General features: G+C 62.0%; 191 protein-coding genes, 1 tRNA gene and 3 pseudogenes. 101 read left to right on the top strand and 94 right to left on the bottom strand.

The genetic code is table 11. The features are described from left to right. Positions 1–47 precede the first annotated feature (47 nt). A tRNA-Gly gene (locus tag ACFQ6H_RS09800) sits at positions 48–121 on the bottom strand. A gap of 415 nt (positions 122–536) precedes the next feature. After that, positions 537–748 (bottom strand): annotated as a pseudogene (locus ACFQ6H_RS09795) (IS21 family transposase); the annotation flags it as partial. Positions 749–776: 28 nt separating this feature from the next. Here ACFQ6H_RS09795 and ACFQ6H_RS09790 point away from each other — a divergent pair. Further along, positions 777–1,061: a hypothetical protein gene (locus ACFQ6H_RS09790; protein ID WP_251011529.1), complete on the top strand. Its 285-nt coding sequence runs from the start codon at positions 777–779 to the stop codon at positions 1,059–1,061. A 272-nt stretch (positions 1,062–1,333) separates the two neighbouring features. On the opposite strand, the gene ACFQ6H_RS09785 is transcribed toward ACFQ6H_RS09790, so the two are convergent. Further along, the gene (locus ACFQ6H_RS09785; protein WP_378645798.1) at positions 1,334–1,846 is read right to left on the bottom strand and encodes a MarR family winged helix-turn-helix transcriptional regulator; all 513 of its coding nucleotides are present in this window, start codon (positions 1,844–1,846) and stop codon (positions 1,334–1,336) included. 142 nt (positions 1,847–1,988) lie between these two features. Between ACFQ6H_RS09785 and ACFQ6H_RS09780 the strand changes: the two genes are divergently transcribed. Continuing rightward, positions 1,989–3,242 carry an amidohydrolase family protein gene (locus ACFQ6H_RS09780; RefSeq protein WP_378645795.1) on the top strand — a complete coding sequence of 418 codons (1,254 nt, stop codon included), beginning with the start codon at positions 1,989–1,991 and terminating at the stop codon, positions 3,240–3,242. 534 nt (positions 3,243–3,776) lie between these two features. Then, positions 3,777–4,610, top strand: a pseudogene (locus tag ACFQ6H_RS09775) (DDE-type integrase/transposase/recombinase). Here ACFQ6H_RS09775 and guaB read toward each other — a convergent pair. The 4 genes from guaB to ACFQ6H_RS09755 form a co-directional block, all read right to left on the bottom strand. Continuing rightward, positions 4,598–6,109 carry an IMP dehydrogenase gene (gene guaB / locus ACFQ6H_RS09770; protein ID WP_378645792.1) on the bottom strand — a complete coding sequence of 504 codons (1,512 nt, stop codon included), beginning with the start codon at positions 6,107–6,109 and terminating at the stop codon, positions 4,598–4,600. The pseudogene ACFQ6H_RS09775 and the gene guaB sit on opposite strands and share 13 nt — an antisense overlap. 136 nt (positions 6,110–6,245) lie before the next feature. Further along, positions 6,246–7,397 carry a M20 family metallopeptidase gene (locus ACFQ6H_RS09765; RefSeq protein WP_378645789.1) on the bottom strand — a complete coding sequence of 384 codons (1,152 nt, stop codon included), beginning with the start codon at positions 7,395–7,397 and terminating at the stop codon, positions 6,246–6,248. Continuing rightward, a complete protein-coding gene (locus ACFQ6H_RS09760) occupies positions 7,394–8,827 on the bottom strand; it encodes an aldehyde dehydrogenase family protein (protein ID WP_378645786.1) in 1,434 nt (477 codons plus the stop codon). Before ACFQ6H_RS09760 ends, ACFQ6H_RS09765 begins: the two co-directional genes overlap by 4 nt. A 33-nt stretch (positions 8,828–8,860) precedes the next feature. Next, a complete protein-coding gene (locus ACFQ6H_RS09755; protein ID WP_378645783.1) occupies positions 8,861–10,423 on the bottom strand; it encodes a GMC family oxidoreductase in 1,563 nt (520 codons plus the stop codon). 131 nt (positions 10,424–10,554) lie between these two features. On the opposite strand from ACFQ6H_RS09755, the gene ACFQ6H_RS09750 reads away from it, so the two are divergent. Further along, entirely contained in the window at positions 10,555–11,088 is a 534-nt protein-coding gene (locus ACFQ6H_RS09750) for a GbsR/MarR family transcriptional regulator (protein ID WP_378645780.1), read from the top strand. On the opposite strand, the pseudogene ACFQ6H_RS09745 reads toward ACFQ6H_RS09750, so the two are convergent. The 4 genes and pseudogenes from ACFQ6H_RS09745 to ACFQ6H_RS09730 form a co-directional block, all read right to left on the bottom strand. Further along, positions 11,038–11,598, bottom strand: a pseudogene (locus tag ACFQ6H_RS09745) (integrase core domain-containing protein); the annotation flags it as partial. The gene ACFQ6H_RS09750 and the pseudogene ACFQ6H_RS09745 overlap by 51 nt on opposite strands. Positions 11,599–11,727: 129 nt before the next feature. Next, positions 11,728–11,883, bottom strand: a complete 156-nt coding sequence (locus ACFQ6H_RS09740) for a hypothetical protein (RefSeq protein ID WP_378645778.1) — start codon at positions 11,881–11,883, stop codon at positions 11,728–11,730. 662 nt (positions 11,884–12,545) lie between these two features. Next, positions 12,546–13,310 carry a hypothetical protein gene (locus ACFQ6H_RS09735; RefSeq protein WP_214881718.1) on the bottom strand — a complete coding sequence of 255 codons (765 nt, stop codon included), beginning with the start codon at positions 13,308–13,310 and terminating at the stop codon, positions 12,546–12,548. After that, positions 13,307–13,924, bottom strand: a complete 618-nt coding sequence (locus tag ACFQ6H_RS09730; protein ID WP_214881721.1) for a hypothetical protein — start codon at positions 13,922–13,924, stop codon at positions 13,307–13,309. The genes ACFQ6H_RS09735 and ACFQ6H_RS09730 overlap by 4 nt, the downstream gene beginning before the upstream one ends. 659 nt (positions 13,925–14,583) lie before the next feature. Here ACFQ6H_RS09730 and dcd point away from each other — a divergent pair. From dcd to ACFQ6H_RS09710, 4 genes are all read left to right on the top strand, one after another. Next, entirely contained in the window at positions 14,584–15,153 is a 570-nt protein-coding gene (dcd, locus tag ACFQ6H_RS09725; RefSeq protein ID WP_378645773.1) for a dCTP deaminase, read from the top strand. Between the two features lie 25 nt (positions 15,154–15,178). Next, positions 15,179–15,463 (top strand): hypothetical protein, encoded by a 285-nt coding sequence (locus ACFQ6H_RS09720; protein WP_378645770.1) that lies wholly within the window; start codon positions 15,179–15,181, stop codon positions 15,461–15,463. Between the two features lie 91 nt (positions 15,464–15,554). Then, complete coding sequence (locus ACFQ6H_RS09715) at positions 15,555–15,761, top strand: hypothetical protein (RefSeq protein ID WP_007726530.1); 207 nt, start codon at positions 15,555–15,557, stop codon at positions 15,759–15,761. Positions 15,762–15,791: 30 nt separating this feature from the next. Continuing rightward, the gene (locus tag ACFQ6H_RS09710; RefSeq protein ID WP_378645767.1) at positions 15,792–17,315 is read left to right on the top strand and encodes a hypothetical protein; all 1,524 of its coding nucleotides are present in this window, start codon (positions 15,792–15,794) and stop codon (positions 17,313–17,315) included. Between the two features lie 2 nt (positions 17,316–17,317). Here the strand turns inward: ACFQ6H_RS09710 and ACFQ6H_RS09705 are convergent, their stop codons facing one another. Both ACFQ6H_RS09705 and ACFQ6H_RS09700 read right to left on the bottom strand, forming a co-directional pair. After that, positions 17,318–18,070, bottom strand: coding sequence for an IclR family transcriptional regulator (locus ACFQ6H_RS09705; RefSeq protein ID WP_378548266.1), 753 nt, complete (start codon positions 18,068–18,070; stop codon positions 17,318–17,320). Continuing rightward, positions 18,070–19,581, bottom strand: a complete 1,512-nt coding sequence (locus ACFQ6H_RS09700; protein WP_378645765.1) for an APC family permease — start codon at positions 19,579–19,581, stop codon at positions 18,070–18,072. Before ACFQ6H_RS09700 ends, ACFQ6H_RS09705 begins: the two co-directional genes overlap by 1 nt. Before the next feature lie 238 nt (positions 19,582–19,819). Here ACFQ6H_RS09700 and ACFQ6H_RS09695 point away from each other — a divergent pair, with 238 nt between their 5' ends. From ACFQ6H_RS09695 to ACFQ6H_RS09680, 4 genes are all read left to right on the top strand, one after another. Then, on the top strand, positions 19,820–21,400 hold the full coding sequence (locus ACFQ6H_RS09695; RefSeq protein WP_378535861.1) for a flavin monoamine oxidase family protein: 1,581 nt from the start codon (positions 19,820–19,822) through the stop codon (positions 21,398–21,400). A 39-nt stretch (positions 21,401–21,439) separates the two neighbouring features. Beyond that, positions 21,440–22,111 carry a Rid family hydrolase gene (locus tag ACFQ6H_RS09690; protein WP_378635355.1) on the top strand — a complete coding sequence of 224 codons (672 nt, stop codon included), beginning with the start codon at positions 21,440–21,442 and terminating at the stop codon, positions 22,109–22,111. After that, positions 22,111–22,287 carry a Sec-independent protein translocase subunit TatA gene (tatA, locus tag ACFQ6H_RS09685; RefSeq protein WP_019747480.1) on the top strand — a complete coding sequence of 59 codons (177 nt, stop codon included), beginning with the start codon at positions 22,111–22,113 and terminating at the stop codon, positions 22,285–22,287. The genes ACFQ6H_RS09690 and tatA overlap by 1 nt, the downstream gene beginning before the upstream one ends. A 74-nt stretch (positions 22,288–22,361) precedes the next feature. Next, positions 22,362–23,246, top strand: coding sequence for a DMT family transporter (locus ACFQ6H_RS09680; protein ID WP_378635359.1), 885 nt, complete (start codon positions 22,362–22,364; stop codon positions 23,244–23,246). Here the strand turns inward: ACFQ6H_RS09680 and ACFQ6H_RS09675 are convergent. The 5 genes from ACFQ6H_RS09675 to ACFQ6H_RS09655 all read right to left on the bottom strand — a co-directional run bounded on the left by ACFQ6H_RS09675 (position 23,243) and on the right by ACFQ6H_RS09655 (position 27,280). After that, positions 23,243–23,857 carry a class I SAM-dependent DNA methyltransferase gene (locus ACFQ6H_RS09675; protein WP_378535868.1) on the bottom strand — a complete coding sequence of 205 codons (615 nt, stop codon included), beginning with the start codon at positions 23,855–23,857 and terminating at the stop codon, positions 23,243–23,245. The genes ACFQ6H_RS09680 and ACFQ6H_RS09675 overlap by 4 nt on opposite strands. Continuing rightward, positions 23,854–24,612: a PIG-L deacetylase family protein gene (locus ACFQ6H_RS09670; protein WP_378645762.1), complete on the bottom strand. Its 759-nt coding sequence runs from the start codon at positions 24,610–24,612 to the stop codon at positions 23,854–23,856. The genes ACFQ6H_RS09675 and ACFQ6H_RS09670 overlap by 4 nt, the downstream gene beginning before the upstream one ends. Continuing rightward, the gene (locus tag ACFQ6H_RS09665; protein WP_378535872.1) at positions 24,606–25,544 is read right to left on the bottom strand and encodes an acyl-CoA dehydrogenase; all 939 of its coding nucleotides are present in this window, start codon (positions 25,542–25,544) and stop codon (positions 24,606–24,608) included. Before ACFQ6H_RS09665 ends, ACFQ6H_RS09670 begins: the two co-directional genes overlap by 7 nt. After that, the gene (locus tag ACFQ6H_RS09660) at positions 25,541–26,245 is read right to left on the bottom strand and encodes a glycosyltransferase (RefSeq protein WP_378535874.1); all 705 of its coding nucleotides are present in this window, start codon (positions 26,243–26,245) and stop codon (positions 25,541–25,543) included. Before ACFQ6H_RS09660 ends, ACFQ6H_RS09665 begins: the two co-directional genes overlap by 4 nt. A gap of 267 nt (positions 26,246–26,512) precedes the next feature. After that, positions 26,513–27,280 carry an ANTAR domain-containing protein gene (locus tag ACFQ6H_RS09655; RefSeq protein ID WP_378645759.1) on the bottom strand — a complete coding sequence of 256 codons (768 nt, stop codon included), beginning with the start codon at positions 27,278–27,280 and terminating at the stop codon, positions 26,513–26,515. 109 nt (positions 27,281–27,389) lie between these two features. Between ACFQ6H_RS09655 and ACFQ6H_RS09650 the strand changes: the two genes are divergently transcribed. Beyond that, the gene (locus ACFQ6H_RS09650) at positions 27,390–28,088 is read left to right on the top strand and encodes a HemK2/MTQ2 family protein methyltransferase (RefSeq protein WP_378645757.1); all 699 of its coding nucleotides are present in this window, start codon (positions 27,390–27,392) and stop codon (positions 28,086–28,088) included. On the opposite strand, the gene ACFQ6H_RS09645 is transcribed toward ACFQ6H_RS09650, so the two are convergent. Next, positions 28,045–29,094 carry an iron-containing redox enzyme family protein gene (locus tag ACFQ6H_RS09645; RefSeq protein ID WP_378645755.1) on the bottom strand — a complete coding sequence of 350 codons (1,050 nt, stop codon included), beginning with the start codon at positions 29,092–29,094 and terminating at the stop codon, positions 28,045–28,047. The two genes, ACFQ6H_RS09650 and ACFQ6H_RS09645, sit on opposite strands and share 44 nt — an antisense overlap. Here ACFQ6H_RS09645 and ACFQ6H_RS09640 point away from each other — a divergent pair, their 5' ends adjacent. After that, on the top strand, positions 29,095–29,334 hold the full coding sequence (locus ACFQ6H_RS09640; RefSeq protein ID WP_378535882.1) for a CDGSH iron-sulfur domain-containing protein: 240 nt from the start codon (positions 29,095–29,097) through the stop codon (positions 29,332–29,334). Positions 29,335–29,480: 146 nt separating this feature from the next. Here the strand turns inward: ACFQ6H_RS09640 and ACFQ6H_RS09635 are convergent, their stop codons facing one another. The 3 genes from ACFQ6H_RS09635 to ACFQ6H_RS09625 form a co-directional block, all read right to left on the bottom strand. Continuing rightward, positions 29,481–29,684, bottom strand: coding sequence for a cold-shock protein (locus ACFQ6H_RS09635; protein ID WP_003943666.1), 204 nt, complete (start codon positions 29,682–29,684; stop codon positions 29,481–29,483). A gap of 316 nt (positions 29,685–30,000) precedes the next feature. Continuing rightward, a complete protein-coding gene (locus ACFQ6H_RS09630; RefSeq protein WP_378535884.1) occupies positions 30,001–30,978 on the bottom strand; it encodes a YihY/virulence factor BrkB family protein in 978 nt (325 codons plus the stop codon). A 94-nt stretch (positions 30,979–31,072) separates the two neighbouring features. After that, positions 31,073–31,510, bottom strand: coding sequence for an STAS domain-containing protein (locus ACFQ6H_RS09625; RefSeq protein WP_378645753.1), 438 nt, complete (start codon positions 31,508–31,510; stop codon positions 31,073–31,075). A 330-nt stretch (positions 31,511–31,840) separates the two neighbouring features. Between ACFQ6H_RS09625 and ACFQ6H_RS09620 the strand changes: the two genes are divergently transcribed. Beyond that, complete coding sequence (locus ACFQ6H_RS09620; RefSeq protein ID WP_030535920.1) at positions 31,841–32,089, top strand: hypothetical protein; 249 nt, start codon at positions 31,841–31,843, stop codon at positions 32,087–32,089. A 16-nt stretch (positions 32,090–32,105) separates the two neighbouring features. Here the strand turns inward: ACFQ6H_RS09620 and ACFQ6H_RS09615 are convergent, their stop codons facing one another. Further along, on the bottom strand, positions 32,106–32,888 hold the full coding sequence (locus tag ACFQ6H_RS09615; RefSeq protein ID WP_378535889.1) for a SigB/SigF/SigG family RNA polymerase sigma factor: 783 nt from the start codon (positions 32,886–32,888) through the stop codon (positions 32,106–32,108). Further along, on the bottom strand, positions 32,885–33,319 hold the full coding sequence (locus ACFQ6H_RS09610; protein WP_378548297.1) for an ATP-binding protein: 435 nt from the start codon (positions 33,317–33,319) through the stop codon (positions 32,885–32,887). The genes ACFQ6H_RS09615 and ACFQ6H_RS09610 overlap by 4 nt, the downstream gene beginning before the upstream one ends. Positions 33,320–33,555: 236 nt before the next feature. Between ACFQ6H_RS09610 and ACFQ6H_RS09605 the strand changes: the two genes are divergently transcribed. Next, positions 33,556–33,993, top strand: coding sequence for a hypothetical protein (locus ACFQ6H_RS09605; RefSeq protein ID WP_378535893.1), 438 nt, complete (start codon positions 33,556–33,558; stop codon positions 33,991–33,993). A gap of 30 nt (positions 33,994–34,023) precedes the next feature. On the opposite strand, the gene ACFQ6H_RS09600 is transcribed toward ACFQ6H_RS09605, so the two are convergent. From ACFQ6H_RS09600 to ACFQ6H_RS09580, 5 genes are all read right to left on the bottom strand, one after another. Then, positions 34,024–34,344 carry a WhiB family transcriptional regulator gene (locus ACFQ6H_RS09600; protein ID WP_378535895.1) on the bottom strand — a complete coding sequence of 107 codons (321 nt, stop codon included), beginning with the start codon at positions 34,342–34,344 and terminating at the stop codon, positions 34,024–34,026. Between the two features lie 185 nt (positions 34,345–34,529). Further along, positions 34,530–35,234, bottom strand: a complete 705-nt coding sequence (locus ACFQ6H_RS09595; RefSeq protein ID WP_378645751.1) for an ANTAR domain-containing protein — start codon at positions 35,232–35,234, stop codon at positions 34,530–34,532. Positions 35,235–35,282: 48 nt separating this feature from the next. Further along, positions 35,283–35,417 (bottom strand): hypothetical protein, encoded by a 135-nt coding sequence (locus ACFQ6H_RS09590; RefSeq protein ID WP_020968725.1) that lies wholly within the window; start codon positions 35,415–35,417, stop codon positions 35,283–35,285. Positions 35,418–35,490: 73 nt separating this feature from the next. Next, positions 35,491–36,036 carry a Dps family protein gene (locus tag ACFQ6H_RS09585; RefSeq protein WP_378535899.1) on the bottom strand — a complete coding sequence of 182 codons (546 nt, stop codon included), beginning with the start codon at positions 36,034–36,036 and terminating at the stop codon, positions 35,491–35,493. An 84-nt stretch (positions 36,037–36,120) separates the two neighbouring features. After that, on the bottom strand, positions 36,121–36,279 hold the full coding sequence (locus tag ACFQ6H_RS09580; RefSeq protein WP_378645749.1) for a hypothetical protein: 159 nt from the start codon (positions 36,277–36,279) through the stop codon (positions 36,121–36,123). Positions 36,280–36,637: 358 nt separating this feature from the next. On the opposite strand from ACFQ6H_RS09580, the gene ACFQ6H_RS09575 reads away from it, so the two are divergent. Continuing rightward, on the top strand, positions 36,638–36,940 hold the full coding sequence (locus ACFQ6H_RS09575; protein ID WP_378448631.1) for a MerR family transcriptional regulator: 303 nt from the start codon (positions 36,638–36,640) through the stop codon (positions 36,938–36,940). Here the strand turns inward: ACFQ6H_RS09575 and ACFQ6H_RS09570 are convergent. The 4 genes from ACFQ6H_RS09570 to ACFQ6H_RS09555 form a co-directional block, all read right to left on the bottom strand. Further along, positions 36,937–37,320 carry a hypothetical protein gene (locus ACFQ6H_RS09570; protein WP_378645747.1) on the bottom strand — a complete coding sequence of 128 codons (384 nt, stop codon included), beginning with the start codon at positions 37,318–37,320 and terminating at the stop codon, positions 36,937–36,939. The two genes, ACFQ6H_RS09575 and ACFQ6H_RS09570, sit on opposite strands and share 4 nt — an antisense overlap. A 137-nt stretch (positions 37,321–37,457) precedes the next feature. Then, the gene (locus tag ACFQ6H_RS09565; RefSeq protein ID WP_378535905.1) at positions 37,458–38,960 is read right to left on the bottom strand and encodes a trehalose-6-phosphate synthase; all 1,503 of its coding nucleotides are present in this window, start codon (positions 38,958–38,960) and stop codon (positions 37,458–37,460) included. Then, a complete protein-coding gene (locus ACFQ6H_RS09560; RefSeq protein ID WP_378645746.1) occupies positions 38,957–39,376 on the bottom strand; it encodes an STAS domain-containing protein in 420 nt (139 codons plus the stop codon). Before ACFQ6H_RS09560 ends, ACFQ6H_RS09565 begins: the two co-directional genes overlap by 4 nt. A 275-nt stretch (positions 39,377–39,651) precedes the next feature. After that, positions 39,652–39,822 (bottom strand): PI-type proteinase, encoded by a 171-nt coding sequence (locus ACFQ6H_RS09555; protein ID WP_378635397.1) that lies wholly within the window; start codon positions 39,820–39,822, stop codon positions 39,652–39,654. A gap of 152 nt (positions 39,823–39,974) precedes the next feature. Between ACFQ6H_RS09555 and ACFQ6H_RS09550 the strand changes: the two genes are divergently transcribed. Then, a complete protein-coding gene (locus ACFQ6H_RS09550) occupies positions 39,975–40,223 on the top strand; it encodes a hypothetical protein (protein ID WP_007726566.1) in 249 nt (82 codons plus the stop codon). 18 nt (positions 40,224–40,241) lie between these two features. Here the strand turns inward: ACFQ6H_RS09550 and ACFQ6H_RS09545 are convergent, their stop codons facing one another. From ACFQ6H_RS09545 to ACFQ6H_RS09535, 3 genes are read right to left on the bottom strand one after another with little or no spacing between them, the layout of a single operon-like run. Next, complete coding sequence (locus tag ACFQ6H_RS09545) at positions 40,242–40,391, bottom strand: hypothetical protein (RefSeq protein WP_378645745.1); 150 nt, start codon at positions 40,389–40,391, stop codon at positions 40,242–40,244. A gap of 36 nt (positions 40,392–40,427) precedes the next feature. Further along, positions 40,428–40,919 carry a hypothetical protein gene (locus ACFQ6H_RS09540; protein ID WP_378645740.1) on the bottom strand — a complete coding sequence of 164 codons (492 nt, stop codon included), beginning with the start codon at positions 40,917–40,919 and terminating at the stop codon, positions 40,428–40,430. Then, positions 40,916–41,494 (bottom strand): RNA polymerase sigma factor, encoded by a 579-nt coding sequence (locus tag ACFQ6H_RS09535; protein ID WP_378645738.1) that lies wholly within the window; start codon positions 41,492–41,494, stop codon positions 40,916–40,918. Before ACFQ6H_RS09535 ends, ACFQ6H_RS09540 begins: the two co-directional genes overlap by 4 nt. Positions 41,495–41,679: 185 nt before the next feature. Between ACFQ6H_RS09535 and ACFQ6H_RS09530 the strand changes: the two genes are divergently transcribed. The 9 genes from ACFQ6H_RS09530 (at position 41,680) to ACFQ6H_RS09490 (ending at position 45,379) form a co-directional block, all read left to right on the top strand. After that, positions 41,680–42,144 (top strand): Asp23/Gls24 family envelope stress response protein, encoded by a 465-nt coding sequence (locus tag ACFQ6H_RS09530; RefSeq protein WP_378635405.1) that lies wholly within the window; start codon positions 41,680–41,682, stop codon positions 42,142–42,144. After that, positions 42,141–42,425: a hypothetical protein gene (locus ACFQ6H_RS09525; RefSeq protein WP_378448622.1), complete on the top strand. Its 285-nt coding sequence runs from the start codon at positions 42,141–42,143 to the stop codon at positions 42,423–42,425. The genes ACFQ6H_RS09530 and ACFQ6H_RS09525 overlap by 4 nt, the downstream gene beginning before the upstream one ends. Beyond that, positions 42,418–42,684 (top strand): hypothetical protein, encoded by a 267-nt coding sequence (locus ACFQ6H_RS09520; RefSeq protein WP_378645736.1) that lies wholly within the window; start codon positions 42,418–42,420, stop codon positions 42,682–42,684. The genes ACFQ6H_RS09525 and ACFQ6H_RS09520 overlap by 8 nt, the downstream gene beginning before the upstream one ends. A 38-nt stretch (positions 42,685–42,722) precedes the next feature. Next, positions 42,723–42,902 carry a hypothetical protein gene (locus ACFQ6H_RS09515; protein ID WP_230816399.1) on the top strand — a complete coding sequence of 60 codons (180 nt, stop codon included), beginning with the start codon at positions 42,723–42,725 and terminating at the stop codon, positions 42,900–42,902. Then, positions 42,895–43,284: an Asp23/Gls24 family envelope stress response protein gene (locus tag ACFQ6H_RS09510; RefSeq protein WP_378645734.1), complete on the top strand. Its 390-nt coding sequence runs from the start codon at positions 42,895–42,897 to the stop codon at positions 43,282–43,284. The genes ACFQ6H_RS09515 and ACFQ6H_RS09510 overlap by 8 nt, the downstream gene beginning before the upstream one ends. Then, positions 43,281–43,850 carry a DUF6286 domain-containing protein gene (locus tag ACFQ6H_RS09505; RefSeq protein ID WP_378645732.1) on the top strand — a complete coding sequence of 190 codons (570 nt, stop codon included), beginning with the start codon at positions 43,281–43,283 and terminating at the stop codon, positions 43,848–43,850. The genes ACFQ6H_RS09510 and ACFQ6H_RS09505 overlap by 4 nt, the downstream gene beginning before the upstream one ends. Further along, entirely contained in the window at positions 43,847–44,431 is a 585-nt protein-coding gene (locus tag ACFQ6H_RS09500; protein ID WP_378645730.1) for a hypothetical protein, read from the top strand. Before ACFQ6H_RS09505 ends, ACFQ6H_RS09500 begins: the two co-directional genes overlap by 4 nt. 406 nt (positions 44,432–44,837) lie before the next feature. Next, a complete protein-coding gene (locus tag ACFQ6H_RS09495; RefSeq protein WP_378448617.1) occupies positions 44,838–45,101 on the top strand; it encodes a GlsB/YeaQ/YmgE family stress response membrane protein in 264 nt (87 codons plus the stop codon). An 80-nt stretch (positions 45,102–45,181) separates the two neighbouring features. Next, a complete protein-coding gene (locus tag ACFQ6H_RS09490) occupies positions 45,182–45,379 on the top strand; it encodes a CsbD family protein (RefSeq protein ID WP_378448616.1) in 198 nt (65 codons plus the stop codon). Between the two features lie 34 nt (positions 45,380–45,413). Here the strand turns inward: ACFQ6H_RS09490 and ACFQ6H_RS09485 are convergent, their stop codons facing one another. Beyond that, positions 45,414–46,136 (bottom strand): hypothetical protein, encoded by a 723-nt coding sequence (locus tag ACFQ6H_RS09485; protein ID WP_378645728.1) that lies wholly within the window; start codon positions 46,134–46,136, stop codon positions 45,414–45,416. Positions 46,137–46,441: 305 nt separating this feature from the next. Here ACFQ6H_RS09485 and ACFQ6H_RS09480 point away from each other — a divergent pair, with 305 nt between their 5' ends. From ACFQ6H_RS09480 to ACFQ6H_RS09465, 4 genes are all read left to right on the top strand, one after another. Then, the gene (locus tag ACFQ6H_RS09480) at positions 46,442–48,403 is read left to right on the top strand and encodes a hypothetical protein (protein WP_378645726.1); all 1,962 of its coding nucleotides are present in this window, start codon (positions 46,442–46,444) and stop codon (positions 48,401–48,403) included. Continuing rightward, positions 48,400–50,133, top strand: coding sequence for an ArnT family glycosyltransferase (locus ACFQ6H_RS09475; protein WP_378645724.1), 1,734 nt, complete (start codon positions 48,400–48,402; stop codon positions 50,131–50,133). Before ACFQ6H_RS09480 ends, ACFQ6H_RS09475 begins: the two co-directional genes overlap by 4 nt. A 46-nt stretch (positions 50,134–50,179) precedes the next feature. After that, positions 50,180–51,328, top strand: a complete 1,149-nt coding sequence (locus tag ACFQ6H_RS09470) for a beta-mannosidase (RefSeq protein ID WP_378645722.1) — start codon at positions 50,180–50,182, stop codon at positions 51,326–51,328. 572 nt (positions 51,329–51,900) lie between these two features. Further along, the gene (locus tag ACFQ6H_RS09465; RefSeq protein WP_378645721.1) at positions 51,901–52,824 is read left to right on the top strand and encodes a UTP--glucose-1-phosphate uridylyltransferase; all 924 of its coding nucleotides are present in this window, start codon (positions 51,901–51,903) and stop codon (positions 52,822–52,824) included. On the opposite strand, the gene ACFQ6H_RS09460 is transcribed toward ACFQ6H_RS09465, so the two are convergent. The 3 genes from ACFQ6H_RS09460 to ACFQ6H_RS09450 form a co-directional block, all read right to left on the bottom strand. After that, a complete protein-coding gene (locus tag ACFQ6H_RS09460) occupies positions 52,818–53,144 on the bottom strand; it encodes a helix-turn-helix domain-containing protein (RefSeq protein WP_378645719.1) in 327 nt (108 codons plus the stop codon). The two genes, ACFQ6H_RS09465 and ACFQ6H_RS09460, sit on opposite strands and share 7 nt — an antisense overlap. 261 nt (positions 53,145–53,405) lie before the next feature. Next, a complete protein-coding gene (locus tag ACFQ6H_RS09455; protein ID WP_378645808.1) occupies positions 53,406–54,842 on the bottom strand; it encodes a glycosyltransferase in 1,437 nt (478 codons plus the stop codon). Positions 54,843–54,871: 29 nt separating this feature from the next. Then, positions 54,872–56,341, bottom strand: a complete 1,470-nt coding sequence (locus ACFQ6H_RS09450) for a hypothetical protein (RefSeq protein WP_378645717.1) — start codon at positions 56,339–56,341, stop codon at positions 54,872–54,874. Positions 56,342–57,213: 872 nt separating this feature from the next. Here ACFQ6H_RS09450 and ACFQ6H_RS09445 point away from each other — a divergent pair. From ACFQ6H_RS09445 to ACFQ6H_RS09350, 20 genes are all read left to right on the top strand, one after another. After that, a complete protein-coding gene (locus ACFQ6H_RS09445; RefSeq protein WP_378645715.1) occupies positions 57,214–58,734 on the top strand; it encodes a sugar transferase in 1,521 nt (506 codons plus the stop codon). Positions 58,735–58,825: 91 nt separating this feature from the next. Continuing rightward, positions 58,826–60,118 carry an O-antigen ligase family protein gene (locus ACFQ6H_RS09440; RefSeq protein WP_378645713.1) on the top strand — a complete coding sequence of 431 codons (1,293 nt, stop codon included), beginning with the start codon at positions 58,826–58,828 and terminating at the stop codon, positions 60,116–60,118. Further along, entirely contained in the window at positions 60,119–60,874 is a 756-nt protein-coding gene (locus ACFQ6H_RS09435) for a WecB/TagA/CpsF family glycosyltransferase (protein ID WP_378635433.1), read from the top strand. Then, entirely contained in the window at positions 60,871–61,767 is an 897-nt protein-coding gene (locus ACFQ6H_RS09430; RefSeq protein ID WP_378635436.1) for a glycosyltransferase family 2 protein, read from the top strand. Before ACFQ6H_RS09435 ends, ACFQ6H_RS09430 begins: the two co-directional genes overlap by 4 nt. Next, positions 61,764–62,855, top strand: coding sequence for a hypothetical protein (locus ACFQ6H_RS09425; RefSeq protein ID WP_378645711.1), 1,092 nt, complete (start codon positions 61,764–61,766; stop codon positions 62,853–62,855). The genes ACFQ6H_RS09430 and ACFQ6H_RS09425 overlap by 4 nt, the downstream gene beginning before the upstream one ends. Before the next feature lie 124 nt (positions 62,856–62,979). Further along, on the top strand, positions 62,980–63,639 hold the full coding sequence (locus ACFQ6H_RS09420; RefSeq protein ID WP_378645709.1) for a polysaccharide pyruvyl transferase family protein: 660 nt from the start codon (positions 62,980–62,982) through the stop codon (positions 63,637–63,639). Between the two features lie 9 nt (positions 63,640–63,648). After that, positions 63,649–65,091 (top strand): lipopolysaccharide biosynthesis protein, encoded by a 1,443-nt coding sequence (locus ACFQ6H_RS09415; RefSeq protein WP_378645706.1) that lies wholly within the window; start codon positions 63,649–63,651, stop codon positions 65,089–65,091. Between the two features lie 99 nt (positions 65,092–65,190). Continuing rightward, a complete protein-coding gene (locus ACFQ6H_RS09410; RefSeq protein ID WP_378645703.1) occupies positions 65,191–66,543 on the top strand; it encodes a UDP-glucose dehydrogenase family protein in 1,353 nt (450 codons plus the stop codon). 711 nt (positions 66,544–67,254) lie between these two features. After that, a complete protein-coding gene (locus ACFQ6H_RS09405) occupies positions 67,255–68,700 on the top strand; it encodes a polysaccharide biosynthesis tyrosine autokinase (RefSeq protein WP_378645700.1) in 1,446 nt (481 codons plus the stop codon). Between the two features lie 1,194 nt (positions 68,701–69,894). Beyond that, positions 69,895–71,418 carry a sugar transferase gene (locus ACFQ6H_RS09400; protein ID WP_378645697.1) on the top strand — a complete coding sequence of 508 codons (1,524 nt, stop codon included), beginning with the start codon at positions 69,895–69,897 and terminating at the stop codon, positions 71,416–71,418. Beyond that, positions 71,405–72,754, top strand: a complete 1,350-nt coding sequence (locus ACFQ6H_RS09395; RefSeq protein ID WP_378645694.1) for an O-antigen ligase family protein — start codon at positions 71,405–71,407, stop codon at positions 72,752–72,754. The genes ACFQ6H_RS09400 and ACFQ6H_RS09395 overlap by 14 nt, the downstream gene beginning before the upstream one ends. Then, the gene (locus ACFQ6H_RS09390; protein WP_378645692.1) at positions 72,733–73,944 is read left to right on the top strand and encodes a glycosyltransferase family 4 protein; all 1,212 of its coding nucleotides are present in this window, start codon (positions 72,733–72,735) and stop codon (positions 73,942–73,944) included. Before ACFQ6H_RS09395 ends, ACFQ6H_RS09390 begins: the two co-directional genes overlap by 22 nt. Continuing rightward, entirely contained in the window at positions 73,941–75,152 is a 1,212-nt protein-coding gene (locus ACFQ6H_RS09385) for a hypothetical protein (protein WP_378645689.1), read from the top strand. The genes ACFQ6H_RS09390 and ACFQ6H_RS09385 overlap by 4 nt, the downstream gene beginning before the upstream one ends. Further along, positions 75,149–76,045: a glycosyltransferase family 2 protein gene (locus ACFQ6H_RS09380; protein ID WP_378645686.1), complete on the top strand. Its 897-nt coding sequence runs from the start codon at positions 75,149–75,151 to the stop codon at positions 76,043–76,045. Before ACFQ6H_RS09385 ends, ACFQ6H_RS09380 begins: the two co-directional genes overlap by 4 nt. Next, the gene (locus ACFQ6H_RS09375; RefSeq protein WP_378645683.1) at positions 76,042–77,208 is read left to right on the top strand and encodes a glycosyltransferase family 4 protein; all 1,167 of its coding nucleotides are present in this window, start codon (positions 76,042–76,044) and stop codon (positions 77,206–77,208) included. The genes ACFQ6H_RS09380 and ACFQ6H_RS09375 overlap by 4 nt, the downstream gene beginning before the upstream one ends. A 5-nt stretch (positions 77,209–77,213) precedes the next feature. Next, complete coding sequence (locus ACFQ6H_RS09370) at positions 77,214–78,014, top strand: WecB/TagA/CpsF family glycosyltransferase (RefSeq protein ID WP_378645680.1); 801 nt, start codon at positions 77,214–77,216, stop codon at positions 78,012–78,014. A 97-nt stretch (positions 78,015–78,111) separates the two neighbouring features. After that, positions 78,112–79,143: a GDP-mannose 4,6-dehydratase gene (gene gmd, locus ACFQ6H_RS09365; protein ID WP_378535973.1), complete on the top strand. Its 1,032-nt coding sequence runs from the start codon at positions 78,112–78,114 to the stop codon at positions 79,141–79,143. Beyond that, on the top strand, positions 79,140–80,108 hold the full coding sequence (locus ACFQ6H_RS09360; protein ID WP_378645676.1) for a GDP-L-fucose synthase family protein: 969 nt from the start codon (positions 79,140–79,142) through the stop codon (positions 80,106–80,108). The genes gmd and ACFQ6H_RS09360 overlap by 4 nt, the downstream gene beginning before the upstream one ends. Positions 80,109–80,163: 55 nt before the next feature. Next, positions 80,164–81,489, top strand: coding sequence for a UDP-glucose dehydrogenase family protein (locus tag ACFQ6H_RS09355; protein ID WP_378645674.1), 1,326 nt, complete (start codon positions 80,164–80,166; stop codon positions 81,487–81,489). Between the two features lie 130 nt (positions 81,490–81,619). Continuing rightward, complete coding sequence (locus ACFQ6H_RS09350; RefSeq protein WP_378645672.1) at positions 81,620–83,044, top strand: polysaccharide biosynthesis tyrosine autokinase; 1,425 nt, start codon at positions 81,620–81,622, stop codon at positions 83,042–83,044. On the opposite strand, the gene ACFQ6H_RS09345 is transcribed toward ACFQ6H_RS09350, so the two are convergent. After that, positions 83,016–83,540: a low molecular weight phosphatase family protein gene (locus tag ACFQ6H_RS09345; protein ID WP_378635490.1), complete on the bottom strand. Its 525-nt coding sequence runs from the start codon at positions 83,538–83,540 to the stop codon at positions 83,016–83,018. The genes ACFQ6H_RS09350 and ACFQ6H_RS09345 overlap by 29 nt on opposite strands. Positions 83,541–83,648: 108 nt before the next feature. Here ACFQ6H_RS09345 and ACFQ6H_RS09340 point away from each other — a divergent pair, with 108 nt between their 5' ends. After that, positions 83,649–84,968: a UDP-glucose dehydrogenase family protein gene (locus ACFQ6H_RS09340; protein WP_378645670.1), complete on the top strand. Its 1,320-nt coding sequence runs from the start codon at positions 83,649–83,651 to the stop codon at positions 84,966–84,968. 149 nt (positions 84,969–85,117) lie between these two features. Beyond that, on the top strand, positions 85,118–86,797 hold the full coding sequence (locus tag ACFQ6H_RS09335; protein ID WP_378645667.1) for an Hsp70 family protein: 1,680 nt from the start codon (positions 85,118–85,120) through the stop codon (positions 86,795–86,797). A gap of 10 nt (positions 86,798–86,807) precedes the next feature. Here the strand turns inward: ACFQ6H_RS09335 and ACFQ6H_RS09330 are convergent, their stop codons facing one another. Then, on the bottom strand, positions 86,808–88,070 hold the full coding sequence (locus ACFQ6H_RS09330; protein ID WP_378535987.1) for a YibE/F family protein: 1,263 nt from the start codon (positions 88,068–88,070) through the stop codon (positions 86,808–86,810). Positions 88,071–88,585: 515 nt separating this feature from the next. Beyond that, complete coding sequence (locus tag ACFQ6H_RS09325; RefSeq protein ID WP_378645665.1) at positions 88,586–89,839, bottom strand: pyridoxal phosphate-dependent aminotransferase; 1,254 nt, start codon at positions 89,837–89,839, stop codon at positions 88,586–88,588. Positions 89,840–89,915: 76 nt separating this feature from the next. On the opposite strand from ACFQ6H_RS09325, the gene ACFQ6H_RS09320 reads away from it, so the two are divergent. After that, complete coding sequence (locus ACFQ6H_RS09320; RefSeq protein WP_378645662.1) at positions 89,916–91,853, top strand: prolyl oligopeptidase family serine peptidase; 1,938 nt, start codon at positions 89,916–89,918, stop codon at positions 91,851–91,853. Here ACFQ6H_RS09320 and ACFQ6H_RS09315 read toward each other — a convergent pair. After that, positions 91,801–92,769 carry a hypothetical protein gene (locus ACFQ6H_RS09315; RefSeq protein ID WP_378645659.1) on the bottom strand — a complete coding sequence of 323 codons (969 nt, stop codon included), beginning with the start codon at positions 92,767–92,769 and terminating at the stop codon, positions 91,801–91,803. The two genes, ACFQ6H_RS09320 and ACFQ6H_RS09315, sit on opposite strands and share 53 nt — an antisense overlap. Before the next feature lie 244 nt (positions 92,770–93,013). On the opposite strand from ACFQ6H_RS09315, the gene ACFQ6H_RS09310 reads away from it, so the two are divergent. Continuing rightward, a complete protein-coding gene (locus tag ACFQ6H_RS09310; RefSeq protein WP_378645657.1) occupies positions 93,014–94,192 on the top strand; it encodes a DUF6745 domain-containing protein in 1,179 nt (392 codons plus the stop codon). Positions 94,193–94,232: 40 nt separating this feature from the next. Further along, a complete protein-coding gene (locus ACFQ6H_RS09305; RefSeq protein ID WP_378645654.1) occupies positions 94,233–94,688 on the top strand; it encodes a hypothetical protein in 456 nt (151 codons plus the stop codon). Between the two features lie 174 nt (positions 94,689–94,862). On the opposite strand, the gene ACFQ6H_RS09300 is transcribed toward ACFQ6H_RS09305, so the two are convergent. Next, positions 94,863–98,057 (bottom strand): (Fe-S)-binding protein, encoded by a 3,195-nt coding sequence (locus ACFQ6H_RS09300; protein ID WP_378645651.1) that lies wholly within the window; start codon positions 98,055–98,057, stop codon positions 94,863–94,865. A gap of 359 nt (positions 98,058–98,416) precedes the next feature. On the opposite strand from ACFQ6H_RS09300, the gene ACFQ6H_RS09295 reads away from it, so the two are divergent. After that, the gene (locus ACFQ6H_RS09295; protein WP_050655717.1) at positions 98,417–99,067 is read left to right on the top strand and encodes a glycine zipper family protein; all 651 of its coding nucleotides are present in this window, start codon (positions 98,417–98,419) and stop codon (positions 99,065–99,067) included. 79 nt (positions 99,068–99,146) lie between these two features. Here ACFQ6H_RS09295 and ACFQ6H_RS09290 read toward each other — a convergent pair whose 3' ends face one another. From ACFQ6H_RS09290 to ACFQ6H_RS09270, 5 genes are all read right to left on the bottom strand, one after another. After that, complete coding sequence (locus ACFQ6H_RS09290; RefSeq protein WP_158170301.1) at positions 99,147–100,457, bottom strand: S1 family peptidase; 1,311 nt, start codon at positions 100,455–100,457, stop codon at positions 99,147–99,149. 225 nt (positions 100,458–100,682) lie between these two features. Further along, the gene (locus ACFQ6H_RS09285; RefSeq protein WP_378635518.1) at positions 100,683–102,023 is read right to left on the bottom strand and encodes a S1 family peptidase; all 1,341 of its coding nucleotides are present in this window, start codon (positions 102,021–102,023) and stop codon (positions 100,683–100,685) included. Between the two features lie 109 nt (positions 102,024–102,132). Continuing rightward, positions 102,133–103,380 (bottom strand): hypothetical protein, encoded by a 1,248-nt coding sequence (locus ACFQ6H_RS09280; protein WP_378645648.1) that lies wholly within the window; start codon positions 103,378–103,380, stop codon positions 102,133–102,135. Positions 103,381–103,491: 111 nt separating this feature from the next. Then, positions 103,492–105,927, bottom strand: a complete 2,436-nt coding sequence (locus ACFQ6H_RS09275) for a LuxR C-terminal-related transcriptional regulator (protein WP_378645645.1) — start codon at positions 105,925–105,927, stop codon at positions 103,492–103,494. A gap of 14 nt (positions 105,928–105,941) precedes the next feature. Further along, positions 105,942–107,663 (bottom strand): Hsp70 family protein, encoded by a 1,722-nt coding sequence (locus tag ACFQ6H_RS09270; protein ID WP_378645642.1) that lies wholly within the window; start codon positions 107,661–107,663, stop codon positions 105,942–105,944. Between the two features lie 348 nt (positions 107,664–108,011). On the opposite strand from ACFQ6H_RS09270, the gene ACFQ6H_RS09265 reads away from it, so the two are divergent. The 5 genes from ACFQ6H_RS09265 to ACFQ6H_RS09245 all read left to right on the top strand — a co-directional run bounded on the left by ACFQ6H_RS09265 (position 108,012) and on the right by ACFQ6H_RS09245 (position 116,132). Next, positions 108,012–110,303 (top strand): IniB N-terminal domain-containing protein, encoded by a 2,292-nt coding sequence (locus tag ACFQ6H_RS09265; protein WP_378645639.1) that lies wholly within the window; start codon positions 108,012–108,014, stop codon positions 110,301–110,303. A gap of 123 nt (positions 110,304–110,426) precedes the next feature. After that, entirely contained in the window at positions 110,427–112,295 is a 1,869-nt protein-coding gene (locus tag ACFQ6H_RS09260) for a dynamin family protein (RefSeq protein ID WP_378645636.1), read from the top strand. Next, a complete protein-coding gene (locus ACFQ6H_RS09255) occupies positions 112,292–113,776 on the top strand; it encodes a dynamin family protein (RefSeq protein WP_378536013.1) in 1,485 nt (494 codons plus the stop codon). Before ACFQ6H_RS09260 ends, ACFQ6H_RS09255 begins: the two co-directional genes overlap by 4 nt. A gap of 104 nt (positions 113,777–113,880) precedes the next feature. Next, positions 113,881–115,464, top strand: a complete 1,584-nt coding sequence (locus ACFQ6H_RS09250; protein WP_378645633.1) for an MFS transporter — start codon at positions 113,881–113,883, stop codon at positions 115,462–115,464. Positions 115,465–115,487: 23 nt separating this feature from the next. After that, a complete protein-coding gene (locus ACFQ6H_RS09245) occupies positions 115,488–116,132 on the top strand; it encodes an FMN-dependent NADH-azoreductase (protein ID WP_378645631.1) in 645 nt (214 codons plus the stop codon). A 31-nt stretch (positions 116,133–116,163) separates the two neighbouring features. On the opposite strand, the gene ACFQ6H_RS09240 is transcribed toward ACFQ6H_RS09245, so the two are convergent. Continuing rightward, the gene (locus tag ACFQ6H_RS09240) at positions 116,164–117,168 is read right to left on the bottom strand and encodes a TIGR03617 family F420-dependent LLM class oxidoreductase (RefSeq protein WP_378645628.1); all 1,005 of its coding nucleotides are present in this window, start codon (positions 117,166–117,168) and stop codon (positions 116,164–116,166) included. Next, complete coding sequence (locus ACFQ6H_RS09235) at positions 117,165–117,740, bottom strand: hypothetical protein (protein ID WP_378536021.1); 576 nt, start codon at positions 117,738–117,740, stop codon at positions 117,165–117,167. The genes ACFQ6H_RS09240 and ACFQ6H_RS09235 overlap by 4 nt, the downstream gene beginning before the upstream one ends. 262 nt (positions 117,741–118,002) lie before the next feature. Between ACFQ6H_RS09235 and dnaK the strand changes: the two genes are divergently transcribed. The 9 genes from dnaK to ACFQ6H_RS09190 all read left to right on the top strand — a co-directional run bounded on the left by dnaK (position 118,003) and on the right by ACFQ6H_RS09190 (position 128,333). Continuing rightward, positions 118,003–119,856, top strand: coding sequence for a molecular chaperone DnaK (gene dnaK / locus ACFQ6H_RS09230; protein WP_019749384.1), 1,854 nt, complete (start codon positions 118,003–118,005; stop codon positions 119,854–119,856). After that, positions 119,853–120,449 carry a nucleotide exchange factor GrpE gene (gene grpE, locus ACFQ6H_RS09225; RefSeq protein WP_249037189.1) on the top strand — a complete coding sequence of 199 codons (597 nt, stop codon included), beginning with the start codon at positions 119,853–119,855 and terminating at the stop codon, positions 120,447–120,449. Before dnaK ends, grpE begins: the two co-directional genes overlap by 4 nt. 22 nt (positions 120,450–120,471) lie before the next feature. Next, positions 120,472–121,647, top strand: a complete 1,176-nt coding sequence (dnaJ, locus tag ACFQ6H_RS09220) for a molecular chaperone DnaJ (protein ID WP_378448564.1) — start codon at positions 120,472–120,474, stop codon at positions 121,645–121,647. Continuing rightward, a complete protein-coding gene (locus ACFQ6H_RS09215; RefSeq protein ID WP_003944355.1) occupies positions 121,644–122,054 on the top strand; it encodes a heat shock protein transcriptional repressor HspR in 411 nt (136 codons plus the stop codon). The genes dnaJ and ACFQ6H_RS09215 overlap by 4 nt, the downstream gene beginning before the upstream one ends. A gap of 330 nt (positions 122,055–122,384) precedes the next feature. After that, entirely contained in the window at positions 122,385–123,599 is a 1,215-nt protein-coding gene (locus ACFQ6H_RS09210) for an ABC transporter substrate-binding protein (RefSeq protein WP_378536028.1), read from the top strand. Then, positions 123,596–124,453 (top strand): branched-chain amino acid ABC transporter permease, encoded by an 858-nt coding sequence (locus ACFQ6H_RS09205; RefSeq protein ID WP_378536030.1) that lies wholly within the window; start codon positions 123,596–123,598, stop codon positions 124,451–124,453. The genes ACFQ6H_RS09210 and ACFQ6H_RS09205 overlap by 4 nt, the downstream gene beginning before the upstream one ends. Before the next feature lies 1 nt (position 124,454). Beyond that, positions 124,455–126,305, top strand: coding sequence for an ATP-binding cassette domain-containing protein (locus tag ACFQ6H_RS09200; RefSeq protein WP_378548443.1), 1,851 nt, complete (start codon positions 124,455–124,457; stop codon positions 126,303–126,305). After that, complete coding sequence (locus ACFQ6H_RS09195; RefSeq protein WP_138870008.1) at positions 126,305–127,024, top strand: ABC transporter ATP-binding protein; 720 nt, start codon at positions 126,305–126,307, stop codon at positions 127,022–127,024. The genes ACFQ6H_RS09200 and ACFQ6H_RS09195 overlap by 1 nt, the downstream gene beginning before the upstream one ends. A gap of 133 nt (positions 127,025–127,157) precedes the next feature. Beyond that, entirely contained in the window at positions 127,158–128,333 is a 1,176-nt protein-coding gene (locus ACFQ6H_RS09190) for an NADH:flavin oxidoreductase (RefSeq protein WP_378536035.1), read from the top strand. A gap of 89 nt (positions 128,334–128,422) precedes the next feature. Here the strand turns inward: ACFQ6H_RS09190 and ACFQ6H_RS09185 are convergent, their stop codons facing one another. Next, on the bottom strand, positions 128,423–128,884 hold the full coding sequence (locus tag ACFQ6H_RS09185; protein WP_283305945.1) for a hypothetical protein: 462 nt from the start codon (positions 128,882–128,884) through the stop codon (positions 128,423–128,425). Between the two features lie 176 nt (positions 128,885–129,060). On the opposite strand from ACFQ6H_RS09185, the gene ACFQ6H_RS09180 reads away from it, so the two are divergent. Beyond that, positions 129,061–129,720, top strand: coding sequence for a response regulator (locus tag ACFQ6H_RS09180; RefSeq protein ID WP_378645625.1), 660 nt, complete (start codon positions 129,061–129,063; stop codon positions 129,718–129,720). A 7-nt stretch (positions 129,721–129,727) separates the two neighbouring features. Here the strand turns inward: ACFQ6H_RS09180 and ACFQ6H_RS09175 are convergent, their stop codons facing one another. After that, positions 129,728–130,168 carry a hypothetical protein gene (locus tag ACFQ6H_RS09175; protein ID WP_378548446.1) on the bottom strand — a complete coding sequence of 147 codons (441 nt, stop codon included), beginning with the start codon at positions 130,166–130,168 and terminating at the stop codon, positions 129,728–129,730. 339 nt (positions 130,169–130,507) lie between these two features. Between ACFQ6H_RS09175 and ACFQ6H_RS09170 the strand changes: the two genes are divergently transcribed. The 5 genes from ACFQ6H_RS09170 (at position 130,508) to ACFQ6H_RS09150 (ending at position 134,413) form a co-directional block, all read left to right on the top strand. Next, entirely contained in the window at positions 130,508–132,133 is a 1,626-nt protein-coding gene (locus ACFQ6H_RS09170) for a flavin-containing monooxygenase (protein ID WP_378645622.1), read from the top strand. Beyond that, on the top strand, positions 132,130–132,927 hold the full coding sequence (locus ACFQ6H_RS09165) for a mycofactocin-coupled SDR family oxidoreductase (protein ID WP_378645619.1): 798 nt from the start codon (positions 132,130–132,132) through the stop codon (positions 132,925–132,927). Before ACFQ6H_RS09170 ends, ACFQ6H_RS09165 begins: the two co-directional genes overlap by 4 nt. 4 nt (positions 132,928–132,931) lie before the next feature. Further along, a complete protein-coding gene (locus ACFQ6H_RS09160) occupies positions 132,932–133,762 on the top strand; it encodes a mycofactocin-coupled SDR family oxidoreductase (RefSeq protein ID WP_378635568.1) in 831 nt (276 codons plus the stop codon). Positions 133,763–133,829: 67 nt separating this feature from the next. Further along, on the top strand, positions 133,830–134,132 hold the full coding sequence (locus tag ACFQ6H_RS09155; RefSeq protein WP_378645616.1) for a hypothetical protein: 303 nt from the start codon (positions 133,830–133,832) through the stop codon (positions 134,130–134,132). Then, positions 134,129–134,413 (top strand): hypothetical protein, encoded by a 285-nt coding sequence (locus tag ACFQ6H_RS09150; protein WP_378645613.1) that lies wholly within the window; start codon positions 134,129–134,131, stop codon positions 134,411–134,413. The genes ACFQ6H_RS09155 and ACFQ6H_RS09150 overlap by 4 nt, the downstream gene beginning before the upstream one ends. On the opposite strand, the gene ACFQ6H_RS09145 is transcribed toward ACFQ6H_RS09150, so the two are convergent. Next, positions 134,393–135,649 (bottom strand): hypothetical protein, encoded by a 1,257-nt coding sequence (locus tag ACFQ6H_RS09145; protein WP_378645610.1) that lies wholly within the window; start codon positions 135,647–135,649, stop codon positions 134,393–134,395. The two genes, ACFQ6H_RS09150 and ACFQ6H_RS09145, sit on opposite strands and share 21 nt — an antisense overlap. A gap of 439 nt (positions 135,650–136,088) precedes the next feature. Between ACFQ6H_RS09145 and ACFQ6H_RS09140 the strand changes: the two genes are divergently transcribed. Next, entirely contained in the window at positions 136,089–136,814 is a 726-nt protein-coding gene (locus ACFQ6H_RS09140; RefSeq protein WP_378645607.1) for an anti-sigma factor domain-containing protein, read from the top strand. After that, the gene (locus ACFQ6H_RS09135; protein ID WP_378645605.1) at positions 136,802–137,287 is read left to right on the top strand and encodes a GtrA family protein; all 486 of its coding nucleotides are present in this window, start codon (positions 136,802–136,804) and stop codon (positions 137,285–137,287) included. Before ACFQ6H_RS09140 ends, ACFQ6H_RS09135 begins: the two co-directional genes overlap by 13 nt. Before the next feature lie 3 nt (positions 137,288–137,290). Here ACFQ6H_RS09135 and ACFQ6H_RS09130 read toward each other — a convergent pair whose 3' ends face one another. The 13 genes from ACFQ6H_RS09130 to glsA form a co-directional block, all read right to left on the bottom strand. Beyond that, on the bottom strand, positions 137,291–137,803 hold the full coding sequence (locus tag ACFQ6H_RS09130; protein WP_378645602.1) for an SRPBCC family protein: 513 nt from the start codon (positions 137,801–137,803) through the stop codon (positions 137,291–137,293). Positions 137,804–137,827: 24 nt separating this feature from the next. Then, positions 137,828–138,526: a DUF2064 domain-containing protein gene (locus tag ACFQ6H_RS09125; RefSeq protein ID WP_378645599.1), complete on the bottom strand. Its 699-nt coding sequence runs from the start codon at positions 138,524–138,526 to the stop codon at positions 137,828–137,830. Next, the gene (locus tag ACFQ6H_RS09120; protein WP_378645596.1) at positions 138,523–139,194 is read right to left on the bottom strand and encodes a glycosyltransferase family 2 protein; all 672 of its coding nucleotides are present in this window, start codon (positions 139,192–139,194) and stop codon (positions 138,523–138,525) included. Before ACFQ6H_RS09120 ends, ACFQ6H_RS09125 begins: the two co-directional genes overlap by 4 nt. Continuing rightward, entirely contained in the window at positions 139,187–140,245 is a 1,059-nt protein-coding gene (locus ACFQ6H_RS09115) for an NAD-dependent epimerase/dehydratase family protein (protein ID WP_378645593.1), read from the bottom strand. Before ACFQ6H_RS09115 ends, ACFQ6H_RS09120 begins: the two co-directional genes overlap by 8 nt. Further along, a complete protein-coding gene (locus ACFQ6H_RS09110) occupies positions 140,242–141,054 on the bottom strand; it encodes an S-methyl-5'-thioadenosine phosphorylase (RefSeq protein WP_378645590.1) in 813 nt (270 codons plus the stop codon). The genes ACFQ6H_RS09115 and ACFQ6H_RS09110 overlap by 4 nt, the downstream gene beginning before the upstream one ends. A gap of 50 nt (positions 141,055–141,104) precedes the next feature. Then, positions 141,105–142,403 carry a hypothetical protein gene (locus ACFQ6H_RS09105; RefSeq protein ID WP_378645805.1) on the bottom strand — a complete coding sequence of 433 codons (1,299 nt, stop codon included), beginning with the start codon at positions 142,401–142,403 and terminating at the stop codon, positions 141,105–141,107. Between the two features lie 62 nt (positions 142,404–142,465). After that, positions 142,466–143,071 (bottom strand): methyltransferase domain-containing protein, encoded by a 606-nt coding sequence (locus ACFQ6H_RS09100; RefSeq protein WP_378645588.1) that lies wholly within the window; start codon positions 143,069–143,071, stop codon positions 142,466–142,468. 80 nt (positions 143,072–143,151) lie between these two features. Then, positions 143,152–143,664 (bottom strand): hypothetical protein, encoded by a 513-nt coding sequence (locus ACFQ6H_RS09095; protein ID WP_378645585.1) that lies wholly within the window; start codon positions 143,662–143,664, stop codon positions 143,152–143,154. Position 143,665: 1 nt separating this feature from the next. Further along, positions 143,666–144,952 (bottom strand): molybdopterin-dependent oxidoreductase, encoded by a 1,287-nt coding sequence (locus tag ACFQ6H_RS09090; RefSeq protein ID WP_378645582.1) that lies wholly within the window; start codon positions 144,950–144,952, stop codon positions 143,666–143,668. 4 nt (positions 144,953–144,956) lie between these two features. Beyond that, the gene (locus tag ACFQ6H_RS09085; protein WP_378645579.1) at positions 144,957–145,634 is read right to left on the bottom strand and encodes a hypothetical protein; all 678 of its coding nucleotides are present in this window, start codon (positions 145,632–145,634) and stop codon (positions 144,957–144,959) included. A gap of 725 nt (positions 145,635–146,359) precedes the next feature. Beyond that, a complete protein-coding gene (locus ACFQ6H_RS09080) occupies positions 146,360–147,793 on the bottom strand; it encodes an FAD-dependent oxidoreductase (protein ID WP_378645576.1) in 1,434 nt (477 codons plus the stop codon). Between the two features lie 95 nt (positions 147,794–147,888). Further along, the gene (locus tag ACFQ6H_RS09075) at positions 147,889–149,535 is read right to left on the bottom strand and encodes an MFS transporter (protein WP_378645573.1); all 1,647 of its coding nucleotides are present in this window, start codon (positions 149,533–149,535) and stop codon (positions 147,889–147,891) included. After that, positions 149,525–150,559 carry a glutaminase A gene (gene glsA / locus ACFQ6H_RS09070; protein WP_378645570.1) on the bottom strand — a complete coding sequence of 345 codons (1,035 nt, stop codon included), beginning with the start codon at positions 150,557–150,559 and terminating at the stop codon, positions 149,525–149,527. Before glsA ends, ACFQ6H_RS09075 begins: the two co-directional genes overlap by 11 nt. A gap of 269 nt (positions 150,560–150,828) precedes the next feature. Between glsA and ACFQ6H_RS09065 the strand changes: the two genes are divergently transcribed. Beyond that, the gene (locus ACFQ6H_RS09065; RefSeq protein ID WP_378645567.1) at positions 150,829–151,815 is read left to right on the top strand and encodes a tellurite resistance/C4-dicarboxylate transporter family protein; all 987 of its coding nucleotides are present in this window, start codon (positions 150,829–150,831) and stop codon (positions 151,813–151,815) included. On the opposite strand, the gene narI is transcribed toward ACFQ6H_RS09065, so the two are convergent. The 6 genes from narI to ACFQ6H_RS09035 all read right to left on the bottom strand — a co-directional run bounded on the left by narI (position 151,789) and on the right by ACFQ6H_RS09035 (position 159,737). Then, positions 151,789–152,520 (bottom strand): respiratory nitrate reductase subunit gamma, encoded by a 732-nt coding sequence (narI, locus tag ACFQ6H_RS09060; RefSeq protein ID WP_378645564.1) that lies wholly within the window; start codon positions 152,518–152,520, stop codon positions 151,789–151,791. The genes ACFQ6H_RS09065 and narI overlap by 27 nt on opposite strands. A gap of 1 nt (position 152,521) precedes the next feature. Next, positions 152,522–153,193, bottom strand: coding sequence for a nitrate reductase molybdenum cofactor assembly chaperone (gene narJ, locus ACFQ6H_RS09055; protein WP_378645561.1), 672 nt, complete (start codon positions 153,191–153,193; stop codon positions 152,522–152,524). After that, entirely contained in the window at positions 153,193–154,848 is a 1,656-nt protein-coding gene (gene narH, locus ACFQ6H_RS09050; protein ID WP_378645558.1) for a nitrate reductase subunit beta, read from the bottom strand. The genes narJ and narH overlap by 1 nt, the downstream gene beginning before the upstream one ends. Beyond that, a complete protein-coding gene (locus ACFQ6H_RS09045; protein WP_378645556.1) occupies positions 154,848–158,525 on the bottom strand; it encodes a nitrate reductase subunit alpha in 3,678 nt (1,225 codons plus the stop codon). The genes narH and ACFQ6H_RS09045 overlap by 1 nt, the downstream gene beginning before the upstream one ends. Before the next feature lie 169 nt (positions 158,526–158,694). Beyond that, positions 158,695–159,306: a uridine kinase gene (locus tag ACFQ6H_RS09040; protein WP_378645553.1), complete on the bottom strand. Its 612-nt coding sequence runs from the start codon at positions 159,304–159,306 to the stop codon at positions 158,695–158,697. Then, on the bottom strand, positions 159,303–159,737 hold the full coding sequence (locus ACFQ6H_RS09035; protein ID WP_378645550.1) for a nucleotidyltransferase domain-containing protein: 435 nt from the start codon (positions 159,735–159,737) through the stop codon (positions 159,303–159,305). Before ACFQ6H_RS09035 ends, ACFQ6H_RS09040 begins: the two co-directional genes overlap by 4 nt. Before the next feature lie 119 nt (positions 159,738–159,856). Here ACFQ6H_RS09035 and ACFQ6H_RS09030 point away from each other — a divergent pair, with 119 nt between their 5' ends. Further along, positions 159,857–160,342: a flavodoxin family protein gene (locus ACFQ6H_RS09030; protein ID WP_378645547.1), complete on the top strand. Its 486-nt coding sequence runs from the start codon at positions 159,857–159,859 to the stop codon at positions 160,340–160,342. On the opposite strand, the gene ACFQ6H_RS09025 is transcribed toward ACFQ6H_RS09030, so the two are convergent. From ACFQ6H_RS09025 to ACFQ6H_RS09015, 3 genes are all read right to left on the bottom strand, one after another. After that, positions 160,315–160,560 carry a hypothetical protein gene (locus ACFQ6H_RS09025; RefSeq protein WP_317552662.1) on the bottom strand — a complete coding sequence of 82 codons (246 nt, stop codon included), beginning with the start codon at positions 160,558–160,560 and terminating at the stop codon, positions 160,315–160,317. The two genes, ACFQ6H_RS09030 and ACFQ6H_RS09025, sit on opposite strands and share 28 nt — an antisense overlap. Beyond that, positions 160,560–160,946: a nuclear transport factor 2 family protein gene (locus ACFQ6H_RS09020; protein WP_378645544.1), complete on the bottom strand. Its 387-nt coding sequence runs from the start codon at positions 160,944–160,946 to the stop codon at positions 160,560–160,562. The genes ACFQ6H_RS09025 and ACFQ6H_RS09020 overlap by 1 nt, the downstream gene beginning before the upstream one ends. A gap of 114 nt (positions 160,947–161,060) precedes the next feature. Next, positions 161,061–161,561, bottom strand: a complete 501-nt coding sequence (locus ACFQ6H_RS09015; protein WP_283305931.1) for a flavin reductase family protein — start codon at positions 161,559–161,561, stop codon at positions 161,061–161,063. A gap of 225 nt (positions 161,562–161,786) precedes the next feature. Between ACFQ6H_RS09015 and ACFQ6H_RS09010 the strand changes: the two genes are divergently transcribed. Further along, complete coding sequence (locus ACFQ6H_RS09010; RefSeq protein ID WP_378448547.1) at positions 161,787–162,488, top strand: PadR family transcriptional regulator; 702 nt, start codon at positions 161,787–161,789, stop codon at positions 162,486–162,488. 1 nt (position 162,489) lies between these two features. Here ACFQ6H_RS09010 and ACFQ6H_RS09005 read toward each other — a convergent pair whose 3' ends face one another. The 5 genes from ACFQ6H_RS09005 to ACFQ6H_RS08985 all read right to left on the bottom strand — a co-directional run bounded on the left by ACFQ6H_RS09005 (position 162,490) and on the right by ACFQ6H_RS08985 (position 167,558). Beyond that, complete coding sequence (locus ACFQ6H_RS09005) at positions 162,490–163,272, bottom strand: IclR family transcriptional regulator (protein ID WP_020968790.1); 783 nt, start codon at positions 163,270–163,272, stop codon at positions 162,490–162,492. 209 nt (positions 163,273–163,481) lie between these two features. Then, complete coding sequence (bphC, locus tag ACFQ6H_RS09000; protein ID WP_378448546.1) at positions 163,482–164,393, bottom strand: biphenyl-2,3-diol 1,2-dioxygenase; 912 nt, start codon at positions 164,391–164,393, stop codon at positions 163,482–163,484. A 39-nt stretch (positions 164,394–164,432) separates the two neighbouring features. After that, the gene (locus tag ACFQ6H_RS08995) at positions 164,433–165,614 is read right to left on the bottom strand and encodes an acyl-CoA dehydrogenase family protein (protein WP_378645540.1); all 1,182 of its coding nucleotides are present in this window, start codon (positions 165,612–165,614) and stop codon (positions 164,433–164,435) included. 51 nt (positions 165,615–165,665) lie between these two features. After that, positions 165,666–166,862, bottom strand: a complete 1,197-nt coding sequence (locus ACFQ6H_RS08990; RefSeq protein WP_378645537.1) for a Rieske 2Fe-2S domain-containing protein — start codon at positions 166,860–166,862, stop codon at positions 165,666–165,668. A gap of 126 nt (positions 166,863–166,988) precedes the next feature. Then, on the bottom strand, positions 166,989–167,558 hold the full coding sequence (locus ACFQ6H_RS08985) for a hypothetical protein (RefSeq protein ID WP_378645534.1): 570 nt from the start codon (positions 167,556–167,558) through the stop codon (positions 166,989–166,991). Positions 167,559–167,780: 222 nt separating this feature from the next. Between ACFQ6H_RS08985 and ACFQ6H_RS08980 the strand changes: the two genes are divergently transcribed. Then, positions 167,781–169,355: an AMP-binding protein gene (locus ACFQ6H_RS08980; RefSeq protein WP_042453457.1), complete on the top strand. Its 1,575-nt coding sequence runs from the start codon at positions 167,781–167,783 to the stop codon at positions 169,353–169,355. A 24-nt stretch (positions 169,356–169,379) separates the two neighbouring features. On the opposite strand, the gene ACFQ6H_RS08975 is transcribed toward ACFQ6H_RS08980, so the two are convergent. Beyond that, on the bottom strand, positions 169,380–170,063 hold the full coding sequence (locus ACFQ6H_RS08975) for a response regulator (RefSeq protein ID WP_317552657.1): 684 nt from the start codon (positions 170,061–170,063) through the stop codon (positions 169,380–169,382). Then, positions 170,060–171,712 carry an ATP-binding protein gene (locus ACFQ6H_RS08970; protein ID WP_378645532.1) on the bottom strand — a complete coding sequence of 551 codons (1,653 nt, stop codon included), beginning with the start codon at positions 171,710–171,712 and terminating at the stop codon, positions 170,060–170,062. The genes ACFQ6H_RS08975 and ACFQ6H_RS08970 overlap by 4 nt, the downstream gene beginning before the upstream one ends. Before the next feature lie 112 nt (positions 171,713–171,824). Between ACFQ6H_RS08970 and ACFQ6H_RS08965 the strand changes: the two genes are divergently transcribed. Then, positions 171,825–172,877 (top strand): Bug family tripartite tricarboxylate transporter substrate binding protein, encoded by a 1,053-nt coding sequence (locus tag ACFQ6H_RS08965; RefSeq protein ID WP_378645529.1) that lies wholly within the window; start codon positions 171,825–171,827, stop codon positions 172,875–172,877. Between the two features lie 93 nt (positions 172,878–172,970). Then, on the top strand, positions 172,971–174,356 hold the full coding sequence (locus tag ACFQ6H_RS08960; RefSeq protein ID WP_378645526.1) for a CitMHS family transporter: 1,386 nt from the start codon (positions 172,971–172,973) through the stop codon (positions 174,354–174,356). A gap of 6 nt (positions 174,357–174,362) precedes the next feature. Here the strand turns inward: ACFQ6H_RS08960 and ACFQ6H_RS08955 are convergent, their stop codons facing one another. Continuing rightward, on the bottom strand, positions 174,363–175,547 hold the full coding sequence (locus ACFQ6H_RS08955; protein WP_378645523.1) for a nitric oxide synthase oxygenase: 1,185 nt from the start codon (positions 175,545–175,547) through the stop codon (positions 174,363–174,365). 235 nt (positions 175,548–175,782) lie between these two features. Here ACFQ6H_RS08955 and ACFQ6H_RS08950 point away from each other — a divergent pair, with 235 nt between their 5' ends. After that, positions 175,783–176,943 carry a globin domain-containing protein gene (locus tag ACFQ6H_RS08950; protein ID WP_378448539.1) on the top strand — a complete coding sequence of 387 codons (1,161 nt, stop codon included), beginning with the start codon at positions 175,783–175,785 and terminating at the stop codon, positions 176,941–176,943. Between the two features lie 3 nt (positions 176,944–176,946). On the opposite strand, the gene ACFQ6H_RS08945 is transcribed toward ACFQ6H_RS08950, so the two are convergent. Together ACFQ6H_RS08945 and ACFQ6H_RS08940 are read right to left on the bottom strand one after the other, a co-directional pair. Next, a complete protein-coding gene (locus ACFQ6H_RS08945) occupies positions 176,947–177,693 on the bottom strand; it encodes an FAD-binding oxidoreductase (RefSeq protein WP_050656278.1) in 747 nt (248 codons plus the stop codon). A 16-nt stretch (positions 177,694–177,709) separates the two neighbouring features. Continuing rightward, positions 177,710–178,888 (bottom strand): FAD-binding oxidoreductase, encoded by a 1,179-nt coding sequence (locus tag ACFQ6H_RS08940; protein ID WP_378645517.1) that lies wholly within the window; start codon positions 178,886–178,888, stop codon positions 177,710–177,712. A gap of 200 nt (positions 178,889–179,088) precedes the next feature. Between ACFQ6H_RS08940 and clpB the strand changes: the two genes are divergently transcribed. The 5 genes from clpB to pyrE all read left to right on the top strand — a co-directional run bounded on the left by clpB (position 179,089) and on the right by pyrE (position 185,248). Beyond that, a complete protein-coding gene (gene clpB, locus ACFQ6H_RS08935; RefSeq protein WP_230816327.1) occupies positions 179,089–181,641 on the top strand; it encodes an ATP-dependent chaperone ClpB in 2,553 nt (850 codons plus the stop codon). Positions 181,642–181,814: 173 nt separating this feature from the next. Next, a complete protein-coding gene (locus ACFQ6H_RS08930) occupies positions 181,815–182,771 on the top strand; it encodes a hypothetical protein (protein WP_378536087.1) in 957 nt (318 codons plus the stop codon). Positions 182,772–182,857: 86 nt separating this feature from the next. Next, positions 182,858–183,745 carry a hypothetical protein gene (locus ACFQ6H_RS08925; RefSeq protein WP_378645802.1) on the top strand — a complete coding sequence of 296 codons (888 nt, stop codon included), beginning with the start codon at positions 182,858–182,860 and terminating at the stop codon, positions 183,743–183,745. A 46-nt stretch (positions 183,746–183,791) separates the two neighbouring features. Further along, positions 183,792–184,592, top strand: coding sequence for an SDR family NAD(P)-dependent oxidoreductase (locus tag ACFQ6H_RS08920; RefSeq protein WP_378645515.1), 801 nt, complete (start codon positions 183,792–183,794; stop codon positions 184,590–184,592). Positions 184,593–184,714: 122 nt separating this feature from the next. Further along, entirely contained in the window at positions 184,715–185,248 is a 534-nt protein-coding gene (pyrE, locus tag ACFQ6H_RS08915) for an orotate phosphoribosyltransferase (RefSeq protein ID WP_003944385.1), read from the top strand. A 51-nt stretch (positions 185,249–185,299) separates the two neighbouring features. Here pyrE and ACFQ6H_RS08910 read toward each other — a convergent pair whose 3' ends face one another. From ACFQ6H_RS08910 to ACFQ6H_RS08900, 3 genes are read right to left on the bottom strand one after another with little or no spacing between them, the layout of a single operon-like run. Beyond that, complete coding sequence (locus ACFQ6H_RS08910; protein ID WP_378536091.1) at positions 185,300–186,556, bottom strand: MFS transporter; 1,257 nt, start codon at positions 186,554–186,556, stop codon at positions 185,300–185,302. Positions 186,557–186,579: 23 nt separating this feature from the next. Next, positions 186,580–187,023, bottom strand: coding sequence for a MarR family winged helix-turn-helix transcriptional regulator (locus tag ACFQ6H_RS08905; protein WP_378536093.1), 444 nt, complete (start codon positions 187,021–187,023; stop codon positions 186,580–186,582). 33 nt (positions 187,024–187,056) lie between these two features. Then, positions 187,057–187,620, bottom strand: a complete 564-nt coding sequence (locus ACFQ6H_RS08900) for a TetR/AcrR family transcriptional regulator (protein ID WP_378548545.1) — start codon at positions 187,618–187,620, stop codon at positions 187,057–187,059. 88 nt (positions 187,621–187,708) lie between these two features. Between ACFQ6H_RS08900 and ACFQ6H_RS08895 the strand changes: the two genes are divergently transcribed. Beyond that, a complete protein-coding gene (locus ACFQ6H_RS08895) occupies positions 187,709–188,389 on the top strand; it encodes a lysophospholipid acyltransferase family protein (protein WP_378448531.1) in 681 nt (226 codons plus the stop codon). A 49-nt stretch (positions 188,390–188,438) separates the two neighbouring features. Then, positions 188,439–189,152 carry a lysoplasmalogenase gene (locus ACFQ6H_RS08890; protein ID WP_378645511.1) on the top strand — a complete coding sequence of 238 codons (714 nt, stop codon included), beginning with the start codon at positions 188,439–188,441 and terminating at the stop codon, positions 189,150–189,152. 4 nt (positions 189,153–189,156) lie between these two features. Here the strand turns inward: ACFQ6H_RS08890 and ACFQ6H_RS08885 are convergent, their stop codons facing one another. Then, a complete protein-coding gene (locus ACFQ6H_RS08885) occupies positions 189,157–189,600 on the bottom strand; it encodes a hypothetical protein (RefSeq protein ID WP_378448530.1) in 444 nt (147 codons plus the stop codon). A 34-nt stretch (positions 189,601–189,634) separates the two neighbouring features. Between ACFQ6H_RS08885 and ACFQ6H_RS08880 the strand changes: the two genes are divergently transcribed. From ACFQ6H_RS08880 to ACFQ6H_RS08860, 5 genes are all read left to right on the top strand, one after another. Further along, the gene (locus tag ACFQ6H_RS08880; protein ID WP_378645508.1) at positions 189,635–190,417 is read left to right on the top strand and encodes an SDR family oxidoreductase; all 783 of its coding nucleotides are present in this window, start codon (positions 189,635–189,637) and stop codon (positions 190,415–190,417) included. Between the two features lie 67 nt (positions 190,418–190,484). Then, a complete protein-coding gene (locus tag ACFQ6H_RS08875) occupies positions 190,485–191,084 on the top strand; it encodes a DUF6636 domain-containing protein (protein WP_378536105.1) in 600 nt (199 codons plus the stop codon). Next, positions 191,084–191,776, top strand: coding sequence for a TrmH family RNA methyltransferase (locus tag ACFQ6H_RS08870; protein WP_378645505.1), 693 nt, complete (start codon positions 191,084–191,086; stop codon positions 191,774–191,776). Before ACFQ6H_RS08875 ends, ACFQ6H_RS08870 begins: the two co-directional genes overlap by 1 nt. A gap of 57 nt (positions 191,777–191,833) precedes the next feature. Further along, entirely contained in the window at positions 191,834–192,955 is a 1,122-nt protein-coding gene (locus ACFQ6H_RS08865; RefSeq protein ID WP_003944321.1) for a glycoside hydrolase family 76 protein, read from the top strand. Between the two features lie 11 nt (positions 192,956–192,966). Beyond that, entirely contained in the window at positions 192,967–193,710 is a 744-nt protein-coding gene (locus tag ACFQ6H_RS08860) for an alpha/beta fold hydrolase (RefSeq protein WP_378645502.1), read from the top strand. Here the strand turns inward: ACFQ6H_RS08860 and ACFQ6H_RS08855 are convergent. Continuing rightward, the gene (locus ACFQ6H_RS08855; RefSeq protein WP_378645500.1) at positions 193,637–194,704 is read right to left on the bottom strand and encodes a GNAT family N-acetyltransferase; all 1,068 of its coding nucleotides are present in this window, start codon (positions 194,702–194,704) and stop codon (positions 193,637–193,639) included. The genes ACFQ6H_RS08860 and ACFQ6H_RS08855 overlap by 74 nt on opposite strands. Positions 194,705–194,710: 6 nt before the next feature. On the opposite strand from ACFQ6H_RS08855, the gene ACFQ6H_RS08850 reads away from it, so the two are divergent. Continuing rightward, positions 194,711–196,063: an LLM class flavin-dependent oxidoreductase gene (locus tag ACFQ6H_RS08850; RefSeq protein ID WP_378548566.1), complete on the top strand. Its 1,353-nt coding sequence runs from the start codon at positions 194,711–194,713 to the stop codon at positions 196,061–196,063. A gap of 44 nt (positions 196,064–196,107) precedes the next feature. Then, a complete protein-coding gene (locus ACFQ6H_RS08845) occupies positions 196,108–197,235 on the top strand; it encodes a GTP-binding protein (RefSeq protein ID WP_003944416.1) in 1,128 nt (375 codons plus the stop codon). An 11-nt stretch (positions 197,236–197,246) separates the two neighbouring features. Here the strand turns inward: ACFQ6H_RS08845 and ACFQ6H_RS08840 are convergent, their stop codons facing one another. Next, entirely contained in the window at positions 197,247–197,909 is a 663-nt protein-coding gene (locus tag ACFQ6H_RS08840; RefSeq protein ID WP_003944306.1) for a DedA family protein, read from the bottom strand. A 29-nt stretch (positions 197,910–197,938) separates the two neighbouring features. Then, positions 197,939–198,682 (bottom strand): VTT domain-containing protein, encoded by a 744-nt coding sequence (locus tag ACFQ6H_RS08835; protein WP_378536116.1) that lies wholly within the window; start codon positions 198,680–198,682, stop codon positions 197,939–197,941. Positions 198,683–198,885: 203 nt separating this feature from the next. Here ACFQ6H_RS08835 and fbaA point away from each other — a divergent pair, with 203 nt between their 5' ends. Next, complete coding sequence (gene fbaA, locus ACFQ6H_RS08830) at positions 198,886–199,923, top strand: class II fructose-bisphosphate aldolase (protein ID WP_378645497.1); 1,038 nt, start codon at positions 198,886–198,888, stop codon at positions 199,921–199,923. Positions 199,924–199,979 lie beyond the last annotated feature (56 nt).

Genomic DNA, 199,979 nt, shown 5'->3' with positions numbered 1-199,979 from the left:
CGAAACCCCCGGCGACTGTTGCCAGTTCATCGGGGGTTTCTGAGTGGTGGAGCCGATGACGGGAATCGAACCCGCGTATTCAGCTTGGGAAGCTGATGTTCTACCATTGAACTACATCGGCGTTAGGGCTCTGACCTGCGATGATTGCCCACCTCAACCTGCGTGTTCGTTTACGTGTCACGCTCGTTGTGACATGTAGTCAACAGCTGAAGCTGCACGCCGCAGAGCGTCGTCCCGGGGATGAGCATACAGCCGCATGGTTATTGAGGTGTCAGCGCGTCCTATCGATGTGGCGATCACCGATGCGAAGAACGTCGCCGGGATGGGGGTGGCACGTACCTTTCGGCACCGCTCCGACGACGACCAGGTAAGGGCGTTGAAACTCTACAGCTACGACGATCACGGGTTCAGCGAGATCGGCGAGGTGCTCGTGCAGGTGTTAGTCGCCGCGGTCGAGGGCGCGGTATGGAATGCGCGCCGTGCGGAGCAGTGGCGAGTCGAGGTCGAGGGACTGCGTGCGGGAGGCGATGAAGACGCGGCATCCGAGGAAACTCCGACAACAGAGCCCGCACCTGCGGCTCGACCGCATCAGCGAGGGTGCGTTGCAGTTTTCGTTGATACTTCGGAGGACGATCCGATGCCAACGCCGAGTGCGCGGTATTGCAAGTCACCCCAACCGCCGCGCGATCTCACTGATCGACAGGCTCTCAGCCCGATGCAAACGGCGGATCTCCGCCCAATCCTCCACTGAAATCATCCCACAACACTCACGCAAGGTGGTTAATTTTCGTCCGACGACATCCGTTCAGTTTTCACCCGTCGTCGACAGAACGCATTTCACCCTTCTCTACGACGGTGCTGCGCAGCGCACGGCGGAGTGCCCGACTTTGGAGGAAGCCATCCGGAGTATCGAAGTGGGTCAGATCGATCGCACGCTCTGGAGCATTCAATACATGGATCGTGAGGGCGGAACTTTGGTCTACCGGTTCCCGCGGACTGCGGAGACGGTGACGAAAGATGAACGCGCGGAACTGAGTACAACGACCCGGATCGTGGCGTAACGCTGATCTGTGCGTGGCGCCCCTTCAGGCGGTGTGGGAAGCAGGCTCGTTGCCAGTGGGAATGGGAGCTCTTCAACTGTTGGCCGGCTGCCACGAGAGGGTGAGCCTCGGCGTGTCGGGCTGTGTCAGGTGACGGCACTATAGTCTGGACCGCCGCCAGGTGGAGAAGTCTCGCGTGTGATGACGTATGGCGTGCCGCCCACGACGGAGCCTGGGCGGCTGACGCAGTGGCCTGCTGACGCGGGCATAGCAGGCCCGGTCGAACGGTGACCTTACGCGACTGGCGGTACTGGGGGTCTGTTGGCGGTGCCTGGTGCGGGCAGCTGGGCGGTGGAGTCCGTGTACTTGAGGAGAAGTCGTGCGAATTCGAGACGCTCGGCTTCGGGCCAGCCGCGGGTGATGTATTCGAATGCCTGCCGCTGCTGGTGGCGGAAGCGGCTGAGGAGGGCGCTGCCTTCTTCGGTGAGGTGGAGCACGGTGCGGCGGCCGTCCTGCTGCGACGCCGCGCGAATCAGGTAGCCGTGGGAGATGCAGTCGCTCACCATGCGGCTGGCCACCGACGGGTCCACCAGGAGGTGGTCGGCAAGCCCGCCGACCGTCATCTCCGTGTCCACCTCGGTCGCCTCGTCGACGATGTTGAGGACCAGGTTGCGCTTGAGGTCCTTGGGCCCCACAGGGGGGTCGACCGGCGCTTGCATGGTGCGCCGCCTCAGCCGCGCGAAGGCCGTACCGACGGCATCCAGGAGGTCCTCGCCTTGCGGCATGGAGGCATCCGTTTTGATCACCCTCGAAGCTTAACGCATGTAACTACCAATTGCAGATGCATGCGATTATGCATGGAATTGCAATTTGCATTAGTGTGGTCATCGCGGTGGGGAGAACTCGGCATTCAGCGGAGCGACAGGCCTGCCCGGAGAAGAGAGCGACATGATCACAGCCATCATCAACGGCCGTCTGTTCGACGGTGAACGCGTACTGGAGGACACCACCGTGGTGCTGAACGGCACGCGGATTGCCGCGGTCGGAGGTGAACCGCCCGCAGGGGCGGGCATCGTCGACGCCAGGGGCGGAACACTGCTGCCCGGTCTGTTCGACGCCCATGTACACACCTCCGAAGAGACACTCGCGCTGGCACTGCGGTTTGGGATCACCACCGAACTGGAGATGCAGGGCATGAATACCAAGGCCAGTCGCGCACACATCACGGAGAATGATTCCCTCGCCGATGTCCGCTCTGCGGGGTTCGGCATCACTCCTCCCGGGGGTCACCCCAGCGAACTCATGCCCAAAGATTTCAAACCGGAAGGCCACAGCGGCCCAGACGACCGCGGCGATCGGCCTGGCCCGCACGAGATGCCACTGATGCCGTTCTCCACCACTCCGGAAGAAGCGGTCGCTTTCGTCCCCCAGCTCGTCGCGGCGGGCTCGGATTACATCAAGTTCATGGTCGACGACGGTACCGTCGAGGGCCACCCCGGTCTGCCCATGCTCGATCAGGCAACCCTGAGTGCCGGTGTCGCCGAGGCTCACCGGCACGGGATGCTCGCCATCGCCCACACCTTGACCGTGGATGCGACACGGATGGCGATCGAGGCCGGCATCGATGGCTTCGCCCACCTGTTCATGGACCAGCCGCACAGCGACGAAATCATCGACCTCATCGCCGCCTCCGGCGCGTTCGTCGTCCCCTGTGTCGTCCTGAACGCCTCCATGATGGGCGTCACCGGCACATCCCTCACCGAGGACCCGCGTGTCAGTTCACGCCTGAACGAGGCATGGACGAACACTCTCAACAGCAGCTACAACCGCTACCCGCAAGGCAAACTGGAGGACGTCCTGGCCTCGGTCAAGGCCCTGCACGACGTAGGCGTCGACCTGATGGTGGGCACCGACGCAGCCCCCCTGCCACTGCCGTTCCTGGGCGGTGTGGTCCACGGCGCCAGCGTCCACCAGGAGCTCCAGTACCTCGTCCGCGCCGGCCTCACCCCGATCCAGGCCCTGCGCGCGGCGACCCTCACCCCGGCACGTCGCTTCGGCCTGGAGGACCGTGGCCGCATCGCCGAGGGCCTGCGGGCCGACCTGCTGCTCGTGGACGGCGACCCCACCACCACGATCAGCGACACTCTCAACTTGCGTGACGTATGGCGCCGCGGCATCCGCACCACTCTCTCGGCCTCATAGAAACTCGCGACCGGCAAGCGACCGCTGCCCGTCACGTCCTCCGGGGCGGGCGGCTGCCTTGCGCCACTCACCCGCGCTGACCGCGATCAACGGCCTGCAGCTGCTGGTCTGTCTGCGGGACAGTCTTCGCCGAAGATTTGGTTCACCAGTTCAGTGACAGGTATCGGCTTTGCGATCTCGCCGAACCGGTTTACCAGGATCACCCTGAATGGGTAGCCGTTCTGTTCCTTCTGTTCCCAGTCGAGGTCGACTACTTCACCCACAGTCAAAGCCCGGTATCGGGCCCCATCGATATGCTGAAGTGCGCCTGGCACTCGATTCGGACTGTAACCCGAGACCACTGCAGAAGTGTGCACCGACAAGACCATGCTCCACAGGGGTCCCGAATGGACGTGGGTAACAGTTCCAGCGAGTGATAGCGGCATCTAGCTGTAATGACCAGGGAGGTTGTGGACGGCGTGGCAGCGACAGACAGGTGAGGACCTCCGGTATCGGTGTGGTTACCACAACTGCACCGACAACCGAGAGGCCCTCGTGTCACACGCTAATGCCTTGCTCACACCGAAGGGGCGATTGAAACTCGCGACTTCGATCGTCGACGACGGATGGTCGATCCGCCGCGCCGCCGAACGATTCCAGGTGTCACCGACCACCGCCAAGAAGTGGGCCGACCGATACCGCACTGGTGGCCCGGCGGCGATGGCCGACCGCTCGAGCCGACCGCGCCGCAGCCCCGGCAGGACACCGACCCGCACCGAACGTCGAATCATCAACCTGCGCTTCCTCCGTCGCTGGGGCCCACACCGCATCGTTTCCTCTGCCCGCGACCTCGACATCAAGAAGCTCGGCCGTGTCCCCGACGGCGGTGGCATCGCAAGTTCGGTCGCACGATCGGCAACCGCCACAACAAGAAACAGGGCCGCGGTTACGCGTACGTCCATCACGCCGTCGACGATCACAGCCGACTGGCGTACTCGACAGATCCTCGGCGACGAACGCAAAGAAACCGCCTCGAGGTTCTTCGAACGCGCCAAAGCCTACTTCGCGGCCCATGACATCACGATTGCGCGCGTGTTGACCGACAACGGATCCTGTTACCGCTCAATGCTATTCACACAGGCCCTCGGCCCTGACATCAAGCACAAGCGGACCAGGCCCTACCGGCCGCAGACCAACGGCAAAGTCGAACAATTCAACAGAACCCTCAACCAGGAATGGGCCTACGCGAACACCTACCTCTCCGACGAAGCCCGAGCTGCGACCTACCACTCCTCTCGCGCCATTCGCTCCTATCTGCGCGCGAAGCATTGCGGTAGTCGTCCCTGCAACCGTCGGACCCGATCGGGCACCGCGTGTCACCGATGGTAATTCGGCGCTTCGACGGTCATCGCGATGTCGTGCGGGTGTGATTCCTTCAGACCGGCCGCAGTGATGCGGACGAACTTGCCGCGGGCCTTCAGTTCCGGCACGGTGTGGCCACCCACATAGAACATGGTCTGGCACAGGCCACCCACCAGTTGGTGGACCACGGAGGAGAGCGGTCCGCGGTAGGGAACCTGACCCTCGATGCCCTCAGGGATCAGTTTCTCGTCGGACGGGACATCCGCCTGGAAGTAACGGTCCTTGGAGTAGGACGTGTTTTTCCCGCGCGTCTGCATGGCGCCCAGCGAGCCCATGCCGCGGTAGGTCTTGAACTGGCGGCCGTTGACGAAAACCAGGTCACCCGGGGACTGCTGCGTTCCGGCCAGCAGCGAGCCGAGCATGACGGAGTCGGCACCGGCGACGAGAGCTTTGCCGATGTCGCCCGAGTACTGCAGGCCTCCGTCGGCGATGACCGGGACGCCTGCGGGGATTGCGGCCTTCGCGCACTCGTAGATCGCGGTGACCTGCGGGACACCCACGCCGGCGACGATTCGGGTGGTGCAGATGGAGCCCGGGCCCACGCCGACCTTGATCGCGTCGGCGCCGGCGTCGATGAGCGCCTGGGCACCCTCGCGGGTGGCGGCCTGTCCGCCGATGACGTCCACGTGTGCCGCGGCCGGATCCTTCTTCAGGCGCGCGATCATCTCCAGCACACCCCGGCTATGGCCGTTGGCGGTGTCCACGACCAGAACGTCTACACCGGCGTCCACGAGCGCCATGGCACGGTCGTAGCCCTCGCCGAAGAAGCCCACGGCGGCGCCGACGCGCAAACGGCCCTCATCGTCCTTGGTGGCTAGGGGGTAGTCCTCGGCCTTGTCGAAGTCCTTGACGGTGATGAGGCCCTGCAGGACGTTGTTCGCGTCCACCAGCGGCAGCTTCTCGATGCGGTGCTTGGCCAGCAACTCCAGAACGGCGTCGCGGGAAGTGCCCACCGGAGCCGTGATCAACGGCATAGAGGTCATTTTCTCGTCGATTTTGGTGGTGGGCCACTCGTTGCGCGGGACGAACCGGGTGTCGCGATTGGTGATGATGCCCAACAGCTTTCGGTCTTCGTCCACGACCGGCAGGCCGGAGACGTGGTAGTGCGCGCACAGATCGTCCAGGTCCTGCAGCGTCGCGTCCGGGGCGATCGTCACCGGGTCGGAAATCATGCCCGATTCGGAACGCTTGACCCGGTCCACTTGGCGGGCCTGGTTCTCGATCGAGATGTTGCGGTGAATGATGCCGATGCCGCCGAGGCGGGCCAGGGCGATCGCCATCGGCGCCTCCGTGACGGTGTCCATCGCGGCTGAGAGGATCGGGACGTTGATGTTGATGCGGCGGCTCAGACGCGTGCTCGTCTCCGCTTCAGAAGGGATGACATCGGTCGGGCCCGGCAACAGCAGTACGTCGTCATAAGTCAGGCCCTCAAAGGCGAAGGGATTGAAGATTTCGCTTGCGCTCACGTGCAACGCCTTTCGGATGTGGTCAGGACGGGTTTCACTATTCTAGGGCGCGTCTCCTCACACCTTTGTCCAGGTAGTGATGACTCGAAAAGCCTTCACTACCTGGACATCCGGGATGTGGGCCGGCGTCGCTGATTCAGTGAGGATTTGTCGGATGCTGTGTCGCGAAATCGGCTGCGGTCCAAGCCATCGCTATGGCGCCGTCGAGAACGGCTTTGTCGGCAGTGGGGCTGATGCAGGCGTCGGCGAACTCGGGTTGGTGGTTGACCGCGGGGTGACAGCCCAGACCGAGCATGGGGTGAATGGTGGGCACTGCGTGGGAGATATTGCCCATGTCGGTGGCTGCACCCACCGTGCCGTCTGGTAGATCGGGGAAGGTGCGACCGAGGGCTTCGGCATTGGCGCGGTATTGAGCAAGCAGTGCGGTGTCGGGGCGTAAGTCTGCGTAGTCCGGACCGTCGGGAGTGAACGTCAGGGCACATCCCGTGGCTATCGCTCCAGCTTCGAAGCATCGTTTGACCCGCGCTGTGAGTGTGGCGAGCGCTTCTACGGTGTCGGAGCGGACGATCCAGCGTCCGGCTGCAGTATCGGGGATCACGTTGACGGCGCTGCCGGCGTTGGTGACGATGCCCTGAATCCGGTCGGTTCCGCGAGTTTGTTGTCGCAGTTGCCCTATCGCTACTTGCGCGATAAGCATCGCATCGGCAGCGTTGACTCCTAGTTCGGGATAGGCCCCGGCGTGGGCGGGTTTTCCTTTGTACGTGACTTCGAATTGGGAAATGGCGGTTCCGGGCATCGCCGTCATTTCGATGGCGGCGGGGTGGACCATCATCGCCGCGTGAAGTCCGTCGAAGGCACCGCGTTCGAGCATGAGGATCTTTCCGCCGCCGCCTTCTTCAGCGGGGGTGCCGAGGAGTGTTACGGTCAACCCCAGGTCGTCGGCGAGGTCGGCTAGTCCGAGGACGGCTCCGACGGCGGCGGCGGCGATGATGTTATGGCCACATGCGTGTCCGATTTCGGGGAGGGCGTCGTATTCGGCGCAGATTCCGACGTGTATCGGGCCTGATCCGCTCGTGGCGTGGACGGCGGTGGGTAGGTCGTAGCACCCGTGTTTCACCTCGAAGCCCGCGCCGTTGAGTTCGTCGGCGATCCACTGACTTGCTCGGTGTTCTTCGAATCCCAATTCAGGGTTCGCGTGGATACGGTGCGACAGCTTCAGAAGCTTGCCTGCGTGTTGTCGAATCCTTTGCTCGATGGCAGCTTTCGGGCTGACGAAAGGTGGTGTCATGAAAGTGCGGACGCAGTTGTGGGGGCAGTGTGGATCGTTGAGGGGCGGGTCGCGGCGTCGTATGCCGCTCGGGCGCCAGTGGCGCCCATACCGCTCTCGCCGGCGGGTTCGTACAGTCTCTCTGAGCCGCCGCCCTGCCATTGGTTGACCCAAGTCACCCCGGCGGGGATGGCCGCGGCTGCGGCGGCGTGGTCGGGGTTGTGCGTGTAGACGGTTGCCCCGAGGGCGAAGCGCGATGAACTGGCGCGGTCGAGTCCCTCCTCGAAGGAGGAGACGACAACAACAGGGGCTAGTGGGCCGAATGTTTCCTCGGTCATCGCGAGCATCGAGTCGTCGACGTCTGTGAGCACGGTGGCCGGGTAGAAGAATCCCGCCCGTTTCGGGATTACCCCGCCGATGCGGACGTGTGCCCCGCGTTCGACTGCGTCGATGACGTGTCGATGGACGATATCGCGCTGGCGTGCATCGACCAACGGTCCCAGTACGGTTTCGGGGTTGTGGCCGTCGCCGAGGGTATAGGTGGCGGCGGCGTCGACCAGTGCGTCGACGAATGCCTCGGCGATGTCCTGGTGTACATAAATGCGTTCCATGGACGTGCAGATCTGTCCGGTGTTGACGAATGCGCCGAAGGCGATCGCGGCGGCGGTCGCGACAGGATCGACCCCGGCGTCGACGACGACGGGGTCCTTGCCGCCGAGTTCGAGAATCGACCGGCACAACCGCTCACCCGTCGCGGCGCCGATTCGCCGGCCTGTATCGACGGACCCCGTGAAGTGCACCAATCGGATTTGCCTGTGCTCGACTAACGGCGCCCCGGCGCGAGCGTCACCGAGGACGAGGTTGACGACGCCAGGAGGCAACGTCGACAACTCGAAGAGCCGGGCGGTGGATAGTGGTGATCGCTCGGACGGCTTGACCACGACGGTGTTGCCCGAGGCGAGAAGAGGTCCGAGAGCGCCCAGCACCATTGGTACGGGGAAGTTCCACGGGGTGATGACGGCGGTGGCACCTAGAGGGTGACGCAGGATTGTCGTTGTACTGCCATCGGCGCCGGGAACGGTTTCGGCGAATGGATAGGTCAACGCATCATCGACTGCAGTTCGAAACCCCTGGACACCGCCATCGATGAAGTACCTTCCGAGAGCGACCGGCTTCCCCATTTCCTGACATTCGAGCTCCGCCAGGTCCTCGGCATGCTCGGCAATCTCGTCAGCCCACCGTAGGAGATGCTCCACGCGTTCGGCGACTGGTAACTCCGCCCACCCGGGTTGCGCCTGCACGGCCGCAGCGACAGCGCGGTCGATATCGTCGCACGATCCACTGGGATAGTGTGCGATGACGTTTTCGGTGGCGGGATTCACCAGATCATTCAGTGCTGAATCCTGGGAGTCTTCCCATTTTCCGCCGATCAAATTCTGTAATGTTTTCATGCGAAAAGTACTGCCTTCCTTGTGATGTCGCGCTCAACGGATTCGGTCGGCCATGAGTTCGCCCACCATAATTGCCGTCAGGTTGGTGTTGGCACGTGGGACGGAAGGGAATATCGACGCGTCCACCACTCGTAGCCGGTCGGTTCCGAGGACTCGACAGGATGGGTCAACCACGGTGTCCTTGTTTCCGGATGCGCCCATCCGGCAGGTACTGGTGGCGTGCTGAACGTCGCTCACGGTTGCGAGCAAGTGGTCGTCGAGCTCGCTGTCACTGTCGAGTGCCGAGAACAGTTCCTTGTTTTCGGTTTCGAGTGGTCCGTGGGTGATGGCGGCGACTGCCGGGTCGCGAGCGAGGTCGACCAGGTCGCGTATCCCGTCGCGCAACCGGGAAAGGTCTCGCTCGTCGGAGAGCATCCGGGAGTGAATTTGAGGTTGATCCGCCGGGTCGGACGAGGTCAGAGTTAGTATTCCGCGGGAATAGGCCTGATTCACCCAGACTCCGAACGCGCCTGCCAACGCGCGCATGTCAGGGTTGGCCATGGCGACGACATTCTGATTTTGTGACACGAACATCATGTCGCCGAGGGGGGCGTCGGGTTTGCTGGTGTATCTGACGCAGACGTTGGTGTGTCGATCGTCGGGGCTCTGGATCCCAGCTTCGTCGATCAGAGGAATGGAGATCACCGCCATCGGATGGTCTTGTAGGTCGTGTCCGACCGGAAGATCCTGGCGCACTTGGATCCCCAGTCCGCGCAGCTGTCCGGCCGGGCCGATTCCGGACCGCATGAGAATGGCTGGGGAGTGGACTGCTCCGGCGCTCAGTATTATTTCGTCGGCGTGCTCGGTCGCTACGGTGCCGTTGACGATGATCCGGACCCCGATGGCGCGGTCTCCGGCGAACACCACCTGGTCGACCAGGGCGTCGCCTCGGATCGTCAAGGTCGCGGAATCACGGGCGTTCTCGAGGTAGGCGTCGTTGACCGATACTCGCTGTCCGGACCGGGAGTTGATCGGATAGGGCGAGACCCCTATCGCGTGGGGGGCATTGACGTCGGCGGCCCACGCGTGACCGGCGGACAGGGCTGCACTGCACAGTGCGGTGTCGACGGCGCCCCAATTCTCCTGGGGCATGCGGTAAATCGGGGTTGGGCCTCCTCGGCCGTGGTAGTCTTCGGCGCCGTATTCTTCGTCGTCCTCGAGCTTGGCGAAGTAGGGCAGCACGTCGGTAGGTCCCCAACCCGTACAACCCCATGTGACCCAATCGTCGAAATCTTCCATCGGCGGACGAATAGCGATCTGGCCATTGATCGAGGAGCTGCCGCCGACCCCTCGACCCCGCCAGTAGGGCGCGGCCGCTTGCTTTTCGGTTCGCGCCGCATCGAGCCCGGTCCAGACGAGACCGTCCATGGCGGTGGGGTCGAGCAGGGCTTTGATCGGGTTGGGTGAGCGCCATGCTTGATGCATGCTCGCCGAGCGATAGTTCGGTCCCGCTTCGAGAAGTAGGACTCGTTTGCCTTTCTCTGCGGAACGGACGGCGAGCGCACCCCCTGCCGATCCTGCTCCGACCACGATGACGTCCCAGCCTGTCTCGATCACAACGAACCTCCGTAACGTATTGCGCGTATGAGGTCTCCCGGAGCCTCCGGGTCCTGCCGAGTATGATTGTCCACAAGTAAGATTCAGTCAATAGTGAATGTTCATTATTTTTTGATCAAATGGAGGTGGCGATGTCGGAACCACACGGCAGCGGCAATTCGGGCGACCACGTGTCCCTGATTGAGGATTTCGGTACGCATATCGGGCACGCGATGGGGTGGCCACCCATGGCGGGCCGCGCTGCGGGCGTGTTGATGCTCAGCGTGGCGCCGATGAGTATGGCGCAACTTCAGCAAGCTCTTGATGCGAGCAAAGGGTCGGTATCCGAGACCACCCGGCTACTCATGACCAACGGCATCGTGGAGCGATTCAAAGAGCCAGGTAGTCGCCAGTTCGTCTACCGATGGCGCGAGGACGCCTGGCTCGGGTGCCTCCAGCATCAACTCGAGCAGACCACCGAACTGCTGGCCCTCGCGGAAAGCGCGCAGGGCCGCGGACATGATCAACCTCCTGCACAGCGTGCCCGTCTGCGTACGATGTGCGAGTACTACACCTTCATGGTGAGTCGACTTAAGGTTCTCCTCACGGAATACGCGGCACAACTCGATCGAGATCTAGCTGTTCTTCCCGGGGACGTTGTGGACGGTGAGTCGCTCGATGGGTGACTTACCGCCGATGCCTGTGTGGGGTCGGTGGTGATTGTAGTGATGGATCAAGTCTTGGTAGGTCGCCGCTCGGGCTTCGTCGGAGAGGTAGGTGTTCGCGTAGGCCCATTCCTGGTTGAGGGTTTTGTTGAATTGTTCGACTTTGCCGTTGGTCTGCGGCCGGTAGGGCCTGGTCCGCTTGTGCTTGATGTCAGGGCCGAGGGTCTGTGCGAATAGCTCAGGGCCGAGGGTCTGTGCGAATAGCATTGAGCGGTAACAGGATCCATTGTCGGTCAACACACGCGCAATCGTGATGTCATGGGCCGCGAAGTAGGCTTTGGCGCGTTCGAAGAACCCCGAGGCGGTTCTTTGCGTTCGTCGCCGAGGATCTGTCGAGTACGCCAGTCGGCTGTGATCGTCGACGGCGTGATGGACGTACGCGTAACCGCGCCCCTGTTTCTTGTTGTGGCGGTTGCCGATCGTGCAACCGAACTTGCGATGCCCACCGCCGTCGGGGATACGGCCGAACCTCCCGAACCTCCAAGTCTCCTTCGCCGTATGGGGCCTCTCAGGGATCAGAAGGGCCGCGGCGCGACCTCAACGACTTGGGGTCACCCTCGACGGATCGACCACCCGCGGTCACTCGGTTGTTGAGGATGCTCAGTGCACGGGTACCCACGTCAACATCTGCCATCGCAGACCGACTACTTCCCCCCAACGCATGCCCGACGGCGACAGGTGCCAGTCGTGGGCGTTGCGGTTGTCCTCGATAGAGCTGAGCAATTGCCTTACCTCGCCTTCCGTGAAAGACGCCATGTCACGATGTGCTGTAGCGACGCGGGAAACGTGCTCGGCGACGTTGCGGGCCAGGAGGCCCTGATGCTTGGCATCCTCCAGGAGACGTGCGGATGAGGCGATGACCTTGTTGGTCGCCTTCGACCCCCACCGTCTACGTACCCGACCTTTGGATGTGGTCGTCCCACCGTCGGTGAGGGACTTGACCCTTCATGCCGATGTCGGTCACGGACAAGGGCTGAATTGACTTGTCGTCGTCAAACCGTCGCAGCACGTCGAGGTTGTACGTGAGCTTCGACAGCAATGACGCGCGTGCTTGCCAAAACTGTTCAATCCTCGGAATCTCCTTTGCTTCACTGCACAAATGCCACAAGACTTGACTCCGGACCAATTCCTCTACTTTGGTCACAGCGGCGCAACATGAGATCAATCTGCTTCACTATGAAGCATCATGTGGGTTGGCGCCGATGCGGGGACTCGGGCAGGCGCGCTTTGACCAGCCAATACGGGCAATCACATCGACCCACGCCCTCGGCGCGTCAGCTAGCGGTGCGGATGGCGTATCCCTGATTCGCCGGGCCTACCCCTCGAAGCGTTGGGTGACCCGAGCGTTCGCGAGGCGTTCACCATGCTCAGGTGGCAGCGGGAACGACGCCTTCATGGGATTATGCGGGGCGAATCTACTACTTGAATAGAATCGTAACGATGTCCTCGATGTGCGCTTTTGTCTTGTGCTCCCCGGGTCTGTACTTATTCGGATGCCCGCAAGCGTTACGCAGATCGAGGCACTTGCTCAGTTCAGACTTCTCGTTCTTGTCAATTACACCGAGATCTTGTGCAACCTGCAACAGCAGGGCTTCATTATATTCGACCAAGTCATCACGTTTCTTGGCACCTTTCGCTTTTGGATTGTGCTTTTGCGCTGCGGCGGTGATGTTTTGCGGTGTCGAAGAATTCCAAACTCGATCTTGAATTTCGTGCGTCGCTGCAACCCACATGAAGACAATTGCCGCGCGCCGACATCCTACGGACAAGCAGTCGACTGCTTCACCCGCATACTCTTTCGCGTCAGAGTTTTGTATGCCTTCGATGGTCGCTCGTATCTGCTCGACGTCTGACTTCTCCCGATGTTTCGCAGACGCCGTTTGCAGCTGGCTGGTGTCGACGAACGAGGTGACGAGTTTCCGCCCGCTCGACGTTAGTTGCCACAGCTTTCGTCCGTTGTCATCGTCGCCCTTGTACTCAACATTGGCGGCCGCCTTCGTGAACAACGTCGGCACGTTCCAGTTCTTCGCTCCGGGTACCCGTGCTGAAAGAATCGCATTCTTTGCCGTGGCAGAGCTGACAGGATAACTGCTCTCGACGACCTCAAGGAAGAATAGCGTCGCCAGCAGTCGCTTTACCTGGGATTCTTTCCCGATTGACGACAGAAGCTCCGTCAGTGTCATTCAGCGGATTCCATGCCGCGAACTTTGGAAACGAGCGCGCGCAGACTCTCGTGTGAACTGGGCTTCACGCGAGCAACCTTGCCACCTTTGGGACCTCCATAAGTGACGGTACTTAGGCTATTCATAACAGTGGACCAGTTCCTCTTTGGGTCGCATTTCAGTCTGAGGCACTCGGTCTTGATTGCTTCATCAGTGGTTTCGGCCTCGTCTAGGGCGTAGTCCCGCGCAGTAACTATCGCTAGGACAATGTTCTGAGCCTGTTCGCGCGTGGAGGAGCCATACTTCGAGCGCGGGCCATTAAGGTGGGGTCCACTGTCATCGAAGTAGTAGACCTCTTGCAGTTCGGTAGCGGGAATTGAAGCTTCTTTTGCGAACTTCTCGAAGATCTCCCAATTGCTTCCTACCTTGACTTTTGGCGATTCGCCTGAATCCTTTTTCGCTGTGCTGCGACCTTCAGCGGCGGCGGGAGGCTTGCCCGACGCAGGCTGGCGTGTAGGAGACTCACCCGAAAGATGCTCGATCGCGCGTCTAAACGCGAGTTCCTGGAGCGGCTCGGGAACGCCAGCATCACGCACTGCGCCCCACGCGCGAGCGATTAGCTCCTCAACTTCCACGTCTATACCTCCGTTTAGTCTGATCGGATTCTAGCTGTTACCAGGCGCCTCGAATACGAACGACACAAACGTGCGAGTGCCCACATCGACACCCAAGGGGACCGAGTGCGACGGAGTATGAAATGGGTGTAAAGCTCGACGATCGACTTCGATAAAGAGGCCGCCCAGCACGTAGCTGAAGGCCCAAATCGCATGCGTTCGATCGGTCGTTGGTCGCGTTGGGTACGTAATCGCGATGACACGCGTTAACCCCATACGTGAAGGTGAGGGGTATTTCTTGACTGGCAATGACCCGTGTTGAGAGGGGTTCGACCAATTTGGGAAGCTGATGTTCTACCATTGAACTACATCGGCGTCGCAGCCGACCGGGCGTGTATTCACCGCCGACCAACGTGCTTTCCGAACATGATCAGACGAGCTTTCAAGCAGGGTATTCCTGGTCCGTCGCCGATCAACAGAGGCGTGTCGACGTCGGTGCCACCGGTGGATGATTTGTCCACAAGCTCTGCGAGGGAAAGCCTTTCGGCATGGAAATCTCTCTACGGGTGGGGCGTTGCTCCGCCGGGGGAGTTCTGAACTCGCCTATCGCGTTTGTTGAGCGCAGCGTGATCATCCCGGCGATGGGTCGGCAATGCTCGCAGAACCGGTAACCTCTACCTGTGCTGCTCTCCGATCGTGACATCCGTGCCGAAATCTCCGTTGGACGTCTGGGTATCGCCCCTTTCGACGACTCCATGGTGCAACCGTCGAGCGTCGACGTGCGCCTGGACGGTCTGTTTCGGGTTTTCAACAACACGCGGTACACGCACATCGACCCGGCACTTCGCCAGGACGAGTTGACCAGCCTGGTCGAACCGGCAGAGGGCGAGCCGTTTGTGCTTCATCCCGGCGAGTTCGTTCTCGGTTCGACACTCGAAGTGTGCTCACTGCCGAACGACCTCGCCGGCCGTCTCGAAGGTAAGTCGAGCCTCGGGCGCCTCGGCCTGTTGACGCACTCGACCGCCGGTTTCATCGACCCGGGTTTCAGCGGCCACATCACACTGGAGCTGTCCAATGTCGCAAACCTGCCGATCACGCTCTGGCCGGGAATGAAGATCGGACAGCTCTGCCTGCTCAAGCTCTCGAGCGCTGCGGAGTTCCCGTACGGAAGCTCCGAGGCCGGATCCAAGTACCAGGGCCAGCGCGGCCCGACACCGTCGAAGGCGTACCTGAACTTCAACCGCAGCTGAACGAACGAACTTCGGGGGGAGTCGCATGATCGGAATTTTCTACGGTCTGGTTTTCATGAACTTGTTGTTCGTGACCAGCACCGTGTGTTTGATGAAGCCGTCGAAAGTCAGTGTTGTTGCGACCGCCTGTGCGGGGGTGGCGTGGCTGTTCTTCAACGGACCGCTGGAAGGTCAGGTCTTGTGGTCGTTGAACAGAGAACACGGTCTGACGGTCTCGGATCTGATGTCGCTTGTTGCCTTCGGCATCGCCGCTCGTGCTTGGAATCAGGTTCGCAAAGTCCGTGAAACCGTCGACGCAGATCGTTTCTGACCTGCGCGCTCACCTGGATTGACCGCCACTATTCGGACAGATGTTTCGACCTGGAGCACAACAGTCGTCGAATCGGGCACAATTACTGGTTATGTGGTGGATTGTCGGTGGCGTACTACTCGTATGGGTCGTGTGTTCCATTCCGATTGCCATCCTGGTGGGGCGGGGTATCGCGCGTCGGGACCGCGCAGAATTCGACGGGCGAAATCAACAGTGGGCCGACGAGGTTGTCAGGTCGATCGAGAAGCAATCGGAGCAGGACAATGCCGATCGGCGTAAGCCACCACTGATCAGCTGACCAGCTGGACTTTTCCGGAGGTGAGTGGGCATGGAACTTCCATCCGATACTCCCGACGACGTCGTGGCCGCGGCCGCCGGCGGACCAAGGGTTCCGCAGTTCGATCCCACAGTGGGGATTCCGGTAGTTCCACCTGGGGGAGATGCTCCCCACCGGTTGGTGGTCATCGGCGATTCGCTATCGCAGGGATTCCAGAGCGGGGCGATCTTCAATACAGATCTGTCGTATCCGGCGATCATTGCTCACCAGCTGGGCCGGCTCGACCAGTTCCGCTTTCCCCGTTACGGCGGCCCGGGCGGGCTTCCGCTCAACATCGAACTGTTGCTCCGCACCCTCGAGGAGCGCTTCGGCCCACGGCTCGACCTCTGGGAGGTTCCGCTCGCACTCTTTGCTGCGCGTGCGTTCATGGACCAGGTGGAGGACTACTGGGAACGCGGACCGGGCAGCGAAGCGCCGACGTTCTCGGCAATCAACCACAACCTGTCGGTGTACGGGTGGGATCTTCGTGACGCTCTGACCAAGACGGCGCAGGGCTGTGAGGACGCTCTTCACCAGCCGCACGACGATTTGATCAGCCAGATCGTCGAGAACAACGGTGAGCGCGCCGCACTGCGAGTTCTGCCGCGAGGCTCCGACGCCGAGAAGCGCATGACCGCGTTCGATGCAGCAGCGGAGTTGGGTAAGGAAGGCATCGAAACTCTGATCGTCTTCCTCGGTGCCAACAACGCGCTCCGCACCGTCACCGAACTCCGAGTCGAGTGGAGCGGCAACAACTTCCGTGATCCGGACGGCAAGCGCGACTACACGGTGTGGCAGCCTGAGCACTTCGCGTCGGAGTATGCCGAGGTACTCGCTGCGATTCGAAAGATCAACGCGCAGCACGTCATCCTCTGCACCGTCCCACACGTGACCATCGCACCGATCGCCCACGGGCTCGGTGGGAAGATCGAAATCGGATCCCGCTATTTCCCGTATTACGCGCGACCATGGGTGCGCGATACCGACTTCGACCCACAACGCGATCAACACATCACCGGCGCGCAGGCATGGGCCGTCGACACCGCAATCGACATGTACAACGACGGAATCGAGCAGGCCGTCGCGAACGCTCGTCGGGTGGGGAAGGACTGGTACCTCTGCGATATTGCCGGGTTGCTCGAGCGCGTGGCCTCACGGCGCTACGTCACCGACGTCAATGCGCGGCCGTCATGGTGGACGCCGTACCCCCTCCCCAAGGCGCTGACCGACCTGCAACCCGTGCCGGACTCGCTGTTCCTCTCCGCCGACGGTCACGGTGGCCGCGCTTCAGGCGGACTCTTCTCGCTCGACGGCGTTCATCCCACGACAGTCGCGTACGGGGTGATGGCGCAAGAACTGGCGAACATCATGGTCACGGCCGGAGTCCAGTTCGACCGTGCTCAGGTCGATTTCGACCGTCTCGTCCGACGCGACACCTTGGTGCGCACTCCGCCACAGAATCTCGATTCCACACTCGGCGTCATCGGGTGGGCGGACGAGCATCTAGGCTTCGCCAAACGTGTCTTCGGCCTCTGAATTCAGCTTGCCTTCGACATCGTCGGTGCAACGATGCGTTCCGCGTAATCCCGCAAGAGCGCCACAAGTTCTGCGTCGTCCACGGAAAGTCTGCCGGTCGGACCTATCGCAGCCAAGGCGCCGACGACACACCTTTCCGCGTCGTGGATCGGGACGGCGACGGCGGAGCGTCCGACACGAATCTCGTCCACCTCACGGGCGGGCTCACCGCGCCGGATCCGCGAGAGCTCGAGTTCCAACGCGTCGCCGTCGGTGATGGTGTGTGCGGTGACCTTTCGCAGTGGGGTCTCGGCCAACTCTGGACGGTTGGCGAGGAGCAGCTTTCCGATTGCCGACGCGTGAACGGCGGTGACCAGTGTCCGTTCACCGCTGAGTTCGTGGTCGGGATCGCGATCGACGAGCCGAATTCTGTTTTCTGCAAACGACGCGAGATAGACGCCGAACCGCAGCTGTTCGCGGAGTTCTTCGAGGAGCACCGAATTGTCGACAGGTGTGGGTTCGGCGGCAGCTCCGGCTAATTCGCGGGTGCGTCGACCTAGTGCGAATCCGGAGAGATCGGCGATCCGGACCAGGTAGCCGTCGGCGACAAGAATGTTGAGTAACCGGTATGCAGTGGCGGGTGGAATATCGGCCAGAGCGGCAATGTCTTTGGCGGTGGCACCCGATCCGAGCCGGGCCGCCGCTTCGAGCAGGGCAAGGGCGCGCTGAACGGCTCGGGGTTCGTGCCCGCCGAGGTCGCGTGGTCGACCCACCATCAGCGGACGCCGGCAGTCGGCTCGCCCACCAGCACGATGTTTCCGGCTGCGTCGGTGGCGAACACCCCAGCTCCTGGTAGCACGTCCTCGGTTTCGGGACTGTCGAAGGCTCCGACGTGCAGCAGGCTTTTGGGGCTTCGGCGTCGCAGGTAGAACTGCCAGAGCGTGCCCGAGGTCAAGATGACCAGTACGGCGATCGGTGCCACGTACGCGTGGTCGATCGTGTTGGCGTAAACCAGGTATCCGAGAACTACCGCGCCGGCGCCACTTCCACACGACGCGGCCGCGAGAACGCCGGGGGTGTGCTCACCGATCCGTGTCAGGAAGACAACGGAAGCGATCGCCACCAGTGCATAGGCCACGATGACGGCGCCGCGAACAGTCAGTCGAACGTCGTCGAAGATTTCTCCTCGCCCGAGTACGGCAAAGGTTCCGCCGCCCAGCAGGACAGTGCAGACCACGGCGGTCAATGCGAAGTAGGGCGTGCGGAAGGCACTGTGAACCGAGGCGAACCGGCGGGGGAGTAAGCGCTCGACACCGAACGAATAGACCAGGCGTGACGCAGCATTGGACGACGCCATCGACGACGCCAGCCACGAGCAACCCAGACCGACGTTGAGGGCGATCACGACACCGGGGCTCACTCCCGTCGCCGTTCCGTGGAGATAGGCGTTGACGAGGGTGTCACTGCGCCCGGACCAAGCGGCCCAGCCGGCGAAGATGAAGAGCGATCCACAGATGATCGGAGTGAGAAGGACTGTGCGGGTGACGGTTACCAGCGGCCGACGGGCCTCGGGGCCGAAGAAGGCCGCGCTCTCGAATCCGGCAAGAGCAAACACGGCAGCCAGAGCGGTGAGCAGTAGTCCGTGGCCGGAGGTGGGCGGAACGATCTGCGCTTGTTGACTTCCGGAACCGCCCAGGATCATGAGCCCGACGATGAACAGAAGGGAACAGCTTTCGACGACGAGGATCGCGAGCGCGGCGAATCTGACACTTCGCACGAGGGCACCGAGAATCAGCAAGGCTATCCCCAGATAGAGCGCGATGACGTGAAAAGTCTTGTCCACGTGCACACCCGCGAAGCCGAGCAACGCGATTGCCGCCTGCCCGCCGTGATAGAGCGTCATGACCGCGCTGCCGACGTATTTGACCAGCATGGCGATGCCGGTGGTCAATGCTGCCCGGGTGCCGAGGCCACGAAATACGAAGCTGTGCAGTCCGCCCGACGCTGCCATTCGGCGGGTGAACTGCGAAACACAGAAAGCTATGAGCGTCACCAGCACGGTGGCGGCGATGATGGTGATCATCCCGCTCAACAACCGGCCGTGCGTCAGCATGGTGACGGGCAGAACGACCATCGACACAGCGGGAGCAGTGGTCGCCACCGACTGGGCCAGCACCTCGGCACCGGAGAGTTGCCGACGGCCCAACGCGCGCAGCGGCGATCGCGCCGGGGGCTGCTTCTCGCGCGTGGTGAACGACCGCGCGATGGCTTCGGTGAGAGCGGACATGTCGCGTCACGCTAGTCCGGTTCTGTAACGCCGATATTGCGGACATGCTTCCGCTGATCGCACTCGGGTGAGAGAGCAAGATGCGAACGCTCGCACGTTTCTCACTCGGTCCCCACCGACTGTTTCCTGCGCGTCAAGTTCCGGACCCAACGCTCCTGAAGTCTGTGTTCAACACCAACCACCCGGGTCACCGGGAGCACACTGGGGAGCTCGAATGCCATACACACGTAGATCTTTCATGCGCAGCCTGGGAATCACCGGCGGCGCGGGCCTGGCACTCGGTGCTATGTCGTCCATCGGCCTGGCGCCGGCAGTGGCGTCGACGCCGAGACGATTCCAGGCACCCGCCGCGGGTGACCTGATCGGAAAGGTCAAGGGAAATCACTCTGTCGTGATCCTCGGCGGCGGACCCGCCGGGCTGTGCTCGGCCTACGAACTGCAGAAGGCCGGATACAAGGTCACTGTCCTCGAAGCGCGCAACCGCCCGGGTGGTCGGGTGTGGTCGATCCGCAACGGCACCGAAGAAACCGACCTGAACGGCGAGACACAGACCTGTACGTTCTCGGAGGGGCACTTCTACAACCTCGGTGCGACGCGTATTCCGCAGAATCACAACACCATCGACTACTGCCGCGAACTGGGCGTCGAATTGCAGATGTTCGGAAATCAGAATGCGAACACCTTCGTCAACTACTCCGGCAACAAGCCGCTCGCGAATCAGTCGATCACCTACCGAGCAGCCAAAGCCGACACGTACGGATACATGTCCGAGCTACTGCAGAAGGCCACCAATCAGGGTGCCCTCGACCAGGTTCTGAGCAAGGAAGACAAGGAGGCGCTCTCGTCGTTCCTCACCGACTTCGGTGATCTCTCCAGCGACGGCCGCTACGTCGGTTCCTCGCGTCGCGGGCACTCTGCAGAACCGGGGGCCGGCCTCAACTTCGGAACCGAGATCGAACCCTTCGGGATGAGCGATGTGATCCAGGGCGGCATCGGGCGCGCATTCTCCTTCGAGTTCGGTTACGACCAGGCCATGACGATGATGACCCCCGTGGGCGGTATGGACCGGATCTACTACAAGTTCCAGGACGCGATCGGCATGGACAACATCGAGTTCGGCGCCGAGGTCAGCGGCATGAGGAACGTGCCGGAAGGCGTCACCGTCGATTACGTCGTCGACGGCAAAGCCAAGTCGATCACCGCCGACTACGCGATCTGCACGATCCCACCGCACTTGATCAAGCGGCTGAACAACAACCTGCCCTCCGACATCCTGCTCGCGTTGGATGCCGCCAAGCCGTCGTCGTCGGGCAAGCTCGGTATCGAGTACTCGCGTCGGTGGTGGGAGACCGAGGACCGCATCTACGGCGGCGCCTCCAATACCGACCGCGATATCTCCCAGATCATGTTCCCCTACGACCACTACAACTCCGACCGCGGCGTCGTCGTCGCGTACTACAGCTCGGGTAAGCGTCAACAGGCTTTCGAATCGCTGACCCACCGTCAACGGCTCGCCAAGGCCATCGCCGAAGGCGCAGAGATTCACGGCGACAAATACACTCGCGACATCTCATCGTCCTTCTCCGGAAGCTGGCGGCGCACCAAGTATTCGGAATCCGCCTGGGCATCGTGGGCCGGCGCGGGAGATTCCCACGGCGGCATGGCAACTCCCGAGTACACCAAGCTTCTCGATCCCGTCGACCGGATCTACTTCGCCGGCGATCACCTCTCCAACGCCATCGCCTGGCAGCACGGGGCCTTCACGTCCGCGCAGGACGTCGTCACTCATCTTCATCAGCGTGTTGCGCAAACCGCCTGACGTGCTTTGTTTTCCATCCCTTTCTCTGGAGGTCAGATCATGAAATCTCGCAGCACCAAGATCCTTGCGGCCGCATTTGCCGCCACCGCGCTGCTGGGCACCGCCACAGCCTGTTCATCCGATGAAGCGGACGCCGAGACCACATCGAGTTCGTTCGTCTCCAAGTCGGTCATCGAAGCGGGGCAGGCCAACCCGATGATCGCTCAGGGCGTCGCAATCGGCGGCGACACCGCGATCTACAAGACCAGTGGCATCGGCCCCTCGGCAGGCAACAAGGCGGCGCCGGAAGGATCCCCCGAGTCGTACATCGACGGCCAGTTCTCCGGCGGAGTTCTGCCCACCGGGGTGACCGTCACCGAGGCTCAGGGCATCAACGTCCTCAAGAAGATCCGCGACAATCTCGAAGCGCAGGGGTTGAGTCTCGAGGACGTCGTCACGATGCGCGTCTTCCTCGACAACGCACCGGGGTCGGACAAGGCCGACTACACCGGATGGAATCGCGCGTACCGCCAGTTCTTCGCCAATACCAATCTCGACACAGGCGACACGGAGTTGGTGCCGATGGGCACTGCCGAACCGATCGCCCCGATCGAGCGCAACAGCGCCCGGCCGACCCGCTTCGCCCTGGAGGTTGCGGGACTGCCGGTGGCCGGTTGGCTCGTCGAGGTAGAGGTCGACGCGGTGTACCCCGAGGGCAAGGAACCCGCCTGATGGGCGCGCTCAGCCCGACCCACTGGGCGATCGTCGCAGTAGTACTCGTGGTGCTGTTCGGTTCGAAGAAGCTGCCAGACGCCGCCCGCGGACTCGGTCGGTCGATGCGGATACTCAAGACCGAAGTCGGTGAACTGCATTCGGATACGGACCTCGCGCTGGAGAAGCGAGACTGACCCCTGTGCGCGGTTGAGGAGTCCCCACACTCCTCAACCGCGCACAGGTGGGGGTGCTGTGCAAAAGTGAAAGCGTGTCCCACACTCTGCTTGCCGCGATCTTCGCCATCGGCGCGGCGCTCTGCATCGCCGTTGGCACCGTTGTGCGCCAGCGCACGGCCGCTGTTGTCCCGGACGATTCGATCGGTGCACTCGGACCCATCACGACGCTCGTCCACAGCCCGGTCTGGTGGCTCGGCACCGTGGTCGGAATCGCAGGATATGCGCTGCAAGCGTCGGCCCTCGGCCTCGGATCGTTGCTCCTCGTTCAACCGCTCCTCGTGCTCTCACTGCTGTTCGCACTGCCGTTGGGCGCCCGGTTCAGTGGACGCCGTATCAGCGCTCGCGAGTGGTTGTGGGCCGCGGCACTCACCACATCTGTTGCAGTCTTGGTGATTGTGGGAGATCCGCGGCCGGGTGAGCCCCGAGCCGAAACACACCACTGGATCGTGATCTCCGCGATCGGATTGCCGTTCATCGCGCTCTGCCTGTTCGGGGCACATCGTCGAACAGGCTCCGCCCGCGCCCTCCTACTCGGTCTTGCCGGCGGAACGCTCTTCGGCGTAGCAGCGGTATTGACCAAGGGCGTCGTTCATCTCGTGAACCTCGGACCGCACGCGATCCTGACGTCTTTCGAGCTCTACGCACTGATCGTCGTTGCCGCCGTCGCGACGTCTTTGCAGCAGTCGGCTTTTCAGGCGGGGGACCTCCAGGCTTCGCTGCCGGCCACCACGATCATGGAACCGGTCGTGGCGTCGCTGCTCGGATTCGTGGTGCTCGGTGAATATCTCGATGCGGATCGAAAGGTCGCCGCCGTGCTCGTCCTCGCGCTCGCGGCCATGGCTGCGGCGACCATTGCCCTGGCGCGAGGGGCCGCGAACGACGACGCGAACGCAACCCCTCGTACGCCGGTCGGCTAGATCAGACCTTCGGAACGAGCCACCGACGGTGGTGACGGCGGACCCTTCACGAAGACGTCGATCAGCACGTCCTCGTCCTGGTACGACGCGAACTGTGCCAACCCCGGCGTCTGGCGCACAGCCGAATGAACGGCGTCACCGTTCTGCGGATACTCCGGTACGACGTGACGCCAGTGGGCGCACAGCAGAGTGCCGCCAGGCTCGAGATGCTCGACGACCTGCAGCATTGCCTCAACGAGTTTGTCGAAGGTCAGGTAGTAGCCGACCTCGCTGATGACGACGAGGTCGAAGGTCTCGCCGGGCCAGTCGTCGCCCAAAGCCCAGAGGCGGAATTCGGCGTCGCGACCGGCAAGCCGCGCACGAGCACCGTCGAGTGCGGCCGGGACGATGTCGGTCGCGAGAACGCTGTCGCAGCGCTCGGCCAATTTCTCGGTGAGAACCCCGATCGAGCACCCAGGTTCGAATGCACGACGGTATCGGGGTTTCGGGAGCATCGCGACGCTGAGCGCGTATTTTCGCTGCTCGTACCAACGGGATTCGAAATCCCATGGATCAGATTGTGCGGCATACATCTTGGCGAAGTAATCCGCGGGAAGTTCACGATCGGTCATACGAACACCGTTTCGTACGGGCGCAGTAAGCGTTCCATCACGTGTCGGGGGAGTATGGGTGCATCCGCAGGGTGATCGGAGAGCGGTGCGATCTGTGATGTGAACTCTTGGGCAGCAGCAGATTTTGCGGCCTGAACATCGGACGGCAAGGTCACTCTTCTGACTCGTTCCCACGGGACTGCCGCATGATCCGGCGCGGCCCAATGCCAAGCCCAGATGGGATACTCGATCAACCGTGATCCCGTGTCCTCGCAAGCCTTCGCAGCTGCGTCCCCGGTGGATTCATGGTCCGGATGGCCGTCCCCACGCCACGTCGATGCGCACCAGGTTTCCGCCGATGAATCACCGAGAATCGACCTGAGGCGGTCGGTCAACTCCTGCCGGTTCTCGCCAATCCTCCCGTCCGGGATACTCAGTCGAACGGGCGTAGGAATTCCGAGTACACGCGCTGCCTGATCCGACTCGGACCGTCGAAGTCGTTCCATCTCGGGCTGAGACACAGTCGGTGAATCGGGATGTGAAGCTCCGCCGTCGGTGACGGACACCACTTGAACCTCGATTCCGGAAAGTGCTGCCAGAAGGGCGGTTCCACCCAGCCCCAGTACTTCGTCGTCGGGATGGGGAGCGACGACGATCAATCGTGAGCACCCGGTGAGATCCAGTTCCGGAAAACTGCGTCCCCACTCCCGCCACATCGATTCGGGGGTACCGCCGTCGTCGACAGGCTTCTGTGCGAACAGTTTCGAGTTCACCACGGCCGTTTCCCCTTGGCCGCGATCCGGCCGAGTTCGGCGAGATCCTTCTCGGCGTGGCTCTGCCGCAAATAGACGGTGAGGTCGGCTACCCGCGCGGCATGTTCGGCGTCCATGCAGAGCGGTGCGGCTCCGAGAGCGCGTCCGACCCGATCGAGGGTTTCCGTCGCGGCACGCTCCACGATTGCGCGAACGCGTAGGGCCCGTTGCATGGCTTCGGCATTCTGGTCAGCGGGATCGGCGTCGATCTCCGCTGCCGCGACTGCGAGAGCGTTGCGCGCCGCGGCCAACGCTGCGTCGACTGCGCCGAGATGTGCGAGGACGTACGGATCTTCGGTGCTTGCGGCCTTGTCGTACAACGGATCTGCGACTCCGCAGGCGCCGCCGTACCAGCATGCAGCCACACCTATCGCCCCGTGCCAGAACCCCGGCCGGCTCAGATAGTCGCCTGCCGTTCCGACCGGTATGGCCGGAACCATGTCGAAGTCGACTGCGCTGGAGTCGCTTTCGGCCATACCGACGGCCTTCCACGAATCGGGAACCGGATGCACTCCAGGTAGTCCGAGTTCAACCGCGAAGAGAGAGGGGACTCCCTCGACCAAGGCGGTGATCAGTGCATGCGTGCAGGTGTTGGCGCCAGAACACCACAACTTGCGACCGGTGAGTGTCCAGATCCCCACGTGCTCAGACGCATTCACCACCGGTGTGGGTGGCTCGGCTGCCCACACGCCCCACAGCTGTCCCGGTTCGGGATCGGGGCCGTCGAGTTCGGTGAGTATCGCGACGGCGTCGGTGTGAGCCTCAGCCATCCGGCCGAGAACCACGTTCTCCCGTGTGAGCTCTGCGAGGGAGGTCCACCGTGCGGCCGTTGCGCCGCCGCCGGGCAGTGGCAAATACAGTCCGCCTGCATCCAAGAGTGTGTGTAGTCGTTTCATCGTGCCAGCTCCGCTTCTTCGTTATCGGCGGTCGTACCACCCAGGTTACGGATATGTCCGGCAAAGCCGCCCGGAGTTCGGCCGTCGAGACGCGCAGACGTGGTGACCGCAATGTCTTCTGCCCACGCGATACACGCGCCCGCCGCGCTCAATCGTCGGACGAGATCGACGTCCTCGTCCTCCTCGAGATCGGAGAATCCTCCGACGCTCCAGTACATGTCAGCGCGAACACCGAGGTTGGCGCCGTGGATGTGACCGTGTCGACCATATGGATGTGCGTGGTACATACGTTCGTATCGTTCGCGGACGGACTGCGGCTGACCCTCCCAATCTGCGATGCGAACGGTTCCCGCAACCACGTCCGCGGTACGCGCATATTCCAATTGGCGCGCAATCCAGGTGGGTCCGACCACCGAATCGGCATCGGTGGTGGTGAACCACGCTGAAGGACCCAAATCTCGGCCGAACTCGGAGAAGCCCGTCGCTCGTGAGCGCCCGACGTTCTGGTGCTCGACGCGGAGCACATCCACGCCTTCGGGGATGACCCCCGCGGTTCCGTCCGAACAGTTGTCGAGGACGGCGACAACTCGGACGGGGACAACGCAAGCCGACGCCGCTGTTGCGAGTGCACGAAGGCAATTGGGAAGGTCTTCGGCTTCGTTGTGGGCGGGAACTACGACAAGAACCTGGTCGATTGGCACAGCGACGATCCTTTCCTCACCCTGGTACGGTCGGGTTTTCTTTCGTCCCGGTTCTCAACAGATAACCACATTTCAGACGAGTGCCGCCGCTCGACCGCCAGCAGTCGCGCAGGTCGAAACCTGTTTCGGTGAAACATCTCTGGATACGTTTGGGAGCTGAACCTTCGGGGTACAAAACGGGGTTTTGCGACTGTGTCTTTGAGCGCAAAACGGGGTTTTGCGACTGTGTCTTCTGGTGCAAAACGGGGTTTTGCGACCGAAGAATCTTCAGAACCTGCGGTGGCGCACCGAATCGATGAGCATCCGGGCAACGTCGTGGAGCTTGACGTTGGTGTGCTGTGATTGCTGCACGAGTCGACTGAATGCTTCCTCGGCGTCGACACCGTGGACGGCGATCAGGACGCCCTTGGCCTGCTCGATCTCGGCCCGAGACTCCATGGCGCAGCGCAATTGTTCGATGTGCTCGTGTGCCTGACGCCAGCGTCGTGAATCCGCGATCGCCGCGCCCGCACCGGCGGTGAACAATTTCATCAACTCTTCGTCGAAGGCCTTGAACTCGGTCGATGCGAATCCGTAGACGTTGAAAGCGCCGAGAAGTTCGGCGCTCCCCTCGCCCATGGTGATCGGCACGGACAGATAGGACCGGACGCCTTGTTCGCGGGCCTCGACGGTGAATTCCGGCCATTCGGCTTCGTGATCACCCACCTTTGCCCGGACCGACGAGACTGAGCGTGCGGCGTCCACACACGGTCCACGATCGGCGGAGTGCTGGGCGTGGTCGATCGCGGAGAGATAGTCTGCGGTAGATGCAGCAGTTCGCGGGCCATCGGCCGACAACACGGTCACGCTGACTGCGTCGGCGTCCGGCAGTGCCTTGACCGCCGTCTCGGCCAGACGTTGGAGCATGGAGTCGAGGTGCTCGTCCGTGTTCAGATTGGACCGGAGTCCGGCAATCGCTTCGGCGAGAGTGTCGAGTGAATCTGCTGCGGAAGCAAACGCCGCGGCCCCTTGTGGAGTGTCCGCATTGCCTGTCATGACTCAGGTCTACTCCGCAAACTGCGGCGATGTAACCGTTCCAGGCTGCCGATGCTCCAATATTGCATGAAATTCGGGGTTCCGGGGTAGCCGCACGCAGCGATGCGCGATGTCGCCTGAAAAAGAGGAGCCGATGATGATCCTGCGTTTACCCGGTGTGTATCCACCGCAACATGACACGTCGTTACTCGCGGATGCACTGCTGTTCGAGCACCTCACTGCTCGCAGTCGCGTGCTGGATTTGTGCACCGGGACCGGCGCCCTCGCCGTCGCGGCATCTACGGCAGGTGCAGGCCACGTCGTCGCGGTCGACATATCTCGCCGAGCGTGCGCCAATGCTCGTCTCAACGGAATCCTCAACGGCACCTTGATCGATTCCCGTCGTGGCGATCTCACCGAGGCCGTGCACGGCGAACACTTCGATCTGGTGATCTCCAACCCTCCGTACGTCCCTGCACTTGCAGATGACCTCCCTACCACTGGAATCGAACGAGCTTGGGACGCAGGCAAGGACGGACGCGCCCTCATCGACAGGATCGCGGCCACCGTTCACGACGTACTCGTCCCCGGCGGCACACTTCTTCTCCTGCAGTCGGTACTGTGCGGGGTCGACAAGACCGAGGCGATACTCGAGGAACACGGTATGGCCGTGGAGATTTCGGCCCGGAAGTACATTCCGTTCGGGCCAGTGATGCGTGAGAGACGCACGATGCTCGAGGCGCGGGGGTTGATCACCACCGGTCAGGAAATCGAACAACTCGTGATCATTCGCGCAACGAAGTCTCACCCTTCTCCCAACTCGATGTGAGGTGTTCGCCGAGAAGATCGTCGAACGCGAGGCAAGCTGCGGCGCCGAACAAGATGTCGCCGGCGCGGTGTGGCTGCGAAGAAGCAAGGCCGCCGGCAAGTTCGCGAACGGCAATCTGTTCGTGGACGGAATCCGCTTCGACATGCTCGTCGTAGAACAGGGTCGCGTGCGAACCGAATCCGAGTCGGCGCAGGCCGGCGCTGTAACGCTTGCTCGGCAGCGCCGACGTGGTCTCGACGGCGCACAGGTGCCCGACCAGGGCGCCGAGATGTCGGCGATGAAAACCGAAGAGCGAGAGAGCATTCAACGACGCCAAGGTCACGGCGGGAACGGCATCGATGTAGTGACCGTAGCGGTCCGAAAGGCCGACGGCCCGCATCGTGTCGGCAAACAGACGCGAATGCATACGCTCTGCGGCGCCGCCTCCGTACTCGTCGCTCTGCACTTCGACGAGGGCTGCCTTGACGGCGCCGGAGAGCCGAGAAATTCCAAGGGTGTGCACATCCGCTTCGCGGAGCTGATTGAGCGAACGCTGAATCAGCACCTCCGCGAACTGATCGACCGTGGCGTCCTTCGCCATGTAGGACGCAAGACCGGGTCCGGCACTGGGCGACGTCATCGCCCACAGGTCGGCCACCACGTCGCCAGACGACGGCACAGTCCCCACGAGTTGCGCGATGGCGGACTCGAAGTGCGTTTCGAGACGAGACCGCACCGCGAGCAGGTCCGGATTCCACTCCCACTCGTCCGAGACGTTTTCTATTCCCTGCAGATGAAGCTCGTAGAGGAGCGTCAGCGTCAACTGGGCGTCGTCGTCTCGAAGAATGTCGTAGGTGTGGTCGGTGGAGCGTGCGTCTTCGTACGCGTCAGCGGCAGCCTTCAGCTCCCTCGGATCGGCGGAGGAGAGCAGAATGGAAACGAGAGTGGCGCTCAGTGGGCCGCGAGCCTGCGGAACAGGCATGGAAGTAGGCACGCCAGTGGCCGAATCGAGAAGTGAAGAGGACATATGACCGCGTTTCCCGAATCGTCATCTGCCGAAACACCGGATGGTTCCGGGTGCAACACCACCATAACCGCCTGCTCGGACGGACCGCTGCTGGTGCGTGGTGACTTCGAGTTGCTCCGCGACGACGGCACTCCGATAGAGAACAAGCGCTCTACGGTCGCATTGTGCCGATGTGGACGGACCGCCATTGCGCCGTTCTGCGACAGCTCCCACAAGAAGAAGCGGGCGCGAGCGAGTTAACCGGTACCGAACTCGGCACGCGCTGGACCTGAAAACCAAGGAGACCCGGAAACCCAGGGGACCCAGAAACCAAGAAAAGGCTGGATGCCGGCACCGTGCGGTGCAGCGTCCAGCCTTTTCAGTCTGAATTCAGACTGGGATCGAACTCAGATGGCGCGAACGTTCTGAGCCTGGGGGCCCTTCTGGCCCTGTCCGATCTCGAACTCGACCTTCTGGCCCTCGTCGAGGGACTTGTAGCCGCTGCCCTGGATCTCCGAGTAGTGAACGAACACATCCGGTCCGCCACCTTCCTGCTCGATGAATCCGAAGCCCTTTTCACCGTTGAACCACTTGACACTGCCCTGAGCCATAACCAAATTCTCCTGGATCCATCGAGCCGAGCCCTCCCATCGAGAGTCCGGTCTCACACCTGATCCTGCCATGCTCTTCTTTTTCTGTCTCCAATTACATGCATGGCGAGTTGCAGTAATTGACGGGTTTGTCCCGTTCCGGGGCAGCTCCGGAAGCACGTGATTGTTCAACTATGCGCGTTTACCTGCTGTGATGTATTCGTCGCTTCGATACAGCGCGAAATGACAACACCTGTGTTAAATCTGGATTCGCGGCGCAGAATGTCACCCCGATACTCAGGACGGGACCAAATACCCAACTCGATCGGGGTCGAGATCAGTCCGATTCGTCGGGTTTGGTGTGCCCGTCGAACGTCACGTGGATGTTCTCGTGGGGAACCGCGCGTTGTGCTTTTGCTTGATCGGCGAAGGTACGTCGATCGCCTTCGATGAGTTCGGTGTTGTCGGTGAACGGAGCCAACAACGCCCGCGGATGGAGTTTGTCGACTCGCACGACGTTGATTTCCGCGCACATGACGATCGAGGCGGCAGCGAGGAACAAGAAGGCCAGCAAACCCAGAACGATGGCAAAGACGCCGTTGGTGGTGGAGGCGCCCCGCACCACGGATGTCACGTAGAGGGCACCGAAGGACTGAAGTGCTTGCCAGAGAACAGCAGCGGCGATCGCACCAGGTGCCACATCGGCTACCGAGAGCGGGCGGGCACAGGTGAGCCGGAAAGCGACGATGAAGATGCCCGCATTCAAGACGACTACCGCGAGGGTCAGCAGGAAGCTGAACGAACCGCCCAGATGAAGCGCACCGCCGATGTTGGAGACAGCGGTGGTCCCCAAGATCGCGAGACCGATCGTGCCGAGGAGTAGTAGCCCTTGAAGACGCCCGCGGATGGGATCCGGTCGCATGTTTCGGGGCACCGACCACACCGTGTTCATCGCATTCTGGCAAGCCAGAGCGACACCGAGGCCACCGTAGAGACCACCGACGATTCCGATCACCAAACCCGTGACGCCGCCGCCGATCTGTTGCGCATTGCCCAGGTCGTCACCGATGACCGGGAACTGATGCAAGGCCGAGTCCAAGATCTGTTGCTGAAGTTCGGGGTTGTCCGACAGCACGAAGCCGAGAATGGTGGAGAGTAAGAGAAGCAGCGGAAACAGCGAGACGAAGCCGTAGTAAGCGATCAGTGCGGCGAGATAAACACCTTGATCGTCGAGGAACTTGTAGAGGACCGCTATAGGGAACCCCAGTGCCGGATGCTTCTGTTGCAAGGCATCGAGGCGCTTGGCGATTGTCATTCTCGGTCTCTCTCAGCTCGTCGGACAGCCCGACGAACCTTAGTCGCTGCGAGCGCACAGCGCTCGGCGCTCGACATGGGTGCCGGGCGTGCCGTCAGGAGCCTTCGAGCGACTTCTCGGCGTCGCGGAGCGCGCGCATGGCTCCCTCGACGGAGTTCGTAACCGGAAATTCTTCTTCGGCCCGCGCTGCCCGAAGCAAGCGTCGAAGTGGGTGCGACCCGATGACGGACCACTGGAAGTCGTGGGCTCGTGATCGGGAGTTCAGCTCGGCGAACAGTTCGAGGCATACCGCACCGACGAACAATGAATTGGAAAGGTCGAGGATGACGCGAGACCACTCCGCAGCGTACGAGCTGAGAAGCTCTTGCAGTGCGGGGGCGGAGAGTTTGTCGAGGTCGACATCGACCTGGATCAGGACTGTCGAGGGTGCTACCCGCCAGGCGGCAAAGCCTTGTGTTTCCACGATCGGACCCAATTGTGTTGAGGGATCGATGGAATCGATCGAAGTGTGGTCGAGTTCATTCAGATTCATGGCAGATCCGGTCTGTGTGCTTTCATCGAAAGGCTGACGACCGATCTGGCGGCGCGGAAAGTGAATGCGTCCAGGCGTGGAAAGCTGTAGAGCTCAATGGATATGCGCAGGGCAGACACGCGGAGAACGTACTCACCTGATCCAGAGCCTTGATGCGAACCGAGCGCCAGTGGCTTCAACCCCGGCTGTATTCTCAACCTCGGTACCGCTCAGTGTAGCTCGAGGGCGTAAATCGGTCCAGGTGTGGAGTCGAACATCAAGCAGTGCAATGTTTTTGGCTATACGCTTCGGTAGGGTGGGGGATCAGCGTCACCGGACGAAGGGATTCAGATGAACGACCGCGATGCACTTACGGCCATCTCGACCAAGCTCGACACGCTGATCGGAGCGGAGACCAACGGTCTGCGGGACGAGGTTCCGCCCGGTTCCAGTGTTCAGCGCACCGAGCAGGACGGGGAGCACGGAAGGTGGGGTCACGATTACCGCCTCGCCAACAAGTATCTCGAGGCCCTCGACATCGGTCAGCCCGGGCTCATCGACCGAGACGAGATGGAACGTCTTGCACAGGAGTACATCTGATCGCCGAGACGTACCGTCAGAAGATTTCGCCCATCTCGGTGCGTAGCTGCTTCAGCGTCTGAGTGAGGATTCTGGACACATGCATCTGGGAAAGACCGACCTTCTCGGCGATCTGAGACTGGGTGAGATGACCGAAGAATCTCAGAACGACGATCGTGCGCTCGCGCTCCGGCAATGCAAGGAGCGCGGGCCGCAATGTTTCGTGATTGTCGATCTGACTGATCGCTTCGTCGTACTGACCCAATGTGTCGATCAGAGTCAGTCCGCTCCCGTCGCCGGCGGATGCGGTGTCGAGCGGTGTGGTCCGATACGAGTTGCCGGCGGTCAGCCCTTGTTCGACCTCGTCCGGCTCGATGTCGAGTTCTTTCGCGAGTTCCGCGACAGTGGGAGCGCGCCCGAGCGTCTGGGACAGCGACGTCAGCGCCCGGTTCAGGGCAAGGTGTCGTTCTTGAAGGCTTCGCGGGACGCGCACGGACCAGCCATGATCGCGAAAATGCTTGCGTACCTCACCCATTACGGTCGGGACGGCGAACGACAGGAAATCCGATCCCTTTTCCACGTCGAATCGCTGCACGGCTTGTACCAACCCGACACGCGCAACTTGTTCCAAGTCCTCGAAAGGCTGGCCGCGCCCCTGGTAGCGGCGTGCGACGTGGGTGGCGAGCGGCAGGCACAATTCGATGATCGAGTTGGTGATCTTTTCTCGGGTCGGATCTTCAGGCGGAAGCGAAGCCATCGAAACGAACAATTCGACAGCTAGTTCGTACTGGTCCTTCTTGTCCGGTGGGACAGTGGTCACGCACGCTCCTGGAGCAAGCCCTTTTCAAGCGTCATCGTCAGCGTGATGTGACCGTCCGCGTCGATTTCCGACTGTTCCAAGCGGACGGAGTCGACCAGTGCCTCGAGAACGAACCATCCGAAGCTGTGCGACTTGTCGGGAATCTCGGAGTGCGCAATCACTGAAACGACGGTCCGAAGTGTGCGACCGAACGTCTCGAAACGGCAGGTCAAGTCGCTGGACGGTATCGCATGGCCGATGAGGATACTCGCGACTTCGTCCATCGCCAGGGCAAGATCGGCTGTCCCGTCGACATCCAATCCGGTGTTGTTGGCGACCGTGCGGGTGATTCCACGCAGAGTCGGAAGTTGAGAGTACGACGCTCGGACGCGGAGCGAGGCAATGGAGTCGTGATTAAGTTCGGCTTCGGTCGAACTCGACAGAGGGATCAAGGGACTTCCTGTAGGTAGATGTGGCGGTATTCCGGCAGAACGAGGCAAGGACCGGTAGCGGCCATGCGTGCCGACCATCTCGACCCCAGAGGTGTTCATGGCCTTCGATTACCCTTCGCCCGGCGAACTAACCCTCTTTACTTGAACTAGAGGATGAATTGTGAGACACATCACCTGTGGTGCGCTCGTACCGAATCTCATCTTTCATTTGTGGCGCCTTCGGGTACTGCGACCTCATGGGCACACATTCGGACAGGCAGATCCCCGTACACATACGACCGGAAGGCGTCACGGATGATGCGGTGAAGGCGGCGGGGGTGCTGTCGAATGCCCTCGAAACCGTGGAGCGCGCGCGCGGCGCTCTGTACGACTTCCATCAGCTGATCGGGCACGCGGATTTGATGCTCGACGAGGTCGTCGAGCATCTGCGCACCAGCGGCAACGACGAACTGGCGGATCAAGTCGAGGACGAGTTGATGGGCCGGAACGTGGTCGAGGGGCGTTGGACTTTCCAGCTGGTCGAGGAGTTCGACGAGAACTACTGGTCCTTCTTCCGCGAATGCGAGAAGGTGGTGCGCGACCGACTGGCGGGCGGAGTGCCGCATCTCTTCGAATCCGAGATGAAGGAGCGTCGACGCACGCATGGGCGTCGACACCACGAGGCGCGGCCCTGAGTTTCCGCTCTACGAGGTCTGTCCCCGAAGTTATTGCGCCGGTGGGCTCGATACAGCACTGACCAGTGGTCCAGTTCGCGCCTTACGCAACGATTCTCGTTCGGTGGCCGTCATCCCGCCCCAGATGCCGTGTGGTTCCCCGGTCTGGATGGCGTGCACCAGGCATCTCTGCACGACGGGGCACCTGGCACACACCAGCTTCGCCGAACTCTCGCGCTTCGCCCGCCTCGATCCGCGCTCGTTCGTGTCGTCGTAGAACAGAGCCGGGTCGGTGTCGCGGCAGGTGCCGGACAGTTGCCAATCCCACTCGTCGGCAAGGGGCCGCGGAGATGTGTAGGAGCGCATGAACATGGACGTTCCCTTCGCTGCGTGACGAACTCGACTCGGATCGCGGATCCAGGTCGGGTGTTAAGGCAAAGCTCGGTCCCGCCGGCCTGAACCGGCGGGACCTTCGAGGCTCCTCCCTCGAGAGGGAGGATTTCGGGGGTACCTCTGGTCGGTCATTACCCAGCCGCACAAATTTTGAATCCCGGTCGTCAGGAATTCTTTTGATCCACGGCTCGTCTCTCTGCTGAGGCGACAAGACCGCCGGCTCGTCTCTCTGCTGCGGCGACAAGACCGCCGGCGATGTCGCGCACCTTGACGTTCCACTCTTGCGACATCTCGACCAGTAGGTCGAAAGCTCGGTCGGCTGAGCACTCACGCTCGGCCATCAGCAATCCCTTGGCCTGCTCGATCACGGGCCGAGAATCCAAAGCTCTTCGCAGTTCGTCATTTTCCGCGCGAAGGCGGGCGAGTACGTCTGGCGCCGAGCTGGACTGCTGAGCCTGCGGTCGTGAAACCTCGTACACACGATGAAGCACCCCGATCACCCGGCCGTCGTCATCGGTGACGGCGGAATTCACGGTGTTCCAGTAGCGCGTGACAAACAGCCCGGAACCGCGCTCGTCGCGCACGTCGTACCGTTGAGTCGGCATCGCATCACGAGATTTGGTTTGCATCACCCGCTCGAACGACATTGTCAACGAGGAGATTCCGTCGGCAAAAGAGTCGGCAGGATTGTCGGGAAAGGCCTCGAACACTTCCACTCCGTGCAGCTGATCCAAACTGCGATCGGACATGGCAAGGTATTCTCCGTTTGCTCCCCGGACACGAAAATTGCTGTCCACGAGGAGAAGAGAAGAAGTGCTTGCCGCAAATCGATCGCTACTGGCGATCGAGCGGAGAGTGCTCGAACTCATGATTGTGTCGTTTCTGTCCTGTCTTCGACGGCTGCGGCGCCTGGTGATTCAGAAGTAGTTGATTGCGAGGACCCCGAGAGCAGTGCCTGCCACGATCGATCCGAACAACAAACGCTGCTGCAGTACGAACATCTGATACTCGCGACGCGTTTGTGCCGACGTGCCGCGCGAGTCCGCAGACATGCTCCTGCCCTTTCCGGTTGTGGGGAACGCGATTTCGGCCGACCCCCGATCGGCCGAAATCGAGGACGGTGAATCAGTTCTGGCGTGCCTCATTTGCGGCATCCAGCTCGGTGGACGCGCCTTCGTGCACGAGGCTGCCGCCGGAGTTCTCGAGGTGCGCGCGAACGAACCACTGGAACTTTTCCAGCTGTGCCGTCTGGCCGATCAACATGTCTTCGGTGATCGGGTCGATCTTTCCGACGCTCTCGATGGCGGCGCGACTGTCTGTGATGACCCCGGTGTACACCAGGTCGAGCGCCGCGAGGTGAGCGCGAGCATCGTCGCGGCCGACGGAGTAGTCGTCCCACGTCCGGTCACGTTCGATCGCTCCTGCGGTGCCCTTGGGCGAGTTGCCAAGTGCCGCGATACGTTCCGCCACATCATCGGCGTAACCGCGAACCAGTTCCACCTGCGGGTCGATCATCTCGTGCACGCCGATGAAGTTGGGTCCGACGACGTTCCAGTGGACGTGCTTGAGCGTCAGGTGGAGATCGTTGTAGGCGCTGAGCCGTTCCTGCAGGGTATCGGCGACGGTCGAGCCGTCTGCGCTGCTCAGTCCCGGTACGGTGAACTCGGACATATGTTTTCCTCTCGTCATGATGGGGATCGCCCTCCAACGGGGCGGTCGCGCGCCATCGTCAATCGGATCGCGGGTCGGTCAGGTTCAGTGCGCGAGTGCGGCTGGTTCCTCTGTCACCGGGTCGCCGAACATCATCGCGATTCGGCGCTTGACCTCGACGGTCGTCAAAGTCGCGCTTGCGTTAGTGATCGCGATGCCGGTGTTGCTCTCGCCCTGTGTGGGCGGGATGTCGATCGTCGTCATCTTGCTCCCGGTGAAGAGTGTGCCGTGAGGGAGTCAGCTGAACCACCAACTCCGACGTCTGGGTGTTCTGCAGCTTCGAGTGCCGGTTATGGCGCTTTTAGGTGCTACAAAATCTATATCAGCCGATGTAGATAATTGGCAAGGTAGCGGCGTTCCAACTGCGGAAGCAAGTTGCGTGCCGCTTCCGGTCGAAAACACTCCTCACCTGCGCTTACGTGCTCCGTCGGCTCCTCATTTTTCGCCGCAAGTGGTCCTGGACACCTTTGAATCTATGTCGCCGGCGTCAGATTCACTGCCTGATGATGCTAAGGTCGGATGACGCCGACGAAGGCAGCCGACACCGAACTAGGAGGTTCCAGTGACGTCGGAATCTCAGACCCGGGCGCTGCGTGGCGTGTACGGGATCTCAGTGATGTCAGAACTGTCCGGAGTAGGACCTCAAACGCTGCGCCTCTACGAGCGAAGGGGCCTGCTTACACCGACGCGCACGGATGGCGGTACGCGCCGGTACAGCGAGGCTGATCTGGATACGCTCGGACGAATCACCGCGCTGATCGACGACGGAGTCAATCTTGTCGGAATCCGTTTGATCTTGTCTCTCGAGGCCGAGAATGCCGTTCTGGCCGCTCGGATCAGTCAGTTGACTGCGGAAGCCGGCTAGCTTCCGTGGGGTGCGTCGGTGCGGCCAGGGGCGCCGAAATCTGCATCTGCGACGATTTTGTTGCCGGCGCGTTCGATCTGCTCCAGCGCTGTATCCAGGGCATCGACCAGCCATTGATGCGACGCCTCTGCGAGCAGTTGATCGGGAGCGTCGGTCAGTTCGGACTGAAAGAATCTCACCAGCCACAAGTCGCCCAGATCAGGCTGATCTGAAAGCCCGGCAACGGTATTGGTGGCGAGCAGGTATCGGTTGTACTCGAGATCAACACGAATCGCATACTCGCCGAACAGATTCACCACGTTGGCCGGCCGATGAGTGGCGGCGGCGAGCGCAATGAGAGCGTCGTTGTAGGTCTCGGAGTACTTCATCGTGAGGGGCATGGTCGGCCTGTCTTTCTGGGCCGATGCAGCATTGCACGGCTATGGCGAGGAGATCAGTTCGCAGCCGCTGCTTGACGATGAACTGAAACCAATCCTAGCTCGAGTATCTGCTCACCCTTGACTCAAGCCCGCGGTGGTCAGTTGTTGCGCGCGAAGTCGGACTCACGCTCCGTGACGAACTGATCTTCCGGGCGCGGTTCAGTCGGGGCAAGGGCGGTCAGGAACGATTCGGCCCACTGATGCACGTCGTGCGACATGACCTGGCGATGCAGGGCAGCCATGCGGTGACGGCCCTCTTTCGGATCCTGATGAACAGCGGTCAGGATCGTATTCTTCACGCCGTCCAGATCATGAGGGTTGACCAGATATGACTGTCGTAGTTCCATTGCAGCGCCGGTGAACTCGCTGAGAACCAGAGCGCCACCGAGGTCACCGCGGCACGCTACGTACTCTTTGGCCACGAGATTCATCCCGTCGCGCATCGGCGTCACGAGCATGACGTCGGCAGCGACGAACAGCGCGATCAGTTCTTCTCGGTCGACCGGCTGGTACAGGTAGTGAACGACGGGGCGGCCGATCTGACTGTGGTCGCCGTTGATTCGACCCACCTGTTCCTCGATGACACTGCGTAGATCGATATAGTGCTGCACGCGTTCACGACTGGGCGTGGCGAGCTGCACCATTGTGTACTTCTCCGGGTCCAAGCGGCCCTCGTCGAGAAGTTCCTTCAGTGCCTGCAGCCGCAGGTCGATGCCTTTGGTGTAGTCGAGGCGATCGACTCCCAGAAGGATCTTCTCGGGATTGCCGAGCTCTTCCTTCAATTCGCGTGCTCGGCGCAACACCGATTCGCTCTTCGACTGGCGCTCGAGTTCGGCGGAATCGACGGAGATGGGAAATGCTCCCACCTTGACGACGCGAGAATCGAAATCGACATGCCCCAGCGCACTTCGCACACCGACGCCCGCTGTTGTCGTCTTCAGGCCGAGTAGTTTGCGGGCCAAGAACAGGAAATTGTTTGCGCCACCGGGTAAGTGGAAGCCGATCAGGTCGGCACCCAGCATCCCCTTGACGATCTCCTTGCGCCACGGAAGCTGCATGAAGAGCTCGACCGGAGGAAAAGGAATGTGAAGGAAGAACCCGATAGTCAGGTCTGGCCGCAGCTCACGCAGCATCGCCGGCACGAGTTGCAATTGGTAGTCCTGCACCCAGACGGTAGCTCCGTCGGCGGCGCAACGCGCGGTTTCCTCGGCGAACCGCTGGTTGACCGCGACGTATGTGTGCCACCACGACCGCTCGAACGTCGGAGCCACCAGAACATCGTGGTAGAGCGGCCACAACGTGTCGTTGGAGAACCCCTCGTAGTACTCGGCGAGGTCCTGAGAGGTCAGTTCGACGGGAAATAGGCGGAGGCCGTCCACAACTATGGGATCGACCTTCTCGTTTGCGACGCCCGGCCAGCCGACCCAAGCGCCGTCTCGCTGCCGCAGGATGGGTTCGAGCGCGGTGACGAGCCCGCCCGGACTTCGCTTCCAGTTCTTGCCACCGTCGTCGTCGGCTGCAGTGTCGTCGATTTCCAGATCGACGGGCAGTCGGTTGGCGACAACGACGAATTCGGAAAGCCTTTCGAGATCGTTACTCACGCCGACATCGGCTCCGCCAGGGTCTCGTCCATGATGGCGGCAGCGGACAGGTACGTGACCGCCTCGGCCACAGAGTCGGTGAACACGATGTCGGCATCCATCTTCAACAGGGACAGCGGGCGCCTGACAGGGTGCGCTGCGATCAGTGTCCACGGGACGCCGAGCCTTCGAGCCTTGGCCGAGAGAGTTTCGATGATGGAAAGACCTCCGACGGAGATGAACTGGACGTCCGAGCAGTCGACTACGAACGGGTGACGCTCGCTGATCAGATCATCGACGCACGCCGCAAAATCAGCTCGGGACTGGATGTCGATCTCGCCGCTGACCACCAGTGACTGAATGTTTTCCGCAGACGTGACGGTGAAAATGGGGGGACTGTCGGCACGCTCAGCTGTAGTTCTCGAAAACTCGTTCATCGAAACTCCTGACGGATTGCTCGAAACGGTTCGTTCGAATCGGTCTGGTTCGAAACGGCCTAGTTCGAAACGGTTTCTTGCGAAACCGGGAAACGGCACGGGAAGCAACACGCGAACCGTGCACGTCTTCAACGGCTGGGTGCTCAACCGTGCTGAGTGCCTACCCTACCGCATCACGAAACCGCAGGTGAAAAGCGTTAGATCCGTAAGGATTTCAAGGTCCCATGAGCGCGTGCTCACGGGACCTTGGTCCCGATGATTCAGTTCGGGCGAGATCAGTCGGTGTCGGTCGCCGGACCGGTCGTTGTGGCGCCACCCTCGTCGGCCCACGTGCGCTCGCCCGACGGATCGGTCTGAACGTCCTTGTGTGCGGCGTCGGGGCCGGTGCCGGTGGTCTGCGACTCGTCCGTCTGGTCGGTGTGGTCGGTGGGATTCTGTTCGCTCATGGAGTCTGCGTTCCCTTCGGGAAGTAGTTGTTCATGTACTCGTCGTTTCCTGCTCACCCGCGAGGGGTACTCAATAGGAGGTAGTGCGTCAGGTCGAATCGACAACCAGCGAAGTCAGCTGTCACCGAAGCAGGAGATTTCACGTGAACCATATGACCGTGACGACCGAACACCTGCGTGCACTACTTGGCAGCGGCCCCCATTCGGAATTGGTAGCGGTCGGGGGCGAGATCGAGATCTACGTCCCCGATGAAGAAGGGTTCGGCCTCGAGGGTATCTCGCTTGTCACTCGCGAGCAGTTGGCCGAACGCCTGCCTTCCTCGCCCGACAACCCCGACGAAGGCGAACTGCGTATCGCTGCAGAATCGTTGAGCGAGATGATCGCCGAACTCGGCGGCTGAGTTCGGCAGCAGCCCACTTCAGATCTGCGGGATCGGATCCGGGGGATACGGGTTCGGTGGCGTCGGAGTGGGCGGCACGGGTGGCGGATTCATCGGATCGGGTGGCGTCGGCGCGGGTGAACCCGGGTCGGGAACAGGTCCCGGAACCGGAGGTGGGGGAGTGGTCATGCGTGCCGGGTTCCCAAACACGTGCTGAACAAACACCTAGTGTTCGGGACGGCTTTTGGTGTTTCCCCCGGCAGGTATATATTCCACGATGTCGGTCACGGCGATGTGGACGCTCTCTGCAGAGACCGGTGGTTCCATATTCCCGAGGATCATGTGAACGACATCGACGACCGTGAATCGCACCCGATCCGACAGCTCGGCCAGATCGACTCCGTAGGGCGCAGCCAGTTCGATACGTAGTGAACGTATTTCGTGGCCGTCGACAAAGAATTCGATGCTGCTCGGTGAGCAGTGGTGTCGAGAACGTATCTCTGCGGCGAGGTGGGTGCGGAGGACATGATCGCTTACCGACACCGTGCCTAGACGCGGACCCTCGGACGCGTGCGCGTTCAGTGGCCAGCCCGATGCCGAGGTCGATCGGAGCGCCCGGATCACCTTGTCGCTGATTCGATCCCAGCCTGGCTCCGGGGCATTTCGCAGGACCTCGGATGCGTGCGCCATCAATGCGTCGGTTCGTGATTCGATCATCGCCACCTCGTCATTCGTTCACTCAGGTTAGCCCGTGCACGATGGTGATGCCCACGCACCGCATCCGGAGTGAGTCTTAGAATCTTTCCGATTTGAACGAACGTGAGCATCTCCACCTCTCGCAGCGTCCAGGCCGCGCGCTGGCGGTAAGGCAATTCCCCCAACGCTTCCTCCAGCGCCTCCAGGAAGGCGGAGTTCGAGGTCGAGTCGAATGGACCGGCCTCGGGAGACGGTACAAGAGGGTCGAGCAGTTTGTCGTCGATCGGTTGAGCTCTCTTGATTCGGTAGCTGTCCACGATCTTTCGTGAACAGATCGCGAAAAGCCATGTTCGCATGGATGATTCACCGCGAAACGATTCGAGTTGACGCCATGCGGCCACGAAGGTGTCCTGGACTACCTCGAGAATGTCGCCTTCGTCCGCGAGCATTCGACGTGCATAGCGGTGGAGCGCTGGTCCGTAGTGGTGCACCAGTGACTCGAATGCTTCTCGGTCGCCGAGTATCGCAGCGTCGACTGTCGCGGTGTCCAAGCCGTCAGGCGCTTCCGTGAGCCCCTGTGTGTGCGGTAACGCCACAGTCGCTCCTCTCGCAGAAATGCGGAAACTCGGCTGCGTTCGAAAGTTGTTCGTCCGGCCGGGGCGTTGAATGTTACGGACCGTAACTAATAAATGTCAGTGATGCACGTCACTCGAATCAGACATTCGGTTTTAGCTTCGAGTCACGACTACACAGGTAGATCGATCAACAGGAGGAGATGACAATGGTCAGCACGCAGGTTGCGACAGCATCTACGAAGGATGTTGCATCATCGAACGACTCGGCTCTGGTGAGCTCGCAAGGAAAGACGTCGATCGCCGACACCGTTGTCTCGAAGATTGCCGGAATCGCCACCAGAGAGGTGAGCGGGGTGTACGACGTCGGCGGCGGAGCATCCCGGGTGGTCGGTGCACTGCGCGAGCGGATTCCCGGCGCAAGTGTCAACCACTCCCAGGGCGTCTCGGTCGAGGTCGGCGAAAAGCAAGCAGCGGTGGACATCGACATCGTGGCCGAGTACGGCGTATCTCTTGCAGACTTGGCCACCGGCATTCGCCGCAACGTCATCGCAGCGCTCGAACGGATGACAGGTCTCGAGGTGACCGAGGTGAACATCACGGTTCACGACGTCCACCTCGACGAAGGCAGTGACGACGAAACAGGCGAGCCCAAGACCACACGGGTGCAGTGAGTTCCGAAATCGCTGACACCGTCGCTGAGGCAGTGACGGCTGTACCTGGCGTCGCATCACTTCATGCCGGAATGTTCGGCGAGGTCGGCACCTACCTTCCCGGTCGTCGAGTCGTCGGCGTGCGGGTGACGGAGTCGTCGACCGACGTCCACGTCTGCATCTTCGCCGACGCCGCCGTTCGAGAGACCGCTTTACGTATCCGCCAAGCCATTTCGGGACTCGTTTCCGGCCCCGTGAACGTGACGGTGGAAGACGTAGTAGGCCGCCCGCACAATGCCTGAGCGTTCTCGTGGTACTAAACCTGATCGCCGTTCTGCACGAAGAGCGGCGATCAGGAAGCACCACCCTGATGCAGGCGGATCAGCCGCCGCGCTCAATCGAGCGCTCGAACGCATCGACCGGGACTTCGCATCCCCGATCGATGTGGGTGTCCGCACGACGCTGCGCGGCACGATTCGGCAGATAGTCAAACCCGTTCGGGCCCGGTACACCCGGGTGCGCGCTCGGCTACCGGGCGCCAAGACCTATACCGAGATCTGACTCGCACCCTTGAACATCATCCACAACGGAGGATTCACATGACCACCTCGACTGTCGGCCTTCTGGCAGGACTACTTCTCGGAGTCGCAGCTGCTGCAGGCGGTTTCACCGGATTCCTCATCGCGCTGGTTCTCGGCGTGGTCGGTTACCTCGTCGGTGGTCAGCGTGACGGTGAGTTCGACCTCGGTGTGATGCTGAAGGGTCGCGGTCGTGGCTGACACAGCTCTGCCGGAGTCTGTGCTTGGCGAGCCGGGCGAACGCGGAACGCTGACGATTCGAGACAGAGTCGCGCAGAAGCTGGTGCTCGAGGCGACTCGCGGAACGCCGGGGGTGCGTCAGCACGCCGGTGGCATGGACAAACTGACCGGGCGCGAATTGCCGAGGGCACGAGTGCTGGTGTCCGGCAGGCGGGTACGAGCCAAGGTGGACATCGCGATCGAGTGGCCCGGATCCTTGTCGGTCATCGGCACCGCGGTGCGCGACAACGTGAGGGCCCAGTTGGAATCGGTCTCGGGACTGGACGTAGACGGTGTGGACGTGTCGATAGTGAGCGTTCTCCCGGCATCGACCAACGGTGATGCGGGAAGGAAAGTGCAGTGACTTCGGACAAGGTCGTACCACCTACCGCCTCGAGGGTTGCGGCTCCGGTTCCATTGGCGACGCCAGGAGCTACGTTCACCGGATTTCTGGTCGCCGCGGCGGTACTGGCGCTCGGCGTGGTCGGGATCCGAGACGTCCTTGTGGACACCGGCGTGATCGCGGGGTCGCAGTGGATATCGGGTGCTTTCGAATATGTGGACGGGCTCGCCTTTCAGAGTTGGATGTTGCCGGCCGGAATCGCAGCCGTCGTCATCGGTCTGTGGTTCGTGATCCTCGGACTCAAACCGCGGCGAAAGACTGCCAATGCCTTGGTCGGAGTCGTTGACACGTGGATCGATCCCGCAGATGTCGCGGCGGTAGCGTCGGTACGCGTCGAGTCGTTGACCCACGTTCGCTCCGCTTCGTCACACGCGACTCGGCGCAAGCTCGAAGTGAAGGCCACGGTCACACTCGATGGGGCCGCGACCGCGGAATCGGAAATCCGTGCCGTGCTGGGGGACTTGACCCAGACGCTGTCACCGTCCCCTCGAATCAAGATTCGCATCCAGACGGGGGAAAGATCGTGACCCGAACGGCGACGGTGATAGATCGCGTGGCGACGTGCATCGCGGGACTGCTCGCGATAGCGCTGGGAGTCGCAGCGATCCTCTGGAATCTCGACGTGATCAAGGATCTGCCGGCGCAAATCGACATCCCGTGGGTTGAAGATCTCGGCGACCGCTCGTGGTGGCCGTGGGCTGTCGGCGCTGGTGGGGCTCTGCTTGCCCTACTCGCGTTGCGGTGGTTGATTTCTCATGTGCCACTTCGGAGGGTGAAGGAGATCACGGTTCCGGGGTCGAACTCTCACAATTCGATCACCGCGGATCTGGGTGCGGTCGCCGAAGGAGCGAGTGCATCATTGGAAGGCTTCGACGAAGTATCGCGTGTTCGAGGAAAAGCGTTGGTCGACCGCGGAGTTCGAACAGTCGATTTGCGGGTGACCTTGAGACGGAGCGTCGTATCCGGATCGGAAACGCTGCCCGAGTTGGTTTCTCGGGTCGCCAATGCCGGCGATCAAGTCCAAGCGGTAGTCGGTGATCCGTCCGTCGCGACCAGAACTCGCATCGCCGTGGAAAGTGCGAAACACGATGAGCCGAGAACTCTCTGATCAATCGAGGTTTGAGCCACCTGACGACCGGGTATTGGTAGACCTCCCCATCGCGCACAGAATTATGGATGTTGCTGTGGCACTGTGTGTCACGGTTCTCGTGGCGACGGCGACATCGATGGTGATCGCAATCGTCGTGACGCTGATCATGTGTGGGTCGGTGAGTGTTGTTCGTCGTATGTGTTGAGTAGCCAGTCGTTTTGGTTCTGTCGTGACCACCTGATAGAAAGGTAAGCAGACAATGTGGCTGCTACCGAGTGCACGATCTCCCGCGTCGTGCGGCGGAGAGTCCGGCTGTGTGCAAACACAACCCGCGATCACGGTCTAGTTGCGCGGGCCGATCGCGTGGAACTCTCCCTTCGCCGGCAGTCTCTCATTGCGCCGTCCCTTACCTCAAGGAGTCACAATGCTCTCACTCGGAATCATCGCCTGGATCATTATCGGTGGACTGGCGGGTTGGATCGGCAGTAAGATCATGAAAACCGATGCCCAGCAAGGAATTTTCCTCAACATCGTGGTCGGTGTCATCGGCGGCCTGATCGGTGGCTTCCTGCTGCGGGTCTTCGGTTTCGATGTCGAGGGTGCAGGCTGGATCTTCAGCTTCCTCACCTGCCTTCTCGGTGCCGTCATCTTGCTGTTCCTGGTCAAGGCAGTCACCGGAAAACGCTGACCCACATCTATTCCACGCTGTTCGAGTTCGTCCGAATCCCACGACCGAATCTCACGGCCGAATCCTAGAAGGAGAAACACATGTCCGACTTCATCGACAAGGCAAAGCACCGCGCTGAGGATCTCATCGGCGAGGCGAAGGAAAAGTTCGGAAATGCCACGGGCAACGATGATCTGGCTGCCGAAGGTGTTGCCGATCAGGGCGAGGCAAAGGTCAAGAAGGCCGGAGACGCTGTCAGTGACAAGGTCTCGGATATCAAGGACAAGTTCACCAACTGAGTGAGCTTCGGGCGCGGTTGATCGGCAAGTCCGGTCAACCGCGCTTTTGTGTGTCTCCTCGGCCGTTGCGGCTACCGCGATACGCGAACTTCCGCGTTTCCGCGAGCCACTCCGGAAGCATGCGCATGTGGGTCGGCCTGTGCAGAATCGGATCGAAGGACGGCTGGAGGCAATCCGGGTGGTCCGCGACTTCGTCGAGGCAGAGGTGTCCGATCGGAATCAACTGAAGTTGGATTCTCGCAAGGTAGACGGAGAAGTGCAGAGGGGAATGATCGACGGCCGCCTTCAGCGCGGGCAGTGAAGTGCCGGTCGGGTGGACGCCGCGCGGTGTCACGATCAGCCACGCTGCGGCGCCGCCCGCGCGTGAGTACGGAACCAGTGTGCTGTATCTCGCGCCGTTCCATGAGAATGCCGGAGCGGGAAACACTTTCGAGAAGGTGGAAAGTCCTGATGTTGCGAGAAGAATGTCCCACGGGATTTCATCGGCGCCGACATCATGCAACCGAAGAGCCAGGCCGAGTACGTCTGGTAGGTCCCCCGGTGTTCCGAGTGCCTTCGACATTCGAGCGCTGACGGTAATCGTCGACGACTCCGATACCGGCCACCAGGGAGTGGCCGGTTTCAGTGTTCCCTTCAGCTCGAGCCCGTAAGGGTGGAAAGCCCTGGCCCTGCGCAGCGATGATGCGAATTGGAACGGTGCAGCGATCAATGTTCCGATCGCGCTCTTGCCGACGGGGATGATCGAATTGATCGTCACGGGATCCTTATCTGAAAACTTTCCGCCTGCGAATCGCCCAGACTGGACGGACGTTCAGGCGTTTTGACGGGCTTTTTGGCGGCTTCTGTCGGCTTCCCAGTGGCGGTGATTACTAATCATGTGACGTGCCGTAACAAAAGTCTCGCCCGTCGGGATAATTAGCCAAACGCACAAATTGGTCGTTATGGTTTGTTTGTCCGTAACGGTGCGATCGGACCTGTGACCGTCGCGAACTGGCGAGATTGCTACTCGTGATTTGTGTTTGGTGATCGCGCGGAAACAAAAGATGTCGAGGAGACACATTGATGGGCCACACTCGAACCTGGCTGACGCGCGCGCTGGCAATGCCGGTGGCTGTCGCGGTTACTTTAGTGCTTCCGCTCGGCACTGTGGCCTCGGCCCAGGATTTCGAGGACGACTCCGACATTTCGGTTGTCGCCCCAGCTGTTACCCCGATCTCCTTCACCGAACTCGGGCGGGGAACAGACATCGTGTTCTCCTCCGACGACGCGCCCGTGTTGGTGACCGTGCCGGTGCCGGACGGACTGACCGCAACTGCTGTGACCGGCATCCTGACTGCCCCGACCGACTTCAGTCGGGGGTGGCTCGAAGTGACTGCTGACGGACGTCTGGTAAGCCGCGTCGATTTCGACGCAGGGCAAGCCGGAACCGGTCTACCCATCTCGGTTCCCTTGCAAGGGCTCGAAGTAGTCGACCGAAGCGTGACCGTGTCGATGATCGCTCACCTCGTTCCCGTCGACAACCGCTGCTACGACAGAACGAGATACCAGCCCCTCGCGCTCCGGGATGCCTTTGTCGCCTACGACGGTACCGAGCAGCAGCCGACAACTGTGGCAACGTTCTTTCCTCCGATTTTGAGGAAAGCAACCATCTACGTCACGGACGGCTCGTCGGGGTCGCAGCAGAGCGCGGCTTTGCAACTGAGTGCAGCAATTGTCAACAAGTACGGAAGTCAGCCCGATGCCGTGGTGGTGGAGCAGCTGCCGAACGGCCAGAGCCTACCGTCCGCCGAGCCGGGACTCTTCGAGCGAGCTGTTGTGCTCGGCAACAGCGGGGACGCCGGCATCGATCTTGCGTCGACTCCGAATGGTTCACCTGTGCTGCGGATTTCGGGGGACGACAAGACACTCGTTCCTCAGGTCAGTCTCTTGGCGGCGAACTTCGACGGCTACTGGGCAGCCAGTAGAGCGCTTGCATCGCCGGACAACACAGTCGCCCAGATCTCCCAGGACGCGATCACCGTCGGGCAACTGAAGCTCGGAACGTTGACAGCTTCCGGTCTCAATCACATCGAGGTCGACGTCCCGTTCAGCCAATCGCAGTTGGGGCGTCCGATGAAGGACGTGTCGGTAAGAATGATCGGTTCCTATGTGCCGTTGCCGAATTCGCGCAACGGAGAGCTTTCGATCTCGCTCGGGGATACGAGACTTGCCTCGCAAACGGTGAACGAGACCGGGCGCTTCGACATCGGGGTCGATGTTCCGAACGAACTCCTGCGGCGCGATTTGACGTTCGAGGTCTCGATGGACGTGACCGGTGACTTCCAGTGCGGCACAAGTAGTCCTTCTTCCCTCACCGTCGACCCGGCCAGCACCATCACCTCCTCTACCGGATTTCCGCCGACGCCTGGAGGATTCCAGGCCTTGCCGCAGTCGATGCTGCCCACGCTCGACGTCGGTTTGAGCCGAGGTGATTTTGCAGATCTCATCCGAGCTCAGCGCCTAGTTGTCGCGATGCAGCGGTTGAGCTACCTGCCGATGCAACCGCGTGTGCTTCCGTTCGGCGAAGCCGCGACCAGTTCGCTGCCGGCGTTGTTGATCGCGGCGGACGGAACCCTGCCCACTCCGGTTGCTCTACCGATGGACACTGCAGATCAAGGACTTCTGCGCTTGCAAGGCCTGGAATTCGGTGGGCAATACGGCGCCTTGCAGGTGGTTTCAGGTTCACACAACCAAGTGGTAGCGCTGACGTCGAAGAGTAATGCGGCCGATGCCGACGGTCTGCTCAACTGGTTGGAGGGCGGGAAGGACAGATTCGCAGAACTGACGGGTGATCTACTGGTGGCGCCTGTGGGCGGCGAGCCGTTCGACATCGGCGTCAACGTCGCACCGCTGGGCACTGCGACACCCGCCGAAGAAGAGACCGGCCTGAGCGCGGTCACGATCGGCTGGATCGGATTCGGGACCGTGGTTCTGATCGCTGTGGCCGTCGGCGGTGTGCTCGTGACGAGGCGTCGAGGACAGTGACCGTCACCGATCGCCCGGCCACGTCCGTCGCGGTCCACGACCTGCCGGGCCGCAAGCCCTGGCGGATGTTTGTTGTTCTCTTCGCGATCTACACCGCGTTGGGTGTGTGGATGAACGCCGGCATCGGCTTCATCTTCACCGACTCGCTCAGCCGTGTTGCCGCGGTGTCGGCGATGCTGCTCAGCCGTGATCCGCACTTCGCGGCGATCGGATTCGTGTTCACGCCGTTGACGGCGGCCGTCCAGATTCCGATGGGTCTGTTGGGACACTGGTGGCCGGATCTGCTGCGGTGGAACATCACTGCGGTCGTGATGTCTGCGGCGTTCATGGCTGGTGCGGTGATTCAGATACGCGGGATCAGTCGCGACCGCGGGTGTGCGCGATGGGTCACCGTCGTCCTTACGGTGTTGTTCGCCGTCAATCCGATGATCGTCATGTACGCGGCGAGCGGAATGAGCGAAGCCCCGTTCCTCTTCTTCGTTCTGTGGGCGACCCGTCGTCTGATTCGGTGGATGCGCAGCGACGACGTGCACGACCTCATCGGTGCCGGCCTCGCATTTGCACTGGCGTACCTCACTCGATACGACGCATTGGCACCGCTGTTCGTCGCAGTGGTGCTGGTGACTGTGGTGAGTTGGCGTCGTTTTCAACCGACCGCGGAGGAGCGGGGCGACGGTGCGGGACCTGGCTTGCGGCTCTGGGCAGCGGCACTCGACGGTGCCGTCGTGATGATGCCGGGGTTCCTGGCGTTCGTCTTGTGGTCGTTTGCCAGCTGGCTCATCACGGGCCAAGCGTTCCAACAGTTCTCGTCGGTGTACGGGAACAGTTCCATCCTCGAGCAGGCTGGGGCCGGAACCGACTCACCGATTACACGCCTTACCTTCTCGATTACCGAAATGGCCGTACTCGGGCCGGCGCTCCCGGTGTTCGCGGTCCTGGCAATCGTCTACGCACTCCGACGGCGGGACACCGAAGTGGTCGTGCCTCTTGTGCTGTTCGGCGCGATCCTCGGCGCTCAGACGTTGCTCTACGTGATGGGCTCGACGTTTCCCCTTCTGCGCTTCTACATTTCGATAATTCCGCTGTGCTTCGTGCTGGTCGTGCTGATCGCTCCACGTGGCATTCCGGTCGTCACGCGTCGGCCGGGGGCTGCTGCGTCACGCTCGGTATCGACATACCCCGAGCAGTCGGGACCTTCTCTGCCCCTTGTGATCTCTCTGTGCCTGCTGGTGGGCTCGACGTTGGTCACGTTTGTCGCGATGGGTAATGCCCGGCTCGCAGTGCTCGAGCATTCCATTGCCAGCGCGATCATTCCGGGCCGGCAGAACCTCGAGGAGCAGACGAATCTCCGCACGTTTGCGGCCGAGCGTCGCATCGCGAAGTATCTGGACGATTTGCATCTGCCGGAGGGATCGGTTCTGCTCGACACCGTGGAGAGTTACGCCGTCGTGGCGTCCTCGAACAACCCTCGGCAGTTTGTCGTGCCCTCCGATGCGGACTTCGTGCGCGTACTGAACAACCCCGCCGAACACCACGTCGAGTACATCCTGTCGGTTCCGAACACCGGTCGTGGCGTTTCGGACGCCGTCAATCGGCGTTACCCGACGATGTACGACACCGGTGCAGGCGGAGTCGGAGCGCTGGTGCTCGAAGTACCCAACGACGGCGGCATGGACCCGTCGGCCTGGCGTTTGTACCGCATCACGGGTGAACGCCAAACGGGTCGATGAGGCAATTCGTGTGGGAGGATTGTCCGTATGACGTGGATGGTTGCAGATGTCTTCTGAAGAAGTGCGTCCGCGTGAGCGTGGCGCCGTCCGGCGCCGTGTCGCTTCCGCTGTAGCCGCCGTTGTGACCGTCGCTGCGGTCGTGGGCGTGTTCACGATGCCCGCAGGCGCCGATTCTCCCAAGCAAGTTCGGGTCGGAGCGTCGTCGAACGGACTGACGCTCGACGGCCAGCCTTGGTGGCCTACCGGGCTCAATGCCTATCAGCTGGCCACTGATTGGTCGGTGAACTTCGGCTGTGGAGCCATGGTCGACCTCGACGCGTACTTCGGTTCGCTGCCACCGAACTCCATCACACGCTTCAACGCCTTCCAGGCTCTTGCGGTGAACAAATTCTCCGGAGAGATGGATTTCGGCCCGATGGACGCGGTATTCGACGCTGCGGCGCGACACAACCAGCTCACTATTCCGGTGCTCTCACCCCAGGACAGTGGGTGTGATGACGGGCAATTCAAATCCAGGGATTGGTACACCGACGACTGGAAGGTCGCGAACCTGATCCCGGGTCGAGCCACCATGAGCTTCCAGGACTGGATGCACACCGCCGTCGACCGCTGGAAGAACGAGCCTTCCATCGCGGCGTGGGAATTGGTGGGGGAGCCGGAGCCAAGTCTGTGTACCGACGCGGCCTGCAATTGGTGGACGAGAACGTGCCCGTCTGATTCCGCGCAGGTGTTGCGGGAGTTCTTCGACACGGCAGGCGCCGAGCTTCGGGCGATTGATCCGAACACTCTGATCACGGCGGGATACGTCGGGGGCGGTCAGTGCGGCACTGCTGGTGACGACTACCAATACGTGAGCGAGTCCGACTTCGTCGACGTTCTGCAGTATCACGACTACGGAGCGGACGGAGTACCGCTTCCGGGCGATCAGTGGAACGGACTGGCGCGTCGCATCGAACAGGCGACGACCGTCGGGAAGCCGTTGTTGGTCGCCGAGACAGGCGAATTGGCGGGCAGTTGTGAATCACTGGCGACCAGAGCCACGAATATCGAGACAAAGCTGACGGGGCAGAAGGCGGCCGGCACGGCTGGAGCCCTCCTGTGGTCCTTCGTGCCGGATCCACGGCCGAACGAATGCACGATGGACATCGGGCCTGACGATCCACTCTTCGACGTGATTACTTCACTGGCAAGTTAGGGCACTGCTAGTAGTCCACTGGGAGTGCCGGTCAGTGGGAATTTAGATAAAGATTCGATAACAACCCAAAGTGTCGATGTTGCCGACTAGCCGTATTTCGTTCGCAACCAATGGCATTCGAAGAGATTCACCTGCGAGTAGCCGACCCTGAGCACCGGCTCGGGTGTCCGGGACCATCGATGCGGCGCCTCGAGGACCTACGTCCGGGTCGGACGGGGACGGTCCGGTCAAGGTGCAGAGCTCGGAAGTTGCGTCGTACCTGTCCCTTTGGTCAGCAGCGACGTCCCGCCGTGGTCAACGTCGAAGAACGATCACAACCGTTCGCCGCGGTAACGGGTAGTGAGCGGACCGTGGTGCCGCGCTCGCCGAAGTGACACAGCTGGCCGGTGTGTAGCTTTCGCGCGCAATGAATTCCGAATTTCAGCCAACTTGCGACGGCTTCGGCAGACCGGTAGACCTTGTGCGCAGGCTGTACATGCGATGTGAGCTTTCGGTCGTCGGAAATGAGGGGACGACCGCTTCATGCGCGTAACGGTAAGTGAGTAAACATCGCGTGAGCGGAGAGGTGAACGATGACTGGGTGCGCTGAACGACCTTTCAAGACTGCGGTGGTACCGGCTGCCGGGATGGGGACCCGTTTCCTTCCGGCCACCAAGACGGTTCCGAAAGAGTTGCTTCCCGTTGTCGATACACCAGGGATCGAGCTTGTCGCGAGCGAAGCGGCGCAGGCCGGTGCGGAACGTCTGGTGATCGTCACGGCGCCGGGCAAGGCATCGGTGGTCGGCCATTTCGTCGAGGATCTGGTGCTCGAGGGCAAGCTCGCCGCTAGTGGAAAGCACCATCTACTCGAGCGTGTGCGTCGGGCTCCAGGCCTGATCTCCGTGGAACCGGTTGTACAGGAATCACCACTCGGCTTGGGGCACGCCGTCGGTCTTGTCGAATCCGTGTTGGACGCGGACGAGGACTCGTTTGCGGTGCTGCTTCCCGACGACCTGGTTCACCCCTGCGGCGTTCTCGACGCGATGGCGAAGGTGCGTGCCGAGCGCGGTGGTTCCGTGCTGTGTGCGTTCGACGTCGCGCCGGATCGTGTTGGTGCCTACGGAGTGTTCGACGTGCAAGCGCCTGCGGAGGGCGACGATCCGGATGTGCTTGCCGTCGTCGGCATGGTGGAGAAACCGGACCCGGCGGATGCTCCGTCCACTCTCGCCGCAGCCGGACGCTATCTTCTCGACCGCGCTGTGTTCGACGCGCTCAGAAGAATCTCTCCAGGGCAGGGTGGCGAGCTGCAACTGACGGACGCGATAGCGCTGTTGATCGCGGAGGGGCATCCGGTTCACGTCGTCGTCCATCACGGCACCCGCCACGATCTGGGTAATCCGGGCGGCTTTCTGCGAGCCTCTCTCGACCATGCGCTCAGTCACACCGAGTACGGACCTGAATTGCGAGTCTGGCTCAAGGAACGGTTGGATCAGCCGGATCCGCAGTTGACCTACTGACTTGCGAGGGTGTGCGACGCGGAGCGTCTCGCCAGTTCATCGGCGAGCTCTTGCGTGCTGAGCGACGACAGAGAAATCGGCTTGTCGTCCAGGTCCGACTCTTCAGGAGTCATGTAGCCCGCCGCGACAAGAACTTCCTGAACGTGGACGTCGAAGACGCGGCACGCAGTTCTGATCGTGTCCTGCGTGGGAGGGCGTTTCGCGGACAGCCACCGACCAAGCTCGGAGGGGCGTATTCCCAGCGCACGCGCAGCATCGGCCACGTCTGATTCTTGGCGAAGTTCCAGTTGATGCTTCACCCATTCCGAAAAACCGCTCATACCGGTCATAGTGCCTGAGTGCTGCGCGGTAAGCCAGCGCCGTCTCGGCGCTCAAGGTGCTCGATGGCTGATCTGTGATCGTTCGGCAACCATTCACCGCGATTCTCGCGTATCGGCAGTTAAGTTTTGTGACTGGATTGTGTGTTTACCGCAACCGTCTAGCTGTGTGTTTTCCGTTGAAACTCGAAATCGGGTGAAATTGTGGGTGAGGCGGATCGGTAGACACAACTCACACCTGTGTAGAACGCGAGGGTTACTCGCTCACGTGTTCAGACCGTGGAATGTTTTCTCCCAGTAGGACGGGTTGCGAATCAATTGGTAGGTCCCCTTGATCGCCGCGATGCTCATCAGCACCCAGTACAACGGAGCCGTGAGACAGGCGAGGAGGAGCATCGCGTTTCGCGTTTCGCGGCACGCCACGAGGTTCATGTAGAGAACAGCCGCATTGCCGAATGCCAGCGAGATCAGGGCGGGGAAATAGACGTAGTTCGGGAAGATCTGGTGGATCACTTCAGGTTGTCCGAGAATCCAGTCCAGACTGATGAGCCAGAACACCATGTTCAAAGTGGCGACCAATGGTGTGCCGGCCATGAGAATCGTGAATCGGAGAAAGCCGATCGGGCCTAATCCTCGCCACAATTTCACGGGTTGGCGCATGTGGACGAGCCACGTCTGCAAATAGCCCTTGTACCAACGCGAGCGCTGGCGGATCCAGTTGATCGTGTCGCTGTTGGCTTCTTCGAGTGTGGTCGAATTCAAGACCGCAGTGCGGTATCCGCTCTCGGCAATCCGCACGCCGAGGTCTGCATCCTCCGTGACATTGAAAGGATCCCACGCGCCGATCTCGTCGAGGACGCTGCGTCGTAGGTGATTCGAGGTGCCGCCGAGAGGTATCGGCGAATTGCTCCGCATCAACCCAGGGAGGATGAAGTTGAACCACAGCGCGTAGTCGGCGGTGAACCACGCGGTCAACAGATTCTGAGTTCCGTTGTGGAATGCAAGTTTCGCCTGAACACACGCGGTGTTCTCGGGAAGCCTTGCGAAAGTTGCGACCACTCGCCGTAATTGGAGTGGATCGGGGGAGTCCTCGGCGTCGTAGATCGTGACAATCTCGCCGGTCGAGAAATGTAGACCGTAGTTACAGGCTTTCGGTTTGGTCCGTGGATCGGCGGCGGGCACCTTCAGGATGCTGACGACCTCGTCCACTCCGGCGGCAAGAGCAGCTTCGATAGTGACGGCGTCATCCTCCTCCAGCAGGAGCAGGACTTGCATCTTGTCTGCCGGATAATCGATCGCTCGCATGGCTGCGATGAGGTCGCCGACGACCTCCGGTTCGTTGTATGCGGGGACAAGAATGGTGTAGGTGGGAAGATCGTCGTACGAAAGAGCAAGTGCCTCTTCGTCACTGATTGTCATGATCGAGGACGCATCGAGACCCCTCGTGAACAGAATCAGCCGGTCCACCATCGCCCAGATGTATCCGATGGTGCAGATCAATGTCAGCGCGATCAGAGTTGGAACGAGGACGAAAACGAGGCTGACGACCACCAACGCAAAGGCTGCCAACAATGTGTTTCGCTGCCACGGATAGAAGGCCACGGAGGCGGATGAGATCGGATGGCGCTCGCGTAGACCATTTATTGCATCATGCAAGGCGGCCTCCCGGTACTCCGGCGTATCCGGGTCGCCGCTGACCACGACACTGTTGGCCTGGCTTAGGTTTTCGTTCACCACGTCTGAGCCTCCACGAGTAGTCGAGCGAGTGCTTCGAGCATGTCCAGGTCTTTGTACTCGGATTCGGTGTCTTCGGTCGAGGTTTCACCACGCAGTAGTACGGCGAGCGTATTTCTACCGTTGGACGCCATCGACGGCTTCGGTTCGGGGAAGTAGGCGTCGGGTTCGTGATTGTCGACGCTGATCAGACTGACTCGCTGCGCGGCGCCGTCGCCCCGCGTCCAGACGAAATTGAGATTGCTCCACGTGAGGAGGAGCGTGTCGTCGACGATCGTGTACATCTCGGCGACGATCCCGTGCGGCAACTCCACCGTGACGGTCGGACTGACTCGCGCGTTCTCAAGGTCGTACGTGGTCTTGCTGGGGTACACGGCGAGCGTGGAGGGCCGACGGACCTGGACGACGTCTATCTGCACTGTGCGAGGCCGCATCTGCGAGTCCCAGGCAGGATTCGGAGTGTCGGCTCGAACGGTCTGACGACTCAACTCGGAGGTACTGCCGAAGTATCGACGGGGCCAGTCGTATTCGGATACTGCTATCTGATGCCAGCCCAGAGGAACGACAAGTCGAGGATCGGTCGAGGTCGGGGGTGGACCGACGTTGACGATCAGACTTGTCGGCGGCAGCGGTGTGAAGAACATCAGTACCGCCGCGGCGAAGACCGCAAGGATGGTCCAGTTGCTCGTGGCCGTCGATGGCTTTCGAAGCGGTCGGTCGAATGGTTTCAGAGACTTTCCCCGGCGTTCGTACAGATAGAACGCGCCACCGACGACGATTGCGGTTCCGAGCGCCGGAAACAACTGCACGGCGAAAAGCGGGGCAGTGGGGTACTTCTGAATCGTGACGTAGAGAACGACCACACCGAGCGCAGTCGCGGCGACGAAGGCGATCGCGCCTCGCCTCCACGTTCGGCTGACGGCAATCGTGGTCGCGGCAGATGCGACCAGCACCATCAGGACGCTGTAGTCGAAACGTGTCCCGCCCATCTGGGTCGCGATTGCTCGATAGTGCAGCGGCGCCAAAATGATCGGGACCACCCAGATCGCCCAGTACCGATTGACCGGGCGTAGGCCGAACATCAGAACCGCTGCGCTCCAGACGAATACCCACGCCGCGATCACGTCGATATGCATCAGTTCGTAGGTCTCGGCAAAACGCGGTAGCAGGAGCGCTTGGAGCCCCAATGCGACGAAGAGGCCGATGCAGCCGACTATCTTGTCGGTCTCACGATCGTGAATAGGAAGCTCGGGGCCGCGCCTCAAGTCTGTTCCGACTGCTGCAACCAGGCACAAGAGCGGTAGGGCGAAGACGTAGCCGATGGCAGTTCCGCTGGCCGTGCTCTGCCAAAGCTTGGTCCAGGTAGGCCAGAATGCAAAGATCGTGGCGAGCGCTATCATCAACCACCGCACTGCGAGTCGCGGAATGATCCCGGACTCGGAGCGGATATCACGAATCTTCAACATTTCCAGTTCCATTCGCTTGCTACCCGACAGATCTGCGTGCGATTCGAGGCTGCGCACCGCTAAAGACCGCCGACCGACGCCCTCGGCTCGGCGCCACATGCAGACATTACTTGATCGAGACATATCGCCCACGTCACGCCGAGGCGCCGACCTCTGAACAGTCCGGCCGGCCTTCACATACTCGTATCCCACACAGTGGGAAGATTGAAATCTTTTTTTCGGTGCCCGGCGAGGTTTTTGGCCGATCGAATGGCATGACGAGATTCTCGGCCTCCCGAACTGCTGCACATCGAAGGGCAATTCACCTTCGGATTGCAGAAAGTTCAATCAAGTCCAGCAGATTCGACCCCCGGGGACATAGGTCCCCGGAGTGCAGGGACGGTTCTCGGTTGTGTGGATTCAGGTCCAGTTACCCATGCGAAAGAACTGTGGTCAGCGCTGAGAGGCGATGTCCGCTTTGTGAGCTATTGCGGTCGTTGGGACCTAAGCCCTTGACGTTTCCGCGGATTTGCTGAATAGCTGAATTATAGCTACCTGCTGGTAACTGGAGGGGAAATTGCCTTGCGACATCGTTGCGATCGAACATGAACGATCGTCCAGCATTTGTCGGGCGCCTGCCGAGGCGAGAGTTTGCCGGTTAGAGTCTTGACCTGCAACATCATTCGAATTGAACTCGGGCTCTCGAGATGTTCTCATAGTACCCACGCGGCAAATGCAACGCCCCCAGATTATCAAGTTGCAATGTTGCCGATACCTAAGCGGAACATTTGCTCTTCTTCATCTTTAAGCGTGTGTCTGAGCTTTCAGGTACACACCGGAAATTCCGAAGAACAGTCGGAGCCTGGCGGCTCGCAAACGGGAAGGTTGGTCAGATGTCGGCATTGGACATGTCCATGGCGCCGTCGCTCGGGTATCAGCGTCCGCGCATCGTGCCGGACTCCCGTGCGGAGTTTTCCTCGCGTGCTGCGTGGCAGCAGCGGTACATACGCGCTCTGACAGTGACGGATTCGCTGATTGTCATCGGGGCGGTGTCGGCTGCGCAGTGGCTTCGATTCGGCGCCGCGCCGACCGCCGTCGACGCTCGTGAGCTCGGCCAGTTCAGCTATACCGGTTTGTCCATCGGTGTGGTGGTCGCGTGGCTGGCGACGTTGCAGATATTCAGGACGAGATCCGCGAGTGTGATCGGGAGCGGTCCGGAGGAGTATCGGCGAATCCTGGTGTCCGCGATGAGATTGTTCGGGGTCATCGCGATCGTCAGCCTTCTGCTCCGTCTCGATATCGCCCGGCTCTACCTCGCGTTCGCGTTTCCTGTCGGCCTTCTTGCGCTGCTGGTAAGCCGTTGGCTCTGGCGCGGGGTGATCGTGCGAAGGCGTACTCGCGGTGAGTGCCTCACATCTGTACTGGTGGTCGGCAGCAAGGATGCCGGCGCTGAACTCGCACGAAACTTCGAGCGAGGTAGCGCAGACGGGTTCCGCGTGGTCGGAGTGTGTGTGCCGGGGTTCCTTCGGCGCGCAGACGAGTCCATCGCGGTCGACGGGCGTGACATTCCGCTCCTCGGCGGTGAGACATCGGTAGTCGAAGCGTTGGAACTGGTCGGCGCAGACACCGTTGCCGTGACGGCAACCGAACATCTCGGCTCGGATGGCATCCGAGCGCTTGCCTGGGATCTGGAGTCGCGGGATGTTGATCTGGTAGTTGCGCCCAGTATCGTCGACGTGTCGGGGCCACGCCTGTCGATGCGGCCGGTAGCAGGTCAGCCTTTGATACGGGTCGAGCGTCCGAAATATCATGGTGCGCAGCGCTTTGCGAAATCTTCGTTCGACGTGATCTTCGCGTCGCTGATACTGGCAGCAATTGCACCTGTTCTTCTGGTCGCGGCTCTGGCAGTCAAGCTCTCGAGCCCGGGCCCGGTGTTGTACCGAGCGGAGCGAATGGGACTGGACGGCAAACCATTCCCGATGCTCAAGTTCCGCTCGATGGTACAGAACGCAGACTCACAGGTGTCTTCGTTGATGGCCCAGAACGATGGGGCCGGTGTGCTCTTCAAGATGCGCGACGACCCGCGCGTCACACCTGTCGGGCGCTTCTTGCGCCGATACTCGATCGACGAGCTGCCCCAGTTCGTCAATGTTCTTCGGCGCGAGATGAGCGTTGTCGGTCCAAGGCCGCCGCTGCGTCGCGAGGTCGAGTCCTACGACGGAACAGTCAGTCGCCGACTTCTTGTCAAGCCGGGCATCACAGGATTGTGGCAGGTCAGCGGACGCTCGGATCTTTCTTGGGAAGAGACTGTACGACTGGATCTTTCGTACGTCGACAACTGGTCGCTCATGGGGGATGTCTTGATTGTCGGCAAAACATTGAAAGCGGTATTGGCCAGTGACGGCGCCTACTAGTTTCCCGCCTACCAATATCCGCAACGGCGAAATGACTGACGCTTCGTCTCTTCGGTCCCCGAGCGAATCGACGAACGATCGAAACCGGAAAATGTCGAGCGCTTCATGGGTAGGCATCGTTGCCGGTGCTGCCGCGGCTCTAACCGGAGTATCTCTGCCTGGCCTGCCCTCTACGGTCAATGCTTCGCTGCCAGTTGCGGCACTGTCTCTCGTCATTGCGTGTATGGCATCGCCGTGGGGGAGCGTGGTTCGGTTTCGCTTGCGGGCGATGGACGCTTTCCTTCTGCTGTACGTGACGGCCATCGCTCTGGTCGAGTATTTCGACGTAACCTACACGGACGCGGCCTTTTCACTGTCGACGATTCTGAATCTGGTCGGTGTACTTGCTGTGTACTTCGCGTGCCGACTGGTCGTGACGAGCACAAACGACGGTCTCCGAGTACTCGAGGGCGTCTTCATTGCCGCGATACCAGTTGCCGTGCTGGGGATCTTCCAGATGCTCGGCGGCCGCCAGGTCAGCGAACTTCTGGTGCGATTCACCATCGCGCCGGGATTGCAGGGCAGGCTTGATCTCGGATGGCCACTGCGCGCTACGAGCACTCTCGGTCACTGGACAGCCTTGGGCGGATACCTGGCCATAGCTATCGCCATCGGCTGCTATCTGATTGTGGAGAAATCGGATTCGCGGGCGATCCCCAAGCCTATGGTTCTCGGCGTTGGCATCCTCTTCGTCGCTCAGGTGTCGACATTTACGTTTGCGCCGATCATGGTCGCGATCGTGACGATGCTCTACACGGCAGTGCAGGTCAAGATTCGTTTCATCGGCCTTCTCTCTCTGGTAAGTATCGGCGCCGCGGCATATTTGCTCTTCGACGAGCAAGTTGGCGATCGACTGACCTCGCAACTGAGTACCCCGTCGAAAGACGGTCTCCCTTCGTGGATTCCCGAAACCATCAGATATCGGGTCGGGATCTGGAACAACGAGACCATCCCGGCTGTCCTGGACAGTCCGCTGTTCGGGCACGGCGCGAACGTCTACAACCGTATCTCCACAGGGACGGCGCCCTCGACGTTGCGATGGCCGTCTCCAGAATCCGAGTGGATGAGAACCGCTGTTGCCAGCGGAGTTGTCCTGGCCGCTCTGGAGGTTGCACTTCTCGTCTACGCCGCTCACAAGGTATGGACTGCCTCGGACTTGTTGGGTACCAACAACCTCCGCGCAATTGGAACGGCACTGGTCGGGATTCTCGTCATTTCTTCATTTCATTCGCATTTCAGTAGCGGCTCGGTGGCGATGATGTTCTGGATGGTCGTCGCCGTTGTTCTGAGTACGCAAAATTCTTTGACAATGTCGGGCAAGAACAACTTTGGGCGGGTCAGTTGAATGGATACCATCGATCTGTGGGGAATACGCGTGAAACCCTGTGCGCCCGATGATGTCATCGAATGGATCAGGAACAATCAGGGTGAAAAGAAGATTCTGCTGAACCACAATCTGCACAGCACGTATCTCCACCTCACGAACGACAAGTTTCGCAGTCTCTATTCCAATTCGGATCTGACTCTGATCGACGGGATGCCGATACTGGCGGCCTTGGCAATTCGCAGATTTCGGAGACAACAACCGTCACTGAGCGCTTCGCAACGCTGTGGTTCGACGGACTGGATCCCACTGGTCGGTCACATAGACGACGGAATTCGTATCGCGGTCATCGGTGCCAGCGCGAGTTCCAATTCATCCGCTGTGGAAGCAATTTCGAAGATGGTCGAACATGGTGAAGTTCGAGGATGGTGCGGATACGAGGACAAGGAAACCCTGATTTCCGAAGGCTTCGAGTCCCTGCACACGTTTCGACCCGATCTCGTACTGATCGGATTGGGTATGCCGATCCAAGAAGAGTTTCTGCTCGAGCACTGGGATGCATTGCCCGCCGCGGTATTCGCAACAGTAGGCGGGGCTATCGATCAACTGTCCGGACAGCAGCGCCTGGCCCCTCGGTGGACAGGCAAGTTGGGTATCGAATGGCTGTGGAGGCTGGCTTCGGATCCGAAGAGGCTCGCGTCGAGGTATCTGGTGGAGCCATTCAAGCTGTTGCGTGTGACCGTCGAGTTTCAGTTCGAGAGACGAGGAATTTTGTGACCGGTGGAGTTAACGATCAACTTGTCACCGTCGTCATTCCGTCGCTGGGGCGAAGTGAATTGGTTCGCACGATCGAGAGTGTTCGGAACCAGACTCACCGCGATATCGAAATCATCGTTGTGCTGGATACCGCCGTGGACGAGGGTGGCACCGCAGTCGGTGCCGACATCGTGCTGACCACCGGGGGTGGTCGAGGTGCTGCAGTAGGAAGAAATATGGGAGTCACTGCAGCATCCGGACGCTACGTCGCGTTTCTCGACGACGACGACTGGTGGGAAGAAACCAAGATTGAGAAGCAGATCGCCAGTATGACTCGACAATCGACCGAGTTTTCTTACACCGCAACCTACTTTCACTCAGGAAACGTGGTCCGTACGCTTCCGCTGACTCCGTACCGGCAGGGTTCGTCGATGGGCGACTACCTTGTCTTGCGGCCTGGGCTACGGCACGGACACGGATACGTGCAGTCGAGTTCGATCATCTTGACCCGCCGACTCGCCCAACTGGTCGCCTGGGACGAATCACTTTCCAAGCATCAGGATTGGGACCTGGTGGTTCGGCTTGAAGAAGAAGTAGGCGAGAGGGTGTCATATGTCGACGAGCCTCTCGTTCACGTCCAACAGGCCAGCAAGAGTTCAATCTCGACTGTGCGGAATTGGAGGCGAAGCGTCCCGTTCTACGACAAACATGCGTCGTCGTTGGGTAAGACGGCGAGAGGCGACTTCATCGCCACTCAAATACTGAGATCTGCACTGGCTGCCGGCGACGGGCGGGGGATTGTGTACGCAGCAACCGGGCTTTCGAAGTCCCGTGTTCACCCGGCGGCGCTGATCGTCTCGCTCTACGGTGCGGTCGAGTTCGGAAAGAGGCTTCGTCAGCGGGTGGCATCGTGAGTCGACAAATTGTTGTGTGGGATCCCAATCCCTTCAATCCCTACGGAGTGGAAGTTACGCGTGTGATCGCGGATTCGCACAGGTCTGTGCTTCGCTTCGGCAGGCGTGGACAGGCGATCACCCACGGTCTGGTCAAGTCGATCGGTCTTCTCCCTCCGCCTGCAGTTGGCTCTCGCAACATCTGGGTGCTGGGGCAGTACCTGGCGGGGCTTCTTGCATTTGTCGTCTACGCAATCGTTCGGCGCCCACTCGTGGTGGTCTGCTGGATGAATTCCGAGCCGGAACGAAGAATCATTCGTGGCCTTCAGCTTTCGGGATGCCGAACGCTGGTCGTCGTACACAATCCCGTCAAGAGTCGGGACGATGCGGACGATCACTCGATCATCCGTTCCATTCGTTCGGGCGCGAGTGGCTTGTTGGTTCACGACTCTTCGCTCCGCGCGGGAATCGGAGAGCATGCGAATGTCCTCGTCGCCGCTCACCCTGCTTACCTTGCGTGGTCGGAGTCCACTGAAGGAGCGATGCGTCTACCTCGAGACAGTTCGTCGGCAGCCCTCTATCTCGGAAGTGCGCGCGTAGACAAGGGATTCGACGTGTTGCCAACGCTGGCGGAGGATCTCTCTGATCTGAACATCAGGCTGCAATGTGCAATCGGCAGGCTGACGTCGAGCGAGAACGACCTACTGCGTAAGTGCGAGAACATCGACGTTCTGGCCGAACCGTCTACGCATATGTCGGATGTGGACGTGCGCCGATACATGGAGTCCTCGTCCGTGTTGGTGGCGCCTTACCGGGATGTCACTGCGTCCGGAACCATCTTGATGGCACTCACGGTGGGATTGCCCGTAGCCGCCTTCACGTCGGACGTTCTCCTGGAAATGCTTCCCGCCGACAGCCTTGCCGATAGTGGAGACACGAGAATGCTCGCTGATTGTGCTGCCCGAGCAAGCGACGCGGACCGCGCTGCTATTGCAGAAAGCGCTCGGAATCATGACGTCCGCGCGACGCGGGAGTGGGCCCTTGCTGTCAGCACGATGCTCGACGAGACGATTCCCGGTGTCCACTCGGGGGAGGTCGCGAATGTCTGACGTCAAGGTTGTCAACTGGAACCCCAGGAACCAAGTCGGGATCCCAGGTGTTTCGCGAAAGTTTCGAATCGGTCGACGAATCAACAACTTCGGCGACCTTCTAGGCCCAGTCGTGGTCGCATGGATGTCGAAGCAAAGTCGCAGGCGAGTGCAGCGCGGCAAGCGGGACCGAAGGTTGCTGTCGGTTGGGTCCATCATGCACATGGCGAGAACCGGAGACTGCATCTGGGGAACTGGCGTCAACGGCAAGATAACTCCGGACGAATATCGCTTCGAGGCGCTCGACGTCCGGGCAGTTCGTGGACCGCTCTCACGTGAGTTCCTGGAGAAGCGTGGAATTCACGCCCCGCCCACGTACGGCGACCCGGGATTGCTCCTTCCATCCGTCTTTCCCGAACTTGTCGAGGTTGCGAAGAACCCTACGCGCGACATCGTCGTCGTTCCGAATCTGAACGACCTGCCGCGGTGGTTCGACACACCGTCGGTTCTCGACCCAACCGAGGATTTACAGACCTGCCTTCGAACTATTGCGAGCAGTCGACTTGTCGTCGGCAGTTCGCTTCACGCCGTGATCGTTGCCGACGCGCTGGGAATTCCTGCACGTCTGATCCCCTCAGGTTCGGAAGCGGAATTCAAGTATGCGGACTACTACCTCGGCACAGGGCGCGAATTGTCCACCGCACCAACTGTGAAGACCGCGATCTCGATGGGTGGCGTGCCGAGCTTGATGTGGAACGACGGACCACTTCGCGAAGCATTTCCCCACGATCTATTCGGAAGGTAGGCGCACGCGGTGGGATTGGGTACAACCGCTGCGCGCGGCTCCGCTGTCACGTTGGGGGGACAATGGGTCAAGTTTCTCATTCAGTTCACCTCGATCGCTGTACTTGCGAGGGTCCTGAGCCCGGATGACTTCGGCAAGATGGCAATGGTCATGGCGGTGGTCGGAGCGGCAACCGTGATCGGCGACTTCGGGCTTTCTCTTGCCTCGGTACAAGCCTCGGAGATTTCGGAGAATCAGCGATCGAATCTCTTCTGGATCAACACGGCGATCGGATTGCTGCTGACGCTCGTAGTCTTTGCCGCAGCACCATTGTTCGACGGGTTCTACGACGTCGACGGGCTTTCCGACATTGTCAGGGCGGTATCGGTGATCTTCGTGCTGAACGGGCTCACCGTACAGCTGCGAGCGGACTTGACTCGCAATTTGAAGTTCGTGAAACTGACGGTGACCGAAATTGCCGCGCAGGGGATCGCCTTGGCGGTAACGATTCCGCTTGCTCTGTTGCACTACGGAGTTTGGTCACTCGTTGCTCAGCAAATCATCGTCGCGGTGGTGCTCTTGTGCAGTTCGGCGATGCTGCTTCGATGGATTCCGAATCGCCCGACACGCCGTGCAGACATGCGGTCTCTACTGTCATTCGGCACCAACACCATGCTGACGCAGCTAATGACCTATTCGAGTGCGAACGCGGATTCCGTGGCACTCGGAAAACTGCACGGCAGTGCTGAAGTCGGTGTCTACGATCGTGCGTATCAGCTCTTCAAGATACCGATTGCGCAATTGGCCACACCGATGACACGTGTTGCGTTGCCGGTGCTTTCACGAATCACCGACCCTACTGTCTATATGGCATATCTGGTACGTGCGCAGACCGTACTGTGCTACGTCATGCTCGGAGCGTTTGCGTACGCGGCAGCTGTGGCGTACCCCTTGATGGATCTAGTGCTCGGAAGTGGTTGGGATGCTGCGGCGCCGATCTTCCGGATACTCGCTGTAGGTGGTGCATTTCAAGCTTTGTCCTACATCTACTACTGGGTATTCCTCTCCACTGGCCGAGTCGATGTGCATCTTCGATACAGCCTTTTGGGGCGCGGATTGATGATCGTCGCAGTCTGTATCGGCGCAATATTCGGAAGCTTGGGTACGGCGATCGGGAGCAGTGTCGGCTTTGTTGCAGTCTGGTTGATCTACTCGTTTGTCGCCATTCCACGCATCGGAATCGGGACAGGGCCCTTGGTCCGAAGCGCTGCGCGACCGATGGTGCTCTTCACTGCGATGTTCGGCGTCGCCTCACTTTCGCTCACCCTTTTGCAACAGGTTCCGAGTTTCGTAGCGCTCGCACTTGCAGGAATGGTCTGTGTCGTCTTCGTGGGAGTTGTTGCCCTCGCTTCCAGATCGGTGCGTTCGGACTTGAGTGCGCTGGTGGACACGTGCAGAAAGGCGGTCGGTTGACGGCGCCGTTCAACGACCTCCGCAAACGGAGTACTCGGCCACACGGGAGTGGATGCCCCGATCACCTCGTCCACACGAACTTCGACCGAAAGGTTTTCAATGACTGAGCTCCGCCCGACCGAAGCGATTTCGCGCCGGATGACTGTTTTCGGTACCGGATATCTCGGGGCCACGCATGCGGCGTGCATGGCCGAGTTGGGACACGAAGTCCTTGGCGTCGACGTCGATCCGAGCAAGCTTGCGATGCTCGAAGCGGGGGAGGTCCCCTTCTACGAGCCAGGACTCGAAGAGGTGCTTCAGCGCAACATCGCGGCAGGTCGGCTCCGGTTCACGTCGTCGTACGAAGAGGCCGCGGAATTTGCGGACATCCACTTTCTCGGTGTGGGTACTCCTCAGAAGAAAGGGGAATTCGCCGCAGACATGCGGTTCGTCGATTCAGTCGTCGACGGTCTCGCTCCGCTACTGACGCGACCTGCCGTGATTTTCGGAAAATCCACAGTGCCGGTCGGTACCGCAGAGAAGCTTGGTATCCGGGCACGAGAATTGTCACCGGCCGGCCAGGACGTCGAGGTGGCTTGGAACCCGGAGTTTCTCCGAGAAGGATTTGCAGTCAAGGACACGCTGCATCCCGACCGTTTGGTACTGGGAGTGGACCGCAAGCGCCCGGGGCGTGCCGAATCCGTCGCACGCGAGGTCTACGGGAAGATCCTGGACGAGGGAACGCCCTTTGTCGTCACAGATCTTGCAACGTCGGAGTTGGTGAAAGCGTCGGCCAACGCTTTTCTCGCAACAAAGATCTCGTTCATCAATGCGATTTCGGAAGTATGCGAAGCGTCGGGTGCAGACGTGACGGTGCTGGCGGACGCAATCGGGCACGACGAGAGAATTGGCCGAAAATTCCTCAACGCCGGAATCGGTTTCGGCGGCGGTTGCCTCCCCAAAGACATTCGCGCATTCATGGCCCGTGCAGGCGAATTGGGCGCAGATCAAGCTCTTACATTCTTGCGAGAGGTAGACAACATCAACATGCGTCGTCGGACGCGGATGGTCGAGTTGGCGCGTGAGGCGTGTGGATCGTTGCTGGGAGCCCGAGTAGCTGTGCTGGGAGCTGCTTTCAAACCGGACTCGGACGATGTTCGAGACTCACCGGCCTTGAATGTCGCCGGCCAAATTCAACTTCAAGGTGCGGCTGTCAGTGTGTACGACCCGAAGGCGATGGGGAATTCGAAATCGTTGTTTCCGACTTTGACCTATTCGGCGAACACGGAGGAAGCTTGCGCGGGTGCAGATGTCGTCCTGATCTTGACGGAATGGGCAGAGTTTCGGAAGTTGCTGCCTTCGGATCTCGACGACATTGTGCGGAAGAAGGTTGTCATCGACGGACGCAATTGTCTCGAGCCGGCAATTTGGCGAGATGCAGGGTGGACATACCGAGGGCTCGGACGGCCTTAGTGTCTTGCCTGATCGTCTCGGACTCAGCCTCCTGATCGGAAGTCGGGACCAAAGTCTGTTGGTTGATCGTCCAGTCGTCGTCCGAGATTCGGCAGAAGACCCAGTAGCGCAGCGGCATTCATGTTGCGGTGAGCGGTGACTACTGGTGAGTCAACTATTCGTAGCGCACCGAACCGCGGTGTTCGTCGATTCGCTCGCCGATGGTCGATTCGACGTATCGATCGGACGAGTAGGCGTCATGTCTCGGATTGTTGCCTTCGGGTGTTGTGGGTTCATCGTTGGGGTTCGCTGCCGGACTTAGGTCCCGAGCGCAGTGCGTGATGTCTGGCCTACGTCGTTCATCCGTACGACGAGATGTGATGCGATGGGATATATACGGTGCTTGGAGTGGTGAAAAGTCTGATGAGACAGTAAGGTTCAGTTCGGCCCTTCGTGGTGTTCGCTCCCATGGATTCACGGGATCAGCCGCAGTTCAAGACGTGACAGACCGGGCCGGTGAAGGTGAGGAGTGAGTCGGCCTCACCCTTCATTGTCTTCGGTTCAATGGGATCGTCGTGTCTTTACTCCACCAGCTTGTTGCCGCGATACGTGGAAAGAACGTCATATGGATGGCTGTCCTGTTCAGACAAGAGCGGGGGTAGTGGCTCGACCGATGGCCGGTGATAACCGCTCGGATGCGCGATACGTATTCGAGCCGAAGGAGATTCGACGATGGATGTACGGGACTACCTGAAGACTTTGCAGGCGCGGTGGAAGATAGTCGCTGTCGTTACTGTGGTCGTGATCTTGGGAGCATTGGGTGCCTCGTTGATTGCCACGCCTGTGTACAAGGCGTCTACTCGCCTGTTCGTGTCGACTTCGACCGGAACAACGGTGAACGAGGCATTCCAAGGCAATCAGCTGTCGCAGCAGTTGGTCACTTCGTACGCCAAACTTCTCACCGGGGAGACGCTGGCCCAGCGAACAATCGATGCAGTGGGGCCAGATCGGCTCGGAGGGCTTTCTGCCGCGGAGCTTTCATCGAAAGTGACGGCCACATCGGCACCGGATACCGTACTTCTCGACCTGAGCGTGCAAGATACATCGCCTGAACTGGCCCGCGATATCGCCAACGCGCTTTCGGACGAATTCGTCTTCATGGTCAAGGATTTGAGCACGCCCGTTAACGGCGGCACCGCGCCTGCGCGCGTCGTTGTCGAGCAGCGAGCCCAGACCCCGGTAGAACCGGTATCTCCGAAGACCACGAGAAACGTCGCCCTCGGAGCAGTGATCGGTCTACTGCTGGGGATCGGACTGGCCGTGTTGCGTGACCGCTTGGACAACACTGTCAAAGAACGAAAGACAGTCGAAGACATCGTTGGTGCGGCGATGGTGGGAACAATTCCGTTCGACAAGGAACGTGAAGTTCACCAAGCGATCAACTTCCACGAAGGCAACTCCGCCAGTGCCGAGGCATACCGTGAACTACGAACCAATTTGCAGTTCCTGGCAGTGGATCGCCCCCCGAGTGTCATCGTCGTCACGAGTTCGCTTCCGTCGGAGGGTAAGACCACGACCGCCGTCAACATCGCACTCGTGCTGGCCGAGGCGGGCAAGAAGGTATGTCTCGTTGAAGGTGACCTCCGCAAGCCTCGAGTGTCGAAGTACCTCGGACTGATCGGAAGCGTTGGGCTCAGTTCGGTCCTGGCCGGGCAAGCAGATCTGGACGACGTGCTTCAGGTTACGAGCAATGCGGACCTGACGGTTCTTGCCTCGGGTCCGATTCCTCCGAACCCGAGCGAATTGCTGGGGACTGACACTGCGCATGCAGTTTTTGCCGATCTCCGCAGAAGGTTCGACTACGTCATCATCGACGCCTCGCCGTTGCTTCCGGTTACGGATGCTGCAGTTCTGTCTGCTCTGGCTGACGGCGCACTCGTCATCGCTCGTCACGGTTCGACGAAGAGGGAACAGTTGAGCAGGGCGGTGGGCAACCTCCACAGCGTGGGCGCGACGATTCTCGGCACTGTCATAACGATGACCCCGCTGAACGGTCGTGGGGTTTACGAATACAAGTACTACTACGATTCCGATCCTGTCGTCGCTGACGTGGCTGTGGGAAGTTCGGTCGGCGTCAACGCAGTCAGCGAAGTGCGGACGCCGTCGACAGTCAACTGAACGGGTCGAATACTGACCTTTGTTTCACCCGCGTCTGCGCTAATGGGCCCCCGAGCAATGCTCGGGGGCCCATTAGTTTTGCAGCGACTCCGCCAGCAACTACCGTGTGGGCGCGGGAGGCGACTACCCGTCGCAGACAGCTCGATCTGTGAACCGGACCCGACTGGAGATGCTCGTGAGAGTATGGCGAGTCGGGTCGTCGGCGTTCGCATCCGTCCTTACGGATTTCCGGTGTCGGCGATATTTCGCTTCCTGCCAGTCGATGCGGCCAATAGGCGGCCCGTCAACGTCTGATTCGGCTCGGGTGAGCTGGATAGATTGAGATCCAGCGGTCTACGAACGTCAGTCGACGTGCCCTTCGTTCTGTGAGTGCCGTTGGTAACGGGACGGATGTATGAGGTAGCAGCCTCCGCGTATTGCAGTTTCGGGCCGGTGGACTGGCGACTACTGCGAATGATGGGGTACTGCAACCATTTACGATGTGCGAACTATTCGCTTGGTAGGTATGGCCCAATTCGCCGAAGATTTCACCCTTACATATCGCGGCGCGGCACCCAGCGGCGAATTGTCGGACGATTGTTCAGAATTGCCGTGCGGCTGGACGGGCGATGGTTCGATTTGCAGAGCATTTACCAACCGTGTGCGGGTTTCCGTCCAAACATGAAGTCCAGTTGATCACGGCAATGAAAACTATAGGTACGCAATACCAATGGTGAAACATGCGCGTGCGTTCCCGCCTGGACTGTGAATAACTGATCTCAATGCTGGCGCCGGGAAGAAGTTAGGAAAGCGCTATTGCCACACTGTCCGGAATGTGGCAAACTCCTCACTGGTACTGACCAGCTAGCCAAGTAATTGCCACGATGTGAGTCCCGGCAATGTCGGGGCTGGCGACGTCAGCGGGCGAGGACAAATCGCCGATCGTCCTGTGCTTGAGTCGTTAGTGGACTCTGCTTCAATCATGGGGTGTGAGCTGCGGCAATGCCGCAATAATTCGACAGTTGGGCCGAGGCCTGGCCATAGTCGTCGTTTAACTACAAGGCGCACGTAATGCGACCATTCGCACTGAACGCAGTAATGCGGAGCAGTTGCTTCGCCGTCGAAGTATCTGGATTCGGCAAGGCGGTCCGATGGACCTCGGCCGGCGAACAGCTTCGCGCCGAGTTCTGTGCGTGGGGAAAGGTTTCTGAAAACATGACGGTTCTCGAGATGGCCGCGCCCACGGAAGAACGGCCACAACAACACCGACGAGAGGCTCCGAAGAGGGCTGGTGGAGTATCCGCACGCAGGAAATGGCAATCTGCGTATCTTCGTCGTCTGGCGATTACCGACACGATTATCGTTGCGGCAGTTGTGTTTCTGGCGCAATGGTGGCGCTTCGGTAGCGACGTTGATGTCGTCGACGGCGAAGCGCTCGGCCATTTCAGCTACACCGCACTGTCTTTCGCCCTGATTATCGGCTGGTTCGCTGTACTGAGAGTATTTCGCACCAGATCTCCTCGTGTGATCGGAAGTGGCCCTGAAGAGTACCGATTGATCGCTGTCGGAACGCTCCGCCTGTTCGGATTGATTGCGATCGCCAGCCTTCTCCTCCACCTCGAGATCGCGCGCCTGTACCTCGCCGTGGCATTTCCAATGGGATTGACGGCCTTGATCGCGAGTCGTTGGATCTGGCGACGAGTGATTGCTCGAGAGCGAGCGCGAGGTGAATTTCGAACTGCGGTACTCGTGGTCGGTGTACGAGGGGCGGTTGTCGATCTTGCACGGAACCTCGAGCGTGACGATGCCCATGGATACCGAGTCGTCGGAGTCTGTGTACCCGGCTACGGAGGAGACGTCGGCGAAGTTGTCGCAGTGAACGGCCGGGACATTCCGGTGCTCGGAGACGAGCACAGTGTCACCGACGCGCTCGAACAGGTCGGCGCCGACACGGTGGCAGTGACGGCGTCGGAGCGACTCGGGCCGGAAGGGTTGCGCAAGCTGGCCTGGGATCTCGAGCGCGATCATGTGGACCTTGTTGTTGCGCCGGGGATTCTGGATGTGTCCGGGCCGAGGCTGTCGATGCGCCCGGTCTCTGGATTTCCGCTGATACATGTCGAGCGTCCGCGCTATCACGGCGCACAGAAGTTCACGAAGACGACCTTCGACATCGTCTTCGCGACGCTGGTACTCACAGTGATCAGTCCGGTGCTTCTGGCGGCTGCGATCGCCGTCAAGCTCACGAGTAAGGGTCCGGTTCTGTACAAGTCCGAGCGGATGGGGTTGGACGGTCAGCCGTTCCCCATGCTCAAGTTCCGCTCGATGGTCCAGAATGCGGATTCTCAGGTCACGGCACTGATGAAGGAGAACGAAGGCGCCGGAGTGCTTTTCAAGATGCGAGACGATCCGCGCGTGACGACTGTCGGTCGATTCATGCGTCGATACTCGATCGACGAGTTGCCCCAGTTCGTCAATGTTCTTCGGCGAGAGATGAGCGTCGTCGGACCGCGGCCACCCCTTCGGCGTGAGGTCGAGTTGTACGACGGTGCGGTCAGTCGCCGGCTACTGGTCAAGCCCGGTGTCACCGGCCTGTGGCAGGTCAGCGGGCGTTCTGATCTTTCCTGGGAAGACGCTGTCCGCCTTGATCTTTCCTACGTCGACAACTGGTCGATGATGGGTGACGTCATGATCGTCGCGAAGACGCTCAAGGCGGTGGTGGGAAGTGATGGCGCCTACTGACAAGAAGGCGGCACCGGCGCCTTGCGAGAACAAGGAACCGAACAATCCGCTGATCTTGCGAACGGCATTGGTGATCGCGGTCGTCGGCGCGAGCGGAGCCTTTCAGGCGTACACGCAGAAGACTGCGCTCGGATCGTTGCTCGTACACGGTTCGGCCGTTCTCGCGGCGACACTGGCGTTGGTCTACTTCCTCGATCGGCGATACTCACGCAACGCGACCTGGCCGGTCTTCGCGCTTCTGGTCGCGGCCGGCGTTCCGGCAACCAGCTGGTACTGGTCGACACTGCCCCGGAATTCCGCCGTCGCCGGCATCGTCATCGTGTGCTTGGCGATCACGGGAATCATCGTCGCCCGTGAGTTGACCTTCGCGGTGCGAGTGCGGACTGTTGCCCTCACCTTGCTGGTACTACTCGTGCTGTCGCTGATGGTCGTGTTCCTCGATCCTTCGACTGGCCTCGACGTGGACACCCGCGCCGTCACGTATCGAGGAATCTTCACGCACAAGAACACTTTGGGCCGAATGGCTGCGATCGAAGTTGTACTCGTCGCTGTCATGCTCATGCTTCCCGGCGTCAAGCGGATTCCGTGGGTTGCGGCGCTGGCTGTCGCCGGCATCGTGTTGTTCGAAGCCCGGAGCCAGACCAGTCTCGTCGCAGCAGGGATTGCGCTGGCGACAGTGCTTGCACTGAAGTGCTTTCGACGGACACCGAACGCTCACCTCGCCTCGACTGTGATCATCGGCCTGTACTTCGGGGTATCCGGCGCGATGAAGGTGCTCGGACCCGATGTCGCAGAATTACTCTCGCGAGACGTCACGTTGACCGGCCGGCTTCACCTCTGGACCGTTTCGAACTATTACGCCGAACAGCGGCCTCTGCTCGGATGGGGCTTCGGCTCGGTGTGGGCGCCGGACAGTGCAGTGGGGCAGATGATTCGGTCCAAGCTGTCTTTTTCGGCGACCAGCGCACACAACGGAATGCTCGACATTCGGCTGCAGATCGGTTGGATCGGATTCCTGCTGCTGTTGGCCGGCTACTACCTGCTCCTGAGTACGGCTCTCTCGCGAGCTCACAGCAGAACCGAGTACATCGCCATCGCCGCGCTGATGGTTCTCGTCTTCTCGATGGACTTGACGGAGTCGACGCTCTTCTTCGGCGCTATGTGGTTGATCGTGTGGGTCTTCCTGGCTCCGTACGGACCCTCCACACCCCGTTCACGCGGCCCCCGCAGCGGCGAGCTGGTCTATCGGTGGGGGCCGTACCGACAAGAACATCGCCAACAAATCCGTTTCGGCGCGAAGAGGAGGCGAGTGAGATGTACAAGTCATTCGATGTAACCCGCACGGAGACCGATGTGAGCCCGATGCCCGACGTTCGATCGGCGGCACCGAAAGCGTTGATGTTCCATGCGATCTATCGAAATCCGGGTGGTGAGGAACAGAGCTTCGCAAACGAGTCCAGACTACTCGAATCGATCGGGTACGAGACGGTTCGGTGCACCACCGAAAACTCCAAGATCTCGCGGAGACCGTGGGCGGGCGCCGCGGCAGTGTTCAGCCCCCGGGTACTCGTCGATGCGTTGCGAATCATCCGCACGGAGCGGCCGGACATCGTTTACGTCAACAACCTCTGGCCGGCGTTTTCGGCTTCGTTGCTCGTGGCCGCAAGAGTCGCCGGAATTCCTACGCTGCAGGCGGTTCGGAACTATCGCCTGGTCACACCCTCGGCCAAGTTACGCGCCGATGGCACGTGCACCGAATGCGGTTCCACCAACTACTTCACGAGTTGTGTCCGCAACGGATGCTACGGAAACAGCCGACTGCAAAGCCTTGTCTGCTACCTGAGCGCTGCGGCAGTCAAGCTCAGCGTCTTGGGGTGGAAGCAACACAGGTTCGTCGCAACGAGCGCGATGACAGCACGTCTGGTCGAGGGACGACTGATCGAATCCGACCGCGTCGTGGTTCGTCCGAACTTCGGATTCGAAGAAAATGAACCCGAATTCCGGAGCAACGATTCGGTTGTGTGTGTCAGCCGACTGACACCCGAGAAGGGCGTCCTCGACTTGGTACGCAACTGGCCGCAGGGCGTCGGAAGTCCCTCGCTCACAGTTCTCGGGGACGGACCGCAGTATGGCGAGATCTCCAACTTAAGTGCAGCGCTCGACAACGTCACGATCGCCGGATTCACGTCACATGAAGATGTGATCGAGATACTCCGCCACAGTGCGGCGTCCGTGGTCCCATCTCAATGGGCAGAGCCCTTCGGACGCGTCGCGATCGAATCGATGTCGGTGGGTACCCCCGTCATCTACGCAACCAGCGGTGCACTCGCGGACATCGTCGGACCGGGCGGAACGCCCCTTCATTCCCTGGAAGAATCGTCGATCCGCGAGTCACTCGCACGGATCCTCGGAGCGGACGACCGATCCGCGATACGCAAATCCGCATATCGTCACTACGCGAGTCGCTTCACCTCGCGCAAGGCGGCGACGTCGATGCGTGAGCTCATCAACGAGGTGAGCTCGTGAACGATCGCACGCGGCATGTGACATTCATGGCGGATCAGGGACTTTCGAGCATCCTCACTTTTGTCGTTCTCACCTCGGTGGCACGACTCGGTGGTCCGATCGAAGTCGGCCAGGTTGCCGTCATTCAATCGGCGGGTTTGTTGGCACTGGCGCTGGGGCGAGCGATCGGCGTCGACGTCTGGCTCTCACGAGGAGCGAAGTCGGACGAGCGTCGGCCGGCTTTGGCACCCACGATCGTGCTGGCGGCAGTATCGGTGACATCGGTGTGGGCACTGTTCCTGATCGCCGGGTCGGACTCGATGAATCTCACGGTATATGCCTTGGCCGCAGTTGGTTTCGTGATCTTCGACGTGATACGCACGATGTTGATGCACGATGGTGCGAGTTGGATCTCTGCGTCGATACAGATCGTGACACTCTCGTTCGTACTTATTGCAGCTTTCCTGGTCGAGAATCTGACACTTGCTCTCGTGACCTACACGGTCGGTGTCTTCGTTGCGCTCGCTCTCGGTCACGCATCCATGCGTCTGGTGCCGCCGGTGCCGTCGATCAGGTACTCGCGCACGCACCGATACCGATCCGTGCCGTTCGCGATCGAGATATTGATGGGATCAGCTGCGCAGCAGGCAATGTTCTTGATACTGACCGTGGTGGCGTCGATCTCGATGATCGGTGAGATCAGAACTGCCCAGACACTGCTCGGTCCACTGTCCTTGATGTTCGCAGGTATCTCGCCGATCCTGATGCGCAAGTTCGGAAGTGGTGTCGAATCGATGAGCCCGAGCGAGTGCATGGCACTCGGTCGCCGAGTGGGATTGCGGATCTTCCTCGTCTCGATCGTCTGCGTTTCGCTGATCTGTCTCGTGCTCGAGATTCGGCTCTCGGGAGTTCGTTTGACGGATCACCTGGTCGGGCCGCATTTCCCGAACTTGATGCCGGTCATTCTGCTGTGCGGACTGGCAGTGGCGTTCAACGGGATTCTTCTGGGTGTAGGAACGTCGATTCGAGTCGTGGACAAGACCGGAACGCTCAACACATTTCGCGCATTGCTGCTGCCGCTGCAGTTTCTGATCGTTCTCGGAGCGGGATTGTCCGACGATGCCGTCTATGTCGCAGGAGCATTGGCGGTATCGGCTGGTGTCAGTGCGAGCGTCGTGCTCCTGGTCTCGATGAACGACGTCTCTCGGCCGAAGGTTGGTCTCTCATGAAGGACCTGAGCGGCGTCATGGTCGCGATTTTGACGTACCGTCGCGAATCGGCACTTGCGCACTGCATTGACAGCGTCAGGGCATCGATCGTGGCTGCCGGCGTTGCGGCCGAGATCGTGGTAGGCGACAACGATCCTGATTCCACCACACCGACATACGTCGTCGACGGGATCGAGCGACTGCATCTCGGGTTCGGCGGGGTATCGGCAGCGCGACGTGCACTCGTCGATCTCGCCAACGCGCGAGAACGTCGATACATCGTGTTCGTCGACGACGACGAATATGTCGATGTCAACTGGCTGTCGAATCTCCTCACCTGCGCCGCAGATTTCGACGCGGGTGCCGTGGCCGGTCCTGTGATTCCGGTGGGTCTGCCTGCTTCAGAACTTCCATTGCACGCCCGTGTTCGCCACACCACCGGCACTCCGGTTGCGTCGGCAGGTGCTGGAAACCTGTTGTTGGACCTGAAGGCTTTGAACGGCTTGAACTTCAGTGACGATTGGGATCTACCTGGCGGCGAGGACACCGAGTTCACACTCCGGATGTGCGCCGGCGGTGTCCGGTTGCTGTGGTGCGACGAGGCAATTGCGTACGAACCCGTCGACGCGGTTCGGCGTCGGGATTCCTGGCTCTTCGCACGATACGTCAACAACGGCCGGATCCTGGCGCTCTGTCAGGGACAACTCACCGCGCCGCAGTTGACGGTTCAGATCGTCAAGCGAGCTGCTCTCGTACTCGCAGCGGCCGTGGCGACACCTGTCGCCGTGTTCAGCCCGCGTGTCAAACGCTTCATTCTCGATCACGGTGCACGCAACATCGGGTGGTTCTCACAGCAGTTCGGTCGCCACGATTCTCGGATGCCACGCGCACAGAGGCTGGAGGTAGCGCGATGACACGGTTGTTGATGACGGCATACGCCTGCGATCCGAATCAGGGGAGTGAGTCCGGGGCGGGTTGGGCGCTTCTCTCGGCGGCTTCCGAACTGTGTGAGTCGATCACGGTGGTGACTCGCTCCGGTGAGGCTCCCACGTTGGAATCCGCGTGTGAACAACTCGGTTGCGAAGTTCGAGTCGTGCGAATGGCGACGTTGACCGCGGAAGAAGCCGGATCGTACGGTCGATACCTCCGATGGCTCTGGCACACTTCACTGTTCGTTCGGCGTGAAGCGGCACACTTCGACGTCCTTCACCACGCAACGTTCGCCTCCGACTGGCTGCCCCCACCGGTGCTGTTCGGTGGAGTCGGTGGCAAACGACTCGTGTGGGGGCCTGCCGGCGGAAACACCTACCCGCCGATGTCACTCGCCAGGAGTGTCGGTATGCGATACCTGGCCACCACGGCTGTTCGCACCTGTTCGACGAAAGTCGTACGGGCACTGACCCACATCTTCGTGTCCGGGCGCGTCGACACCTTCATCGCGATGAACTCCGACAGCGGCCGCGGGGCCCCGCGAGCCTGCGACGTCGTCGTCCAGCCGAATTGCGTTCTGGATTACGACGGAATCGAAGTTCAATCGGTACCCAGACCGAAACGAAAACTGCTCTTTGTGGGAAGGCTGTTGCAGTACAAGGGGATCGACCTGATACTCGACGCGCTCGAGCATCTCGGTACCGATTGGTCCATGACCTTTGTCGGGGAAGGGCCCGCGCGAGCGCGAATCGAGAAGTCGCTGCCCTACCGGCGCGGTCAGATCACGCTTCACGGGTGGCGCGACAGATCGGAAGTGATGAGGGAGATGGGGGCCTCCTCGGCCTTGCTCTTCCCGAGCATGCACGATTCCGGCGGTTGGGTGGCCGCCGAAGCTGCCGCGGTGGGCCTCCCGGTGGTCTGTTTGGATCTCGGCGGTGTACCGACTCTGGCCGGTCGGAACGCCGTGGCGATTCCGGTTGCGCCGACATCCACGCTTCCCGCGCGTATTGCTCGATCGATTGTCGAGACCGAGCTTTCTCTCTTTGAACCGCAACGTGATTGGACTCGATCCCGGTTGGAATCGATCTTGTCGCGCAGTTACGGCCAGTGCAATGAACGTCAACAAATGAACTCGGAAAAGTGGTGAGACAGATGAGCAGTCCGTTCGAGGTCATCGAGGTAGGTGGCATTCCGTTTGCCGCGACCAATCTCGAGGGAGCTACCGATTGGGTAGTCAACGAGAGGCGGGAGGGGGTGGGAACCGGAGTCTCCGTGAGGTTGTCGAATTCCTACTGCGTGTCGGCGGCACACAATGATCGCGACTACTCCGCAGTGCTGAAAGGCCCCGGGGTGAACTTCGCAGACGGAACCCCGGTCAGCTGGGTCATGCGGTTGACAGGTGGCGGTGCCCTTTCCGATCAGATCGGTGTGCGACCGGTTCGCGGTCCGTCGTTCTTCGAGGCCACGCTGGACAAGGGACGCCGCTACGGCCTTCGTCACCATTTTGTCGGCACGACAGAAGAGACGTTGAGTCTCTTGACAGATCGAGTAGAGGAGTTGTATCCGGGCATCAAGGTGGCCGGCACCTATGCGCCGCCGTTTGCAGAGTTCAGCAGGGAGTTCGTCGACGACATCATCACGAAGGTCGGTCCGTCGTCACCGGACATCGTGTGGGTCGGTCTGGGTGCACCCAAGCAGGATTTTGTCACGAAGGCGATAGCAGACCGAACCGACTACGTGGCCGTCGGAGTGGGTGCCGCCTTTGATTTCCTGGCGGGAACTGTTTCCGAAGCACCAACTTTCGTCCAGAACTCGGGTTTCGAGTGGCTGTATCGACTTGTGTCGGAACCCAAGCGTCTATGGCGACGCTACCTGTTCGGTAACTCGACTTTCCTCCGGCTGGCATCACGTGACATACGAAATGTCTTCGGCCGTTCGGGGGGACGCACATGAGCAAGATCAAGACCGCCGAGCGATTCGGAGGAATACGGACCACAACCGTGGATTCGCAACCATCAGGCGGGCTGTCCCGCAACGGAAGGAACGCAGGATGAAACGCGCACTGATTACCGGAATCACGGGGCAGGACGGCTCTTACCTCGCCGAGTTGCTGCTCTCCAAAGGCTATGAGGTTCACGGACTGATCCGTAGATCTTCGACGTTCAACACTTCGAGGATCAACCACATCTACGTGGACCCGCACGATGCAGGTGCTCGACTCTTTCTTCACTACGGTGACCTCAGTGACGGAGCGCGTCTGGTGACGCTGCTCGCGCAGATCAAGCCGGACGAGGTGTACAACCTCGCTGCGCAGTCTCACGTCAGAGTGAGCTTCGACGAACCCGAACACACCGGGAACACCACCGGCGTCGGGTCGATCCGACTACTCGAAGCGGTTCGGATGGCCGGACTCGACTGCCGGTTCTACCAGGCGTCGAGCTCCGAGATGTTCGGTGCGACACCACCACCGCAGAACGAGGAGACACCGTTCTACCCTCGCTCGCCCTACGGTGCGGCGAAGGTGTACTCGTACTGGATCACCAAGAACTATCGTGAGGCGTACGGGATCTTCGCCGTGAACGGAATTCTGTTCAATCACGAGTCCCCCAGGCGTGGTGAGACATTCGTGACGCGGAAGATCACGCGCGCAGTCGCACGTATCAAGGCGGGTATCGAGGATCACCTGTACATGGGCAATCTCGATGCGATTCGCGACTGGGGATACGCGCCGGAGTACGTGGAGGGAATGTGGCGCATGCTGCAGGTCGACGAGCCTGAGGATTTTGTGCTCGCCACCGGTGGCAACTACTCGGTGCGCGACTTCCTCACCGTCGCTTTCGAACATGCAGGTCTGAACTGGGAAAACCACGTTCGATTCGACGAACGGTATCTTCGGCCGACCGAGGTGGACGCACTGATCGGGGATCCGAGTCATGCCGAGCGCAAGCTCGGTTGGAAGGCCGGCGTCCACACACCCGAACTGGCCCGGATCATGGTCGACGCAGACGTCGAAGCGCTCGAGCACGAAGGGCGACCGTGGATCGACACTCCGGCACTTCCCGACTGGTTGGCGACGCGATGAGTGATTCGTTCGCGCCGCGACCCCTCGATCGAGACGCACCGTTCTACGTGGCTGGACACCGAGGTTTGGTCGGCTCTTCGGTGTGGCGACACCTGGAATCTGTCGGCTTCTCCAGGTTGCTCGGAAAGACGTCGGCCGAACTCGATCTACGTGACCGGGAAGCTGTTTTCGATTTCTTCGCCCGCGAAAAGCCGACCAACGTGATCCTCGCAGCGGCAAAAGTTGGTGGGATTGCGGCGAACAGCACGTTCCTCGTCGACTTCCTGTCGGAGAATCTGCGCATCCAGGTGAACGTGCTCGACGCCGCCCTCGCGCATGGTGTCGAGCGTCTCCTGTTCCTCGGATCATCGTGCATTTACCCGAAATTGGCGCCGCAACCGATCAAGGAAGAATACCTCCTCACCGGTCATCTCGAGCCGACCAACGACGCCTATGCAATTGCAAAGATCGCGGGAATACTCCACGTCCAAGCTGCCAGGCGGCAGCATGGTCGCCCCTGGATCTCCGCTATGCCCACCAACCTGTACGGCCCGGGAGACAATTTCTCGCCACGCGGATCGCACGTACTTCCCGCACTCGTTCGGCGTTACGACGAGGCGCAGTCGTGCGCAGTCCAGTCGGTTGTCAACTGGGGGAGTGGCAACCCGCGCCGTGAATTCCTGCATGTCGACGATCTGGCGTCGGCGTGTCTGCATCTGCTCGAAAACTACGACGATGCATCGCATGTCAACGTCGGAACCGGCGAGGATCACACAATTCGTGAGATCGCTTCGATAGTCGCCGCGGAGGTCGGATACACCGGAGAGACGCGGTGGGACACCTCCAAGCCGGACGGAACGATGCAGAAACTTCTGGACGTGAGCATGATTCGTGAATTCGGGTGGCGGCCGACGATCGGATTACGCGAGGGTATCGCGTCGACAGTCTCGTGGTACCGCGACAACATCGGTGCTGTACGCACCTGAATCGCTTTTCCCATCAACACACTTCGCACACTCTCGAGAAAGCAGATCGAGCAACATGAGCACTCGCATAGCAGTATTCGGCACGGGATACCTGGGCGCGACACACGCGGCCTGTATGGCCGAACTCGGTCACGAGGTCCTCGGAGTGGATGTCGATGCGGCAAAGCTGGAGAAACTGGCAGCAGGTGAAGTTCCGTTCTACGAGCCAGGGTTGGGCGAGGTCCTACGAAGAAACATCGATCGAGGGCGACTGAAGTTCACGTCGTCGTACGAGGAAGCCGCACAATTTGCGGACGTGTTCTTCCTCGGCGTCGGGACGCCGCAGAAGAAGGGCGAGTTCGCCGCGGACATGATCTACGTGGACGCGGTGATCGAGACTTTGGCGCCGCTGCTCACCAAACCCTCGGTCATCTTCGGCAAGTCCACGGTGCCGGTGGGAACCGCGGAACGGCTCGGTAAGCGCGCGCGGGAACTGGCACCGATCGGTGACGGCGTCGAAGTCGCGTGGAATCCCGAGTTTCTCCGTGAAGGATTTGCCGTCCAGGACACGTTGCACCCGGACCGGCTGGTGCTCGGGGTCGATCGAAATGTCCGCGGTCGGGCAGAATCTGTTGCGCGCGAAGTTTATGCAGAGCTCATCGATGAGGGGATTCCGTTTCTTGTCACGGACCTTGCGACGGCGGAGTTGGTCAAAGCGTCAGCGAATGCTTTCCTGGCCACGAAGATCTCGTTCATCAACGCGATCTCCGAAGTGTGCGAGGCCGCGGGCGCCGACGTCACGGTGCTCGCCGACGCGATCGGGCACGACGTTCGGATCGGACGTCGATTCCTCAACGCGGGAATTGGTTTCGGCGGAGGATGTTTGCCGAAGGACATCCGTGCCTTCATGGCTCGAGCCGGGGAACTCGGTGCCGACCAAGCACTGACGTTCCTGCGCGAAGTCGACAACATCAATATGCGCAGACGTACCCGAATGGTCGAATTGGCTCGGGAGGCATGCGGATCGCTGCTCGGCGCGCGAGTTGCAGTTCTGGGTGCCGCATTCAAGCCTGACTCGGACGACGTTCGTGACTCGCCGGCACTCAATGTCGCGGGTCAGATTCAGCTCCAAGGTGCCGCAGTGAATGTGTACGACCCGAAGGCCATGGACAATTCGCGCGCGCTCTTCCCGACGCTGACCTACTCGGCAAATGCGTTGGAGGCCTGTGAAGGTGCCGATGTCGTCCTGGTATTGACCGAGTGGCCCGAATTCTTGAAGTTGCAACCGTCTGATCTCGACTCGGTGGTTCGCAAGAAAGTGATCGTCGACGGGCGTAACTGCCTGTCGCCAGCCGGCTGGCGAGGCGCGGGTTGGACATACCGCGGATTGGGACGTCCGTGAGCACAGGGCGTGGTGCCTGCTGCAGTTGATCGATATCGAAGTTGAGAAAGCCCGGTTCGCCCTAGCGGCCTGACCGGCAACAACCGCTCAGACCCGCAGTGGGCATGCGTGAGCCGAAGGAGACATCAAGATGGAAATAATCGACTACCTCAAGATATTACAAGCCAGGTGGCGGACAGCCGCGGTCGTAACCGTGCTCGGAATCCTGGGAGCACTTGGTGCGTCCCTTCTTTCGACACCGATCTACCAGGCCTCGACCCGGTTGTTCGTGTCGACGTCGGAGGGAACCTCGGTCAACGAGGCACTTCAAGGTAGCCAGCTGTCGCAGCAGCGAGTTCTGTCGTATACAAAACTTCTGACGGGTCGAACGCTCGCACAGCGGACGATCGACGAACTGGGGCCGAGAGTGGTCGGCGGGATGTCGGCTGACGAGTTGGCCTCCAAGGTCACTGCAACGTCGGCGCCCGACACTGTGTTGATCGACCTCGCGGTCAAGGACGCGTCACCGGAACTCGCACGCGAGATAGCGAACACGCTCTCGTCCGAATTCGTCGCATTGGCACAGGAACTGGAGACACCCGAGAACGGCGGAACACCGCCTGCACGTGTGGTCGTCGAGCAGCAAGCTCAAGAGCCGACTGTTCCCGTGTCACCCAAGACTTCGCGCAACCTCGCGCTCGGAGCAGTGGCGGGACTGCTGTTGGGGATCGCTCTTGCGCTGATTCGCGATCGACTCGACAACACGGTGAAGGATCGTCGAACGGTGGAAGAGATCGCGGGTTCGGCGATGGTGGGCACGATCCCGTTCGACAAGGACGTCGAAGTGAACCACGCGATTGCTTTCAGTGAAGGTAATTCCGTGAGTGCCGAAGCGTTCCGCGAATTGCGCACCAACCTTCAGTTCCTCGAAGTCGATCACCCACCTCGCGCGATTGTCGTCACGAGTTCGCTTCCCTCCGAAGGTAAGACAACCACGGCAGTGAACATCGCACTGGTCTTGGCAGAGGCAGGTAAATCGGTCTGTCTGATGGAAGGTGATCTCCGGAAGCCGCGGGTATCGAAGTACCTGGGATTGATCGGGAGCGTCGGTGTCAGTTCGGTACTCTCTGGTCAAGCGACCCTGGATGACGTGCTGCAGCCGACCGAATTCGCCGGGCTGACCGTGCTGGCCTCGGGACCGATCCCGCCGAACCCGAGCGAACTGCTCGGCACGGACACGGCCAAACACGTTCTGGAGGAACTGCGGGCGCGATACGACTACGTCATCATCGACGCCTCTCCGCTGCTACCCGTCACGGACGCTGCAGTTCTGGCAGCCATGTCGGACGGCGCTCTGGTGATCGCCCGACACGGCTCCACGAAGCGTGATCAACTGGCGCGCGCCGTCGGAAACCTGCAGAGCGTGGGAGCACACGTCCTGGGCACTGTCATCACGATGACTCCGTCTCGAGGACGTAATGCATACGAGTACAGCTACTCCTACGAGTCGGACAAGTCGCTACCGCAGTTGACCGCGGTGACTTCGCTCAGCCCTCGCCGAAGCGAAGTCGGCTGAGCAACGGGCCCACGAGGTCGGCGATCTGAAGTCCGATCTCGTGAAAGAGCTTCTCTTCCTTACCCATCGGATCCGTGACGTCCTCGGGTTCGGTGGCACGAAAACGCGGTCTGGCGGCGGCGAGATCGTCGACACTGCCGGCGTCGGCGAGCGTGGCCAACCGTGCGGCCTCTCGAAGGGTGAAGGTGCGCTTCAGTCGGGTCGGAGCCATCGCCAGGACTTTGTCCCGGTGACTTTCGGTCATCGTGAGAATGAGATCGGCATCCGCAGCCAGCGCCGTCGTCAGACGTCGGGCTTGAAACTCTCCGGGTTCGCCGCCGAGACCCGCGAGAACCCGTGCCGCAGTCGGCTCGATCGGGTGTCCGACCATCGCCCGGGTGCCGGCACTCGAAGCGGTGAATCCGGTGGCCCCGGCTTCGGCGGCATAGGCACGCGCCAGGCGTTCACCGGTAGGTGATCGGCAAATATTTCCCGTACAGACAAAGAGAACGTGCATGGCAGAAGCATAGGTCGCAGGCGCGACGCACTCGTCGTACGCCCGATGTTGGTTTCGCGCCCACCTCGCGTACGCGTGTCGGAAAGTTCGGGCGCATACCAACAACACATGAAAATGACCGTGTTCGGAACGGGATACCTGGGGGCGACCCACGCAGTGTGTATGGCCGAACTGGGCCACGACGTGCTGGGAGTCGACATCGACCAGTCCAAGGTCGACAAGTTGTCTCGGGGGGAGGTCCCGTTCTTCGAGCCGGGCCTGACCGAAATGCTCGAGAAGAATCTGGAGTCGGGTCGGCTCCGGTTCACGACGTCCTACGCCGACGCCGCGGAATTCGCCGACATTCATTTTGTCGGGGTGGGGACTCCGCAGAAGAAGGGGGAGTACGCCGCGGATCTGAGTCACGTTCATTCGGTGATCGACATGTTGGCGCCGTTCCTTCTACGGCCTTCGCTTATCGTCGGCAAGTCGACCGTCCCGGTGGGGACGGCTGCGGCTCTCGGCGAGCGACTGCGGGCCACTGCGCCCGCGGGTGACGCCGTCGAGGTGGCCTGGAATCCGGAGTTTCTGCGTGAGGGGCACGCCATCGCGGACACCCTGAGCCCTGATCGGTTGGTTCTGGGGGTTGATCGTGATCGACCGGGAAATGCCGAAGGTGTTCTTCGTGAGGTGTACGCCGAGATGCTAGGTGCGGGGGTGCCGTTCCTCGTGACCGATCTGGCTACATCCGAGTTGGTCAAAGGATCTGCGAATGCGTTTCTCGCGACCAAGGTGTCCTTCATCAACGCGATTGCGGAGGTGTGTGAGGCCACCGGCGCCGATGTCTCGATGTTGGCGGACGCTCTGGGATACGACGACCGGATCGGCAGGCGGTTTCTGAATGCGGGCTTGGGGTTCGGCGGTGGTTGCCTGCCGAAGGACATTCGGGCTTTCATGGCACGCGCCGGCGAGTTGGGTGTAGACCAAGCGCTGTACTTTCTTCGTGAGGTCGACAGCATCAACATGCGACGACGAACAAAAGCAGTGGAACTGGTGACGGCAGCCTGCGAAGGCGGTTTGCTGGGAGCTAACGTGTCGGTGCTCGGGGCGGCATTCAAACCCGAATCCGACGATGTTCGCGATTCGCCTGCGCTGAACGTGGCGGGAATGATGCAGCTTCACGGGGCGGCAGTTACCGTCTTCGATCCGAAGGCGATGGACAATTCTCGCCGACTGTTCCCCACCCTGCACTACGCAACCTCCACGTCAGACGCCTGTAAGAATGCTGATGTCGTTTTGATCGCGACCGAATGGGACGAGTTCGCCTCACTCGTGCCTGCCGATCTGGAACCCCTTGTTCGTCGACGCGTGATCGTCGACGCCAGAAATTGCCTCGATCCGAAGGTCTGGCGTGCTGCCGGATGGAACTATCGCGGATTAGGTCGCTAGGTCGAACGTCCAGGTTGCGAAAAAGTAGCTGCATCTGGCTGTTAGATGCGACGCGCGAACCTCGCGGACCACCCCTAGTGGGTAGACTTCCGGCCGGGGAATGACGGGGTCTGCTGACAAGACCCGTCCACGGTCGACGAAGGTGGATCATGAACTTGGTTTTGGGCGTGACGGTGGGAGCCAGCGCTGTGCGTTTGGCGCGACCGGGGACGCCTGACCACAGCGGTCCGGTGTTTCGATCGAGATCGGTTGAGCGGGGGCGGGACGTCCCGGAGGACATCGCTGCAGAAGCGACCCGAGTGGCGTTGTCCGAGAATGCCGAACTCAGCAGTCATACGGTCGTCGTCTACCGGGATCAAGCGCAAGCCGGTGCACTCCAGACCGCGTTCGAACAGAAAGGTGTCGACAACTTCGAGTTGGTTCCCGAAGTTTCGGCGACGCTCCGGATGCTCGAGGAACCCGGTGCGCTGACCGACCAGAACACGCTTGTCGTCGTCGACATGGGTAGTTCGGGATCGACGATCAGCGTTGTGGACAGGCATACGAGGTCTACCGTCGTGACCGCTCGGTCGACTCGGGTCAGTGGAGACCATTTCGACGACCTCGTCTACTCCGACCAAACGGTGCGTCGCCGAATTGCGACGCCGGCCGACCCGGGCGGCGACTCTGAACTGCAGGCGCGATGCCGACTTGCCAAGGAACAGCTGTCCACACGGAGCGCCGTGTGCCTGCCCGGCCCTGGTGGGCTTCTCTTGCTGTCGCGGGAAGTCTTCGATTCCCTGGTCATCACGTCGGTGGAGGCATTTGCGCGAGAAATACGCGAGGTCATCGCTACGTCCGGCCGCAACCCGGACGCGATTGTCCTCATCGGCGGCGGCGCGCGCGTCCCGATCGTGCGGGCGACTCTCGCGGCGTGGCTCGATTGCCCCGTCATCGCGCCCGAGCAGCCTGAACTGGTGACCGCACAAGGTGCTGCGCTGATCGCGGAGTTGTCCGTGACGCCGTCGTCACGCCCGGTCGCCGCGCCGGTTCAGGTCCCGGCGGTGGCGCCGATCTTCGCGCCTTATCCGATTCACACACCGGCGGAGGTGCCCGTCCCGGTACAGGCGTTCAGCCATGGAGGAGTCGCGACGCTCCCCGAATCGGAGCGACCGAAAGCTGCGCCGGAGGTTGCTGCCGAGGTGAAGTCTGTTCCGCAGGAACAGAGGTCGAGTCCGTACGCTGCGGAACTGCCGCAGCCACGACCGAACCGACACGAGCAACGATTCGACCAAAGTGCAGATTTTGTCGTCACTGACAGTGAACCGGTCACGGACGGGTTCGGGGCCGAGCAGGACGCCGATACCGTGGCCGTGATGGTTGACGCCCAGGCGTACTCGGCAGTGCGCGAAGACAAGGGAGTCGGAGCAGGGACCGCACACCCGTCGTGGCTCGCCGGAACACAGACTGTGGAAACCACATCCACCGAGCTTAGGAATCCACTGCGTTTTGCCGGCCTCGGCGCCGGTGTGATCGCGGCAGTCGTCATCGTCGGACTGGGGTTGGGCTACGGCGGAAAGGTCTTCGGAGACTCCGAACAAGCCGGACCTGTGGCAACCGAGGTGACTACGACAGCCCCGACGACCACGACCACTCCGCCGCCGCCGACCACAACGACGCCGCCTCCGACTACGACCGAGGAAGCCCCACCCGTCGTCGAGGCACCGCCGGTTGTGCAGGACACCTACGTGCCGCCGGCGCCAGCACCTGCGCCTCCGCCGCCCGCGATCTACATTCCCGGACTGCCGCCGATTCTGTTGCCGGTCCTCCCGCCGATTCCTGGACTCTGAGGCCCGGTTCTCAGCGTTTGGAGTGGCGTCCACCTGAAGTCGAACCGGCCTTTACCGCACTGCCGGGTGGCCGCGCGAGAATCACGGCGATGGCAGTGGTGAGCGGAACCGAAAGAGCCAGAGCTATTCCGCCGACCGCGGACCGTACGATTTCGATCGCGACGGCGTCACCGACCAAAACGTCCTGAAGCGGGCGCCCGCTGACACTGAAGAGCAGCAGCAACGGCAGAGCCCCGCCCGCGTACGCGAGAACCAAGGTGTAGACCGTGCTGGCGATGTGATCGCGTCCGACCCGCATCGCACCGCTGAAGACTTTTCGGCGGGACGCATGCTTGTCGAGTTCGGCCAACTCGAACGCCGAGGATGCCTGGGTGATGGTGACGTCGTTGAGGACGCCCAGTGAGCCGATGATGAATCCCGCCAACAGCAGGCCGGTGATGTCTATGTGCTCGATGTACGTCTGAACATTGGTGTTCTGCTCTTCGGACAAGCCGGTGAGATGAGTCAGTTCGATACAGAGGTAGGAGAGAACGGCAGCGAGCACCATCGCGGCGAGGGTGCCCAGCAATGCCGAACTGGTTTTCAACGAGACGCCATGCGCCAGATAGAGAACCGCGTACAAGATCACCGCCCCGGCGACCAGTGCAACGGGTATTGCAGGCTTGCCGTCCAGTAAGGCGGGGAGGAGAAATCCGACGACAACGCCGAAGGCGATCACCAGGCCGACAAGTGCGCGCAGTCCGCGCCACCGCGCAACGGCGATGATGACGACGGCAAACGCGACGACGATCAGCGCCAGCGGGAGTCCACGCGAATAGTCCTCGAAGGAGTACTGCGTATTGCCGTTCGGGTCCGTCTGACGCACGAGTCGAATGTGGTCACCCACGCGAAGGTCCGGCTGACCGGCACCTGGAATGACCTCGAGCAATGTCTTTGTTCCGGCATTAGGCCCGGATTCGATATCGACGATACTTCGCTGACATTGATAGGCAGAGGTGGGTGGCGGTTGCGGTGCGCCGACGAATACCCTTCCAGCGGAGGAGCTTCCGCAGTCGCCGAGGTCCTGCATCGTGACAGTGCCCGCTTCGGTTTCCACCGAGCTGCCGTCGGCGTTCTGAAACGGGAGCGGGACGGGAATGGTGTTCTTGTCCGGCCACAGCGCGATTGCTGCTGCGACGACGACCATACCGATGACGACGAGCAAGCCGATGACGACGCGGGATGCGGTGGGCCCGATCTGAATGGGTCCGCCGTGGCCGTGGCCGTGACTCATCGGAAACGGAGTGTCGGACTGGGGATTTGCACCGGTGCAATGTTATCGGCTCCGAAGCGGATGATCAGCTTCTGTGGATAGTGTCGATCGACGGCATTGTTGATCAACGGCAGTGTCGGCACAGGCAATAACCGGGAGAGAAGTACCGGAATGTGAAAACTGGGATTGGTCGAGCTGGGTGGCGGGGAACAGGGGGGGTTGTCCCCGCCACCAACCTGGTATCCACAGGGGGGGGAGGGATACCAGGTGCTCGCGGCACCGAAGTGCTGATAACTAATGTACCCAATTTCAAACCGATTTGGCGCGTTGTCCAACTACCAATTTCACAACGAATCACGTACCGGTTGGACCGTTTTCACATCAGGGCAGGTCACTAATTAGTTAAAGTGTCAATCAAACCGCGTGGTTTGCGAAATATGTGACCAAGGTCGCACAAATGCCCCGCCGTTTTACGTTTACGGGGCATTTGTACAACGAATTGTTTACTCGATTTCGCCCGGATTCGGCCGGAGAATCTACTGCTTGTAACTGGTGAGGAAGTTGCCGAATCGTTCGATGGCCACGGCAAGATCTCGGGCCCACGGGAGCGTCACGATTCGAAGGTGATCGTGGTTCGGCCAATTGAATCCGGTGCCCTGAACCATCAGGATCTTCTCCTGGAGAAGCAGGTCCTGAACCAACTTCTCGTCGTCGTGGATCTCGTAGACGTTCGGATCCAGACGAGGGAACGCGTAGAGCGCGCCGCGAGGCTTGACGCACGAGACACCAGGAATCATGTTCAGCCGCTCCCATGCGACGTCGCGCTGCTCGAGGAGGCGGCCGCCGGGCAGGATCAGGTCCTCGATGCTCTGGTGTCCGCCGAGGGCGACCTGAATGGCGTGCTGTCCGGGGACATTAGGGCACAGCCGCGTCGACGCCAGGAGATCGAGCCCCTCGAGGAAGCCGGCCGCATGATCCTTCGGTCCGGTGATCGCCACCCAGCCGGAGCGGTAGCCCGCGACACGGTAGGCCTTCGAGAGGCCGTTGAACGTCAGGCACAGCAGATCAGGGGCAAGCGTCGCCAGTGAGATGTGCTTTGCGTCGTCATAGAGGATCTTGTCGTAGATCTCGTCGGCGAGCAGCAGAAGCTGATGCTTGCGCGCCAGATCGACCAACTGCTGCAGAACTTCCATCGAGTAGACCGCACCCGTGGGATTGTTCGGGTTGATGACGAGGAGAGCCTTGGTCTTGTCGGTGATCTTGGATTCGATATCGGCGATATCGGGATTCCAGTCGTTGGCCTCGTCGCAGAGGTAATGGACGGGTGTGCCGCCGGACAAGCTCGTCATCGCCGTCCACAACGGGTAGTCGGGCGCTGGGATCAGCACCTCGTCGCCGTTGTTGAGGAGAGCTTGCATGGTCATCGTGATCAGCTCGGAAACACCGTTGCCGAGGTAGATGTCGTCGACGTCGAGCTCGGGGAAGCCGGGAACCAGCTCGTATCGCGTCACGATCGCGCGCCGCGCCGACAGAATGCCCTTGGATTCCGAATAGCCCTGCGCATAGGGCAGAGCAGCAATCATGTCCCGCATGATCACATCGGGAGCATCGAATCCGAACGGTGCCGGGTTGCCGATGTTGAGCTTGAGGATCCGGTGCCCTTCCGCCTCCAACCGGGCGGCGTGCGCGTGCACCGGTCCACGGATTTCGTACAGGACGTTCTGGAGCTTCGACGACTGCTCCAGCTCGCGGTGCGGCTGACGATGGCGGGCGGGTTCTGGTGTGCTCACGACTTACATGATCCCACCACTGTGCAAGTGCATTGTCGGGGACCGTCTCGCACGACCCGTTGGCTATTGTCGAGCGATGACCCCGAGCGAGCAGATTGCAGCCCCGTACGGATCGTGGACTTCGCCGATCACAGCAGCTGATCTCGCTGCAGGCGGGCACCCAGTCGAGGGCGGACGATACGTCGGCGACGAGATCTGGTGGGCCGAACTCCGGCCGACCGAGAGCGGTCGGACGTCGATTCGTCGGTCTGGTCTCGACAACCAACCCGTCGACCTTCTCCCTGCGCCATGGAATGCGCGGACCAGGGTTCACGAGTACGGCGGTGGCGCCTGGACCGTCACGGAGTCCGGGAAACTGGTCTTCAGTGAATTCTCCGATCAACGTGTGTACGTCCTCGACGGCCTCACTCCGCGGGCTCTGACGCCAGAGCCGGCGTCGCCGGCCGCGCTGCGGTACGCGGACCTGCAGATCGTGAACGGCGAGGTGTGGGCGGTTAGGGAGGCGCACGCTGTCGACGGGACGATCACTCGCGACATCTGTGCGATACCGCTGGACGGCTCCGGTGAGATTCGCTCGATCGTCGGCGGCTCCGATTTCCTCTCCTCGCCGAGGCTTTCGCCGAGCGGAACCAAGATCGCCTGGATCGCGTGGGATCATCCCCAAATGCCCTGGGACGGTACCGAACTTCGGGTCGCTCCACTCGTCGACGGCGTCGCGCAAGCGTATTCCGTGCTGGTCGGTGGATCCGAAGAGTCTGTCCTGCAACCGGAGTGGATCACCGACGACGAGCTCTACGCAATCAGTGATCGCAGCGGCTGGTGGAACATCTATCGCGTCGGCGCCGAGATCACCCCGATCTGCCCGACGGATGCGGATTTCGGTGGGCCGCACTGGCGATTCGGCGCGCGCTGGTTCGTCGAACTCGACAACGGACACCTTCTCACCGCACGCACCGTGGGAACCGACACACTGGCGGTACTCGACCCGGCGTCGGGAGAACTGCGCGACATCGCGATCCCTGGCGTCACCAGCATCGGCCTCATGCAGGTCCGTGGAGACCGGCTGCTGCTCACCTCGGGCGGAGCAAAGCTGGCGGGTGCGCTACGTGAATTGAACCTCGGTACCGGCGAACTCGAAGAAATCCGTTCTTCGGTCGAAGAATTGCCCGAGTCCGCGTATCTCCCGGAAGCGCGGGCCGTCGTCGCCCACGGACAGGGGCGAGAAGTGCATGCCGTCGCGTATCCGCCGCGCAGTCCGCGATACAAAGGTCTCGACGGTGAACTGCCGCCGTACGTCGCGTTTGTTCACGGTGGCCCGACGGCGCACGTAGCACCGGCACTGAACCTCGTCTACGCCTTCTTCACCAGCCGCGGAATCGGCGTCGTCGACGTGAATTACGGAGGGTCGACCGGTTACGGACGGGAGTATCGCAACCGACTGCGTGGACAGTGGGGCGTCGTCGACGTGCAGGATGTCGTCACCGCCGTCACCGGGTTGGCCGAGCAGGGACTTGCCGATCCGGCCCGCCTTGCCATCGAGGGCGGATCTGCCGGTGGATGGACCGTTCTGGCCGCGCTGACAACCTCCGACGTGTTCGCTTGTGGTGCTTCCTATTTCGGCGTGGCCGAACTGGACCTGTTCGTGCAGGAAACTCACGATTTCGAATCGCGCTACGTCGACGGTTTGATCGGCCCGCTGCCGGAATCTGCCGATCTGTATGCGGAACGTGCTCCGCTCAACAACGTCGACGGGTTGAACTGCCCGGTGTTGCTGCTCCAGGGTCTCGACGATCCGATCGTGCCACCCTCTCAGGCGGAGCGATTCCGAGATGCTTTGGTGGCCAAGGGTATTCCGCACGCGTACCTCGCCTATGAGGGTGAATCCCACGGATTCCGCAAGCAGTCGACCATCATCAGCTCACGTAACGCCGAGTTGTCCTTCTACGGGCAGGTACTAGGATTCACCCCACCCGGCATTCCGGCACTGGAGCTGTGGGAGCCGGCTGGTACCTGACCGGCCCGCGCGAGAAGGCCGCCATGATCCGACCTGCCACGACCGACGGAGTCGACAGGTCGGACCAGGTCCACCTCGCGACCTGCCAACCTGCGTCACGGAGCCGGTCTTCGCGGAGTTTCTCGTTCCAGAGCACGTCCTCGGCGCTGCGACCGGCGGGCACCAGTCGGCCGTACTTGATGCGACCGTCGAACTCTCCGACAGTGCACTGTTCACGCCACAGGAAGTCGACGCGACCGATCGGCCCGCGAGCGTCGCGGATTTCGACCTGGGGCTCGGGGAGCGGCAAGTGCTCGCGGATGAACAGCGCGAGGCTGCGTGATTCGCCGACGCTTTCGATACGGGAGTCCATCGCAGCGAGGGCGTGGAGCGCGTGTCGATGTCGCGGGTGGTTCGGGCTGAGCGCAATCGAGTCCGTGAGCGCTTCCGTCGTCAATGACGACCGGCGCAGTGCTGAATTACCAACCACGAGAGCCTGTTCGAAAGGCAGCACTCTGGCGAGATCGGCAACAGTGCGAGCCGGAGTCGTGACGCGCAGACCATCGACTTCGATGATCTCGTTGTCCGTCAGCGATGTCGAGTGCACGTGACGTCGAGCGGACTTTCGGCCACCACCTCGCCGGTTCCGGGACAGGTGGACGACCTCGAGCGGAGTGTTCCAGAGTTCGAAACCGTGCAGCACCGCAGCCGAGATGTGGCTGACAGCGGCACCGGATGAAGCGGCGCAGGCCACGGCCTCGGTCCGCAATCGATGTCGTCCGTATGCGTCGAGGCGGGACAGGTGGCCGCTGTCCACGTACGCACCACGATGGATTCTGGCCCAGGTTCCACTGGCGCAGGCCTGTCGGATCTCGGCATCGGTGCGACCGATCGACAGTTGGTCCGGCCTGCGGATGATATGTGTCTGTTCCCCCATGCCGATCGATCTTGGTGCACGTGGCGACGAGAGAGAAGTGGTGATCCGGAGGTTGTGGATAAGTTCGAGTGAGCACCACTTGTCCACAGTGCGAACTGGTTTCACCCCATTGGAGGGGGTGTTGAGTAAACGGAAATGGTGGCCGGTTCTCGACGTTGCGCCCGGGTGTTCCTTGCATTCGGAGCGTTTGCGTGCCACGCTGTAGAACTATGACTACAGGAAAGGCGGACACCGCCACCGTCGCGTGAGCGCCGCACCGATTCGCTCGTCGGCATCACGTCGAGCGACATTGCCCGAGAACTTCAATCTCTTCGACGAAGACAGTCTGGCCCTGGAAAAGATCCGCGACGTTTGGCTCGAACGCGGATTGTGTACTCGTCCTGCTGATCGAAACACCGCAGAATCCTCTGTCTCGCAACTGTATCGGCGGTCCGGATTCCCGAAACCGGAGTTCGTCTGGGTTCCGTCTCCCCGTGCCGGTTCGGACCTGATCGTCACCGAAGGACTGTCGACCAAGATGTCCTTGGACGGCGCCGGACTCGACTGCGCATCTGGGTATATCGCGAGCATGTTTGCTGCATCGCGCCGCCGCATGGACACGCGAATCGAACGTCGGAGAACTGGCTGGCAGATAGAACGCCGACAGAGGGAGCGCCCGATCAGGGCGTCCGTTTGGGAATCGTTGCACACCACGCTGTTCGACGGCGTCGCAGCTACGATACGAACGATGTTGACCCCGGTGGCAGGCAGGGTGACCTGGTACGGACAGCAAGAAGCCCATCGAATCGCGTACTACGACACGTTCCGCCGATATGGTCTTGCGACATTCGATTCGGAAGACCGTGAGCTTCTCGACGTGCAAACGGCGCTGGCTGACTCGACCGGGTGGTGGTGGGCGTTCGACAATGTGTGCATCATGGCTGAACGACCCACTGCCTTACATGCCGAACCGATTCCGGGCAGCGCGCAGGGAGCGCGGCGGTTGCACCATTCTGATTCCCCCGCAATCGAATTCGACGACGGCACAAACGCGTTCGTTCTGCACGGGGCGATCGTTCCCGACTGGGTGGTGCTCGACCCGAACCCCGACCGGATCGCGCAGGAGCGCAATGTCGAGATCCGCCGATGTGCGATCGAGCGCATCGGCTGGGATACCTACATCGAGATTGCCGGACTGACACTGGTCGACGAAACTGACGATCCCGGCAATGCAGGTTGTCTGCTTCAGCTCTACGCGTCACCGGAAGCCTGGGGCCGAAGTGGACGAATCCTGCTCGCGGTCAACGGCTCTCTCGAGCGCGATGGGCATCGACGGCGATACGGTCTTCACGTGCCGGGATGGTTCACGTCCGCGATGGATGCCGCCGGATGGACCTACGGCATCACCGGTGCCGACTATGCACGCCTCGTTCGCCGAACCTGAACGTCAAACGCACCCCAACCTCAAACCCCTGGTGATACTTATGAACTCGAACATGACCTTGTCCGCTCTTACCACCCTCACCGGCCTCGATGTCTTCGACTATCTCGACAAGGAAGTGTCCATTCCTGTGGTCGACGGTCTTCAGGCACAGGGCGATCTCATCGTGATCCCGTTCTCGCTGCTTGCAAACATCGTCGCGCCTCTGCCGTGGACTCGATCAGTGAACGTTCCGCTCTCCGGAGTGGAACTGCTGCGAAGTGCGGCGGGCGGGAACCCTCACAGCTTGGTTGCAGATGCAGGGGAGTGCAGGTGGTCGACGCCGGTGAAAGATGCGCGGGGCCTTGCACTCGTCGTGGTCGACACCCGGGTGACTGCGTACCTCATCCATCCGGAGCACGGCGCGACCGGCATCGCTCCGGGGCGTTACGTCATCGGACGGCAGCAGGAAAGGGGTGTCGGGCGTGCGCGCGGTGCGGTGATGCTTGTCGCTGATTGACACGCAGGCCTCGAGTTGGCGGGGGAGTGAGCACCACTTGCGTAGGGCGAGCACCGGTTTCCGCGTGCTGCACGGTGTGTTGGGTCGAGGGAAAGGGTGCTCGGTCGGCTAGGGGCTCCCATACAAACGCGAATGCCCCCACCATGACGGTGAGGGCATTCGCGGGTGGTGCGTCTACTTCTTGCGACCGGGAGCCTTTGCGCCGGCCTTGAATCCGAGTCCGCCGGCCTTGGGGGCGGGCGGCGCAGCGGCAGGTGCCGGAGCTTCCGCGGGTGCGGACGCCTCAGCAGGTGCTTCTGCCTTCACGGGTTCTGCCTTCACGGGTTCGGCCTCCGCAGCCGGTGCCTCCGCAGTCGGTGCCTGCGCTGCCGGCGCCTGGGCTGCAGCGGGGGCTGCCTTCCGAGCACCGGGAGCCTTTGCGCCCGACTTGAATCCGAGTCCGCCTGCCTTGGCGACCGGTGGAGCCTTCGGAGCTTCCGCCTCGGCGGCCGGAGCCTCTGCCGGTGCAGCAGGTGCAGCAGGTGCAGCGGCGGGTGCTTCGGGTGCAGCGGCAGGTGCTTCAGAAGCAGGGGCTGCCTTCGCTCCAGGAGCCTTGGCCCCGCCCTTCATCTGCAGTCCCTTGCCGCCGGGAGCCTTGGCGCCGGACGCCAGGCCCAGACCCTTCGGCTTGGCGACGGGTGCAGCAGCTTCGGGTGCAGCAGCCTCAGCAGCGGGAGCTTCCGCTGCCGGTGCGGCAGCGGCCTTGGCTCCGGGTGCCTTGGCGGCGCCCTTCATCTGCAGTCCCTTGCCGCCGGGAGCCTTGGCTCCGCCCGCAAGACCGAGGCCCTTGGGCTTTGCCGCCGGTGCGGCGGGTGTTGCGGCTTCGGCAGTGGGAGCTGCGTCGGCTTCGGCAGGAGCGGCCTTCTTGGCGCCGGGAGCCTTTGCCCCGCCCGCCATTCCGAGACCCTTGCCGGGTGCCTTGGCGCCGGGAGCTTTCGCTCCGGGTGCCTTGGCAAGGCCCTTCATGGCGAGGCCCTTGCCGGCGGGAGCGGCCTTGGCTTCCGGCGTCGCAGCTGCTTCCTCGACTTCGGCGACCCGATCCTGCTCGACGGATTCGGCCTTTGCCTCAGCAGCGACCGGTGCCTTCTCCCGCGGGATCACCTTGATGTTCTCGGTGAGCTTAGCGGGTTCGAGGCGGGTGACGGAGTTGAGCATCAGCTGTGCGACATCGACAACCTCGACGCCTTCGCCCTGGCCTTGCTCCTGGCGGGCAGTGACGCCGTCGGTGAGCATGACGCGGCAGAACGGGCAACCCGTGGCGATCTTCTTGGGGTTGGTGGAGAGCGCTTCGTCGACGCGGTCGACGTTGATGCGCTTGCCGATGTTCTCTTCCATCCACATGCGGGCGCCACCGGCACCACAGCACATGGAACGTTCACCGTGACGCGGCATTTCGACGAGCTTGGCGCCGGAGGCTTCCATGAGTTCACGGGGAGCGTCGTAGACCTTGTTGTGGCGTCCGAGGAAGCACGGGTCGTGGTAGGTGACGTCTTCGCTCACGGATGCAACGGGGATCAGCTTCTTCTGGCGCACCAGGCGGTTGAGCAGCTGGGTGTGGTGCACGACCTCGTAGTCGCCGCCCACCTCCGGGTACTCGTTGCCGAGGGCGTTGAAGCAGTGCGCACAGGTGACGACGATCTTGCGCTTCTTTTTCTCGATACCGTCGAAGACGGAGTTGAGCATCTCGATGTTCTGCATCGCGAGCTGCTGGAACAAGAACTCGTTGCCGGCACGACGAGCGGAGTCGCCGGTGCAGGTTTCGTCGGCGCCGAGAACCATGAACTTCACTCCCGCGGTGGCGAGGAGCTCGGCAACGGCCTTGGTGGTCTTCTTGGCACGGTCTTCGTAGGCACCGGCGCAGCCGACCCAGAAGAGGTACTCGTAGTCCTCGAAGCTGTCGGCATCCTTGCCGAAGACGGGGATCTCGAAGTCCATCTCGCCTATCCAGTTGAGACGGTCCTTGGAGTTCTGACCCCAGGGGTTGCCCTTGTTCTCGAGGTTCTTGAACAGGCCGGCGAGCTCGGAGGGGAACTCCGACTCGATGAGGACCTGGTAGCGGCGCATGTCGATGATGTGGTCGACGTGTTCGATGTCGACGGGGCACTGCTCGACGCAGGCGCCGCAGTTGGTGCAGCTCCACAGGGTTTCGGCGTCGATGACCGGGGCCATCTCACCTTCGACGGTCTCACCGACGAGCTTGCGGTCGGCCTCGAGTCGTGCAGCCTCCGGGATCGCGGCGAGGGCGCCTTCCCTGACGTTGCCTTCGGCGTCGACGAGACCGATCTCGTCGCCGCCCATGTCCTTGCGTCCACCGGCCAACAGATACGGGGCCTTGGCATAGCCGTGGTCACGCAGCGACATGATGAGCAGCTTGGGGGAGAGCGGCTTTCCGGTGTTCCACGCGGGGCACTGGGACTGGCAACGCCCGCACTCGGTGCAGGTGGTGAAGTCGAGCCAGCCCTTCCATGAGAAGTCTTCGATGTTTCCGGCGCCGAGGGTGTCGGTGTCGGGGTCGACGTTGTCCATGGTGAGGGCTTTGCCCTTGGACATCATGGGCTTTGCGGCGCCGAGGGCGACGGTGCCGTCGTCTTCACGCTTGAAGTAGATGTTGAAGAACGCCGAGAAGCGGTGCCACGCGACACCCCAGGTGATGTTGCGGCCCACGATCGCGAGCCAGATCATGCCGGTCATCAGCTTGACGAACGCGAACACCGAGATCATGACGGGGCTGGCGGGAAGCAGTTTGGCGACCTGCATGGTGAAGAAGTCGGTCCACGGATTGGCGTGGCCGTAGGTCGCGATCTTGCCGGCCTTGACCATGATCATGCCCAGGCCCTCGAGCAGGACGATGCCTTCGATGACGTAGGCAGCCTTGAAGTTGGAGCCGCCGAAACGGGACAGGCGCGCGGGCAGACGCGGGTGGTTGAGCTGACGGATCACGATCAGCGTGGTGATACCGATGACGGTGCCAAGGCCGAGGATCTCGTCCCACAGGTGCCACGCCCACGTGTTACCGAAGATGGGCCAGTGGAACTCGGGGTTGAACGTCTGGCCGTAAGCCTCGAACCACAGCAGGAATCCGCCGAGGAAGCCGACCATGACGAGCCAGTGGGCCCAGCCGACGCTGCGGAACTTGTTCATGCGCGTGTGCGCGATGAACTCGATGATCATCTGCTTGAAGCGAGGGAAGAACGGGCGCCATCGATCGGGTGCCGACTGGCCGATGCGCACGGTGTTGAACATCCTCAATGCACCTGAGAGGAAGATGTACCAACACACCAAGCTCAGCAGTGCACCAATCGTGCCCAACGTAATCGTCAGGGCATTCATGTCGCGGCCTTTCGTTTCAGGGCGACGCGTCGGCCACCTCGGGACAGCCCACTGATACTAACCTGCGTTATGTTACCCGCCAGTAACTAGCATTACCAGCCTGTAGGTACCGGCTGGTAACCGCTCGTGGCCTGGAGAGATCAATCTTCTGCGTCGGACGGGCTTGGCCAGACGCAGACATGTCTGGTCGTCACGTTAGGCGGTGCCCATCAGGTGTCCATCTGTCAGGCAGCCCTAACTCGGGTTCCGAGCAGGTGAGGCCAACCGACCGGCTGTTATCGTTACGCCCGTCACGCACAGGGGACACGGGTGGTGTGAGTCATCGACTTGCGCCCGCCCGATCCCGGGGAGGATTGAAAATGTTCATTCGTAAAGCTGCGGCCGTCGCAGCGATGACCATTGCCGCTACGGGCATCGCTGCAGGTACTTCTTACGCAGCTCCGGAGACGTCACCCGACGTTTCGTACACCGCCGAGGTCGTCGACCAGGCTGTCGTCACCACCATCGACGCCGGGGCATTCCGCGTATCCGGTGACGGAACACACGTCGACCTGCAGAACAGCCAGGGCGCAACTCTCGTGAGCCTGCCGCTCGCGTTCAACCTCGGCGACGTTCAGTTCCCGTTCGACGAGACCGTCAGTGAGGACGGCAAGACCCTCACCCTCAAGCCGAACCTGGATCCGGCCAGCTCCAAGCCGAAGCCGGTCGCTGCCGAGTTCACCCCGGTCGCTTCGCCTGACGAGGATCAGAAGGCCATCGAGAAGTTCCAGTCACAGCTCGGGCTTGCCACGCAGATCGGTAGCCTCACCGGCACGATCGTCGGTGCAGTCATCGGTTGCATCGTGGGTCTGCCCGGCCTGGTTATCGGCTGCCTGCCCGGCATGGTCACCGGCGCCGGTATCGGTGGAGTCGCCGGTACCATCCTCGCCGGCGGTGGAACCGCCATTGTCGCGGGTATGGACCTGATCAAGGTCCTGAACGCTCCGGCTGGAACAACTCTCTTCCAGTAGAACGTCACGGACTCCGAAACGGGCGCCACACCTTCAGAAGGTGTGGCGCCCGTTTTGCTACCTCAGGGAATGTGTGCGATCAGTAGTCGCGAACCTTCAGGCCCGGATTGGCCGCGAGGATGTCGTTGATCGGCGTCGCGTACTGCGTCGGTGCTTCCTGTCCGAACAATGTCTCGGCCTGAGCGATCTCGCACAGGGGCGAGGTGGCGACGTTGGAGGCACTCGTGATGCCCACTGCCAGCGTTCCGGAGACGATGGGGCCACCGCTGTCACCCTGCAGGACGCAGATGTTGGTGGTGAAGCCGTTGTCGAGGGTGTGATCCAAAACCTTGGCGACGCGGTTGACGCCGGTGACGACGCCGCAGCTGAAGCCGGTGGTCGACCCTGCCTTGCAGACCGGGGCGCCCACAACAGGATCGGCGGTACCGGTGATGTTGACCGAGCGGTTGAACGGGACCCGCACGCTGTTGTTCTCGAAGCGGTACTTCGCGTTGTCGTCGATGTTGATGATCGAGTAGTCGCGTCCGTCGAAGCTGCTCTTGGCGAAGTATCCGACGCGGGGTCCGGTCTGGTTGTTCACCATCGGGAAGACCTGGCTGGAGTTCGAGGTGCCGGCGGCGGCGCGGTTGGGATCACAGTGGCCGGCGCTGATGTTGACCGTGCGTCCTGAACCGTCGGTGCCGTTGAAGCCGAACGAACAACGCAGCCCGGTGTTACCGGAGGTTGCGCCGAAGGCGTCTCCGCCCAGTGCGGCGTCGCCGGTGGCGGACCCGGTTGCGGGGATGAGGTCCGCGACGATCGGGGGAACCAGTAGCGGAGCAGCGGTGTGTACAACAGTCCGCTTCAGGAATTCAGGCAATTCGATGCCGGCGGCAGGATCGGCCGTGAGGGCGACTCCGTTGCCGACTACGTCGACGGCAATGCCACGCACGAGGTCAGCGACCTCGGCAGGCTGCGAATCGAGCCACGTGTTGAGCGCCGAGAGCTGACCCTGCAGAGCCTGCTCGCTCTGAGCGACGTCCTTGACCTCGAAGCCGGCCTTCTCGGCGGCCTCGCGGGCGGCGTCCTTGTCTCGACCGTCAGCGAGAGCGACGACGCCCTTGCCGAGGTCGTCGAGCCAGACACCGGCAAAGGAGTCGGGGAACTGGACGCGCGCGATGGCGGCGAACTCGGCGAGCTTCTGCGCGAGCTCGGAACGCGAGACGAACTGGTCGGGCGTCAGCGCCAAGTCATGCTGTAGAGCTTCGGCGAGTTCGACGGGCAGATGGGCTGCCTGATCGGATACCCCGGATTCGTTCGGTTCTGCGTTCGCGACCGCGGTAATCGGTCCGAGGAGCAGCAGCGCGGCCGAACCGAACACTGCGGCACGACGTGCGATGGAGCTTCGCATGAGGGCCTTTCCACTTCGTTGACCGCGTACCACCCCCCTGGGAGCACACGGATACGGCTCACGGACTTGTGGTGAGCCGATCACAGTCGACCATGACTATATGGGTTCGAACGCACTAATCCCACCCGTTACACAAGCGCGCAGCGGGGACTCCGACCGACAACAGCACTGTGCCCGCCGATCGAGAAACGGATCGGCGGGCACAGTGAGTAGCTCAGGGCTGGGTCAACCCGCAGTGCGAACGCGGATTCCGGAACCGACACCGCCGCCGGATGCGCGATCTGCCGCGTCGAGAATGTCTCCGACCGGAATGCCGAGATTCGAGGTTCCGCCCGAGGTCGCCAATACCAGGTTCGCTTCGTTGCAGCTCGGGGCGCCGCTGCTGTTGGAGCCGCTGGTGATGCCCAGCGCCAAGGTTCCGGAAACGATGGCGCCGCCACTGTCGCCGGCGAGGGTGCACGCGGTACCGGCAAATCCGCGGACTGTTCGCGAATCACCGTCTGCCATGACCAGCTGTGTTTCGACGCGATCCGCCGCCACGACGCCACAGGTGAAGGACGACGTCTGGCCCGACTTGCAGATGGGGGCGCCGATCACGGGACGTGCTGTTCCGGTGATCGCGAGGGTGGTGCCGTTGGCGCCGCGGACGGCAGCGCGATCGAGGCCGGCGTCGATGCCCGGCTGGTCGAACTTGATGACCGAGTAATCGAGATCGCCGGCGTTGTTGCCGACGGAAGACTGTGAGAAGGCGCCGATCAACTGACTGTCGTCGACGTTCGCGTGATTCGGCAGGTAGACCGGCGACTTCGAACCCTCGGCCGGATTGCAGTGTCCAGCACTGATATTGAGTGCGTTGTTCTGATTGTCGACGGCGTTGAACCCGAACGAGCAGACCGAGATGTTCTCGGTCGGCGTCTCGCGAATGGGGCCCGTCGACGTGATGTAGGTGTCGCCGCCGAGTGCCCGGGGATCAACCGATCCGCCACCGTCCGGGCTGAGAACGATCTTGGTGTTCTCGAGCAGGGTCGGAAGATTGAGTGCCTGCCCGACGGGGCTGTTCGCGACGTCGATGACAACCTGGTTGTTCAGGACGTCGATGGTCGCCGAATTGACTGCGCGTGAGATTTCCTTGGGCAGCCCGGCAATCCATCCGTTGACGTCGGCCAGTGTCTTCTCGAGAGTGTCGGCGGAGACGGGGGCGACGTGCGTGCGGTAACCGTCGTCGGCGGCGATGCGTGCAGCTTCGGTAGTGGTGACGGCTACGACGGGTTGACCGTCGAGTCCCATCCACGAGCCGGCGTAGTCGCCGGGACGCTCGGACTTGAAATCCTGGGCGTACGCACCGAGCTCCTGAGCTTTGGCAGCGCGGTCCAGGTACTCCTGCGGGGAGATCTTCAGATCGCGGGTGATCGCCTCGACAAGCTCAGCCGGAAGCTGGTCGGCTTCGAGCTGTTCGACATGCGTGTCGGAGGCGGGCTCTGCCGATGCCGTCGTGATGAATGGAGCTGCGAGCAGTAGTGCCGAGGCGCCGACCACAGCGGTGCGGATCGCCAACGAGTTACGCATGAAATCCCTTCAAGTCCCCGGCACCGAGCCGGTAGGTACCGCACCCACCATAGGGGAAAAGTTTCGAGGAGGAATGTGCGCCTCCTGTCGAACAGTTGAATCCTTTTGTCTAACCGGGCATTCCGGGTCTCGGGGCCACCGGCATTGCGGGCATGTCGGGATTCGGAACCGCCGGATCGGTTGTGTCGGTCGGGTTGGAGGGCTGTGTCGGCGTCGTCTGTGTATCAGTGGGGTCGGTCACGGTGGGAGTGTCCGGGGTAGGCGGATCGACCGGATCCAGCGGTCTGACGATCGGCGGCAGGTTCTCGATCTGAAGTGGGTCGATCTGCACGGTGATCGGCGATCCCTGCTGCACGGGGGCGTTCGCCGTTGTCGATTTCTCTGCACTGGCGCGCGGACTCTCCGGCGTGGGCTGGGATGCGGATGAGGTCGGATCCGCTTCGGGTGACCACCACTGCGTCGTCGGCTGCGCGCCGAGTGCGGGTACTTCCGGCGGGAGCGAGGTCGCTGATTGCGAAACCGCACCGGACGGACTCGCCGCGGTGGCGGGAGTGGTGCCGGGGGACAAGTGAGATTGTGCGTCGAGAATCCCGGGTGCCGGAACCGTCGGGGTGTGTCCGATGATGACCGCTGCCGCACAGCCAGACACCGTCAGAAAAACTGCGGCGGCTGCTGCGGCGATGATCGGTCGGCGCTCCGACTGCCACTGACGACTGCGCCAACTGTCGACACTCGCTGCTTTCGTGACCGTTGCCTCCACGTCGGATTCCGGCTCCGGTTCGATCAGGACGAACAGCGGAAACTCCTCGGGGGTCTCCTCCGGTTCGAAAAGAGCGGTTGGCTCGGGTTCGGAACTCGCAGTGGTGATCGAGAAATGCGCTGCCAACGCTGCGGCTCCGCGAGCCGCACTGTCGTCGGCATCCGGATCTGCGAGCCAAGCCGCGGAGGCGTCCTCTTCCGGAATCAGTTCGACGCCGTCGAGATCCATGCTGTCGAGTGCGACGCGCAGTGCGTCGACGGAATCGCTCGACCAACCTGCGGGAATCACGGCAGAGATGTCCAAGTTGTGTTCGGTGAGTGCGCGAACCTCCTTGACCAGGCAATACATAGCCGTCGCTACGAGTTCTTCCCCTCGCGTCATGTGCTCGGAGAAGTTGTCGATATCGTCAGTTCCGACCCAGTCGAGGAACCCCCGCAACCCGGCGGAACCAGTCGCGGTTTCACCTAGCTGAACGGTGCCGTCAGGGGCGTGGTGCAGCACCGATTCGCGTTCGAGGGTCACCAGCACCGAGTCAGGTTTCGCGATCGCAGCAATGCTTCGTTTATTGCCGACGGCGAGTCCGACTCCCCAATTCATAGCGATCCCCGTTTCACAGTTACCGAACTTTGCTCGGCATGCATGTCCTGATTCCTGTGAAAGCTATCACTTAAACGGATATACGCAACCCTCCGGACAATATTCAGCTAACTATTTGTTCGCCGGTGTCATGCTTCGAAGGATGGTGAGCAATTCCGAACGGGACTGTGCCCCGATGCGCCGCTTGATGCGTGCGACATGGTGCTCGACGGTTTTGGCGGAGATGTAGAGACGTTCGCCGATTTCCCGATACGTCAGGCCGACGACGACGAGTTCGGCAACTTCTTGTTCGCGCTCGGTCAGTACCGACGGTGGTGTCGCGCTGTCGGCCGAATCGGTTGCGATCGTCTCGGCCGTCGACGTTGTGCGTAGCGAGCGCGCAACGTGGAGCAATGCCGTCGCCGATTTGGTGTCCGGGGTGCGCAGCGCTGCTTCGCCGGCGAGGCGGGCCGCGTCCCAGGGGAGTCCGATTCGGCTGAGCGTTCGCGCAGCGGCTTCGACTTCGTCTGCGTCGACGCTGCCCTGCATGAGTAGGAGCCACTGGCGGCCGGCGGTCGCCAAGCCGGCTGCGTAAGTGTGGGTTTTGGCTGATTCCGCGAGTGCATGCGCGTGTGGAAGGAGGTCGGCCGGCGACTGCGCGAGGATCGATGCCTGGACGCCGTACCAATGAAGCGGCGAAGACCACAGCGGCGGCTCGCCGAGTGCGCGGAGGAGTGAGCGCGCGTCGTCGACAAGATGCTCGACCTGCTCGGCCTCGTCGAGTCGTACTGCTGCAAGCCACAGTTCGCCGATGGGAAGCAAATTGAAGAGATCCACGCTGCAGGACGAGAGGGCGCCTGCCGCGCCGGACCAAGCCCGACGCAACTGAGCGAGATCGCCGGAGCGCCGAGCGAGACCCACCATCAGAGCATGCAGAAACAGTGCGTCACGTTCGCGGAGGGGGCCGCGGACCACCTCTTCCGGTAGGTCGTCGACAGCAGTGTCGTTCCCACGGATCATCGCGATCCAGGCGCCGAGAATGTGAAGCCGCGCCCACGTGTGGCTGCTTGCGTCGTCGCCGGCGATCGCGGCGGTGACAACAGCGGCGGCGCGTTCATGGGCACCGTTGTGCAGGAGTGCCAGAGCGACCAGTGCCGGGGCGGAATCTGGCTGGAATTGCGAGGTGTCGGCGCCGCCGGGGAGGGAGAGTGCGCGTGACATCGTGTTGAGCGCACTCGGTGCACCCCCCGTTACCGATTGCATCAGTCCGTTGGCGAGTGTGGCAGCGCCGACCGTGGTGCTCGACGGTGATCCGGTGTGTCCGGTGAGCGCCGCGTTCGCGTCGTCGACCTTGCCGATGCCGAGGAAGGTGATTGCGGCGAAGGGGGATTCGGTTCCGGTGCGCTCTGGCCCGAGCCAGGTGTAGAGATCAGCAGCAGCGCCGAGTTGACCACAGCTAGCGGATGAAGCTGCGCGGACCCGCACTGCCGTCGCCAGTTTCGCGTTGTCGAGATCGGGTTCGGCGATGACGGAATCTGCCAGGCGGCACGCGGTGTCGAGGTCACCACTTCGAGCCGAGGCCTGGGCGTACAGCAGCGTGTCGGCCAGGTCGAGAGGCTCGATCGAATGCACACGACGAAAGAGATCTGCTGCGACCGCCGGCATGCTGCCGTCGACTGCGTCTCGTAGCACGGCCGTGAGATCGTGGTGGCGGATGCCGGAGTCGAAAAGCCTTATTGCTGTGTCGATGTCGAGAGTTCGCGCGTGCGCGCGTGATTCGACGATTCTGATCAGCTCGCTGCGGATACGCCCTGTACTGGTCGACTCTGCCAAAACGCTTGCGACGAGAGGAGATCGTGAACCGAACAGTCCGGACGCCAGAGCGCGGTCGAATGCGGCTGTGAGGCTGAACTTCTCCTGTCCCAGATCGAGTTCGAAAGCGTCGACGTCCGGGACGGCCAGTGAAACCTCGAGGATCTCCCGCTCGATCGGATGCAGAGCAGTGACCTGATGGAGAAAGTGTGTGCGTACAGCCGGCGCCATTTCCGGGCGGCCCGCCGCGGCGGCGGCGAAGTACGCTTCGATTGCCCCGAAGGAACCACCGGCAAGGTGCTCGAGCGTCAGCATGGCGCGGTCGTCAAGTGGGATTCTTCGCTCTGCGGCGATCTTCCGAATATCGGATCGGTTCAACGGGTTCAGGTGAAGGACGGTACCGAAACTCGAGATGCTCGCGTAGATCGGTGCGAGTGGAGGATCGATCCGATCGGAGGCGATGACAACTCCGAGGTCGTCGCGTTGAACAAGCTCGTTCAGGGCGCGGATTTCATCGGAGGTCAGAGCCTGCGCGTCCGCGATCACCACAATCGCATCGGCCGGGGCGTCATGTGCGAGCGTGGTGACCACGGGCTTGTCACCCGATTCGATTCTTTTCCGGACTGCCCTCGACACCTGGGGCCGAGCGCTGGCGTCGGTCCCGGTGACGAACAGGCGCAGTGGCGATGCAGTCAGATCGATGCCGCGCAAAAGTCCTGCGATGTACGACGATTCGGTGCCGCTGTCACGGTTCATCGAAAGCCTGCCGGTCAGCGGATCGGCGCGGTGACGCCGCCGACGACACCACCGACCACGTTTCCGACACCACCGACGACGTTACCGAGACCTCCGACCACTCCGCCGACACCGTCCCCGACGCCGTTTACCAAACCGCCGACTCCGTTGCCGATGCCGGTCGCAGCATCACCGATACCGGTTCCGACGCCCGCCCCAGGTGCGGGCGCGGGCGCTGGTGCTGGGGCGGGAGCCGGTGCGGGAGCCGGGGCGCCGGGTGCGGCAGGTGCAGGCGCCGACTGGGCGGTCTCGCCCGGTGCGGGCGCAGATCCAGCTGGTGCGCCGGCAACCGGAACTGCCCCTGGCGCCGTCGTCGAACCGCCCGCGGCAGCAGGAGAACCGGGCTGATTGTTCTGAGTTCCGTTGTTCGCAGTCGTGGATCCGGTACCTGCCGCTTCGGCTGCCGTCGTGCTGCCGGGAGTAGAGCCTGCGGTGGTCGATGCGGTCGAGGAGGTGGACTCGCTCGTGGTGTTCGCTGAACTGGACGGGACGTTGATCTTGTCCATGGCTGTTCCGATTCCGAGCCCGCCTGCGGCGAGCACTATGAATGCTCCAACCACCGCAGCAACTACGCCCACCCTCGACGAGCGTCGAGTCGCCGTGTTCTCTTCCTCGGTCGGCTCGGCAAGCAGCGGAGTGGAGAAGGCAGGAACCGGTGCGGGCTTGCGGGTGGGCTCGGCGGGGACAACAGGGACAGCGAGTGCCGTGGTGGCTGTCATTTCTGTCGCCAGCGTCGCAGCGCCGGACGCCGCGCACGACGCCGGATCGGCGTCGGCGATCACCGGAACACGAAGCTCTGCAGACAATAGTTCGGCGACAAGGGGAATGGACGAACTTCCGCCGGCCAGAACAACCTGATTGACGTCACTGGACTCGACGCCGGCAGATCGCAGGCTTTCGCGAACCAAGGTCACCGATTCGGTGAGAGCGGGGCGAATCAGATCCTCGAGCTCGGAACGAACGAGTCGAACGTCGCTGACGGCGCCGGGAAGTGCCACGAGGGCAACGGTTTCCGTCTCGGTGGAAAGTTCCTCCTTGGCGGCGCGAGCATGCTGGCGCAGAGTTTCCAGCGCTTCAATCGTCTGGGGAGCAAAGGGATCGAGGGCCGCGAAGTGATCCGACACCGCATCGAGCAGGTGCACGGTGACGAGGTGATCGAATTCGTCACCGCCGATGTCCTCGCTGCGCAGCGGCTTGCCGAAGATCTCGCTCCGTCCGCCGGTCGTGGACATCATCGTGACGTCGAGCGAACGGGCGCCGAGGTCGTAGACGACGGTCAGACCGTCGTTGACAACAGTTCCGGAGGCGGCGAGCCACGCCATGACGGCCGCGGGTTCGGCGACGAGAGTTGCGCCGTGAACCCCGGCGCCATCCAGCGCGGACTCCATGGTGCGTGCTGTGTGGCGGTTCCACCCCACAGGGTGAGCCAGGACGACCGTCGGCCCTTCGCCGCTGCCCGCCTGGCCGACGAGCGCGTCTACCGCTGTTGCCGCGAGATCCTCGCCGCGGTACTCGGTGCCGTCGGCGGCAAGTATCGGAATCGGATCGCCGACGCGCTCGACAAATCCGGTGATGACGGATCCGTCGTCCAATTGCAGTGCACTGGGTAAGCGGACCTGTTGCGTTTCACCGGTTGAGCCGTCGCTGACAGCTACGAGAGTGGCCGAACCGATGCTGATGCCGAGCCCTGCCGCCATGAACGAACTCCCCTGGTCGTGAGCGACAGAAGGACTGTCGCGGTTGTCTGCGATGTCGGTTTCAGGACCAAGATCGTTACCGGTTTGGAGGCGCTCCGACGAAGTAGGGGGCCGATCCCCTAATCGGGGCAAATCCCCTAACCAGGCCAGTCGTGGTCCGTAGGGGACTTCCCCGTCCGCCCCGGCAGAAGAGGGGGGTGCTCCCCGTTGGCCCCGGTCGCAAAAGTTCTTAGCGTTGGTTCCACTCGCTACCTCTGGCAGCGCACCAGTTTCCGGAGCACCGGCAACAACCCACCGGCAACATCCCACCGGCAACATCACGGTCAACGAACTTCAGGAGAACCCGCCATGGCAACGAACGCCGTACTCGAATTCATCCTCGGGCTACTTCGCGACGACGAGGCAGCTGCCAACTACTGCGCCAACCCGACCGCGGCTCTCAACGCTGCAGGTCTGTGCGACGTCAGCCCTGCCGACATCGTCGCTGTTGCTCCGCTGGTCGCCGAGTCCGGACTCTTTGCCGGTGGCGGCGCCGACCTGTCCGCGATCGTCAACGCCGGCGCGTCCGCTGCCGGTGCGATTGGCGGCGGACTCGGAATCGGTGGTGGACTCACCGGTGGCCTCGGTGGCGGTCTGGGTGGCAGCCTGGGTCTCGGCGCCGGTGCGGGCCTCGGAGTTGGAGGCGCTCTCGGCGGCCAGTTCGATTTGGTCGGCGACTTCGCAGCAGCCCTCAGTGCTGCGCTCGCCATCGGCGGCGAGATCAGTGCCGACCTCGGCGCAGCCTTCGGCGCCGTGATCGAAGCCGGCCTCGGCCTTGGTGGCGCACTCGACCTCGGTGGCGCACTCGATCTCGGTGCACAGCTCAGCGCGGCTCTGGGTGGCGCGCTCGGAGTGACCGGCGGCCTGACCGCGGAACTGGGAGCAGCGCTCGACGCAGCAATCGGCGCAGTCGGCGGACTCGACCTGACGGCAGGGCTCAGCGGAGCCCTCGCACCCGTCTTCGCCATCGGCGGCGACCTCGGAGCGGACCTCGGACTGGCTCTCGGTGGACTCCTCGGCGGCGCAGCAGACCTCAGTGGTCTCCTCGACATCGGCGGCGAACTGGGTGCAAGCCTGACCGGCGCACTGGAATCCGCCCTTGCCCTCGGCGGCGGCCTGGACCTGGCCGGCGCTCTGACGGGTGACCTCAGCACGGCGTTGTCCGGCGCGCTCTCCGGTGTTTTGGGAGCCGGCGGCACGATCGGCGCTGATCTGGGTGCATCGCTCGGCGGCGTTCTCGGCGCGATCACCGACGTCAGTGTTCTCACGGATATCGCGGGAGGGCTCGATCTCGGTGCTGCCCTCAGCGGCGCCCTCGGCGGAGCACTCGGCGTCGGTGGCGGCTTGGAAACTGCACTCGGCGGCGCGCTCGACGCAGCGCTTGGCCTCGGCGGCGGACTAGACCTCGACGCAGTGCTCGGCGGCGGCGCAGACCTCGGCGCTCAGCTCAGCGCGGCACTCTCCGGCGCTCTCGGTGCCGGCGGAACGGTCGGAGCCGACCTGGGCGGCGCACTCGGCGGACTGCTCGGGGGAGCACTCGACCTCGAAGGCGGACTCGGCGCCGACCTCGCGGCGGCTCTGGGCGGAGGCGCGAATCTGTCGACGGCCCTCGAAGGCGTCCTCGGTTCGGCGCTCGGCGTCGATGCCGGGCTCGCGGGCGGCCTCGGCGGCGCGCTCGACGCAGCACTGGGCGCAGGCGGACTTACCGGAATCGACGTCGGTGGTGCACTCGGCCTGGGCGGCGAAGCAGGCTTGGCTGCCGGTGTGGCGGCGGCTCTCGACTCCGCTCTCGCAGGTGCAGGCGGCCTGGGTGCTGTCGGTTCCGTGGGCACGGACCTCACCGGTGCACTCGACGGTGCACTGGGCGCAGGCCTCGGGGCTGGATTGGGCGGCTCTCTCGACAGCATTCTCGGTGCCGAAGGTGCCCTCGGTGGAGCGCTGGACACGGCACTGAACATCGGCGGAATCGGCACCGGTGCGATCGGCGCCGACCTGCCTTCCGTCGACCTCGGCGCAGTGAACCTCGGCCCGATTTCCGCCGAACTGCCTTCAGTCGACCTCGGAAGCATCGCGGCGGACGGACTGAACCTCGGCGCTGTGACCGGCGATCTCGGAGCAACGGTGGGCGGCGCTCTGGACGCAACAGCAGGTCTCGACGCAACCGCAGGTCTCGATGCAGCCACGAACGCGGCGGCCGGCTTGGGTGGGTCGCTCGGCGGAGCACTGAACGGTGTCACTGACCTCGGTGGATCGCTCGGCGGGGCTGTCGGAGCAGTCACCGACGTGACCGGTTCGATCGGTGCAGACGCAACCGCGGCTGCCGGTGGCACCGTCGACGGCGGCGGTACCGTTGGCGGCGGTGGAGTCGCTGACCTGGGTGGATCCCTCGGTGGAGCGGTCAGCGGAGTGTCCGACCTGACGAGTTCGTTGACCGGTGCGCTGAACCCGTGGTCGTCGATCGATGCGACCGACGCTTTCGGTTCGGGTTCCGCTTCGGGCCTGAGTGCCGATACCGGACACTCGCTCTTCGCCGAGGATTCGGTTGCAGCACCGGTCGATCACATCGATCCGGTGGCGGTTGTCGATCACCTGCATCCCTGATCTGCTGACGCAGGAACTGAAATCGGTCAAAATGACCTGATGTAACAAATCCGGCCCTGCGCGCGCTATGCGTTCGCAGGGCCGGATATTCGAGTCGGGAAGAATTGCGGGTCAACGTAGCTCATGAGTGATTCAGCGAGTCAGGTAAGCAACCGGAAGGCGCGCGTCGCGTCGTCGACGGCGTCGTTGCTCGAACGAACAGCCGTAGTGGCGAAGGATTTCGGGCGCACGGATCTGGTGCGGCGACTCGAGAACGCTCAGGTCAGAGTCAACGACCCGCGTATTCGCATCGTGGTGGTCGGCCCCCTCAAGCAGGGCAAGAGCCAGTTCGTCAATTCGCTGCTCGGCATCGACGTCTGCTCGGTCGGTGACGACGAGACCACTGCCGTGGCGACGGTCGTGCAGTACGCGGAGACCGCGGTTGCCGAACTTATTCTCGCCGATCCGGGCGCGGCGCCCATCCGGGTACCACTTCCGCTCGAAGAACTCATGGGGATCACCCCGGCCACACCTCGCGCCGAAGGGCGCGAGGTGTTGCGCGTCGAGGTCGGTGTTCCCAGTCCGCTGTTGGCCGACGGTTTGGTACTGATCGACACCCCTGGCGTCGGCGGTCATGGAAATCCGCATGCTGCAGGAACATTGGGTTTGATCACCGCGGCCGATGCCGTGTTGGTTCTGTCGGACTCCAGTCAGGAGTTCACCGAACCCGAGCTTGGATTCATCCGCCAGGTCGTCAATCTGTGTCCTGCGGTGGCTGGGCTGATCAGCAAGACCGATCTGTACCCGCACTGGCGGCAGATCCTCGACGCCGACCGCGGACACCTCCAGCGCGCCGGGTTGGACCTGCCACTCATCCCGATCTCCTCGGTACTGCGCTCGCACGCGTTGAGGCTGGGGGACAAAGAACTCGAAGCGGAATCCGGCTTCCTGGACCTCTATCAGTTCTTGCGGGACAACGTCGTTGCGCGTGCCGAGTCGAACACCCGACGCGCGGTAGCGATGGACGTGCGTTCTGCGGCAGCGCATCTGACGTTGGAGATGGGTAGTGAGCTTGCGGCGCTGAAGGACCCGTCGACTGCGCAGGCAGCGGTCGCGGGGCTGCAGCGCGCCCGGGCAGCGGCCGAGGAACTGCACAAGAAGACCTCACTCTGGCAACAGAGCCTCGGCGACGGCATCGCAGACCTCGCCGCCGACATCGATCACGACCTCCGCGACCGGTTGCGCCGGGTCACCCGCCAGGCCGAGGAGACGGTCGACGAAGGCGATCCCGGTAAGGACTGGGACGTCGTGGGGGAGTGGCTCGAGCAGGAGATCGCCACCGCGATCGGTGACAACTTCGTGTGGGCTCACGACCGTGCGCAGTGGTTGGCAGAAGTTGTGGCACAGCACTTTGCAGAGACCGGCGACGTCGCACTACCGCATCTCGACGTCGCCGACACCGACGGTTTCCTGGAACCGGTAGGCGCATTGTCGGATCTCGAATCCGGCCGAATCGGCATCACTCAAAAGGTCCTGGTCGGTATGCGCGGCTCGTACGGCGGCGTGCTCATGTTCGGCTTGATCACCACGATGATGGGCATGGCTCTGGTCAACCCGATCTCCATCGGCGCCGGGGTCCTGCTGGGTACCAAGGCTTATCGTGAAGACAAGCAAGCTCAGGTACTCAAGCGTCGGGCTGAGGCGAAAGCGGCCATCCGACGGTTTGCCGACGACGTCAGCTTCCAGGTGGGCAAGGAATCGAAGGATCGCCTCCGCCTGGTGCAGCGGCTGTTGCGTGATCACTTCACCGACATCGCCGAACAGGCGCTGCGCTCGATCAACGAATCCCTTCGCGCCACGCAGGAAGCCGCGCAGCTGGAGTCGAGCGAACATGCCGCTCGTATCAAGCGTCTGGAGACCGATATGCGCGTCGTCGCGGAGCTCGACGCCGTTGCCGGAACGCTGATCGGCGAAACTCCCGCTCCTGCTTCGGCAAAGGTGACCAACGCATGAATGCAACGACCGCCGTGACTGCTGTGGAGTCGGCACACGCACTGATCGACCACGCCAGACGGGTCTACGCCGATCAACCACAGACGCGCGCCCAGTTGGAAGAATGTGCGGCCAGGCTCGACGAGCCACTCCGGGTGGCGCTCGCCGGCTCCCTCAAGGCGGGTAAGTCGACGCTGCTCAATTCGCTTGTCGGACAGGATATAGCGCCGACCGACGCGACCGAGTGCACGCGCGTCGTCACCTGGTATCGGAACGGGACAACGCCGCAGGTGACCGCGACGGCCGAGAACGGTGCCGAGTTCAACGTGCCGGTGACCCGCCGCGACGGCAGGCTCACCTTCGATCTGGGCGAGTACACCGCAGACTCGGTGGACCGCATCGACGTCGACTGGCCGTCTTCGGCTTTGGCGCGTACGACGATCATCGACACACCGGGTACCTCGTCGCTCTCGACCGAGGTTTCGGCCCGCACGTGGGACATGCTTGTTCCCGACGGCGGGGCGCCGGGCGCGGATGCAGTGGTCTATCTCCTGCGGGCCCTGAACGCCAGTGACATGCAGTTTCTCGGGAAGATCGCGGATCACGTGGGCGGAGAATCCGGGCCGCTCGGAGTGATCGGTGTTCTCTCGCGTGCCGACGAGGTCGGCGCAGGCAGGCTCGACGCGTTGTCTTCGGCGAAGGACGTCGCGGCACGATTTGCCGAGGAGTTGGAGCGAACCGGCCTGTGCCAGTCGGTGGTTCCGGTGGCAGGTCTGCTCGCGCTCGCTGCTCGGACGATGAGACAGAGTGAGTTCGCGGCCTTCTCGGCGCTCGCGCAGGTTCCGGCCGAAGATCTGAGCCTGGCGCTCCTCTCCGCGGATCGCTTTGCCAGGCAGGACAGTCCGCTGCCGGTCGATGCTGCCATGCGGGCGCAATTGGCCGATCGGTTCGGGCTCTTCGGAATTCGCCTCGCCGTGACGTCGATCAAGTTGGGGGCCACTGATTCGCCGTCCCTGGCGGCCGAATTGTTGGAGCGCAGCGGCCTGGACGAACTGCGTCAGGTGATCGACGTTCAATTCGGTCAACGGGCAGATCAGCTCAAATCGCATACAGCGCTGGTGACGCTGGGAAGAATCCTCGAAGCCGATCCGAGCGAGGAAGGCGATCAGATCGCGGCGGAGGCGCAACGGTTGCTCGCCGATGTTCACGGTTTTCACGAACTTCGCCTGCTCGGGCGTCTTCGTTCGGTACACACGGATCTGCCACCCGACGACCTGGCACAACTGCAAAGACTGATCGGTGGCTACGGAATCCGGGCCAGTGACCGGCTGGGCTGCGAACCGGAAGAATCGCCGGAGGTGCAGCGTGCGCGGGCTACTGCGGCGGTCCGGCGATGGCGCGAACTGTCCAGACATCCGCTCTTCGACAGATTCACCTCGCGCGCCTGCCTGGTTGCTGCCCGCAGCGCCGAGGGCGTCCTGGCTGAAATTGTGCCCGAATAGGGACCCGTTCACTATGCGAGCGCCGGAAGAGGGTTCTATCTTGAGTTCGGGATGATCCGGACATAACTCCCAGGTTCGGGTCCCACCTCGATGGGAGCACGCGCATGGCGAGTGACATCAAGTCCGCATCACCGGATCGAGCCACCTTCGTCCTGGGGACGCTCATCCTGGTGGCTGCGGTCGCGAACCTCAATCTCTCGGTCGCGAACGTCGCGCTACCCGACATCGGGCGGGCTTTCGACGCCAGTCAGACGCAACTGAATCTGATCGCGGTCGGCTACTCGCTTGGCCTGGCCGGAACGGTGCTCTACCTGGGGGCCTTGGGAGACCGATACGGGCGCAAGATGCTGCTGGTCACCGGCATGGCGTTGTCCATTCCGGCATCGATCGTGGCGGGATTCGCCGGAAACTTCGAAGTTCTCTTCCTCGCCCGAATAGTCGGAGGTGTTTCGGCAGGTCTGGCATTCCCGACGACGCTGGCCATCATCACAGCGCTGTGGGCAGGACCGGCACGAACCAAGGCGATAGCCATGTGGTCGGCCATCGGCGGCGCGATCTCGGCACTGGGGCCGATCGTCGCGGGCGCGTTGCTCGAGCAGTTTCACTGGGGATCGGTTTTCTTCGTCACCCTTCCGTTAGCTCTCGTGGCACTGATCTGCTCACTGATGTTGGTACCTGCTCACGTCAACGAGACGACCGAGCGAGTCGATCACCTCGGCGGCATAGTGTCGATCGTCTTCATCGGGGCTCTGGTGTTGTCCATCAACTTTGCGCCGGTGAAGGGTTCGGGCACGTTGGCTCTGGTGCTCGGGGCGATAGCAGTTGTCGCGGGTATCGGGTTCTTCCTGCAACAGCGACGCGCGGCCAATCCGCTGTTCGATCTTCACGTAGCTGCGCGCCCGACCTTCTGGGTCGCGGCGGTGGGTGGGTTGGTCGTGTTCGGTTCGCTCATGGGCGCGATGTTCATCGGCCAGCAGTTCCTGCAGAACGTCCTCGGGTACTCGACGCTGGCAGCCGGTGCGGCGATCATTCCGGCTGCGCTGGCGATGGTGATCGTTGCGCCGCGCTCGGCGACCATGATCGAAAGGTACGGCGCCCGCGTCACGCTGCTCGCCGGCTACCTGTTCGTGGTTCTCGGGTTGTTCGTCGCGCTGTTCCTGTGGAACGAAAGCACACAGTATTGGCAGGTCGCGCTGGCCTATGCGCTTGTCGGCATCGGCGTCGGTCTGGCCGGCACACCGGCATCGCGTTCGCTGACCGGATCCGTTCCCGTGCACCGCGCTGGTATGGCGTCGGGAACCTCGGACCTGCAACGCGACCTGGGCGGCGCCATCATGCAGTCGATTCTCGGCGGAATACTCACGGCCGGGTACGCAAAATCGTTGGGAAATGCGATCTCGTCCTCGCCGAACGCATCCGAAGTGACTCCCGAAACTCAGGCCGCGCTCACCAAATCCTTCTCCAGCGCTGAAGTTCTGGCGGAACGCTACCCGCAATACGCGGACCAAATCATGACCGCCGCCAAAAACGCCTTCCTGGACGGGGATACAAACGCCTACATCGCGGCGATCATCATCGTGTGTGCCGGTGCCGCGGTGGTGACGTTCTTCTATCCGCGTCGCGAGCGCGAACGAGTCCTGCTGGCGCAGTACGCGGCGGAATCCGATCTAGCCGCGGAGAAGAGTTGAGCGCGCTCTGGTAGTGATGAGGGATGCCACAGCTACTTCACATCGATTCGTCCGCCGAACTCCGCAACTCGACCTCGCGTGACCTGACCGCACTGTTCGCCGAGCAGTGGTCGAAGAACAGTCCGGATCACACGACGGTGACGTTGGACCTGCACCGGGATCCCTTGCCGCACCTCGCGGACGCGGCCCTGCACTATGCACCACGCTTGCGAGTCGAGGGCGAGATTCCGGATCCCGCCGCGGAAGCACTCCAGGCTCGGGTCATCGAGCAACTTACCGCTGCAGACGTCGTCGTGATCGGTGCGCCGATGTACAACTGGTCGATCCCGTCCACGTTGAAGGCGTGGATCGACTACGTACACGTCCTGGGGACTACGGTGCCTTTCGACACGCGTACTCAGCCTCTGGCAGGTAAGCCGGTGGTGATCGTCTCCAGCCGCGGAAACACCTATGCGCCGGGTTCGGGGAACGAGGCCGACGATCACACCGTCCCGCCGCTCGTTCAGGTATTGGGGGTGTCGATGGGCATGGATGTCTCCGTCATCACCGCGGAACTGACCTTGGCGCAGCGTATTCCGGCGATGGCGCCGCTGATCGAGCAGGGTGAGGCGAGCCTGCGGGCTGCCCGGGAGTCGTTGACCGAGCTGGCCCGTACCTTAGGAGCCTGATCAGGGGCTTGATCAGGGCGCCTGACCGGGTTCAGGTGAGAGACGAGATCATCGACGCCACGTCTTCCGGCTCTGCGTCGTAACCGGGGAAGTAGCAGCACACTTCGTCGGCATGCTCGCCGAACCGCCGCCGAATCTCGGTCGCACATTCTTCCGGGGTGCCGACGACGGCGAGTGTGGTCAGCATCGGATCGGTGATCAACGAGGCCATGTCGGCGTAGCCGCCTCGCTTCGAGAGGGTATTGAGTTCCGGCTGGACCTCGCCCCACCCTTCGACGTCGAGCACCGGACGGTATGCGGGCGTCGATCCGTAGAACGAGAGCAGAGCCCGGACGCCTCGGGCGGCCGCGGCGAGTTGATCGTCGCTGCGGCCGACGCCGACGATGACCTGCGGGATGATCGTGAATTCGTCTCGGGTGCGCCCGGATTCGCGAAGGCCAGTATCGACGGCCGGAAGTGTGCGCTCGAGGAAATGTCGCTCCGAGTGGAAGGGCATGACCAATAGTCCGTCGGCAACCTCCGCGGCGGTACGGGTCATCACCGGCCCGAGTGCCCCCATCAGGATGGGCGGCGGTCCATAGGGATTGGGGCCGGGGTCGAATGTCGGCGGCATCAGAGTGTGGGTGAAGAACTCGCCGCGGAAGTTCAGCGTCGAGGTGTTCTCCCACGCCGTGAAGATCGCCTTGACCGCGGCGACCGTCTCCTTCATGCGGGCCGCTGGACGTGACCACGTTGCGCTGTAGCGTTTTTCGATGTGCGGTTTGATCTGCGATCCGAGACCGAGCCGAAAGTGGCCGCGACTGAGCAACTGCAGGTCGTTGGCCGAATGCGCCAGATGCATGGGACTGCGGGGGAACGCGATGGCGACGTTGGTCATCAGGTCGAGGTCGACGGCCGAAGCGGCTTCGACGAGTGGGAAGAACACGTCGTGCGGCCCCTCGAACGTGAACAGGCCGCCGGCGCCGGTCTCCGCGAGTTCACGGCTGCGAGCAGCGCCTGCGCCTGGTGCGGAGTCGAGTTGTACGTGAATCTTCATCGGCGTGCTCGCAGCCAATCGCTGACACCGGGAGCAAATGGCGCGATCGCCGCCACCGCGACAAGGACGCAGTAGAGAATCGGACCCCACGTCAGGACTCCAGCGCCGATATCCGCTGCGCCGTCGACCAGGGACATGAAGCCGAGCCCGGCCGCGATGCTCGAGGCTCCGACGATCGCCGTCATCACCCGCCCGGCGTTCTTGCGTGCGCGGAGGAGTTGAAGGCTCAAAAGTGCGAGCAGGGCCAGGACGAGAGCGCCGCCGCCGCTGCCCGCGAGTACGACGGTCACGGCGTCGGAGATGTCGGTGGACGAGTATCCGGGGTTGTCGCGCGCAGTCGATTCTTCGAGAGCGGATCGGACGTCGTCGAGGCTGGTGACTACCACTCCGGCGATTCCGGCCAGCACGACGAACGAGCCGATCCAGGCAGAAGCAGACAAGGTCACGGCTTTGGGCGTCTCGTCGCTCGCCGGCGCTCGGAGTGGCCGAACCGAGACGTCGGGTCGCTCGGGTGCCGGGCGTGGAGGTGACGGGCGAGCAGGTCGAGCGGGGGAATTGTCGGGATCGGTCACTGGCCGATCGTAGCCATTTGGAGAGATGCGGAAGTGATGTGGCGCACTTTTTCGCCTTTTCGGGGAAGGCGGGAACAAATCTACGTGGGCTGTAGTTGACCATTTCGACAAGCTTGAGCGCCCCCGGCTCAACTTCAAGTTGACTCCCGGCCACGGTCGGAGGCAAACTTGAGCGGAGGACGCTCACCAAGCGAAAAACTCGCGGTCATGTTCGAGATCAACCACTCGAGCAGAGAACCGCAGAACGAAAGGTAGGAACACTATGGCTCGTGCAGTCGGTATCGATCTCGGTACGACCAACTCGGTAGTTGCAGTGCTGGAGGGCGGCGAGCCCGTAGTGGTCGCCAACGCCGAAGGCTCACGTACCACCCCCTCGGTGGTCGCATTTGCCAAGAACGGCGAGGTTCTCGTCGGTCAGCCCGCGAAGAACCAGGCAGTCACGAACGTCGACCGCACCCTCCGTTCCGTCAAGCGCCACATCGGCACTGACTGGAACGTTGAAATCGACGGCAAGAAGTACACGCCGCAGGAAATCAGCGCCCGCACGCTCATGAAGCTCAAGCGTGACGCGGAGGCTTACCTCGGCGAAGACATCACCGACGCCGTCATCACCGTCCCCGCGTACTTCGAGGACGCACAGCGTCAGGCAACCAAGGAAGCCGGCCAGATCGCCGGCCTCAACGTCCTTCGTATCGTCAACGAGCCCACCGCGGCTGCACTGGCATACGGACTGGACAAGGGCGACACCGAGCAGACCATCCTGGTCTTCGACCTCGGCGGCGGCACCTTCGACGTCTCCCTGCTCGAAATCGGCGACGGCGTCGTCGAGGTTCGTGCAACCTCCGGTGACAACCACCTCGGTGGCGACGACTGGGACGAGCGCGTCGTCGCTTGGCTGGTCGACAAGTTCAAGGCTCAGAACGGCATCGATCTGACCAAGGACAAGATGGCCCTGCAGCGTCTGCGTGAAGCTGCGGAGAAGGCGAAGATCGAGCTCTCCAGCTCGCAGAGCACCTCCATCAACCTCCCGTACATCACGGTCGACGCGGACAAGAACCCGCTCTTCCTGGACGAGCAGCTCTCCCGCAGCGAGTTCCAGAAGATCACCTCCGACCTGCTCGATCGCACCCGTGCGCCGTTCCAGGCAGTGATCAAGGACAGCGGAATCGCCGTCAAGGACATCGACCATGTCGTGCTCGTCGGTGGCTCCACCCGTATGCCGGCCGTCTCCGATCTGGTTCGTGAACTGACCGGTGGCCGTGAGCCCAACAAGGGTGTCAACCCGGACGAGGTCGTCGCCGTCGGCGCCGCACTCCAGGCCGGCGTGCTCAAGGGCGAGGTCAAGGACGTTCTGCTCCTCGACGTCACGCCGCTTTCCCTCGGTATCGAAACCAAGGGTGGCGTGATGACCAAGCTCATCGAGCGCAACACCACCATCCCCACGAAGCGTTCCGAGACCTTCACCACGGCTGACGACAATCAGCCTTCGGTGCAGATCCAGGTCTTCCAGGGTGAGCGCGAAATCGCTTCGCACAACAAGCTGCTCGGCTCCTTCGAGCTCACCGATCTGCCGCCCGCCCCGCGTGGCGTTCCGCAGATCGAGGTCACGTTCGACATCGACGCCAACGGCATCGTGCACGTGACGGCGAAGGACAAGGGCACCGGCAAGGAAAACACGATCAAGATCCAGGACGGCTCCGGTCTGTCCAAGGAAGAGATCGAGCGCATGGTCAAGGACGCCGAGGCTCACGCCGAGGAAGACAAGGCCCGTCGCGAAGAGGCAGAGGTCCGCAACCAGGCCGAGTCGCTGGTCCACCAGACGGAGAAGTTCGTCAAGGAGCAGCGTGAAGGTGAGAACGCGGGCAAGGTCTCCGAGGAGATCCTGACCAAGGTCGAGGCAGCGGTCAAGGACGTCAACGACGCCCTGGCAGGCACCGACATCGCTGCAGTGAAGACCGCAGTGGAGAAGCTGGGCACCGAGTCGCAGGCTCTGGGCCAGGCCATCTACGAGGCTTCCGCTGCAAACGAGGCCGGAAACACCGACGGCGCAGGCAATGACGACGACGTCGTCGACGCCGAGGTTGTCGACGAGCCCACCGACTCGGACAAGAAGTGACCTCGGACAACTCCGAGAACAACCCGGTCGACCCCGAGACCGGTGCACAGGGAGAGGCGGCGGGGGAATCCCTGCCGCCGCTCGACTCGGAAGACACAGGGGTAGTTCAGGAAGCAGAGTCGATCGTGGAGGAAGCATCCGCCACCGATCAGCTCGCCGAACGGACTGCGGATCTGCAGCGCTTGCAGGCGGAGTTCACCAACTACCGTCGTCGCGTCGAGCGTGACAAGCAGGTCATCAAGGAAACCGCGCGGGCTTCGGTCATCACCGAGCTCATCGGAATTCTCGACGATCTGGATCGCGCTCGGGCACACGGTGATCTGGAAACAGGTCCGTTGCGTGCGCTCGCGGACAAGCTCAACACGACCCTGACGGGTCTGGGTTTGACCGACTTCGGTAACGAGGGTGACGATTTCGATCCCGCGCTCCACGAAGCGGTGCAGCATGAAGGCGAAGGCCACGACCCCGTACTCGGGACGGTCATGCGCAAGGGTTACAAGCTCGGCGACCGGGTCCTTCGGACCGCGATGGTGGCCGTGACGGACCGGGTGGGCGACAAGCCTGCAGACGGTTCAGAGGAAGAGGCGAAGTAAGAGTGAGAGGAGGAGACGCCCAGTGAGTCAACGGGAGTGGATCGAGAAGGACTTCTACAAGGAGCTGGGCGTCTCGTCCACCGCCACGGCCGACGAGATCAAGAAGGCGTATCGCAAGCTGGCCCGGGATCTGCATCCCGATGCCAACCCTGACGACGCGAAGGCCGAAGAGCGTTTCAAGACAGTCAGCGAAGCTCATGCAGTGCTCTCCGATCCGGAAAAGCGCAAGGAGTACGACGAAGCCAGGCGTCTGTTTGCCAGCGGCGGCTTCGGGCCCCGCGCGCAAGGCGGCGGCGGATTCAACCCCGGCGCTGGTGGTTTCGACATCAACGACTTGTTCGGCGGCGGCAGCGCCGGTGGACAGGACTCGGGACTCGGAGACATCTTCGGCGGATTGTTCAACCGTGGGGGAGCGGGCCAGCGCACAGCTGCACCCAACCGCCCGCGTCGAGGCAAGGATCTCGAGACCGAGACGACGCTCGCCTTCCGCGAAGCAGCGCTCGGTGTCACCGTCCCACTTCGTCTGACCAGCCCGACGTCGTGCACCACGTGTCACGGCAGCGGCGCAAAGCCGGGCACCAGCCCGCGAGTGTGCCCGCATTGCAACGGAACCGGCGTAGTGAGCCGGAACCAGGGCGCTTTCGGATTCAGTGAGCCGTGTGACGACTGCCGGGGAACCGGCTCGATCATCGACTCGCCGTGCGAGGACTGCCACGGTAGCGGCGTCACCAATCGCACACGGACCATCACGGTACGGGTGCCTGCCGGTGTGAGCGATGGCCAGAAGATCAGACTCAAGGGCAAGGGTGAAGCGGGACTCCGCGGAGCTCCGGCCGGCGACCTGTTCGTCAACATCCGCGTCAAGCCGGACAGCGTCTTCGGCCGCAACGGTGACGACCTGACACTGACGGTTCCGGTGAGCTACGGCGAGCTGGTACTGGGTACGACCCTGTCGGTGCCGACGTTGGACGGCCGTGTCGGAGTGAAGGTTCCGGCCGGAACGGTGGACGGACGCATTCTGCGAGTTCGCGGACGTGGCATCCCCAAGCGTCCCGAGGGCGCTGGTGACCTTCTGGTCACCGTCAAGGTATCCGTCCCGCAGAAGTTGGACGACCCGGCGATCGAAGCGCTGAAAACCTATCTCGAGGCCGAGAAGGCGAGCGGGTTCGATCCACGGGCCGGGTGGGCCGGTGCATGATGACCGAGCGACCGCAGAATCAATGGGATGCGACGGTCGATCCTGACGCTCAGATCTTCGTGATCTCGGTGGCAGCCGAGTTGGCCGGAATGCATGCGCAGACCTTGCGTAACTACGACCGGCTCGGGTTGGTCACCCCGCACCGAACCACCGGTGGTGGACGACGCTACTCCCCGCGTGATGTTGCCCTTCTTCGTGAAGTGCAACGGCTTTCGCAGGACGAGGGCGTCAACCTTGCCGGAATCAAACGGATCATCGAACTGACCAACCAGGTCGAGGCTCTGCAGCACCGCGTCCGTGAATTGGCCGAGGAAATCGCGAAAGTCCATGCGGGCTATCGCCGGGACCTCGTGCCGATCCCGCGCAACAACGCGTTGGTGGTTTGGAAGCCTCGCAACCAACGCTAGTCGGAACTCTGGAAACACGGCCCCGCGCCTAGTGGGATTCACTTCGTCGAATCCCCTGAGCGTGGGGCCGTTTTGTGTTTCCACCCAGCGGGAATCGATCTGTTGACGCGACTCCGATGTGCATAGCGTCCGCTTTCATGACTCCTCTTTTGCGCGTTTGACGTTATCCAGATCACATTCTATGCTCCAACCCAAGCAACTGCTTGCTAGATCATCAAGCAGGTGCTTGGTTGGCTGGTGCTCGAAATCAGGCGTGTCCACCGGCCGACCCTTCTTTCGTCAGGTATTCGCCTGACGTTCGGTGCATACATGTGTTCTAGGAGTGCAGACATGAATCGTCGGCCCATTCTTGTTGCGGCAGTGGCCGTGACGGCTCTGGCTCTTGCAGGGTGTAGTGGTTCTTCGGAGTCCGATGGTGGCGCGGACTCGCCTTACCGAGTTCTGCTGACCGGCGGAATCAGTGCACAGGGAGTCCTCGCGGCGAACTCGCAGACCTCGCTGCTCGCCACCAAGGCGGGAGTTCAGGTCCAGAACGAGGCCGGGGGAATCGGTGGCCGTCAGATCGAACTCACCACGGTGGACGACGCAGGTGATGCAACGATCGCCGTCACCAAGCTGCGCGAAGCCATCAACTCGGGTAACAAGCCTGACCTCTACCTCAACTCGGGTCCTTCGTCGATCGCGGCTGCGGTTCTCCCGATCCTCAAGCAGAACAACATCCTCTCACTGAGCATGGCGCCTTCTCCTGATTCGACGGACCCGTCGAAGTTCCCGCTGAACTTCGACCTGGCTCCAGGTGCGACGGACACTGCTCGCGGAATCTCCGAGTATGCAAAGACCAAGGGCTACAGCAGCGTCGGAGTGCTGCACGGCAGTACCGCCTACGGTGAGCTGTTCGGCGAAGAGATGACCAGCGCTCTGCAGTCTGCCGGTCTGAAAGCTGCCGGAAACGAGGAGTACGACGCCGCCGCGCTGGACATGACGGCGCAGTTGCAATCGCTCAAGAATGCCGGTGCCGCGGCAATCGCCTTGGACGCGTACGGCGCTCCCCTCGGATATGTTCTGCAGAGCCTCGAGCGTCTCGGCTGGGACGTACCGCTGGTCGGAAACACCTCGGTCTCTGCCACCAACCTGATCGCGAACGATCCGCCGGCCGGTGTGCTCGGCACGCCCCAGGTGAAGAACCTTGTGACACAGGTGTTCACCAGCACGGTGTTCGATCCGAACAATGCGCTCGTCAGCACCATGGTGGACACGATGGCGTCGCTGGGCTCCATCCCGTCGACACTCATCCTTGCCGACAACTACGACGCTTTCCCCCTCGTCGCGGCGGCAGCGGAGAAGGTCGGCAGTTCGACCGATCCGAAGAAACTCGCCGAGGCGCTGGAAACCTCGGAGGTCCAGGAGAAGGCCAAGACTGCCTTCCTCTCGCGCTACAACTTCAGCTCCGACAACCACGGCCCGAACCCGGACACCAGTGAGCTGAAATTCATCAGTCCGACGAAGATCCTCAACGGTCAGTTCGGAAACCCGGCCGCATCATGACCATTCTGTGGTCCGGTTTGGCACTCGGCGCGGTCTACGTGCTGGTTGCCATCGGGTACAACATCGTTTTCGTTTCCTCCAACACTTTCAACTTCGCTCAAGCTCAGCTGATGATGGTGGGCACCTTTGTCGCCTACACGGGTCTGGTGACCCTGAAACTCCCTGTTCTCGTGGTGGCCGTCATGGCGACCGTGACCGTGATGCTCCTCGCATCGGTCGAGGAGATCGTCGCGATCAGACCGGTGGCCGACCACCAGAACCAATTGGTCACGACGTTGGGTGTTGCCACTCTGCTCAACGGCGCCACCCAATTGATCTGGGGCGGTGAACCTCTCACGGTTCCGTTCTTCGGATCGAACGAACCGATCACCCTGCTCGGCGGCCGTACCTACCCGGTCGAGATCGCTCTGCTGGTGGCGGCGATCGCACTGGTCATCGGGTTGAGTTACGTCTCGAAGAAGACGATGACGGGTCTGGCTCTGATCGGTATCTCCGAGGATCGTGAAGCGGCGATGCTGCGCGGAGTCAACGTACGACGGTTGGCGTTGGGTGCGTTTGCCTTCTCGGGTGCCTTGGCCGGAGTCCTCGGACTCCTTGTCGGTCCCAAGACGTTTGCGGTTGCGACGTTGGGTGCCGCACTGGCACTCAAGGGGTTCGTGGCGCTGGCGATCGGCGGGTTCGGCTCTCTGCCAGGCGCTTTGATCGGCGGGTTGACCGTCGGCCTGGTGGAGTCGTTCACCGCCCTGTGGGCGGGAAGTCAGTACAGCAATATCGCCGTCTTCACGGTGCTGATCGTCATCTTGATGGTCAAACCTGCCGGCTTGTTCGGCAATGTCCGAGAACGGGTGGTGTGAGATGGTAAGTGCGTGGCGGACTTTCCGTTCCCTTCCGAGCTGGATCATCCCGCTGGTCCTGGCCGTGGTGATCTTGCTGCTCCCGGTCCTCGGGCTCGATCTGTCGACATCACGGCAGATTCAATTGGCCTGCATCCTGGCGCTTGTCGTCAGTGGCCTGAACCTGAGCCTCGGCTTTGCCGGTGAACTGGCCCTCGGCCAGGCCGCGATGTACGCGGCCGGTGCCTACACCGCAGGTCTGATGTCCCAGGCAGGTCACACCGACATCCTGCTCCAGCTTGCTGCTTCCGGTGCGGTGGCACTGGCTGTCGGCATCCTGACCGGTGTTCCCGGTCTGCGCCTGGGCAACTGGTCTCTGGCGATGACGTCGTTCTTCCTGGTGCTGCTGGTACCGGACGTACTGGCGATCTTCGGCGGCAAGACCGGTGGCCGAAACGGCCTCACCGGTATGGAGCCGCCGACGCTCTTCGGTTCCGAACTCGACACCCAGCAGTACTACATGGTGGTAGTCGTCGTGACCGTCCTCTGGTTCGCTGTGATGCGCAACCTGGTGGTCTCGCGCCACGGCATCGCGTTCCGCACACTCAAGCAGTCGCCGGTTCTGGCGTCGTCGCAGGGTGTGTCGGTCTTCCGGATGAAGCTGCTCGGGTATGCCATCGGTGCGTTCCCGGCCGGTCTGGCGGGTGCGCTGTTTGCCAACACCGACCTGTTCATCTCGCCGGAGGCCTTCGGGTTCACCTTTGCCACAGCAGTTCTGGCGGCGTCGATCCTCGGCGGTGCGGCAAGTGTGTACGGCGCCGTGGTCGGTGCCGCGATCATGCAGCTCGGTCCCAACCAGTCGACGGCGTTCCAGGAGTATTCGCTGATCTTCTACGGCGGCTTCCTGATCATCGGCGGTGTGCTTCTCTCCGGGGGTTTGACCAAGGTCGGGCGAGCGATCGTCTCGAAACTCGATCGCAAGGCCGGCCTGGGCGTAGTCACCGCAAAGGAAAACAGCGGTGGGACACCGGAACTGGCGCCGATCAACGGAGCACGGTTGGTGGTCGACGGAGTGTCCAAAGCGTTCGGTGGCAACCAGGCGCTCAATGCGGCAACCCTGACCGCAGAGGCCGGTAAGGTCACCGCGTTAATCGGGCCCAACGGTTCGGGTAAGACGACCATGCTCAACATGATCTGCGGCTTCTACACCGCAGATGCGGGCGTGATCACGATCGGTGACACGGTGGTCTCGCAGTCGTCGCCGCACAAGGTGGCGCGCGTGGGTGTGGCGCGGACGTTCCAAACTCCGACGATTCCGGAGAACATCACGGTTCTGGAAGCGGTTGCATCCGGACGTTATTCGGTGCACCGTGCGTCGATGGCGTCGGCCGTGCTTCGCCTTCCCAGCTTCCGCAAGATCGCGAAGGCCGACATCGTCGAGGCCGAGCGTGTCCTCGAACTCGTGGGGATGTCGCACTTGCGCAACGAGATCGCGACCTCACTGCCACTGGGGATGCGTCGCATGCTCGAGGTTGCTCGGGCCGTGATAGCCGAGCCGAGGGTGGTCCTCTTCGACGAGGTGGCATCGGGACTCGACGAGGACGAACTCGAACGCCTGGCAGATCTGATCCGGGTACTGCGAGATGCCGGGGCCACAGTGGTGTTGGTGGAGCACAACTTCCGCCTCGTGCTCTCGTTGGCCGACGAGATAGTCGTGCTGGCACAAGGGCAGGTGATCGCTACCGGTGATGCCGCGACGATCGAACATCACCCGCGCGTGTTGAGCGAGTATCTCGGAGTCAAGTCCGGTGACGAAGAAGCGCTTCTCGAAGAAATCGGCGCAGTAGACCATCAGACCAGCGAGGTGAAGTGATGGAACCGATTCTCAAGGTCCGGAACCTGCAGACAGGGTACGGCGATCTGCGCGTCGTCTGGGATGTGTCGTTCGACGTCTATCCCGGTCAGGTGACCGCTCTGCTCGGACGCAACGGGGCAGGCAAGACGAGCACGCTCCGCGCCCTGTCCGGCCTCAACAAAGTGGCTTCGGGCACCGTTGAGATGGACGGCGCCGACATCACCGGAGTTCCCGCGCACAAGCGGGTGCGGCAGGGGATGGCGTACGTGCAGGAAGGCAAGCGGGTCTTTCACAAGCAGACCGTCGAGCAGAACCTCCTGCTCGGCGGGTACACCCGTAAGGTGAAGCGCAGCGAACTCATGGAGTCCGTCGAGTCCATGTACGAGATGTTCCCGATCTTGGGGGAAAAGCGTTCGCTTCCCGCCGGTTCCATGTCGGGCGGTCAGCAACAGATGCTCGCGATCGGTGCGGCACTGATGGCGCAGCCCCGATTGCTCCTGCTCGACGAACCTTCGGGAGGGCTGGCTCCCGTGATTGTCGGCGAGGTGATGGACCGCGTGCAGCTACTCAAGGAAACCGGGCTCGCGGTCCTGCTGGTGGAGCAGGCTGTGGAGGCCGCGATGAGCGTCGCCGATCACGTGACAGTCCTCGACATCGGCAAGGTGGTTCTCGACGCCGACGCGAAGGACATCGACGACCTGGCCGTGCTCAAGGACGCGTACTTCGGACGCGTCTGAACAGCAGTGACGTACTTCAGCCCGGCCACCTCGGCCGGGCTGAAGTCGTTTCCCGCTCCGTGGCACGGGTACTAGCCGGCTCGGGGCCATCGATCTACCGTCCTGCAAACAACTCCCGCGAGAGGCAAACTTGATGACCGCTGCTCCCGACGTACTTGCCCCGGCAAAGCTAGGCCCGGTGACCCTTCGAAATCGAATCATCAAGTCCGCGACGTTCGAAGGCAAAACTCCCGACGCCCTGGTCACCGACGAACTGATCGAGTTCCATCGCCGCCCGGCAGCCGGGGGAGTCGGGATGTCCACCGTCGCGTACTGCGCCGTCGCACCGGAAGGGCGCACCGAATACGGCCAGCTGTGGATGCGGCCCGAGGCGCTCCCCGGGCTGCGACGACTCACCGATGCCATTCACGCCGAAGGGGCTGCTGCGTCGGCGCAGCTCGGGCATGCCGGTCCGGTGGCAAATCAGAAGTCGACCGGTCTGCCTGCGCTAGCACCGTCGAGTTCGTTCAATCCGTTGAGCATGAGGATGATTCGCACTGCCACCACAGCGGACATCACCAGAATTGCGGCGGCACACGGGAGCGCTGCGCGACTTGCCGTCGAGGCAGGATTCGACGCCGTCGAGATTCACTTCGGTCACAACTATTTCGCGAGCTCGTTCCTGAGCCCGAAACTCAACCGTCGTAAGGATTCCTACGGCGGATCACTGGAGAACCGGGCCCGCGTCGTACTCGAAACTGCGCGCAGTGTGCGCGATGCCGTCGGCGACAAGATCGCGATCTTGGCCAAGCTGAACATGGATGACGGTGTGCCAGGCGGATTCTGGGTGGACGAAGCAATCCAGGTTGCGCAGTGGCTCGAAGCATCCGGAAGCGTCGACGCGCTCGAATTGACGATGGGCAGCTCACTGCTCAACCCGATGTACCTGTTCAAGGGCGATGCGCCGATCCGCGAGTTCGCCGCCGCTATGCCGCAACCAGTTCGACTCGGTGTGCAGTTGGTGGGCAAGAGCATGTTGCATACCTACCCGTACAAGCCGCTGTTCATGCTGGAAGAGGCTCGGCAGATCCGTGCTGCGGTGAAGTTACCGCTCGTGCTCCTCGGCGGTGTCACGGACAAGGCGGGTATGGATACGGCGATGGCGGAGGGATTCGAGTTTGTCGCCATGGCGCGGGCGCTGCTCAGAGAACCGGATCTGATCAATCGGATCGCGGCCGAATCCGATACTCATTCACTGTGCATCCACTGCAACAAGTGCATGCCTACGATCTTCAGTGGCGCCCGCTGCGTGTTGGTCGAGCGGGTCTAGGGGCCGGCACACACCACGTCCCGACATCCATGTGGATACCGGGTCGTGGGCCGTAGCGAAACAAGTTTGTTTGATTCAGCCTGTCTGGTTCAGTTCTGGGTGAAGACGTCGTACGACGCGTTCATCGTGGGGTAGCCGGTGGCCATGTAATCGGTGAGGATGACGTGCGTCGGGTCGCCGATGATGCGAGTCCCGTCGAGAGTGGGGTTGCCGGCGTAGTTGTTGGCCGCCATGACGGTCTGTACACCGTCGGCCACGTTGTAGGTGACATCGACGCCGATACCGCGGGGATCGCTGCTGTAGGCGGTGACGATTTCGGTTGTGTGCGGGGCCAGGTAGGAGCGGGGGCCGTTGATCCACTGTCCGTAGGGGTTGGACGCGCTGTCCAGCAGCATCGGGTTGTCGGTGTTGTTGGTGATGGTCATGGCAACCGTCGGGCCGTCGGTCGGCATGGTGCCGGCGTTGGCGACCGCTGCCGTTCCCAGTGCGGTTCCGCCGACAGCGAGGGCGATTGCGGTGACTGCTACGAAGCGAGTGGTGTTGGTACGCATGATGTCTGCTCCTGGGATGGTGTGTGGTTGCCGTTCTCGGCGATGAATCAATCTTGTCGCGAATGAGTGCTGCTGTATGTCCGCCGACGGGGCCTTGGCGGGGTTGAATCGTCTGTCCCCCGATCGGGGGAGGCGTAAGTGCTCGCATTGCTGGTACGGGCGTGAGAAAGTGAGCAATGCGCGAAGGCACGAAGCCGCTGGCCGGCAAGGTTTCCGTGGTGGTCGGCGACGATCACCCGTTGTTCCGTGAGGGCGTGGTTCGGGCTCTGACCGGCAGTGACAGCATCAACGTCCTGGGCGAGGCCGACGACGGCGCAGCAGCGCTCACAATGATTCGCGAACTACGCCCGCGGGTCGCGCTGCTCGACTTCCGGATGCCGCATCTGGACGGAACTCAGGTCGCCGCCGCAGTGGTTCGAGACGAGCTTCCGACGCGGGTGCTGCTGCTCAGTGCTCACGACGAGTCGTCCGTCGTCTATCAGGCTCTGCAAGCCGGTGCTGCCGGATTCCTGCCGAAGGAATCCACTCGCGCCGAGATCGTGAGCGCCGTGCTCGACTGTGCTGCGGGCCGAGATGTGTTGCCGCCCAGTATCGCCGCCGGATTGGTGGGAGAGGTTCGGCGTCGCAGTGAACCGTCCGGCCCGACGCTCAGCGCCCGTGAGCGTGAGGTTCTCGGATTGATCGCGCAGGGCGCCAGCATCCCCGCCATCGCCTCTCAGCTCTTTCTCGCGCCGTCCACCGTCAAAACCCACGTTCAGCGCCTCTACGAGAAACTCGGAGTCAACGATCGAGGCGCTGCCGTCGCCGCCGCGATGCGGCAGGGTCTGTTGGAGTGAGCAGGCGTCACCGGAGGACGTACGTGACGTTCATGGCCGGGTAACCCGAGGTCATCGTCACCGTGACGTCGTGGCCATCGGTGGCGTACGTTCCGCCGGCATCCGCCCTGGTCTTCGAGTTGGTGGCACTGAAGACAAATACTCCACCGTCGTCGGAGCGGTACGTGAGCACGATGGGGAAGTCGTTCTGGTTCTTGCTCGTGGCGACAACGTTCACGTTCATGTTCGGGAGGATGTAGTCGGCCGGCGGGACGATCCAGTCGCCGTTCGGGTTGGATGCGTCGACCAGATACAGGGCACCGAAGCCCGAATTGCTGATCATCGCCGTCGTGACGGAGGTGTCGGTCATCGACTTCACGGCGTTCGCACCGGCGGCGCGGGCGACCAGAGCTGCCATGCTGAGGCCGGAAAAGGTAACCGCTTCGGGTCGAATTGTGTTGGTGCTCATGATGTTTCTCCTCGTGTTTGTCGGTCTCGGTGACCGTGTGTTTCGGTGATGAGATAACTATGGCCCCGAAATCCTTTCGGGTCTGTCCACCTACGGGTCCGAGTGCTGGATGACATCGGTGTCCCCCGATCGGTGGATACCAACGCTCTCCACTGCCGTAGCCCACCCAGTGTCATGGGGTGGAGGCTCCGCCCACCCAGTGTCAGGGGGTGGAGGCTCCGCCCACCCAGTGTCAGGGGGTGGAGGCTCCGCCCACCCAGTGTCAGGGGGTGGAGGCTCCGCCCACCCAGCGGGAGACCCCGTTCCTCTACCAACCAGTCCACTCATAGCGTGACCACCATGACCGATCCTGACTTCTCCACCGCACCACTCGACGTCGTAGTCATCGGCGCAGGCGTCGCCGGCATGTACGCCATGCACCGACTTCGCGAGCAGGGGCTGCGTGTCCACGGCTTCGAGGCGGGCTCCGGAGTGGGCGGAACATGGTATTTCAACCGTTACCCGGGCGCACGCTGCGATGTCGAGAGTTTCGACTACTCCTACTCGTTCTCCGAAGAGCTGCAACAGGATTGGGACTGGAGCGAGAAGTACGCGGCGCAGCCGGAGATCCTGTCCTACCTCGATCATGTTGCCGATCGCTTCGACCTGCGCAGTGGGTTCACTTTCGATACCCGTGTCCAGAGCGCACAGTTCGACGAGGGCTCGTCGACGTGGCGAGTGCACACCGACGGTGGTCATGACGTGACCGCACGCTTCGTTGTCTGCGCCACCGGCAGCCTCTCGACCGCGAACGTCCCGAACATCGCAGGTCGGGAGACTTTCGGCGGCGAGGTGTTCCACACCGGCTTCTGGCCGCACGAGGGCGTCGATTTCACCGGCAAGCGAGTCGGGGTAATCGGCACCGGATCGTCGGGCATCCAGTCCGTTCCTCTGATCGCCGAGCAGGCCGATCACCTCTTCGTATTCCAGCGGTCCGCGAATTACAGTGTTCCGGCGGGAAACACGCCTCTCGATGACAAGCGGCGCGCCGAGATCAAGGCTGACTACGCAGAGCGTCGAGCGCTGTCCAAGCGCAGTGGCGGCGGATCACCGTTCGTCTCGGACCCGCGCAGTGCGCTCGAGGTGTCCGAGGCCGAGAGGAACGCGGCCTACGAGGAGCGGTGGAAACTCGGCGGTGTTCTGTTCGCCAAGACCTTCGCAGACCAGACCAGCAACATCGACGCCAACGCGACGGCGGCAGCGTTTGCCGAGGCCAAGATCAGATCGGTGGTCGAAGATCAGGCCATCGCAGACCTGCTGATCCCGAACGACCACCCCATCGGGACCAAGCGGATCGTGACGGACACCGACTATTACCAGAGCTACAACCGTGACAACGTGAGCCTGGTCGATCTCAAGAGCGCACCGATCGAGGCGATCGACGAGGCCGGGATCAAGACGGCCGACTCGCACTACGAACTCGACGCATTGGTGTTCGCCACCGGTTTCGATGCGATGACCGGGGCACTCGATCGCATCGAGATCCGAGGACGCGGCGGCGAGACCTTGCGGGAGAATTGGCACGCGGGCCCGAGAACGTACCTCGGGTTGGGCATGCACGGCTTCCCGAACCTGTTCATCGTCACCGGGCCGGGTAGCCCGAGTGTGCTGTCCAACATGATTCTCGCTGCCGAGCAGCACGTCGACTGGATCGCCGACGCGATCGGCCATCTCGATTCCAACGGCATCGACACGATCGAACCCAGCGCAGAAGCCGTGAACAGCTGGCTCGAGGAGTGCTCGCGCCGGGCGTCGGCAACGCTGTTTCCATCCGCGAACTCCTGGTACATGGGAGCCAACATCCCGGGAAAGCCGCGGATATTCATGCCATTCATCGGGGGCTTCGGTGTCTACTCCGACATTTGTGCTGACGTGGCAGCAGCGGGATACCGAGGCTTCGAGCTGAACAGTGCGGTGCACGCATGAGTCGGCTGGAGGGCAAGCGCGTACTGGTGACCGGTGCGGCCGGCGGAATGGGGCGCTCACACTGCGAGCGGCTCGCCGAAGAAGGCGCGTCCGTGATCGCGCTGGATGTCGAACAGGCGCAGTCGGGTTTGGCGGAAACCGCTCAGGCAGTGCGTGATCGAGGTGGCATCGCGGTCACCGGCGTCGCGGACATTCGGGACTTCGACGGCTTGGCCGCCGTAGTGGCAGAGTGCGTTGCCGAACTCGGGGGTCTGGACGTCGTGGTCGCCAACGCCGGCGTCTACGACACGCCTGGACCGACGTGGACCATCGAACCGGCGGTCTGGAACCGTTCGCTCGACGTCAATCTCACCGGGGCGTGGCACACGGTCAAGGCCTGTGTTCCGCATTTCGCCGAAGGTGGGTCTGTCGTTCTGGTCAGCTCGACCGCGGGAATCAAAGGTATTGCCGGAGCGGGTCATTACAGTGCTGCCAAGCACGCCGTGGTGGGTCTGGCCAGAACGTTGGCCAACGAGTTGGGGACGGAAGGCATTCGGGTCAACTCCGTGCATCCGGGTTCGGTACGTACTCCGATGATCATCAACGAGCGAGTGTTCGCGAACCTGTGCCCGGACATCGAGAATCCCACCGAAGCAGACGCTGCTGCAGTGCTCAGCGCTCGCAACTTGCTGCCCGTTCCCTGGGTCGATCCGGTGGACGTCAGTAATGCGGTCCTGTTTCTCGCATCCGCGGAGTCCCGCTACATGACCGGCTGTCAGTTGGTTGTCGACGCCGGCCTGACCCAGAAAGTGTGAATTGATGACTTCTCGATTGGAAGGCAAGATCGCGCTGATCACGGGTGCGGCACGAGGAATCGGGCGGGCTCAGGCCGTGCGTTTTGCCGAAGAGGGCGCGGACATCATCGCGGTCGACGTGTGCACCTCGGTGGAAACCACAGTCACGCCGCCCGCGACGGAGGCCGATCTGGCCGAGACCGTCGCGCAGATCCAGGCGCTGGGGCGAAAGGTCGAATCCGCTGTAGTGGACGTTCGGGATCTCGAGGCGCTGCGAAGTGCCGTCGACTCGGCCGTCGAAGCGCTCGGTGGTCTCGACATCGTCTGCGCTACAGCCGGTATCACGTCCTCTGACGGGGCGCTGACCATGTCGGAAACGATGTGGCAGACCATGCTGGACGTGAACCTGACCGGCGTGTGGCACACCACCACCGTTGCGGCTCCGCATTTGATCGAGCGAGGTGGGGGATCGATGACACTCACCAGTTCCATCGCCGGACTGCGGGGGTTGGTCGGGGTTGCGCACTACACAGCGGCCAAGCACGGTGTGGTCGGTTTGATGCGCTCGCTGGCAAAGGAATTGGCGCCGTACAACGTGCGCGTCAACACTGTTCATCCCACCAACGTCGACACCCCGATGATTCAGAACCCGTTGGTTCGCGGCAAGTTCCGCCCGGACCTCGAGAACCCCACCCGCGAGGAATTTGCTGCCGCGGCGATGACGATGAACATGCTCGCCATTCCGTGGATCGAACCGGTGGACGTGGCGAACGCTGCACTGTTCCTGTCCTCCGACGAGGCCCGCTACATCACGTCTGTCGCCCTGCCAGTGGATGCGGGCAGTTCGTCCCGCTGACGTTTGGACACGCTGAGTTCCGCCACGGTGTGTAGCGTCGGTTTCACCCAACCGAAAGGCGCACACCGTGGCGGAACGACGCTATCTGGAAGTCACCGTCGGGCCCAACATCGTGATGGTCCTCGACCACCGCACTGTGGAGGTCTTCGACCGCACCGCCGCGAGCACGAGTGAAGTGGCCCGCTGGCACGTCGAACACATTGCAGTGAAGGCAAAACCGTCGAAGTCGGGACTGAAGCTCATTATCGGGAACAGGCTCGCCGACGACTCCATCGCGGTAGCGGGGCCACGAGCATCGCTCACCGTTCCGCCGGAGGACGAAGCCGCCGTCGTCGCGTTCTTCGACGAGGTCAAGGCCGCTCGGGTGTGAATCGACAGACAACCTTCGGGGCAGATGATTCGGTTTCACTCGTCGAGCACGTCTTACGGTGCCACGAAGACCGCGTCGGACGCACGATTGTCGGGATCTCGGGAATCGAGGCGTCCGGAAAATCGACGATTACCGATGAGTTGGCTGACGGTATCTCGACTTCGGGCCATGACGTCATCACGATCCGTGGCGACGAGTTATCGACTGCGAAAGCCATACGAAACAACAATCCTGACACGGTGGGTTACGCGCGTGGTTGTCTACTGGAGTTCGGTCGATAGTGCAGTGAGAGTTCGGGTTTCGTTAGCCGGATCGGGTGTGGTGGCCCGGACCGCTTTGAGGACGCTGTCGATCCGGTCGTCGAGTGCGCCCCAAACGGTTGCGTCGAGGGGGCGCAGGGATGTTTCGTCGTCGTCCCAAGCGGTTTCGAGATCTTTGATCCGTGCAACCGCGCCGGTGTGGTCACCGGCTTGTACCTTTGTCAGCGTGTCCTGCGTGATGGTGCGAAAGTTGGCGATGTCTGTGGACGGGAACACGGCGCTGGCCTGCCCTGGCGTGAGGGTCGCGCCCGCCGCCGCCGTGCCGGTTTCCTCTTCGCCCGCCAGGGCCTCGTGCGGCTGTGCGGAGGCCCAGACGAGCAGTGCGGCGGCAGCGACGGCGACTGCGGCGTAATAGCCGAGCATGATCCGCTCGCGACCTTGATGCGGTGTGCCGGCCGGAGGGCGTGGGAGTTCGGGCTCGGTGACGACGTCGCGGCGGGTCATCGTGAGGTAGACGACCGTCGCCACAATCGCGAGGAGGAAGATTGCGCTGGTGAGAGCCGTACCTGCACCGAGACCACGATCGGTGGACGAGGACGCAACCCAGTCGCCGAGGTTGGCGCCGAGCGGGCGAGTCAGCACGTACGCGAGCCAGAAGGAGAGCACCGCGTTCGCGCCCAGCCGCCAGCCGATCACGATCAAGACGATCAACCCGGCAGGTAGCAGGACCGAGATGCCTGGCCCCCATCCGGTGATCTCGAGTGTCCAATCGCCCGCGGCGGTGCCGAGGGCGAATGTGACCAGAACGGCGAGCCAGTAGAACAACTCGCGCGCCGGCGAGACGATGCTGTGAATCGACAAGGTTCCCTCACGGGCGAACCAGACACCGAAGACCACAGCCAGGGCCGCGGCGAAGACGCTCGTACTCACCGCGAGCGGCACACCCAGATCGTCGGTCAGGATGTCGGTGTAGAGGGTGCCGGCGACGCTGAGCACCACAACCGCCAGCCAGTAGACGAACGGTACGTAGCGGTTCAGACGCAACTGCCACACCAGGACAACGGCAAGTACTACCGTGAAAATGAGGGCGGTCGCGTTCAGACCTAGACCCAAGGTCATGTTGATCCAGTCGGCGGAACTCTCGCCGACAGTCGTGCACAGGATCTTGATGATCCAGAACCAGACCGTGATCTCGGGGACCTTACTCAGCATCGCTCGCCCGGTCGGGGCGGCTTCAGATCTCGTCGTCTCACTCACAGATCCGACCGTAGAGACACGATGCTGAAAACGCCCTGAGAGGAGCCGAGCCCTTGGTCGTGCGATCCATGCTCAGAGCCTTCACAGCTGCCGACTTCGATACTGGAAGTAGAACCACATCCGGTGTCCTCGGCGTCGGCGTACGGTGCGTCGGTCCGCGTGAACCTGGTCGGGAGGGCCCACGAATTGATCGCTTCGAGACGGTTTCTTTGCGAAAAGCCTTATGTGCTTGGCCATCCACAGCGTCGTCGGCAACGAATGCCATTCAGCAGCTTTACCTGCATCCATCTCGAGTTACTAGGAGGTGCTCTGGTGGTACTTGATCGAGGACCGTGCGGGCGATGCAGCGATTCGCTCAAAACTCGTCCTGATCGGCGACACGGGGCGAGTTGGTCACTCCCCGCGCTGTCGTGTACTGCGCTGCACTCGGATTCGTGCAATGGATGAGGACGCCGAATTCCTCTTCGCCACTGACCTTCTAGCCAGTCTTTATGCGCTCGACGCAGTCTCGCACGACGAGAGACTACAGATCGAGCGGTGGCTCGATCTGGCTGATTCCGTTCGGAGAGACGATTTCTTACGTGAGGTCGCTGCGGTGAGGTCGACGATGGAATTCCTCGCAGCAACGACTGCCGTCGATCCTCCACCACGTTTGCGTCGACGGTTGCTTGCGCGGGTGTTGCGGCATCGGCATTCAAGTCGGTACAGCGGTGAAAGTGCCCAACCGATACGCAGGGACTTCCCGACAAAGGCGGCTGCGATGGTGGCGGTGGCGATCGTCGTCCTCGGCGGAGTTGGCGGGGCGTTCGCATTCGATCTCGAGGGCGAGATTCCGAGTTCGGCACAAATTGTGGCAGCTCCGGACGCACGGTTGATGAGCACTGAAGTCGTCGGTGGCGGAACCATCGCAGCGACTGTGTCGGATCTACTTCGATCAGTGACGGTGGAGGTACACGGACTCGAAGATGTGGTGCGTGGAGGGTCGGAATTTCAGTTGTGGCTGGTCTCGACAGCGGAACCCTCGACCGTTGATGCAGGCCGATTGGACGACCGACGAGTGATCACGGGGATCGAGGGCGTCGATGCTCTGATGGTGACCGTAGAACCTGCCGGAGGGTCGAAACAGCCGACACAGCGGCCGGTTGCCGTCATATGGTTGGCGTGATGGTCGATATCCGAAAGCGTGGGACAAGTTCTGTCGGGATGCACGAGACCTGGCGTACGCGAGCACGGAACCTCTTCCGTAGCCAGCTGTTTAGTTTCTACCTGGTTGGTGGCGCAAGTGCTGGCGTGTATCTGCTGCTCTTCCTGATCCTCCGTGTTTACTGCGCATCGCAACTCGCGAATGTGTTGGCGCTGTTGATTTCTGCGATAGCGAATACAGCAGTGAATCGGCGATTCACATTCGGGATTCGTGGTACCGCAGGAATCATCAGGCAGTATCTGCAAGGACTGGTCGTCTTCGCTCTGGGATTGGTGGTGACCAGCGGCGCACTGTTGGTGCTGCATTCCCGAACAGCGGAACCTTCTCGGACGCTGGAGGTGTCAGTTTTGATTGCCGCGAACGTGATTGCCACGATCGTGCGGTTCCTCGGGCTACGACGAGTATTTTCGGGTGCGCATGTCTCTCGCGAGTAGTGGTCAGCGGGTGTGTGGTCCTTGTTCGATGTCTCGTTTGATGTTTTCGAGGGTTTTCTTGATGTTCCCACGTTGAAAGTCGGCGAAAGTCTTGCCTCCTGTGGCGATCTTGTCGAACATGTTTGCCGCGAAATCGGGCCATGCTCGCCGGTCGTCGATCCATGTCTCCGTGACCCGCGTCCCGCCGGCCACCGGCTCGAACCGGTATCGCCACGTTGCGATGGCTGCGGGAATTCGGGGCCTGGAGATGCCGATCTTGTGTACTCGAAATTCGAACAGTCGTCCGCTTTCCGCCGCGGTCACTGTGCACTGCGTGGTCCACCGCACGCGCCCACGTTTGTTGTGGCCGTCGAATCCCATTCCTGGGTACGCTTTGGCCCGGCGTATATGCATGGATGTTCCCAGATTTTCCGGACTCCACGTGCCCATGCGCGTCGGATCACTGATGAGGTCGTACAGGGTCGAGGGCGCTTCTTCGATCACGATGTTGTCGGATACCGTGTATTCACGTGCCATGTCGTTCACCTTTGTCGTCGAGGGTTAGGCAGAGCTTCCGTGGTTGAGCGAGTGTACGGCCCTGCGGAATTGGCTTGTCGGTGAGCAGCGGGCCGCAACAGCGCGAAGATCGGCCAGGTAATCGACATCGCGCAGCGTCGCCACAGGCAATACCCGTACTCCGATGTCTCTCAGCGCTGCTCTGGTTCGCTCGCCGGTGTCCGGCCGCGAAGTGGGGACGGTTGCAATGGCAGCGGCAACGACTGCGTTCTGTACGCCGAGCACCCACCAGCCGCCATCTTCGGCCATTCCGAGTACTGCTGTGGGAGAACTGCATTGCAGCGTTCTTCCCGCGTGTAGCAGCAGCTGCGGTGTCAATTGCGGTGTGTCCATGCCGATCTGGACTATCGGTCCGCTGACGATGGCAGCGGTATCAGAGTGCGCGTGAGCGAGACGGTGACCGAGATCGTGTCCGCGTTGCTCGATGACGATGAAGTCCTTCAGTGCATCTCGAACGTCGTCGCCTCGCACCGCGTCGGCGAGGTCGCCGGTGATCGCGACGATCCGGTTTCGTGTTGGGACTGCCGCGACGACACGCAATGTGTCGAGCAGAGCGGCGGCAGCGATTTCGGCAGCGGCGCGATCACCGACGTCTGCCGCCAGGCGCGTCTTCGCCAGCCCTGGTACCGGTGCCTTCGCCACCACCAGAACGGCGAAGTCGTCGTGGTTCGGTGTAGTAATCATCCGATCACCTTCCAGAAGTCGCGAATCGCTCGGATCGTGCCCAACGGTGATCCGGACACTTTCGAGTGGCCGGCGGTGCGGCTCCGGTAGGCGATGTTGCGCTCGGTGACGGTCCAGCCCGCCTTCGCCGCCAGGACGAGAAGCTCGAGCGGGTAGCCGGATCGGCGATCGGTCACTTCGAGATCGATCAGCGATCGTGTTCGAGTCACTCGGACAGCTCCGATGTCGTGCACGGGTAATTGATATTTCGTGCGCAGTCGCGCGGCGACGAGCGCGTTTCCCCATCGCGCGTGGAGCGGCCACCGGCACCCGCGTTGTGGGATACGTCGTCCTACGACGAGGTCGGATCCGGTCAGGTCTGCGATCATTGCAGGCAGTTCCCGTGGATCCATCGAACCGTCGCCGTCGAGTACGCACACCACGGGAGTGGTAGTGGCCATGATTCCGGTGTGGACAGCTGAGCCGTAGCCGGGCACCGGCTGGCGCATCACACTGGCACCGTGGGCACGTGCGACCTCGGCGCTTCCGTCGGTGGAGTTGTTGTCCACCACTATCACCGTGTAGCCGTGAGGTATAAGGGCGAGCACGCCGGGAAGCGACCCGGCCTCGTCCAGGCAGGGAATGACGACGGTGACGTCTGCCGGGTCGATTGCGGCAGCCTCAGACATGTGGAGGCCCCGCAATCTCGCAGTCTCGTAACGCCATCGTCGCGAAATCGCGAAGTCCGTTGGCCGGCATGATGCTCGCCCGAAAACCCAGCTCACACTCGGCGCGCACAGGGCTGGCCACAACATGCCGGACATCTCCGGCCCTGTAGTTGCCTGTGATCGCAGGGGGCGGCCCTCCGCAGGCTTCGGAGAGCACGTTAGCGACGTCACCGATGGTGATCGGCTGTCCGGAGCAGATGTTGAAGGCACCGAAGCCGGGCAGCTGTGCCTCGATGGCAGCGACATTGGCGCCCGCCACGTCACGAACCTCGACGAAGTCCCTCGTTTGCTTGCCGTCCTCGAATACTTGCGGTGTCTGACCGGACTCGAGGGACGAGCGAAACATGGCGGCGACTCCGGAATACGGGGTGTTGCGCGGCATGAATTCTCCGTAGACATTGTGATAGCGCAAGGCGGTGACCGAGCCGCCCGTCGACAATGCCCAGGCGAGAGCGTAGTTCTCTTGGGCGAGTTTGCTTGCTGCATAGGTGCTTCGGGGCCGGAGAGGAGCGTCTTCGTCGACCGCTTCCCAGGTCAATGGTTGTCCGGTGACCGGGTCGCGATTGTCGAACATGCCCGCGTCCAGATCCTGCCGTGTGCGTGCTGGCGGAATCACCGTCACACCGGCGGCGTTGCGGTAGCGGCCGTCACCGTAAACAACCATCGAGGAACCGAGAACCAATCGCGTGCAGCCTGTTCGGTGCATCGCGGCCAGGAGGACGGCGGTTCCGAAATCGTTGTGACTGGCGTAGGCCGGGGCGTCGTCGGCATCGATGCCGGCTCCCACGACCGCAGCCTGATGACAGACCACATCAATCCCGCGGAGCACGTCAATCATGGCATCGGCGGATCGTACGTCGACGACGTTGATCCCCTGAGGTGTTCGGGGTGCGGAGCCGTGAGCGGAGGGCAGCAGCGCGTCGACGGCAACCACCTCGTGCCCCCGCGCTGCGAGGGCGGTGCGGATATGTCCTCCGATGAAGCCGGCTGCGCCGGTCAACAGCACCCTCATCGCGTCGGCAGTTCGATGGGGAGTGTGACTCCGTCGTGAACTCGGCAGCTCTCGCACGCCCCGTCGGGGGCGGCACTGATCGAGGCTCTGACCAGCTTTTTGAATGGTCCGAGGTTACGCTCGAACTCGGCGAATACATCGATGGCACGCACCCCGTCACCGGCGTCGATGCCGGCGTCGAGATCGGTGACGAGTCCGATGGCGACGTAGCACTGCTCGAGCTCACGCGCCAGTACCGCTTCGGGGTGTCCGGTCATGTTCACCAACGTCCATCCTTGGCGGGCATACCATTGGCTTTCTGCGCGGGTGGAAAAGCGTGGGCCTTCGACGACCACCATCACGCCACCGTCGATTGTGTCGGGTTGCAGTGCTGCGCTACGCAGTTGAGGGCAGTAAGGGTCGGCGAATTGGACGTGCACGCCACCGTTGTCGAAGAACGTCTGTGCGCGGCCGCTGGTCCGATCCACGAGTTGGTCGGGCACCACCACTGCGCCGGGCCCGAGGTCTGCGGTCAAGCTGCCGACGGCGCACGGCGCGAAAATCTTTCTGACTCCGAGCATTCGCAGCGCCCACATGTTCGCGCGGTACGGAACGGTGTGGGGAGAGAATTCGTGGTTGCGTCCGTGTCGCGGTAGGAAGGCGACTCTGCGTCCTTCGACGTCTCCGACCGTGATTGGGGCGCTGGGGGTTCCGTACGGCGTGGCTGGTGTGACGTCGATCGAGTCTGTGTCGAAGAAGGAATAGAAGCCGCTGCCTCCGATCACTGCGATGTCTGCAAAGGGGAGGTCGTGATCGCTGATCTTCGTCATCGTGTGTCCTTAAGTGTGTTGTTGTCCAGGGTCTCGCGGGGTTCTTCGCGTCACCAGTTGGTGAGGACGAGGTGGTTGATCGCCAACGCGGTGCTTGCTTGTACGGCCAACCAGAATCGGTGTGTCTGGCGTGGCAAAAGCGCGGGCGCTGTCAGGATCCACATTTGGAAAGGCAGCCAAATGCGTTCTGTTTCGGCTTTGCTCAGTGCGCTGAGGTCGGCGACGATCACCGCAAGTAGGCCGGCGAGTGCCATCACGTTGACCGGGGAGAGGGCACGAAGTTTCGACCACGTCAGAACCCGTGGCAGCGCCGCGGCGGAGGCAAGGCCCACCGCGCAGATCAGTGAGGCGAAATTCGCCCATCCCCAGTAGGCGAACGGCCGCGAGGATGCGATGCCTTGGTAGTAGCGCTCTTGGACGAGGAAGTAGCCGTCGAACCACCAGAACCCGTAAGCGGTGAACACACCCGCCACAGCGAGGGCTCCCATCGAGGCTCCGATCAGAGGCCTGGCCGTGCGACTGACCACAAGTACGGCGACGGCAGGAACCGCCATCAGGGCGAGCCCGTAGTTCAGGTAGACACCCCACCCGAGCAGGACGCCTGCCGCAACCGACGACAGGAACCAGCGCCGGCCGCTTCCGCGTGCGGCGACGGCCAACAAAGCGATACCCCACGCGGCCACTCCGGCGAACAGTGCATCTGCCGAGACCGCCAACCAGATCGCCGCGGGCGACAAAGCCAGAAAAGGCGCCGCGCGGCGTGCCATGGTCTCGTCCCCGAGCGCGCGCACGGCGACGATCACCGCCGCCGCCGCACTCGAGCCCACTGCCACGCACAGCGCGGATGCCCACACCCCTCCGCCGAGCCCGATCCGGTCGAGCCACACGAAAGTCAGCACCGCGGCCGGGGGGTGGCCGGAGACGTGTGTCGTCCACGAGTCGGGCTGGAAATCAAGTATCCGATCGCTGAATCCGGCGAGGGTGGAAGGGATATCCGTGATCCCGGGCACCTCGTGCAGATACTCATCGCGTGAGGTCAGCCGGCCGGCGAATCCGCGCTGCCACCCGTCGATCATCGCCAATGACATCGCCCAGATCGCGGAGGTTGCCCAGGTGCTCAGGACGAGACGGCGCCACGTGAGCGCTGCGGCGACGCGCGGACCCCACATTACGACCGCTACCGCCACTACGAGGGCGATCGGGGTGCCCCAACCGAGGTGAGCGTCGACGAATCCGAAGAGCGGATTCGCGTCGGAAAAATCCTTGTAGGACTCGGTCGTGTTGTCGAGGATCGGGGTCACCGAGCCCAACCCGAGATGGGGCACGACAAACGCTGCCACGACGAGCATCAGCGCCAGTGCTGCAGCGATGAAATCGCGCAGGAGAAAGTTGCGTGTGCCGTCCGTCTGAATCACTGCGGACTCGATGCTGTGAGCCAGACAAAACATCGATGGCCTACCTCCACCGTGCGAGCAACTCGCAGTCCCGCGTCGGTAGCGATCGCGGGGACGGCTTCCAATCCGACGGTGGCCCAACTGAACCAATGTCCTTGTAGAACGTCGGTTTCCCACCTCATCTTTCCGACCCGAATGCCATGTGCGGCGGCCGGCGGTTCCACTTCGGCAATGACGACGCCGCCCGTTGCGAGGAGTGTCGCCGCCCGGCGCAGTACCCGTAGTGGATCTCCGTCGATGCCGATGTTTCCGTCGGCCAACAGCACGTGCGCCCAATGCCCCACGAGCGGTAACGGATCGAAGATGTTTCGGTTGACCGCATGTGCTCCGCGGCTGATGGTCATCGCCACTGCGGTCTCGGAAGTGTCCACGCCCAGAGCGTTGACCCCCCGCGCTGTCAAAGTTGCAGTGAGTCTGCCTGGGCCGCAACCGAGATCGAGAGTGGGGCCGGTGCAGTGTGCCAGCATGATGTCATCTGCGTGTCGGTCAGCCGGTGTTGTGCGTGTGTCGCCCATCCAGCGTTCGAGCGGTGCCTCTCGGCGGATGCCGGAGTCGCTTGTCATCCAGCACGGGAGCCCCTTGCCTGCGCGTTGAAACACGACATCTGTCGACACCGGGTCTACGGCTGATGTGATTGTCCGTGTCATGGTGTACCTGCTTTCGTGCTTCGAAGGCTCTCAATGGCAAGTCGGGCGGAATACGCAAGTGCACTTGCTGCGAACATCGCTGCTGAGAGAAGCAACCAACGCGCAAGAAACGGCTCCTGCGTCAATCCTGTGGCGGCTACGTAAGTTGCGCTGCCTTGCTTGATGATTCCGGGAAAGAACAGGACGAACGTCAAAGCCGTCCCCAGGCACGGGACCCGGATGTAGTTGATCGCAGGCACCGACGTCGGCCGCGTAACGCGCCGGCCTCGCAGTGCGTCGATCCCAGCCGAGAGTGATCTGTCTGCGAGTGCATAGAGTGGAAACAAGATGAAGTCATGAGCGATGAGTGCGCCGACGAACCACACTGCGATCGACTGCCACCACACTTCGGTGTTCCAGAACGCGTCCGGACCGGTGACCATGACCGCGTACCCGACGAGTGCGAAGCACAACAGCACTGCCAGTAGATGAAGCGGGTTCGCGCCGTAAAATCGGATGAATCTTTTCATCTCACGCCCCCCTGAACGCGATGGACTGCACCCATTTGGTGTTGTGCACCCCGGGCAGAGCCGGAACGATGATCCTGGCGGGATAGCCGTGATCGAGCGAGAGATCGACCCCGTTGACTCGAAGAGCGAGCAGCGCGTCGGGATCGGTGGCCTGGTTCCCTTGCAGCGTTGCCGTGCTGAACGGGCCATTGCGTTCGAGCGAGGACACGAGAGCCGAGTCGGGCTGCGGCACACCAGCAATCACGGCGAGATCGCGCAGGCGCACCCCACTCCAGTCCTCGGTCGTCGACCATCCCTCCACACACGCGATGGGAAGCTGCGCACTGTGCTGGGACATCGCCAACAACGCGGTGCGGCTGAACTCCACGGGCGGACCGCTCCCGCTCACTGTCAATCTCCAACGATCACCGGTCTGATCGTCAGTGATCTGCGCGGCGGATGCCGTCCTGTTGATCTGAAAATCGTTCGGCCCCGTCCCGTACGAGCGTCCACGCGGTAGCAGCAGAGCTGCCGGTCGCAGAAATCCGCCCACCGTTTGTCCCACCGACAGCACCCCCACCAACAGAGCGCCACCGCCGACCAACGCGAGCACTCCCCGGCGGCTGATGGTCGCCGGAGCGGGTTCCTCTGCCACCAAACCAGTTTCGTCGTCGTCTTCCGGTCGAGTGTCGGCCAGAGAGGTACGCATTTCCGTGCGGAACGAGCGCCGACGCAGGGACCGAACCATCGTCGGGATCTTGATGACGACGTGGGTGAGGAAGCCGGCGATGAACACCCACGCACCCCAATAATGTGCGGTGTAGAAGCTGAACCCGAAAATGTAGTCGTACTGGATGTTCAACACACCGGTGATGATTTCGAAGAGAATTCCACCGACCAACGCGATAAGCGACAACCGTTCGAGCGCCTGAGCCGGCGTACGAACTGGCGGGAATACGAACAGCTTCGGTATCACCGACCACAGCTTTGCCAAAACAATAGGTACGAGAATCAACCCGAGGCCCACATGCAGGCCCTGAGTGAGTCGGTAAAGCCAGGACGGCCGCGTCGGCCACTGAAAATACGGCAGGCGCAGCCAACCGACATCACTGGGCATTGCCTGCCCGAATTGGGGACCATACGCGATGAAAGACAACAACCCGGTGATGATCACGATCGGCAGACCGATCAGCAAGACGGCACCGAATACCGAGGTCAGCCACGGACCTCGGACGGAACTCCGAGGCCGCAACCGCAAAGGCGCGAAGGAATTGAATAATCCCTTGACCTTCGCAGTTACGAAACTCATCGGATTACTTCGTTGCGATCGTGATGGTGGCGATACCGACCAGCAACCCCGGTGTCACCGCATCGGTATTGAAGGTCTTGTTCAACAAGGCCGCAGCGTCAGAGGAAATCTTCACCTCGGTACCCTGCAGGATCGCGGTATCGTTCGGACCTGTTTGCAGCGGCTTCAATGTCCGACCGTTGAGGTCGAACAGAACAGCGCCACTCGCCGCCGGAGCGCCGTTGACCAACACATCGCCCTTGAGGATCGACGTACCCGGATCGATGTCGAAGTTGGTCAATTCGACTGTGGTGGCGCCAGCGGTCAACGAAAGACCGCTACCGTCGTGCAAAATCTTTCCCTGCACGTAGGGGTCCACGGTGCCAGGCGTCCAGTACTTCACGTTTCCGCCGGTGATGGGGAAGCTGATCGAGCCATCTGCCAGGGTGGCCGATCCCACGACACCTGGAGTCAAACCGAGGGTCGTGAGAGCTCCGGTGAAACCTGCATCGAGTTTGACGGCCGTGCTCACACCGGTCAGGTTGTCGACCTCGGCGGCCGGCGCCGGTTGCGTCGTCGTTGCAGCCGAAGAACTCGACGACGTCGATGTCCCGGAGTCGTCGTTCGATGAACACGCCGCCAAGGGAGTGAGCACCAACGCTGCGGCAGCCACCGCGACGAGTGATTTGCGGTAGTTGATCATAATATTCAACCTTCCATATCTACAATGAGTGTCGGAAGGCATTCGGCGCCGATACGGTTGCGGATTGGCCAAGCAGAAATATTTGGTTCCATCGAAATATTTCAAACCCAAAGAATTAGATAAGTCGACGCAAAGAAAATGCAATATTGAGTTTGTTATTGGGAAATTTGGGTACACCGATCGGTGAAATCCGATAAAATTTCATATTCGATTATCATCGAGTAGTGACGAGCATTAGCCGCGCCCGACGCAAAATAGTAAGACGTCGCCCTGAAACAGGTGCACGCGATCTCCACGGCAAATCAGGAAATGTGGAGCGACCGCAGCGTCGACGAATAGTCGGTCGCATTCAAACCATGCTCGATGGCGACGCTGCAGCGATGTTCGGAGTCCGACCCAGACGAAGACACCGGGAATGCACCTACCTCGCAAAGGCACTCGGATCGGATGTTTTCAGACGAGTAACGATCACGGGTCCCGAGGCGTCAGTATGGGTAGGAAACAGTGTTCTGGCACGCAGCTCCGACCCACAGAAGGCTGAGAGTGGGCTCAGCCTGCATTTGTCTCAAATTGGCAAAAATGCAGGTATTTGTCTCGAAATCTCATGATGTCCGATTTTTGTATCATCATCGAGATATGGCGGCAGAATTCATTTGCGCGACGACCGACCACAACTGACCAGCCACGTGATTGTGCGTAGCTAGTCAGCCGAAAGGCCGGTGATATCAAGCGTGGCGCGCGGCAGCATGGGCGCCGGCAACGCGGCCGAACGCCAAGGCATCGGCGATATGGAATCCACCGTCCTTCGCCGCGCTGTACGTGGAACTGACGGCGCCCGCCGCATACAGTCCTGGAATCGGGTTGCCGGCAGTATCGAGAACGCGGGAATGACCGTCGCGGCGCGGTCCGCCGTTACTCCAACCCAGCAGTGGCGGTGCGGCGACGGCGTAGAACGGAGCCGTGGCCACCGGGGCCAACGTCTCGGGATTGCGACCGAACGAATGGTCTACGCCGTCCGCGCACGTCTCGTTGTAGCGTCGCACGTTCGTTTCCACGACGGTTGGGTCCAGTCCGAGCTTCCCGGCGAGTTCGGTGAGCGTGTCTGCCTTGACGATCCATCCCTTGTCGATCTCAGCTTGATTGTCCGCGCTCCACTCGTACCCTTCGTCGAGAACTCTGTGGCCGACGGGCAGTGCGTCGCGACCGGGGCTCAGTTGTCCAGCCAACCTCATCGTCTCGTCGAAGACGATGTTCATCGGTTGCACTGGAAAGTGTTGGTACGAACCTTCTCTGAACACATGACCGTGCCGCATTTCGGCCGACTCGTCGGTGAAGCGTCGACCTTCCCGGCTGAGGAACACATAGTTGTGGGCATTCCACAGTGCCAGGAAGAAACCCGTCGGATTCTCGGGATCACCGGGGATTCCCGTAATGGTCATCATGTTGTTCATGTGCCACAGATCTGCGCCTACCGCTTGCGCCATGCGGTGACCGTCGCCGGTAGCCGATGGTGAGCCCCAGATCTTCGGATTCTCCAGACGCAGGTAGTCGCGCACCATCGTCGGATTTGCTTCGAATCCTCCGGTGGCAAGGACGACACCCCGGCGCGCCTGGATCTGCGAAGTTAGTTCACCCGAACGGATCTCGACTCCGGTCACCGCTCCGGATTCATCTGTCAGGAGTCTGGTGGCTTCGGTGTCGAAAAGAGTTGTGATGCCGCGTTCCGCGAGAGCGGAGACGAGGAACCGGTAGAGAAGTTCATTGCCCATCTTCCCGTCGATGGTGTCCATTCCTGCGTAACAGGAACTTCCGTCGAGTTCGCCGTACTCCGCCGTGGAATGGAAATCGCCGGTCATCGCTACAGTTGCACCCAGACTGCGGAGCCAGTCGGACAGCCCGTGAGTGTTCTCGGCCCAGGCATCGATGACGTCGTCGGCAACGGGGAACTCCCCGTTCAACGAACGCAGGAAGGTTCGGGCGGCAGCGGGGTCCTGGTTGACGAACCATCCACTGCCGGACAATCGAGTGTTGCCGCCCGCGGAATCGGGTCCGCTCTTTTCCAGAATCACGATCGATGCGTCGTCGGCGTGCGCTTGGAGCGCTGCGGCCGATCCGGCAGCGCCCGAACCGATGACAAGTACGTCGACAATATCGTCCATGTCACAAAACTATTGCCGAAAGATCGTGCGTTGAAGGCACCTTCCCGGTGATCGAGAACGGTTGTGGTCAACGGCCCTGGAGAATGAGTCTCCCGCTACAGCTTCACACCGACCGCTTCTCCGTCCGACGGGTCTGGGATCTCGTGTGGGCGGTAGTTGGGAAGGCGGGTGGCAGGGATGATCGCCGTTGCGCTGATGGCGGCGAGGATGAGGAGGCCCAATTTGAGGGTTCCGAGTCGGGCGTCTTCGTTGACGGCGACGGCGGCGTCGATTTGCTCGGCCGTTGCATCGGTGTCCTCGAGGAGTTCACGAAGTTGGTCGTTGCCGACGAAGTTGACGTTGTCGAGATCGACTTGCGCGATGAGGGATTCGGGTAGGTCGACATTGCTGACGACAGCTTGACCGACACTGAAGCTCAAGATCGTGACGAGAAGTGCTCCTGCCAAAGCTGTGCCGACCGCGGATGCGAGATTCTGAGTTGTGCCGCGAATGGACCCGACATCTCCGGCCAGTTCTTTGGGCGCAGCGGTGACGAGGACGTTGAACACGAGGGTGACCAGCGCGCCTTGACCGATACCGAACACGATCAGGCCGGCGATAGTCGGAACGGTTTCCCAGTTATTCGTGACGACGTAGGCAAGCCAGACAAGTGCGACAGTGGTGAGCGTGAACGAGAAGACTCCGATGGTGCGGGGGCTGTATCGCTTGTAGAAGCGGACAACGAGTGTCGCGGTGACGAAGACGGTCAGATTGAACGGCATCATTGCGAGTGCGGTGTCGAATGGTGTTCGGCCCTGTACGATCTGGATATACAGGGGCACAGTGAAGTTCAGCGCAGCCTCGAGTGCTACGACGATGAACATTGCATATACCGCAGCGCGCTCGCGTGAGCTTCCCAGTACCGAGAGATCGACGAGGGGCACTTTTCCCTCACGGATTCTGCGTCGAGTCCAGGTGAAGAATGCTTGTCCGAGCACCACTCCGACGAGGATGAATAGCGGAGCAGGCGAGAGTCCGAGTAGGTCGAACGGGGCGTCCGCGGACGCGAAGAAGACTCCCCATCCGTTGAGGTTGTTGAAGCCCAGAGTGAGCAAGACGACGCCGGCACCGATGAGGGCTGCCGCGACGAGGTCGATCTTGATACCGGCGTGCCCGCGATCGGAGCGAAGGGTGAAGCTGAGCGCGAAGACTACGACTGCGAGGGCGAGGACGATACCGAAAACCGGACGCCATCCGACCAGTGTGCCGAGGGCGCCTCCGATGAAGAATGCACTCAATCCAGATACTGCCCGTGCCGAGCCCAACGATCCGATAGCAGTGGCTTGTTGTGCCCCTCGGTAGTTTTCGGCGATCAATGCGACGAGTGACGGCACAATGATCGCGGCCGACGCGCCGGCCACGGCTTGACCTGCAATGGCCCATCCGATCGACGGCGCGAGGATCATCATCAGGGCCGAGCAGCCGAAAGTGGCGACGACGAAGCGGAAGATCAGGACCCATCCAACCCGTTGACCGAGTTTCGCACCGACCATCACCAACGCGGCTACGGCTAGGCCGTAGACAACGATCGTGGTGCTAGCGACGGTGGGAGCGACGCCGAAGTCTTCGACCATGCCGCCGAGCGAGACGGGAAGCGCGGCGACGTTGAAGGACATCAGAATCTGGGCGAAGAAAAGTCCGACCATGGGTAGCCAAGATTGCTGGTCTTCGTCGGTCGAGGGTGCAGTTCGGTCAGTTGTCATGAGAATCTCCCTCGTCGGTGCGGTGGGCGGCAGAGGCGAACAGGTTCAGTCCCAGGGTCCGCGAGAGGTACGCGGTAGCGCGCTGCCCACGAATGCTGTTTCCGGCAGAGTCCAGACGCGGTGAGAAGGTGCCGATCGCGCCTTTCCCCGGTGCGATCGCCACGATTCCGCCGGACACCCCCGATTTGGCAGGGAGTCCGATCTCGAAGAGCCATTCGCCCGAACGCTCGTACATTCCGGTTGCTGCCAACACGGAAAGAGTGTCCCGACACACTTGCGGCGAGACGACGTGATCACCCGTCACAGGATTGACTCCGCCGTCAGCCAATGTCGCTCCCATGATCGCGATATCGCGAGCGCTCACTTTCAGAGAGCACTGCCGCGTATAGGTGTCCACCACGTCGAGAGGATCGAGATCGATGCGGCCGTAGCTCTCGAGTAATCGGGCGATGGCTTGGTTGCGCTGGTTGGTGAGCATCTCGGAGTGATAGACCTCCCCGTCGAGCGCGAGTTCGCGTCCAGCGAATCGGGAGAGCCCGGTGCGGATCCGTTCCCACTGCTCCGCAGGTGTGGCTCCTGGGACGAGTGCGGTCGTGGCGAGCGCACCTGCGTTGACCATCGGGTTCATCGGGTGACCGTCGTTCAGTTCGATCGCAATGACAGAATTGAACGACAGCCCAGTGTTGTTGACACCCACTCGCTCTCGCACAAGACGATGGCCGAGCTCCTCACACACCATCGCATAGACGAAGGCTTTCGAGATCGACTGGATCGAGAATTCGGCGTCCGCCTCTCCGGCCACATGGACGGCACCGCCGACTTCCGCGACCGAAATTCCGAACAATTCCGGGTCGGCTGCCGCCAACGCAGGTATGTAGTCGGCAACGACGCCCGATGTTCGCGACCGGTATCTTTCGTACGCATCCACGACATCGGTCTCGACCTGATCCCACCCTGGAAGCACCCCCGTATGGACGGCCTGTTCGACACCGTCGACATCTGCTTCCAACGAGCTTTCGGTCATCGTGATCACCCATTCAATTCACTGAAACGCAATTCGCTGAAACGGCGAGTGGGATGAAAAATTGTTGCGGGCGAGTACGATTTCGAAGCTTAAACCCAATCTCAGCTTTGAGCTCTTCGTAGGTCGCGTGCGTGTTGGGACGATCTCCCCCCTCGATCGCGTTCCAGTCGGCGCGAGGCCAGCCGTCTCTGATCGTGCGGCCACAAACAGATCGGAATTCGGGGGCCGAAATCACCGCGGCCAGTCCGGTCGTCACGCATCATGGATGTGTGCCCGGCGATCACCGCGCGAGATCGACAGCCGGCCGCACGCTCGAGGTCATCCCTCCGGGTGCCGGTGCGGCCGCGATGTCCTCTGGAATCGTGTCGGTGGCGCTGCACCTGACAGGACTCGAAACCTTTTCGCTGGCATGGCTGGTGATCGGGATGGCAATCTGGCTCGTTCTTGTCGTCGTGTTCACGTCGAGGTTGGTCGACGAACGAGCACGTTGGATCGACGAGGCGGACACACCACCGGCGCTCACGGGCGTAGCGGCGACAACCGTCCTCGGTACGCGATTTGTTCTGCTCGACTGGAGCCCGGTCGGATACGCCGCTCTCGTGATCGCTTTGCTTGCCTGGGTCGTACTCATACCTGCGGTCATTCGACACTGGACTTCGCCGACCGTCGGCGTCCATTTTCTGCTCTGCGTGGCCACACAGGGCCTGGCTGTGTTGGGAGCAACGCTCGCGGCGTCAACCACAGCGCACTGGATCGCGATCCCGTCCGCTGCTGCTTTTGTGCTCGGTCTGGCGTTCTACGTCTTGGTACTCGTCAGGTTCTCTTTCAACCAACTCCGCGTCGGTGCCGGTGATCATTGGGTATTCGGTGGGGCGCTGGCGATTTCGACGCTAGCGGCGGGAAAGCTGTCTGCAGCAGCGCAGGCGGTGGGTTGGCCGCAAGGGCTGCATCATTTCTGTCAAAGGGTGAGCGTAGTGCTCATGGTCATCGTGCTCGGTTGTTACGCCGTGTTGCTTGTCTGCGAATTAGTCTGGCCGCGAATCGAATACGATGTCAGGCGCTGGTCGACCGCGTTTCCGATGGGCATGACGTCGGCCGCGTCGCTGACTGTCGCGGCGACGGCGTCGGTTTCCTGGTTGAAGCCGGTAGGCGAAGTGTTGGTGTGGCCGGCGGTAGTGCTATGCACAGTCATGCTGATTGCTTCGGTGCGACGACTGCGGGCGGTGAGTTCACCAACCCCGACGGTGGGGACGTGAGCCGACCAGTTCGTTCTTACGAGCGTCGTCGCGACTGCGGTAGACGATGTACGGCCGAAACAGGTACGCGACCGGTGCACTGAAGACATGTACCAGGCGCGTGAACGGCCACAATGCGAACAGCACCATCGCAATCGAGACGTGGATGTGGAAATCGAGAGATGCCTGTGCCATCAGGTCACCGCGGGGCTGCAGGATCCAGATCGAACGAAACCACGGCGAAACGGTTGTGCGGTAGTTGGTTTCCTCGCCGAATGCGCCGGAGCCGAGCACTGTGGTCGCCAGACCGGCGACGATTGCGGCGATCAGCACCACGTACATCAATTTGTCGTTCCACGTAGTTGCCATGAAGACCGGTCCGCGGGTACGCCTGCGGTACACGAGAATCCCGGCGCCGACCAATGTGGAAACACCTGCAACCGAGCCCAGTACGAGGGCTTGCAGGTGATAAACGTGCTCGCTCATACCGATCGCGTCGGTCCACGACTGCGGTATCACCAACCCGATGAAGTGCCCGACAATCACGACCAGGATCCCGAAATGGAACAGTGGACTGCCGATGCGCAGCAATCGGTGTTCGTACAATTGGGATGATCGTGTAGTCCAACCGAACTTGTCGTAGCGATAGCGCCACCACGTACCGATCACGAAGATCGCCAAGACCACGTACGGAACTACGTCCCAATAGATTTCACCGGCAGACATCTCACGTCACTCCTTCACGGCGGGGTGGGACGGTCAAGGTGAAAAGTTCGAGGCCGACCGCTTCGGCCGGCGGGCCTGACGCCGCGAGATGCTGGGCCCGAAGCACGTCCTGATCAGACACGGATGGCAGGGTTCCGCACACTGCCGCGAGAACCGAAGCATATGGTGAGTTCGAGTCGGTCAATGCAGACCAGATTGTTTCCAGGGGAACTCGATGCGCTGACAGCAGTTTCGATCCGGCTTCGGGATCGATTCGTGCGGCGAACTCGAGTACAACGGTCAGGTGGTCTGCCGATTCGCTCTTCGGCGGCTCGACTCCGGCCGCACGGTACGCGTCGGCGAATGACAAGATCTCGCGCCCTCGGTTCCGGGTATCGCCCGCAGTCCAGTACGTCAGGTAGAGAGTGCTGCGCCGACGGAGATCGAACGTCTCAACGTATTGTGTGGCCGCGACGTATTCGTCGCAGTCACGGAGAAAGCGACAGGTCTGGGCGAGTTGATCTCGAGAACTCGGCGGTAGATGGCCGAGGATGTCCTCGACGACGTCCAGTCGCTCGTTCTGTCCGGCGTCGGGGTAGGCCAACAACAGGCCGGCGGCATGCCACACCAGTCGGTGTTGCGCGACGGCGCCGCGGCGACCGCTTCCGCGATTGCTTCGGCCGAATCCGATCATCACCGCCCACCTCGATCGGGAAAGAGTCCGGTGGGTTTGCCCTTGCCGTCCCAGTTCAGGAGATTGACCCGGGACGGGTCAGCGGAGTTGGCGGACAATTCCTCCGTGGTCTGACGCTCCCGCAACGCGTGAAAAGTCTCGACTGCCACTGGGACCGGGCCACCGCTGGCCTCCCCGAACGGTCCGGATTCGTGCATACCCGGCCCGCCGTCGAAGTCCAGAGCGCACTCGGTTGCCGTCTCCTCGAGCTTGTGTCCGTCGGCCGCGTAGGCAGTGGGAATGATGTAGCGCTCCTCGTATTTGGCCAATGCCAGTAGCCGGTACATCTCGTAGATGCCTTCCTCCGTCATTCCCACGGCCTCGGGAATATGAGGCTGCGGTTCACGTCCGAGGTTGATGTCGCGCATGTACGAACGCATCGCGGCCAGTCGTCGCAGAACTCCGTCGACGATGCCGGTATCGCCGGCCGTGAACAGTCCGGCCAGGTATTCGATCGGAATCCGCAACGAGTCGAGAGCACCGAACAGGTTGCCGACGTCCTCACCGTCGTGACCGTCGCGGCTCACGGCATCGACCACGGGTGACAGGGGTGGGACGTACCAAACCATCGGCATGGTGCGAAACTCGGGATGCAGCGGTAGCGCGACACGATAGTCCTTGATCAGCGCGTGGATGGGCGATTTCTGCGCCGCCTCGATCCACTCGTCCGAGATTCCCTCTGCACGAGCGCCTTCGACGACGTCTGGATCGTTCGGATCCAGGAGGACATCGAGTTGAGCTTCGTACAGATCCTTCTCGTCGGGTACGGTCGCCGCCGCGAGCACCTTGTCGACGTCGTAGAAGATGAGGCCGATGTACCGCAGACGGCCGACGCAGGTCTCCGCGCACACGGTCGGCAATCCGACTTCGACGCGTGGGTAGCAGAACGTGCATTTTTCGGCTTTGCCAGTCTTGTGGTTGAAATAGACTTTCTTGTAAGGACATCCGGAGACACACATTCGCCAGCCTCGGCACTTGTCCTGATCGACGAGAACGATCCCGTCTTCGGTTCTCTTGTACATCGCCCCCGACGGGCAGGATGCGACACACGACGGATTCAGGCAATGCTCACAGATTCGCGGGAGATAGAACATGAAGGTGTCTTCGAGTTGGAGTTTGACCTCCTCGTTGATCTTCTTCAGCACGGGGTCGTTCGGCACGATTTCGGGCGACCCGGCCAGATCGTCGTCCCAGTTCGCCGACCACTCCACTTTCATCGGTTTGCCGCTGATCAGGCTTCGTGGTGCTGCCACCGGCATGTGATCACCCAAGGGCGCTTGCGTAAGATTTTCGTAGTCGTACGTCCAGGGCTCGTAATAGTCTTCGATGGACGGCATCTTCGGATTAGCAAAGATGCGTGAGAGCTTTTTCAATCGGCCGCCGTCGCGCAGTCGGAGTCGGCCGTTCTTGTCGCGGACCCAACCGCCGTTCCACTTTTCCTGATCCTCGTAGGTTCGCGGATAACCCTGTCCTGGTCGTGTTTCCACGTTGTTGAACCACACGTACTCTGTGCCGGATCGGTTGGTCCACGCCTGCTTACACGTCACCGAACAGGTGTGACAGCCAATGCACTTGTCCAGATTCATCACCATCGCCAGCTGCGCCATGACTCGCATCAGTACGTCACCTCCTGCGAGCGACGTCGCACGACCGTCACTTCGTCACGTTGATTTCCGGTCGGGCCCAGGTAGTTGAAAGCAAATGACGTCTGCGCGTAACCACCGGCGAGGTGGGAAGGTTTGATCAGCAGTCTGGTCAGCGAATTGTGGATTCCGCCGCGCTTTCCCGTTGTCTCGGTGAGCGGAACGTCGATAGTCCGTTCCTGAGCGTGATAGACGTACACCACCCCGTCCGGCATCCGGTGCGAGACGATCGCACGACACACGACCACGCCGTTGCGATTGACTGCTTCGACCCAGTCGTTGTCCGACACCGCGATTTTGGCAGCGTCACCTGGGCTCATCCACATGGTCGGGCCGCCACGCGAGAGCGAGAGCATGAACAGGTTGTCCTGATACTCGGAGTGGATCGACCACTTCGAGTGAGGGGTCAGATATCGGACGCTCAAACCGATTCCACCGTTCCGATCGCCGAGCGCAGGCTCGCCGAAGAGGCTTGCCATGTCGAGCGGTGGCCGATAGATCGGTAGCTGCTCACCCAACTCCTCGATCCAGTCGTGATCGAGGTAGAAGTGCATTCGACCGGTCAGGGTGTGGAAGGGTTTGAGTTCTTCGATGTTGACGGTGAAAGGCGCGTATCGGCGACCACCGGTTTCGCTCCCGGACCATTCCGGACTGGTGATGACCGGAACAGGGCGAGCTTGAGTGTCGGCGAACGTGATCCGGCGTTCTTCGCTACCGGCTGCCAGATGGGTCAGCGGTCGGCCGGTTCGCTTTTCCAGCTGGGCGAACCCTTCGACGGCCAATCTTCCGTTGGAGGTGCCGGACAACGCGAGAATTGTCTCGGCCATCTTCTCTGCGGTGTCGAGCGCCGGTCGACCGGCGGCAACTCCCGAATCGAAGACCCCATGTTTGGCGGCCAACTCTTCTACTTCACGTTTTGGATGCGTCGTGACGCCCTTGGTGGTGAGCCCGGCTTTTTCGACGAGTGGACCCAACGCGGCCCATTGTTCTGCGACGGCTGGGTAGTCTCGTTCGACCACCACGAGGGGGCCCATGGTCTTTCCCGGCACGGGTCTCTCGCCGCGAGCCCGCCAATCATGTTCTCTGCCTGCGCGGTAGGCCATTGCACCAGGTGTGTCGTGTTGAAGTGTTCCCATCACGACATCTCGACGCTTCCCGAGGTGCTTGCGCGCCAGGACACTGAATGTCTTGGCAATGGAGCCGAAAGCGTCGAAGTCGGAACGTGTTTCCCAAGGCGGGTCGATGGCGGGGGTGAAAGCATGAATGAAGGGGTGCATGTCCGTGCTCGACAGGTCGGCCTTCTCGTACCAGGTGGCGGCCGGCAGAACGACATCCGAAAGCAGCGTGGTGGACGTCATTCGGAAGTCGATCGACATGAGCAGATCGAGTTTGCCCTCGGGGATGTCGTCGCTCCACCTCACTTCACCGGGGCGCAATTCTTCCGGTGTCGGCTCCGCCTGCAGATTCGAGTCCGTACCGAGGAGGTGCCGAAGGAAGTATTCGTTACCCTTGCTCGACGAGCCCAGAAGGTTCGCTCGCCATACGCTCAGAACGCGGGGCCAGTTCTTGGGGTTGTCTGGATCGGTGACCGCGAAATTCAGTTCTCCCGAAGCTAATTGGCTTGTGACGTGTTCGACGACATCACGTTCGTGTGTGTCTGCTTCGTCGGCGAGATCGAGACTGGAGCGATCGAACTGAGGGTAGAACGGCGTCCATCCCATCGACACGGCCGAGGTCAGCACGTCCATGGTGTGGCGGTCGCGAAAGTTGCCGCGACCGGTGGGGCTGGACAAGGCGTCGGCTTGATAGCCGTCGTATCGCCATTGGTCGGTGTGGACGTACCAGTAGGAGGTGCCTGCCATCTGGCGAGGCGGTCTGAGCCAATCAGTGCCCATCGCGACCGTTGTCCAACCGGTGACGGGGCGGCACTTTTCCTGCCCGACGTAGTGCGCCCATCCACCGCCGTTTCGCCCCATCGATCCGGTGAGTATCAGCAAGCTGAGAACTGCTCGATACGTCGCGTCGCCGTGGAACCACTGACAGATCCCGGCACCCATGATGATCATCGAACGACCACCCGAGTCGACGGCGTTGGTGGCGAATTCACGCGCAATTCGAATCACCTGCGACGCACTGACACCGGTGATCGATTCCTGCCAAGCTGGGGTGTACGGAGCCCTCACGTCGGCGAAGCCGGTAGGCCAGCGGCCAGGAAGGCCGTCGCGTCGTACCCCATACTGCGCGAGCAAGAGATCGAAGACAGTGCACACCAGACGATCCCCGACGCGACGCACCGGGACACCCCGAGTCATGGCCTCACCGTGGCCATCTGGGGTATCGAAGCGAGGAAGATGGATTTCTGCGGTTTCGCCTCCATCGGATGCGACAGTCAGCGCCGGCTCGACGTCACCGAGATCGAGGTTCCACTTCCCGACACCTTCGTCGCCGTATCGAAAGCCGAGAGAGCCGTTGGGTACGACCACGGAGTCGGTGGCACTGTCGACGAGAACCGGCTTGAACGCAGCGTTCTCGCTCGATTCGCCAAGATCTGCGGCCGTCAGATTCTTTCCCGCGACCAGCCGCCCGTCGCGTTCCTCGATGGTGACGAGGAACGGCAGGTCGGTGAACTGTCGCACGTAGTCGACGAAGAACGGTTCGCTTTTCTCGACGAAGAAATCAGAGAGGATGACGTGTCCCATTGCCATTGCCATCGCGCCGTCGGTTCCGGCGGCGCATGGCATCCACTCGTCCGCGAACTTGGTGTTGTCCGCGTAGTCAGGGCTGATCGAGACGACTTTGGTTCCGCGGTAGCGAACTTCGGCCATCCAGTGAGCATCCGGTGTGCGTGTCACCGGCACGTTCGACCCCCACATCATCAGATAGGACGCGTCCCACCAGTCCCCGGACTCCGGCACGTCGGTCTGATCGCCGAAGACCTGGGGCGACGCGACCGGCAAGTCCGCGTACCAGTCGTAGAAGGACGTCATCACGCCACCGAGAAGTTCGATGAACCTCGATCCGGCAGCGAACGACACCATGGACATCGCCGGAATGGGGGAGAAGCCCGCAACGCGGTCGGGGCCGTATTCCTTGATGGTGTGCACGTGTGCAGCCGCGATCATTTCGGTGGCTTCCGCCCACGTCACCCGCACCAGACCACCTTTCCCCCTGGCCTGCTGGTACTTTCGGCGACGCTGGGGATCGGCTTGAATATCGGCCCACGCATCCACCGGATCGCCGAGTCGGGCTCGCGCTTCGCGGTACATCTCGACGAGCACGCCACGCGCGTACGGATACCGGACGCGGGTGGGGGAGTAGGTGTACCAGGAAAAGGCTGCTCCGCGTGGACAGCCGCGCGGTTCGTATTCGGGCCGGTCGGGCCCCACAGTCGGATAGTCGGTCTCCTGGGTCTCCCAGGTGATGATCCCGTCCTTGACGTAGATTTTCCACGAACATGATCCGGTGCAGTTGACTCCATGCGTCGACCGCACCACCTTGTCGTGGCTCCAACGATCCCGGTAGAAGATGTCGCCGTCGCGACCTCCTCGACGATTCACGGTTCTGAGGTCGGCGGAGAACTCGCCTGGAGTGAAGAAGCGGCCGCCGCGAAGCAGAGCGTCTTCGGCACTGCTGCCGATGTGTTCGACCACTGTGGCACTTCCTTCACATCCTCACGATCACCTTGGGCGATCGTGAATCTGACGAACGAGCATGCGTGTCCATAGAACCGCAAAATCGGACTTATCGCGACCGTTCGGGAGAATTCCCAGGCAGGGCAGAGGTGAAATACGAGTGTCGCTCGAGAACTGGAGTGCGATCCTAGGAGGGGATGCGCGGCAGGCGCGGGTCGGCGTTGTCGATGATGCAGTCGGCTCGGGTCCAGGGCTTCGCAGCGGCGAAGTAAAGTCGTTGGCCGCCGACATATCTGTTCATCGACGGATGTTCCGGATCTGCATTTGTTCCGTCGCGAAGGTTCATACGCTGCGCGGTGATCCCGAAGGGCACGTCGAGGAAGATCGAGTAGTCCCATCGGGAAGCAAGTTCGTCACGATGCAGGAACAGGCCTTCGACGAGGACGATCGCTCCATCGGCTGCAACGAGGTATGCGTCGCTGTCCCGTCGTTGTCGGTACTGGCGGCTCCCTCCCGGTGTCAGTGGGTCGAGAACATGCCGCTCGAGGGCGTCGTAGTCGTAGCTGTCGAGCCAGAACCCTTCCGGTGATTGTCGCCCTCGACGATGACGAATCTCCGACGGATTGAGGAAGTCGTCGACGTGAATCACGATGACGGGGCGTGCATTCAGCTGTGCCGCGAGGTTTTTCGCGAAGGTCGTCTTCCCGCTCCCGTCGACGCCGTCGATCGCGACGAGAGGCGAGCCGCGCAACGCGGATACTTCGGCGGCCAAGGTTTCGAAGACCGACGCAGTGCTCATCGATCAATTCCTACAGCACTCGCAGCGACACGAAGTGGCCCCGTGTCGTACAAAATTCGGTGACCGTCTTCGAGAACGCGCCTCGTGCCCCCGTCTAGCGGAACGTCCGCCCAGCTTTCGGTCGCGAAATTCAGTTCGACGAGAAGACCGGACCCCAGACGGAAGCGTCGCTCTCGGACCGGTCCCCAGTTCGCTGCTCGGATGAAACGCGCGTCGGGACGGATCTGCACGAACCAGTCTTCATCGGCCAGTGCCTCCGGGTTTTCGGCCAGGATCATCAGATCGAGATCACTCGCCATACACTCCGCACCGCGCGCGTACGACCCGACCAGCGCTACAGCTTTGACGCCGTCGTGCTCACCGGCCCATCGTTCGACGTCGACGAGCAACGAGTTGACTGCGCGTTTTCGCCCCTTCAATCGTGCTGACATGACGGGTATCTTTCCTCACCAAAGGGAAGTCGAGCGCAGTCCTGCCCATATCCTTGGTGGAGTTGCGTGACAAACCTATGGGAGAAGATGCACATGTCCACGACCAATGAAGGCAGTCGATGAAGACGATCATCGTGTGTACCTCTGTCTCCCACGGCAATACGCGGCGGATCGCCGACGTCATCGGCGAAGTTCTCGATGCTCGCGTGGTCGAACCCGGCGACATCGACGCCGCGGAGCTCGCCGACTACGACCTCGTGGGCTTCGGATCCGGGATCTACCTGCGTTCGTATCACGAAGACCTGCGTTCGTTCATCGAGTCGCTCCCCGAAGAACGCCGATCCAAGGCATTTGTCTTCGCCACCAGTGGTTTTCCCGACAAGGGGATTCACCGCTTCTCCCGCCCACTGGTTCAGCTCCTCGAACAGAAGGGCTTCGATGTGGTCGCAGCCTTCTCGTCGCGTGCGTGGGATACGTATCTGCCGTTCAAACTCGTCGGCGGCATCCGGAAGGGGCGGCCGAACGCCGACGACTTGGAATCGGCGCGCATGTTTGCCGAAGTGCTACGCGGAAGCGTTCAGGACAGCTTGCCCGGCACCGGGTAACTGCGAAGGCTCATCTCGAGCTCGCCGGCGTCGGCAAGGTCGTTGATCGTCTGACGCAGAGCGCCACACGTCCGCTGAGCGTTGGCACGGCTGTTCGCGCGCCCCAGCTCCGGGCACACTTCCTGCGACTCTTCGAGCCATTGAACGCTGGTGTGCGCGTCGCTGTACTTCTCGACCAGGACACGATTTCCGCAGTTGCGGCAACTGACCTGCCGCATCAGCGTGCAATCAGATCGGCCGGTGACCAGAAGGCGCGCATGCTCGTGATCTTCGCGTCCGCATCGAAAGTCATGACGTCGATGGGTTCGACCTCGTAGACCTGATCGCCCACCGGCGTGACGACGCGGAAGTGGAAGGCCGCGCTGGATCCGCTCACCCGCAGGGTAAGCAGTTCCGTCTCTTGCGAACCGCCCTCGAGAGCGCCGTAGAACTCGGTGATCGCAGCCTTGCCGACGCGGGGTTCGCTGCCGACCGGGTCTTCGAGCGTTGCGTTCTCGGCGTAGAGGGCGGCGATGTCCGCTGACGATCCGCGAGCCACGGCGTCGAGGTAGGTGGTTACCGTCGCCGTGATCGCGGCCGTGGTGTTTGGTTCGAGAGTGGTCATCGAGTTAGTCCGATCAGTCGAGAAGTTCAGGGTCTGACAACTACTTCGGACGCTATCGGTGCTGTCTCGATTCGGCGCCGCAATCTCCCACGCAGCGGGACGGGCACAAGAAACTCAGGCGTCGAAGCGTCCGAATCCACCGCGATAGAACAGAAGCGGACCGTCATGGCGCAGCACGTTCAGATCGGTGATGCGTGCGACGACGATGGTGTGATCACCGGCGTCGTGCTCTTGCTCGACGGTTGCCTCGATGCGGGCCAGCGCGCCGCTGAGCGCCGGAGCACCGTTGCCGGCGGCATCCCACTCGATGCCGAGGAACTTGTCGGTTCCGCCGCGCGCGAAGGCGGAACACATGTCCTGCTGATCGTGGGCGAGAACGTTGATGCAGAGAGTTCCGGATTCACGAAGCTTCGGCCAACTCGTCGACGTCTTCGCCGGGCAGAACGAGAGCAGCGGGGGATCGAGCGATACCGAGACCAGGGACTGGCAGGTGAAGCCCAGTGGCGAATCTCCGTCGTGAGCGGTGATGACGGTGACGCCGGTGCAGAAATTGCTCATCACGTTACGAAGTGTGCGCCCGTCCAGAACTGGCGGCTCGGCGTTTTCCACGGACATGTCGTCTCCTTGTTCGAACTCTGCAAACAACTTCAGAAGCAACGATGTGTGGCGTCGCGGCGGTAATCCAGCGGCAGTCCCACTCAATGGCAGTAATGCCGTCTCTGCCCGGATCCGGACCCCCGAGTGCCAGGTCAAGCGGTCTCACACAAATTTGATCCCGCTCAGCGGTCCGTTCGGATTCTACGAAACCAGCAAATCACCAGTGATTGTTAGACTTCGGGCATGTCCGAACCTGATGACGTGTCCCGAGGACTTCCCGCTACCAGCTGGGCAGTGCTCGGAATGCTCACGTTCGGGGAGGAACTGACCGGAAACGATCTGAAGAAATGGGCTGACTGGAGCGTCGGCTTCTTCTATTGGAGCCCGTCCATCAGCCAGGTCTACGCAGAGCTGAAGAAGCTCGAAAGCATCGGGTTCGTGGAGTCCCGGGTCGTCTCCGAGCCGGGTGTACGTGGCAAGCGCCTCTACTCGATCACCCAATCAGGAACCGACGCCGTCCGGACGTGGTCACGCGAAGCTCCAGTGGAGGTTCCGGTGCTCAAGCACGGCGTGATGCTGCGTCTGTGGATGGGGCATCTCAACGAGCCCGAGCGACTGAAGGCGCTGGTGGAAGCCCACATCGCCAACGTCGAAGAGCAGATTCGACGCGCGAAGCTCCACGCAGATCATGCCGAGAACGAGCCGGCCTGGTCGTTCCCGGTCATGACGTTGCGCTGGTCGGAGCGTTACTTCCGAGCAGAGATCGAACTTGCTCGCGAACTTCTCGAAGACATCGATCGTGCGTCCGCCGAGTACGCGAACGTCGCCGAGCACGATCGACTGGGATCGCCGTTGCCCTCGACGCCTGGCAGATGGAAGAACGTCGAGGAGTACGTGTTGGCGCTCGAGCAGGCCGGGCTCACCGGTAACGGCTCGACTATCTGAGTCAGGCCCCGGCTGCGGTCGGCATGTTGCGCAGCAGGTGACGACGCTGCAATGTCGGGGTGACGCTCAGCGATCCGCCGTCGATGCCTCGCCAGATGGCAGCGGCCGCCATCCGCACCGGTGCTGCGCTGACGTGGTCGAGGCGGAGAGCCTTCGACGGCGCGCAGATGGATACCGCGGCAACAGCGCGGCCGATGGGGCCGATCGGTGCCGCAAGACAGCTGAATCCCGGTAAGCCGTTTCCGGTTTCGAATGCAACCCCGGATTCGCGAATCCGGGCGAGGTGGGGGAGCGCGTAACCCGAGGACTTCGGCGAACCGAATGCGAGCAGCGCCTGACCGATCGCAGTGGTCTCGGCCCGGCGTCGACCACCCACACGCGTCGGCACCGCGGCTGCGAGGCGTCCGCCGATCTTCTCCATGTAGACCACATCGGGGCCGTCGAGGATGCCGAGGTGAACCACAAAGCCGGTGACGCGGTAGAGCTCGTGGAGAAGCGGCATGGCTGCAGCGTGGAGGCGGTCCTGATGAACCGCGAGCGATCCCAATTCGACGAGGCGCATACCGAGTTCGTAGTCGCGGCCGTCGCGACGCAGCCAACGCATCGAGACGAGACGTTCGAGCATGCGATGGGCAGACGAGCGGGGAAGGCCCGTGCTCCGAACGACTTGAGCGAGCGTCAACCTGCCGGGACCGTCGAAGGCGTCGAGAACCAGCGAGACGCGATCGAGAATTGCCGTCGGGGCCGAATCGGCGCCCAAAGCATCTACAGCCTGCAGTGTCATCGTGTACCTCACTTCTCTTAGAGCTCCACAACCAGTGAACTGGCTATTTCAATTAGAAATAGTGTCATAGACTTGCGAATTTGTGAAGTGGATCACCGGTCTGTTTTCGGGCGCGCCACCGGAGAAACGACGAAGGGGGCTTGCGCGAATGCTCGCGCAGGCCCCCTTCGTTCAACTACTGGCAGGTACTAGATCGCTGCCGGCAGGTACTACATCGCTGCCAGCGGCTCGCTGCCCGACCAGTCGTGGCCCCAGTAGCTGTCTGCTGTGATCTCCTCGGAGGAGTACGAGTCCTGATCCACCTTCGAGCCCTCGGTGCCGAACTCGATGTCCCAGCCGCCGGGTGCGCGGACGTAGAAGGAGATCATCTTGTCGTTGGTGTGACGACCCAGGGTCGACGACACGGAGAACCCGTCCTTCATCACTCGGTCGAGTGCCTGGCCGACGGCGTCGAGGGTGTCCACCTCGACCATGATGTGAATCAGGCCGGGTGCGCCGCCGTGCGGTGCCGGGCACAGGGCCAAGCTGTGGTGACGCTCGTTGACGCCCATGAAACGGATTCGCAGCGGCCCGAATTCGGGCGGAGCCGGCAGACGGAACGCGCCGCGTGGGTAGAAGCCGAGCACCTCGGTGTAGAAGTCGAAGCTCGCCGCGCTGTCCATCACCGGAAGCACGACGTGGCCGAGACCCTGTGAGCCGGTGACGAATCGAGCGCCGAAGGGCGTCACCACCGGGCTGTGGTCGAGGATCGCTCCGTGGAAGACCTCGATGGCTGCTCCGCCGGGATCGGTGAAGGCGATGACCTCTTCGACCCGTCGAGCGTCCGCCTCGGCGAGCGAAAGCTGCTCCACCTCGGTGCCGTTCTTCTCGAGCGCTTCCTGAACGCGGCGCAGTGCGGCGTGATCGGCGACCTCCCAACCGATGTTGACGATCTCGTCGCGCTCACCCTCGACGACGACGATGCGCGCAGCGCGCTCGTCGAGCCGCAGGTACAGAGCGTTCTCGTCCGGCCCACTGCCCTTGGCGAAGCCGAGAACGTCGAAAGCGAAAGTGCGCCAACGTGCCATGTCGTTGGTCGAGATCTTGACGTAGCCAAGTCCCTTGATGTCAGTGTGTGTCATCGTGTCTGGTTCCTGTCGATTTCTTGTGTCGAAGTCTGATCAGATCATCGCCCGCAGCGGACCCTGCGGGTCGGCGCCGAGGCGGCTCAGTGAGGCGGCGTGGAATACGGTGCCCGGTACGTGAATTGCGTGATGCTGCCCAGCGTGAGCGTCGCGCCAGAATCGCTGGAGCGGCTTGTCCATCCGCAGTGCGTTGCCGCCGCAGCGTGGGTAGACCTGATCGATTGCGTTGATCGCGCGCCAGGCGGCCTGCACCTGAGTCTGACGTCCCTCGGCGCGCTGCTCGAAGGTCACTTCCTTGCCGGCGTCCACTCGATCCCACATGCGGTCGACGTTGGCAAGGAGGGTGTCGCGCGCGGCCCGGATGTCGGCCGTTGCCTGACCGATTGCGAACAAGGTGTACGGGTCGTCCTTGACGGCCGTGCCCTGTGCGTTGATGCGATCGGCCTGGTACTCGTTGGCGTGGAAGAGCATTCCCTCGCAGATGCCGATCGTGGCGGCGGTGATACCGAGGGGGAACATGTTCGACCACGGCATCAGGTACAGCGTCTCGGTTCGTCCGTACTTGCGCACTGCCGTGCCGTCGATGACCTCGTCGCAGTCCATGACGCGGTAATCGGGGACGTAGGCATCCTTGACCACGAGGTCTTTGGAGCCGGTGCCGCGAAGTCCCATGACATCCCACGAATCTTCGATGATTTCGTAGTCGGTGCGCGGAATGATGACATGGAGCATGCGCGGCGGCATCTCCATGTTGCCGTCCTTGTCACAGGCCATCGCGCCGAGGAATGCCCAGTCGCAATGGTCTGTGCCGGAGGAGAACTGCCAGCGACCGGAGAACTTGTAGCCACCGTCGGTCGGGATACACATTCCGCCGGGCATGTACGGCGAGGCCATCCAGGTATCGGGATCCGATCCCCAGATCTCCTGCTGCACCTTCGGATCCGCGAACGCGAGCTGCCACGGGTGAACTCCGACGATCCCGTGCACCCAGCCGGCCGAGGGATTCAGCGAAGCCATGCGCATGACGGTCTCGGCGAATTCGCGAGGATGCGCCTCCATGCCGCCGTGTTCCTTGGGTTGCAGCATGCGGATGGAACGGATTGCCTTCATCTTCTTGGCGGTGTCGTCGGCCACCCGGCCGATCCGCTCGGCCTCGATGCCTTCGGCGAAGATGTCGTCGGCCATCGCGTTGATCTGTTCGAGCACTTCGTACGTCATGTTGTTCCTTGCGTCCAGTCCGGTTGTTTCAGCTGTGTTTTCGACTGCGGATCAGGAGGTTGTCTCGAGCGCCCCGGCGTCGCGTGCGGCAACGTTTTCGGCGACTTCCCGCTTCCAACTCTCCACGGCGCGGGTGGTGTCGATCTCGAATTCGAAGCGCTTCGTCATGTCTTCCGTGACGTTTTCGACGTCGGTATAGAACTGGTTGTACCAGCGCCGCAACTGGTAAACCGGGCCGTCCTCCTCCGAGAGCAGCGGGTTGTCGATCGGGGCCTTGTTCTTCCAGATCTCCACGTCCTGAAGGAATCCCATCTCGACACCCTCGGTGAACTGCGCGGCCATCGCTGCAGTGGACTCGTCGTCCATACCGGGAAGCTTCTTGACCATCGCGCCGTACTGCAACACGAAGGCATTGTTCGAGATGGGGTAGTGGCAGTTGATCAATACGGTCTCGATGATCTGCCCGTTGGCTTCGCTCTTGATCCAGTCGATCATGTACGACGGACCGAAATACGAAGCATCCGAACGAAGAACAGCGTTGGGATCGCCGTAGTTGGTACCGCTGATGACGTCCTCACGTCCCACCGATTCCATGTACTGGCTCGCGACGTGACCTTCAAAGATGTTCTTGAAGTACTTGGGGAACGAGTAGTGAACGTAGAAGAAGTGGGCCATGTCCACGACGTTGTCCACGATCTCGCGGCAATGCGAGCCTTCGATGGTGAGCGTGTTCCAGCTCCAGTCGCTCCACTCATCGCTTCCGAAGCCCTCGATGTCGGGAATTGTGACCTCGGCGGGCGGGGGATTTCCCTGGGGATCGTGCCAGACGAACAGCTGGCCGTTCTTCTCGAGTGTGGTCCAAGCCCGGGTCTTGGCCAGCGGCGGAACCCGTCGTGCGTAAGGAATCGCCGTACATTTTCCGTTACCGCCCCAACGCCAGTCGTGGAACGGGCAGGCGATCGAATCGCCCTTGACCGTGCCCTGCGCCAGGTTGCCACCCATGTGGCGGCAGTAGGCGTCGAGGATCTTGATGTCGCCCTTACTGTCTGCGAAGACGACAAGGCTGGTGCCGAATGCGTCGATCTGGTGGGGTTGACCGTCGCGGTAGGTCTTGCTGAGTCCGAGGCAGTGCCATCCACGCGCGAACCGCGCGGGAGGCGCTGCCGCTTCGATTTCTCGAATTTCCTCGCCGGCGCCCGACTGCGTCGGGGCGTCCGTAGTGGTGAGTGGGCCGGTTCCGAGTGCCATGTCTTCCTCCGAGCCGCGTCTTGCGACGCTCCAGTGATGTGATCCGCCTCATACAACGACGAAGCGCCCGCTGGAGATACGGCAGTTCCCGCTGGATGGAACGCCTACTCGGTGACCTGCAGAGATTCAGCTCGCGAGAGTCGCCGCATTGTCGATCGCGTAAGTCGCCCAGGCTCGGGCGGTGACGACCCCGGCGGGATCGGTGGCGACCAGAGCTACGTCGGTGACGCTCTCGTGGTCCTTCTCGTACGTGGCGAGCACCGTCACGGAGCAGTTCAGATCTGTTCCTACGGAGGTCGCGGTGCAGCGTCCGCGGAACCGGCGAAGCGACGCGGAGCCGTAACGCCGAGCGGCAAAATCGGCAAGCGCAGCAACGGAATCGGTTCCCGCGCCCGCTGTCGGTGCTTCCCGGACGAAAACCGCCGGGGCTTCACGGACGAAGACCTCGGCCACCAGATGCCCGGTCTGATCGTGGTATTCGGTGATCCGCTCGAGCGTCGAACCCAACGATCTCACGGATCCGGTGAGCAGCGCGCCGGGATCGGGGCGTCCGAAGAACACGACGTCCTGCTCGACGACGGACCCGTCGGGTGCGGAGCGCACGGTTCCGTACAACGAGTCGAAATCGGACAGGAGGGTGGTGGCAGCACGGGGAGCAGTTGCCGTGAAGTGGGCGGTACCGAGGTTGGTAGTCATGACACTCTCCGTTGGACGCGACCGAGACGCGGTCGTCTCGGTGGGTACATCGACGCTAACCACCGCTCTGGCGGGTGACGACGGGCTTCCCGCTGATCGGGAGCATTCTCGGATTCGATCGAAGAGGTGGAACCTGTTCCAGTTTTGTGCAATTCTGGATATCGTATCCGTGACCGGGAGCACATCTCGATGACTGCACGCGCCGAGCAGAAGGAAGACCAGATGACAGACGAGTTCGCTGACCTGCACCGACCGGTTTACGGTCCGGACCTGCTCATCACCGCTCTGGAACGCAATCACGACAAGCCCGCGCTGTACCTCGGCGACGTGATCCTCACCGGCGGTCAGATGCGCGATCAGATCAGCTGCTTCGCCCAGGCGCTCGCGTCACTGGGAATCACTCAGGGCACCAGCACCGCAATGCTGTCGAAGAACCGCCCCGAGGTCCTGATCAGCATGGGCGCGACCATGATCACCGGGTGCCGGGCAAGCGCCCTGAACCCGATGGGATCGCTCGACGATCACAAGTACATCGTCGACGACGCCGAGATCGAGACCCTCATCTTCGATCCCAATGCCTTCGAGGAGCGTGCCGCCGAGTTGAAGGCGTCGTCGCCTTCGTTGACCAACGTGCTCTCGATGGGGCCGTCCGAGGTGGGAATCGACATCCTTGCGCTGGCTGCCACGTTCGAGCCCGCGCCGCTGAAGGCAGCGCACGTCGACGCCGAAGACGCCAGCAGCATGGTCTACACCGGTGGAACGACCGGCAAGCCCAAAGGTGTTGTGGGGTCCTTCCGTTCGGGTGCGGCGCTCAATCAGATCCAGATGTCGGAGTGGCAGTGGCCCGAGGACAACCGCTTCCTCATCTGCACGCCCCTCTCGCACGCGGGTGCGGCGTTCTTCATCCCGACTTTGCTGCGCGGCGGCGCGTTGATCGTCCTGCCCGCCTTCGAACCAGGCGCGGTGCTCGAAGCGATCGAGAAGCACAAGATCACGGCAACCATGCTGGTGCCCACCATGATCTACATGCTCATGGATCACCCGGATCTGCCCAAGCGTGACGTCTCGAGTTTGCAGACGCTGTTCTACGGAGCGTCCGCGATGTCTCCGGCCAGGTTGCAGGAGGGCATCAAGAAGTTCGGTCAGATCTTCTTCCAGTTCTACGGTCAGACCGAGTGCGGCATGACAATCTCGGTGCTACGCAAGGAAGAACACCTCGCCGACGATCCGGCTCGCCTCGCCACCTGTGGACGGCCGGTGCCGTGGCTCGACGTCCGGTTGCTCGACGACGACCTGAACGAGGTGCCGCAGGGAGAACTCGGTGAAATTTGTGTCCGTGGTCCGCTGATCATGAAGGGGTACTGGAAGAAGCCGGCCGAGACCGCCGAGGCGTTCCGTGGTGGTTGGCTGCACACCGGCGACATCGCCCGTAAGGACAAGGACGGGTTCATGTCCATCGTCGATCGCAAGAAGGACATGATCGTGACCGGTGGTTTCAACGTGTTCCCGCGCGAGATCGAGGACGTGATCTCGGCGCACCCGTCCGTCGCATCGGTGGCGGTAGTCGGTGTGCCCGACGACAAGTGGGGCGAAGCCGTCAAGGCGTGCGTGGTGCTTCGTGCCGGACTGACCGTGGACACCGAGGAACTGGTCGAGAAGGTGAAGGCAGCCAAGGGTTCGGTTCACGCGCCCAAGAGCATCGACTTCGTGGATTCCCTTCCGCTGACGCCGCTGGGCAAGTTGGACAAGAAGGCACTGCGCGCGAGGTACTGGGAGACCAGCGCCCGCGCGGTCTAGCAACCAGCGTCGTGTAGCGCAGGTTCAGCGCTTCCAGACGTATCGACGCTCCGGGCGGCCCACCACTCCGTATTTCAGCGAGGTGGTGGATCGCCCGGTTTCGTAGAGGTATTCGAGGTAGCGCCTCGCGCTCGCCCGTGAGATGCCGACCCTCTCGGAAATGTCTGTAGCCGAGGCGGGTTCGGTTTCGTCACGCAGTGCTGTCTCGACCAGCTGAAGGGTCTCAGGACTGAGTCCCTTCGGTAGACCCTTGAGGGACGATGCCGCGCTCGCGCCACCGGCCACGCCGAAAGCCTCGTCCACCGCTCGCTGTTCAGCTTCGCCGATGCTGTCGAGGTTCGCGTACGTCGATCGGTACCGCTCGAGACGCTCACGTAGAACCTCGAACGTGAATGGCTTCATCAGGTAATGCACGACGCCGCTGCGCAGTGCCTTCTTGACCGAGCCCGCCTCGCGTTCACTCGTGATGACAAGAACATCCAGCTCCGGTGCCAGCTCGCGAAACGGGGCGATCAGATCGAGTCCGGTGGTGCCGGGCAGGTGGACGTCGAGAAGAACCAGGTCGGGTTGCAACTCACCGACTGCGGTCAGTGCGGCCTCGGCCGAATGGGCAACGCCGCACACTTCGAAACCGTCTATCCGTGAGACGAATCCGCTGTGCACCTTCGCCACCATGAAGTCGTCGTCGACCACCAGTACCCGGATCATGCGCCCTCTCCGTCGTGTAGGACTGCCGTGAAGACAGTCCACTCGATGCCTTCTGCCGAACGAGTGCTCACGGTGACATCACCGCCTCGTCGACGACACGTCAGACGTACCAGCGCCAAGCCGAAACCATGTCCGTCACTCGACTGTCCCTTGGTGCTCCAACCCTGGCCGAAAACCCTGTCGCGATTCTCCGGCGCGATACCGGGGCCGGCGTCTTCTACCCGCACTTCGACGGCGGTGCCACGGTCGCGAATCGACAATCGAACCTTGCGGCGCGAGGCTTCCGGCATCTCACCGACGGCGTCGACGGCATTGTCGACGAGGTTTCCGACCACCGTCACGAGATCTCGCCCGAGTCTGCGGTCCACCGTCTCCAGATGCGTGTCCGACGCCAGCTCGACCGTGACCAACCCCTGTGCAGCGGCGCCTATCTTGGCGATCACGAGTGCGGCGGTGCCGACGTCGGCGATCTTCTCGGTCACGGTCGCACTGACCTGCGCGCGCTCCATGGTCAGACCCTCGACGTAGCCGACCACCTCGTCGTATTCGCCGAGCTGGATGAGGCCGGAGATGGTGTGCAGTTGATTGTCGAACTCGTGGATGTGAGCGCGTAGTGCGTCGGTGCTGGTTTTGGTCACGTCGAGTTCTTCTTCCACGGAGCGCAATTCGGTGCGGTCGCGGAAAGTGGTGACCGAACCGATGGTGCGGCCCTTCGATTCGATCAAGACGGTGTTGAGGACGAGCAGGCGATCGCCGACAAGAACCAACTGATCGGATTCGGTTGTGCCGGAAGTCAGTACACTCTGGAGGCGGTCGTCGAGACCGAGGTCCCGCACCGATCTACCGGCGCTGCCGCGTGGGATGTCGAGGAGTTGGTGGGCACTGTCGCTCATCAGCACCACTTTTCGCTGTGCGTCGAATGCGATGACGCCTTCCTTGAGACCGCGCAGCATTGCTTCACGTTGGCGAACCAGGTCCAGGATCTCGCCGGCTTCCATGCCGAGGGTCTGCCGTTTGACCCTGCGGGCCAACAGGATCGACCCGACGCCGCCGAGCAGTGAGGCCACCGCCAGGTACACCAGGAGATTCGGCGCGGACTGTCCTAGCCGCGTCCAGATCGACGGGTACTCGATGCCGACGATCGCGGTTCCGGTAATCGCTCCTTCACTGCCGAGAATCGGAACGTGCGCCTCGACGGCCTTGCCGGAGGGGGTGTCGACCACACCCGTCCATGACCGATCCTGGGTCTGACGTGCGTCGATGCCGACATCGCCGGGACGCGTCGAAATCACGACACCGCCGTCGGCGTCGGCAAGCGAGACGTAAGTGACGCCAGAGATGGCGCGGACTGAGTCGACAGAACCTTGTAGTCCGGAGCGGAGGCGGGTCTGAGCCTGGGGGAGCAGTTCGCGTACTGCCGGATTGGCCGCGAGCGATTCCGCTGCCGAGAGTGCGCGGCGTCCTTCCTCGCGTTGGAAACTCGCAGACGACTGCGCGAGGGAGAGGGCAGTGACGCACACGAGGACCGCAACGACGATCAGAAGTTGCAGTTCGAGGAGTTGTGTCGCCAGAGTGTGCCGGCGCCGACGCAGTCGCGCACGCAGAGGCAACTTGCGCTCTCGCTCCGCCTGCTCGTTTCCTGAGGACACCAGCCAGACCCTAGCCTTCAGTTCGATGCCGGGAAAGCGGCCGTTCGTGAGCACAATGAGCACAAATCAATTTGCTTTCCCAATGGTGACCCCAGTCACAAAGTGCGTCAGTATGAAACCTGTTCACACATCGGTACCGGCAGACAAGGACAAGGCCATGAGCGCATCGAAGCGGCTGAGCAGGCATATCGCCCTGCTCGGTGCCTGCACGATGACTCTCGTGCTCTCGACCGGATGTACTCCGGTCGAGTCCTTCTTTGCCGGTGGCCGAGCGGGTGAGAGTTCCGAAGAACTGCGCGTACTGGTGCCCTCGGTGGCCGGTGGTGGTTACGACCTGACTGCCCGGACCATGGTGCAGGCACTTGCCGACGAAGGAACCGTCGACGCCGACGTCGTTGTACTGCCCGGATCGGGCGGCATCGTCGGACTCAACCGGTTGGCTCTCGAACGCGGAAACCCCGACCTTCTCATGGTCATGGGACTCGGAGTTCTCGGTTCGCTCGAGATACTGCCGTCCGAGCACACTCTTGCCGACGTGACGCCGATCGCGAGACTGGTCGAAGAACCGGAAGCGCTACTGGTTCCAGCAGATTCACCGTACAAAACTCTCGCCGATCTGACGCAGGCCTGGGTAGCGGATCCGTCGTCGATCTCGATCGGCGGTGGTTCGAGTGAAGGTGGACCGGACGGGTTGTTCCGCCTTCTGTTCGCCCGTGCGGTCGGTGTCGATCCGTCGCGCTCCCCGTACCGCATCTACGACGGCGGCGGAGAACTGCTTCCCGCACTGCTCACCAGGCAGGTCGACGTCGCTGCTACGGGTATCGGTGAGTACCTCGATCAGATTGCGGCAGGCACGGTTCGGGTCCTTGCGGTCAGCTCTCCGGCCCGTACCCCGGCGGTGGATGCGCCCACGATGGCGGAGTCTGGCGTCGACGTCACGTTCACCAATTGGCGCGGGCTCATGGCGCCGCCGGGCCTGACGGACGATCAGCGTCAGCACTTGCAGAATTTGGTGCGGGATCTGGCGGCAAGCCCGCGGTGGAACGAGCTGTCTCGCCGAAACGGTTGGAACAGTGCAGTTCTCACCGAACCCGAGTTCTCCGCATTCCTCACCGATCAATCCCGGTTTGTCGACGCAACACTCGATCCGCCCGGCATCAACTAAGCACAACCGAAGTTTCGTTTCACCTCCACGAAGGTCACCGGCTCGATTTGCCGTGCCGTTTTTCTCGGCAATTCAGCACAAAAGGAGTTCATCATGCTCGTCACACTCGGCTTCCTCATGGTTGCGGTGTTCATGTTCCTGATCCTCACCAAACGCGCGACCCCGGTGGTGGGACTCACTCTGGTTCCGGTGGCCTTCGGACTACTTGCCGGGGCCGGCCTCGGAATCGGCGACATGATCACCGACGGCATCAAGTCGCTCGCACCCACCGCGGCGCTGTTGTTCTTCGCGATCATCTTCTTCGGAATCATGATCGACGTCGGACTCTTCGATCCGCTGGTCAAGCTCATCCTGCGGATGGTGCGTGACGATCCGATGCGGCTCGTGGTCGGAACCGCAGTGCTCGCGATGGTTGTCTCCCTGGACGGCGACGGTTCGACGACCTTCATCATCGTGACCTCCGCGATGCTCCCGCTCTACCTCAAACTCGGCGTCAGTCCCGTCGTCCTGACGGTGATCGCCGGCCTGTCCAACGCGACGATGAACATCATTCCGTGGGGTGGCCCGACCGTCCGGGCCGCGAGCGCGCTGGGACTCTCACCTTCCGACGTCTTCGTCCCGATGGTGCCGTCGTTGATCGTCGGACTGATCATGGTGCTCGGGTTCGCGATTCACCTCGGGATCATGGAGCGCCGAAGGATCGGGACTTTGGTCCTGACTTCTGAGCGCATCCTCGAAAAGGTCGGAAACGGTGGAAGTTCCAGCACCGGAAGCGCCGGCGCCGGCGGCTCGAACGAGCCCGAAGACGACGGCGGCGACACCGGACGCTTCATCGACGGACTTGCCCCCGGGCGTGACACCTTGCGGCCGAAACTCCTGTGGTTCAACGCAGCGCTGACGACGATCCTTCTGGTGGTCCTCGTGATGGACATCCTGCCCATTCCGGTCCTCTTCATGATCGCGTCGTCGATCGCCCTCGCGGTCAACTTCCCGGCGGTCAAGGATCAGGGTGAAGCAATCGCACGCCATTCGTCGAGCATCGTCTCGGTGGTCGCGATGGTGCTGGCAGCAGCCGTGCTGACCGGCGTTTTCCAGGGAACCGGCATGGTCGAGGCAATGGCCGAGTGGCTGCTCCAGGTAATTCCGGACGCGATGGGCCCGCACCTCGCCGTCATCACGGGCGTCCTGAGCATTCCGCTCACGTTCTTCATGACCAACGACGCGTTCTACTTCGGTGTGCTCCCGGTGCTGTCCGAGACGGCAGCGCAGTACGGAATCGAGCCGGTGGAAATGGCACGTGCGTCGATCACCGGGCAGGCAGTGCACATGCAGAGCCCGCTGGTCCCGGCGATCCTGCTCCTGGTCACACTCGCCGGTGTGTCACTGGCGGATCACCACAAGAAGGTTCTGTGGCGAGCCGGCCTGATCTCGATCACGATGCTCGTGGTCGGCGTCGGATTGGGGCAGATCCCCTTCTGAGCACGATCAGTTGTGGAAAGGGCACCGGCCTTGGTCGGTGCCCTTCTTCTTTGTCACGAAGTTGGGCCGGATGTCGAGATCGGGCTCGTCGTACAGGCGGTGGAACGTCGGCGTGAGCGAGCTGGACATGGGCGGGTTCACCCATGACCAGTCGGTGGGGCACTTGCGCCCGGCCTTGTCCTCACGCGCGATGTGATCGATGAATTGCTTTGCGACAGTGTGGTGATCGACCATGATGACGCCGGCCTTGCGGTAGCTGTGAATAACTGCGCGGTTCAGTTCGACCAGTGCGCGGTCCTTCCAGAGCGTGCGGTCGTGGCTCATGTCGAGCTCCATCATCGCTCCGATGGTGGGCAACATGTTGTAGCGATCGCCGTCGCTGAAGTTACGGGCGCCGACCTCGGTGCTGACGTACCAACCGCTGAACGGCGTGCAGGGGTACACGATTCCGCCGATGTCGAGGTTCATGTCCGAGACCGCGGGCACGGCATGCCATTTAAGCCCCAGATCAGCGAACCAGCTGTATTCGGGATGCTCGATCTCGACCTCGAGAACGAGGTCGGCCGGGACGTCGAAGTACTGCAGGGGTTCGTCGGGAACCGAAATCAGTACGGGGAGAACATCGAACGGCGTACCCGCACCCTTCCATCCCATCGCGGTGATCTGAGCGGTCAGATCGACGTGCCACGGGTCGCCCAGGATGGTGCCGTCCGGCTGCCGGTATCCGGCGTAACGGATCAGTTGCGGGCTCAGGATGCGGTACTCCTGACCGTCCTCGCGGGGGAGCGGCCCGACTGTCACGACCGACTGCAGAGCGCCGCCGTTGGTCGACATTCGCAGGTGCTCCCAGCACGCTTCTGCGAGAGCAGAAGCAGTGACCGCGTCGCGCGCGTCGATGAGTTTGAGGGTCCGCCAATGCGCGCGACCGACGCACCTGGCGTGGTTTCGCCAGGCGAGTTTGGCGCCGACGAGCAATTCCTCCGCTGTGTGCGTGTAGGTACCGGTCCGATGGAGCTCACGCAGGGCTTCGCGCCGCCGAGACGTCGGGAGGTGGCCCAGTTCCGGAGAGTCGAAAAATTCGACGCACTCGAGTTCCCGACGTTGAAGATCGGTCAGCGTCGGGGTAGTGGAGGCGATCTGGGACGTAAGCCCGCTATCGGTGGGCAATTCGTCCTGTCGAACAAAATCCACGGCACGACTCCTGTTTGGCTGGTTGAGATTTCGCTGAACGTTAGCTCGGCGATCGAGAGTGTCGAAGCTCTTGTTTATCTTGCACGCAAGAATAAGAAAGGGACGGTCACACCGCGAAATGGGGTCGCATTGTGACACTTGTCCAGAATGATTTACGAGTCAGACATTTGTGACATAAGCTGCAGACGAAATTCCGCGGCGGGTCTTGCCGCGTCTAGTCGGGACGAGGATGAGCGTGGATTCGCAAGCAATTTCTCTGGTCCGGTCGAGCTTCAAATCCGTCGCTGCGGTAGAAGATGGTCCGGAACGGCTCGCCCGTACCTTTTATTCGATTCTGTTCGCTCGATCGCCCGAAACCCGTGAGTTTTTTCCGGCAGCGATGGATGTGCAGCGGGATCGGCTCGTCAGCGCTATCGCTCACGTCGTCGAACGTCTCGACGAGTCCGACGCGATACTCGAGTACCTCGCGCAGCTCGGCCGCGATCACCGTAAGTACGGAGTCACCGACGAGCACTACACGGCCGTCGGCAATGCCTTGATCGAAGCGCTCGAGACGTTCGGGGGTGCCGAACTGTGGACAGACGAGGTCGACAGCGCGTGGCGTAACGCGCTCGCGATCATCTCGGCAGCGATGATGGACGCCGCCAACGCCGAGGACGGTCCGCCCGCCTGGAGTGCCACCGTCATCGAATGCCGCCCGGTCATCAAGGGCGTCGCCGTCGTCAGGCTGCAACTCGACCAGACGATGGAGTACCGCGCCGGTCAGTACGTCAGCGTGCAGGTCGCCGCGAGGCCGCGCATGTGGCGCTACCTCTCACCGGCCACGCCGTACGACGGAACCGGAATCCTCGAGTTCCACATCCGTCAGGTCACCGGCGGTTGGGTCAGCCCGGCGATGGTCAACCAGACCGCCGTCGGCGACACCTGGGTGGTCGGCTCTCCGATCGGTGCTCTCGGGATTCCGGAGAACTCCAAGGACCTGCTGATGATCGCGTCGGGAACCGGTGTCGCGCCTCTTCGCGCGCAGATACTCGAGCTGATCCGACGCGGAAACACCCGCAAGGTTCATCTGTTCTATTCCGGCCAGAATCCGTGCGATCTCTACGACCTTCCACACCTGTGGAAGTTGGCCGAGAAGCACCCGTGGCTCACCATCGTTCCCGTCTCCGAAGAGGACGAGAATCCGTGGTGGCACACCGAAGCGGAACCACTGCCGCCGATCGGCATGAAGCGCCGCATCACCGGCAAGGTCGGAAAGGTCGTGACCTCGTTCGGGGACTGGGCGGGCTACGACATTCAGCTCGTCGGCAGCGAATCCATGGTCAACAGCACCAAATTCAGGCTTCGTGCAGTGGGGATCGACGTCGACACCGTCCGCAACGACCCGACGTACTGACCGTCAGTACGGGTCGAACTGAATGACGTCGGCCGGGGTGCCGGCCTCGATCAACCGATCACGCGTCGATCGAACCATGGCCGCTGATCCGCACACCAAGACCTGATGTTCGGTGAACGCACCGTACGACGCGACGACGTCGGCGAGCGTGCCTTCGATGAGGTGGTCGTCGCCGAATCCGATGTCGACGTTCAACCGGTCGAACCATCCGTCGGGCGGGCCGCCGTCTGAGAGATCTTCGACGACGGGAATCGGCTGCAACCACGGAAACTGGTCGGCGAGCAGCCACAGCATGTCCGCTGCGTAGAGATCACGAAGCGTTCGGCCGCCGAAGAAGAGGTAGACCTGCGGCGGGTTCGGGGTCTGAGCCAGATCGAGAATGATCGAGCGAAGTGGAGCCAAACCGGTTCCGCCCGCCACCATGATGACGGTGGGGCCGTTCTCGTCGACCGACAGATTGCCGCGCGGGTCGAGTATCTGCCAGACGTCACCAGGCTGGGTGTCCTTGACTATCGAACCGCTGACCCAACCTCCGGGAACCGTCTTGACGTGAAACTCCAACTTCCCGTCGTGTGAGGGAGGCAGGGCGGGGGAGAGTCGGCGGAGCAACCGCGAATTCTGCGGAACGCTGACGTCGACGTACTGGCCGGGGCGGAACGGGACGACGTCGCCGACCAGACGGACAACCGCCAGATCCTCACGGAGGCGGTGATGTTCGACGACTGTGCTCGACCAGGTTCGCTGGGCCATGAAAGTTCTCCTGTAGTCAGTAGAGCGGGTCGTGCCGGATCTGGTCGAGCGGAGTTCCGCCGGCACGCAAGGCGTAGACGGTCGTCTTGATCATCGACGGTGACCCCGAGATCTGCACCTGGCGGTCGGCCCACGAGCCGAACTGCGAGACTACTTTTCCGATCGGTCCGATCAGTCGGCTGTGCATTCCGAAGGGGGGTTCGAGTACCGGTCCGTTGTGCCACCAAGGGTTTTCGGGTTCTTCGGACACCGGTACGACGGTCAACCACGGATTGCTGAGCGAGATGTGCCAGAGCGTTTCGAGGTCGTAGAGGTCGCACGGATACCGTCCGCCGACGAACAGGTGCACGCGCGGATTGTTCGCGCGCTGAGACATTTCCATCACCTGGGCTCGCAGTGGGGCGATGCCGGTGCCGGAGCCGATCATGAGAACGTCGCGGTCGCTGGTGAAGTCGACCTCCAAGCCGCCGAGGGGAGTGGACATGACCCAGCGGTCACCGACATTGGTTTCACCGACGATCGCCGGGCTGACCCATCCTCCCGACACCTTGCGGATGTGGAACTCGAGCTGACCGAAAGGGTTGGTCGGAATCGCCGGCGAGTAGTACCGCCACATCTTCGGGCGTTGGGGAATCTGAACGCCGAGGTATTGCCCCGCCCCGTACGGAATGGGTGGGTCGGCTTCGAGGCGCACTATCGCCAGATCGTCGAGCACTCGTTCGTGGCTGACCACGGTTCCACCCCAGAGCGCCGGGGACGTGTCGGATTCGGCGCCGTCGGCCATCGTGCTGACGACGAGGTCGGTGAACTGAGACCAGGCATCCTCCAGTTCCGGTGTCCACTTGTAGCGACTGTGCGCGCTGGTTCCGTACATCGACCGAACCGCGCGCTCGAGTGCAACACCGGCAGCCTCGTAGTGCTCACGCTCGACGCCGTAGCGACGATGATCGCGGCCGAGTTGGGTGAGGAACTTCCGGATCCGACGATGCTGGGGGAGGTTCTTGACGACGAACTCGATCGCTCTGAAGAAACGGTGCCCCTGCGACTCCATCCCGGCCGGGAACAATGAGCGGTACAGAGGATGTTCCGCAAAGAGGCCGGTATAGAACACGGCCGAGAAGTGCGCACGGCTCTCTTCGTCGTCGGTCAGAGAATCGAGGCTGGATTGCAGACGGGCAATCACTGTCGGATCCAATCCATCCCCCTTTCACACCAGCTGCAACTCTCGCCACAATTCTAGTACGGCTGAAAATGTGACCTACGAAACCAACTCGGCCTGGCGAAAACAAACTTGAGCGGAATAGACTCAAGTTTGTCCGCGTTGAGCATATTGACACAGTCGCAATACCAACCGGTCGCGGCTCTTCCCGTTCGACTTCGCCAGAAAGGTGACAAGTGGACTCGTTCACACCAACAACCAAGACCCAGGCTGCGATGACGGCTGCACTGCAGTCGGCGTCGTCGGCGGGTAACCCCGATATCCGGCCTGCCCATCTGCTGGTCGCATTGCTCGACCAGACCGACGGCATCGCTGCCCCACTACTCAAAGCTGTAGGCGTCGACCCCACCGTCGTACACCGAGAAGCGCAGGCAATCGTCGATCGCCTGCCCAAGACAACCGGCGCAAGCTCCACTCCGCAACTCGGGCGTGAGGCACTCGCGGCACTGACCGCTGCTCAGCACCTCGCCACCGAGATGGACGACGAGTACGTCTCCACCGAGCACGTCCTCTACGGACTGGCCGGCGGCGACTCCGACGTCGCACAGTTGCTCGTGCGCCACGGCGCCACCCAGGACGCACTGCGTGAAGCCTTCACCACCGTCCGTGGCAGCGCTCGCGTCACCAGCCCGGAGCCCGAAGGCACCTACCAAGCGCTGGAAAAGTACTCGACCGACCTCACCGAAGCCGCACGAAGCGGCAAGCTCGACCCGGTGATCGGTCGCGACACCGAGATTCGTCGTGTCGTGCAGGTGCTCTCGCGTCGTACCAAGAACAACCCGGTACTCATCGGTGAGCCCGGCGTCGGCAAGACCGCGATCGTGGAGGGCCTGGCCCAACGCATCGTCGCGGGTGACGTCCCGGAATCGCTGCGAGGCAAGACCGTCGTGTCCCTGGACCTCGGGTCCATGGTCGCGGGCGCCAAGTTCCGCGGTGAATTCGAGGAGCGCCTCAAGGCTGTCCTCGACGACATCAAGAACAGCGCCGGACAGGTCATCACCTTCATCGACGAGCTGCACACCATCGTCGGCGCCGGTGCCACCGGTGAATCCGCGATGGACGCAGGCAACATGATCAAGCCGATGCTCGCCCGCGGTGAGCTGCGGCTGGTCGGTGCCACCACGCTCGAGGAATACCGCAAGTACATCGAGAAGGACGCCGCACTCGAGCGTCGCTTCCAGCAGGTGCTCGTCGGCGAGCCCTCGGTCGAGGACACCATCGGCATCCTGCGCGGCCTCAAGGAGCGCTACGAGGTGCACCACGGCGTGCGCATCACCGACTCCGCGTTGGTGGCTGCTGCCGCGCTGTCGGACCGCTACATCACGTCGCGGTTCCTGCCGGACAAGGCCATCGACCTCGTGGACGAAGCCGCATCGCGACTTCGCATGGAGATCGACTCGCGACCCGTCGAGATCGACGAGGTGGAACGCACTGTTCGCCGACTCGAAATCGAAGAAGTGGCACTCGAGAAGGAAACCGACGACGCGTCCAAGGCACGGCTCGAGAAGCTGCGTCAGGAACTCGCCGACGACCGCGAAAAGCTCAATCAGCTCAGCACCCGCTGGCAGAACGAAAAGCAAGCCATCGACTCGGTGCGCGTGCTGAAGGAACAGCTCGAAACCCTGCGAGGAGAGTCCGAACGCGCTGAGCGTGACGGCGATCTGGGCAAGGCAGCCGAGTTGCGCTACGGCCGCATCCCGGCGCTCGAGAAGGAACTGGAAGAGGCAGCAGCCGCTTCCGGAGCTGCCTCCGACGGTGACGTCATGCTCAAGGAAGAGGTCGGGCCCGACGACGTCGCAGACGTGGTCGCAGCCTGGACCGGAATCCCCGCCGGCCGGATGATGGAAGGCGAAACCGAGAAGCTGCTCCGCATGGAGTCCGAACTCGGCAAGCGGGTAGTCGGGCAGACCGACGCCGTCGTCGCCGTCTCGGATGCGGTCCGCCGCGCCCGAGCAGGTGTCGCCGACCCCAATCGGCCGACCGGTTCCTTCCTGTTCCTCGGCCCGACCGGCGTCGGTAAGACGGAGCTCGCCAAAGCCTTGGCGGACTTCCTCTTCGACGACGAGCGCGCGATGATCCGCATCGACATGAGCGAATACGGTGAGAAGCACTCGGTGGCCCGACTCGTCGGTGCCCCTCCGGGATACGTCGGCTACGAAGCCGGCGGCCAGCTCACCGAAGCAGTTCGGCGACGCCCGTACTCGGTGGTCCTCTTCGACGAGGTCGAGAAGGCACACCCCGACGTGTTCGACGTCCTGCTCGCAGTGCTCGACGAAGGCCGACTCACCGACGGTCAAGGCCGCACGGTGGACTTCCGCAACACCATCCTGATCCTGACCTCCAACCTGGGATCCGGTGGAACACGTGAGCAGGTCATGGACGCGGTACGCCACGCGTTCAAACCCGAGTTCATCAACCGTCTCGACGACGTCGTTGTCTTCGACTCGCTCTCCGAAGAGCAGTTGGAGCACATCGTCGACATCCAGCTCGAGCAGTTGCAGAAGCGTCTGGCTGCGCGTCGTCTCACCCTCGAGGTGAACGGTGCGGCCCGGATGTGGCTTGCAGTGCGCGGCTACGACCCGCTGTACGGCGCTCGGCCTCTGCGTCGACTTGTTCAGCAGTCGATCGGCGACCAGCTCGCCAAGCTGCTCCTGGCCGGCAAGGTCCAGGACGGCGACACCGTGCATGTCGGTGTCAGCGAGGACGCGGATCAGTTGGTTCTCTCCTGATCGGTTCTGCCTCGATTCGGTAAGCGAAATGCCCCGTCGATCCAAGTGGATCGGCGGGGCATTCGCTTTTTGTTCTACCCTGGATGGCTGGATGCTCGAACTGGGGAAGTCTGCACCCGCGCCTCTCCGAACGACTTCGACGCTCTTTCGTCCTAACCGAAGGTGAGCCAGGCATGACCGATCAGAACGATCCGCGCAATTCGGGTGGGCCGCGCCGTGAGGATCCCGAGGCGACCGAGGTGTGGGGGCGTACGCCCGACCAGCCGACGGAGCAATACGGGACGGTGTCCGGCCCGTCGAATCCGAACCAGCCGACGGAGTATTTCGGTCAGCAGCCGGGGGCAGAGCAGTATCCGGGGGCACAGCAGTATCCCTACGGTGGTCCGGATCAGAACACGGAGTACTTGGGTCAGCAGGGGCAGCAGCCGAACCCCACTCAGGCCTTTCCCGCCTACAACCCGCAGTTCGATCCGCAGGCACCGCCGCCCGGTGCGACGCAGGCTTATCCGCCTTACACGGCCCAGCAGTACGGGAACACGCAGCAGTACGGAAATACACAGCAGTACCCGGTTGCCGGTGGTGGCGGCGGGGTTCCGCCGGAACAGCCGTTCATCGAAGACGGGTCGCCCGGCGGCGGTAAGAAGCGCAAGCTCGGGACGTGGGTGGCCGCCGGCGTGGTCGGGATCCTGGTCGCCGTGATCGCGATCATCGCGTTCTCGGCGTTCGGCTCGAACGACAAGGGCACCCAGACCGCTTTCGTCCCCCCGACCACCACGACGCAGGCACCGACCACCACACCGCCGAAGGCGAGCACCACGGCGCCGACTCCGACGACGGATTCCCCGCTCAGCCAGCTTCCGGGCGGGCTCGGCGAAGTGATCGGTGACGCCGGGGGAGCCGTCGGCACCGTGAAGTCGAACGACGGCGGCACGTTGGTCATCGATTCGATCGGAGGCTCGCAGGTGACGGTCCTGACCACCTCGGACACCACGCTCATCGCGCTCAACCGCGCGACCATCGCCGATCTGCAACCGGGAGACAACATCGTCGTCGACGGAACTCCGGTGGAGAACGGCACGATGACCGCGAACACGATTCTGAGCACGTCGTTGCCGAAGTTCGGCAACTGAGTCGTTCACGACACATCGGGCGAGTCCACCAGGGTGTCGCGGGAGGTTGAGGCCGTGAGTCGCTACCCTGGAGGGTGATGACTGGAATGTGGTTCGGACTGGCAGTAATTGCACTCGCAGGCGCGGGTGCGCTTCTGTACGTCGACAGGACGAGGCGAGATCAATCGGGGCGAGTGCGCCAGATCTGGGCAAAGGCGCAGGGCTACACGTACACGGCCACTGATGATCAGCTGGCAGGCGAATGGCACCGCGCGGTCATGGCCAAGCAGGACTACCTGACTGCCACCGACGTCGTCCGAGGCCGCCGTCGCGGAGAGCAGTTCGTGCTGTTCGACCTGGAAGAGACCGCAACCATCGTGGCCGTTCGCCGCGAGATCGGGTCGGACGTCGACATCGATCTTCGGTTGAAGTCGACGGCTCCGCCCAAGGACGGCGACCTGAACCTGCTGGGTGCGATCGGTTCCCGGGTGGTTTTTGCAACGGACCTCGAGATTGCTCGTCGCGTCTGTGATCAGCGCATGGTGGCGTTCACCGAATCGGTTCCGCCGTCGATCAGCATGCTGTGGAGCGAAGGGCAGTGGACGCTCGGTTCGCTCCCGGTGACCAGCAACGGCCGGGATTGGGACGCTGCAATCGAGTCGGTTGCGCGCCTGTCCGGCATTTTGCACGTACTGCCCCCGGTCACGGATCCCAACGAACTCGAGGTCGATCACGATCCGAGCCGCCCGCGGCCGGGCGCCGAGAAGTCTCGCCCCACTCCTGATCCGGTAGAGCAGCCCCGTACGCGTCAGGAGCAGCCGCCTCGTGAAGCTGCGCCGCGTGAATTTTCGCCGCGTGAGTCTGCATCGCGTGAGTCCGGACCGCGTGAAACTGCGCCACGTCAGGACCAATCGCTGCGCAAGCCCGAGGCGGCTGACAAACCGGCTCAGCGTCCGGCGTCGCAGCGCTCGGGCACAATTCGTCCGGTCGACTGACCTTTAAGGTTCCCGTCCAGTAGCAATAACCACTAGCGTGGCCGGTATGTCGACTTCCCACTCGGATCGCCCTGTGCGTCCCGTTGCCCTGGTGACCGGACCTACCTCTGGTCTCGGCGCCGGTTTCGCCAAGAAATACGCCTCCCTCGGATACGACCTGGTTCTCGTCGCGCGTGACGAGGTCAGATTGCACGACCTCGCGTCCGAGTTGAAGACGATGTTCGGCACCGAGTCGGAGATTCTGGTTGCCGATCTCGCATCGGAGGCCGGACGCGACACGGTCGCGCTGCGTCTGGAGAAGGGCGTCGAGGTGTTGGTGAACAACGCCGGATTCGGTACCTCCGGCGAGTTCTGGACCGCAGATCCGGCTCTTCTGCAGTCGCAACTCGACGTCAACGTCACCGCCGTGATGCGGCTGACTCGCGCGGCGCTGCCCAGCATGATTGCGTCGGCGCACGGAACGATTGTCAATGTTGCAAGCGTCGCGGGCCTGCTCTCCGGCCGCGGTTCGACGTATTCGGCAAGCAAGGCATATGTCATTTCGTTCACCGAGGGGCTGTCCGGCGGGTTGGCCGGAACGGGAGTGCGTGTGCAGGCGCTGTGTCCCGGCTTCATCCGCACCGAGTTCCACGAGCGTGCGGGTATCGAGATGTCCACGATCCCCAAGCCGATGTGGCTGAGCGTCGATCAGGTGGTTGCGGCGTCGATGAAGGATCTCGGCGGTGACAAGGTCATCAGCATTCCGGGAATCCAGTACAAGGTCCTCACGACGGCCGGGCGTCTGGTTCCCAAGGGGCTGGTTCGCCGGATGACCAACATCGTCGGCAGAGGCCGAGGGCGAACGTAGCCCAGAGGATGAAGCCGAACGTAGCCCAGAGGCAGAAGCCGAACGTAGCCCAGAGGATGAAGTCGAACGTAGCCCAGAGGCAGAAGCTGAACACAAGGCAGTGGTCGGTAGGCTGAGCACTCATGAGCGATCGTGAGGATTTGGCTGCGCTGGTGCGCGAATTGGCTGTTGTACACGGGAAGGTGACGTTGTCCTCGGGCAAGGAAGCCGATTACTACGTCGACCTTCGCCGCGCGACACTCCACCACAAGGCAGCGCCGCTGATCGGCTCGCTGCTGCGTGAACTGGTCGCGGACTGGGATTTCGACGCCGTCGGCGGTTTGACGATGGGCGCAGATCCGGTTGCGATGGCGGTGATGCATGCTCCCGGACGCCCGATCGACGCGTTTGTCGTCCGCAAGGCTGCCAAGGCACACGGGATGCAGCGTCAGATCGAGGGCCCGGACATCGTCGGCAAGCGGGTCCTGGTGGTCGAGGACACGACCACGACGGGCAATTCGCCGTTGACGGCGGTGAAGGCACTGCGCGAAGCAGGGGCCACCGTGGTCGGAGTCGCGACGGTCGTCGATCGTGCGACGGGTGCGGACGCGGTGATCGGTGCCGAGGGCGTCGAGTACCGCTCGCTGTTGGGCCTGGAAGATCTGAACCTGAGCTGACGCCCGTGAGTGGTTAAGGAGTCCCTGCACTCCTCAACCACTCACAGGGGGTCAGTCGCCGACGGTTACGGCGAGTGCTTCGTCGACGCTGTGCGGTGCGGGATCGTGGTCGTCGACGTGAGCGAGGACTTTGCGTCCGCTCGACAGGACGAACACGGCGGCGAGGGTGAGAACCGCGCCGACCCAGAACGGCATGTGGACGTTGGATTCGCCGAGCTTGCCGGCTACCCACGGGGCTGCGGCGCCGCCGACGAATCGAACGAAACTGTAAGCGGCCGAGGCAGTCGACCGTTCCACGGGAGCCGAGATCATGACGGTCTCGGTGATGAGTGTGTTGTTCACGCCGAGGAACAATCCGGCGAGGACGACGCCCACGATCAGAACGATCTTGTTCTCGGTGAAGAGAGCCATCATGCCCAGGTCGAGTGCAAACAGTGTCAGTGCCAGCATCATCATCGGCAGTGTGCCGAAGCGACGTTGCAGGCGTGGGGCGAGGAAGACCGACGAGATCGCCAGCATCAGACCCCAGCCGAAGAAGATGAATCCGATCGCGTACGCCCCCATGTCGAGGGGGAACGGGGTGTACGCGAGCAGGGTGAAGAATCCGTAGTTGTAGAGCAGCGCGGTGATGGCGACGGTGAGTAGTCCGCGGTGTCGCAGCGCCTGGAAGGGCGCGGCGATCGACGTGTGGTGTTCTGGCTTGGGTGCGCTGGGAAGCATCACGACGATGAGGATGAAGGCAACCGCCATCAGGGCTGCGACGCCGAAGAACGGTGCGCGCCAGCTGATGTCACCGAGAACCCCGCCGACCAACGGTCCGACCGCGATGCCGATACCCAATGCGGCCTCGTAGAGAATGATCGCGCGTGCGACACCGCCACTGGCCGCGCCGACGATGGCCGCGAGTGCCGTTGCGATGAAGAGCGCATTGCCGAGTCCCCATCCTGCACGGAATCCGACGATCTGCCCGATGGTGCTGGAAGCGCCTGCAAGAGAGGCGAACACGATGATGATTGCGAGGCCTACGAGGAGCGTCTTCTTGGCGCCGATGCGGCTCGAGACCACACCGGTGATGAGCATCGCGACGCCGGTGACGAGCATGTAGCTGGTGAACAGGAGTGAAACCTGGGACGGTGTGGCGTCGAGTTGTTCACCGATCGGCTTGAGGATCGGGTCGACCAGACCGATGCCCATGAAGGCGATGACGCTGGCAAAGGCTACCGCCCACACAGCTTTCGGTTGCTTGAGGAGGCTCGGCGGAGCCTCGTTCTGGTGCGTTGATGTCGCGGTCGTGTTGCTCACGGCCACCTCCTTTTTCAGTGGTGGGTATTTCAGCTGGGATCGGAAGTTTTGATGATGGAACGCAATTCGGCCAATCCGTCAGCCAGCTTCTTGATCTGTTCGGGCTCGAGCTCGACGAAGTGGGGGACGAGGGCGTCGGCGATCTCGTTTCGCCCTTCGTTCAGGATCTTTCGCCCCTTGTCGGTCATGGCGACTCGCACTGCCCGGGCGTCCTCCGGGTCGGCGCGGCGTTCGACGTAACCGTGTTCGCCGAGTTTGCGCAGTAGCGCGGTGGCGGAGGGTTGCGAGCATCTGTCGAGGCGGGCGAAATCGCTGATCCGCATTTCGCCGTACTCCTCGAGGAGTGAGAGTGCGCGCAGCCAGGCGCGTGGGTACTGATCGGACGCGAACGAGCCTGCCAGCTTCGCGAAGCGGTGCGTGTTGCTCACGAGGTCGACGAGTAGGTCATGCAGTTGCTGCTGGTCATCTGCCACGTGAAATATTATTGCATAGGTTAACTATGTAAATCAACGAGTGTGTGGCAGATGATCCGTCACAGTCGTGGTGACCAGCGCGGCGATATCGAAGTCTGGGGCGACGAGCGCGAGGCTTCGATTTGCCGCCAGCACGGCGACCCCGTGGGTTCCCGTCCAGATGCTCAGTGCGGAAGTAGTGGGATCGGACGCTCTTGCCGATTCGGTCAGTGTCCGGAGAGCTGTCAAGAGGGGGAGTGAGGACTCTCGAAGGTTGCTGCCCGCACCCTCGAGGAGGTCGTGGCGAAACATCAACTCGAACATCGCCGGTCGCTCCTGGGCGAATGACACGTATTCGATTGCGGCCGAGATCAATCGGTCGCGTGCCGATTGTTTGCCGGTGAGGATGGGATCGAGCCTGTCGGTGAGGTCGACAAGCCCGTGGAAGGCGATCGCGGCGAGCAGGCTGTTGTGCGTCGGAAAGTATCTCCGCGGGGCTCCGTGCGACACGCCCGCCCGACGCGCTATCTCCCGTAGCGTCAGTTCCGTGGGGCCGTCGGCATCGAGAATCTCGACGCCGGTGGCGACGAGCGTTTCGCGAAGGCTGATGACGGTCATAGAAGACAGTGTCTACTATTGGGGACGTAGACAGTGTCTACCCGCGTGTGGAGACGGTTCTCGGTGATGTGCAGAGAGGTGATGCCCAGTGCTCTATTGGTTGTTCAAATTCGTCCTGATCGGCCCCGTCCTGTGGGTGTTCGGGCGACCGACGATCGAGGGCCAGCACAACATCCCCAAGAAAGGGCCGGTGATTCTCGCGGGAAACCATCGGGCAGTCGTCGACTCGTTCTTCCTGGTTCTCATGGTTCGCCGACGCATCACCTTCGTCGCGAAGAGCGAATATTTCACCGGGACCGGTGTGAAGGGCGCGATGCAGCGCTGGTTCTTCGGCGGTGCAGGTCAGGTGCCGATCGACCGTAGCGGCGCCGACGCCTCCCGTGCGGCGTTGGACACGGCCATCGGGATTCTCGACAAGGGCGGAGTCTGGGGGATCTACCCCGAGGGAACACGATCACCCGACGGATGCCTGTACAAGGGAAAGACCGGAGCGATTCGTGTCGCCCTGGAAACCGGGGCGCCGGTCATTCCCGTCGTCGTGCACGGCGGCGACGCCGTCAACCCGCCGGGTACGCGGATGTGGCGCTTCAGCAAGGTCCGGATCACGGTAGGGGAGCCGATCGACTTCTCGCGATATCGCGAACTTCGTGGCTACCAAGCCGTCGTGCGCGCGGCGACGGACGAATTGATGACGGTGCTCTGTGAGCAATCGGGGCAGGAATACGTCGACGTCTACGGCGCGGACGTCAAATCCGGCGATGCCGCTTGAGTGACCCAGTACGGTCGCTGTTGGACGTGTAACCAACAGGAGGATTGTGATGGCGGGCAAGTGGGGCATCGAGCACGCAGTTTTTGCGGCGGCGACGGCAGCGACCGTGGCCGGGGCAGTAGTCGGTAACGAGCGGGTTCAGCAGATCGCGAAGCCGTTGATCGCACCCGCCCTGGCTGCCCGAGTGCTGCGCAAGCGTTCGGAGACGGAAACCGCCGATACCGCACTGCTTCTGGCCGGCCTCGCCGCTGCAACCGTCGGCGACGTGTTCATGATCGACCCGGACAACGACGCCCGCCTGATCAAGGGAGCGTCGTCGTTCGCGGTGATGCAGGCAAGTTACTCAGCGCTGCTGCTGCGCCGCGGCGCTCGCCCGACCCGAGCCGCCCTGCGGCCCCGCATCAGCGGTTGGTCGACGGCGTCCGGTCTGCTCCGTGCCAAGGCGCCGAGCGTGTCGACGCCGCTGACCGGATACGGATTGATGTTGGGAACCACCTCGACGTTGTCGGCGGACCCAGCTCTGGCGCCGCAGGCGAAGGCCGTGCTCGACGTGGTCGTTCCCAACAAGGATCGACGCTCCTGGCTCGGTTTGGGCGGAGTGCTCTTCACCGCGTCCGACGGACTGATCGTGGTTCGTCGACTGTTCATTCGCGGGACTGCGGGCCGCGCCGCTGCCGAGGGCGTGATCTTGGCGTCGTACGCGGGCGCACAGTTGATGCTGGTGGAGGGCATGTTGGCGCTGGGACGCAAGAAGAGCGTCTAGTCTTTCACGGGCACAGCATGATTCGGTCTCGGTTCTTCGGGTCCACCAGGACGGTGACCGTGGATCCGGGAGTGATCTTGTCTTTGTACTCGGGTCGGATCTCGTATTCGATCCGGCCCGAGTACGAGTCGGAGCCCGGAACCGTGAGATGAAGTGCGAGTTTGGCCAATTCACCGTCGACGGTTCGGCGCAGGGGAGTGACCGTGTCTATTCGTGCCCATCCTTCGAGGCCGTGCTTTTCGAGTTTGCGTTCGGCGCGGGTCGGGCGGTTGGCCCAGGCCATTCCGAAGCCGAGAACCGAGCCGAAAGCGGCGAGCAGTCCGCCGATCTGATAGGGCAGCGTGCCAGGGGGAGTGTGCTCGACCAGCCATCCGAGCCACACCGCGAGCACGATCAGATACCCCACCGCGATGAAACACACGGTGTGTACGACGCGACGGTGATTCATCAGATTTCCTCCACATCCAGGATAGCCTGACCGCATGAGCGAACCGAACGTCTTCATCACCGGTGCTGCGGCGGGAATCGGGCGGGAGACGTCGCTGTTGTTCGCGCGCAACGGATACCGCGTCGGTGCGTTCGACATCGACGACGCCGGCCTTGCCTCCTTGAAGGCCGAGATCGACGGTTTCGGTGGCAGTGTCGTGACGGGAGTCCTGGACGTCACGGATCCACTCGGCTGGGCGCAGTGCTTGGCCGAATTTGCCGGGGAGTCAGGGCGTCTGGACATCCTGGTCAACAACGCGGGCGTGCTCTCCTCGGGAAGATTCGAGGATATTTCTCTTGCGGCACATCGCCGAATGATCGACATCAATGTCACCGGCACCCTCAACGGCACGCACACGGCTTTTCCGTACCTCCGCGATACCGCCGGGGCGCAGGTGGTCAATCTGTGCTCCGCTTCGGCGATCTACGGCCAACCCGAACTCGCGACCTACGGCGCCACCAAGTTCGCGATCCGCGGCTTGACCGAGGCGCTCGATCTTGAATGGGCGCAGCACGACATCCGCGTACTCGCCCTCTGGCCCCTGTTCGTCCAGACGGCGATGGTCACGGGAATGGACACCGGTGCCACCAGATCGTTGGGCATCAAACTCACCGCCACCGACGTCGCCCAGGAGTTGTGGGCGGCCACGCGCGGCGCCGGACGCATCCACAAGGTTCACTACCCGGTCGGAACTCAGGCGAAGCTCTTCCTCAGTGCGTCGCGTTTCTCGCCCGCGTGGCTCTCACGGCTGATAAACAAGCGCGTCACCAGCACTTAGTCGGCCACACGATAGAGTGCACTGTCGGCTGTTGCGGGGCCAAAGTGACGTGTGTGGAGGTATTCGGGTGGTTCGTGTTCGGGTGGGGTTCGTGTTGTTGAGTGTCGGGTCGGTGCTCTTGCTTGCCGGGTGCGGCGGCGAGGCGGATTCAGCGCCGAGGGTAGCGGCGCAGCCCAGTTCGGCCACCACGACCGCGGTGCCGACGACGACAACCACCGTCGCTCCCGTCGTCACCACGACCACCGAACCTCCGACCACGACACCACCGCCGACGACGACGCTGACGGACGTGCAGTTCGAGCGCAACGAGTCCTACTACTTCACCACTCCCGACGGGAACTTCCAGTGCGGCATCATCAAGTTGCCCACCAGAATCGAAGCCGGGTGCGAGGGTACGACCACCCCGGTTCCGCCGCGACCGGAGAGTTGCATGGTCAACTGGGGCAACGGCATTCGCGTCACCGACGAGGGTGAGGGTGCTTTCATGTGTTCGGGCGGTGAGGTGTACACGTCCGGCGGCCCCGACGCCGATCCGGTGTTGGCGGCCGGCCAACCGCTGAGCAAACTGGGTTTCACCTGCACGACCACCGCGACAGACGTCTCGTGTGTCAACGATCAGACCACGCACGGCTTCACGGTGGCTGCAAATTCCAACGAGGTGTTCTGATGACCGAAGTCGCTGCCGAAGATGTTTCCGGCGGGGCCGACGAACCGGGACCCACCGAGTGGGGCGAGAACCCCAACGGCGTGGGGCCGTGGACCGAGGAGCACGACACGGAACCTCCCACCGACGAGCGCTACGACCCGGTACTTCTGGCCGAGGGTGATCGTCGAAACGTCTTGGACGAGTACCGGTACTGGACGAGGGAAGCGATAGTCGAGGACATCGACTCGCGTCGTCACACCATGCATGTCGCCATCGAGAACTTCGCGCACGACGCCAACATCGGCACGGTGGTCCGCACAGCCAACGCGTTCGCCGCAGCCGCTGTTCACATCGTGGGGCGTCGGCGCTGGAATCGGCGGGGCGCCATGGTGACCGATCGATACCAGCACATCGTTCACCACGCCGACATCGGCGAGCTCGTCGAGTACGCCCGTGAGAATTCACTCACGATCGTGGCCGTGGACAACACTCCCGGGTCGGTGCCGCTGGAGACTGCCAGCCTGCCGCGAGAGTGCATCCTGCTGTTCGGCCAAGAAGGGCCTGGGGTGACCGAACACGCGAAAGAGGTTGCGTCCATGACGGTCTCGATCGCACAATTCGGTTCGACTCGCAGCATCAACGCCGGAGTCGCGGCCGGCATCGCGATGCACGCGTGGGTCCGTGAGCACGCCGATCTCGCCGATTCCCGCTGATCCCGCTCACGTATTCCGGCTAGCGCGTAGCGCCTCGACCAGACAGGATAGATAGTTATGCAGGAAGTGTGGGCAGAGCGAGCCGATGCGGCTGAGGGCGCGATAGTCAGTCGTCACCTTCGGCGCCTGTGGGGGATGCCCCGAACAGCACTCGGCGTGGTTGCCTGGCCTGCAGTTCGGCGCGAGCGGATGTTCAAGCCGTGGCACTACTGGTGGCAAGCACACCTGCTCGACACTGCAATCGACGCACTCGAACGTGACCCGACACCCAAGCGTCGTCGCCGGGTGGCGAAGGTTGCCCGCAGTGTGCGGGTCCGCAACGTCTCGGCGTGGACCAACAATTACTACGACGACATGGCATGGCTTGGTCTATCCCTCGAACGTGCTCAACGCATGTTCTCGGTCGATCACCGGACTGCGGTCCAGGCGCTCGAATCGCAGCTCTTCGATTCGTGGTCCCCGGCCGACGGCGGCGGTATTCCGTGGTGCAAGGGCTCCGATTTCTACAACACCCCGGCAAACGGGCCCGCCGGAATCATGCTGGCGCGCACCGGAAAACTCTGGCGTGCGCAGGCAACAGCCGACTGGATCGACGAGACGCTGCGGGATCCGGACTCCGGACTGATCTTCGACGGTATCCGGCGCGACGGCACCCTCGAGCGCGCGATCTACTCGTACTGTCAGGGCGTCACGCTGGGGTTGGAAACCGAATTGTCGACGCGATTGGGCGAACCGCGTCACCGCGAGCGAGTCCACAAGCTGGTCGACGCCGTGTACGACGGCATGACCGAGTACGGAGTCATCACGGGCGGTGGCGGGGGCGACGGCGGATTGTTCAACGCGATCCTGGCTCGCTACCTCGCGTTCGTGGTGGTGAACCTGTCGTGGGAGACCCACGAGGACCTGCGAGCGCGCGAACTTGCAGCGCAGATCGTTCTGTCCTCCGCGGAAGCTGCCTGGAACAACAGACTGCAGATCGAAGGCCTGCCGCTGTTCGGACACGACTGGACCAAGGATGCCCAGTTGCCGAGTCTGTCCGGCGACATCGCCACCTTCGCCGCCGGAACGGTGCGCTCGTCGAGCGTGCCCGAGCGAGACCTCTCGGTACAGGTGGGCGGGTGGATGCTGATGGAAGCGGCATTTGTCGTCTCGGCGGCGGGATACCCCCGAAAGCGTTAGGGTTCTCCGTCATGGAATCCCGGCACGTGATCGACACTGACGGCGTTCGTCTTCACATCGACGTCGGTGGGTCAGGGTCGGACGTTCTGGTTCTCTCCGGCGGCCCGGGATGCGTTCACTATCTTGCTCACGACGCGCTGCTTCCTGAAGGAATGCGTGCGTGGTGCCCTGAGCCGCGCGGGGTAGGCCGGTCCGGTGGCGGCGCTCATACGATGGCGCAGGCTGTTGCGGACCTCGAACTGGTCCGGCACACGTTCGAGATCGACAGCTGGGTAGTACTGGGTCACTCCTGGGGCTCCGACTTGGCTGTGCGGTACGCACTCGACTGCCCGGAATCGGTGTCCAGTGTCGTCGGAATCGCGGGGCACGGCCTCCACAAGGACCGGCACTGGTCGAAGCAGTACGAAGCGGGGATCGAGCCGGACCCGCAGATACCCTGGGAACCTGTTGTCTGGCAATCGCTTCAAGCATCGTTCATCGAATGGATTCATGAGCCACAGCTGTTTCGGCAGTTGGCCGACTCACCCGTGCCCATGACATTTCTCGCGGCGGCCGACGACATTCGCCCGTCGTGGCCGTTGCAGCAATTGGCCGCGCTCGTGCCGAACGCTCATTTCGGGGTCGTCGACGGTGTTGCACACAACTTCTGGCAGTCTCACCCGGACCTGTGGAGGAAGGTCGTCACCGAGGCGTGTGCGAGGCAATCTCCACCAGGATTCGCTCCGCAACGGTCTGGTATCCCAGTCTCCGATTGACGGTCAGCATCGGGTGGTTTTCTGCGTTCACCGTTGTGTAAATCTCTCTCAGCAAAGGAAATTCAGCTGCCAACACACACGCTTGTTGCTCCTTGACCCACTGAGCGAGACCGTGCCCGCGGTGTCGGGGCAGTACCACGGTGTCGTGCTGCGAAGCGTGGCTGCTGTCATTTTCGTCCACCGTCACCACTGTCGCTGCGGCTACTTCGCCGACGGCGTCGTCGACCGCGCAGCACACCAGGAGCACCTGAGAGCCACCGGTCATCTTCCGTTCCCACGATCTGAGCTCGTCGACTCCCCAATTACGTTCGGGCATCTGCAGTCCGGCGCCCGGTGCGTCGAGGAGTCGGTTCAATGCCTCCGAGAAAGAGTGGACAAATTCGTCCGGGGTTCGGTTGCGCCAACTGACGATTCGATAGCCGGGGCGGGCGCTGTCTGCGGTGGGAGGGCTGAGGTGCTGAACCTGGTTGGCCAGTCGAAGCAGCACGCGATGGCTGTCGAACTGCTGCAGGAAGTGTTCGGCTGCACTTCCCGTGCGCGCAGTCACCCTGATTCTGCGCACGCCGTACCGATCGATGTCGGCCTCGACGAGTTGGGCAAGTGCCCGTCCCACTCCTCGTCGTTGCGCATGGGGACTCACATACATCCGAAACTCTGCGAGATCGGCTTCCGCTGAATCTTTTCGCGCCTGGGCGATGCCGAGAACCTCGTCGGTGCCGGCGTCGCGTGCGACCCAACGCCACACGTCGACCGAATCGTCTTCGGTCTCGATCATTTTCGCCAGCGCGGTCGCTGTGGGCGACGCTCCGGAAAGGTGACGCTGGCCTTCGGAGAACACTTCGCACCATTGCCGAAGAACGGGTGATGTCCTCAGAGACGGTACGAACTCGGCTTCAACTACACAGGTCACCAATGCGACGATACCGAGCGCCCACTCGGAGTTGGAATCACACGAACCGTAACCCTGTCGGAGGAAGGTGGTTGTTGCCAGCATTCAGGCATGTCTGATTCCTCGCGCCAATTGAGCCTCAACGCGTTCATTCACCCCGCCGGCCATCACGAAGCGGCATGGCGGCATCCGTGGACAACTCCTGAGCGTCTGTTCGATGTCACGTACTTCCAGGAGATCGCGCGTACCGCCGAGGCGGCTAAGTTCGACGGAATCTTCTTCGCCGACGGTCCGGCATTGCGCAGCGACGTCGAGCACGGTCCCGCGGGGACGTTGGAGCCGATCACCTTGTTGACAGCCATTGCAGTGGCGACCGAGCGGATCGGTTTGATCGCGACGGCGTCGACCACGTACTACGAGCCGTACAACCTGGCTCGGCTGTTCGCCTCGCTCGACCACATCTCCAACGGACGCGCGGGGTGGAACATCGTCACCACCGGCACCGATCTGGCGGCAGCCAACTTCGGGCTGGCCAAGCATCCGGACCACGGTGACCGGTATTCGCGTGCACGGGAATTCGTCGACGCGGTGGTGCGGCTGTGGGACAGCTGGGAGGACGACGCGATCAGTCTGGACCGCGAGAGCGGAATCTACGCGGACAGAAACAAGATTCACGAGATCAACTACGTCGGGCGGCATCTGCGGGTGCGGGGACCGTTCAATGCACCGCGAACGCCGCAGGGATACCCGGTGCTGGTGCAGGCCGGTGCGTCCAACGACGGTCGTGCGTTTGCCGGTCAGTACGCAGAGGCGATTTTCACAGCGCACCAAAGACTTTCCGACGCTCAGGCGTTCTACACCGACATCAAGTCGAGGGCTGCTCAGTTCGGCCGCAACCCCGATCACGTCAAGATCCTGCCCGGAATCAGCCCGTTCATCGGTGACACCGAGGAGCAGGCCAAGGCGCTCGAACGGGAGTTCAACGAGCTGACTTCGCCGGAGTACGGGCTCGCGCAACTCGGTGCACTCACCGGGACCGATGTTCGGAATCTGGAACTGGATGCACCGGTTCCCGTCGAACTGTTCGCGGCTGCAGGCGATGTCACCGACAACAAGCAAAGCAGATTGCAGGTGATCGCCGGCATCGTCGAGCGCGAGCGTCCGACGGTTCGTGGCCTGCTTCATCGATTGGCGGGTGCTCGCGGACATCGGGTGTTCGCCGGAACCGCCGAGCAGGTGGCCGACACTATCGAGGAGTGGTTCACCAGCGGTGCTGCCGACGGATTCAACGTCATGCCGCCGTACTACCCGGGTGGACTCGAGATCTTCGCCGAGCGGGTGGTCCCGATCCTGCAGGATCGCGGGCTGTTCCGGACCGAATACTCGGGTACGACGCTTCGCGATCATTTCGGTTTGCCGAGGCCCGAGAGCCAGTTCTCGGGTAGTGCGTCCGCAGTGCAGTAGGCCCGATTCACGTTGTCGATAACGACAACGGTTATCATTAAGGAATGAAGCAGCTACCAGTAACTGTGCTGTCCGGATTTCTGGGCGCAGGCAAGACGACACTCCTCAACCACATCCTCGCCAACCGTGACGGCCGACGCGTCGCCGTCATCGTCAACGACATGAGCGAGATCAACATCGACGCGGCCCTCGTCGCGGGCCAGGGCCACCTCGATCGCACGGAGGAGAAGTTGGTCGAGCTGACCAACGGATGCATCTGCTGCACGCTGCGTGAGGATCTGATCGACGCCGTCGGCGCTCTGGCGCGAGAAGGACGGTTCGATCAGTTGGTGATCGAATCCACCGGCATCTCCGAACCGATGCCGGTGGCAGCCACCTTCGACTGGGAATTCGAGGACGGTTTCAGCCTCGGCTCACTCGCGAAGCTCGACACGATGGTGACCGTGGTGGATGCGTCGACCTTCCTCGGCGAACTGGCAAAAGGCGAACGACTCGACGAGCGCAACCTCGAAGCCGGGGAGGGGGACGGACGAAGCATCTCCGATCTCCTGGTCGATCAGGTGGAGTTCGCCGACGTCATCTTGCTGAACAAAACCGACCTGGTGAGCCCGCGCGCGGCAGGAACCGTCGAGGCAACGCTCCGCAGGCTAAACCCCACCGCTCAACTGATTCGGACGGACCACGGAAAAGTCACCCTCGACCGCGTCCTCGAAACCGGTCTCTACAACCCGGAACTCGCTGCGCAGGTACCCGGTTGGGACGAGGAACTGGCCGGTGGGCACACCCCGGAAACCGAGGAATACGGAATACGCAGCGTCACGTATCGCGCCTCGCGCCCCTTTCATCCGGCCAGGCTCGAGGCTGCGCTCGGTCAATTCGCCGGCCTCTTGCGAAGCAAAGGATTCTGCTGGATCGCCAGTCGGCCCGAATTCGCCGCGATCTGGTCACAGGCAGGCCCCAACCTCGTCATCGAACCGGCTCAACTGTGGGCGTCGGCGGCGGAGGTGCCAGGGCAGGAGATCGTGTTCATCGGAGTGAAACTCGACCCGGCGGCGCCGTCACGAATCCTCGATCCGGCACTGCTGACCGATGACGAACTACGCGAAGGACCGCGGGCCTGGACTCGCTACGAGGACCCGCTGCCGGCGTGGGACCAGAGCCACCTGCACTGAGCAGACAGCTTCTAGTCGAGGACCTCTTCGACCTCGACGTCTTCGGCCGGACGGGCCATCTCCTTGCGGTACTGCCAGATGCCCAACGCGGTACCGATGACCAAGCTGACCATCATCACGATCAGTACGGCGGGCAGCAACCACGGGACACGATCGAGGAACGAGCCTCCGTAGAAACCGAGCAGCAAAAGCACCGGCGCCCAGATGATCGCGCCGATGGTGCTCGCGATGGTGTAGCGCGTGTGGTTCATCTTGGCTGCGCCCGCGACCATCGGGCACAGGGTGCGCACCCACGGAACCCAGCGGGCAATCAGGACCGCCCAGAACCCGTGCTTTTCCAACAAGATGTTGACGCGATGCAGGTTTTTCTCGGTGAAGTACTTGCCGCCCTTACGGGCTTTGATGTGGTTGCCCGTCCGGTGGCCGATGACGTACCCGACCTGGTTGCCGGCAATGGCAGCGATCATCGCGCCGACAGACAACGCCCACACGTGACCTGCACCGGACTCGTGGCCGGCAAGAACGATTCCGGCTGTGATGAGTAGCGAATCACCGGGGAGAAACAATCCGAGGATGATCGCGCACTCGATGAAGACGAACGTGACGACGATGATCCAGACCAACAGAGGCCCGGCAGTCTCGAGTGGGGAGAAACTGCCGGATGCGAGCGTCATCGTCGTCAGTTCTTCGCCTCGTTCTGCAATCAGGGGGTGGGGTCTTCGGGGACTGTCACCGTCGAATTATCCGTAGTGGAAGTATTCGCCGGTTCACTGCGTCTCGACGACAAAAGTCGCTTTCCGATTTCGAAAATGATCGGCAGAACCGACACCAGAACGATGCCGATGAAGATGATGTCGATGTTGTCACGGATGAAGCCGATCTGCCCCAGCCAGTAGCCGAGGAGCGTGACGCCTGCACCCCACACGATGCCGCCGACGATGTTGTACGTCAGGAAGACCGAATACTTCATGCGCGAGGCACCGGCGACCAGCGGAGCGTACGTGCGCACGATCGGAACAAAGCGTGCCAGGAAGATCGTGATCGGGCCATGCTTCTCGAAGAACGCATGCGACTCGTCGATGTACTTCTTCTTGAAGATGCGCGCGTCGTTGTTCTTGAAGAGAGCCGTACCGCCCTTGATCCCGATGTAGTAACCCACCTGATCGCCAAGAATCGCGGCGATCGGAATGGTGAGGAGCAGCAGCCACAGTGGTGCGAATCCTTCGACCTCACTGGCTCCGGAACCTGCCGCTGCAACCAGACCGGCCGTGAACAGGAGCGAATCACCCGGGAGCAGCGGGAACAACAGCCCTGATTCGATGAAGACGACCAGGAGGAGACCCAGCAAGAACCAGGTCCCGAACGAGTTCAGGAGATGGACGGGATCGAGGAAGTCCGGCAGCAAGGCCAGATTGGTCACGGATTCAGTTGCTGCCAGCACATTCACGGAGGCCAGAGTACCGGCCGAATCTGAGTGTTTCCCACCCCCGCAGGTAATCGCGTCGGTCTCGGTGGCTGATGCCGGGGTTGTACGACGGCCGAGACCGCAAAGAGACGTGGCGAGTAGGACTTGCCATACTGCTAGGACCACACGAAGCGCTTTCACATCGACGAGCGCTCCGAACGACACGTATATGGAGGACTCCCGCCGTGCCTATCGCAACTCCCGAGGTCTATGCCGAGATGCTTGGTCGGGCCAAGGAGCATTCCTTTGCCTTCCCCGCCATCAACTGTGTCGGCTCCGAATCCATCAACGCAGCCATCAAGGGTTTCGCGGACGCCGGCAGTGACGGCATCATCCAGTTCTCGACGGGCGGCGCCGAGTTCGGTTCCGGTTTGGGCGTCAAGGACATGGTCACCGGCGCTGTTGCGCTCGCCGAGTTCGCACACGTGATCGCGGCAAAGTACGACGTCACCATCGCGCTGCACACAGACCACTGCCCGAAGGACAAGCTCGACACCTACGTGCGTCCGCTGCTCGCGATCTCGCAGGAGCGAGTCGACGCGGGCCGTAACCCGCTGTTCCAGTCGCACATGTGGGACGGCTCGGCCATCCCGATCGACGAGAACCTGGCCATCGCCAAGGAACTGCTCGCCCTCTCGAAGGCTGCACGCATCATCCTCGAGGTCGAGATCGGTGTTGTCGGCGGCGAAGAAGACGGCGTCGAAGCCGAGATCAACGACAAGCTGTACACCTCGAAGGAAGACTTCGAGAAGACGGTCGACGCTCTGGGCGTCGGCGAGCAGGGTAAGTACCTCCTCGCGGCCACCTTCGGCAACGTGCACGGTGTGTACAAGCCGGGCAACGTCAAGCTCAAGCCCGAGGTTCTCGACGAGGGGCAGCGCGTTGCCGCAGCGAAGCTCGGCCTCGCTGCCGGTTCGCAGCCGTTCGACTTCGTGTTCCACGGTGGATCGGGCTCGCTGAAGTCCGAGATCGAGGATTCGCTGAACTTCGGCGTCGTCAAGATGAACGTCGACACCGACACGCAGTACGCGTTCTCGCGTCCGATCGCCGGGCACTTCTTCACCAACTACGACGGCGTCCTCAAGGTCGACGGCGAGGTCGGAAACAAGAAGGCATACGACCCGCGTAGCTACCTCAAGAAGGCCGAAGCAGGCATGACTGCTCGTGTCATCGAGGCATGCAACGACCTGAAGTCGGCCGGACGCTCGGTGTCCGCAGGCTGATCGGTTTCACAACTGAGCTTCACAGAACAAAATGCGCGCCGGCGAGTTTCTCGCCC

The organism is Rhodococcus sp. NPDC056506 (genome assembly GCF_042794945.1).
Classification (GTDB): domain Bacteria; phylum Actinomycetota; class Actinomycetes; order Mycobacteriales; family Mycobacteriaceae; genus Rhodococcus_F.
This window is presented reverse-complemented; position numbering and strand designations above follow the sequence as displayed.

Bases quoted from the DNA above. Each gene is read 5' to 3' on its own strand.
- ACFQ6H_RS09260 (WP_378645636.1), top strand. From the start codon at position 110,427: ATGAGTGATTCAGCGAGTCAGGTAAGCAACCGGAAGGCGCGCGTCGCG.
- ACFQ6H_RS08885 (WP_378448530.1), bottom strand. From the start codon at position 189,600: ATGAATCACCGTCGCGTCGTACACACCGTGTGTTTCATCGCGGTGGGG.
- ACFQ6H_RS09270 (WP_378645642.1), bottom strand. From the start codon at position 107,663: ATGGCGGCAGGGCTCGGCATCAGCATCGGTTCGGCCACTCTCGTAGCT.
- ACFQ6H_RS09400 (WP_378645697.1), top strand. From the start codon at position 69,895: ATGACGGTTCTCGAGATGGCCGCGCCCACGGAAGAACGGCCACAACAA.
- ACFQ6H_RS09250 (WP_378645633.1), top strand. From the start codon at position 113,881: ATGGCGAGTGACATCAAGTCCGCATCACCGGATCGAGCCACCTTCGTC.
- ACFQ6H_RS09160 (WP_378635568.1), top strand. From the start codon at position 132,932: ATGACTTCTCGATTGGAAGGCAAGATCGCGCTGATCACGGGTGCGGCA.
- ACFQ6H_RS09655 (WP_378645759.1), bottom strand. From the start codon at position 27,280: ATGACAGGCAATGCGGACACTCCACAAGGGGCCGCGGCGTTTGCTTCC.
- ACFQ6H_RS09315 (WP_378645659.1), bottom strand. From the start codon at position 92,769: ATGGGGGAACAGACACATATCATCCGCAGGCCGGACCAACTGTCGATC.
- ACFQ6H_RS09740 (WP_378645778.1), bottom strand. From the start codon at position 11,883: ATGGCGTCTTTCACGGAAGGCGAGGTAAGGCAATTGCTCAGCTCTATC.
- ACFQ6H_RS09190 (WP_378536035.1), top strand. From the start codon at position 127,158: ATGACCGCTGCTCCCGACGTACTTGCCCCGGCAAAGCTAGGCCCGGTG.
- ACFQ6H_RS09720 (WP_378645770.1), top strand. From the start codon at position 15,179: ATGATCGGAATTTTCTACGGTCTGGTTTTCATGAACTTGTTGTTCGTG.
- glsA (WP_378645570.1), bottom strand. From the start codon at position 150,559: ATGACCGAAAGCTCGTTGGAAGCAGATGTCGACGGTGTCGAACAGGCC.
- ACFQ6H_RS09335 (WP_378645667.1), top strand. From the start codon at position 85,118: ATGAACTTGGTTTTGGGCGTGACGGTGGGAGCCAGCGCTGTGCGTTTG.
- ACFQ6H_RS08845 (WP_003944416.1), top strand. From the start codon at position 196,108: ATGAAGCAGCTACCAGTAACTGTGCTGTCCGGATTTCTGGGCGCAGGC.
- ACFQ6H_RS09040 (WP_378645553.1), bottom strand. From the start codon at position 159,306: ATGAGCACTGCGTCGGTCTTCGAAACCTTGGCCGCCGAAGTATCCGCG.
- ACFQ6H_RS09530 (WP_378635405.1), top strand. From the start codon at position 41,680: ATGGTCAGCACGCAGGTTGCGACAGCATCTACGAAGGATGTTGCATCA.
- ACFQ6H_RS09605 (WP_378535893.1), top strand. From the start codon at position 33,556: ATGGGCACACATTCGGACAGGCAGATCCCCGTACACATACGACCGGAA.
- ACFQ6H_RS09005 (WP_020968790.1), bottom strand. From the start codon at position 163,272: ATGACACTGCAGGCTGTAGATGCTTTGGGCGCCGATTCGGCCCCGACG.
- ACFQ6H_RS09645 (WP_378645755.1), bottom strand. From the start codon at position 29,094: ATGTCCTCTTCACTTCTCGATTCGGCCACTGGCGTGCCTACTTCCATG.
- ACFQ6H_RS09300 (WP_378645651.1), bottom strand. From the start codon at position 98,057: ATGAATGCCCTGACGATTACGTTGGGCACGATTGGTGCACTGCTGAGC.
- ACFQ6H_RS09410 (WP_378645703.1), top strand. From the start codon at position 65,191: ATGACTGAGCTCCGCCCGACCGAAGCGATTTCGCGCCGGATGACTGTT.
- ACFQ6H_RS09015 (WP_283305931.1), bottom strand. From the start codon at position 161,561: ATGTCCGTGGAAAACGCCGAGCCGCCAGTTCTGGACGGGCGCACACTT.
- ACFQ6H_RS09595 (WP_378645751.1), bottom strand. From the start codon at position 35,234: ATGAGTTCGAGCACTCTCCGCTCGATCGCCAGTAGCGATCGATTTGCG.
- ACFQ6H_RS08985 (WP_378645534.1), bottom strand. From the start codon at position 167,558: ATGACTACCAACCTCGGTACCGCCCACTTCACGGCAACTGCTCCCCGT.
- ACFQ6H_RS08890 (WP_378645511.1), top strand. From the start codon at position 188,439: ATGGCGGGCAAGTGGGGCATCGAGCACGCAGTTTTTGCGGCGGCGACG.
- ACFQ6H_RS09450 (WP_378645717.1), bottom strand. From the start codon at position 56,341: ATGTTGAAGATTCGTGATATCCGCTCCGAGTCCGGGATCATTCCGCGA.
- ACFQ6H_RS09025 (WP_317552662.1), bottom strand. From the start codon at position 160,560: ATGCGGCAGGTCAGTTGCCGCAACTGCGGAAATCGTGTCCTGGTCGAG.
- tatA (WP_019747480.1), top strand. From the start codon at position 22,111: ATGGGCGCGCTCAGCCCGACCCACTGGGCGATCGTCGCAGTAGTACTC.
- ACFQ6H_RS09345 (WP_378635490.1), bottom strand. From the start codon at position 83,540: ATGCACGTTCTCTTTGTCTGTACGGGAAATATTTGCCGATCACCTACC.
- ACFQ6H_RS09170 (WP_378645622.1), top strand. From the start codon at position 130,508: ATGACCGATCCTGACTTCTCCACCGCACCACTCGACGTCGTAGTCATC.
- ACFQ6H_RS09355 (WP_378645674.1), top strand. From the start codon at position 80,164: ATGAGCACTCGCATAGCAGTATTCGGCACGGGATACCTGGGCGCGACA.
- ACFQ6H_RS09690 (WP_378635355.1), top strand. From the start codon at position 21,440: ATGAAATCTCGCAGCACCAAGATCCTTGCGGCCGCATTTGCCGCCACC.
- ACFQ6H_RS09590 (WP_020968725.1), bottom strand. From the start codon at position 35,417: ATGTCTGCGGACTCGCGCGGCACGTCGGCACAAACGCGTCGCGAGTAT.
- narJ (WP_378645561.1), bottom strand. From the start codon at position 153,193: ATGATCGGATTCGGCCGAAGCAATCGCGGAAGCGGTCGCCGCGGCGCC.
- ACFQ6H_RS09185 (WP_283305945.1), bottom strand. From the start codon at position 128,884: ATGCGTACCAACACCACTCGCTTCGTAGCAGTCACCGCAATCGCCCTC.
- ACFQ6H_RS09520 (WP_378645736.1), top strand. From the start codon at position 42,418: ATGCCTGAGCGTTCTCGTGGTACTAAACCTGATCGCCGTTCTGCACGA.
- ACFQ6H_RS09480 (WP_378645726.1), top strand. From the start codon at position 46,442: ATGGGCCACACTCGAACCTGGCTGACGCGCGCGCTGGCAATGCCGGTG.
- ACFQ6H_RS09375 (WP_378645683.1), top strand. From the start codon at position 76,042: ATGACACGGTTGTTGATGACGGCATACGCCTGCGATCCGAATCAGGGG.
- narH (WP_378645558.1), bottom strand. From the start codon at position 154,848: ATGCGAGTCATGGCGCAGCTGGCGATGGTGATGAATCTGGACAAGTGC.
- ACFQ6H_RS08945 (WP_050656278.1), bottom strand. From the start codon at position 177,693: ATGGCCCAGCGAACCTGGTCGAGCACAGTCGTCGAACATCACCGCCTC.
- ACFQ6H_RS08930 (WP_378536087.1), top strand. From the start codon at position 181,815: ATGACCGATCAGAACGATCCGCGCAATTCGGGTGGGCCGCGCCGTGAG.
- ACFQ6H_RS09350 (WP_378645672.1), top strand. From the start codon at position 81,620: ATGGAAATAATCGACTACCTCAAGATATTACAAGCCAGGTGGCGGACA.
- ACFQ6H_RS08860 (WP_378645502.1), top strand. From the start codon at position 192,967: ATGGAATCCCGGCACGTGATCGACACTGACGGCGTTCGTCTTCACATC.
- ACFQ6H_RS09620 (WP_030535920.1), top strand. From the start codon at position 31,841: ATGAACGACCGCGATGCACTTACGGCCATCTCGACCAAGCTCGACACG.
- ACFQ6H_RS09470 (WP_378645722.1), top strand. From the start codon at position 50,180: ATGTCTTCTGAAGAAGTGCGTCCGCGTGAGCGTGGCGCCGTCCGGCGC.
- ACFQ6H_RS09010 (WP_378448547.1), top strand. From the start codon at position 161,787: ATGTCCGAACCTGATGACGTGTCCCGAGGACTTCCCGCTACCAGCTGG.
- ACFQ6H_RS09735 (WP_214881718.1), bottom strand. From the start codon at position 13,310: ATGACACTGACGGAGCTTCTGTCGTCAATCGGGAAAGAATCCCAGGTA.
- ACFQ6H_RS09570 (WP_378645747.1), bottom strand. From the start codon at position 37,320: ATGCCCCTCACGATGAAGTACTCCGAGACCTACAACGACGCTCTCATT.
- ACFQ6H_RS09305 (WP_378645654.1), top strand. From the start codon at position 94,233: ATGAACTCGAACATGACCTTGTCCGCTCTTACCACCCTCACCGGCCTC.
- ACFQ6H_RS09625 (WP_378645753.1), bottom strand. From the start codon at position 31,510: ATGAATCTGAATGAACTCGACCACACTTCGATCGATTCCATCGATCCC.
- ACFQ6H_RS09710 (WP_378645767.1), top strand. From the start codon at position 15,792: ATGGAACTTCCATCCGATACTCCCGACGACGTCGTGGCCGCGGCCGCC.
- ACFQ6H_RS08880 (WP_378645508.1), top strand. From the start codon at position 189,635: ATGAGCGAACCGAACGTCTTCATCACCGGTGCTGCGGCGGGAATCGGG.
- ACFQ6H_RS09275 (WP_378645645.1), bottom strand. From the start codon at position 105,927: ATGAACCGTGACAGCGGCACCGAATCGTCGTACATCGCAGGACTTTTG.
- ACFQ6H_RS08995 (WP_378645540.1), bottom strand. From the start codon at position 165,614: ATGACGTACGAAGTGCTCGAACAGATCAACGCGATGGCCGACGACATC.
- narI (WP_378645564.1), bottom strand. From the start codon at position 152,520: ATGTCTGCCGGTGAAATCTATTGGGACGTAGTTCCGTACGTGGTCTTG.
- ACFQ6H_RS09115 (WP_378645593.1), bottom strand. From the start codon at position 140,245: ATGAGGGTGCTGTTGACCGGCGCAGCCGGCTTCATCGGAGGACATATC.
- ACFQ6H_RS08900 (WP_378548545.1), bottom strand. From the start codon at position 187,620: ATGACCGTCATCAGCCTTCGCGAAACGCTCGTCGCCACCGGCGTCGAG.
- ACFQ6H_RS09285 (WP_378635518.1), bottom strand. From the start codon at position 102,023: ATGCGTAACTCGTTGGCGATCCGCACCGCTGTGGTCGGCGCCTCGGCA.
- ACFQ6H_RS09120 (WP_378645596.1), bottom strand. From the start codon at position 139,194: ATGTCTGAGGCTGCCGCAATCGACCCGGCAGACGTCACCGTCGTCATT.
- ACFQ6H_RS09465 (WP_378645721.1), top strand. From the start codon at position 51,901: ATGACTGGGTGCGCTGAACGACCTTTCAAGACTGCGGTGGTACCGGCT.
- ACFQ6H_RS08865 (WP_003944321.1), top strand. From the start codon at position 191,834: ATGCAGGAAGTGTGGGCAGAGCGAGCCGATGCGGCTGAGGGCGCGATA.
- ACFQ6H_RS09750 (WP_378645780.1), top strand. From the start codon at position 10,555: ATGTCGGAACCACACGGCAGCGGCAATTCGGGCGACCACGTGTCCCTG.
- ACFQ6H_RS09555 (WP_378635397.1), bottom strand. From the start codon at position 39,822: ATGAGCGAACAGAATCCCACCGACCACACCGACCAGACGGACGAGTCG.
- ACFQ6H_RS09515 (WP_230816399.1), top strand. From the start codon at position 42,723: ATGACCACCTCGACTGTCGGCCTTCTGGCAGGACTACTTCTCGGAGTC.
- ACFQ6H_RS09635 (WP_003943666.1), bottom strand. From the start codon at position 29,684: ATGGCTCAGGGCAGTGTCAAGTGGTTCAACGGTGAAAAGGGCTTCGGA.
- ACFQ6H_RS09360 (WP_378645676.1), top strand. From the start codon at position 79,140: ATGAGTGATTCGTTCGCGCCGCGACCCCTCGATCGAGACGCACCGTTC.
- ACFQ6H_RS09030 (WP_378645547.1), top strand. From the start codon at position 159,857: ATGAAGACGATCATCGTGTGTACCTCTGTCTCCCACGGCAATACGCGG.
- ACFQ6H_RS09695 (WP_378535861.1), top strand. From the start codon at position 19,820: ATGCGCAGCCTGGGAATCACCGGCGGCGCGGGCCTGGCACTCGGTGCT.
- ACFQ6H_RS09600 (WP_378535895.1), bottom strand. From the start codon at position 34,344: ATGTTCATGCGCTCCTACACATCTCCGCGGCCCCTTGCCGACGAGTGG.
- ACFQ6H_RS09105 (WP_378645805.1), bottom strand. From the start codon at position 142,403: ATGCTCGTCGTGGCAGCGTTTGTCGTGCCCCATCTCGGGTTGGGCTCG.
- ACFQ6H_RS09215 (WP_003944355.1), top strand. From the start codon at position 121,644: ATGATGACCGAGCGACCGCAGAATCAATGGGATGCGACGGTCGATCCT.
- ACFQ6H_RS09540 (WP_378645740.1), bottom strand. From the start codon at position 40,919: ATGATCGAATCACGAACCGACGCATTGATGGCGCACGCATCCGAGGTC.
- ACFQ6H_RS09780 (WP_378645795.1), top strand. From the start codon at position 1,989: ATGATCACAGCCATCATCAACGGCCGTCTGTTCGACGGTGAACGCGTA.
- ACFQ6H_RS09095 (WP_378645585.1), bottom strand. From the start codon at position 143,664: ATGAAAAGATTCATCCGATTTTACGGCGCGAACCCGCTTCATCTACTG.
- ACFQ6H_RS08850 (WP_378548566.1), top strand. From the start codon at position 194,711: ATGTCTGATTCCTCGCGCCAATTGAGCCTCAACGCGTTCATTCACCCC.
- ACFQ6H_RS09240 (WP_378645628.1), bottom strand. From the start codon at position 117,168: ATGAAGATTCACGTACAACTCGACTCCGCACCAGGCGCAGGCGCTGCT.
- ACFQ6H_RS09245 (WP_378645631.1), top strand. From the start codon at position 115,488: ATGCCACAGCTACTTCACATCGATTCGTCCGCCGAACTCCGCAACTCG.
- gmd (WP_378535973.1), top strand. From the start codon at position 78,112: ATGAAACGCGCACTGATTACCGGAATCACGGGGCAGGACGGCTCTTAC.
- ACFQ6H_RS09490 (WP_378448616.1), top strand. From the start codon at position 45,182: ATGTCCGACTTCATCGACAAGGCAAAGCACCGCGCTGAGGATCTCATC.
- ACFQ6H_RS09295 (WP_050655717.1), top strand. From the start codon at position 98,417: ATGTTCATTCGTAAAGCTGCGGCCGTCGCAGCGATGACCATTGCCGCT.
- ACFQ6H_RS09650 (WP_378645757.1), top strand. From the start codon at position 27,390: ATGTCGCCTGAAAAAGAGGAGCCGATGATGATCCTGCGTTTACCCGGT.
- ACFQ6H_RS09255 (WP_378536013.1), top strand. From the start codon at position 112,292: ATGAATGCAACGACCGCCGTGACTGCTGTGGAGTCGGCACACGCACTG.
- ACFQ6H_RS08920 (WP_378645515.1), top strand. From the start codon at position 183,792: ATGTCGACTTCCCACTCGGATCGCCCTGTGCGTCCCGTTGCCCTGGTG.
- ACFQ6H_RS09675 (WP_378535868.1), bottom strand. From the start codon at position 23,857: ATGACCGATCGTGAACTTCCCGCGGATTACTTCGCCAAGATGTATGCC.
- ACFQ6H_RS09165 (WP_378645619.1), top strand. From the start codon at position 132,130: ATGAGTCGGCTGGAGGGCAAGCGCGTACTGGTGACCGGTGCGGCCGGC.
- ACFQ6H_RS09195 (WP_138870008.1), top strand. From the start codon at position 126,305: ATGGAACCGATTCTCAAGGTCCGGAACCTGCAGACAGGGTACGGCGAT.
- ACFQ6H_RS08840 (WP_003944306.1), bottom strand. From the start codon at position 197,909: ATGACGCTCGCATCCGGCAGTTTCTCCCCACTCGAGACTGCCGGGCCT.
- ACFQ6H_RS09140 (WP_378645607.1), top strand. From the start codon at position 136,089: ATGGATGAGGACGCCGAATTCCTCTTCGCCACTGACCTTCTAGCCAGT.
- ACFQ6H_RS09100 (WP_378645588.1), bottom strand. From the start codon at position 143,071: ATGACAAGCGACTCCGGCATCCGCCGAGAGGCACCGCTCGAACGCTGG.
- ACFQ6H_RS09630 (WP_378535884.1), bottom strand. From the start codon at position 30,978: ATGACAATCGCCAAGCGCCTCGATGCCTTGCAACAGAAGCATCCGGCA.
- ACFQ6H_RS09665 (WP_378535872.1), bottom strand. From the start codon at position 25,544: ATGAAACGACTACACACACTCTTGGATGCAGGCGGACTGTATTTGCCA.
- ACFQ6H_RS09550 (WP_007726566.1), top strand. From the start codon at position 39,975: ATGACCGTGACGACCGAACACCTGCGTGCACTACTTGGCAGCGGCCCC.
- bphC (WP_378448546.1), bottom strand. From the start codon at position 164,393: ATGACACACACTGACATCAAGGGACTTGGCTACGTCAAGATCTCGACC.
- ACFQ6H_RS09200 (WP_378548443.1), top strand. From the start codon at position 124,455: ATGGTAAGTGCGTGGCGGACTTTCCGTTCCCTTCCGAGCTGGATCATC.
- ACFQ6H_RS09760 (WP_378645786.1), bottom strand. From the start codon at position 8,827: ATGAAAACATTACAGAATTTGATCGGCGGAAAATGGGAAGACTCCCAG.
- ACFQ6H_RS09420 (WP_378645709.1), top strand. From the start codon at position 62,980: ATGTCGAAGCAAAGTCGCAGGCGAGTGCAGCGCGGCAAGCGGGACCGA.
- ACFQ6H_RS09340 (WP_378645670.1), top strand. From the start codon at position 83,649: ATGAAAATGACCGTGTTCGGAACGGGATACCTGGGGGCGACCCACGCA.
- ACFQ6H_RS09210 (WP_378536028.1), top strand. From the start codon at position 122,385: ATGAATCGTCGGCCCATTCTTGTTGCGGCAGTGGCCGTGACGGCTCTG.
- ACFQ6H_RS09640 (WP_378535882.1), top strand. From the start codon at position 29,095: ATGACCGCGTTTCCCGAATCGTCATCTGCCGAAACACCGGATGGTTCC.
- ACFQ6H_RS08990 (WP_378645537.1), bottom strand. From the start codon at position 166,862: ATGGCACTCGGAACCGGCCCACTCACCACTACGGACGCCCCGACGCAG.
- ACFQ6H_RS09135 (WP_378645605.1), top strand. From the start codon at position 136,802: ATGGTTGGCGTGATGGTCGATATCCGAAAGCGTGGGACAAGTTCTGTC.
- ACFQ6H_RS09090 (WP_378645582.1), bottom strand. From the start codon at position 144,952: ATGAGTTTCGTAACTGCGAAGGTCAAGGGATTATTCAATTCCTTCGCG.
- ACFQ6H_RS08925 (WP_378645802.1), top strand. From the start codon at position 182,858: ATGTGGTTCGGACTGGCAGTAATTGCACTCGCAGGCGCGGGTGCGCTT.
- dnaK (WP_019749384.1), top strand. From the start codon at position 118,003: ATGGCTCGTGCAGTCGGTATCGATCTCGGTACGACCAACTCGGTAGTT.
- ACFQ6H_RS09405 (WP_378645700.1), top strand. From the start codon at position 67,255: ATGGATGTACGGGACTACCTGAAGACTTTGCAGGCGCGGTGGAAGATA.
- ACFQ6H_RS09765 (WP_378645789.1), bottom strand. From the start codon at position 7,397: ATGACACCACCTTTCGTCAGCCCGAAAGCTGCCATCGAGCAAAGGATT.
- ACFQ6H_RS09495 (WP_378448617.1), top strand. From the start codon at position 44,838: ATGCTCTCACTCGGAATCATCGCCTGGATCATTATCGGTGGACTGGCG.
- ACFQ6H_RS09545 (WP_378645745.1), bottom strand. From the start codon at position 40,391: ATGACCACTCCCCCACCTCCGGTTCCGGGACCTGTTCCCGACCCGGGT.
- ACFQ6H_RS09180 (WP_378645625.1), top strand. From the start codon at position 129,061: ATGCGCGAAGGCACGAAGCCGCTGGCCGGCAAGGTTTCCGTGGTGGTC.
- ACFQ6H_RS09585 (WP_378535899.1), bottom strand. From the start codon at position 36,036: ATGTCCGAGTTCACCGTACCGGGACTGAGCAGCGCAGACGGCTCGACC.
- ACFQ6H_RS09380 (WP_378645686.1), top strand. From the start codon at position 75,149: ATGAAGGACCTGAGCGGCGTCATGGTCGCGATTTTGACGTACCGTCGC.
- ACFQ6H_RS09125 (WP_378645599.1), bottom strand. From the start codon at position 138,526: ATGATTACTACACCGAACCACGACGACTTCGCCGTTCTGGTGGTGGCG.
- ACFQ6H_RS09035 (WP_378645550.1), bottom strand. From the start codon at position 159,737: ATGTCAGCACGATTGAAGGGGCGAAAACGCGCAGTCAACTCGTTGCTC.
- ACFQ6H_RS09705 (WP_378548266.1), bottom strand. From the start codon at position 18,070: ATGGTGGGTCGACCACGCGACCTCGGCGGGCACGAACCCCGAGCCGTT.
- ACFQ6H_RS09435 (WP_378635433.1), top strand. From the start codon at position 60,119: ATGGATACCATCGATCTGTGGGGAATACGCGTGAAACCCTGTGCGCCC.
- ACFQ6H_RS09085 (WP_378645579.1), bottom strand. From the start codon at position 145,634: ATGATCAACTACCGCAAATCACTCGTCGCGGTGGCTGCCGCAGCGTTG.
- ACFQ6H_RS09330 (WP_378535987.1), bottom strand. From the start codon at position 88,070: ATGAGTCACGGCCACGGCCACGGCGGACCCATTCAGATCGGGCCCACC.
- ACFQ6H_RS09265 (WP_378645639.1), top strand. From the start codon at position 108,012: ATGGCAACGAACGCCGTACTCGAATTCATCCTCGGGCTACTTCGCGAC.
- ACFQ6H_RS09560 (WP_378645746.1), bottom strand. From the start codon at position 39,376: ATGAACGAGTTTTCGAGAACTACAGCTGAGCGTGCCGACAGTCCCCCC.
- ACFQ6H_RS08870 (WP_378645505.1), top strand. From the start codon at position 191,084: ATGACCGAAGTCGCTGCCGAAGATGTTTCCGGCGGGGCCGACGAACCG.
- ACFQ6H_RS08960 (WP_378645526.1), top strand. From the start codon at position 172,971: ATGCTCGTCACACTCGGCTTCCTCATGGTTGCGGTGTTCATGTTCCTG.
- ACFQ6H_RS09715 (WP_007726530.1), top strand. From the start codon at position 15,555: ATGTGGTGGATTGTCGGTGGCGTACTACTCGTATGGGTCGTGTGTTCC.
- ACFQ6H_RS09460 (WP_378645719.1), bottom strand. From the start codon at position 53,144: ATGAGCGGTTTTTCGGAATGGGTGAAGCATCAACTGGAACTTCGCCAA.
- ACFQ6H_RS09290 (WP_158170301.1), bottom strand. From the start codon at position 100,457: ATGCGAAGCTCCATCGCACGTCGTGCCGCAGTGTTCGGTTCGGCCGCG.
- ACFQ6H_RS09390 (WP_378645692.1), top strand. From the start codon at position 72,733: ATGTACAAGTCATTCGATGTAACCCGCACGGAGACCGATGTGAGCCCG.
- ACFQ6H_RS09700 (WP_378645765.1), bottom strand. From the start codon at position 19,581: ATGTCCGCTCTCACCGAAGCCATCGCGCGGTCGTTCACCACGCGCGAG.
- ACFQ6H_RS09080 (WP_378645576.1), bottom strand. From the start codon at position 147,793: ATGGACGATATTGTCGACGTACTTGTCATCGGTTCGGGCGCTGCCGGA.
- ACFQ6H_RS09280 (WP_378645648.1), bottom strand. From the start codon at position 103,380: ATGAATTGGGGAGTCGGACTCGCCGTCGGCAATAAACGAAGCATTGCT.
- ACFQ6H_RS09130 (WP_378645602.1), bottom strand. From the start codon at position 137,803: ATGGCACGTGAATACACGGTATCCGACAACATCGTGATCGAAGAAGCG.
- ACFQ6H_RS09075 (WP_378645573.1), bottom strand. From the start codon at position 149,535: ATGACAACTGACCGAACTGCACCCTCGACCGACGAAGACCAGCAATCT.
- ACFQ6H_RS09110 (WP_378645590.1), bottom strand. From the start codon at position 141,054: ATGACGAAGATCAGCGATCACGACCTCCCCTTTGCAGACATCGCAGTG.
- ACFQ6H_RS09205 (WP_378536030.1), top strand. From the start codon at position 123,596: ATGACCATTCTGTGGTCCGGTTTGGCACTCGGCGCGGTCTACGTGCTG.
- ACFQ6H_RS09580 (WP_378645749.1), bottom strand. From the start codon at position 36,279: ATGACGACGATCGACATCCCGCCCACACAGGGCGAGAGCAACACCGGC.
- ACFQ6H_RS08855 (WP_378645500.1), bottom strand. From the start codon at position 194,704: ATGCTGGCAACAACCACCTTCCTCCGACAGGGTTACGGTTCGTGTGAT.
- ACFQ6H_RS09445 (WP_378645715.1), top strand. From the start codon at position 57,214: ATGTCGGCATTGGACATGTCCATGGCGCCGTCGCTCGGGTATCAGCGT.
- ACFQ6H_RS09370 (WP_378645680.1), top strand. From the start codon at position 77,214: ATGAGCAGTCCGTTCGAGGTCATCGAGGTAGGTGGCATTCCGTTTGCC.
- ACFQ6H_RS09020 (WP_378645544.1), bottom strand. From the start codon at position 160,946: ATGACCACTCTCGAACCAAACACCACGGCCGCGATCACGGCGACGGTA.
- ACFQ6H_RS08975 (WP_317552657.1), bottom strand. From the start codon at position 170,063: ATGATCCGGGTACTGGTGGTCGACGACGACTTCATGGTGGCGAAGGTG.
- ACFQ6H_RS09395 (WP_378645694.1), top strand. From the start codon at position 71,405: ATGGCGCCTACTGACAAGAAGGCGGCACCGGCGCCTTGCGAGAACAAG.
- pyrE (WP_003944385.1), top strand. From the start codon at position 184,715: ATGAGCGATCGTGAGGATTTGGCTGCGCTGGTGCGCGAATTGGCTGTT.
- ACFQ6H_RS08980 (WP_042453457.1), top strand. From the start codon at position 167,781: ATGACAGACGAGTTCGCTGACCTGCACCGACCGGTTTACGGTCCGGAC.
- ACFQ6H_RS09175 (WP_378548446.1), bottom strand. From the start codon at position 130,168: ATGAGCACCAACACAATTCGACCCGAAGCGGTTACCTTTTCCGGCCTC.
- ACFQ6H_RS08965 (WP_378645529.1), top strand. From the start codon at position 171,825: ATGAAACCTGTTCACACATCGGTACCGGCAGACAAGGACAAGGCCATG.
- ACFQ6H_RS09440 (WP_378645713.1), top strand. From the start codon at position 58,826: ATGTCGAGCGCTTCATGGGTAGGCATCGTTGCCGGTGCTGCCGCGGCT.
- ACFQ6H_RS09320 (WP_378645662.1), top strand. From the start codon at position 89,916: ATGACCCCGAGCGAGCAGATTGCAGCCCCGTACGGATCGTGGACTTCG.